The organism is Oceanobacillus chungangensis (genome assembly GCF_003369565.1).
In the GTDB taxonomy this organism is placed as follows: domain Bacteria; phylum Bacillota; class Bacilli; order Bacillales; family Amphibacillaceae; genus Oceanobacillus; species Oceanobacillus chungangensis.
Genome location: NZ_PIOD01000002.1, coordinates 1 through 230,686, shown reverse-complemented (window position 1 = coordinate 230,686; position 230,686 = coordinate 1). Strand labels below are relative to the sequence as shown.

Sequence of the window (230,686 nt, the reverse complement as noted above, 5' to 3'; positions counted from 1 at the left end):
AGAGTCGGATAAAAGTTGGCTAGCGAGTTCAAAAAATCGTTTATATTGACCCTTTGCAGCATCAATAAAAATGAAATCAAACTGCTCGCTAGTTTCAATAAGATTTTCCATTACTACAAGGGCATCATCAAAAATAACGTGAATGGTGTCTTGTTTCTCTTGATTCGAGATATTTTCAAGCGCCTGTTTATAGCGTGGCTCATCTCGTTCAATTGTGGTAATTTCTGCTTCTGGATGGGCCTCATTCATTCTCAATGCAGAATACCCAATCGCCGTACCGATTTCTAATATCCGATTTGGCTTCTTAATGCGAATTAATTGCATCAGAAAGTTGATTCCAACCGAATCCATGATTGGAATTTGATCCTTAAGTGCCTGTTCTTCAAGTTGTAAAACCCACTCTTTTTGAGCAGGCAAATTTTGTTCTAAATAATGATTTAATTGCTCGTCCATTTAAAAGACCTCTTTCTTAGAAAACTCAGGCTGTACCTAAACCATCTGGTAACAGCCTAAGTTGCGCATATGCAGTGAAAGCTTTTTCTTTCTCTTCTGCAATATTCTTCAATCTTGGTTAATTTATATATTTATCCCTATTCTTGAGATGTTCATCATAGGTTTCAGCGTAGTGGATTTTCCCTTCGCTATCATGTAAGAAATATAGATAATCCGAATCAACAGGATTAAGTGTTGCATTCAATGAACTCTCCGAAAAATTAGCAATCGGACCAACTGGTAATGATTTTACTTTGTACGTATTATATGGAGAATCTACTTCTAAATCCTTATATAATACTTTTTCTTGATGCTCTCCAAGTGCATATAATACCGTTGGGTCTGTTTGTAAAGGCATTTCGGTTTCCAGTCGATTATAGAATACACTAGAGATTTCATTCCGCTGCTCTTCATTACTTGCTTCTTTCTCCACTAACGAAGCAAATGTAACAGCCTCATGAATGGTAAACTCTTTTTTCTTTATTTCTTCTAAGTATGGAGTTAACACAGTTAACGTTCGATCCAGCATCGCTTCTACAATTGATTGGACTGTTGGCTCTTCCTCAAAAAAATCATAAGTAGAAGCATATAAATAACCTTCCAATGGTGTTCGAATCTCTTCATTAAGTATATCATCTGATAATATCGTTGAATATTTATCAATAAGCTGTTCAATATACGCCTTGTCATTAACTACCTTAAGAAAATCTTCTTTTTTAATACCTAATTTATCTGCATAGATACCAGCAATTTGATCAACGGTAAGGCCTTCAGGAATTGTAATACGGTGTACTGGCTCAGCTATAACCTTCCCTGTCTTAAGGGATTCAATAATTTCATCTAAACTAAGCGCTGGAGTAAAGGTATACTCACCTGCCTGGAAGTCTCCTTCGTTATTCAGTTTTAAATAAAGACGAAAAATCAAGCCATTTTTTATTATACCATTTTCTTCAAGAATATCTGAAATCGTTGTACTTGATGAGCCAATTGGTATTTCTACTGTTATATTTTCATCACTAGATGAATCTACAGGCTCTAATGCAGATTTAACATAGAGAAACCCTAATATACCACCAATAGCAAGAATTATTATTAGAACGATTAATATCGTAAACACTAGTTTTCTTACGGTTCTCGCTTCATTACTTCGTGCAACGAGATCGTCTCTAAAATTCCCGCCGGTTTCTTTTTTGGACATCCGATATCCCCCTTTCATTCGACTTATTATACTAAAAATAGATAGGATTATCCATTAATTTAGTGATTTAATCTAGATAGCAATAAGAAAAGCTGATGTCGCTAGTTGACATCAGCTTCCAAACAAAATCATTATTCTTACTTATCTTCTTCATCCGCTAATGTTGCTAGCATTTCTTCTACGATGTCCCACTCTTCATCTGTTTCAATCGGGAATAATGCAAGATCATCATCGTCGTTTCCATTTTCTTCGTAACGGAATGCGTATACTTCTACTTCTTCATCTTCCGATTGCTCAACTGGAACAACAGCAATGTAGGATTGGTTCGTTTCGTCAACGTCAAATGTAAAGAGAACTTCAAAAAGATGCTCTTCACCATTTTCGTCTGGAACGATAATTCTTTCTTTATCTTCAATTGCCACTTCTTTCACCTCTTTTATTTTGGCTTCATCTGCACTGTTTGTTGTAAATGGTAATTTCCCTATAAGTCAAGGATGACTTCGACAATGTTACCTACCACTGATAATTATTATTACCAAATTTAGGAAAAACCAACAAATCATTTCAGCGGGAAGAGTATTCGCTGTCCCACTCTTAAAGAATATTGCCTTTTATTTTTTATCTAAATAACCTTGGAGAATCATAACTGCAGCCATTTTGTCGATAACCTTTTTTCTTTTCTTTCTGCTAATATCTGCTTCTAGCAGTACTCTTTCGGCAGCGATGGTTGTTAGTCTTTCATCCCAAAGTACTGTGGGGATTTGAAAGATTTCTTCAATATGAGCTGCATAACGTTGTGACGCTTCTCCTCGTTCACCTATTGTACCATTCATATTTTTAGGAAGTCCAATGACAGCTTTTTCAATTTCATATTCTTTGATTATTTTATCCAATGCTTCATCAGCTGAATGGATATCATTCTCATTCCACTGAATCGTTGTTTTTCCTTGCGCAGTCCAGCCAAGTGCATCGCTTACCGCAACACCTATGGTTTTAGAACCGACATCTAATCCAATAATTTTCATTTAATCCGCCTTTTTTTGTTGTAAATAAACTTTTACTAATTCCTCGATTACTTCATCTCTTTCTACTCTTCGTATTAAATTCCGTGCATCTTTATGTCTTGGAATATACGCCGGATCTCCAGATAATAAATAACCAACAATTTGATTAATTGGATTATAACCCTTTTCCTTTAATGCATCATGAACCGTAAAAAGAATTTCTTTAATATCTTGATCGAATGGTTCTTCTGAAAAATTAAATTTCATCGTTTTATCAATTGAACTCATCTTGACACTCCGTTCTAAGGAACTCCCGATTATTTCGTAAAAGGGGAATGTAACCTTCATTAATTTTTAGAAAAACTTGGTTGTCACCAAGTCTTTGGGTGACAGCCTTAGTCGCACTTATGTAGTAAGAAAGGATGTTTCCTTTCTTACTACCAAATAAACCATATTGGTTGACGAACTAGTAAAACCTACTGCATTCATCTTACCATGTTTTTCAACAATATTATATTTTTTTTGCTAAAAGGAGACAAATTAATTACTTATTACTAATTTCATTGACATAATCTTTGACTACAGCTAGTGCTTCCATTATTTTTGCAGGGTCCTTTCCGCCAGCTTGAGCCATATCAGGTCGGCCTCCACCGCCACCGCCACAAACGGCTGCAGCCTTCTTAACAACATTGCCTGCATGATAGCCCTGCTCAATTAAATCTTTTGACACACCTGCTGCAAGCTGTACCTTTCCATTACTTTCAGCAGCTAAAAGAATAATTCCTGAATCAATCTTTTGCTTTAAATCATCAAGCATATTTCTTAATTGGTTCATGTCTTTCACGTTAACTTTTTGTGCTAAAACAGGAATCCCATCTACATCTTCAATTTGATCCAAAATAGATGAAGCTTCTAAATTAGCTAGTTTCGCACTTAAAGATTCATTTTCCTTTTGCAATTCCTTTAGTTCATTGAACTGTCCCTCTAATCGTTCTGGAACATGGTCTTCATTCGTTTTCAGTAACTGTGCTGCAGTTTGTAATACGGATACCTTTTTATTTAGGAATTCGTATGCATACTTACTGGTGACTGCTTCAATTCTTCTTGTTCCAGCACCGATTCCACTTTCAGAAACGATTTTAAACAAGCCGATTTCCGACGTTGTTTGTACATGACAACCACCACATAATTCAAGACTATAATTGCCCATCTTTACGACACGAACGACATCGCCATACTTCTCACCAAATAATGCCATTGCACCCATTGCTTTTGCATCTTCAATCTTTTCTTCTGTAATAACAACAGGTAATGCAGCCCAAATCTGCTCGTTAACGCTGTGCTCAATACGTTCTAACTCCTCTTTCGTTACAGCACTGAAATGCGAGAAGTCAAAACGTAGCCGCTCAGGTGTTACTAATGAACCTGCTTGGTTAACATGTGTACCTAGTACATCCTTTAATGCTTGATGTAATAAATGTGTACCAGAGTGATTCTTGATAACGGACGAACGGAATTCTGAATCCACCATTGCTTTTACTGTACTTCCTGCCTTTAACTCACCATCTTTAACGATAACTCGGTGGATATTCTGACCATTGGGTGACTTCTGTACATCCTCGACATATGCAGATGCTGTGTCTGTATAAATCCAACCGTGGTCTGCAGTTTGCCCACCACTTTCCGCATAGAAAGGTGTTTTATTTAAAAAGAGATATACTTCTTCATCTTTCTTTGCTACTTCGACTATTTCTTTGCCGCTGATTAGGATTTCAATTTTCGTCTCTGCTTCTAATTGACGATAGCCGATAAACTCACTATCTACTTGGAGTTCCCCTAAAATACTATCCTGAACCTGCATGGAATCTACTTTTTGACGAGCATTTCTAGCACGTTCTCTTTGTTGTTCCATTTCAGTATTATAACCAGTCTCATCTATTGTAAAGCCTTGCTGTTCCACGTATTCTTCTGTTAATTCTTTCGGAAAACCATAAGTATCATATAAACGGAATACTTCTTTACCAGGGAAAACTGTATTTCCAGCTGCTTTTTCTTTTTCGATTACAGTGGATAGAATCTCCAGCCCATCGTTAAGCGTTTCATGGAACCGTTCCTCTTCAACCTTGATAATGTTTTTAATAAAGTCTTTTTGCTTCGTAACTTCTGGGTAAAACTCTTGCATAATCTCGCCCACTGTATCTACTAATTCAAACATAAACGGCTTTTCAATCCCAATTTCCTTCGCAAAACGAATTGCTCTTCGAAGTAATCTTCTTAAAACATATCCTCTACCTTCATTTGATGGAATTGCACCATCACCAATCGCAAAGCTAACCGTACGAATGTGATCAGCGATTACTTTGAAAGCTGTATCACTTTCCTTTGTTTTACCATAATTTACGTTTGCCAATTGCTCTGTTTTTTTAATGATTGGCATGAATAAATCCGTTTCAAAATTCGTAGGAACATCCTGAATGATAGAAACCATTCGTTCAAGACCCATTCCAGTATCAATGTTTTTCTTTGGAAGTGGTGTATACGTGTCATCCGGATTATGATTAAATTGAGAAAATACGAGATTCCAAATTTCTAAGTAACGATTATTTTCTCCACCTGGAAATAGTTCCGGATCATTCGGGTTATTTCCATATTTTTCGCCACGATCATAGAAAATTTCTGTGTTCGGTCCACTTGGCCCTTCGCCAATATCCCAGAAGTTTTCCTCCAAGCGAATGATCCGCTCTTTTGGCAATTTAATCTCATGTAACCAAATATTATATGCCTCATCATCTTCTGGATGAACGGTAACGGATAATAATTCTGCATCAAGGGCAAGCCATTTCTCACTAGTTAAAAATTCCCATGCCCACTCGATTGCTTCTTGTTTGAAATAATCACCAATTGAGAAGTTCCCAAGCATTTCAAAGAATGTATGGTGTCTTGCAGTGTAACCGACATTTTCAATATCATTGGTACGAATAGACTTTTGCGCATTTACTAATCTTGGATTTTCCGGGATTACTCGTCCATCAAAGTACTTCTTTAACGTCGCAACCCCACTATTGATCCACAGCAGTGTTGGGTCATCCTTTGGCACAAGCGACGCGCTTGGTTCTTGGCGATGTCCTTTTTCCTTAAAAAAATCGATAAATAACTGTCTGACTTCAGCTGAATTTAATTGCTTCATTTGATATCCTCCTATTTCTGTACTAAATTTTAAAAATCTTTCATTAACAAACTTACTTGTACATATGTAGTAAGAAAGTTTTTATACTTTCTTAAACTACAAAAAAATCCCCTCTCTGCTTATACGCAGGGACGAGATTTATTCGCGGTACCACCCTAATTATGAATAATAAATCGGCATTATTCATCACTTTATCATTGTAACGGTATGAGACCGACGGGGATTAACCGTACTCTAGTTTAGCTTTCCATGTCTCTTATTTAGGATTTCTTACAGCCAGATGGAAATCCCTCTCTTAAAATAGAGCCTCATGTACTTATCACTATCAACGTTTTACATATATTTAAGTAAGTAGAATCTTTTCTTACAGTATAGAAAATAAATGCATTGATGTCAATGTTCCGCTCTAAAGTCCCATATATGTTTGACAATTACCTTTAAAATCGTCAGGATTGGCACTGCCAGAATCAATCCAATAACCCCAAACAGCTTCGATCCTACTAATATTGCGAGGATAATAGCTACTGGGTGAATTGCAATACTTTTTCCGACAATATAAGGTGACAATAGATTCCCTTCAATCGTCTGGATTGCGAACACGGCAACCAATACAAAAATTACTAAACTCCCTGATGTTGTAGCCGCAATCGCTACAGCGGGAATGGATCCAATAATTGGACCGAAATATGGAATAATATTCGTAATGCCTAAAATAACCGCGAGCAGCAAAGCATATTCGATATGCAGTAATTTAAAAACAATCAGTGTGATAATCGTAATTATTAAACAAATGAGCAACTGGCCGCGAATATAACTTCCTAAATTTGCATCTATTGCATGTACCATCTTACTTAGCGGTTCACGATATCTAGTAGGAATAAATTGCTTGAAAAAATCTTTCATCCTGTCATAATCCTTCAAAAAGTAGAAGACAAGCACAGGGATAATCGTGATAACAAGAATCATATCAAATATTCTAGTAAAGCCACCAACTAATTTTGTTAAAACATTCTCTATAGATTTTTCCAATCCAATAATGAGTTGGTCCATTTTATCATGCACTGTTTCAGGGAGAAAGGAAGTGTATTCATAAATGTTTAACACGATGCCTTCATACATGTCGGTCATTTTCGGGAAATTATTTGCTAAATCGCGTACTTGCAGGACAATTACCGGGTATACACGGTATATGAGATAGGCGATGCCACCAAAAAAAAGCACATAAATAAATAAAATAGCAAGTCCTTTATGAATATTGTAACTGTGGATTTTATTAATTATTGGATACAAAAGATATGCAATCAGTATTGCAATTAAGAATGGGATGGATAATTTCCATAGAAATGAAAAGAAGATACTATAATAAGGAAAAGATTTTACTAGTAAATAGATAAATAATATAGATAGTATTCCAGTAATAATCCAGTATAAATAATTTAGCCGTTTATTTCCAGGAAACATAAGTAACCCTCCTTTGCACTGCATTCAGAATCTAGGATGGTTACTGTAATTTCCTTTGTTCTTCTGTAAATAAATCATTTAACGAGCTTAAACTACCATCTGCCTCAATTTGATGTAAGGTTAACGCATTATTTAAGATTGTCATTTCCACAAAGCATGTCCAGCAATAATAGTTTTGTGAACCGATTTTCCCTATATCTTTACCATTACAATTCGGGCATCGCATCATCATAGCACCTCATTTTTAAAATACATTATGATGTTATGCTTACCCGATTTTCATTTTTTTATACATCATGACTTACATAAAATCGTAAGGAGATATCTCTTCTTCTTCACTAGTATCAGCTAATGGAAGTGGGGTCTTCTCTAATCTCTCAACCAATTGCTCTCTTAATGATGTAAAACGGTTATTCGTGTCAACTGTTTGGATTCCTTTAAAAAACGCCTGTACCTCTCCACAAATAATCAATGACTCTTTACTTCTAGTAATTGCAGTGTAGAGTAGATTTTTTCTAAGCATGCGATAGTAGGATGAAACTACAGGCATGACGACTATTGGAAACTCACTTCCCTGTGACTTATGAATCGATATGCAATAGGCGTGCATAAAATTATCATAGTCTTTTCGCACATATACGACTTCTCGATCATCAAAAGCAATGACAACCTGTTCCTCGTTTTCCTTATTCTCATCCTCTTTGAATATCGCAACTACCTCACCAATATCACCATTGTACACACCATCTTCAGGCTGATTAACGAGCTGGATTACCTTATCGCCAACTCGGTAAATAAGGTCATTCATCTTTACTTCACGTTTCGTTTTGGTTTTCGGATTAATCAATCGCTGTAATTCTTTATTAATCATCGTTATCCCGGCTTGTGAGCGGTACATAGGTGCAAGTACTTGAATGTCTCTTAAATCAATTCCTTTGTCCTTTGCCTTCTTAAAAATGATTGTGACAACGTCAAGCATTTGGTATTCATTACATGGAATAAAACTAAAATCTGAATCATTTTGCAAGGAATCTACAGTACATATATCATTTTTTATTTCATGTGCCAATTGAATTATTTTCGAGCCTTCTTTTTGTCGATAGACCTCATTTAAACTAACTAAAGGAATGAGTTCACTTTTCAATAAATCTGCTAGAACCTGACCTGGACCTACTGAAGGTAGCTGGTCTTCATCACCAACCAGCAACACTTGCATATCATCAGGTATTGCTTTAAAGAGGTTGTTTGCTAACCAAATATCAACCATAGAAAACTCATCGACAATTAGAAATTTTCCTTCCAGTTGTTCCTTCTCATCCTTATCAAATCCATTCGCTCCATTCCATCCTAGTAGTCGGTGGATTGTCTGTGCCGGAATCCCTGTCGATTCATTCAATCGTTTTGCCGCCCGGCCTGTTGGTGCCGTCAAAATAAACGGAAAGTCGGACTTATTATCATAATCTGTCATGTTTAAGGAAACATCGTGAATCGCACCGTACGCTTTTAAAATCCCTTTAATAACAGTTGTTTTTCCTGTACCAGGTCCACCTGTCAGAATCATAACTTTAGAATGTAGTGCCTTGTCAATCGCTGCAAATTGCTCTTTCCCATAGCTCAATACTTCCGATTCTTCTATTTCACCGGTAATCTTCAATAAATCTGCTAATGGTGTCTCAATTTCGATTTCCTTTTGAATCACTCGTTTTAAATGGGAAGCAAAGCCATCCTCAGCATAATAGAGGGAAGGCAAATAAACATTTCCATTAAGAACGATGACTTTCTTTTCAGTATTTAATTCATCAAGTCTTTCAGCAATCATTTCTGGAGATAATTCATCCCTTGTAGATAACAATGAGAGAACCTGTGAAACACAATAATCTATCGGTAGATATACATGTCCATCATTAACGCTTCGCTGTAAAACATAAATACATCCAGCACCAATTCGATTGGGGTGTGATAAGGATAGTCCATTTTTCTTGGCAATTTCATCAGCCGTTTGGAATCCGAGTCCTTCAATATCAAAGACAAACTGATATGGATCCTCTTGCAGCTTTTCAATCGTCTCATCTTTATATTCCTGATAAATTTTTTGTGCCAGCTTCAAACTAATATTATATGTTGATAGATGGACAACAACATGTTCAAATCCCTGGTTTTCCTGCAAGCTTTTAACTAATTGCTCGATTGTTTCTTTCTTTATTCCAGGTACATCTGCCAGACAGTCTGGGTTATTAAGGATTCTGGATACGGCATTTTCTCCTAAATGCTCGACAATCCGCCCTGCAATTCTTTTCCCAATTCCATAGAATAAATCACTAGAGAGATAAGCAATGAGACCGTCCTTTGTATCAGGTATATAAGTTTGATAGGAATTCACACGGTATTGTAAACCAAACTTTGCATGTCTTTCAAAATCGCCATAAAAATAGTAAGTTGTTTGTTCTTGTAGATTGGAGAAATATCCCTTGGCAATAATCTCTTTTTCTTTAAAATCCTCATTGGTTTCCTTTACTCTTATTTTCACAATTGAAAAATGCTCGGTTTCATTATGGAAAATTGTGTGAAGGAGTTCTCCCTTAATATAACCTTGTACTTTTTCTGATTGCTGGTCTTTCTCCATCTATAACAACCTCACTATCTTACCTATCGTTTTCTTTCAAGAGCGCTTGAATATTCTTCTTACCGTTTGCCGCTAATATGTGTTCTGGTTGAATTCTTAATGCCTCATTAAAATGGGCTAATGCTTCATCAATATTTTCATCGTATATAGATATTATTCCTAAATTATAATGTGCATCACTATGCTCTGGATTCATTCCAATTACATTTTCAAACGTAGATTTCGCATCTTTAAGATGATTTGCTTGTGCTAGCGAAAGACCGTAAAGGAATAAAACCTCATCGTCACCTGGTGCTAACTCTGCTGCACGTAATAAATATGGAAGAGAAAGTTTAAATTGCTCTTGATTTTGTAATGTTATACCAAGCATATAGTAAACATCGCTTTCCTCCAACCCTAGTTCCATTGCTTTCTGGAAATTTTGTTGTGCAGGCTGATACAGCGATTGTTCAAAGTATAAATTACCCAGTCCATAATACGCTGTTGCAGCATTGCCATCCAGTTCAATCGCTCTGTTAAAGAAACGCTCTGCATGTTCAAAATCTTTCATATGCATTAATAAGTTACCGAAATTAATATAACCGACTGCATCAATTGGATTTTGTTCGATTACTTCATTAAAAAGCGTTGCAGCCTCTTCAAACTTTCCTTCTTGCATATATATAATACCTTGTGTGTTCTTATCCATTGTAACGCTCCTTTTGAGGGGATGAATTTTTAGCCAACATATTGAAGTTTATTTTCTTGCTTGATGATTTCATCAATTGTGGCTCCACCTAAGCAAACATCGCCATCGTAAAATACAACAGCTTGCCCTGGAGTGATTGCACGTTCTGTATTCTCAAAATCTACACGTACTTTTCCATTATCAAGTAAAGTAACTTTAACATTACTATCCTTTTGACGATAACGGAACTTGGCCGTACACGTAAAGCTCTCTTTTATTTCTGCTTCATTAATCCAGTTAATGTCGGTAGCAATTAATGCATCAGAATATAAATAATCATTCGAGTATCCTTGTTCAACATAAAGAATATTTTCCTTTAAGTTCTTTCCAACTACAAACCATGGATCACCTTCTCCACCTATGCCTAGCCCTTGACGTTGTCCAATTGTATAGTACATTAATCCATCATGCTTGCCCTTAACAATGCCATCCAAGGTTTGCATTTCCCCAGGTTGTGCAGGTAAATATTCGCTTAAAAATTGCTTGAAATTACGTTCACCGATAAAGCATATTCCGGTAGAATCTTTCTTCGTCGCTGTTACTAGTCCAGCTTCTTTTGCAATTTCACGTACTTTTGATTTCGGCATATGTCCCAATGGGAACATTACCTTACTAAGTACATCTTCAGATAATTGATTTAAGAAATATGTTTGATCCTTATTGTCATCTACTCCGCGTAACATTTGTGTATGTCCGTCAACTTCTCTTACTTGTGCATAATGCCCTGTTGCCAGGTAGTCTGCACCAAGCGATAATGCATGGTCTAGAAATGCCTTGAATTTAATTTCTTTATTACACATTACATCTGGATTTGGCGTTCTGCCAGCTTTGTATTCATCTAAAAAATAAGTAAATACCTTATCCCAATATTCCTTCTCAAAATTAACCGAATAATACGGGATATCGAGTTGATTACATACTCGTACAACATCATCAAAATCCTCAGTTGCAGTACAAACTCCAAATTCGTCAGTATCATCCCAGTTCTTCATAAAAATTCCAACAACATCATATCCTTGTTCCTTAAGTAATAATGCTGCGACTGATGAATCAACCCCACCACTCATTCCTACGACAACACGTATGTCTTTATTATCCTTCATTATTTTCACTTTCCTTTTTTATTAATCTTTTAATGATCTTTGCAACTCGCTCTGCGGCTTCTTTCACATTCTCCGTTGTATTAAAAATCCCAAAACTAAAGCGAATTGAATTCGTTGTGCAAGGATTATTCTCTCCAAACATGGCTGTTAATACATGGGAAGGTTCCACACTGCCTGCCGTACATGCACTGCCACTGGAAGCCGCAATTCCATCTAAATCAAAGTTCGTCAGCATTTGCTCCACATTTGCTCCTGGGAAACTAATATTTACAATTGAAGCGATTTGTTCTGAACTTTCCCCGTTCACTTGAAATTCCACACTATGATTTCTTAATTCATCTAAAAATAATTGTTTATACTGCTGATAGTCTGCCTCTCGCTCTGCTTTATGCTCAATTGCCAGCTCCACTGCTTTTTGGAAACCAACAACACTTACAATATTCTCTGTTCCAGCACGACGCTTGCGCTCTTGTTCCCCACCGAACTGTAAAGGATTCATTTTAACATGCTCCTCAGCATATAAAAAACCAATTCCTTTAGGACCATTAATTTTATGAGAGGATACTGTGAGTAAATCAATATGGCTTACCTTTACATCGATATCAATTAAACCAAAAGCCTGAACTGCATCTGTATGGAAATAAGCTTGATGGTCTTTTAACAGCTCGCCTATTTCTTTGATAGGTTGAATTATTCCTGTTTCATTATTTACATACATAATGGAGACTAGAATTGTTGCATCGGTTAATGCAGCTTGTAAATCCTTTATATCTACTTTTCCATTTTGATTAACTGGTAAATAGGTTACATCAAATCCTTGTTTCTCCAGATATTCTGCTGTGTGTAATACAGCATGATGTTCCTGAGCGCTTGTAATAATATGATTCCCTTTGTCACGGTTTGCTAACGCTGTGCCAATCAATGCAAGATTATCAGCTTCCGTTCCACCGCTTGTATAGATAATTTCTTTCTCGTTAGCATGAATGCTTTTTGCCATTACTCGTCTTGCAGCATCAAGATGTTGTCTTGCCTTTCGACCGAATGAATGGACACTTGAAGGATTGCCAAATGTTTCTTTATATACCGGAAGCATTGCTTCGATGACTTCATTGCTCATTGGCGTTGTTGCTGCGTGATCCAAATATATTGGTTCCATTTCTATTCGTCCTTTCGTATAATGCGAATTATTTAATAGGTTGTAATTGAAAAGTTTTTTAAAAGTAATGGATAGTTAATATAAAGTGCGAACTAGGTGTAATGTTGATTTTCGCTGCGGACAGTCGCTTTCCGCGGGCAACGCTTCAGCTCAATCATAAAAAGATTACTTCCGATGTATCTTTAGCCGTTGCAATACTCGTAGGAGTCTCCTGTCCTCCGCTACAATCCACAGCAATTGTTAGTGCATTTACTACTCCTATATCAATAGTTTTTGCACAGGACCCAGCGGAAGAAATACACGGAGACTCCTGCGGGAGGAAAGGCCTCGGTGAGACTCTGAAGTGCATTAGCACGAAGAGGCTCACCAGCCGCCCGCGGAAAGCGTAGTGTATTTCTGGAGCGACCGGAAAGGAAGTAAATATCATTACTATTTAGGTTCAAACTTTATCTAGTATCCACAACCAATTTGGATATAGACCTATATATAAAACATATAAGCGTCTTGTGGTTCGTCGCTGTCGTGATTTGCGAGAGTCTCTAGTGTTGTATTGTCTAGTACATTTTTAATTGCATCTCGTATTTTCATCCAGAGTGCTTGTTGTGCTGGTTTTTCTTCTTCAATACCTTCAACAATTGTTATCGGTCCTTCGAGCACACGAATAATATCACCAGCAGTGATTTCCTTACCTTCCTTTGCTAAAACGTAGCCACCATAGGCTCCTCTGATACTCTTGATTAAACCGGCATTTCTTAGTGGAGAAGCAAGTTGTTCTAAATAATGCTCGGATAAATCATTTTCTTTCGCAATTGCCTTTAATGACATAGGACCTCCACCATGATTCTTCGCTAATTCAATCATAATCGTTAATCCATAACGTCCTTTAGTTGATATTTTCATTTTGTGCACCTCTATTTTACGACACATGAAATCATGTATCGACGAATTCATTTTTAATACTTGATATTATAGCATGAATAGCATGCTTCTTGCATTTAACCTGAATTGGAATTAAGCTTAAATATAATATTATAAATAAAGGACGATAAAAATGAAACTAAAACCACTCGCATTTCGAATGAGACCTGACCATATTAATGAAATCATTGGACAAGAGCATCTTGTTGGCGAAGGGAAAATATTAAATCGGATGGTTCAGGCAGAGCAACTCGCTTCAATGATTCTCTTTGGCCCTCCTGGCACAGGAAAGACATCGATGGCAACAGCATTAGCAAAAAGCTTAGGATTACGAGTAAAAATGCTAAATGCAGTAACAGATAAAAAGAAAGACATGGAAATAGTTGTGGAAGAAGCGAAGATGATGGGAAATATTGTACTAATTCTTGATGAAGTACATCGCTTAGATAAAGCTAAACAAGACTTTCTTCTACCCCATTTAGAAAATGATTTAATCACTTTAATCGGATGTACTACGAGTAATCCATACCATTCGATTAACCCTGCCATTCGTAGTCGCTGTCATCTATTTGAATTACATGCGTTAACACCAGAAAATGTGAAGACTGCTTTAGTCAGAGCCATTAAGGATGAAGAAAATGGCTACGGCAAACAGGAGATTAGTATCACAGATGAAGCATTGGATCACTTTTCCAGTACTGCAAATGGGGATATGCGTTCAGCATTGAACGGACTAGAACTGGCTATCTCCTCCACACCTAAGGATCAAGATGACGAAGTTGTGATTGACCTGGAGACAGCGGAAGAATGTATGCAAAAGAAAAGCTTTTCACATGATAAAAACGGTGATGCACATTATGATGTCTTATCTGCCTTTCAAAAATCAATTCGCGGAAGTGATGTTGATGCAGCACTCCATTATTTAGGACGATTAATTGAGGCCGGTGATTTAGATAGTATTGGAAGAAGAATGGTAGTTATTGCTTATGAAGATATTGGTCTTGCAAATCCTCAAGCAGGTCCACGTGCATTAGCAGCAATTCAAGCTGCAGAAAGACTTGGTTTCCCTGAGGCACGAATTCCACTAAGTGTTGCAATCATTGAGTTATGCCTCTCGCCTAAATCAAATACTGCATACAAGGCGCTTGATGCAGCATTAGCAGATATTAGGAGTGGAAAGACTGGTGATATACCAGCACACCTTAAAGATTCTCACTATCAAGGCGCAAGCAGTCTTGGACGCGGAGTTGGTTATAAGTATCCACATGATTATGAAGGAGGCTGGATAAGCCAGCAATATTTACCAGACTCTATAAAAAACAAACACTATTATAATCCTAAAAACACGGGAAAATTTGAACAAGCTATCAAACAAGTGTACGAAAAAATTAATAAAGATAAAGCCAACCATGTATAAAACTATTCCAAGCGGTAACAATATTTATAGAGATTGTAATAAATAGGGTTTTTCACCTAGATAGATAGGACAATCGATGATTAACGATTAGTAGTTTCCTACCATTCGTTAATCAAGAGATATGAAGAACTAAAGTGATGCTGCGATGGAAAAGGAGTTGAATGGATTGGTTAAGGTTAGACAAGATGCATGGTCACATGAAGATGATCTATTATTAGCAGAAACAGTTTTACGCCACATTCGTGAAGGAAGCACACAATTGAATGCTTTTGAAGAAGTTGGCGACAAATTAAACCGTACCTCTGCTGCTTGTGGATTTAGATGGAATGCTGAGGTAAGAATGAAGTATGATAGTGCAATTGATTTAGCAAAAAGGCAACGGAAAGAAAAGAAACGGGCAATTGCAAAACAGGTACAGAAAACAAGGAATCCGGTTATTTCGCTGCCACCCACACCGGCCTACGAGGAATATAGTGAACGAGAAGAGCAAAGTACGTTAATAATTGAAGAAGCAGTACCAACGATTTCAATGGATATGGTGATTCAATTTTTACATGAGGTCAAGAAAGACTACTATGCTTCCAATCAATCAAAAGTATCACTAGAAAGTGCCCATAAAGAGAATACATTATTAAAGGAAGAAATTAAAAAACTAGAAAAACAATTAACAGAAACAGAAACACAACTTGCTACTATCCAAGAAGATTATCAAGCATTTATTCAAATCATGGATCGAGCAAGAAAAATGACGGTACTTGATGATCAAGGAAGTATGAAAGCACCAACATTCCGCATGGATAAAAACGGCAACTTGCAACAGCTGGCACATGGGTCAAATTAAGAGCAGAACTTCAATTTGGCAGATTAGCGCTTTCTACATTATATTTAAATAATATCCAGGGCATAGCAAAACAGATTACGATTAATCTATACCGCAACATATATCATATTATAAATAATAAAAAACTGACTAGCGCTAGTCAGTTTTTTATTTATGTATCGCTTACTCCCGATTATGCCGTCTATTTTTGAGTTTTGATCCCGCTTTTGGCAGGTGGGTGCTATGTTTTATGTTTATTATACTTCCCCATTTGTGTTAGGGGCATGTATGCACCATAAAAACGATTTTAGAAGCTCCCAAGTAATTAGTTGTTCGGTCAAAATACTTTTAATAAACGAACACATCAGGATTAAGCATCATTTCTCTTTTGTAAATTTATCTTAACATATAAATGTTATTTTTTCAATATTTAAAAATATATTTTTTTCGATTACATTTATTTCTTTCCCTTAACAGATGGAAGTATTAGTCATTTACCTTAGCTAATTGAATAGCTAGTTCTTGTAACTGTGCATCGCTTACCTCACTAGGTGCATCTGTAAGTAAATCCGATGCAGAAGCTGTTTTAGGGAATAGAATGGTATCACGTAAATTCGTTCTGCCTGCAAGCAACATAATCATTCTATCTAAGCCAAGTGCTACCCCTCCATGTGGTGGTGCACCGAATTCTAAGGCTTCTAATAGGAAGCCAAATTGCTCTTTTGCTTCTTCCTCAGAGAAGCCTAACACTTTAAACATCTGATCCTGCTGTTCCTTCTTATGATTACGGATTGATCCCCCACCTAATTCATATCCGTTTAACACTAGGTCATATGCGTTTGCACGAACACTTCCAGGGTCTGCTTCTAATTTATCCATATCCCCAATAACTGGAGATGTAAATGGATGGTGTGCAGCGAAGTATCTTCCTAATGCTTCATCATATTCTAGTAAAGGCCAGTCCGTTACCCACAGGAAATTAAATTTAGATTCATCGATTAGGTTTAATTGTTTCCCTAGCTTTAGGCGAAGCGCTCCTAAACTATCATAAACAACCGCATTCTTATCTGCTACAAATAATAATAGGTCGCCATCAGTAGCATCAGCACGTGTTACTAATCCCTGTTTTTCTTCTTCTGTTATGAATTTGGCAATTGGTCCCTTTAATTCGTCGCCTTCTACTTTTAACCATGCAAGTCCCTTCGCATTATATACTTTAACGAAATCGGTTAGCTTATCAATTTCTTTACGGGAGAAGTTTGCTGCCTCGCCCTTTACGTTTAATAATGCAACCTTGCCGCCGGATTCAATTGCGCCTTGGAACACTTTAAACGTCGATTTCGCCAAAATTTCGGAAACATGAATAAGCTCAAGTCCAAATCTTGTATCTGGTTTATCCGAACCAAAACGGTCCATCGCTTCGTCATAAGGCATTCTTGGGAGTGGTAATTCGATATCAATTTGCTTTACTTCTTTGACTACCTGTTGCATCATTCTTTCTGTCATTTCCATAATTTCATCACTCGTCATAAACGATGTTTCGATATCGATTTGTGTAAATTCTGGTTGACGGTCTGCACGCAAGTCTTCATCTCGGAAACAACGAGCAATTTGGTAATATTTTTCAAAACCACTCATCATTATTAACTGTTTAAATAATTGTGGTGATTGTGGCAAAGCATAGAATTCACCAGGATGTACACGACTAGGTACTAAATAATCTCTCGCACCCTCAGGTGTACTTTTCGTTAAGATTGGTGTTTCCATTTCTAAGAATCCTTCACCATCTAAAAATTTGTGAATTGCTTGCGTTGTCTTATGACGAAGTTTAAAGGTTTCTTGTAATGGTGCTCTTCTTAAGTCTAAATAACGATATTTAAGTCGCAAATCTTCTGATACATCTGTCTCATCTTGGATTGCAAATGGTGGCGTCTTTGCCTTGTTTAATATAGTAATTGCTGAAGCCATAACCTCAATCTTACCGGTTTCCATTAATGGATTAATGGTAGACTCATCCCGTGACACAACAACACCACTAATTTCAACAACATATTCAGAGCGTATTTTCTCAGCGACTTCCAAAGCCTCTTTCGAATTATCTGGGTTAAATACAATTTGCACAAGTCCTGATTTATCACGAAGATCAATAAAAATTAATCCACCTAAATCTCGACGCTTTTGTACCCAACCTTTAAGTAGAACTTCTTGATCAATATTCGTATCTGTAAGTGTTCCTGCTAAAATTCGTTCACTCATGTCTGCTGCCTCCCTGAAGTTTTGCTTTTACTGTTTCTACTAATTGTGCGAAAGGTACTTCGATCTGTTCCCCTGTATCCATTTGTTTCAGCATCACCACTTGCTTGTTAATTTCTTCCTCACCTAAAATGAGAACAAGCTTTGCCTTGTAACGGTCAGCAGCTTTAAATTGACCTTTCATTTTACGTTCTTGATAATCTTTATCAACCTGAATTCCGTTAGCACGTAATTCATGGACGATTCTTACTGCTTCTCTATTTGTTTCTTCCCCTACTGCTACAAGGAAACAATCGAGTCTATCCTCAATTGGAATTTCAATATTCTCGGCTTCGAGTGCCATCAACAAACGCTCAAGTCCCATTCCAAATCCAATTCCTGGTGTATTTGGTCCACCCAATTCTTCAATAAGACCATTATAGCGTCCACCACCGGCAAGGGTTGTGATTGCACCGAATCCTTCTGCCTCACTCATAATTTCAAATGCCGTGTGATTGTAATAATCCAGCCCACGAACTAAATTAGGATCTACAACATATTCAATGTCCATCGCTGTAAGATAATCCTTCACCTTTGAAAAATATTCCTTCGATTCTTCATTTAAGTAATCTAAAATCGATGGAGCGGTTTTCATTGATGGATGATCCTTATCCTTCTTACAATCCAATATGCGTAACGGATTCTGTGTTAATCTTAGTTGACAGTCTGCACATAATTCCTCTTTATGAGGGGTAAAGTGTTCAACGAGCGCCCTGCGGTGATTATCTCGACTTTCTTTATCGCCTAAAGAGTTAATGACTAGCTTCAATGACTTTAATCCAAGTGAGCGATAACTTGTCATTGCTAAGTCAATTACTTCCGCATCGATTGCTGGATCTGCACTTCCCAATACCTCTACACCAAACTGATTCAACTGACGCATTCTTCCTTTTTGCGGACGTTCGTAGCGAAACATTTGTGCAAAATAATACAATTTTACAGGTTGGTTTGCTTCACCAAATAATTTATTTTCAACGTAAGCTCTAGAAACAGCCGCCGTTCCTTCTGGTCTAAGCGTTAAACTTCTACCACCACGATCCTCAAAGGTATACATTTCTTTTTGAACAATATCTGTTGAATCACCAACCCCTCGTTGGAATACTTCTGTATGTTCAAATAATGGTGTGCGAATTTCTTCAAAATGGAAAGTATCACAAATACTTTTTATTTTTGATTCAACATATTGCCATTTCTTAGCATCTTTTGGCAACGTATCTACTGTACCTCTTGGCGCTTTTAAACTCATGCCTAATACCTCCTAAGTAAGCTCAGTTACATTTATTTACATTAGTACAACTAGGATAGTAACCTAGTACATTGGACTAAACCCTAGTTTTTATAAGAAACCATGTTTCATTTCCTTATATGTAAGCACAAAAAAACCCTCATCCCCTTAAAGAAGGGACGAGAGTTTACCCGCGTTGCCACCCTAGTTGATACTTATTCGTATCCGCTCTACACAGTTAACGCCTGCAAAACGTTTATACCTACTCAGTTTCGATATAAATCCTAAGGATCGTCTTTCATTAGGCCATCCTGCATAGGTGCTCTCAGCAATTGCATCTACTCTCTTTGCATTTGGTTTCTAATTACTTTATCCCTCAACGGTTTATTGTAATTAACATTAAATTATAATTCATTATTATTAAGTCTAATAACTGGATTGTCTATATATTAATCTAAAGCGGCTAGGAAAGTCAAGTTCGATTTATTTTTTTCTTTAAGCTTTTCACTTCACTAGCAGTAATCCCTAATTCTTCTGCTATTTCCAAACGATTCGCCTGGTCAGATTGTTCCATAAATTGATGAAGGTTTACACCAAATATGTCCTTGTCATTCACTGATTTCCAATGTTTATCATGTAAGCGCACTATCGATTCCTCCTATTTTAGAAAACTTGGTTGCACTTATGTAGTGAGAAAGCTTTATACTTTCTAGTCAAGATATACAAACTTCTACCTATAGCTTTGCCTAAATCGAGAAATTTTATTATACTGTTTATAAAGTTTTATTCTAGATTGGCGGGAGGATTTTTTTTGAAGTTAAAACGATATATGGTCCCTTTCCTTACTGTAATCATGATTTCAATGTTGTTTTCAAATGACGTACAAGCTAAGGAAGCGTTTATAAATGAGGATAATTTAAATGTCCGCAGTGGACCTGGAACAGAATATAAACCTGTAGGACAAGCTAGTGCTGGTGAAGCATACCCGATTGTTCAACAGCAAGAAGAATGGGTAGAAATCCAATTAGAATCTGGAACTGGCTGGGTAACAACTGAGTTTATTACGATAAATGGAGAAATAGAGGAAACTAATACAGAGCACTCTGTGAAGTCGATTACAGTTCAGCATGATAATACACCATTGCGAGATGGTCCTGCAACATCGTATGATATTGCCCATTTAGCAAAAAAAGGTACAGAATATGAGGTTATTTCTGAAACAGATGATTGGTATGAAATTAGTAATGACGATCAAACAGGATATATATTCAAACCCTTGCTTAACAAGAATGAAGCTTCCGGAAACCACAGTTTTCGCAATAAAACGATAGTCATTGATGCAGGTCATGGTGGCCACGATGTTGGTGCAATTGGTGCAACAGGAACATACGAAAAAGATTTCGCGTATTTTACAGCTTCAGAATTAGAAAAGGAGCTTACCTCACTCGGTGCAAACGTACTATTAACAAGACCAGAGGATGATTTTATTTCCCTTGCAAGTCGATCAAGCTATGCAAACTACGAAGACACTGACGCCTTTATCAGCCTTCATTATAATAGTTTTCCTGAACAACCAACCGTATCTGGAGTGGAAACCTATTATTATTATGATCAGTATGAGAGCCTTGCAACCTATATTCAACAAGGAATTATTAATGCCACTAATAACGAAGATCGTGGGGCAAGTCAAGGTAATTTCTATGTAATTAGACAAACACTTAAACCAGCGGTATTAATTGAACTAGGATTTATCTCTAATAAAGAAAAGGAAGCTCAACTGCAAACTACTGTATATCAAAGAAATTTAGTATCAGGCATTGTGGAAGGAATAGGAAAATATTTCTCTGAGCAATAAAGCAGGTTGCAATTCAATTTTTAGTAGATAAGTTGCTTACGAATCGACTACACTAGATTTGTAATTAGTCTATCAATATTAAAGCGGGCATCAATTACAATAAGACTAATTAATGTCAAAAGTAAAAACAGGAATGTGATGACGACTAAAGCCATCCCATTCCTGTTTTATTTTTCTTTACTATCTATTATCAGCGTTACTGGTCCGACGTTTGTAAATTGAACATCCATCATAGCTCCAAATTCCCCAGTTTCTACCTTTACACCTGCTTCACGCACCTTAATATTAAATGTTTCATACAATTCGTTGGCATAGTTAGGCTTTGCAGCTTGCATAAAGTTGGGTCTTCTCCCTTTTCGCGTATCGCCATACAACGTAAACTGAGAGATGGATAATATACTCCCACCTACATCGAGTATGGAATGGTTCATTTTCTCATTTTCATCCTCAAAAATACGTAGGTGAACAATTTTGTTCACTAAGTATGTTACATCTTCAATCGTATCATCATGCGTTACACCAATAAGAACAACAAATCCTTCGTCAATCTTACCGATTATTTCTTTATCTACGGTAACACTAGCATTTCTTGCTCGTTGAACTACTGCTTTCATTACTAATAACTCCTTATTACAATTACTTCTTAATAACGGGGTTGCTGTTAGTCATCCCTTAAAAAATACGTTGTTTTTCGTATGATTATTTATTTATCGTAAGAGAATAATATTTTGTTCTGACACACCACCCCAGCGAAGTGTATTTCCGAAGCTACTGGCCCGAGAACATTAAATATCCTAATGCACCGTTCTCGTTACAGAGTATACATCTTTGATTTGTTTAATCCGTTCGACGACTTTGCGCAGATGGCTCTTATTGTGAATAAGAATCGTAATCTGGATAATTGCCATCTTATTCCTGTCTGATTTACCATTTACATGTGTTAGATTGGTCTTCATTTCTGTAACAGCCTGTAACACCTCATTAAGTAACCCTCGACGATCGAATGCTGTTACTTCTAAATCAACATGGTACTGCAGATTATCTGTTTGCACATTTTCCCATTCTACTTTTAAATAGCGCTCTTTCGCTTCCTCCGTTTGCACATTCGGGCAATCAGCACGATGGACGGAAACACCTCTACCCTTTGTAATATAGCCAAGAATTTCATCTCCTGGTACTGGATTACAACATTTGGCTAACCGAATGAGTAAATTATCAACGCCCTCTACACGAACACCAGAATCTCTTTTCTGTGGTTTATTAATAGTAACATCCGTTTTTACTTCTTCAATCGTCTTCTCAAGATCTTGTTCCTCTTGCTGTGACTGACGAATTTTATCTGTAAGCCTCGTTGCAACTAAAGCTGCAGTTATTCCTTGGTAGCCAACAGCGGCAAACATATCTTCTTCTCCTGAAAAATTAAATCGTTCAAAAATCCGCTGCAAATTATCTGCTGTTAATACATCTTTTGGCTCAATATGCAATGCTCGTATTTCTTTCTCTACAGCCTCCTTACCTTTTACAATATTTTCTTCTCTGCGTTGCTTTTTAAAATATTGCTTTATTTTACTTTTTGCTTGGGTTGTTTGCGTCATTTTTAGCCAGTCCTGAGATGGGCCATAAGAGTGATTAGAAGTAACTACTTCAATGATATCACCGTTTTTCAACTTATAGTCTAGTGGTTCCATTTTCCCATTTATCTTGGCACCGATAGTTTTATTCCCTATTTCCGTATGAATCTTATAGGCAAAATCTAGTGGGATTGAACCTGCCGGAAGCTCGATTACGTCACCTTTAGGAGTAAATACGTAAACCATATCTGAAAATAAATCAACTTTTAATGATTCAATAAACTCTTCAGCATCATGAGAATCTGTTTGCCATTCTAGTATCTCTCTGAACCATGTGAGTTTTTCTTCAAATGATTTAGTTCCACCTTTAACCTGTTTACCTTCCTTATACGCCCAGTGTGCTGCAATCCCGTATTCAGCGATTTCATGCATCTCTTTCGTTCGTATTTGTACCTCTAATGGATCCCCTTTAGGACCGATTACTGTCGTATGCAAGGATTGGTATAAATTCTGTTTTGGCATAGCTATATAATCTTTGAATCTTCCTGGCATTGGTTTCCAGTTCGTATGAATAATTCCAAGGACCGCATAGCAGTCTTTAATACTAGATACAATAATCCGGATAGCTAGTAAATCGTATATTTCATTAAACTGCTTATTTTGTTTAGTCATTTTCTGATAAATACTATATAAATGCTTCGGTCTTCCAGACATTTCCGCTTCAATGTTTACTTCATCAAACTGTTTATTTAACTCTTCAACAACTTCCTTAATATACGATTCTCTTTCTCCCCGCTTTTGCTTCATTAATTGAACAATACGGTAATATTGCTGTGGATTCAAGTATCGTAATGCGGTATCTTCTAATTCCCATTTAATTGTTGAGATACCAAGGCGATGTGCTAATGGGGCAAATATTTCGAGAGTCTCATTTGAAATTCTACGCTGCTTCTCAGGTGGTAAGTGTTTTAATGTCCGCATATTATGCAATCGATCCGCAAGTTTTATTAGAATAACACGAATATCCTTTGCCATTGCTACAAACATTTTACGATGATTTTCTGCTTGCAACACTTCTTTTGATTTATATTTAATTTTCCCTAATTTCGTAACACCATCAACGAGCATTGCAACTTCTGGATTAAATGCTTCTTCTAAATCTACTAAAGTAACATCAGTGTCCTCAACTACATCATGTAAAAATCCCCCAGCAATCGTTTCAGCATCCATTTCTAGATTAGTAAGAATGCCAGCAACTTGTACAGGGTGAATAATATAAGGTTCGCCAGACTTTCTAAATTGCTCACTATGAGCATTCTTTGCAAAATCATACGCACGTTGAATAAACGCAATATCTTCTGCGATTAAATACTTGCTTGCAAGCTGAATGATATCTTCAATCGTTATAATTTCATCTTTTGCCATATAATCACCTTTATAATGTATCTTGGTATGTTTAGAAAATGTCGAATAATGTTTTTTCTCGTTTTAAGACAAATAAGTGCATTTATTAAATATTTCAATTATATGCTTTTCCTTATTACATGTCCATTTATAACATGAATTTGTTTAAATTTCTAACTAATTTCCGATTAGATTTTCCACCTATTTTCCAGATATAGGAAACTCTTTAGGAGCAAAACAAATCGATGGTGTCTTCACAGGATAATGATGGATGCCTCTCGCTAGTCGCAAGATGCAGCGCCTCTTCAATCCCGGGTAACAAAATTCAGTTCTTCGATAAGTTCTAATTCTATAATAATAGGCCTGACTTCTGCCAGACCTGTTTTTCATCTTTTTATTTGTAGCTAAGTAATGTTAGCACATCATAATTCTTTAGCTTTTCCAGACCATCAAGGTATCCAAGTTCAACTAAAAATGCGCAACCAACAACAATACCGCCTAATTGCTCAACTAATTTAATCGTTGCTTCAATTGTACCGCCTGTTGCAAGTAAATCGTCCGTAATTAATACACGTTGCCCTGGTTTAATTGCATCCTTATGAATCGTTAACACATTTTGACCATACTCTAAACCATAATCCACTTTAATTACTTCACGCGGTAGCTTTCCTTCTTTTCTAACAGGGGCAAAACCAACTTCAAGTGCATAAGAAACCGGACAACCTACAATAAATCCTCGTGCCTCGGGTCCTACAACAATATCAATTTTCTTTTCTTTAGCAAATTCAACGATTTCATCCACTGCTGATTTAAATGCTTTTCCATCATTCATTAGTGGGGTAATATCTTTAAAGCTGATTCCTTCTTTCGGATAATCCTTTACTATTTCAATATATTTATTATAATCCATTTGTTACTTCCTCCTTAGGTCTTTCAACACGATTCATACAGCTTTCAAACCATGCTTTTAATTGCTCATAATTTGAATAGTACAATTCTTTTTCTATTTTAATTTGGTTTAAACGCTCTTTATATGACGGTGCTTCACTCAAATCCTTTTTATCTGGATTCGGACTTACATGCACCACACCATTTTCTATTTTAACAAATCCTAATTCTAAAAACACCTTTGAAATAAAGATAATCCTTTCTTTCGTCCAGCCCTTTGCATTCATGATCATTTGCATTTCTTGTTTCAGATCTAACGTTTTTCGTTTGAGAACAAGTGCATAGAACCAGATAAACTCCTCTCTTGTTGGAAAGGCAGTTAAATAAGTGCTGTTCTCAATATTAAAGCATACATGAATATTCTTTGGTTTAGTTTTTTGAATGATTTCTTTTAATTGGGCTTCATTCGTAGGTAAATCATAGATATATAATACATCTGTTTTCTGTAACTCTTCAATATCCGTTTCATAAGTGATCTGAGATGCATTTAGATGGACGGGCTGAGCTTCATTTGCTAACACAGTAATCAATTCATTTATATGGGGAAAAGTTTCTATTTTCTTTTTCCCTCGCTGATCATATAATTGCCATTCTTCTATCTTCATATCCTGCAGCACAATTTGTGCCTTTCTATTGCCATTCCACTCATTAATTCCTAATTCACCAACCACAGTTAATGGAGTGTGGGGCGTAATATAAGTGTGCAGGTCTCCCATGCTAAATCCTATCCCTTCCACCTGAACATCATCTTCTTTGAAAAGTAATTTCAGATGGTTTTTCTTAGCACCTATTTGTCGTACATCAGCAGGAATTTCTTTAATTGCAAAAACTGGCTTTGGATTACTCATTCCAAAAGGTGCCAACCGATTTATTTCATCAACAAGCGTTTCGTTTATTTCAGAAAGCTGTAGCATGGCATTTACTTCTATTACTTGCTTAAAATCATCCTCACTAAGCGCTTCATGAATAAATTCGTTTAAGTTTTCTTGAATAACAGCAACATTTTCTGCCGGCAATGTCATCCCTGCCGCTTGTGCGTGCCCACCAAAATGAGTGAATAGATCCCGTATCTTCATACAATTCTTAAATAAGTCGAAAGCAGGAATACTTCGTGCAGAGCCTTTTACTTCATTAGTACCCTGCTTCTCTGTTAAAACGATAGCTGGTCGATCATATTTACGAACTAATTTGGATGCTACAATTCCTAACACACCTTCATTCCATCCTGCTTTCTGGGCGATAATGACACCATCAGGCTGATCTTGTACCATTGCTTCCGCTTCTTTAACTATTTGGTTAACAATTTCCTGCCTTTGTATATTTATTCCTTGTATTTCCAGAGCCATTTCTTCTGCTAGTACTGGATCATCTGTCATTAAAAGCTGGACCGCGAGATCTGCGTCCTGTAATCTTCCTACTGCATTTAATCTAGGACCGATTAAAAAACCTACATCTTCTTCGGTTACATTACCTTCAATCTTACAAACTGCTTTTAATGCTCTAATTCCGGGATTTTTTGTAATCGTAAGGGCATGTAATCCATAATATGCGAAAATCCGATTCTCATCCACTAATGGCACCATATCGGCTATTGTTCCAATTGCAACAAGGTCAAGTAAATGTTTCGGAAAATATCCTAGTATTTGTTCAGCAAATTTAAATGCAACTCCTACACCAGCGAGCTCATCAAACGGGTAATCTGGAGAGCATTTCGGATGAAGAATTGCATATGCATCAGGTAATTCAGTTTGAACTTCATGGTGGTCAGTTATGATTAGGTCAATTCCTAACTGTTTGGCGATACTAGCTTCATGTACAGCTGCAATTCCGGTATCTACCGTAATGATAACTTTATAGCCTTTTTCATGTGCATCAATAAATGCTGCTTCATTAGGACCATATCCTTCAGTGAATCGATTTGGAATATAGTAGTCACAATCTGCCCCTAGTTCCTCTAATGCCTTTAGCATCACTGTTGTTGAGCTTACACCATCGGCATCGTAATCTCCAAAAACAAGAACCTTTTCATTCATAGAAATTGCTTGATGCACACGTTCTGCAGCTTTTTCGATCGAAGTTATATTTATTGGATAGTGTAGATTTTTAATATCAGGTGATAGAAATTGATTCGCTGCTTCTGCAGTCGTAATACCTCTTTGAGCAAGGAGTTCCCCAACTACTGGCGTAATCCCTGTAAGGTCATTTATCATTCTTTCATTACTACCTAATGGCTTAAATTGCCAATTTGCTTTACTTTGTAACATAAATTCACCCCTGACCTTTCTATTATACTAGAGAGTATCAGGGGTAGCAAATGAATATATTATGAACAAAAGCGGAAGCGGCCGCTTAGAGACGTGCGGACTGGACTGAACCGTAGGAGATAAAGGAAACTCTTTGGGAGTGCAAGCGAATCGATGTTGACTTATTGTACGGAGGTGAGGGAAGTCTCGCTAGGAGCACGGGCCCAGGAGCTTGACGTGGCCTTTCTTGTTACAAGGATTAAAATAGGGAATTTTTATGCTTTCGGTCAATAATATTAAAAAAATTTCAAGAACGGTCATAGAAACAAATTATGATAACTAATCGTTGTGCTCTGTTGGTTCCATTTTGATAATACCACTGTCCTCAAGCTGTTTACTCATTTGTTGGTTTTTTACTTTTAACATCTTAATTGTTTTTTGCAGCTGATAAATTCTAACTAACCCTGCTGCTGCTGTAATAATTCCACCCATTAATACAGAAAACAAAATTACTAAAATAAGTGGAGATTCTCCTGACCAGAATATATAATTCACTTCTACCGATTCGACGTTCATCACTGCAAATACTGCTACAATAATAACTAAAACAATTGCTAAAATAACATATGTCTGACCTTTCATCTTACTTCCTCCATTTCCTCAACTTTCTTTATTGGTATATATTTTATTTGTTAGATTTTACTTTTTCCAATTCTATTTAAACAAAAAGATAACCCCTTGTCACGTATTTATCATAACAAGGAGCTATCTGTTTAAACTTGTGGACCATCAATCCGTTTTTTAACCTTATATTCGATTGGCTTACTTTGAATAGTTTTACCTCGCCAAATCAGCCATAATTGTGGTGCGATAAACAGGGATGAATAAACCCCGATAATGAGTCCAATTAGCATGGCAAATGCAAAGCCACTAATCGCCGGAGCTCCTACGAATAGGAAGACAACAACACCGAAGATCGTAGTGATAGCGGTATTCATCGTTCTTGTAATCGATTGGACAACACTGCGGTTGACGACTGCCTCTAATTGCTTAAATGTTGTAATCCGTTTTTCATTCCGTATATTCTCTCGAAGTCTGTCAAATATTACAACGGTATTATTAATCGTATTCCCTACAATTGTTAGGATCGCGGAAACGATGATTAAATCAAATTCTAACTGGGTAATACTGAATACCGCCAGAATGATAAAAGCATCATGTATTAAAGTAATAACCGATGTGACAGCCGAATAAAATTCAAATCGAATCGTTACATAGATAATCATAAATACTGCAGCAATTGCAACAGCATAGATTGCATTTTTAACTAGTTCTTGTCCAACAATCGGTGAAACAACACTGACCGTTGGGGCGTTTCCATATTTATCGCTAAAATGCTGTTGCACTTCTTTTACGTCCGTATCCGAAAGCACGGTAGCAAACCGAGTGACAGCAATATCGTTATTATCACCTGATAATACAATCGATTCCGGTTCTAAGGAAAGCTCCTGGAACCCTGCTTCAACTTCTTCAGCAGTTAAACTTGAATCTGATACTACTTCAATTCTAGAACCACTTGTGAAATCAACTCCTGGATTGAATTGCAGGAACACCATGGAAACTGCTCCGACGACAACCATAATTGTAGTAACGGAAAAGAATTTCTTCCGATGTTTTGTGATATTCCAAGTACGATTGAATACCTTAGGCTCGACTGTACTTGTATCAGAAATATCTCGAATGTCTTTCTGTTTTACTGCAAACCAGCTTTTTCGTTTATTTAACAAACCACTCTTTACCCATAATCCTAGCAGTAGTCTAGAACCGTATATATTAGTAATGAAGCTTACAAGAATACTTATGATTAACATCGTTGCGAAACCTTTAACCGAGCTTGTACCAAAGATAAACAGTACTCCTGCAGCAATTAATGATGTAATATTCGAATCTAGAATTGCAGAGAATGAGCTTTTCGATCCTGCTGTAAATGAGGCTTTAACCGATTTGCCAAGTCGGAGTTCCTCTTTAATCCGCTCAAAAGTAATAACGTTCGCATCTACAGCCATCCCTACCCCAAGAATTAACCCGGCAATTCCAGAGAGCGTTAAGACACCATTCATTAACTCGTAAACCAAAAGTACTAAGTATACGTAGAAAATTAAATTGATAACGGCAATTAAGCCCGGGAATCGATAGACAATAAGCATAAATAAAAATATAAATGCTATTCCAATTGCACCTGCGACCATTGTTTGATCAAGTGCTTTTTCTCCAAACTGAGCACCAACGGAATTGGAATAGATTTCTGTCATATGTACTGGAAGTGATCCAGAATTTATGATATCTGCTAATTGTTTTGCTGACTCGACTGTGAAATTACCACTAATCATAACATTGGATGTATTAAGTGTTTCTGATACACGAGGTGCGGAAACAAATTTCTGCTCTGCCTCTGCTTTTTTAACTTCCTCCGCAAATGAATCTCCCTCTTGATAGTCCATCCAAATAACAAGAAGATTATCTGGCACACCCATTGCAGCAATTTTACTTGTAACTTCTGCAAATTTGGATGCATCCTTTAGTTGCAGTGAAACGATTGGCGCATTAGTGTTCGGATCGAAATCCTGTGATGCAGCACCTTCCTTAATATCAAATCCATTAAGTAATTCATTATCATTTACATCGCGGAAAGAAAGCTGTGCTGAAGTAGCAAGCATGTCCCTTGCATCTGCTTGATTATCAACGCCTGCAAGCTCAACACGTATTCGATTTTCTCCCTCTATATTGATTACAGCTTCACTGATCCCTAATCGATTGACACGGTCATTTAATGTCTGAACCGTACCTTCTAATAAAGACTTCGTAACCTCTTGACTTTCATCTACTGGTGTAACTTCATATAGTACTTCAAACCCGCCTTGTAAATCTAAGCCTAAATTAATGTTTTTCGCGACACCTGTTACTGATATTCCAATCGTTCCTAAAAATACTATTACGATTAGGAAAAAAGCAATAATTCTACCTCTGCTTTTCATTTAATGATAATCCTCCCTTAAATCTTCGGGTAATATATGTATGTATTTTACTATGCGTCACTTCTACCAGTTAATGCTGCGATTGAAGCCATTAAATCATCGTTTTGGTAGGACTGAACCGTTAAGTAACTCAAATATATTCCTGAACCTAAATGAAAAATATCTTGTACAATTTCATGAATCCGTTTTTCAGGGTTTCCCTTCCACACCTTTTCAACGAGACATGTCCATACGTCCCCCGCAGTTGCTTGTGAATACCCCATCAATTGAAGCTCTGTTGCTTTACTCACCAGCACTGGTTCTACCATTGCTTTCCATTCATTGCATCGTTGAATAATCGCCATAATTCCCCTCCTATTCTCGGAGTTTTATTTGCTTGTCATGCTTGCCCCACTACGGTGCATATATATCATTGTATAGCAATTTTTATTTTTTGAGAAGGTAGTTGACAAAAATGACGAAGCAAACATTTTTGCAAGGCGCACTAATCTTAATCTTTGCTGGAATGATAACGCGCTTTCTTGGGTTTATTAACCGTATTGTTGTCGCTCGGTTGATGGGTGAAGAAGGAATTGGAATCTATATGATGGCTCTTCCTACCCTTTTCCTTGTCATTTCCTTAACTCAGATTGGTCTGCCCATTGCCATTTCTAAACGAGTTGCCGAAGCTGACGCAAAGAAAAATCAAGTGAAAGTAAAGCAGATACTCGTTGTTTCTCTTATCATTACGGCTATTTCTAGCATTTTTTTTACCACTTTAATGATCATTGCAGTCCCATTTATCGCAACGACATTATTAACAGATAACCGTACATTGCTTCCTTTACTAGCAATAAGTCCAATTGTCCCAATTGTCGCTATTTCCTCTGTACTTCGAGGGTACTTTCAAGGGAAGCAGAATATGAAGCCACAAAGCTATTCACAGGTGATAGAGCAAATAGTCCGAATTACTTGTGTCGCCTTCTTTGTAAACCTACTGCTTCCATTTGGCTTAGAATACGCAGCTGCAGGCGCAATGTTCAGTGTCATACTTGGAGAATTAGCCTCATTACTATTCATGATTTACACATTTAAACGAAAGAAAACGTTAAAAGTTAGGAAGGACTTTTTTGCCTACCTTAAGTCTAGTAAGGAGACATTAAAAGAATTACTATCAATTGCAATTCCGAGCACTGGAAGCAGGCTTGTTGGTTCATTTTCAAATTTCCTTGAGCCAATCTTAGTAGCACAAAGTTTAAGTATAGCAGGAATCTCAAGTGTGGTCGCAACGAGACTGTATGGGGAATTAACGGGCTATGTACTGCCACTGCTCTTTTTGCCCACATTCATTACACATTCCTTATCCATTGCACTCGTACCATCAATAGCCGAAGCCGATGCGAAAAGACAGGAACAGCTAATTCATTATCGTATCCATCAATCGATTCGTATCTCTTTTGCATCAGGAGCAATCGCAACAATCGTCATTTCACTGTTCTCAAGTGAATTATTAACATTCATGTATGGCACAGACAATGCGAGCAAATTTTTAGTGTTAATGGCACCGTTTTTCATATTATTGTACATCCAATCACCACTTCAAGCAACTTTACAGGCGTTAGATCTTGCAAGACCTGCTATGTGGAATAGCCTGATTGGCGCCTTTATGAAATTAGTCATTCTCTTTTTCCTGGCATCTAATGCAAACTTTGGCATCATGGGGGTTGCAATTGCAATGATTGTAGGCGTAGTTCTCGTTACACTACTTCATTTAGCAACATTAAAGAAAGCTATTCATTATGTAATTCCATTTAAGGATATTTGTAAGATGATTGTTCTATTAGTATCCACCTGGGGAATCGGAATGTTTCTAAGGGATTTCTATCATTCTATAAATGCTAATATTCCAATGTTTACCCTCATTTTATTAGTACTTCTCATTATTTATATTATAATTCTATTCTTATTGAAATTTATTACAAAAGACGAATTAAGGCAGATTCCATTCTTGCAAAAATTTGTGTCTTAGTAGAGTGGATGAGTTTATCTTAAAATCTCTTCTATTTTAAATACACTTGAATAAACTGTTAATAATCATGGACAAACATAAGGGGGAATTAAGATGCAAAGGCAGCTCTTCATTGCTTTATTGTATGGTTGGATCTTTGTGTTTAGTTTTATATTACTTTCAAGCATAATACTCGCACTATTATTTCGTTTTACAGCCTTCAATGAAAATTCTTTAGCTTGGATTGCACTTACCATCGGATTTGTAACATTATTTATAGGTGGATTTATTGCCGGGGCAAAAGGAAAAATGAAAGGCTGGATAATTGGTGGCCTTACCGGATTAGGATTTACACTTTTTACTTTTTTAGTACAATATTTAGGATACCAGCACGGGTTTTCAATGGAACAAACATTCACCCACCTAGGCTATATGCTTGCTTCAGTAATTGGCGGTGTCATTGGAGTGAATATCTTTGGCTCACGGAATGAATAAAAAAAGTTGCTGATTTCCCCACGGAACATAAACAATGATATTCTTTGTTAGATACTCCGCACAAGCCTTAAGGTTCGCGTTTTTAGTATTATATTTCCACCGAGGAGTGTACAGCTGCTGTAGTGCATGCGAATAATTTGAGATTAAAAAAGAAGTTAATATCTATGTATTAACTTCTTTTTCAGGTCAACTATGTACTCGATTACCTAAATAAAAAACTTTAGATAGGTAATACACACTTCCCTTTATTTCATTTTATTACTTGTTTATGTCACGGATTGCAGAACGGTCATACGTAAGTTTCGAACCACCTTCAGTGATCAAAACAACAGTATTCTCGTCAACTGCATGAACCGTCGCGTGTAAACCGCCAATTGTAACGATAGTATCGCCCTTTTGCAAGCTGTTTTGCATTTCTCTTACTTGCTTTTGACGTTTTTGTTGTGGACGTATAAGCAAGAAGTAGAAAATAACGAACATCAAAATAATTGGTGCTAATGAGACTAACATTTCCATCTAATTTCCCCTCCTTTCAAATATAAAACATAACCTTTAAAAATTCTTAGCATCCGGTTTATTCAAACCATATTGTTCAAAGAATTCCTCTTTAAAGTCGCCAAGTCGATCTTCTTTTATAGCAGCTCGTACTTGCTCCATTAATTTTACCAGAAAATGTAGGTTATGATAAGTGGTAAGTCTAAATCCGAACGTTTCATTACATCTTATTAAGTGACGGATATATGCACGAGAGTAATTTTTACATACATGGCAGTCACAATTCTCATCAATTGGACCAAAATCACGAGCATATTTCGCATTCCGCACAACGAGACGACCATTTGATGTCATACATGTTCCATTACGAGCAATTCTAGTTGGCAGCACACAGTCAAACATATCAATACCACGTATCGCCCCATCAATTAAGGCGTCTGGAGAGCCGACACCCATTAAATATCTTGGTTTATTCGCAGGTAGTAATGGTGTCGTATGTTCTAGCATACGGTTCATAATATCCTTAGGTTCACCAACGGAAAGCCCACCTATTGCATATCCTGGGAAATCGAGAGAAACAAGATCCCTTGCACTTTGACTTCTTAATTCTTCAAACTCTCCACCTTGGACAATTCCAAATAATCCTTGAACATCACTGCGTTCATGTGCTGCAAGACAGCGTTCTGCCCATCTTGACGTTCTTTCAACAGATGCCTTCATATAGTCATAAGTTGCTGGGAAAGGCGGGCACTCATCAAATGCCATCATTATATCAGAGCCTAATGCATTTTGAATCTGCATCGCCTTCTCAGGCGATAAAAACAGCTTGTCCCCATTTAAATGATTACGGAAATGTACTCCTTTCTCCGTAATTTCACGCATATCACTTAAACTAAACACTTGGAAGCCACCAGAATCGGTTAAAATTGCACCATCCCAGTTCATAAATTTATGCAGTCCACCTGCTTCACGAATAATTTCTTCACCAGGACGTAACCATAAATGATACGTATTGGATAGTATAATTCTTGCATCCATTGAATGTAAATCTTCTGGACTCATCGTCTTTACTGTTGCCAATGTGCCAACTGGCATAAAGGTTGGTGTGTCAAATGATCCATGCGGGGTGTGTACTCGTCCGAGTCTAGCACCAGTCTGTTTATCGGTTTTAATTAACTCATATGTTATTGGTGTTGTCATGTTTATTAATTCCTCTTCTTTCATTTCTAAATGATTAACATTGCATCGCCAAAACTGAAGAAACGATATTTCTCATTTACCGCTTCTTTGTATGCTTCCAGAATTGTCTCCCGGTCAACTAACGCGCTCACAAGCATGATCAAGGTTGATTTCGGTAAATGGAAATTCGTGATCAGCCCATCAATCGCTTTAAATTGATATGGCGGATAAATAAAGATATTCGTCCAGCCACTAGATTCTTTAAAAGTACCTTGATTATCTCTTGCAATCGTTTCAAGGGTTCTAGTTGATGTTGTCCCAACAGAAATAATTCTTCCGCCAGATGCTTTCGTTTGATTTAATAGTTTCGCTGTTTCATTTGTCATCTGATAAAACTCTGAGTGCATCTCATGGTCTTCAATCGTGTCGACACTAACTGGACGGAATGTCCCCAAACCAACGTGGAGAGTAATAAATGCAATGTTTACGCCCATTGATTTGATTTCGGCTAATAGATCATTAGTGAAATGCAAACCAGCAGTCGGAGCTGCTGCCGATCCTTCTTCCTTTGCATAAACCGTTTGATATCGTTCTTTTTCTGGCAATTGCTCTTTAATGTATGGTGGCAGGGGCATTTCACCTAATTGATCAAGCACCTCATAGAAAATACCTTCATAAGAAAACTCGAGCATACGACCACCATGATCTTTGAATTCTTTACAAACCGCAGTTAATTTCCCATCACCAAAAACTAATTCTGTACCAACCTTTACCTTTTTCGCTGGTTTTGTTAATACTTCCCAAGTATCGTTTTCTTCTTGTCGAAGCAATAGCACCTCGATTTTTGCCCCTGTGTCCTTCTTAACACCATACAATCTTGCTGGCAATACACGGGTATCATTTAATACTAACGTGTCCCCTGCTCGTAAATGCTGCTTTACATCAGTGAAATGCTGATGTGCAAATTGTTTCTTTTCTTTATCAATTACCATTAAACGGGATGCGGTTCGATCCTTTAACGGAGTTTGTGCAATTAGTTCCTCTGGTAAATGATAATCAAAATCTTCTATATTCATCATAAATCTCCTAACATTTACTTATTTATACCTAGTAATGATGGTAAAAATAAGCGTTAAAATAATACTAATAATAATTGAGGTCATAAGCGGAAAATGTATCGAAACATTGCCGACTTTAAAACTAAAATCTCCAGGTAATCTGCCGATAAACGTCCAAATTAATCCAATGACCAAGAATATAATCCCAACAATGATAAAAATTTTTCCCATGTCTATTCCTGCCTATTGATCCCAAAGTGTGCATATGCCTTCGGTGTGACAATTCTACCTCTTGGTGTTCTTTGGATAAAACCAAGCTGCAGTAGGTAAGGCTCATAGACATCCTCAATTGTTTGCGCATCCTCACCTATTGTTGCCGCAATCGTATCAAGGCCAACTGGTCCGCCATTGAATCCTTCGATGATGCCAAGCATTAGACGGTGATCGGTATGATCTAAGCCTGCATCATCAACTTGTAACATCTTTAATGCAAGACTTGTCGTTTCTAAACTAATTTCCGATTCCCCCTTAACTTGGGAAATATCACGAATTCGTTTTAATAAGCGATTCGCAATTCTTGGTGTACCTCTAGAACGACCGGCAACCTCTAATGCTGCTTCTTTTGTTATCGGCATTCCAAAGATATCTGCCGTTCGTTCGACGATTGCACATAAATCCTTCGTTTCATAAAACTCTAGCCTGCTCATTACTCCGAACCTGTCTCGTAATGGCGCTGATAATAATCCAGCCCGTGTTGTCGCACCAACTAATGTAAATGGCGGCAAATCGATACGAACCGACCGTGCACTTGGTCCAGTTCCGATGACGATATCGAGAAAAAAGTCTTCCATCGCTGGGTATAATACTTCCTCAACTGTCCGTGGTATCCGATGCACTTCATCAATAAACAATACATCACCAGGCTCTAATGAAGATAGAATAGCGGCTAAATCCCCCGCTCGTTCAATAGCAGGACCAGATGTTGAACGGAATTGAACACCCATTTCATTGGCAATGATTGCCGCTAGCGTTGTTTTCCCTAATCCAGGAGGCCCATATAAAAGAACATGGTCTAATGGCTCTTCACGCATTTTTGCAGCCTGAATAAAGATTTTCAAGTTCTCTTTTGCCTTATGTTGTCCAATATATTGATTTAATGTCGTGGGACGAAGGCTAAGCTCAATTGAAGCATCTTCGCTTTGCAATTCTCCTGTTACCATCCGCTCATCCATAATTAACGTCCCCTCTGCTTATTTTTTCATTAATAATGCTAATGCGTTTTTAATTACTTCATCTGTATTTTTAATATCCATTGCTTGTAATTGTGGAATAATTGCTTTTATTTCTCGATCCGTATAGCCTAATGCTTTTAATGCTTCTTGTGCTTCGATGATTGCTGTTGTATTTTCATTAGCGGTCGTAGCTGTCTCTTGTTGATCTTGATCAATTGAAATGGAAAGTTGCATCACTAATTTACCTTTTAGATCTAAAATAATCTGTCTTGCTGTTTTTTTACCAACACCAGGGAAGCTTGTTAAGAATTTGTCATCTTCCCGCTCAACTGCAGCAACAAAACCTGGGACATCCACTGAGGCTAATATTGCTAACGCACCTTTAGGACCAATTCCAGATACAGAGATTAATTTTTTAAATAGATATTTCTCATCCTCATTCTTGAAGCCATATAATGCTAGCGTGTCTTCTCGAACATATTGGTATGTATTTATTAAAATCTCTTCGTTTAATGCGGATTGAAATGCAAACGGGTTTGCACAAATTAGCTCATAGCCAACACCATGTACATCAACAACTACCGTTTCATCTTGAACGCTTGATAATATTCCTTTTATGTATGCAATCACGTCAATAATACCTCCCCATAGTTTAACATATTTTAAGTTGAAATAATAAAGTGAAACTTCATTATAAGTATTCTGTCTTTTAAAGCGGGAAAACTTCTATTTCTACAGAAATAGAAGTTTAATTCAGGTTTATTTAATCCCAATTCAAACAACTTACATTGTTGACTCTAGATTATGATGGATATCTTGAACATCTTCATTATCCTCAAGTGTATCAATGAGTTGCTGCATTTTCTCTTCTTCCTCTTCAGTGACGCTATTATAATTTTGCGGAATTAACGTTACTTCACTCTGTTCAATTGTATAGCTGTCTTCCTTTAATTGTTCAACAACTTCTGTAAATGTTTCAGGTGTTGTAAAGATTTCGAAGACACCATCTTCAGCAGTAATATCATCTGCTCCTGCTTCTAATGCAGCAAAAGTAAGCTCCTCTTCATCGATAGAGCCTTCTTCATTCGTTATGACAATATATCCCTTTCTATCAAACATGAAGGATACACTTCCATTTTCTCCTAAATTCCCATCATGTTTCTTAAAAGCATGTCTAACTTCTGCAGCCGTACGATTCTTATTATCGGTTAATACATTGACGATAACTGCTACCCCGCCAGGTCCATACCCTTCATAAGTTAGTTCCTCATAGCTAGCCCCGTCCAATGTGCCAGTAGCTTTTTTTATTGCACGCTCTATATTATCGTTTGGCATATTATCTGCTTTCGCTTTATCAATTACTAAACGGAGAGAAGCATTTGTTGACGTATCTCCCCCACCTTCTTTTGCTGCCATATAGATTGCCTTTGCATGACGCATAAAGATTTTCCCTCGTTTTGCATCCTGTGCACCTTTTCGCTTTTGTATATTATGCCACTTAGAATGACCAGCCACAAACATTCTCCTTTTTTAGTAAACTTGGTTGCCACCATGTTTTTAAGTGATTACCTCGTTGCACTTATGCAGCAAGATAGTTTGTATCGTTTCTTAGCTGCCAAAGAATCTATACTCTACTATATCAAATCCGATACGATTAGAAAACTTTACTGTCACTTAAATGATTTATGATTGTATTCAATAAAATACACTACCCTTTATCATATCATAGTTATTGCTAAATTAGGAGGCTTCGCTTTATCGGATAAAAAAAGAGACGATTATGGATCGTCTCTAATCCCGTTTTATTGCTCATTCTCATCATTATCTCGCTTTATCATTGCTTCAGGGTATGATGGAGGGGCAGGGTAAGGAAAATTAGCATCAGGCTGGGTTCCAAATTGTGCTGGAAACATTTGTTGCGTATTTAATACTGGTTGATGATTATTCTCTGGATTAGACATTGTTTTTTGATACATTTGCTCTTCTGCTGCATAAGGACGAATTGGGATGCTTGAACCGCAACCACAATCGTTATCGAGCGGCATTTGCATCATTGGGTCCATCTGATGGTGCATTGGATGGTGCATTGGATGGTGCATTGGATGGTGCATTGGATGGTGCATTGGATGATGCATCGCATGAGGTGGCATACATGGTTCCATACATGGTTCTGGCATACATGGTTCCGGCATCATTGGATATGGGCAGCAAGGAAGAACAAACTGAATATTAATCGGCATTGGCATTGGCATTGGCATTGGCATATTACTAACTGGGTGCTCTGCAACTGGCTGCACTTTCATTTCTTTCGGTTTTTGAACTGGCTTATGAATCGGTTTAGGTGCTGGCTTGGCTACTGGTTGTTCTTTTGCCTTTACATGTTCCTTTTTCTTCACTTCTTTTGGATGATGAACAGGCATTGGCGGGAAATTAATTGTCGTATAATTATTGAAATCCTGCTCCATCACTGGCATTTGCATGATTGGTTGTACTGGCATTGGCATATTCGGTTGTACCGGCATTGGCATATTCGGTTGTACTGGCATTGGCATATTCGGTTGTACCGGCATTTGCGGTACCGGTTGAACTGGAACTTCAGGTTTCACCATGACATGTTTCTTATTATCGTCCTCATGTATTACAGGCATCGCTTTTTGCGATGTCTCCTTGTACGGATGTATCACCGTTTCTTTCGGCGTTACTTTTGCTGTTTCCTTCTTTACTGCCTTCGATGTACCTGGAATTTTTATCTTCATTCCTGGCATAATCATATCTGGACTAGCCAAATGCGAATTAAGCTGTTTCAATTCTTCAAAATTGACACCGTATTTTTTAGAAAGTTCCCAAAGTGTGTCACCTTTTTGAACGATGTGTATTTTCAAAACGAACCGAACTCCTTTCATTACAAAGTACTGGGCTAATTACTCTATATCAACATATGCAATAAAATGATAAAAGTTGCCCGATTCACAAAACTAACAACGCAATTCTATAGCAAAACCGCAAACATCTGTTTAATGATGTATGTACTGCGTCTGTTCCCCGCACGACTTTCATGGTATGACAATTCCATCCGTATTTTATTAATCAGTGCTTCAAAAAGAGAAGGATATGCTTTAGGCGCACAAGTGAATCTTGGCATCAGATGAGGGAAGTCTCGCTCCTGTATAGCGTTGATTCCAGAAGTGGGGAAAGAGCTGTATTTTATCCGTAAAAAAACCGGCTCCTATTCATACTAGAGCCGGTTTTCCTTAAATATTCATATGGTATACAGGATATGTACCAAGGATGTCAACACTACATCCTAACGCTTCTAATTCCTGCTTAACGCCCGGAAATAGCACGTCATCATATGTCTGGTCAACATCAATAATGAAGAAGTAATTTCCTAATCCAGTTTTCGTTGGACGGGATTCAATCTTAGATAGGTTCATTTTGCGCCAGGCAAATGCCGAAAGTATTTGATGCAACGCACCAGACTTATCACTTGGTAAAGTGATCATCAATGTTGTTCGTTCTAACTGCGCAGGATGATGAATAGATACAAGGGATTGGTCCTTTGCAAGCACAAGGAATCTTGTATGATTATTCGGGTAATCATGAATATTTTCTTCCACTACATGCAACCCATATTCTTTTGCAGCAATAATATTACCAATTGCTGCGATTGAATCCTTGCTTTCACTCACTAATTCAGCAGCTTTACCAGTTGAAGATGAAAATTGAATGTTTGCGTCAGGCAGATGCTTGTGAATAAATTGATGACATTGTGCAATTGCATGACTGTGCGAATGAATTTCTGTTAACTCACTTAATTCGCCAGTGAAATCTCGCCTAACTAATAAATGCTGTTGAATTGGCACAACAATTTCAGCAACTACAGGCAATCTTACTTGATGGATAAGGTAATCAACAGTTAACTGTACGGTACCTTCTATCGCATTTTCCAGTGGAACGACACCAATTTCAATCTCATCTCGATCTACCGCATCAATACACTCAGGAATCGTAGTAAAGCTTCGTCTATGCTCATCATTAAAAGCAGTATCAACCGCTAACTTTGTAAATGTTCCTTTTGGACCTAAATAGCCAATTGTTTTCATCCTATTTCCCCCTGTTCCACCTATACAAAAGCACTCTATTTTTATTAGAAAACTTGGTTGTCACCAAGCTTTTGGGTGACATCCTTCAGCTGCACTTATGTAGTGAGAAAGTTTTTATACTTTCTTACCTACTAAGAATAGGAAAGTACTAAATATTCCCTAGTTTCAAATCCCTGACATAATAAGTCACGTCCAGCTCCAGTGCCCAGCGAGTAGCGAGAGTTTCCTTACCTTCATACGTCGCTGAACAGGCACTTACGCCTTTGGTCCCATTATTCTACAAAATCAAACTCATATTCTAATAAACGAATGGTATCCCCATCTTTTGCACCTCGTTTACGTAATTCATCGTCAACACCCATGCCACGTAACTGACGGGAGAAACGACGGATTGCACCATCACTTGAGAAATTGGTCATCTTAAAGAGTTTTTCAACTTTTGCCCCATAAATTACGAATGCGCCATCAGGATCTCTTGTTATTTCAAATGGAGCATCCTCTTTTTGATAACGATAAACAACTTCTTCATCAGTATCTTCAATCTCTGGAGCAATCTTCGGAATTGCTTCAAGTAAATCAGCAATTGCAAATAAAATGTCACGTAACCCTGCCCTTGTTAGTGCAGAAATTTCATAAACAGGGATACCCTCTGGTAAATTATCTTTAAATATCGCCAAGTTTTCCTTTGCGCCTGGCATGTCCATTTTGTTCGCTGCAATAATTTGTGGACGTTTCAATAGGTTCGCATCGAATTCTTCTAGTTCTTTATTGATTTTTTGATAATCATCATATGGAATTCTTCCTTCCATGCTGGCCATATCAATCACATGAACAATTACTCTTGTTCGTTCTACATGACGTAAAAATTGATGTCCTAGTCCAACACCTTCAGAAGCTCCTTCAATCAATCCTGGAAGGTCCGCCATGACAAAGCTTCGATGATCACTTGTATCGACAACTCCTAAATTCGGTGCTAAGGTTGTGAAATGATAATCCGCGATTTTGGGTTTCGCAGCACTCACTACTGAAAGCAATGTAGACTTCCCAACACTCGGAAAACCTACTAATCCTACATCAGCGATTAATTTCAATTCTACCTTAATATTTCTTTCTTGACCTGGTTCCCCATTTTCCGCAATGTCTGGAGCAGGATTCCGTGGTGTAACAAAACGAGTATTTCCACGACCTCCACGTCCACCCTTGACGATAACGGCTTGCTGTCCTTGGGTTGTTAAATCAGCAATTACCTCTTCAGTATCCTCATCAATAACCGTTGTCCCTGGTGGTACGGAAATAATTAATGGTGCTGCATTTTTCCCATGCTGGGTCTTACTCATCCCGTTTTCTCCACGTTTTGCTTTAAAATGGCGGTTGTAACGGAAATCCATCAATGTGTTCAATCCTTCATCAACTTCAAAAATAATATCCGCACCATCTCCACCATCACCGCCAGCAGGGCCGCCTAATGGAACATATTTTTCTCTTCGGTAGGCAACAAGTCCATTACCACCATCTCCAGCTTTAACATAAACACTAGCCTGATCTACAAACATTATCATTCACCTCATCATTCAATTGGAATCAAAAAACTAGACTCCAGACGATTTTCTCTATTATACACATTGAATTCTTTCTCTAAATCACTATTTAACGTCGAGCTATGCGCCAATTCAAAATGCCCATCAATCGAAAAATTCACCTCAATTTGTGAAGGTTTTTTTCGCTTTATTAAATCCAAATTTACTTCGTACAGCGTCGATAAATTAGAAATCCTCGAAAAAAAATCCATTACTTGTTTACTTCGTTTTATTAATATATCATCAATCGTGGATAATTACGTATTTTCTACTTGAATATTGTATGTTAAACGGAAATTATTGTAGAGATTATTGAACCGGATGAGCCATAAAATAAATTTTGGTGCTTTTATACTCATTAATTTCCGTTCCTCTTCATAAAAGGAGAATAATTCCCCGAACTTCTTCTCTACCTTCTCTAGCTTACCCATACTTATATACCCACTGATTATTTGCAGATCGTTCATAACATCATGACGATAAAATTGTAAGACTTCAACAACTTCTTTCTCCTCCATTATTATTCCCCCCATTGCTATTAGAATTATAGCAGAAAATAATGGAAAGTTCATTTTGTAACAGTATATTAAGGAATGACTATTTTTATACAATTTGTGACGTAAGTGTGATGTTGATTACTTCTAACGCATAGCCGCAAATTTCGACAGCATAAAATCCTCTTTAGTTTTGAGGCTCGGCACCATTAATAAGCTATGAGTCTAAAATATAAAAAAACTCCAACCAAAATGATTGATTGGAGTTTTAAATATACCGTTTTTATGCTTCTTGAGCAACCGGGTACACACTTACTTTTTTACGATCTCGACCAAGGCGTTCGAATTTCACGATACCATCTGCTTTTGCATATAGCGTGTCATCTCCACCACGACCTACGTTTTCACCTGGATAAATCTTTGTACCGCGTTGGCGATAAAGAATTGATCCACCAGTAACAAACTGTCCATCAGCACGTTTAGAGCCTAGGCGTTTAGAACGTGAATCACGACCGTTTTTTGTACTACCAGCACCTTTTTTCGTAGCGAAAAATTGTAAATCTAGACGTAGCATAGTTTTGCACCTCCTAGTTATGTTCTACTTTAATAAATTTGCTATACTCAAGTTCAATCGATTTTAAGGAAACAAGCATCCCTTCAAATAAGAGCTGCACTTTATCCATAATTTCAGAATCAAGTGACGGTGGGATGATTACATGTAAATAACCACCTTCAGCACTTTGCTCTATTTGCAGGTCAACTTGGCATAATTCTAGTACTGCATTCACGGTGCCAATCGATACGGCCGAAACACCAGCACATACTAGATCATAGCCGTAAGGACCACTGTCTGCATGTCCAGTTAATTTAAATGCTGTAATTTGATTTTCTGACCTTGATACAGTAACACGAATCATATTAATTATCCTTATAGATTGATTTTTTCAATAACTAATTTAGTATATGGTTGACGGTGACCTTGTTTACGATGATAGTTTTTCTTAGCTTTGAATTTAACAACAGTAACTTTCTTTTGACGACCTTGTTTTTCAACTTTAGCCGTTACTGTAGCACCTTCAACGTAAGGAGCGCCGACTTTAACGTCATCTCCACCAACGAAAAGAACTTTATCAAATGTTACAGAGTCATTCGCTTCAGCAGAAATTTTCTCAACAAAAATTTCTTGACCTTCTTCAACTTTAACTTGCTTACCACCTGTTTCAATAATTGCGTACATACTTGCACCTCCTTAATAAACTCAGACTCGCCATGCAGGTACTCGGGAGTTAACCCTTAAGTTTCTATCACCTGATCTGTGCGGTTGTAGCACTGGTGCTACGATGAATAACGTATTGATGTTATCATGTTTTGTATATACTTGTCAAGCATTCATTGTAATTATTCTATTCTTGATAACGAAACGTTTCACCTATCGTTTGAGTATGCTGGTTATCATGAAAATAGCTTTTTAAACACTCATTCTCGTCAATTACAATCCTCTGTTCATCTGGATAAATAATATAAATTGGATGTTTCTTTTCTCGTTTAAAAAAAGCAAACACATCCATAAATGTACTATTCGCAGACACTTTAATAGGCTGAATCGTTTGAACCGAGGTTGTTCCTTCATAACGATTCAATAAAAATCGGATAAAAGTATAAAAGCGCTGCTTCCATTCCGTTCGATTTTCCAGAAAAATAAAAACCATTATAAATAAAGCACTAAGCGTAAATGGGAAAAGAAAAAGCTGAAGGAAAATTATTGCAATCGCCATTCCCATTGAAACTAGAATGATCGATTGGTGTGCTTGCTTGTATGGCATGATCGCAGATAACAACAAAAATAAGAGCTTGCCACCATCAAGTGGATAAATTGGCAATAAATTAAATAAAAGAATTGCAGAATTATAATAAAAGGCTAATTCCAATAATGAAGCAGGAACTAGATCAAATGGTGATAAGCTGAAAATTAAGAAGTATACAATAAAATGCTGGCATGGACCAGCAAGCGTAACAAGCATTTCCTCCTTAATCGGCTTAGTCCCATGCTCATCCGTGTCCATTACCCCACCAAATACCCACAGCATAATTCTTCTAACCCGCCAGCCTAAGCTATTTGCCATGATAAAGTGCCCAAGCTCATGAAATAAAACGATTGAAAGAATAATTGCCAGCTCAGTAAATGTACCAGTAAGAATAGAAATCGCTATGAATACATATAGAATCGGATGAAACTTCACCATAGGAAGGTTATTAACGAAGGTCATCAACTTGGATCACCTGAACCGGATCAAGATATTGATTATCCTTCTCGATTGAAAAATACACTGTCTCACTTTCCTCTGTTGGTGTAAATTGCCCGACTCTTTGGTTGTTTCCTACATATTGGTATAAATGAACATCGATTTCACTTAAAAAGCCGTAACTAGAAATACTATCATCTGCATGTTGAACGACAACGGTTTTATTCGTATCACGATCATTTCCTGCAAAAATTACAATACCTTCATGTAATACAGAAACATTCGCAGCTTCACCAGGTTCAATTCGTATTCCCTCTCCACTGAAAGGTTCAGTAATATCCCCACTTACTGGAAGTGCTAATATTTCTTGACTTTGATTGTCCACCTTCTCAGGAGAAAAGGCTAATGGTGCTCCGAAAGTATCTCTGTACCATACATTTACTTTTGCAAATGGAAATTCTTCCTCTAATACACTGCTTGTCCATAATTTTGGTCCTTGTAGGCTTGATGAATCTAGCTGCCATAATAATGCAATCCCAAAGAAAAGCATCGTCGATAGAAGTGCCCTTAAAATAATACCAGAAGATACCGGTTTCTCGCTTATTCCTCCCTTGCTACTGCTCGTATCTGAAAAAACAGGGTAATAGCCATGTTTTTCTTCCTCTTCAGGAAGACTAGGAAAAATTTGTCTCTCTACATTATCCTTAGGAATAACACCTCGAAGCTTTTTGCGTTGTTCGATTGATTTACGAACCTTATTAACCCCTTTAGTCATATATCTCATCCTTCATATACATTTGTACAAGTATATGTTAGAGAAAAAAACATATGAATAAATATTGTTTTTGAAATGCATGTTAGATTTTCAAGTGATTTAATAATGATGACATCACAATAGTATAGTTGACTTTCATTCCGGGCAGTCGTAAGCCAACGAGCAATTCTCACTCCAAAAATCTCGTATTATATTTTAATTACAGCCATTGCAAAACAAACTAAAAAAGATGTAATGCCCTGTAACATTACATCTTCCAAGAGTTTATGATCCCATTCTGAAAAACTCTTTCACTCGTTGAAACATTCCTTTTTCATCCTCGAGTGATTGTAATGGAACGGATTCTCCTAATATTCTTCTTGCAATATTTCGGTAAGCGATCGATGCTTTTGAATTCGGTGTTAAAGCTACCGGCTCGCCTTTATTCGAAGCTTTAATGACTTCTTCATCATCAATGACGATACCGATAAGATCAATGGAAAGAAGTTGTACGATATCATCAACATCAATCATATCACCACTTTTCATCATATGATTGCGAATTCGATTAATTACTAAACGCGGTGATTCCATCATTTCTTCCTTTTCTAGTAAACCAATAATTCTATCTGCATCTCTTACACTAGCTTTTTCCGGAGTAGTAACAACAATTGCTCGATCCGCTCCAGCAACAGCATTTTGGTATCCTTGTTCAATTCCGGCAGGACAATCTATAATAATATAATCATATTCCTGTTTTAATTCCGTAATTATTTCTTTCATACCCTCTGAAGTTACCGCCGTCTTATCACTTGTTTGTGCTGCTGGAAGTAGAGAAAGGAATTCAAAACGTTTATCGCGAATGAGTGCTTGTTTTAATTTACAACGTCCTTCAATTACGTCAACAATATCGTAAATGATTCGATTTTCAAGCCCCATTATGACATCTAAATTTCTGAGCCCAATATCTGTATCTATTAAACATACTTTTTTCTCCATTAATGCAAGTGCAGTACCAATATTGGCTGACGTCGTTGTTTTACCAACTCCACCTTTACCAGAAGTAATTACGATTGCTTCACCCATTTTGTATTCTCCTTTCGAATCCATTTAGTTCTAGGCGCTTTCGTGCGAGTACTTGTAGTCGATCAATAATGATTTTATCTTGTTCTTCATCAATTAGACCACATTCCATATACACACCTTCAGATTCATAATCTGGAGCACGACTAATATAATTTGCTATCCGAAGTTGAGTGGGCTTCATATAGGATGCAATAATAAATGTATTATGGTCACCATTCACACCAGCATGGGCTATCCCATACAAATTACCCATAATATACACATTACCAGTTGCAATTACTTTGCCACCTGGATTCACATCACCAATTAATAATAGATCCCCAGTAATATTCAATACTTGTCCAGATCGAATAATTTGATTTACGATTTTTACCTCGCTATTTTCTTTCCAGCGCAATGCATCATCTTTAAGGACAACATCAGACTCGATAGCGTATATTTCAAAACGATTTTCGGTACTAATAATTTCTCTTAGTCGTTCTTCTTGTTCAGTTTTCAAATAACGATTTCCTAATTTGACAGTTACCGAAACAATCGGTTCATCAGGCTTAGGCTTGCTAGAATTTATTTTGTCATGAAGTTCCGTAATTGCTTCATTAAATGAACAAGCTTCATCAATAAAAAGTATTAGCCCTTCACGTGTCCCCTTAATCGTTACCAATTGTTTCTTATCAAGCAAAATAAAGTCACCTCATTACATCCTTAACGCATTTACAGCATTAGTTAAAGTCAATAATTAACTGCAACAATCTGAATGAATTTCTTCAATCCAATTGTTCATTTCCCCATCGTTGTACTCTTTTCGCAAACAGGGGATAGATAATAATCATAAATAAAAGATTAAGTAATACCGTCGGTAGCAAACGATTAAATAAATAATCTTGCCAAAACATATCAGTCATCCCAATGATTAAATAGATAATATAAATCATAATATCTGCTATGATAATACCCACTACACCTAATAATACCACGACAAAGAAATTACCGTGTAGCATTTTCTTTAAGTTTTGGATAATATAAATTGAAACTGTATAGGAGAACATATATACCCCTAAAACCCCAGCATATACAGCATCTAAAAGCAAACCAAAAATAAGTGCATATACTACCGCAAAATATGTATCATCTTTATCATACAATACCGCCACAAGCACTAAAAAACCTGCTACCCAATGTGGAGTAAATAATTGATTGCCCATCACAACGGTTGATGGCAAAAAGTCGATTGCAACTCCTTCAAGTATTAGCAGGAGAAATAGAAGGAGCGGGATATATAATCGTTTCATTACTCATCCCCCTCAGTTTCACTTTCTTCTACTCCCTCAATACTTCTGTCAAGCACTATCACTTGATTAACTTCATACATTTCTGCTGCCGGTTCCACTAGTGCTGTACGAGTTAAGCCATATTGATCGGAGACGACATCCTTAACCGTTCCAATTTGAAGCCCTGCTGGGAATACGCCACCCATACCAGATGAAACGACTAATTCGCCTTCTTCTATATCTGTATCAGATTCCTCAATAATCCTGAATAAAAGCGAGTTCGTTTCCTTATCAAATCCTTCAATCATTCCGTATATATTGCCACCTTCTTCACGCGAAATCATCGCGGATATCCGGTTATACTCATCAAACCCAGACAATAATTGCACTTTTGATGTAAATCCATTGGCTGTTTTAACTTTCCCAACCATGCCTTCAGCAGTGATTACTACCATATTCTGTTTAATCCCATGCTGCTCACCTTTATTAATTGTAACTTCATTGAGCCATTGCTCAGGAGAACGTGCAATAACCGTGGCTTGAATTGGATTATAGTCGCGAATAGTTTCTGTAATATTTAAATTGTTACGGAGCTGCTCATTTTCTTTTTTAAGCTCCTGCACTTGATACACTAGCCCCTTATGCTGTGCAATTTGTTCTCTTAATACCTGATTTTCTTCATACGTACTTTTGAAATCTTTAATATTTGCAACAATATCTGTTACAAAATTGACTGGGGTATGAATGACATTCTGTCCCCATCCAACAACATCGTTTAAAAATTTCTCAGCTGTATTTGGATTATCTCGATTATTTAACGAGTATCCAATTAGGATAACGAGGATAATAAATCCTATTAAAAATACAAATAATTTTTTGTTTCGTAAAAACGGCATAACAACACCCTCTTAAATTATGGAAGGATGAGAAGAAATGTTTGGATTGGAACGGAACTGTTGAATAAACTCTAATGATTTACCTGTTCCAGTCGCGACACTGTCTAACGGTTCCTCTGTAACAAATACAGGTATCCTCGTCTCATCACTGATAACTTTGTCTAAATTTTTTAATAATGCACCACCGCCAGATAACACAATTCCACGATCCATAATATCTGCTGCAAGTTCTGGTGGAGTTTTTTCTAATGTGCTTTTCACACCTTCTACGATTGCACTTACTGCATCATTGATGGAAGAAGCAATCTCAGATGCAGTTACGGTAACTGTTTTCGGCAAACCAGTTAATAAGTCACGACCACGGACTTCCATTTCAACATCCTCTGTAACCTCACCTGCACTGCCGATATCCATTTTAAGTGATTCTGCAGATCTTTCCCCAATCATGAGGCTATAGTTTTTGCGAACATATTGAATGATTGCTTCATCCATATCATCCCCGGCAATTCGGATCGACTGGCTGGTAACAATTCCGCCTAAAGAAATAACAGCAACCTCCGTCGTACCACCACCGATATCAACTATCATACTTCCAGTCGGCTCCCATACCGGTAAACCCGCCCCAATTGCAGCAGCAAAAGGCTCAGCAATTGGGAAGGCTTCCTTTGCACCTGCTTGCTTTGCTGCATCAATAACTGCACGTTCTTCTACCATTGTAATACCAGAAGGAACACAAATAATGACACTTGGTTTCCTAGCAAAAGAAGATCGTTTCCGCATTGCTTTCTTGATGTAATATTTCATCATCGATGCCGTTGTATCATAGTCTGCAATGACACCGTCCTTCATCGGTCTTATTACTTGAATATTCCCTGGTGTTCTTCCAATCATATTTCTTGCTGCACTTCCAACTGCTTCGATTTCCCCTGTTTGTGCATTTTTTGCGACGACTGAAGGCTCTCTTACGACGATCCCTTTTCCATTAACATATACAAGGGTATTCGCTGTCCCCAGGTCGATACCGATATCTTGTGACAAACTAAATCTAGTCAAAACAATCTCCCTCTCCAAATCACAATTCAAATCTTATATGTAGCTCTGCGATACAGATTAATTTTTACTCGTGCATATAAACATTAATTATGGCACTTACCGTTATCATTGTATATCGCCAGCTTGTTCCTATCAAGCTGAATAAGCGCCACTTTTTCTATAAGAAATTACGAAAATGGCGCTACATTACGAATCCATATTTAATTATACGAAATTATAACCAAAATTGATAGTATTAGTATTACAAGTATCCTTTTTCTTTTAATGACACAAATTTTTGATCCCCTATAATCAAGTGGTCTAATAAATCAATGCCAATTATTTTCCCTGATTCAACCAGTCTTCTTGTGACATGGATATCTTCTTGTGATGGGGAGGGATCCCCGCTTGATAGCAATAGGTAAGGCTTTGAGATAATCACCGCCTTTTCCCCTGCTCCGTACCGTGCATGCAACTTTCATCGCACACGGCACTCCATCGTTTGTCATCTTTCGTTATACTCAATCATTGTTATGTTGGGGATTTTTTTGAAGATGTTCTTGCTTTTCATATCGAGGTCTATTTCATTCTTATTATATAACGTAAAGTTAATTCTAGATGATTGAGCTGAACGAAATTGGACAAAACGACTTGAGGCTATAACTCGGTTTCCATTACAGAAACGTCCTTGCTCCTGCCTCTACTCTCACTGCCATAAAAGAAAGTTATTGATAAAACATTTCCTTTCTAACACTTCGTCCGAGTGTGTACTCTCCATGTTGGCAGCTTTCCACGTTCACTTAACTCTATCAGTTCTTAATTTAGGTGCTAGCTCTTGCCTGGTGTCCTCTCCACCGCTTTACCGGTGCGTGGAGCTTTCATAACCATCGTTTACTCGTCCACGGAACACACTTGATTATTAATCAAGTCCATTCATTTCTAAATGGTCCCACTTTCAGACATTTCCTTCGCTAGTTCGTCAGTGATTTTTGCACATTCTCACCATATTAAGTTTTTTTCGACTCCCGGCCTATCCGCTGCACCAACCACTTCAGATTGGCTTTCGGTTACTACATAGCACTACGACAACGTTCAGCCGACTTCACCGAGCTTCATACCAGGTTCTTATACACATCAAATCCAGCATGTCGGAGGATTAGAGTAGGCATTTTTAGAATGCTAGGTTGTCACTAAGTATTTAGCTGATGTGCTAGCTGCACTTTGACAGTAAAAAATTGCTTATGCGTACTTAACAACCAAGATATTATTCTATCATTCTACCTATCGAGTTAAGCGTTCACACTTCCCTTATATAAGGAAGCGTGCGTAACCTTTTCAGTTACGAACATGTCGCACGATGGTTATGGGCAACAATAATCGATGCTGCTGATCGTTTTACTGCCTCGCGGTACACTTCTCTAGGGTGTACAATCGATGCATTCAGACTACCGATAAAAATTGTTTGACGATGAACAATCTGGTTTTTAGTGTTGAGGAAGAGGACAACAAAATGCTCCTGCTTCAAGTGGCGCATTTCCTCCATGACATAACTCGCGCCATCGTCCGGAGAACGGATAATATACTTCTCATTTGGCTTGTACTGATTCATTCTCTTTCCAAGTTCTATTGCAGCTAAAATCAATACCCCCTTAGCTTCACCTATCCCTTTAATCGCAATCAACTCTTCAATCGTTGCTTCCTTCAACAATTTTAGACCTTCAAAATGCATTAAAATACGATTTGAGAGTGCCATAACAGGCTCTTCTCTCGTTCCACTACCAATTAATATTGCTAGAATCTCTTGGTTTGAAAGATGTTCCGAACCTAAACTTAACAATCTTTCCCGCGGTCGTTCCTCCTTGGGAACATCTTTAATTGTAATCATTGATAGCGACACTATTTTCTCCTCCTTTCATAAGATACAATCATATTACTTAGAGAAGAGCAGGAACACAAACTGCTAAATCCACATAATAAAGTAGTGAATCAGGTTGAAAAATCATTTATGTGCTAAGAGAAAAGTCAATTATCAATGATGAATCATTACCCAAAATAGAAAAACGGTAAAATTTAATAAGGCAACAAGCAAAAGATGAAAGCAGCGATTTATTTAGATGTTGTTATTGGCTTAATAACTGATCGTACTGGTTCATAAGTCGTAGTAAACTTAAGTTGGCTTCTGTTGATGTTAACTCATTTATTTTAGAGATTTCTGAAGTTATTGATCCTAGTATCTCAGAATCAGCAACAGTTTGTTCACTAGGTTCTGTAAATATGTTTTCCGGTAAAGTTGCTAGCGGATCACTTAGAACTGACAGTGCTGTCTGAAAATCCTCTGTAAATTGCTGAACGAACTGAAATTCTCCATCCGTAAGTTTAACCTCCCCTTCAGCTGTTGACCATTCCTTAACAAATATATCAAATTCAGTCGTAAGTCCGGTTGCAATTGTTTTGGCCTGTTCTTTTGTAGCAGCTACTCCTAAAAATAAAAAGTATTGATCATCCTTTTCCCAAACGATTGCTTCTAGACCAGCATCCGCAAATATGTTCATCCACTCATCAGCATTCGTTTTATTTGAAAACACGCCTGCTTGTAAAACAAATGCATTTAAAGATATAAGAGAATGTGCTTGTGTAGGGATAGCCTCCTGATTATCCCGTTGATTTATAGGTGTTGTTGCTAGACCTGGATCTGCCGCTTGATTGCCATCGACAATTACAAAAATTTGAAACATCACATAACTTAAAACCGAACCAATTATTATTGCAGAACCGATTGCTATAAGCAGTGTTCGAAGTGAGCGAAAACGCCCCGTTTTCTTTCCTTGTTGCATTTTCGGTTGCTTTAGACTCGCAAACGTTTGAACTTCTTCATCTACATTATCCTGTTCCGATTCTTGGACGGTTGCCGCTTGCTCTCCTTGGTAGAAATTAGTATCAGCCAATTTCCTGATGGACTGATGTTTTTGCTGATTGATAACTTTACCATTTTGTTTGATGATTACCTTTTTTTTCTTAGCCACGCTTTTCCCCCGCTTTGCTAGAGTAATTAATTCAACTCTAGCACAGGAGCTATAAGAAGTAAGACGAATGATGTCTAATGATTTAATAAATAATGTGACATATAGTATGTTATTTCGAGCAAACATTAGAGAGTCGTTATAGTCTCCTTATGGACTGGGCCACGTACGTGAGATCTCCAATCACAACATAGTATTTCATTAGGGCGAGTATTCGCAGTCCCAGTACGGTGCCTTTTTAGCGGAAATTCCTCTAAAAAAATAGCGGAAATTCATCATGAATTTCCGCTTCTTGTATTACCCTTTTAATTCCTTAAGTCTAGCTTTCACTTTGGCTTGTTTATCAAGATAATCTTGTTCTTTTCGTTTTTCTTCATCGACAACAGCTTGTGGTGCCTTGCTTACAAAGCCTTGGTTGCCTAGCTTCTTCTGAACACGTTCCACTTCTTTTGTCCATTTCTCTAATTCTTTTTCCAATCGTTCAATTTCTTTGTCAAAATCAATTAATCCTTCGAGTGGCAGGAATAACTCTGCACCTGTTACAACTGCTGACATCGCTTTTTCTGGTACAGCTAATTTCGTAGCAATTGTTAATTCACTAGGATTACAGAAGCGTTCCAAATACTCGCGCTCTTGCTCCAGTTCTTTCACTACTGCATCATCCTGTGCCTGAATTAGCAAGCTAATTTGTTTAGACATAGGTGTATCTACTTCTGCACGAATATTACGTACAGACTTAATAATTGCAACTAAACGTTTCATTTCTTTTGCTGCTGTATCATCATGGAATTCGCTTCGTACTTCCGGCCATTTTGCTACTGTTATCGAATCCCCATTGTGTGGTAATTGCTGCCAGATTTCTTCCGTAATGAATGGCATGTATGGATGTAACATACGCATTGTTTGATCCAGTACATGTGCGAGTACGGAGCGAGTTGTTTTCTTCTTCGCTTCATCATCGCCATATAACGGCAATTTCGCCATTTCGATATACCAATCACATAACTCATCCCAAATAAAGTTGTATAGATGACGACCAGCTTCACCGAATTCATATTTATCGGTATTTTTCGTTACATGTTCAATCGTTTCATTCAGTCTAGTCAAAATCCATTTATCTGCAAGTGACAATTCACCGGTTAAATCAATATCCTCATACGTAAATCCTTCCATGTTCATTAGAGAGAAACGGGAAGCATTCCACACTTTGTTAGCAAAATTCCATGTTGACTCTACTTTTTCCCAATAGAAACGTAAATCCTGCCCTGGAGTTGATCCAGTAAGTAAGAAGTAACGGAGTGAATCTGCACCATATTTATCAATGACATCCATTGGATCGACACCATTTCCAAGCGATTTACTCATTTTTCGTCCTTGTTCATCACGAATCAACCCATGAATTAAAACATCCTTGAACGGTCGTTCTCCTGTAAATTCCTTCGATTGGAAAATCATCCGAGCAACCCAGAAGAAGATAATGTCATACCCAGTTACAAGTACATCGGTTGGGAAGTATCGTTTGAAATCTTCTGCGTCCGTATCAGGCCAACCCATCGTTGAGAATGGCCATAATGCTGATGAGAACCATGTATCTAGTACATCCTCATCCTGCTTCCAGTTTTCGATATCCTGTGGTGCTTCCTTCCCTACATATACTTCGCCAGTTTCTTTATGATACCAAGCTGGGATACGATGCCCCCACCATAACTGACGAGAAATACACCAATCGCGGATATTTTCCATCCAGCCTAAATACGTATTTTCAAAACGCTCGGGAACAAAGTTTACTTTGTTCTCGCTCTTTTGTAATTCAATTACTTCATCTGCAAGTGGCTGCATTTTTACAAACCATTGCGTTGATAAATATGGTTCCACTACTGCACCACTTCGTTCAGAATGACCAACTTGATGAATTCGTTCCTCAATATTAAAAAGGACACTCATTTCTTGAAGATCTTTTACGATTTGTTTTCGGCACTCAAAACGATCAAGTCCTTGATATTTACCTGCATTTTCATTCATTGACCCATCTTCATTCATCACTAGGATTCGTTCTAAATTATGACGATTTCCTACTTCAAAGTCGTTTGGATCATGTGCTGGTGTAATTTTAACAGCTCCTGAACCTAATTCCATATCAACGTATTCATCGGCAACAATTGGAATTTCTCGACCAACGATTGGTAAAATTACGGTTTTACCGATTAGATGCTGGTAACGCTCATCTTTCGGATGGACAGCAACCGCCGTATCACCGAGCATTGTTTCTGGACGTGTTGTTGCGATTTCAATAGTTTCTTCACTATCCTTAATTGGATAGTTCATATGGTAAAACTTACCGTGAACCTCTTCATAGATTACTTCTATATCAGATAATGCAGTTTGAGTTTGTGGATCCCAGTTAATAATGTACTCTCCGCGATAGATAAGCCCTTTTTCATAAAGCTTTACAAATACTTCCTTAACCGCTTCTGATAATCCTTCATCAAGTGTGAAACGTTCACGTGAGTAATCGAGCCCTAATCCCATCTTTTCCCATTGGGAGCGAATGAAATCGGCATATTCTTCCTTCCATTCCCATGCTGTATCAAGGAATTTCTCACGCCCTAAATCATAACGGTTCGTGCCTTGTTCTTTTAATTTTGCTTCAACTTTTGCTTGTGTAGCAATACCTGCATGATCCATTCCAGGTAACCATAGAACATCGTACCCTTGCATTCGTTTCATCCGGGAAATGGTATCCTGCATCGTCGTATCCCATGCATGGCCTAGATGCAGTTTTCCTGTCACATTTGGCGGTGGAATAACAATGGAATACGGCTCTTTATCTGGTTCCCCCGTAGCTTCAAAATATTTACCTTCTAACCAAAATTGATAACGACCTTTTTCAACTTCCTGTGGATTATATTTTGATGGAAGTGATGTTTTTTCTTGCTCACTCATTTTTTGACCTCCTAATAGTAGAAAACTTAACTGTCACCAGCATTTAGATAAAAGCCTCAGCCGCACCTTCGCAGTGAAAAACTTTTACTGTTATAAAACTTGGTGTTCACCAAGCTTTTCGGCGATAACCTTAGTTGCAATTATGCAGTAAGAAATATTTTATACTTTCATAACTGCCAAAGTAAACTAAAAAAAACCTTTTCATCCTTAAAATAAAGGACGAAAAGGGTTAGCTTCCGTGGTACCACCTTTGTTTATAAACCAATTAATAGTTCATACACTTATTAGCTAATAACGGCAGACTCCCGGCATCTCCTACTGTGACTTCAAAGATGCTGCATCAAGGGCGACCTTCCAAAATAAACTATCCTGGGAAATTCTCAGCAAACATTTCCCTCTCTTTAGGTATTTATCTTGTACTCTTCCCTATCCTCGCATTTACGTATAAACTTGAAGGTAATTTACTTTCATTTTATAGCTTCAATTAATAAACGTCAACTATTATAATAGCTATTGCACAATTCAAGGCTATGTATACATATTATATTGTAAAAGAATTAACTGTGCAGCCATTTAGCTGCTTGCAGACCAAAAGAGGCCTCACTTATTACTGGAAATGATGCATGAACTATACTTGAACAATCTTACGGAAACTGTAAAGGGAAATTCTTCATATATCTTTATCAATTCAGAAGGGAGGATAAGAAATGGGGCGCTACTACCGATACAAACTTCCACCTTGGGCAAGACGGTGTATTTTTATATTAGAAAGCATTACTTTACCAATCTTGATTTTCCAATTAGTTCGTACGATATTTTTCGTTACTACCTTTGATTTAATCTTACTAGGATTATTAGTCTGCTTACTGATTGCATTTTATTTAGAGTGGTTTTAACTTTACAAAATCCTTGGTTGTCACCAAGCCTTTCGGTGACAGCCCTAGTTGCAATTATGAAGGGATAAAGTCATAATAATTTCTTAACTACCAAGGTCCTCAAAACTGATTGTTTCAAACTCTTTTTCAATGTAAGCTGACCATTTCAAACCAAATATTAGTTTTCTATATTCCTTTTGCAGAGATTGAACCTGATGGATCATCGAATATTTTGTTGTTTTTTGAAAATAGTTACTAACAAGATTAGTATAATTTGTTGGATCTAATAAATATATATTAAGCAATTGATGCTCTGGCTTACTCAAACGATAAATGTCATTGTACGTCGGAAATAATTCGATTAACTTTTCAGTGGGGCCATCAAAGTTACTAGCCTCATAATGAAAAAAGCTGACCAAATCATTCACCGCGTTCTCATAATTCGCCCGTTCCCAATTAATAATAAAAGAGCCAGGTAGATGGGAATGATTTAAACTGCGATGGCATAATGATGTATTCCATAGAAATTCGGCATCATCTGAATCAATAAATTGATCAATCCGCTTATTCGATTCATTTAAAGCATACTCCAGGTCACGATATTGTGTGCAAACCTGAAGCTCAAATGGTGCCATATATCTGCTTTTTTCAAATTCGATTACTATGTCCAGCAAATCCTTCTTCACCTGCTCGCAATATGATTGATAGCTCGTAAAACTCTTTTTAAGATTTCCCGTTGAGATGGACTGGGTTCTTTTCGTTTTTTCGTGAATAGTAGCAAGATTTATTAGTACATTATCCAGCCATGGCTTGGTCATTGCTTGATTCGACTCATCGATCCAAGGAGATAAATAATAATAGATTTCATTTAATTCCATAAATAAATTTCCATCAACTGTTAAATAAACCGGTACAATCGCAGTTAAGTGTAATATGTTTGCTTGCTTATAAACATATTCCCATTGTGATATTGTTTGGACGGTTAAGGAACTCTTCTTTAATGCATAAGTATGCTTACCATCATTTACTCGATATAATTGAGCTGTTACTTCTTGAATTTCTTCGGGATAAATACCATATGCGTGCAGAACCCTCTTGACCGTATCCATTTTTCCACCACCAATTTTAAATAGATTCTACCCCTTGATCGAATTTCAAGGGGTAGCTGCAATTTACAATTTGAGTCTGCTGTTTGACTGAAGGTACTTTATTGAATGCTCTGCTTTTGTTCGTTATTTTTTCTCTGCCGGGATATATAATAATTGACCTTCTGACACATCAAAATCATCTTCCAATTGATTTTGCTTAATTAGTTGGATTGCACTAACATGGAATCGTTCTGCGATAGTTTCAATTGTGTCTTCTTTTTGTACAATACAAAGTCGCATTTTAATAAATTTATTCTCTTCAGAGTTACGAAAAACATCCGATAGATAACTTACATCCTCTACTTCCCTATCTACATAATTATCTTCTTCAATTTGCTCTTCATGCCAATCATTATCGGTATCATCTATTTCCTCTTCTATTTCTTCTTCTATATCTTCAATATCTTCCTGTTCCACATCACCCATCTTTCCGAAAAAGTCAGCAAAAGATTGTGATTTTATTTTCACTCTCCCAACATCATCTTCATCTACTTTTAGTGATTCGGATAAAATAGGGGAATGTTCCTGATTTCCTGCTTCCAGTTCTTGTTTTTCCTTGTTTTCAATTTGAATCGTGCCTTCTGTTTCTCGATATAATTGAACTACAGCCTCTCCCTCTGCCTCTTCCATCTTCGGTTCTTGTCTTTCCTTGTTCTCAATTTGAGTCGTGCTTTCCGTTTCTCGATCTAATTGAACTGCAGCCTCTCCCTCTGCCTCTTCCATCTCCGGTTCTTGTTTTTCTTTGTTCTCAATTTGAGACATATCTTCTGTTTCTCGCTCTAATTGAGCCGTATCAGCTTTATCTGCTGCTTCAAGATTTTGCCTTTTCTTAATTTCAAATTGAAACGTGTCTTCCAATTCTCGCTCTATTCGTTCTTCATCAGCCTCGTCTGAATCCACCTCGTCTTCAAATAACTGAGGATGATCGACCTCGCGATTGATACCATGGATCGCAATTGTGGAATAAAGCTTCAACTGGCTTTCCTCGGGAATTTCATAATCAAACGCTTCAATACTAACTGTCACATCATTAAAATCATTAACACGATAAGTTGGCACGGAAATTTCAATTGGAAAACGATGTGTAAATTCTGATATTTCATCATCAACATTTATCACTTTTTCTATATATCGTTTCACATGTAAATTATCAAAGTTTAGCCATGATTCTCCTGGCTCTTCCTCCTCCGAAACAATCCTAACATAGTCCCCGCTTAGTTCAATTACCCCTTTTATCGAAATATATTCAGAATAGGCTTCAATCGAAATTTCAGGATCTAAAGAGATTCCTCTAAGCTCTGCAACTTCCTGCCCTTTTTCAAAAAACAAGGACTCATTTAATTCAAAAGTAAATACTGATGAATCAGTAGTCAACTGATTTCCTCCTTTCCGGCATACAGCTTGCTAATATGCTCGATATGTCTTAATTATCTATATGAAGGATATTTTTGAGATATGCTTAGAAACTGAGGTTTCTCCTAGTCTTTAAGTGAAAACTGAGGTTTTATATTAGTTAGGTTCATTACGGGGGACTATCGTACTTTATATAAACTGCAAACTGGCTTAGGATGATATTTGCTTCCTTGGCCGTCGCTCCAGAAATACACTACGCGCACCTTAGACGAGCTGGTGAGCCTTCTTCCCGCAGGACAAGGAAGGCTTCGGCAGCGTTACATCGCAATTAGACAAATTGCTCTTTATTTTCGAGGAGTCTTTGTGTATTTCTTCTGCTGAAAATAGAGTAGAATCTAAAAACAAATGAATGGCAAACCCACAAACTATCTACGTTGATTATTGCAACGTACTTGAAACTCATATGTAATTTACAGCGACTACATTGATTCTAAGATACAATCGTAACTTATTCGTAGTTTTATAACTACACAGCTATCTTCCAATATTATCTTGAATATTTTCTAATACCAAAAGAGCTATTCCTAATATGGAATAGCTCTCTAATTTTTTGATTATTTTTCAATTTTGCTGAATGCCGATCGTACTGCTTGGATTGTTTTTTCGATATCTTCGTCGGTATGTGCAGTGGATAGAAATAGGCCTTCAAACTGTGAAGGTGGTAGGAAAATACCTTCTTCAATCATTGCACGATAGTATTGTGAGAAATAGTCAAGGTTTGAAGATTTTGCTGTTTCAAAATTGATAACTTTTTCATTTGTAAAGAATACACCAACCATTGAGCCTGCTCTATTTACATGCAGTTGTATATCAAAATCGGCTGCTGCCTGCTTGTAGCCAGCTACTAATTTATCTACTTTTTGATTGATTGCTTCATATGCATCTTCATCTAGAGCTGCTAATGTTTCATACCCGGCAGTCATTGCTAGCGGATTTCCTGATAATGTCCCTGCTTGATAGATTGTCCCTGCAGGAGCAATGTTTTCCATAATTTCACGTTTCCCACCGAATGCGCCTACTGGAAGTCCCCCACCGATGACTTTTCCTAAACAAGTTAAATCTGGTGTCACATCATAGTAACCTTGCGCAGAATAATAACCAACACGGAAGCCTGTCATTACTTCATCAAAAATAAGTAATGTTCCATGTTCTTCGGTAATTTTCCGTACTTCCTGTAAGAAGTTATCTTGTGGTGGAATGACACCCATATTTCCACAAACAGGCTCGGCAATGACGGCAGCAATCTCCTTGCCATATTTTTCAAATGCTACGCGAAGGCTTTCTGGATCATTATATGGGACCGTAATGGTGTTTTGGGCAATTGCTTTAGGAACACCTGGGCTATCAGGTAAACCTAGTGTAGCAATTCCAGAACCTGCTTTAATTAATAAGGAATCACCATGACCATGATAGCTTCCTTCGAATTTTAAAATAATATCTCTTCCTGTATATCCTCTCGCTAAGCGAATCGCACTCATTGTTGCTTCTGTTCCCGAGTTAACCATTCTTACCATTTCAATTGATGGGACACGGTCAATTACTAATTTCGCAAGTTTATTTTCCTGTAAAGTACCTGCACCAAAGCTTGTCCCTTTTTCGACAGTTTCTTTCAGTTTTGTAACGACATGTTCATTTGCATGACCTAAAATAAGTGGTCCCCAGCTAAGCACATAATCAATATATTCGTTGCCATCAATATCTTTTATTTTAGAACCCTTCCCAGATTCCATGAAAATCGGCGACATGCCGACTGATTTAAATGCTCGTACTGGTGAATTAACCCCGCCTGGCATTAGATCAATCGCTTCTTTATAAGCATCTATTGAATGATTAAATTGTTTCATTCTTACCCACCTCTTATCCTATTGTTCTTCCTTCAACCACTTTGCAACATCCTTCGCAAAATAAGTTAAAATAATATCTGCCCCTGCACGCTTCATAGATGTCAGCATTTCCATTACAATTGATTGTTCATCAATCCAATCATTTTGTGCTGCTGCTTTTACCATAGAGTATTCTCCACTTACATTATAAGCAACTACGGGAACATTACAATTATTTCGTACATCACGGACTACATCAAGATAAGATAGAGCAGGTTTCACCATGATAAAATCTGCACCCTCTTCTATATCAGATTCAGCTTCTCGAAGTGCTTCTAACCGATTTGCAGGGTCCATTTGGTACGTCTTGCGATTACCAAATTGTGGTGCACTATCAGCTGCATCACGGAAAGGACCATAAAATGCAGAAGAATATTTAACCGCATAGGACATGATTGGAATATTCGTAAATCCTGCTTCATCAAGAGCCGAACGAATATAAGCGACAAATCCATCCATCATATTGGATGGTGCAATAATATCTGCACCTGCTTTTGCTTGAGAAACTGCTGTTTTTGCTAACAACTCTAACGACTCATCATTCGCGACATCATGATTGTGAATCAAACCACAATGCCCATGTGATGTGTATTCACAAAGACAAGTATCAGCGACAATTAACATATCAGGGAATGTATCCTTGACTAATCTTGTTGCAGATTGGACAATCCCATCATCAATAAATGCACCTGTGCCGATTTCATCCTTTGCCGTAATAACTCCGAAGAACATGATTGCTTTAATGCCAAGATCATAAGCCTCACGAACTTCATCAAGCAACAGATCTAAAGATAATTGGTAAACTCCAGGCATAGAAGGGATTTCGTTTTTTACATTCTCCCCTTCAATCACAAACATTGGATATATAAAATCATCGACACGCAAATGGTTTTCCCGTACTAAAGATCGCATTGCACTGGAGGATCTTAATCGTCTATGTCGTTTAAATGCTATTTCTTTTGCCATTTTTATTACTCCTTTTCATTTCTGGTTAGAAAACTAAGGTTTAACCAAGTCTTTCGGTATCACACTTAGTTAATTCTTTTTTAAGTCCTAAGATAATTACTCATGGCTTCAATCATGCCATCAATTGTAAATTCTTCCGCTGTCAAAATATCGGTAAAACCAAGTTCAATTGCTCTTCTTTCTGTCGTTGTGCCAATACAAACGCATTTTTGTTGCACCTTTTCCTTAGCCATTTCATGATATGCTTCGATACATGATGGACTAGTGAAAGTAATAAAATCATAATCATCTTCTGTTAAAAGCTGATTCAATGCTTTTTTAATATCCTCATTAAAGACGGTTTCATATACTTCCATCCCAGCATATATTACGTCATTTTCAGAAAACGCTGTTGGCAGAATAGCCAATGAACGATTCCCCCGAACTAAAAGAATAGAATCAACCGTCCCTACAGCAGCTAAAAATTCACTTGCCATCGTCTCTGCATTATAGACTGTCGGAATAAAATCAGCGGTAAAACCGTATGTGTTTAACACATCCTCTGTTTTATGCCCAACAACTGCAAACTTTTTCGCATGCAGCTTCTCTAAATCCACTTCGTAGCGTGATGCTAATGTGAAAAAGGCAGACACACCGTTAGCACTTGTAAAGAAAATCCATTCAAATGTCGCTAGATTACGAAGTATATTTGCATTTTCAATGTGATCCTTAACAGAAATCTTCAACAGCGGCATTTCAATTGGTATCCCACCATGTTTTAAGATCTTTTCAGAAAATAATTTCGCTTGTCCCGCTTCTCTAGTGATAACGATTTTCTTATTTTGAAGGGATATTGCCATTATTGATCAAGCTCGGCTTTCACTTCTTCTACAATTTGTTTTGCCCCTTGGTCAATTAATTTCGTTGCAGCTAGTTTACCAATTGTTGCAGCATCAGTCCCACGGACAACCTCCTTCAAGATTGTCTTTCCATCTGGTGTTCCAACTAATGCGGTTAGGACAATTTCATCTTTTTCCAAATATGCATAACCACCAATTGGTACTTGACAACCACCTTCAAGTAAACGAAGGAAGGTTCTTTCTGCTGTAACTGTCTTCGTTGTCCATTCATCATTAATTTTTGCTAAAATTTCTCGGATTTCTATGTCATCTTCACGACATTCGATTGCCAATGCACCTTGTCCAACAGCTGGGACAACTAATTCAGGTTCAAGGTATTCCGTTATTAGTTCCTCACTTAATCCTACTCGCTTTAATCCAGATACTGCAAGAATAATTGCATCATAATCTTCTTCGTGCAACTTACGGATTCTTGTTTCGATATTGCCGCGAATCCATTTAATTGAAATATCTGGACGCTCTGCAAGTAACTGTGCCGCACGTCTCAAACTACTTGTGCCAATAATTGCGCCTGAAGGAAGGTCTTTTAATAAGCGATTCTCTTTCGCAATATAGGCATCCCGGTGATCTTCTCGAACTGGAATAGAGCTAATTACTAGTCCTTCTGGAAGCTCAGATGGCATATCCTTCATACTATGTACTGCAAAATCGATGGTTTTATCGTACATTGCTTGCTCAATTTCCTTAACAAATAAGCCTTTTCCACCAACTTTAGATAGGGTAACATCTAAAATTCTGTCCCCTTTTGTCACGATTTTCTTTACTTCAAAATCATTTTGTACGCCTGCTTGCTTTAATTGGTCGATAACCCAATTAGTTTGTGTTAAAGCCAAATTACTTTGTCTAGAACCAACGATTATTTTTCGCAATGTATTTCCTCCTAGAAATGAAAATTAGATAATGTGCTAAATAAAAAGAAGTTAATTATTAATACGAAGAAAGCAGATGTATTATAGAGTGATAAAAATTTCCCCTGATATCCTTTCACAACCCGTAATACAAGATAAAAAATGTAGACAACTAACACTAGTATAGAACCAATTGTTTTCATGTCAATCCAATAAAAGGTTGATGCTGATATATAGGCCCATACAACCCCTAGAATTATTGCAAGCAACAATAATGGTACAGCAATTGTTACGGTAATGAAGGCATATCGGTCCAATTGATTCAAATCACCAAAACGCCACATCCAGTTTAAACCTTTCTTCGCTTTTAAGAAACGATATTGAATTAAGTACATTAAAGAAAATAAAAACCCAATTGTAAAAAAACCATATGAAACAATTGCTAGCGTGATATGTGCCGCTAGTAATTCATCAGCAAATGGTCTCTCAGTAAACGCAGAATTTACAGGTCCAGTTGCTGAAAAGCTAAGCAGTAAAATAAAAAAACTAAAAACATGAATAAAAAACACAATAAAATTAACAGGGAATAATCGATTGATGATTAACGATAGTGTAATCAGTACCCACGAATAAAAGAATAAGCTATCAAGAAAGCTAGTAATTGGAAAGCTGTGAGCAATGAACAATTGATAAATTAAAAAAAGGCTTTGTATAGCCCAAACGATACCAATCAACCAGAAAGCGATTTTATTTGCTCTCTGGTTGTCATGAATAAAATCTATAAAATAACCGATGACACTCAATGCATAGATAATAAGTATGATTTCATAAAACTCTCTAGTTTCTACCATATATTATTCCTTCCTTAAGTAGTTTGGATGTTTTCAACTTGAGGAAAGGCAATCTTCTTTTCTGATGTTAAAGATAATATTGACTGGTTATTACTTGACTGTTTTTCAAAATTTGATTTTACTTCATCTTTAATTCCAAATATATCAACAAATAATTGTAAGGAAGCTGCCGCATTCTCTTTTCCTGCTAATTCTTTTGCTTGGGTAATTGGTTCTTTAAGTAATTGATTGATTATACTTTTCGTATGTTTGTTAAGAACCTTTCTCTCTCTTGTTGTAAGATCAGGCATTTTCCGTTCAATGCTCCGCATCGTTTCTTCCTGAATAGATTGTGCTTTCTCGCGCAATGCAGCAATCACTGGGACAACTCCTAATGTTTTTAACCATTCTTTAAATGTAACGATTTCTTCTTCAACCATTAGTTCAATTTGTGTTGCAGCAGTCCTTCTTGCTTCCAAATTAGTATCAACTATATGCTGCAGGTCATCAATATCATACAAGAAAACATTGTCCATTTCGCTGATCGCTGGATCAATATCTCTTGGAACAGCAATATCAACAAGGAATAATGGTCTTCCTTTTCTTTCCTTCTGGATAGACAGGAGCATTTCTTTTCTCAGTACGAGTGAATCTGACCCAGTTGAACTAATCAATATATCTGTAGTAGTCAGAATCTCTAGTAATTGTTCAAACGACGCTGCCTTTGCAGCAAATTTCTCGGCTAGTTCCTCCGCCTTCTGTAAAGTTCGATTAACGACGGTGATATCCGTTGCACCAGATCCATGCAAATTCTTCGCAGAGAGCTCACCCATTTTCCCTGCACCAAGAATGGCAACATGTTTGTTCTTAAGGTCACCAAAGATCTTCTTCGCTAGTTCAACTGCCGCGTAGCTAATCGATACGGCTTGTTCACCAATAGCCGTTTCACTATGGGCGCGTTTGCCAAATGTAATTGCTTGTTTAAATAGCTCATTGAAAACGGTACCAGTAGCTTTCGCCTGTTGAGATGTTAAAAATGCTTGTCTTACTTGTCCAAGAATTTGGGTTTCACCAAGAACCATCGAGTCGAGTCCTGTTGATACCCTGAAAAGATGCTCCATTGCACCATCATCCTCAGTGATTCGCAAATAAGCAGAAAACTCCTCTTTATCAAGGTTAAACCATTCTGCTAAGAAGTTTTTAATATAATATCTTCCGGTATGAAGTTGATCAACGACTGCATAGACTTCCGTACGATTACATGTTGATACTATAACGTTCTCCAAAATACTTTTTTGGTTTTTTAATTCAATCATTGCATCCATAAGAGAAGATTCCTGAAAAGTAAGCTTCTCCCTAATTTCTACAGGAGCTGTTTTGTAGTTAAATCCAACTTTAAGAATATGCAATTTCCTACCCCCATATAATGTAAAACATCTTTCGAACTTATTTATAATAATTATTATTTAATATCTTATAGTAAAATGTAATTCCTTTATATTATACCATGTAATTCGATAAAATATGACTTAAAATGTGAACAAGATTTGAAACAACATGATAAGATAGAACGTATAGTATATGATACGTTTGTACTTTATCATACAACAAATGGTTAAGCAAGAAATGCAGTCTAGATGTAAAAAAGTCTCAGCTTGTTTGCAATTAAATATTTGTAAATTTTATTTTGAGCTAATTCCTATTTTTAGTTTATATTTATATATTAAGTGTGAATTATTTTCAATGATGATTTTTGTTAAGGACACTCCAACACTCTAGTGCGACTGCCACTTGGGAATACATTCAATTTATCATATGACAGGCCAGAAAAACGCTAGCAAGCGCTCAATTCCTGCGGGAGGAAAGGCCTAGTTGAGTCTTCGAAGGGCGACAGTACAAGAAGGCTCACCAGCCCCCCAGCGGAAAGCGTAGTGTATTTTCGGAGCGACTGGCCTGCAAACCCATTTTCATCACTATTCATAAGTACATTTTGAAACAGCATTAATTTACTAGTAAAGGAATGATTTTTTTGAAAAAGCAAAATGCATTACTCGCGTACATTCTAATTGGGATTGGGATATTTTTTCTACTGAGACAATTAAAAATACCAATATTAACGGATTTTTATTCGTGGCAGACGTTTTTAATTGTGATCGGGCTTGCATTATTAATCCACGGCTATTCAGCTAAGCATTACCAAAATCTATTCAGTGGGACGATCGTCCTTGGTGTTGGTATTCATTTGCATGGACTAGCACATTATTCATTCTGGATCGATCATTGGGCCGTTTACGTACTTATTGTCGGTATTGCCTTTATTATTCAATATTCGAAGACGAAGAATGGGTTATTTCCTGGAGTGCTACTAATTTTGCTTAGTTTATTGCTGATTTTCTCGAACAGGCTTGCAATTAATCTCACATGGCTTAACGACATCATTCATTTTATTGAACGATTTTGGCCGATAATCCTCATTATTATTGGGTTCTATCTATTACAAAAGAAAAAGTAAATTGAAAAAATTAGACGCATTATGTATTAAAATTGTTTTTATTTCAAAATTGCCAGCCAAAAAACAGCTAGCTGCAATAGGAAATTTCCTTTTGCAACTAACTGTTTTTTGTACTAGGCTTATTAATTGAATAACCAGTAATGTTAAATATACTTGCTCAAAATGCCCCACGCTTCTTCTTTTCCCTCGCCAGTTTCTGATGAGAATGGTAAGACAATGTCATCTGCTTCAACGTTTAATGTTTCCTTTGTGCGTTTAATGAAGCTTGCACGTTTGCTCTTAGGGATTTTATCGAGTTTCGTTGCAACAACGACAACAGGTAGTTCATGATACTTTAGGAATTCGTACATTTGGATATCGTCTTTCGTTGGTTCATGTCTGATGTCGGTAATTAATAGTACAACTTGGAGTGTTTCTCTTGATTGAAAATACTCCTCCATCATCCCTCCCCATTTTTCACGTTCAGACTTTGAAACCTTAGCATAACCATATCCAGGCACATCTACAAAATAAAACCGTTCATTGATTTTATAAAAATTCAGTGTTTGTGTTTTCCCTGGTTTTGATGATGTTCGCGCCAGTGCCTTACGATTAATTAATTTATTAATAAACGAAGACTTCCCAACATTCGAACGACCAGCTAAGGCGATTTCCGGTAACTGATCACCGGGATATTGTTTTTTACTTACTGCACTAATGACAATTTCTGCATTTGTTACTTTCATGTTTACTCCCCCACTAACGCATGTTTCAGCACTTCATCAAGATGACTTACTGGAATATACGTTATTTCGTTTCGAACACTTTCTGGAATATTTTCGAGGTCTTTCTCATTATCCTTAGGAATGATTAAAGTTGTTAAACCTGCTCGATGTGCACCTAGAGATTTTTCCTTCAAACCGCCAATTGGTAAAACACGGCCGCGTAGCGTAATTTCTCCTGTCATTCCGACCTCTTTCTTTACAGCTCTCCCTGTTAATGCGGAGACTAGTGCCGTTGCCATTGTGATTCCAGCAGAAGGTCCATCTTTCGGTGTTGCTCCCTCAGGCACATGGATATGAATATCGTATTTTTCATAAAAATTAGGTTCAATGTTCAGCTCCTCTGCACGAGAACGGATATAACTAAACGCGGCTTGTGCAGACTCCTGCATTACGTCGCCTAATTTCCCTGTTAAGGTAAGTTTACCCTTTCCAGGATAATGTGACACTTCAATTGATAGAATATCACCACCAACACTTGTGTAGGCAAGTCCTGTTGCTGTTCCAACCTGGTCCTCCTTTTCCATTAAACCATAATGGAAAACGGGTTTGCCAAGTATTTCTTCTAAGCTCTTCTCTGTTACAACTACACGCTTCTTCTCGTCTGAAATAATGATCTTTGCCGTTTTTCTGCAAAGTTTTGCTAATTGACGTTCTAATCCCCGTACTCCAGCTTCTCTTGTATACGTCCGAATTAACTTCAGTAAACTCGCATCTCGTACTTGCAGTTCGGTCTTCTTTAAGCCATTTTCCTTCAGCTGCTTCGGCAGAAGATGCTCTTTTGCAATATGCATTTTTTCGATTTCAGTGTACCCTGCAAGCGATATTAATTCCATGCGATCAAGTAATGGCCCGGGAATACTGTTCACATTATTTGCTGTTGCAATAAATAATACATTTGATAGATCATACGTTTCTTCGATAAAATGATCACTGAATGTACTATTTTGTTCCGGATCTAAGACCTCAAGCATAGCGGAAGATGGATCACCACGGAAATCATTCGACATTTTATCGATTTCATCAAGTAAAAATACTGGATTAATCGTGCCTGCCTTTTTCATTCCTTGCATAATACGACCAGGCATTGCACCGATATAGGTCCTGCGATGTCCTCTAATTTCGGCCTCATCACGAACACCACCAAGAGATATTCGTACGAAATTACGATTTACCGCACGAGCGATTGATTTCGCGAGTGATGTTTTCCCTACACCAGGTGGTCCAACAAGGCAAAGTATTGGACCTTTAATCGTGTTTGTAAGTTTTTGAACTGCAAGGTATTCCAGTATTCGTTCCTTTACTTTATCCAACCCATAATGGTCCTCATTTAATACTTTTTCAGCATAATTAATTTTAATTGTGTCCTGTGACTTGTTTGTCCACGGCAATAAGAGCAGCCAGTCTAAATAATTACGAATGACTGAGCTTTCTGCAGAGCTCTGAGGGACTTTCTCATATCGCCCTAGTTCTTTTAACGCAACCTCCATAATATTCTCTGGCATATCGGATTGCTCAATCTGCTCTCTTAGCTGATCGACTTCAGTTGATTTACCATCTCTTTCTCCAAGCTCTTTCTGAATTGCTTTTAACTGTTCACGCAAATAAAATTCCTTTTGTGTTTTTTCCATTGACGTACGGACGCGTAACCCAATTTTCTTTTCTAAATCCAATACCTTTTTTTCGTTGGATAGAAGCTGCAACAGATGCTGCATACGTTCTTTTACATTTTGCTTTTCGAGTAATTCCTGTTTATCTGGAATCTTTAAAGATAAGTGAGATGCAATGATATCTGCAAGTCTTCCCGGTTCTTCTATATCAGATACAGTTGCAATTGTTTCCTTTGTGATTTTTCTTGACACTTTTATGTATTGTTCAAATTGAGCAAGGAGCGAACGCATTAGCGCTTCTTCCTCTGCCGCATCACCATGTGCATCTTCTAATTGGGCAATTTCAGCTACAAATAGATCCTCTGTATCAGTATATTGAATAATTTCCGCACGATATAAGCCTTCCACAAGAACACGTAATGTACCATTTGGTAATTTTAGCATCTGTTTTACCATCGCAACAGTTCCCACACGATAAATATCGTTTGGTTCTGGCTCATCTAAGCTCACTTTTTTCTGTGCAGCTAAAACAATGGTTTGATCACCCATCATCGCTTGTTCTAATGCAGCAATTGATTTATCTCTTCCTACATCTAGATGTAATACCATTGAAGGAAATACAAGCAATCCGCGTAATGGAAGGAGGGGAATTTGATTATTGTCTTTCGTCATAGTATGTAAACCTCCATTTATCTATTTTGCAGATAAGAAGGATGTAAATCTTTCTTACTGCATATGTACAATTAAATTCTCACCAATTAACTCGGAGAACCAATTTTTTATAGTAAAAATATATTACGTAATAATCACGACGTATAAACACACCCCTAACGAAATACTGGCAAAACAAAACTCAATGCCTTGCGAGAAATATCTTTAGTAATGCCAGAGCTAGTCGAGTAACTATACTTTAAAATCTATGTGATTAAAGTCTATAGAAAACTTCGATATTTGTAAATCTTAATCGTTCAAAATCATATATTTTCGTTCATATGAGTTAGTATTTACCCATTTTGTAAAAGTAAACAGTGAAAAGAGACTAACATGAACCGAGCTCCTATGAATATAAGAGCTCGAATACTAAGTCAGTCTCTAATCTTTAACTATATAAAAGATCGCTTGTACTACAGTTCGCAATTATGCTTTATTAGGCACTCTCTTTAGGATGCTTAGCATTTCCAGCTTGAATTGTTCCATCTCTAAATACAAGTGTAGGACTGCCATCTTCTTCAGTTACTGTTTCTTTTGTAATAATACATTTTTCAATGTCATCTCGTGATGGTAATTCAAACATTACTTCGAGCATGATTCCTTCAATAATTGATCGCAGGCCACGAGCACCTGTCTTCCGCTCAATTGCCTTCTTCGCAATTTCAGAAAGGGAGTCATCTTCGAATTCAAGTTCGACATTATCCATTTCAAATAACTTCTGATATTGTTTTACCAATGCATTTTTAGGTTGTGTAAGAATTTGGATTAACGCATCTTCATCCAATGGCATTAAACTGCCGATGATTGGAATTCTCCCAATGAACTCAGGAATCAGACCATAGCGTAATAAGTCTTCAGGAAGTACTTTTGAAAGTAATTCGTCCATACCAAGTTCTTCTTGCTCATTTGATCCAAAACCAATTACTTTCTTACCTAAACGACGTTTGATTACTTGGTCGATTCCATCAAATGCTCCACCAACAATAAATAAAATGTTGGTCGTATCGATTTGAATGAATTCCTGATGTGGATGTTTACGTCCACCTTGAGGAGGCACACTCGCTACCGTTCCTTCAAGAATTTTTAAGAGTGCTTGTTGTACTCCTTCACCCGAAACATCACGTGTAATGGATGGGTTCTCTGATTTACGTGCAACCTTATCGATTTCATCGATATAAATAATTCCCTTTTCCGCTTTCTCTACATCATAGTCTGCTGCTTGTATTAATTTCAACAGAATATTTTCAACATCTTCCCCAACATATCCTGCCTCAGTTAAAGAAGTTGCATCTGCCATTGCAAATGGAACATTAATGATTCGAGCTAATGTTTGTGCTAGCAAGGTTTTCCCACTACCAGTTGGTCCGATCATTGCAATATTACTCTTAGAAAGCTCTACATCGTCTGTTGTCTTTGGTGAATTAATTCGTTTATAGTGATTATAAACTGCAACAGATAAGCTTTTCTTCGCCTGTTCTTGACCAATAACATAATCATCAAGAATATCACAAATTTCCTTAGGCTTAGGAATTTCCTTTAATTCCATTTCCTCTTCTGTACCTAGTTCTTCTTCCACAATTTCCGTGCAGAGTTCTATACATTCATCACATATATATACACCAGGTCCGGCAACTAGTTTACGAACTTGATCTTGGCTCTTTCCACAAAATGAACATTTCAATTGTCCTTTTTCTTCATTAAATTTAAACATTATATTTCCACCCCTACGAAACCTATTATTAATTCTAGGTTCCAACTTTTATAGTCATCATATCAGAACAAAAATAAAAAACAAAATGAAAAACATTGGATCCATGTATTTTAAACCATATCCAGCGCCAAACGACTAACTGGCCAACATTCTGTAGATTTGAGTTTCCTTTATCTACGAAGGTATGTTAAGCAAATTAGTCACTTTGTGTGGCAACATTGAACTACCGTACATCGCTAACTTAAGCGCTTCTGCTTTCATTGATAGCTTTTATATTCTGATTTGTTTACATTCTTCTTTCCATTATCGATAAAATACGCAGAAAGTCAAATCATATTACTTATACTATATGTTGATTTTATTAATTAAGTCTAGTTTAAACTAATTATTATAATGTTTATCTGCTGAAAATATTATGTAAATGAATGGTAGTTAATTTTCCAATCTGCTAAATAATATAAAAACAAGGTGCGGTAAACACACCTTGTTTCTATACGCTATGTTTTGTCGCAATTACATATGGAATGAATCAATTAGTTGCTAGCTTTGCTATTATCAACTAGGAATTCAATCGCTTTTCTCATTTGTAAGTCGCTCTTAATTGTATCTGTGTTTCCACCTAACATAGGAACTAACTGTTCTGCATCGATTCCGTACATTTCAGCCATTTTCCCTAATTCTTCATTAACATCTTCGTCAGTTACATTGATATCTTCCGCTTTTGTTATAGCTTCTAATGTAAGATTTGTTTTCACGCGTTTTGCAGCATCTTCTTTCATTTGTTCTTTAAGTGCTGCTTCGTCTTGACCTGAGAATTGTGTGTACATTTCTAAAGTCATACCTTGCATTTGCAAGCGCTGTTCAAATTCTCTTACCATTTGCTCTAATTCAGTTTCAACCATTGCATCTGGAATATCTACTTGTGCATTGTCAGATGCTTTTGCAATTAAATCTTCACGTTTTTGGTTTTCAACGTCTTGCTTCAATTCTGCTTCTAGTTGTTCTCTTTTCTTCTTTTTCAATTCATCAAGTGTTTCTACTTCTTCATCAACGTCTTTAGCAAATTCATCGTCTAATTCTGGAAGTTCTTTGAATTTAACTTCATGGATTTTCACTTTAAATGTTGCTTCTTTACCAGCAAGTTCTTCTGCATGGTAATCTTCTGGGAATGTTACACTGATTTCAGTATCTTCATCAAGTGCTTTACCAACTAATTGCTCTTCAAACCCTGGAATGAATTGTCCTGAACCAATTTCTAGTGAATGGTTTTCTCCTTTTCCACCGTCAAATGCAACACCATCAGTAAATCCTTCGAAGTCCATTACAACTGTGTCGCCTTCTTCTACAGTACCTTCTTCTTTAACAACAAGTTCTGCATGACGTTCACGTAGCTGTTCAATTTCTTTTTCAACATCTTCATCAGATACTTCTACAGATGGAACATCAATTTCTAACCCTTTGTAGTCGCCTAGTGTAACTTCTGGTTTCACTTCTACTTCAGCAGTGAAAACTAAAGTGCTGCCTTTTTCAATTTGATCGATATCAACTTGTGGTTGATTGATTGGGAAGATATCTGTCTCGTCAATAGCATTTTTGTATGCTTCAGGAAGTACGATATCCACTGCATCTTGGTAAAGAGATTCTACTCCAAAACGTTTTTCAAACATTCCACGCGGCATTTTCCCCTTACGGAATCCAGGCACTTGAACTGTTTTCACAACTTTCTTGAATGCTTGATCTAATGCTTTGTCAAATTCTTCTGCAGAAACCTCAAATGTTAGAGTTCCTTTATTACCATCTTGTTTTTCCCATTTAGCTGTCATTACATTTCCCTCCAAAATCTATTATATCCATTCATTTATTATGTTTTTGAATATATGTTAGCGAATGCTCAGATTTACAACCATTTTATTATACCATAATTTGTTTGGCATTCAACCATATACTATTAGAAAACTTGGCTGTCATCAATCTTTTAGGTGACAGTCTATGTTATCCGTATTCGGCGAGCTAAAAACAGATATCTATTCCTCAATGATACTTAAGTACAATGTTTCACACATTTTGATTTCATCAACATAATGAAAAACAGTGTCCTCTTGTACTATCGCATCTTTTGTTTCAGTATGTATGTTTAAATATTCCTGACCAATAAATGTTAAAGCTCTTACTATTTGACTCATTTCTTTTCTAGGCGGTGTAATCGGGTATAGTACAAAGAAATAATGATGCAATATTTGTTTGATTACCGCATATAATGTCGGATTCTTTAATTCGGTATCCTTCAGCGACAATAAAATCTGCTGATACAAGGTATTTTCAATGATATCCTCTGTTTCATCTGGGATAATCTTCAAGTTGATATTAAATTTCTGTACGTCTACGCTTCTCGTGACATGATTATCCTTTAATAGATTGATGATTGCAGTTTTGATTACGGGATGAATATGCTCATTTACTAATAATTCAAGAATAGTATCGGTAGCACTTGCATGAATTCGTCGCAAATTCTCAATGATCCGCCATTGTTCTGAGTGGTTATCACTTTCAACTGCTTCTGTTAATTCCTCTTGTAATAGAATTGATTTTTCAACCATAATATCTACTTTCATCTTCTTGCTAATATCATATAGCTGTGTAAATTGTTCACGGAATAATTCTGGCAGCTGCTTATCAGCAAGCTCTGCTCCAGCATACTCCATTAATAATTCATATTGATTCGTTTGAAATAAAATCGTCAAGTACATATGTAAGTAATGATAATAATTGTCATCCTTATGTTGGATCAGCTCTTCACAAAGTGCTTGCGCTTCCTCGTATCTGCTAAGCTCCATTAAACACATCAATTTCGCAATCAGAATTTCATAATTATCCACTTGATAACTTAATAATTTATTTAATTTCTGTAAGGCTTCTTCATACCTTTTCTCCTGTAATGCGTATAAACTCTCTTCTTCTAATGTTTTTTTCCATTTTGGAAAGAGAATCACATTATTCGGCTCGCTCTGCATTTATTCACCTCCTACTAGTTAGTATTTATATTTTACATATAAGCTATACATACCCTAAAGGTTACGGTGGTAAACATAATAGAAAAAGAGAAACCTAACATATGGATAGGTTTCTCTTCAAGTAGCGTCCCAGGCAGGATTCGAACCTGCGACCCACAGCTTAGAAGGCTGTTGCTCTATCCTGCTGAGCTACTGGGACATTTAATTGGAGCGGGTGAAGGGAATCGAACCCTCATCATCAGCTTGGAAGGCTGAGGTTTTACCACTAAACTACACCCGCAAATGGTGCTCTTTCTAACACTCTTATTCACATTATGTAAGTCGTTTAAAAGATATTCTTTTTTAACGGACAAGTTTCATTATAGGCAATAGGGTATATAATGTCAACAGTTATTAAAAACTTTTTCTAAAAAACTTTTAAAACTAGAATGAGAGAGCATTAAAAACACCTAATTTTTAAGTAATTCCGAGTTAAAAATGACGCTCATTTCGGATGTTCCGTTCACAGTTTATATTTTCCGAAAACTAGACATAATGCTATTTTTCCCAGCAACAGACCAGAAAGCTGATATCAGCTTAAGCTACTTCGCTCTCAGTATCAACTATTAATTTCACTTGGCAGATAAGAAAGTATAAAAACTTACTTATCTGCATGGGTGCACCTATCCAACATCTCTTGATATTAAACAAGTAATACTTGTCGAATTATAGCGATACTTGATTAGCTAAATCAGAAACCTCACTGCCATCTAATTCATAAAACCGAATCTTTATGTCATCGGTTCTATCCCATTCCATTACAGCATAGGTTTTTTCCTGACGTCTTCTTGGCATGCGGATACTTCCAGGATTAATAAATAATTGGTGGTCCTTTAATAAGGTTCCCGCAAGATGCGTGTGTCCAAAACAGATGACATTTGCCCCTGCTTCCTTTGCACGGATAGACAATCCCGTTAAATCTGTCTTCACTCCGAGCAGATGTCCATGTGAAACATAATAGGTTAAATTATCAATCTTTATGATTAATTCCTCTTCATAGCGTGGATCGACGTCACAATTACCCTTAACAGTATAGAAGTCTTTTAATGCTATTGCATCAGCATCTAATTCAGAATCTCCACAATGAATGAAATATTCGACTTCGTGTCGTTCTTTTATCATCGTAATTTCGTCTGTTAATCCATGACTATCACTCATAATCAATACTTTCGTCATTCATTACCACCTCTTATCTTACCTTTTATTTACTATGTATCCCTTTTTCCAGCTGGCTAATCGCATTTTTTCGGTGGCTAATACTATTTTTCTCGTCTGGTGAAAGCTCTGCCATTGTCTTAGTATATCCTTCTGGAATGAAAATTGGATCGTACCCGAAGCCGTTTTCCCCTTTTTCCGCGTTTGTGATTGTACCTTCACAATAACCTTTATAAAATACAGTTGCTTTATTCGGCGCCGCAATTGCCAGTACACAAACAAATCGAGCAGATCGTTCTGCTGCTGGTATTTCCGCTAATTCATCAAGAACTTTTCTAATATTCGCCTTATCATCTGTTGGTTCTCCGGCATATCTTGCAGAAAAAATGCCTGGCCGGCCATCTAGTGCATCAATGATTAAACCAGAATCGTCTGCTAAAACCGCGATATTAAACATTTGGGCTATTTCTTCCGCTTTTAATGCGGCATTTTCCTCAAAAGTCTGCCCCGTTTCTTCTATATCTGGGACAGGCTCTTCGAGGTCAAGTAAAGATACAACTTCCACATTAACCGTTGCGAAAAATTGTTTGAATTCGGCTATTTTTCCTTTGTTTTTTGTCGCAATCAATATTTGTTTCATGTTGGAAACCCCTTATTTTTTCTTTGTTTCACCAATTCGCTGCGCTAATTCACCAAGCACTTCTTTTTGGATGCCAATGATTTGTTCCAATCCTTCGCTAGCAAACTTTAGCATCGTTTGCAATTCGACAATCGAGAAGGTTGCTTCTTCACCTGTTCCTTGAATTTCCACGAATTCACCGGCCCCTGTCATTACAATATTCATATCAACATTTGCTGCGAAATCTTCTTCATAGTTTAAATCTAGGATTGCTGTTTCATCCGGTAATATCCCTACTGAAGTCGCACATAGGAAATCTGTAACAGGCATTTTACTTATTTTTTTATTTTCTAGTAAATGTCCAAAAGCAAGGACTACAGCAATAAATGCACCAGTAATCGAAGCTGTTCTAGTACCACCATCTGCTTGAATTACATCACAATCAACCCATACTGTCCGTTCACCAATTTTGTCCAGGTCAACAACAGACCGTAACGCTCTGCCAATTAGTCGTTGGATTTCCATCGTTCTTCCGCTTACTTTACCTTTTGATGATTCACGGATATTCCGATCGGCAGTTGCTCTTGGTAGCATGGCATATTCAGCTGTTATCCATCCTTTACCTTGTCCACGCATAAACGGTGGAACTCTATCTTCAATACTTGCATTGCATATTACTTTAGTATTGCCGACTGTTATTAAAACAGAGCCTTCAGGATGGGTTATGTAGTTCGGTGTAATTGTTATTGGTCTAAGTTCGTTTACTTCACGTTGATCATTACGCATTCAAAATTCCTCCTTGGTAGTTAAGAAAGTATAACATATTTCTTACTACATAAGTGCAACTAAGGCTGCCACCGAATAGCTTGGTTAATCCTTAGTTTTCTAATATTTCATCATTTAGCTTATCATATTTTCTTCAAAAGAAAAATGAACATACATATGATTAACATAAATATAGTGGATAACTTGTTCTACCGATCCAGGAAAACTCGATACCTCCTCCGGATCGAACTGTTTCCCCCAGAAAAGAAGTCGATAGCCTTACCATTCCTGCGGGATTCTTTGGGCTATTACCATTGCTAGGAATATAGAAGTAATCCAATTTTTGGATAAAAACCTTTTCCTCTCTACAAGCCATTACATGCAAATAACGACTTGACTGTTCACACGACGATAACAAAGTATTTTTACCGAATATCAGCCGACACAAAAAAGAGGCTAGTCCATTAGCCTCTATCCTCAAAGTTGTTCTGTTGGTGTGAATGTTTGCTTTGTGACTGGTTCGTCGTAAGATTCGCCATTTTCGTTAACGAGTTGTTCTTTGTTCTCTACTTTAACATCAACTGCATCGATTGATTCCTGTTCGGTTAGTGTTCTTACTAATGTTTCCATTACTTCATCTGCAATGATGCCCGCTTCACTATCTTTTAATATTTCCTCATTAAACACTAACTCTAGCACGCCATCACTTAGTACTGGCTCACTTGCTAAATCAGTTTTGGAATTAAATACGTGCAAAACGTCGGCTTGAAATCCTGGTCCATCTAATAAAGATTGAATAATGGAGTGAAAGAATTCTTCCTCACCTTTTTCTACGTACTGGGTTACTGGAACATAATAGCGATTTTCACCATGTTCTGCTGGATAATACATCGTAACAGCCTGACTATTTACTAAATCAAGTGTGTCTGTATCCGTAATATTAATTCCATTTGCTCGCGAATAGCCATTACCAATTGGTGTTCCATTCACAGGCATTTCTGTTTGTGGATGTCCATTAATCCATAGCTGAACTTTGTTTACATTTTCGAATTGGGTTAATGTATGTGTTACAGATTCTAATATTTGTAGTTCCTCGTTCGCTTGATAATCTTTGAATTCCTCAGATAAATCAACAATCATCGTACCATCTTCCTTAAGGTTAACGCCAATAACCTCAGTTCCTTCTGGTAAAACGGCCTGAAATCCATTCGGCAGCATTTCAGTGACTGGTCCACCTTTAACTAAATATTCTATTACCTGTGTTGCCACTTCTTTTGATTCAAGCTTTGGCAATTCAAGCGTTTGCGATGCAACCATACCGTTCGCATCGATTAAGAACAATTGCCTTGGCACGGTTTCTTCTGCTACTTCGCTTGCTTCTGTATCTTCCGTCTCTTCAGCTTCTTCATTTGACGCTTCAGAATCTTCATCTGATGTCGGCTTCTCTAAGTTATTCACTTCCTCAGCATTTTGTGGAGGGTCTAGGTCCTCTAGAGATTGTTCTCCTTGAAAACACCCAGTCAACAGAACTGAGAGCGTAATCGCGCCAGTCATAAGTAACACTTTCTTTTGCATGTTCATACCTCCTACGATGGTTTGTACTAATATATATACGAGCCTATATTTTAAAATAGACCACCAAAGTAAAAGATGTAACTTCTTTTTAAATCCAATAACAAAAGCGCAAGTACCCGCTTGTGCTGAGTACAGACTGTGCCGCGCCGTTTGGAGTGGTTCGACATGTCGAACATCCCTTCGCAGTAGATAAAGGAAACATGCTCCATCACTTTAGAGGTATTCCTAAGTTGGCAAAGCTGTTTATAGTCGGCCTTCCTTAATCAAAGGGAGTAGATGTTGACTTTCACCACAAGGGTATAAGTACGACTAAAATTCTGGTTCCACCAATCGGCAAGTCTTTTTTTAGCTTGCAGCTTGTCATGAGATTAGGGAAGTCTCGCTAACACTTTAGCGCTGGAGCAGTATGTGGCCTTTCCAGGAAGAAAATTAAGAAAGGGAAAATTTATATTTTCTTACCCAATTAAAAAAATCAAGGAACATGAAAATCATGCTCCTTGATTTATTGATAATGTAGCCTTTTCTATTTGTAACACATCTGGTTGATGGTCATTAAAAATACTTTTTGCAATTTTATTAAACATTTCTAGTTCACCAGTTGTATAGATTTGATGTACGGGCATCCAATCTTCTTTGTTTAATAAATGATGTACATCCAATATAGTACTTGCTTCTCTTGCTGTTTCCTCACTGGAAGAAATAATGGTTACCTGTTCCCCAATGACCTGCTGGATTGTGTCTTTCAGTAATGGATAATGCGTACAGCCTAGAATTAGAGTATCCATTTGTTTATATTGCTTTAGCGATGCCAAGGATTTAGCGACAATCTCTTGTGCTTCTGGGCCAGCTGTAATTCCCTTTTCTACTAGCGGCACGAATAATGGACATGCAAGCGGATATACATTGATTCCTTCATTTATATTTTGTAATGCTTCCTTATACGCCATACTCTTAATGGTTCCTTCTGTACCAATGACCCCGATATGCGTATTGTTTGTAACTTTAATTGCTGCTCTTGCTCCTGGTTGAATAACACCAATTACAGGTATGTCTAACTTTTCCTGTAAATCTTTTAATGTAAAAGCAGTTGCCGTATTACATGCAATTACTAGCATTTTAATATTTTTTCCTAATAAAAAATCTACCATTTCCCAAGTAAATTGCTGTACTTCCTCTTTTGATCTAGGTCCATATGGACATCTTGCTGTATCACCTAAGTAAATTAATTTCTCTTTTGGTAATTGGCGCATTAACTCATGTGCTACCGTTAATCCACCAACCCCTGAATCGATAACTCCAATTGCTTGATTCAAAAGATCGCCTCATCTATGCTGTTATTTTTCATTTACTATTTTCATTTGTTCATATAGAAAACTCAATAATTCATTCAATTTCGTCACATCTGCTTCAGAGAATTCTGCAAGAACTTCTCCTAAATACGCTTGGCGTTTTGCTATCACTTCATGGATAATGACCTTGCCCTTTTCCATTAGGTGAATGCGAACGACTCGTCTATCCTTTTCATCGCGAACTCGTTTCACTAGTTCTGTTCTTTCCATTCGATCAACTAAGTCTGTCGTCGTACTAAATGCAAGACTTATTTTATTTGACAGTTCACCAATGGTTAAATCGCCTTCCTCAAGTAACCATTGTAAGGCAACAAATTGTGGAGGTGTGATTGGATAGTTATTTAAAATTTTACGACCGTTTTGTTTAATGATTCCAGAAATATATCGTAGTCGTTTTTCCATTATATTTATTTCCTCTTTGGATGGTTCGGTTATCAAAAGTGCTACCTCCTACAAAGTACTTTCCATACTAGTTTATCATATTCTATCAAAAACCAGGTGTATTTTTAATTTTGCTATACTGTAAGATGTAGCACAAAATCTTTACTCCACTCATGATGCTAAAGAATGGAAGTAGATATTTAATGCAATGGATAAACTAATTTCATGTGCTAAAGACATTCGGATCAGCCTCTTCAGAAATACACTACGAGCACCTTAGGGATCTGGTGAGCCAACTCGGGCTATCGCGCTATATTTTCGAGCAGTCTCCGTGTATTTCTCCCGCTAGGATTGTACATATGTTATTTTTAGTATTTTCTTAATAAGATGCAGTGTTACTGCCTCTCTAAACACCATTGATTGTAGCGGAGGTGTGGGGACTCCTGCGGAATAAACGAAAATGTTGAAACCATAGCGTTCTTTGCTAAGGCTCAGCTCGAGGCCGCCAGATGTGCGACTGTCCGAAGCAAAAATCAACATTGCACCTACTAGTCCTCAATTTATCTAAATTTCAACAAATTATACAAAATATACATTTATTTTGTCAACTAACATAGTGAACAGCAGCACTTTCATAGTATATATAAAAGTATTCGTTTATTAAAAAAATTTCCGCCTTTTATCATATATAACATGAACGTATTTCACTGCATATCATAAGCTATATTGACTAAATAATTTCCCTTCAAACTGCAGCTCTACAAGAGCAAGGAGGGGTTAACATTTGAAGGACAACGAGTATAAGCCGAAGCAATTATTAACAAAGCGAGAAAAAGAAGTATTCGAATTGTTAGTACAAGATAAGACAACAAAAGAAATCGCGCAAGAATTGTATATTTCTGAGAAGACTGTCCGAAACCACATTTCAAATGCGATGCAAAAATTAGGAGTCAAGGGGCGCTCTCAAGCCGTAGTTGAGCTTCTCCGCATGGGGGAATTGAAGCTCTAAGATTAGTGAAGCTTTCACCAGCATAGGCTGTTTCAATAGAGGTGATTAGTGAAGCTTTTCGAACATATTCCAATCTTTCTATAACAAACAAAACCGACTTACTAAAGAGAAGTCGGTTTTGTTTGTTATAGAAAAGTTTCCGTTTTAATTTTCTCGATAAGAGAAGCCACGTCTAGCTCCAGCGCTAAAGCGTTAGCGGAACTTCCTCAACTCATGACAAAATAAAATAGAGAAGACCTTCCGATTGGTTACACATGAGGCTTAGTCACACTTATACCCTTGTGGTGGAAGTCAACATCTTCTCCCTTTATTTAAGGAGATGCTGACTAAAATCGGGCATTCACCAACGTCGGCATACCCCTAAAATGAAGGGGCATGTTTCCTTTATCTCCTATGGCTAAAGGCCAGGAAGTACGTCGATTTTGTCCTTTAATGTGCATTGTCACTGCCAAAGAAATTCTTAAATGCTTGAATATTTGTAGCACGGTTCATTGCTGCAATGGACGTTGTTAATGGGATACCTTTCGGGCAAACTTGCACACAGTTTTGTGAGTTTCCACAACCACTGATTCCGCCTTCATCCATTAATCCTTCTAAACGATCACTTGCATTCATTTCACCTGTCGGATGTGCATTGAATAGACGAGCTTGTGAAATTGCTGCCGGTCCAATAAAGTTAGATTTATCATTTACATTCGGACAGGCCTCAAGACATACACCACATGTCATACATTTCGATAGTTCATATGCCCATTGGCGCTTTTTCTCAGGCATTCTTGGTCCTGGCCCTAAATCATGTGTACCATCGATAGGAATCCAAGCTTTTACTTGTTTCAAAGCATCAAACATCCGTTCACGGTCAACAATTAAATCACGTACAACTGGGAATGTTGACATCGGCTCTAGTCGAATAGGTTGTTCTAATGTATCAACAAGCGCTGCACAGGATTGCCTTGCAGTCCCATTGATTACCATTGAACATGCACCGCATACCTCTTCCAAACAGTTCATGTCCCACATTACTGGTGTTGTCTTCTCTCCATTTGCATTGACGGGATTTTTCTGAATTTCCATTAATCCTGAAATAACGTTCATGTTTTTACGATAAGGTATATTAAACGTTTCTTCATATGGATCAGAGTTCGGATCATTTTGTCTAGTAATAATAAATGTAATTGTACTTTGTTCAGCCATTTTTACGAAACTCCCCCTTAGTGTGTTGTCGTATAATCGCGCTTACGAGGCTTGATTAATGATACATCCACATCCTCGTATGAGAATACTGGTGAAGCGTTTCCTTTATCAAATTCCGCAATTGTCGTCTTTAACCAATCTTCATCATTTCGCTCTGGGAATGCAGGTTTAAAATGTGCCCCACGACTTTCATTACGGTTATATGCACCAATTGTAATCACTCGTGCCAAATGAAGCATATTCTTCAATTGACGGGTAAACATAACACCCTGATTACTCCAGCTAGAAGTATCATTAATGCTAATGTTCTCCCAGCGTTCGAGCAGTTCGAGAATCTTTTTATCCGTTTCTAGCAGTTTATCATTATCACGGACTACTGTAACATTATCTGTCATCCATTCGCCAAGCTCTTTATGAATCTGGTATGCGTTTTCTCCACCATCCATTTTCATAAGTGCTGCAAACTTTTCTTGCTCTTCGCTTTCTCTCGCTTCGAATAATGCAGCAGGTAAATCGTCTGCATGCTGATCAAGTCTATCAATATACTCGATAGCTTTCGGTCCAGCAACTAGACCGCCGTAAATTGCTGAAAGTAGAGAGTTTGCCCCTAAGCGATTTCCTCCATGCTGTGAATAATCACATTCACCTGCAGCAAAGATGCCTGGGATGTTTGTCATTTGATTTTCATCGACCCAGAGACCACCCATTGAATAATGGACAGCTGGGAAAATTTTCATCGGCACTTTACGTGGATCTTCACCTACGAATTTCTCATAGATTTCTATGATTCCACCTAGCTTAATATCCAATTCCTTTGCATCTTTATGTGATAAATCAAGATACACCATGTTTTCCCCATTGATTCCAAGTTTCTGATTAACACAAACATCGAATATTTCACGAGTTGCAATATCGCGCGGTACGAGGTTACCGTATGCTGGATACTTCTCTTCAAGGAAGTACCAAGGTTCCCCGTCCTTGTATGTCCAGATACGTCCACCTTCCCCACGAGCAGATTCACTCATCAAACGTAATTTATCATCACCTGGAATAGCGGTTGGATGTATCTGAATAAATTCTCCATTCGCATATTTCGCACCTTGCTGATACAAAATACTCGCAGCGGAACCAGTATTGATCATTGAGTTTGTTGATTTACCAAAAATAATTCCTGGACCACCAGTAGCGAAAATCGTTGCATCCGAGCGGAATGATTTAATTTCATGCGTTTTAATGTCTTGTGCGACAATCCCACGGCCAATTCCCGCTTCATCAATGACCGCTCCTACAAATTCATAGCCTTCATATTTTGTAACGAGGCCTTCTACTTCGTAACGTCTAACTTGTTCATCTAATGCGTATAATAATTGCTGTCCTGTCGTTGCCCCTGCATATGCTGTTCGATGCATTTGCGTTCCACCGAAACGTCTAAAATCTAGTAAACCTTCAGGCGTACGGTTAAACATAACACCCATCCGGTCAAACATATGTATTATTCCAGGTGCAGCATCACACATTGCTTTTACTTGTGGCTGGTTAGCTAAGAAGTCCCCACCATAAACCGTATCATCAAAATGAAGCCATGGTGAATCGCCTTCACCCTTCGTATTTACTGCACCGTTAATTCCGCCTTGAGCACAAACGGAGTGAGAGCGTTTTACAGGTACTATCGAGAATAGATCTACACTAACCCCGGCCTCGGCTGCTTTTATCGTAGCCATTAATCCAGCTAGCCCACCACCGACTATCGCGACTTTACGATTACTCATAATATATAACGCTTCCTTTCTCTCTTTCTATTAAACACCGAATGCAAATTGAATGATTGTTCGAACTCCAAGATAACTTACAGCAAGAAATACAAATACTGTAACGTATGTTAATACACGCTGAGATTTTTGTGATTGTGTAATACCCCATGATACACAGAAACTCCATAATCCATTAGCAAAGTGGAATACAGTTGAGATTACGCCGATTAAATAGAACCACAACATAAATGGACTAGATAGAATACCTTCCATCAGACTATACTCAACTTCTGCATTACCCAATCCAATTTGGACTCTCGTTTCCCACACATGCCATGCAATAAATACTAGTGTTATAAGCCCAGTTATTCGCTGTAATGCAAACATCCAGTTACGGAAATAACCATAATTTTTTAGCGAATAGTTTGCAGTTAACGCAATATAGACACCTAAAATTGCATGATACAAAATCGGTAGGTAGATAATGAATATTTCCAGTAATAGTACAAACGGAAGATTCCCCATAAACCCTGCTGCTGTATTAAAGCTTTCTTCACCATACACGGCAAAATGGTTCACCACTAAATGCTGAACTAAAAATATACCAATTGGTACGACGCCCAGTAGTGAATGAAGTCTTCTGTAAAAATACTCACGCTGCCCTGCCATGTTATCCCCCCTTGTCAAATGTTAGAAATAATTTATATGTACATCTTAAAAAAAGTAAAGCGCTTAACAAATTACTTGCCAGTTTTTTTAAAATAGTACAATTTGTAACAATTTAATTGTACTTCTAACTACAAAAAGCGTCAAGATAACGAATCTAAAATTAGAAGAATACATGAACAATTCCTTCTTTTCTATTAAGTAAGCGGTATTATTTCGCAGTTTCTTAATAATCGGTAACAATGATTTTCAACTTAAATTAAATAGGATAGAATCAACACTTGATTATTCAAGTAAATATATAGATAATAATATTAGAAAACTTGGCTGTCACCAAGCCTTTAGGTGATAGACATAGTTACACTTATGTAGTAAGAAGTAGCTTATACTTTCTTAACTACCTAGCAAAAGTGGTAGAACGAAAGGATGACATCAATGTCAAAGAAGATGGAACAATTTTCCACATCACAACTTGAACAATTACATACTGAAGGTGCTGGATATGACGTCCTTCGTTATATAAGTTTACCAGAGTTACTTGGACCTGAAGCACAGACACTTCTCTATTTCATGGGGAGAAATCTTGCAAGGAAATTTACGATAAGCAATCTTGAGGATCTAATTACAATTTATGATAAATTAGGCTGGGGTAAACTGGAATTGGTGAAAGAAAAAAAGAAGGAGTTACTTTTTCATCTCATGTCCGATTCAGTTGTACTCAGATTACAGGCACCATTTACAGTAGAATTTCGCATGGAGGCTGGGTTCCTTGCTGAAGCAATTCAAATAATATACGGAATTGAATGTGAATGTGTAGAGGAAATTAATAAAAGAATCCATCAAGTGGAGTTTAAGATTGTCTATACCGCTTAATGATAGATAAAGAGAGAAGTTCGTTGGTTAAAGAACTTCTCTCTTTTATGTTTCTAGATGTTAAGCATATGCTTTGCTTCACTCACTTTTATTCAAATGGCTTAGTATGTCTGTTGCAATATTTATCGGTATCCCCAGCTTCGTAATCTCCTCGATATTTGCTTGTTTGATTTCCGTAATCGATTTAAAATGTGTTAATAATAGCCTTCTTCGTTTTTCACCAACACCTGGAATTTTATCTAATTCTGACTGCACTAGATTTTTCCCACGTAATTGGCGATGGAAAGTAATCGCAAATCGGTGTACCTCATCTTGAATTCGTTGGACAAGATAAAATTCCTGTGATTGTCTTTCTAAAGGAATGACAGTTGGTGGGTTTCCGTACAATAATTCACTTGTTTTATGCTTATCATTCTTTGCTAATCCGCCTAATGGAATATCAAGACCTAATTCATTCTCTAATACGTCTAAAGCGGCGCTCATTTGCCCCTTCCCACCATCGACAATGATTAAATCTGGTAATGGCAGTTCATCTTGTAAAACTCTTTTGTATCTTCTCCTAATAACTTCTCGCATTGTTTCATAATCATCCGGACCTACTACATCCTTAATTTTATATTTCCGATAGTCCTTCTTACTCGGTTTCCCATCAACAAAAGCGATCATCGCTGATACTGGATCTGTTCCTTGAATATTTGAATTATCAAATGCTTCAATTCGATGTGGTGTTTCGATATTTAATTTCTCACCGAGCTTCTCGACCGCTACTATCGTTCGTTCCTCATTTCGCTCGATTAGTGAAAATTTCTCGGATAGCGCTATTTCTGCATTTTTAATTGCTAGCCCCACCAATTCCTTCTTCCGCCCTCTAAATGGGGTATGAACATCGATCTCTAATAATTCACTGAGTATCGAAACATTCGTTCCAATCGGTACGAATATTTGCTTCGGTTTCAAGTGGTTTTGATGGAGATAGAATCGTCCAACAAAACTAATAAACGTCTCTTCCGCAGTATCGAAAAAAGGAAAAACTGATACGTCTCGTTCGATTAACTTTCCTTGCCTTACGAAAAATACTTGGATGCACATCCAGCCTTTTTCAACACTATATCCAAAAATATCGCGATCAACACGGTCACTCAAGGTCATTTTTTGTTGTTCCATAACAGCCTCAATATGCTGAATCTGATCACGCAATTCTTTTGCTCGTTCAAAATTTAACTGCTCACTAGCTACTAGCATTTTATTTTTCAAATTTGTTTTTATTTCACTAAATCCCCCCTGAAGGAAGGAGGAAATCTCCTGTACAATCGCATTATATTCCTGAATAGACGGTTGTTGCTCACTGCATGCTAAGCATTGATGCATATGATAGTAAAGGCACGGTCGTCCCGGCGGATTATTGCATTTCCTTAGGGGATACATGCGATCAAGTAATTTCTTTGTTTCTCTTGCTGCGATAACGTTAGGATACGGCCCAAAATATTTTCCTTTGTCCTTTTTTACTTTGCGTGTAATTAATAACCGAGGATGTCTTTCTGAAGTGATTTTTAAATAGGGATAGGTCTTATCATCCTTTAACATCACATTATATTTCGGATCGTATTTTTTAATTAAATTCATTTCTAAAATTAATGCTTCCATTTCTGATGATGTAACAAAGTATTCGAAGTCAACAATTTCCTGGACCAATCGTTGTGTTTTGCGGTCATGTGCACCTGTGAAATATGACCTGACGCGATTTTTCAGCAGCTTAGATTTTCCGACATAAATGATTGTGCCTTGCTTGTCCTTCATTAAATAACAACCAGGCTGTGCTGGTAATATCGCTAATTTTTCTTTGATTAATTGATTCATATCGTTTCCATCCCTTAAATCTATTAAAAAATGTTCAAAAAGGAGGATTAAAATGACCGAGAAGTTCAAGGCAGCGAAGCTCCCCGTACCGGGCTTCCACAGGATGTAGTGACTTCTATGTTGCCCATAGGACCTGGGCGGTTTAATAGAAGTTCCTTGACTGTTTTAGCGTGAGGAACGGTAAAGCATCACGTCAGAAATTCGATGTGCCAGATTTACCTGTTTTTTTGAACGCACATTATTAGAAAGTCCCTTGTTACAAATAACAAGGGACAAAAATGAGACATAATATTGATTATAATTTAAGCGTGTTTGTTAATCATATCAACTAACGCTTCTTTTGGTTGGAAACCAATTGCTTGGTCAACAACGTTACCATCTTTAAACAATAATAAAGTTGGAATACTCATTACACCAAATTTACTAGCAGTTTCTTGGTTTTCGTCTACATCTAATTTTACGATCTGAACTTTTTCGTTTAATTCACCGTCAATTTCTTCAAGAACAGGTGCAATCATTTTACAAGGTCCACACCAAGGTGCCCAGAAATCAGCTAGCACTAAGCCTTTTGAAGTTTGATCAGCAAAGTTTTGATCTGTAACATGTTCAATTGCCATTTTTTTTACCTCCTTTATGCTACATTTATAGCTCAAATAGAGTATACCATCGTTATTCTTTACTTCCTAATAGTTTGCTTACACTTTTTTCGGAGGTCCTTGAAATTAATTTCAATTATTCTTTTTAATAAGGAATGATTAGTTACCGAGGTAAACTTTAGGGAAATAAGTCTCACGGGCATGCCGCTCCCAAAATACACTTTGCAATGGATAAACGTAGAACCTGGTTGACAGATTATACAAACTAATATTACCTTGTCTTACTTCATATCCCACTGAATAAATGAATAAATACTAATTAGATTCTTAACTAACCCATTAAAGACAATTCAGCTTTAAATTGCAAATAGCTTTTAGTACATAACAAAAGAATAAAATGTAACTTATGAGAGGCTATCCTACCTTCACTTTATTTATCTCTTCAATTAATAAAGGAATGATTTCAAATAAGTCTCCAACGATGCCGTAGTCAGCGATGTTAAAGATATTTGCTTCTGGGTCTTTATTGATTGCGACGATTACTTTTGAATTCGACATGCCTGCTAAATGCTGGATTGCTCCGGAAATTCCAACAGCAATATACAAGTCTGGGGTTACTACCTTTCCAGTTTGCCCAATTTGCAGGGAATAATCACAGTAATCTGCATCACATGCGCCACGTGATGCACCGACAGCGCCACCGAGTGCTTCTGCAAGTTCATATAGCGGTTTAAATCCTTCTGCACTTTTCACTCCACGTCCGCCAGCAACCACAACCTTTGCCTCTGACAGGTCGACTCCTTCTGTTGCTTTACGAATAACATTCGTAACAATCGTTCGGATATCCGTTACTTCAATATCTAGCTCACGAATATTCCCAGTTCTTGCTGTATCGCGTTTCATGCTGGGAATATTATTTGGACGAATAGTAATAAACGGAAAATCACTAGTAAAGATTTTCTTTTCAAATGCTTTTCCAGAATAAATCGGTCGAATGAAGGCCAAATGGTTTTCCGTTACTTCGATTTCTGTGACATCAGATACTAAGCCTGTGTCTAACTTACTTGCAAGCTTGGGTGATAGATCTTTACCAATTGACGTATGCCCCATCACAATTCCAGCTGGGGATTCATCATTGATTACTGCAAGTATTGCCTGACCAAATCCTTCTGATGTATACGCTTTCAAAGCACTGTGTTTCACGGTTACGACACGGTCTGCACCGTAATAAATAAGTTCCAGTGCTTGACTTTCAAGGTCATCGTTGCCACATACTACACCAATAATCTCCGCATTTTCATTTAGTATTTTTGCAGCTGCAATTGCTTCAAACGATACATTTCGTAATGCACCATCCTTTGTTTCCCCAATAACTAATAGTTTTTCACTCATCTTCTTCTCTCCTCCCCTTTTACATACCTACATTACTTTTGCATCATTTTTCAGTAAGCTGACCAATTCCTTCACTTGATCCTTTACGTCCCCTTCAAGTACTCTGCCTCCCGCTTTCTCAGGCGGTAAGAATATATCAATTGTCTTCGTTTTTGCTTCAATGTCATCTTCCCCAAGGTCAAGATCATCTAAATAAATCTCCTCTAACGGCTTTTTCTTCGCCTTCATGATTCCTGGGAGTGATGGGTACCTTGGTTCATTCAACCCTTGCTGACAAGTTACAAGTAAAGGCAATGTTGTTTCAATTACTTCTACATCACCTTCAACATCCTTTTCAATATTCACTGCAGTACCATCAATTTTTAAGCTTGTAATTGTTGTAACATAAGGGATACCTAATAAATCAGCAATCCGTGGACCGACCTGCCCACTCGCTTCATCAATCGCAACGTTGCCAGCTAGAATTAAATCTACATCCTTCCCATCGAAAAACGCTTCTAAAATTTTTGCTGTCGTAAATTGATCACCATCATCTAAATCTTCTTCCGTATTAATTAGAACAGCTTTATCTGCCCCAATTGCTAAAGCTGTCCGTAGTTGCTTTTCTGAATCCTCATTGCCAATAGTTACAACTGTAACTTCGCCGCCATGAGCATCACGCTGCTGAATTGCCTCTTCAACAGCATACTCATCATATGGATTAATAATGAATTCTGCACTATCCTCGTCAATTTGCCCATTTACAACAGATATCTTCTCTTCCGTATCAAACGTTCTTTTTAATAATACATAGATTTTCATTCATTCTCCCCCTCTGTTTCTCTTATTTATCCTGAAAATGCGGTTTCCGCTTCTCCAAGAATGCTTGAATTCCTTCTTTGGCGTCCTCACGTCCAAACACGTCGCTAAATGCGCTTGCTTCTTCTTTCAGGCCTCTTTCAAATGATTCATGTTTTGCATAAGAAAGCAATTGCATAATGTGGTTTATCGCCGGCTTACTTTTTGCAACAATTTTCGCTGCCAATTCGTTGGTTACATCGAGTAGATCTTCATCAGCTACAACATGATTTGCAAGTCCAAATTGATAAGCATCCCTGCCACTTATTGGCTCGCCAGTTAAAATTAATTCATAGGCTTTGGTCGCACCAACTAAACGCGGTAAACGCTGTGTACCTGCAAAACCGGGAATAATCCCAAGCGTTATCTCTGGTAAACCGAGTTTTGCTGTTTCTGTTACGATTCGAATATGGCATGCCATCGCTAGCTCTAAGCCGCCTCCTAGTGCTGCACCATGAATCGCCGCAATAACTGGAATTGGAAAATTATCAATTCGATTAAATACTTGCTGGCCATTTTCGGATAGTGCTTGGTAATCATCTGCCGCTTGAAGCGAGGTGAATTCCTTTATATCTGCACCAGCGGAGAAAAATCGCCCTTCCCCTTTTAAAACAACTGCCTTTACTTTAGTATCATTCTCAATTTTATCTAGTGCCTCGTTCAAATCTTGAATTAAATTACTTGATAATGCATTAGCTGGTGGGCTTTGAATTGTTAAATGAACTATTTGATTCTTTACTTCATAGTTGATTACTGCCATTGTTTTCCTCCTTTTTCTTATACTGCAGGAAACGATTAGAAAACTAAGAGTTTGTCAAGCCTTTAGATGACTGCCTTAGTTTGAACTTATTCATTATGAACATTTACGCTCTCATAATAAATCTACAATAAAAGATTATTAACTTCGTAGACCATGAATCAGTAGTGCATGAATCTGTGGAACTTGGTCGACTAAGTTGTACTTATGTTCCTTCATTACCCAATTGGTTACAATTTCATCTAGGGTTCCAAAAATCATTTGCCGCATTAACGGAACATTAATATCTTCGCGAAATTGCTTCGTCTCAATTCCTTCACTGATAATAGTGTCAATCATCGTTAAATATGGTTTTAGTACAGCATTGATTTGGCGACGTAATGTATAGTTTGATTGCCTTAATTCCAACTGAGTAACAATAGCTAAGTCATGGTTCTTTTCTAGTTGACGAATATGCATATCAACCAGCGTGAACAGCTTCTTTTCCGCATTTTCTTGCTTACTTGTTTCTATAGCAATCTCTTCAATAAATTGCCCCATTTTCTCCTTAAATACAGTTACAAGAATATCTTCTTTGTTTTTAAAATATAAATAAATGGTTCCGTCAGCTACTCCTGCAGCCTTGGCAATCTTTGCAACTTGCGAATTATGGTAGCCATTCTCTGCAATGACTTTAACAGCAGCCTCGATAATTTGGTTGTATTTCGGTTTATTTGACTTCATGATTTTCTCCTTAAGGATAGCCATTTGATAATGAATGACTATTCATTCATAAGTTAATCATAAATCATACTGGCTGAGAATGTCAATACAAAGCTAGTCCATTTCAACCTTAAAAAAAGAGTGGTTACTGAGGCGTACTCATCTCTTGTGCTTCATCGATTAATTTTCTTCGGAGGATTTTTCCAATTGCTGTTTTAGGCAATTCATCACGAAACTCATAAATTTTTGGTACTTTATATGCCGCCAAATGCTTACGGCAATAGGAATTAAGATCTTCCTCATCTACTGTATATCCTGATTTTAAAACAATAAACGCTTTTACCGTTTCACCACGATATGCATCAGGGATACCAACGATTACAGCTTCCTGAATTGCCCCGTGCTCATATAACACTTCCTCAATCTCTCGTGGATAAATATTATAGCCCCCAGCGATAATCATATCTTTCTTTCGATCAACAAGAAAGAAATATCCTTCTTCATTCATATACCCGAGGTCTCCTGTGTAAAGCCATCCATTCTTAAGGACATTTTCCGTTTCTTCTGGATTATTCCAATAGCCCTTCATTACTTGCGGACCTTTTACAGCAATTTCCCCAATCTCACCTGCAGCTGCTTCCTCATCATTACTATCCATTTTGAAAATCTTCGCGTCAGTATTCGGCCATGGAACACCAATACTTCCATTTACTCTGTCTGTATATACAAAATTTGCATGGGTAACTGGGGATGTTTCGGTTAATCCATAGCCTTCCACTAATTTTCCACCTGTTATTTTCTCGAACTGTTCTTGAATTTCTCTAGGTAATGGCGCAGATCCACTAAGACATGCTTCGATTGAGGACAGATCATATTTATTAATATCTGGATGATTCAATAGACCAATATAAATCGTCGGTGCGCCAGGAAATAACGTTGGCTTCTGCTTCGATATCGTTTTTAATACATCTGCTGCATTAAATTTTGGCATTAAAATTATTTTCGATCCTTGCAGAATGGCAAAATTCATCACCGTCGTCATACCGTACACATGAAAAAACGGAATAACGCCTAACACTACTTGTTGTTTACCTTTTGTTTTATACAACCATGCCTCACACATTTGAACATTTGACACGAGATTATAATGTGTTAGCATGACCCCTTTTGGAAATCCAGTCGTTCCCCCCGTATATTGGATTAACGCAATATCCTCTTTTGGATCAATTTCGACTTCCAGATAATCGGCTGGAGTGTTATCAACTATTACTTTCCATAGATGGGTCTCTTCACTTTGCTCTACTCTTACAACCATATTATATTCTCTTTTTTGGATGAATGGATAAATCAGGTTTTTAGGAAATGGCAAATAATCCTTAATACCTGTTACGATCACATGTTTTAAATTCGTTTTTCCCTTTACGTTCGTTACCCTTGGCACTAAGATATCTAGGCAAATGAGGATGGACGTTCCCGAATCCTTTAATTGAAATTCCAATTCCCGTTCTGTGTAGAGTGGGTTCGTTTGAACAACGATTCCTCCTGCCATCATTATGCCAAAGTAACTAACGACCGCTTGGGGGCAATTAGGTAACATTATTCCAACACGATCACCTTTCTTTAATCCAATCGATTGCAAATAGTATGCGAGCTGCTTTGCATGGGTATACAATTCATCATATGTTAATTCTTTTCCCATAAAGTGAAGCGCTTTCTTTTCTTTGTAGCATTCAGCACTTTCCACTAGAAAAGCGTGTAATGGTTTTTCTGCATATTGCATGTTAACAGGAATTTCCATCGGATAATGGTCATGCCATTTCTTAACCAGCTCCATCTAATCCCCTCCTTATTTCGTTTATTATAACTATTATATCGATTAATTTCTATATTTAGAAATGTTTCGCAATATTTTTTATCAATTTCGATGAAAAAAACGAATCAATCAGATTATTTAACAGAAGCAATAAGTAAAGTCACTGACTGATTTCTAAAATTCGACTTTAATTATCTCATCATTTGAATTTCCATTCATATTGGATATCAGGTAAGTTTTCTTCATTTTCATGGCCTCTACCAATTATTTTAAATCCATTTTTCTCATAAAATCGTTGTGCATGTTTATTTACCTCAAATGTGCGCACCGTTAATATTCCGCTTGATTGTGCTTTTACCTTACTTAATAATGTGTGACCTATACCAATTCCTTGATAATCTGTGTGAACATAAAGTTGACTTATTTCTATATCGTTATAAGCAATCATTCCAACTACTCTTTCTTCTAAAAACACTAAATCTATTTGAAAAAGTTCTGGTAATATGTTGTTTAAAAAATAAATGTGACTTTCTAAGTTATGAATTTCTTTCTGACCAATTGCCCGTTCCTTACTTTTCCTCCACATTTCCACTGTTTCCTCAGCATATTTGGGATTATACTGGGAAATAATGAATTGATGTTTGTTCACTACAATTCCTCCACGTTTGTTTAATAAGAATGGACAGATTTTAAGTTTCTACCGATAAAATTAGCCGAAATAGGCTTTAATTCTAATTCTCTTGCCCAAACAGAAAGTTGACCAATGTGATGAATTTCGTGAGCGATAATATGGTGGAGTATCTCATCCTTAGTGTATTCCCCTTCATCCCAAGGTACATTTATAAGAGTATCTTTGGATTCAGCTAACTTGGTTTTTAGACCGGCAACAATTTCATTTCGCAATGTATCAGACAGAGATTTAACCTTTTCAAGCGAATTATAATCAGCAAACTGAAAAACTACATCTTCTTTACCTTGAATACCACGAATCCAACTGTATTCCACGTCAATAATGTGAAAAAAGGTATATAAAATATTTCCTACTCCGCCTCTTCGGACTTTTAACAATTCATCAGGTGTTAGTAGGTTACACAAGTCAAACCATTCATCTCTTACTTGCCAGTTATATTTGAAAAACTTTATCAAAGTGTAACACCCCTCTAAATTGATTGTTAAAATTATTGCAGTTAGCATTTCATTAAGTAGATATCTTTTCAATACAGATAATCTTTATTAGATTTTCACGTTTGTTTTCGCACTTTTAATTGGGCTTTAAGGTTAAGGTAGATACCATACCCTCCTGCTATGATTAGAAATAATTGACCATAACCAAAATTTAGATTAACCCAATAAGTGAATAATATTAAGAAGATCACAATAAAGATTATGGTAATAATATTCCGATAATATTTATTCATTATTAGCCTCCTTATCCATTTATCCAATTTAACAATATTTCCCTTTAAAAGATGAAGTAGCAACGAATGCATTGATGTGTTAAAGCACCAGGTCATTAAATAAGGAAACGGCGTTACCCTTCTTGAAGTAAAGCTGCTGTTCGATTATTATATCATATTATTAATAAATTCTAAATTAACTAATAATTAATCGGCGAATTTACATTAATTTCGACCAAAGAACACATATTATTGATGATATTCCAACAAAAAATTTGAGGCTGGGACAAATTAAAATATTCAACTATAAAAGCGAACAATATACTAATTTAGCGTAGGGAATATACGGTAGACTCCTTCGGGAGGAAAGGCCTAGAGATGAGACTACGTAATGCGATAGCACGTAGGAGACTCAGCAGCCGCTCGAGGAAAGCAAAGTATATTCCCGGATCGGTTTAACTTTCTAACTATCAAATTGTTCGGATTAAGCTTTTGTTAAAACACTTATTTCCTAGCCTCATAATTTTTTACAGTTAGTACTGATTATCTCCAACAACTTATAATCTAAGTATCGCCGGGTTTTTTAAGAAAAAATATGAATGCATTCCAAAGTCCAAATTCATTCTCCTATTTATTCAACATATTAAACTATAATATTATTGGAATAAAAAAATCATGCTACAGAGGATTGGTACCTCTACAGCATGACGTTTCCAATTAGATGAAATAAATAATTCCAGCAACAATAAATAGAATCGCAACAATGATTAGTATTTTAGCTAGTCGTTCAAATACCATTTACTTTGCCTCCTAATCACCAATACTTGCACCAATAACAAACGATAAACCAATAGAAATCATCATCGAAATAAAACCGACCGCCTTATTACCCTTTCCTATCTCCTCATCCACCTTAATCGTTGGTGTTAGAAATTCAAAAATAAAATAGCCTAATAGTAGCAAGACAAATCCTAGCGCGCCCCAGCCAATGCTTTGCAATATCGTATCATTATGTTCAATCGAATAACGAAAGATGGTTGCAATTCCAAATACTTTTCCACCGGTTGCCATCGCAACTGCAAAATTTCCATTTTTTATTTCTTCCCAATTTTTATACGATGTTACAAGCTCGAATACAGCCAAAAATACGAGGGTACAGAGTACAACTACACTGTACCTTGCTGCCGTTACGACAATAACGTTTTCCCAAAAAAGACTCATACGTGTCCCCCTACATTTGAAATCTCACTTGTTGATGGTTTAGCGGAATTCAATTACTGTTACACCACTGCCACCTTCACCGCTCTCTCCAGGTCTTGACGAAGCTATACTTGGATGCCGCTTAACATAATCCTGAACACCTTTTCGAAGTGCACCTGTCCCCTTACCATGGATAATCGAAACACGAGGGTAGCCAGCAAGAATCGCGTCATCAATATACTTTTCTACCTTAAATAATGCATCTTCATAGCGCTCGCCTCGAAGATCGAGCTCTGTGCTCACATGATAATTAGAACCTTTAATCGTTGCGACTGGCTTTTCGATTGCTTCCTTTTGCTTTCCAAGTAATTGGAGATTCTGACGCTTCACTTTCACTTTTAGTATACCAACCTGTACTAAATATTCACTGTCACTCACTTGTTTTAAAATTTCACCTTTTTGATTCATTGATAATAGTTTAACATTATCTCCAGGTTGAAGTGTCTTTTTCTCCTTCGATTGCGTGACTGGATTCGGTTCCTTTTTCTTGGAAAGATTTGGTTTCGCATCTTCCAGCATTTTTTTAGCTTCAATCCACTCATGCTCTTTAATTGAAACATTTGCTTTCATCTTACGAATTTCGTCAACAATCATTTCTGCTTCTTCGCGTGCATTTTGAATCGCTTTTTCTGCCTTTTCTTCCGCCTTTTTATACAATGCTTCACGTTGCTGTTCAAACTGCTGCCATTCTCTCGCTATTGCGTCACGAAGTTGTTCACTTTCTTGTAAAACTTGAGTGGCTGCTTCATAATCACGTTCTGCACCGAGCTGTGATTCTTCTAGTGAAGCAATCATATTTTCCACACTTTTCGAATCGACACCTATCAACCCTTTTGCCCGATCGATTATTCGTTCCTCTAGGCCAAGTCGTTTCGAAATTTCGAATGCATTACTTCTACCTGGAACTCCAATCAACAAACGATAGGTTGGCTGTAAAGACTCTACGTCAAATTCAACCGATGCATTAATTACATTTTCACGATTATAACTATATGCTTTCAATTCTGGATAATGCGTTGTCGCAATGACACGTGCATCTCTCGCAATCACTTCATCTAAAATTGCCATTGCTAGTGCAGCACCTTCACCAGGATCTGTACCAGAACCGAGTTCATCAAACAACACGAGGGAATCATGATTGACCTCTTTAATGATGCTAACTATATTCGTCATATGGGATGAAAAAGTACTGAGATTTTGCTCAATTGATTGCTCATCACCAATATCAGCGAATACTTCTTTAAACACCGCTAGCTCGCAGCCATCAAGTGCTGGCACCTGTAAACCAGATTGTGCCATTAACGTACATAATCCAACCATTTTGATTGTGACCGTTTTACCACCAGTGTTTGGTCCTGTAATAACAATCGATGTATACGTTTCACCAATTTCCACATCATTTGCAACAACAACATCACTTGGTATTAATGGGTGGCGTGCTTGCTTCATTTTTATTATCCCTTGATCGTTCATCGCTGGCTTTGCTGCCTTCATTTGTTGCGCTAATTTCGCTCTTGCTGCGATGAAATCAATCGTTGCGAGAATCTTGATATTTTCCAGTAAAACCATCTCTTCAGCCGCAATGTCACCACTTAATTCGGCTAAAATGCGGTCAATTTCCTGCTTTTCTTTAACCGTCGCCTCTTGTAACTGGTTGTTCAAGTCAACAATTGCTTTCGGTTCCATAAATAGTGTTTGCCCTGATGATGACTGGTCATGAACAATCCCGCCAATTACTGCTCGATATTCTTGCTTTACTGGAATAACGTATCGATCATTCCGAATGGTCACAATCGAATCAGAAAGCATTTTACTATTGGACCGTGTGTAACTATCCAATTTTTCACGGACTCTACTTTCATATGAACGAATCGAGGAACGAATTCCGCGTAATTTCTGTGATGCACTGTCCATCATATAACCATGGTCATCGATACAGCTTTTTATTTGTTGTTCTAGCTCACGTAGCGAAGTAATTCCTTCTGCAAGCTCTTTTAATATTGGTAAATCTTCCTCTAAGTTTTCCAGGAATCCTTTAACCTGCCTGCCACCATAAATAGTATTGGCAACGTCTAAGCATTCCTCTGTAGAGAGAACACCACCGATAACACTTCGTTTCACGCTACCGCGAATATCGGATATTCCTCCTAATGGAATGACTTTATTTAACCGAATGATTTGTACCGCTTCATCCGTTTCACTTTGCAAGGTAACAACCTCTGCTAATTCAGTCGATGGCTTCAAAGCTGCCGCCATTTCCTTCCCAATTGATGTTGCTGCATTTCCAACTAATTGGTCAATTATCTTCTTAAATTCAAGTACACGAAGAATTCTTTCATTCATACTTCAATAACCCCTTTAAAAACCTCTTATTTATTACGATTGAAATAAGCGATTAATTTCTCTAATGGCCACGTATTCATAATCGAATCTTTATGAATCCATCCTTTTTTAGCAACTCCAACACCATACTTCATATGTTCGAGCATTCCGTAACTATGGGAATCCGTATTAATCGCAAGTGTAACGCCCGCCTCTTGTGCCTTTCTTGCCCATGCTGCAGATAAATCCAAACGATTCGGATTTGCATTAATTTCTAATGCTGTATTCGTTTCTTTCGCTTTTGCTATCAGCTGTTCTAGATTGACTTTGTATCCTTCACGTCTGCCGATTAATCTCCCAGTCGGATGGGCGATGAGCGACACATACGGATTTTCTAAAGCTTGATTTAAACGATGCATGATGTTTTCCTCACTTTGATTAAAGCTAGAATGAATCGCACCAATGACGAAATCCATTTCCTTTAAAAATTCATCGGAGAAATCAAGCGTACCATCTGGTAAAATATCCATTTCTACACCTGCAAAAATATGAAAATCATTATATTTTGCATTCAATGCTGCGATTTCTTCTCTCTGTTCACGTAATCGCTTCTCGTCTAAGCCATTTGCAACACGTAAATAACGTGAATGGTCGGTGATTGCCATATATTCATAACCTTTTTCCCGTACCTTATTGACCATTTCTTCGAGTGACTGTGCACCATCACTCCATGTCGTATGCATATGCAAATCACCGCGAATATCTGTTAATTCCAACAGTGGGTGCTCCTGTTTAAATGCGTCAATCTCACCAGTATCTTCACGTACCTCAGGAGGGATAAAGGTTAGACCGAAATGATGGAAAAATTCCTTTTCAGTCGAGAAAGTTAGAATCTTACTATTTGCTTCTACTTCTACCCCATACTCATTGATTTTCTCACCACGTGATTTGGCAAGTTGTCTCATCGCCACATTATGGTCTTTCGATCCGGTAAAATGATGAAGCGTAGTGGCAAATTCTTCTCGTTTTACAAGGCGAAAATCAACATTTATATCATATGTAGCATGAATCGTTACCGATACTTTAGTATCGCCTTTTGCGATGATATCCTTTATTCCAGGCATTGCAAGCAAGTGATCACGCACAACAAGTGGTTGATCGGTTGCGATAATAAAATCAATATCTTTAATTGTTTCCCGCATTCTTCGCAAGCTTCCAGCGCGGGAATAATCAATAATTTCCTTAATGCTTTCTAAGTATACTTCAATCTCTTCTGCGATTGGAAGCATCATCGCAATTGGCAATCGCTCTGGACGTTTTCCTGAAGCATTAATTGCCGCAAGAATTTTTTCTGCAGATTTTTTACCAAATCCAGCAAGCTTCTCTACTTGCCCTGTTTCACATGCTGCTTTTAATGTCTCAGCATCGATTACACCTAATTCTTTATACAATTTCGCTAGCTTCTTCCCACCTAAGCCAGGTAGATCGAGTAAAGGGATTATTCCATCGGGAATTTCAGTTATTAATTGCTCCAGTAATTCCGAACGCCCATCATTCTCAATAAACTCCTGAATGATTGCTCCTGTTCCCTTGCCAATCCCTTTAATCTTCGTAAAATCTTCTATCTCCGCAATTGACTTTTCATCACTTTGCAGGGCAGCTGCTGCCTTTCGATATGCTGATATTTTAAACGGATTCTCACCCTTTAGTTCCAAGTAAATTGCAATACGCTCCAGTAATTGAATGACATCTTTTTTATTGATTGCCATCTTCCCACCTGCTTTTCTTTCTTTTTATCATCTATACTACTTAATATTATAGATGTTTTTAATCCTTTTCACTTACTAAAGGTTATTATTTAACCTGTTTAAAGTCAAGCTATACTAGGTTGTCGAGGATTCTGAGGAAACCTTTGTTCGGACCATTTATTGCTTATTCATATAAACTCTGAACTACTTTAATGTACTAATGCCTCTAGGGCCAGAAGTCCCGGGAATACACTTCGCTTTCAACGTGGGAGCTTGTGAGCCTAATAGTAGGACAAGGAAAGCTTCGACAACGTTAAATCACGCGAAGAAAATTGAGGAGTCTTAGTGGCTTTCAGAGTGACAACCGATCTCCCATATTGAGTAACGGTTTTCGGTTTTCTTAAGACATAAGTAACAGAAAGTAACAGCTAGGACAGGACAAATTGTTAGTTGAATTTTTTTATGAGAACTCTACAAAAAACGGCAATAACAACTGTATTGCCGTTTTTTTCTCTTCACTCCCGATTATATACTATAAAAAATAAAAGCTCGAGCTATCCATAAAAAATAGCCCAAGCTTCGTTGATGATAAATTTCTAATATATGGATTTCCCTATTACTGCGTCTTTCCATCTTCAATATACGTTGACCACAGCTCCAAAATCTTCCCTGACAAATACGGTGTCTGTTCAATAATAAATAATGCGACATTTGAATTATTAATCCATTCCTGCACAGACGTCATCGGTGTAAGTGCAAGGATATAAAGAATGATAAATAGAATGACGTATATTTCGATAAAACCTAAGATTGCACCAAGAATTTTGTTCACAGAGCTGATAATCGGTATAGATGCTACAATATCTAGCATTGACGCAATAATTTGCAGGATGACTTTTGTTGCAAAGAAGATCACAGCAAATGCAATTGCGTTATAAAAAGCAGTCTCAAGTGGCATTGCCGCTAAAAAATCTGCCCACGCACTTTCCGGCAGTTCTGGATATGGAATCCATAATACGAGCTTTTCACCTAGATCATCATAATATAGGACCGCAACTATAAACGCGACAATCGTTCCTATTAAATGAAGGACTTCTAAAATAAATCCTCGTTTTAAGCCAACTAAAAAGCCAAAAATAAGGATGACAATGAGTAGTAAATCAAACATAACTTATTTATCCTCTTTCCTTTTCATGGAGCTTAATAAACTAGCATAGTCTTCTTTCAGTTTCAAATAATCATTCATCGTATTGATGGCAGTAAGCACTGCTAAATTTGCAGTGTCAAGATGTCTATTCGCATCTTGAATCTCGTTCATCTTTTCATCTACAAGACTTGCGACCAATTTAACATGACTAGCTGGTTCTTCCCCAACAATATTATATTTTTTATTATATATTTCTACTGTAATCCGTTCTTTTTTATCTTGAGTCAAGTGAAAATCCTCCTGCTCTTAGAAAACTCTGTTACCCGTTTGCTATGGGAAAGTACGTCTCCCACATCATATCACGAAAAAATTCTTCACTCTATATTAACATGAACTGCTTTCAAAAAGAAGTATTTCCTTATGAAGAACAATTTGCTATAGTCAAAGTACAAAAGATTGGAGAGAGATGAATGGCTCAACAAGTACATATCTATTCTATAGAAACCATAAACAAAATGAAGCATTATTATACCGATTCATTAACGACAACACCACAGGGTGCTATTTTCCGCGCAAAAACACCACAGGCGGTAATCACTGCATATAAATCAGGTAAGGTACTATTTCAAGGAAATGCACCCGAAGCAGAGGCTGCAAGATGGGGTGAAGGAAATCCTACACCAGAAAAAAAGAAGCCACAAGCAAAAGTATCAAGCTATACACCTCCTGCCACTTTATTCACAAGTAACCATATTGGTTCAGATGAAGCAGGTACAGGTGATTATTTTGGACCGATTACTGTTGCTGCTGCCTATGTCGAAAAGCAGCATATCCCATTATTAAAGGAACTAGGTGTGAAGGATTCAAAGGCCCTGACTGATCCAATAATCCGTAAACTTTCAAAGGAAATCATTAAGCTTAAGATTCCTTATTCACTTCTCGTTTTACACAATGAAAAATATAATAAACTGCAGAAGCGAGGCTGGTCTCAAGGAAAGATGAAAGCAATGCTGCATCATCATGCGATTACGAATTTAACGAAGAAAATTGGCAATGCACCATTAGATGGCATTTTAGTAGACCAATTTTGTGAACCGAACATATATACGCGCCATATTGCAACGGAAAATCAACGTCTACAGGATAAAACCTATTTCATGACAAAAGCGGAAAGTTATTCGATTGCTGTCGCTACTGGATCCATTATCGCGAGAACAAGCTTTTTGAATGAGATGGATAAGCTTTCCGAACAGATAGGGATCGAGCTGCCTAAAGGGGCATCACAAAAAGTAGACCGGGCGATTGCGGCAGTCATGAGAGAAAAAGGAGAAGAAGCCTTAAACATTTGTGCGAAAACCCATTTCGCCAATACAATTAAGGCAAGAAAATATTTATAGAAAGCAAACAGGAGCGCTACCAGTTGGTAGCGCTCCTGTTCCTTAATATGTTCATTGGTATAGCGCTGCGAAAATACGCTACGCTTTCCGCGGGCGGCTGGTGAGCCTCCCGCAGGACAAGAAAGGCTTCGACAGCGTTACATCGCAATCAGATAAATTGCCCTTTATTTTCGAGGAGTCTCTGTGTATTTCCTTCGCTGGGACTGTGCTTAATCTTAGCTTTAATAACAAAACTACCTTTCAAATGTCCATCGAATTGGAGCGGTGAACATTTGACTCATAAGGGAATAGTAACAGCTGAAGATCCATCGGAAATTCTTATAGAAAGAGCTAGCTATAGTGTTGCCTTAAAATGCACGACTTTCCGTATCGAAAATCAACATTTCTATACCGTTGAACTATAAACCAAAAGCTAAGCTATATTATTTAGAACCTGTTTTCACGAGCGAACATACGCGTTAAAGCGTTGGTTCACGGATTCGACAACTTCTTGATAGGATGCTTCCACTTCATCATCCTTCAATGTCTTGTCTGGGTGTTGATATAGTAAGCTGTAGGCAATTGACTTTTTACCATCTTCTACATTTTCACCTTGGTACACATCAAAGATTTTTACTTGCTTCACAAGTGGTGCACCGACTTCTTTAATTAACGCCTGCACATCCCCTGCATGGATAGTATCATCAAGAATAAACGCAATATCCCGTTCGATTGATGGATACTTCGGTATCGCAGAAAATGATGGTTCTCCATCATACTTCTTAATCAGTACATCAAGATTTATATCAAATACATACGTTGCTTTTAAATCCAATGCTTTTTCCAGAGTCGGATGAAGTTGACCGATAAATCCAACTATATTGCCATCTACTTCTAATGTCGCTGTTCTGCCTGGATGCATGTCTGCTAGCTTCGCAGGTGAAAAAGTTACTGGGATCTGCAGGAAGTCGAATAGCCCTTCCACAATTCCTTTGACAACGAAGAAATCAACATCTTTCACTTCTTGCTGCCATGGATGCTCTACCCATCTGCCAGTTACTGCACCTGAAGCACGCAATAATTCCGTTGGCTGTTTCGTTAATGTTTCTTCATCGCTTATGAACACGTTTCCGACCTCGTAAAATGCAAGATTTGCTTGATTTCTTGCTTGGTTATATGTTAGAGTATGCAGCAATTCAGGCAAAATACTTAATCGTAAATATTTACGATCCTCACTCATTGGCATCGCTAAGGACACTCCTTGAGGATTTTGTTCATTCACCTCTGGACTTATTAATTTCGAAATGTCCTCACCATTCGTTAAGGAGTAGGTCATTGTTTCCATTAAACCGACACCTTGTAAATAGTTTTTCACCATTCGTTTTAATGCCTGTCTTCCTGTCAGTCCACCAGATTGTGCAACACCTACTGGAAGTGTATACGGCAAATGATCATAACCATAAATTCGCGCAATTTCTTCGAGCATATCCTCGAAGATTGTAATATCTCCTCGACGTGTAGGTACATGGACTGTGAAATCATCCCCAGCTTGATCAAATGTAAAGTCAAGCCGATTTAAAATTGCTGCAATTGTTGGTGCATCAATTTCAGTACCTAATCGTTCATTTACTCGATTGGTATTCACTTCCACTATGCTTTCAGAACGGTCAAGTGCATCAAATTCAACAACATCAGCTAAAACGGTACCACTAGCATATTGTTGTAGTAGATTACAAGCACGGATTCCTGCACGTCTCACACGATTCGGATCAATCCCTTTTTCATATCTTGTACTTGCTTCACTTCTTAATCCTGTCGCTTTCACTGTTTTTCGAATCGAAGCTCCGTTAAAGTATGCGGCCTCCAGTAAGACATTCTTTGTCTCGCCGACTACTTCTGAGTTCGCACCACCCATTACACCAGCAATTGCGGTTGCTTCCTTGCCATTTGTAATAACTAACGTTTCTGCTGCTAGTGTTCTTTCCTGGTCATCCAATGTTGTGATTTTCTCTCCATCAACTGCACATCGAACAACAATTTTATCCGATGCAAATCGATCATAATCGAATGCATGCAACGGTTGGCCATATTCTAATAAAACATAATTTGTAATATCAACTACATTATTGATGGGACGGATTCCTGCAGCCATCAAATAATTTCGCATCCATAATGGTGATGCTTTAATTTCCACATCTTTAATTAGAAATGCGCCGTAATATGGATTTAAGTCCTCTGCTTCTACTTCAACTGAAATAACATCATGTGCAGATTCCTTGCTGGTAATGTTTAACGTTTCATCGGGCAACGTAATTGGCTGATCTAAAATAGCCGCCACTTCATAAGCAACGCCAAGCATGCTTAATGCATCTGCTCGATTTGGAGTTAAGTCGAATTCCAAGACAGCATCGTCTAGATTTAGTAATGACGTTACACTTTCACCAACAACTGTTTCTTCAGGGAAAACGAAGATTCCATCGGCAACGTCTGTAGGAATATAGTTTGGATCAAGACCTAATTCCTTCAGAGAGCAAATCATCCCGTTTGATTCAACACCGCGAAGCTTCACTTTTTTAATTTTTATATCCCCCGGAAGACTTGCGCCTGGCAATGCTACCGCTACCTTTTGGCCCTTCGCTACATTTGGTGCACCACAAACGATTTGCAATGTTTCTTCACCCACGTCGACCTGACAAACATTTAATTTATCTGCATCTGGATGCTTCTCACATGAGGCAACATATCCAACCACTACATTTGTGCTTTTTTCAGCAATATACGTTACATGATCAACTTCAATTCCAGACTTCGTAATTTTTTCTGCTAATTGTTCGGGAGTAATCTCTCCTAAATCTACATAGTTTTTTAACCAATTATAGGATACTAACACTTTTCTACCTCCTTATGCCTGATGGTATTGCTTTAAGAATCGTTTATCATTTGTATAGAATGCGCGAATATCGTTTACACCGTATTTAAGCATGGCAATTCGTTCTGGTCCCATACCGAATGCAAAACCTGAATATTCTTTCGGATCATATCCAGCCATTTCTAATACGCGTGGGTGAACCATTCCTCCACCGAGAATTTCGATCCAGCCTGTTCCTTTACAAACAGAGCAGCCCGCGCCTTTGCAAACCTTGCAAGAAATATCCATTTCAACGGATGGCTCTGTGAATGGGAAGAAGCTTGGGCGTAGACGAATTTCACGATCTTCACCAAACATTTTCTTCGCAAATACATCCAGTGTTCCTTTTAAATCACTCATGCGCACATTTTTGTCTACATATAATCCTTCAATTTGTGTGAATTGGTGGGAATGTGTTGCATCATCATTATCACGACGATACACCTTACCTGGGCAAATCATCTTGAATGACTTTCCACCCTGATATTCCTGCATTGTTCGTGCTTGCACTGGTGATGTATGGGTACGCATTAATAATTCATTCGTAATGTAAAACGTATCCTGCATATCACGTGCTGGATGATCTTTCGGTAGGTTTAATGCTTCAAAGTTAAAATAGTCCGTTTCAACCTCAGGACCCTCTCGTACTTCATAGCCCATACCGGTAAATAAATCCTCAATTTCCTCCACGATGCTCGTTAATAAATGAGGTCCACCTTGGTTAACTGGTTTACCTGGCAATGTAACGTCAATTGCCTCAGCCTCTAATTGCTTTTCTAAAGCTTTTTGCTCAAGCTTTTCATTCTTTTCATCTAACGCAGCAGTGATTGCATCACGCACTTTATTAGCAATTTCACCAATAACGGGGCGTTCCTCCTTAGAAAGCTTACCCATTCCTTTTAGCACACCTGTTAAGGAGCCTTTTTTACCTAAATATGCAACACGGACTTCTTGAAGTGTTTTGATTTCATCAGTTCCAGCTATTTTCTCCAATGCCTCGACCTGAATTGCTTCTAATTGCTCTTTCATCGACATTTAACCTCCTAAAAGTATTAGAAAACTAAGGTTTAACCAAGCCTTTCGGTGAAAGCCTTAGGGGAAGTTCGGTTAAAAACTAGGGCGTCCTGGGACTGCGGTTACTCGCCCCACCTTAAAACCTTTGGGACTGCGGTTACTCGCCCCATCGAAAACCTTTGTCGTAACACCGAATTGACCTACATCTTGTAGGCCCCACTTATGTAGTAAGAAATAATTATTAATACTTTCTTAACTACAAAAAAAGCCCCCTCCCTAAAAAAGGGACGAGGCTTTGATTTCGCGGTACCACCCTTGTTGACAGTTGGGGCACTTCTGCCCTTTTTGTCCAACTTAAACCTGATAACGGATTTACATCCGGAACACCTTTACTCACGTAATATGAGGTCCAAGTGCCAGCTCCTGAGTGAAACAATAGCAATTAATACGATGGAAATGCTCTCAGTCCAAGACATTTCCTCCCTTTATCGCTCGTAAATGCTATCCTGCTCGTTCAACGCTTTTTTATTTACTTTAATATTAAGTTCATTATAAGTAATTTACGGTATTGTTGCAACTTATCTTTTCAGATAGTACATTAAAATCCCTGCAGCGATGCTGACATTTAATGATTCTGCCTTTCCGTAAATCGGAATCGTGACAATTTCATCTGCTGCATCAATGAGTTCCTGCTTCACTCCTGCTCCTTCATTTCCTAAGATTAACGCTACTTTTTCGTCGATTGCAATTTCATTGTATTTTTTTGCATGCTGTAAAGCAGTTGCCCATATTTTAAAGCCATCTTGTTTCAATACTGTAACTTCATCGATTAGGTTTGCCTGATAAATCGGGAGATGGAAAATTGAACCTTGGGTAGAGCGAATGACTTTATCATTATAAACATCAACCGTACCATGACCAAGGACTATTCCGTCCATTCCAGCAGCATCGGCGGTTCGAATCATCGTCCCTAGATTTCCTGGATCTTGGACCGAATCAATTAAGAGCAAATATTTCCCTTTTCGTTTAAACTCCTCTTTCATTTCTAGTACAGCAGCAACACCTTGAGGCGTTTGTGTTTGGGTAATCTGCTCAAATACAAGAGCACTTACCCGTTCAACTTCATAGTCCTGACACCAATTCGGCAGCTCCACGGCTTCTTCTGCAATGATTTCTCGAATTACCCAGTCGCTTTTCCAAGCTTCATCTAATAAATGAAAGCCTTCTATTAGAAAGGTTTTTGTATTGTTTCGTTCTTTGCGATTGTGTAGCTTCTTCCATGCTTTTACTCGTTCATTCTTTATTGATGTAATCATATATTCCATCCTTGTCATTTTTACTACTATTATCATACATATTTTAGTAGTGGTTGGTCAAACTATCCGTAAAGCACGAAGATGAGGAGGATAATGATGAACTTAAATATTCGTAAAGCGATCCTGCATAATATTTCTACAAATGACCAAGCACAATTAGAGGCAACGATTGTCGATGCAATTCAGGCTGGGGAAGAAAAGATGCTCCCAGGTCTCGGCTACTTGTTTGAACTAATTTGGAATCAATCAACCGAAGAAGATAAAAGAGAAATGGTAACAGCACTAGAACAAGGCGTAAAGCAAGCAACAATGTAGAAAGCTCTTTTACTGTACAATACTTGAATTACATGCTACTGATTGATATCCAATTGCATCGCTTCATCGAAACAACGACTGCTTTCGATGAAGCGGTTTATTACCACAGCGGTAGTACAACATTATCCTATTATCCGTTTTTTAATAATTTTCCGCCTATTTTTCCAACATAAGCCTCCAGTCAAATTATTAAGAAAAATAATGATTAATACCTATAAATTATAATAAAGAGGAAATTTTCTTAAAACAGGACGTAATTTTTTACACAAATCCCCATTTAACTAGGTAAATATACTTACTTTAAAATCTTAAATTAAAGACATTACCGTTACTTTAGACTCATTATTGTAGCAACTACCATTTAGTTTTGTTTGACTACCCTTCCATTAAATGGTATAAAACATAAGGATACCAACTTAAGTCTTACAGTAAACATGTTGGTATAAGATCAATTGAGAGGGGAATAGTTCGTGAACGAAACAACGAATGATGGGAGTAATAAGAAAAAAGGAGTCTCAAAAGGAATTATCGCCATTACAATTATTGCAGTATTAGCAATTGGGGGCGCAGTTGCAGCATTCATGCTCAATAATTTATCCCTGAAAGAATCTTATTTTCTAGCAGAAAAAAAATCAACAGATTTCATGATTGATAAGGTAGAAGAAAGATATGAACCTGAACTAGATTGGTATGAACATTCTAAAGAAAATGCAACAGAATCAAAAGTAGACCTTTCGGGTGAGTATAATGTTCCTTCAACAGAAGCAGCATATGGTGGAGTTGATCCATCACAAATTATTAATAACTCGAATCTTACAATTACAGCTGCAACCGATATGGAAAACAAGCAAATTTCAACCGATATCGCAGCATCGATTGGTGGAATTGAAGTAAATGACGTGAATCTGTCATTTACAAACGAGAAGTTAATGCTTAGCTTACCTTTTGTTGAAGAAGTGATTCAATTAAAAGATGCAGATTTAGGTCCCCTGCTTTATGAATTAGACCCAGTATCATTTACTGGTGAAGAAACATTGGAATTAGATAGTATTTTCGAAGGTAATGGTGGTCTATCTGAAGAGGATAGAGAATATTTTAAAGAAGAATATGGAAAAATGATTTATGATCAATTACCAGAAGATGCATTTACTACTGAAGATGAAACAGTGGAAGTAAATGGAGAATCAATCAATGCCGAGAAAATTAGCATGCAGCTCACTGAAAAGCAAGTTAAAGAGATTTTAACAGCTGTATTTGATAAAATGGAAAAAGACGATAAATTGAAGGATTTAATCCGTAAACAAGCAGGACTGCAATTAGGTGGAACTGCAGCAGTTGATCCCGAAATTGATCAATTACTATCAGACTTTGAAACAGGTATTGCTGAAGCAAAAGATGGCCTAGCAGATTTACAGATTCCTAATGGATTTAACTCTACAATTTGGGTAGAAAACGATTTAATCGTACAACGTGATTTAGCAATTGAAATGGGACCTTCTGCAGAAGAATTAGTTACATTCTCTGTAAAAGGCGGACAATTACTTAAAGATACGACACAATTCTTTGATTATGATTTTGGATTGACTGAATCCGGTAACGAGAGTGTTGTTAATATTGCTGGTAACCTAACTTGGGAAGATAATAAGGCATCAGATAAGATTAGCTTAACAGCGGATGAATTTACCCTTGCTTATGACGGAACCGAAACATTAACTGATGGTACTCGTGATTTTGAACGTATCTTCACATTTGAGGAATCAGCTACTTCTGGTTCTTTAAACTGGAATGGTTCTGCAACATATAATAAGGATCAAATGAGTTCAGAAAACAGCTTCTCTATTGAAAGCCCAGATATTTCGCAAGATATGTTTGCCCTTCATGCAAATGTGGAAGGAAAAACGATCGATAAGGTAGAAATGCCTGCTGAGGATAATGTAAAAGATCTTGGAGAGATGGGCGCACAAGGAACCATGGAATATTTCGAGCTTGAGGTCGTACCAAGCTTCCAGGAATGGTTATTTACTAAGTTGGCCGGAAGCGGAAATTTCTAAAAATTATTAGTATTTAGGTTAACCTCTTGAAGAAACGGAAGTGCACTGCATGAAACGTATAAACCATATTCACTTATTTACGAAAAATAATTTTATGCAGCTAAAGAGGAAGTGGCTCCCACTTCCTCTTCTTTTCATTTTCCCGCTTTTATTAATCGGGATAGTTGCTGCCCTTGTGATTACAATCGTTTTACCAGAAGAAAATGATCCGATTCAAATTGGTCTCGTCGACTTAGACCAATCGAAGGAAACAAAACTAGTCAGTGGGTTGATAGAGGAATCATCTTCGCTAAGTAGCTTTATTCAATTACATAGTATGTCAGAAAAGGACGCAGCAACAGCAATTGAGAACAATGAGATTAGTTCCTACCTTACCTTCCCGGAAGGATTCACAAAGAACCTTTACACAGGCAAGTCGGTTCAATTGCGAATTATCGGCAATCCAAACCGGAAGATAGATAGTTACTTAATTAATGAAATTATCGAAAGCGTGACGAGACATATTCGTAGCTCTCAGGCAAATATTCTCACGATCAATGAATATGCAAAACAGTTAGGCATGGATGATGAGACGCGGAATGAGTTTGTTTTTGAACAGTTTAAGGAATTTGTTTTCTATACGCTTGGCAGTAATCAAATACTGAATGAAAAAGAAGTGACAAATTTAGCGACGTCTTCACCGATTCATTACTTTTTTCTTGCTGCCTGGTTTATTATTCTAACGATTTGGCTGCTTACCATATATCGTTTTCTTACCAGTGAATCGCCACTAAGGATGAAACAACGGATCAAGCTTTATGGGGTGACCGAGCTGCAGCAAAGCATTTCCAAAAGTATCGTGACACTTATTACGGCAAGTTTCTTTGCTGCGATTACTTTCGTTTGGCTCCAGTTATTTCTATCATTTGATCTAATTTTAGAGGATTATGCTAGATTTATAGGTCTTATTCTTTTATATTGCATCGTATTCCTCATCGGTCTGGCAATCATCGAAACGTTGATTTCCGCTCCGAAAATAAGTCTGTTCACCCAATTATTATTCACTCTGGTAATTTTAGCCTGCAGTGGCGCTGTTCTTCCTGTAATTTATTTACCATTACAGCTGCAGGAACTCGTTAGCTATAGTTTTTCCTATCAGGCCTTCTCTTGGATTTCAGAGATTTTGCTTAACGACCGAATGTATGCAGACTATATCCCACTCTTATTAATCGCGTTCGCGGGATGTTTCATTCTACTTGGGATTTCTGCGTGGAAGGAGCGTGTTCAATCATGATGGCGATTTTACATACGAGGCTAATCCATTGGAAAAAACAAATGCTCTCCATATTATTCTGGCTCCTATTTCCAATACTTGCGACCCTAGCAATTGTTTACGGTACGAATCTCATTCAACAGGATAGCAAAATCCCGGTTGGCATCGTCGCAGGAGACGATAGCGAAATCGCGAATACGCTCTACGATTCGATTAAAGCGACACCACTCATCCGTGTAATAGATGTAACGGAAGCAGAAGCTCGTCGATTGGTTGAGAGCCATGAATTAGATAGTGCCTTTGTGATTGGTGATGGTTACGAGCAGGATGTAGAAAACGGCCGACGCAACAGATTGATTACAAGCTACCGGTCCAATTTATCATTCGCCTACGCACCTGTCAGTCAAATGATTATTTCACTCGTCCAACAGGATACTAGTCGATCTAAAGCAGCCCATACAGTCATTAAACTTAGTAATAATTCAACGGAGCAATGGACATGGAATGAAATTGTTGCAAAAACAATTGAGATACAACGGGAGGAAGATCTACTCCGTACGACCTTCTCCTTTGCAAATACAGCAGGAGCAGACAATGAAAATCACGTCAGTCTTTGGAATACGTGGGCATTATGGGCATTATTTAGTATCCTATCTACCCTCCTGCTATTCGACTGGCTAATTAAGGAAAAAAGAGCGGAGATATTACCGAGATTCGCATTTATACGTTTTTCTTATCAAGATTATTTATTCGTCAATGTATGCTTGTATACTATGCTATTTTTCATCTTTGACCTGCTTGCAGTTATTGTCTTCTATACCTATCTTTCGGAGCCTATTTCCTTGTCACTGATTGGCGCGATACTAGCATTTCGTCTGTTGATTATTATGGGTGCATTTATTTTCACATTATTATTCCGAAATCTTTATTTATATTATAGTACAGCATTTTTACTAGCATTAATTATTGCGGTGATTAGTGGTGCAATAATCCCGATTGATGGGATTACGAATCGTTTTGGGTGGGTCGCATTGCTTAACCCGATACAGCCATTCTTACATGTGGATTATATCAGTCCATGGCACATCGTCTGTATTATCATTATCGCTATTTGGTATGTAAAAGGAGGTAAATCCAATGCTTAACGTAACATCCCTATCGAAGGCTTACAGGAAAAAAGTGGTACTTGAACAGATTTCCTTTTCCGTTCAGCCTGGTGAAATTATTGGATTAGTTGGAGAAAATGGTGCTGGTAAATCGACATTGCTAAATATTTTAGCAACACTGCAGAGGCCAACAAATGGCTCGATTTACTTGCAAGAGAAATCCTATAAAGATGAAAAGCAGTCGATACGGAAGGCGATTGGTTATGTTCCCCAAGATATTGCCATCTGGGAAGAATTTACTGTTGAAGAAAATATGATTTTTTTCGAAAAACTAGCTTGGAAAAAACGCGGGAATGAAGCACTAAGGCAATTATGCTTGGACATGTCTCTTGATAAATGGAAGGAACCAGTGAAGACATTGTCCGGTGGAATGAAGCGAAAATTAAATTTGGCAATTAGTCTTATCCATGATCCTACTCTCCTGCTCCTTGATGAGCCAACTGTCGGCATTGATTTAAAATCCCGTAAAGAAATTGGCGCTTATTTGCAAGAATTGGCATCCGCTCATGAGAAAATGATTTTATATACATCCCATGATATGGATGAAATTATCGATTTATGTGATCGAATCATCTGTATTGGTGATGATCCGTTTTATGAAGAAATCTTAATCAATTCTGGTAAAGCAATTCTATCATTTTAGTATTGCTATATTGTCTAATCCATCTTAGAATAAAGGTATAGGTCGAAGGGAGTACCGTGTTAATGGAAATCAGAGATTTACAACAAATGATTCAATATCAAGCATTATCAGCAATGACATCTACTCGTGCATCTTCTTCACAAAACATGAATATAGTAGATATATCGTTTAAACAATTACTGCAAGATAAAATCAATACGGCGATGATGCTGTCGACTGCAAATAGTAATAGTCCAGCAGCTATGCCTGCTGTATATCCAATGCAGACGTATGCAGGACAAGCTGCTGTAAATTATTCTGTACCAAGTGGTGATATTAATGCCACGATTTCTTCAGTAGCTGGAAAATATGGGATTGATGAGAAACTGATTCATGCAGTCATTAAAACGGAATCCAATTATAATGCCTCTGCACAAAGCCATGCTGGTGCACAAGGATTGATGCAATTAATGCCGGCAACAGCAAGATCCTTAGGTGTTCTCAATTCATTTGATGCGAGTCAGAACATTGAAGGTGGTACGAAATACTTGAGTCAAATGCTCAATAAGTATAATGGCAACCTAGAGCTCGCACTTGCAGCGTATAATGCCGGCCCCGGAAATGTTGATAAATATCAAGGTATTCCACCATTTAATGAAACCCAGAACTATGTGAAGAAAGTAATGAATTCGTATTTAGTTTAACAGAACAAAAGTGGAAGCGCCCGTTTGTGCTGAGTACGGACTGCGCCCCGTAGTTTGGGGTGGTTCGACGTGTCGAACATTCCTTCGTAGGAGATAAAGGAAACATGCCCCTTCACTCTAGGGGTATGCCGACGTTGGCAAAGCCTGCTTTTAGTCGGCCATCCTTTACATCAGGAGGAGTCGATGTTGACTTTCACCACAAGGGTATAAGTGCGACTAAGCCTCATGTGTAACCAATCGGCAAGTCTTCTTTATCGTACGGAGGTGAGGGAAGTCTCGCTAGGAGCACGAGCGCTGGAACTGGACGTGGCCAATCCTGTAATAAGGGTTGTAGGGATTTTTTTATACTTTCTTAACACTAGCCAAAGATGCTAGTGTTTCTTTTGAAAATAACTTTATAATATAATTGTTTAAAATTCATTCGCACCAAATATTTAATTTACTAATAAAAAAGGGAGTCTCAGCATTCATTCTGCTAAGACACCCTTTTCCACATAATCCTATGCTAAAATTATTTCCTTCACTGTTTCAGCATCTAACTTCTTAATCACTTCAACAATTAATTTCACTGCGTTTTCAAAATCGTCACGATGCAGGATGCCGGCATGTGAATGGATGTAACGAGTTGCAACCGTGATTGAAAGTGTTGGAACACCATTGCCTACAAGGTGGATTGATCCAGAATCAGTTCCCCCACCTGCAATCGTTGTAAATTGATAGGGAATATTCTGTTCTTCTGCCGTTTGAACGACTAAATCACGTAATCCTTTGTGAGAAACCATCGATGCATCATATAAAACGATTTGCGGTCCATCACCGAGCTTGCTGTCTGCTTCATGTGGCGAAATTCCCGGTGTATCCCCTGCGATTCCTACATCGACAGCAAAGCCAATATCTGGTTGGATTTTATGTGCAGCTGTTTTTGCACCGCGCAGGCCAACCTCTTCCTGTACATCACCAACACCATAGACAACATTCGGGTGGTCAACATCTTTCAGCTGTTTTAATACTTCAATTACAATTGCTAGGCCAATACGATTATCCCAAGCCTTTGCGAGCAATAATTTTTCATTTTTTAATGTTGTAAATTCAAAATAAGGAACAATTGAGTCTCCTGGTTTCACACCAAATGCTTCTGCCTCTTCTTTACTAGTTGCTCCGATATCAATAAACATGTCTTTAATTTCATACGGCTTTTTACGTGCTTCTGCAGGTAGAACATGTGGTGGTTTCGAGCCAATTACACCAGTCACGTCGCCTTTACTTCCCATAATCGTTACGCGTTGTGCAAGCATGACTTGATTCCACCAGCCGCCAACGGTTTGAAAATAAATAAATCCTTTGTCATCAATACGTGTTACCATGAAACCCACTTCATCTAGATGACCAGCAATCATAATCTTAGGTTCGACTTCATTACCTACCTTTTTCGCGATTGAGCTCCCTAGATTGTCGGTTGTCATTTTATCTGCATATGGTGTTATATATTTCTCGAAAACCTGACGCACTTCTTTTTCATTTCCAGGAATTCCTTTTGCATCAGTTAAATCCTTTAGCATTGTTAATGTTTCATCTAATTTTGTCAATATGTACAGCCTCCTTATGATACATTCATATTATAGCGTGAATTTGGATGAAACGCCTTTATTTTTGTCTTTAATTATTTATTTCTTACTTTCCCCGTGAATAATCTGACGCTATATTGATAGATAGGCAAATATGAACCATATTAAATTCTAATCCTTTTCAATGGGCATGCGACCTTTATAACCACAAACAGGACAAGTGACAATACGTTCGTTTCTGACTCCAGTCTTCAATGCTAATGCAAAACTTAATTTTGATAATTTAAATCGATTGCCGCAATGTGGACATATAAAATGGGTAGTTTTTGTCCAAATATCCGCATATTTATATAAAAATAAATATGCTAAAACCACTATGACCGCTGTTTGAAGTAATCCAACTATTATGTTTTCCTCTTCCATTATATAATCACATTCTTTCCTGCTAGATAGAAGTACAGTAAATTAAGAAGGTGAATTCACATCCGTATTAATTATGAAACAGTTTAAAATTAATCTACTTCTATTAAAATTGTTTATTTCTTGTATCTGTTGTTGCTGTATTTAGCTCTCAATAATATAACGTATTATTTTCCAGAGGATCCAAATCCACCTTTATCTCGCACTGAGTCTGATAATGATTCAGTTTCAACTAGGTTCACAAGTAACACAGGAGCAATCACCATCTGTGCGATTCGCATCTGTTTTTCCACTCTAAAATCTTCTTTACCATGGTTAATTAAAATTACTTTGACCTCACCTCTGTAACCTTCGTCAATTGTGCCAGGACTGTTTAGAACCGTGATGGAGTGTTTCAGTGCTAGTCCACTTCTAGGTCTAACCTGTGCTTCAGTTCCTTCAGGCAATTCCATTTGTATTCCTGTTGCTATTAAAGCTGATTCTCCAGACTTGATTATTTTTTCTTCAACTGAAAATAAATCCAATCCAGCGTCACCAGCATTTGCCCTGTACGGTAATCTTGCTTCTTCATGTATAAGCTTGACTTTCAAGTTATATTCCATTTTAATACCTCGTTTTCAGTAATTATTTTGGGCTGTTACAAAAGTGAATTATCTTTGTCCAGCTCGAAAGTTTATATACTTTCAAATTTGCTAAGTATAAGGAACAATGCTCTCTATCCAATTGTTCCGAAAATACAATTCGCTTTCCGCGGGGAGCTGGTGAGCCTTCTCGTGCTACGCACTTCGTAGTCTAACCTAGGCTCTTCTTCCCGCAGGAGTCTCCGTATATTTCCTCCATTGAGGTTTGAGCATAATATTTCTATTCTTAAGCCGCAATCATTTCATTTTCGTAGCGGTGGAAGACTCCTCGAAAATAACTGTCGATTATCTTTCGTAGATGGTATGTCGCAGAAGCCTTCCGTCCTGAAAGAATAACAATGGCTGAAGATGCATCGAAAGTGTTTTTCTAACTCAAGCGTTGCAATACATTGCAAAAATATAGCAATATTTTCTTTAACACTAACAATATACAAAAATCAACCGTATTCTATAGGGATATGAAAATTCATTTATCCGTCACATTATTGTAACACGAATTTTGAAAATAAGTGAAACTTACCGGATAGCTCATACGTATTATAGGTTAAAACTAATAAGGAGACGGTTTACAATGATGATTGTCCTACTATTCAGGCTCTTAATTCTTATCTCAATCATGATGATCATTTATTCTGGAATTAAATACCTTCGTAATCCACAGCGAAAGTTAAAAGCAGCAAAAGAAGCAAATGAATTCTATTTTTTAGATGATGCAAATAATAGTAAGAAGAATCTTCAATTTGTTTATAAAGGCTGTCTATTTATCGGTGAGAAATATTTAGGTGCGACCGAGGATTCCTTTAAAGTCGTAGATATTCATGTAAGTGTTAAGGAGCCACTTGAATTAGAAGGTTTCACACGTGAAGATATTTATTTTTTAGAAAATGAAATGCTCATTCATTATCCACACTCAAAGATCGAATGGAAGCATCCAATCAATCAATTATTACTTACCAAGCTACACTAAATAGGTCACTCATCTAGTCCTTAAGCACAGATGAGTGACCTTTTAAAATTAAATTGGATAAATGCAACAAGCCTTGAAACGAGTGCTTTCGCTTTTACTAATTTGTTACGTGGAAAAATTCATGCCATTTGATGATAAGTTCTTTTCTTCTTAAAACATAGATAATTAACAATAATAGCGCTAGAAAAATGAAGATAGATAGAGGAGTTAGATTAGAAAGCCAGCCACCTATACAAGTGTATATGACCGCTAAAGGAATAGTCGATAAAATCGATGATTTCGTATATTCTTTACTATTTTCCGAGATTTCAATTAAACATAATGATAATAAATGAAAATGGATAAACGGAATTAGTCGCAGTATGGTAACCTGTGACACGGTGAGCTTCGTATATTTACCAAGTAATTTCTGTTTCACATGTAATAACTTCTCGAATGATTTCGGATTCCAGTGGGCCAATCTATAAAAAATAAGGCATGATAGAGTCATACCAATAAATGAATAAATTGATCCATAAACTGGTCCAAACAATATTCCACCAGAAATACAAATAAATACTACCGGAAGAAATAATAATGGCCGAAGCAAATGAATCATGATGAACAAAAACGGCGCGAAATAACCACCTGTCTCAATGACTGCCATTATATAATTTCCGAAAAGCTCCATGACTCTCCCCCTTTATCTAACCTGATCTTTCCTTGGTAGTTAAGAAAGTACAAAATAATTCTTACTACATAAGTGGGGCCTACAGGATGTAGGTCAGTTCGGTGTTGCGATAGGACGTCACGTTTTTAACCGAACTTCCCCTAAGGCTGTCACCGAAAGGCTTGGTTAAACCTTAGTTTTCTAATACATGTATATGACAGGAGACGAGCCATTATGACAAAAATAAATGATAGTGTTATTCCCAATGATGCAGCCTAACCTATCGCCGTAATAAAATAACCAAATAAAGCAATGTTAATAATGATTAATATTGGCATGCCGATTGTAAAAGAACGATGCTTGGTCTTGTGTCGAAATAGCTTCATCCCTGAATATGCACCAATTGCGCCACCCAGAAGTGCTAACAGCCAAAAGGTTCGTTCCGGAATTCGATATTGACCTTTAATTGCCTTTTGTTTATCAACGCGCATTAGAAAAAATTCAATTACATTTACGAGCAGTAGATAAGCTAGTAGTTGATCTATCATTTCCATTACGTAAAACTCCTTTTATGTAAAATGTAAAAAGGGTCAAACCCAATCTAATGCTGGATTTGACCCTATATGCACTTATTTTAAAGCGTCTTTTGCTTTCGTAGCTAATTGAGCAAATGCTTGTTCATCGTTGATTGCAAGATCTGACAACATTTTACGGTTGATATCGATTCCTGCTACTTTTAAACCATGCATTAATTTGCTGTACGAAAGATCATTTAAACGTGCTGCAGCGTTGATACGTGTAATCCATAATTTACGGAAATCACGTTTCTTTTGTCTGCGGTCACGGTAAGCGTATTGACCTGATTTGATTACTTGTTGTTTTGCTACTTTAAATAACGTTCTTTTCGAACCATAATAACCTTTTGCTAATTTAAGGACGCGTTTACGACGTCTGCGTGTTACTGTTCCACCTTTTACACGTGGCATAATAATTCCCTCCTAGTACATTTACGATCTAATTTTTTATTTATTTAGGTAACATTGTTTTGATGCGTTTGAAATCTCCAGGAGATACGATCGCACCTTTACGAAGTTTACGTTTTTGTTTTTGTGATTTATTTGCAAACATATGACTTGTATATGCATGTGATCTCTTTAATTTTCCAGAACCAGTTCTTTTAAAACGTTTTGCTGAACCTCTATGAGTTTTCATTTTTGGCATGAATATTTCCTCCTCGTCTTGTTCGTCCAAAGCAACATCTTTCACAAGGAATTCGCTACTTTAAACCAGTTAACTTACTTACTTTTCGCTGATTGGGTTAAGCATAATAAACATATTACGACCTTCCATTTTCGGTCTAGCTTCAACTGTTGCTATATCTTTCAGCTCTTCAGCTAAACGATCTAGTACCTCTTGGCCAAGTGATTTATGTGTAATTGCCCGTCCACGAAAACGAACTGCTGCTTTTACTTTATCGCCTTTTTCAAGGAATTTTTTCGCATTCTTTAATTTAGTTTCAAAATCATGCTCACCGATTCCTGGAGTAAAGCGAACTTCTTTAATATTGATTACTTTTTGATTCTTACGAGCTTCTTTTTCTTTCTTTTGTTGCTCAAAGCGATATTTCCCAAAGTCCATGATCCGACAAACTGGTGGTTTTGCTCCAGGTGCAACCATCACTAAATCCAGATTTCTAGTTTCAGCGATTTCTAATGCTTCTTGACGTGTTTTAACCCCAAGTTGGTCACCGTTTGAATCGATAAGACGTACTTCTCTAGCACGAATCTTCTCATTGACGTTCATATCTTTGCTAATAGCCAGCCACCTCCAAATTATTTGTAAATCTGATCTTTTATTGACAAGCGAATTTTTATTTAGAAAACTTGGCTTCACCTAGCCTTTCGGTGACAGCCTTAGTTGCACTTATGTAGTAAGAAATATTTAATACTTTCTTAACTACAATTAAAAAAAGTGTCGGTACAAATGCACCCACACGTCTCCAAATTTCTATTAAAAAGAGTTCGGAACCAGTCAACTGCACAATTTGTGCGTCAATCAGGTGAGAAGCGGGTGCTTCTTCTTGTCTCAGATCATTTAATTTTCAACTTTATAAGTATATCATCTACATTTTGTATTGTCAAATATAGATTTTGAAAAACTTTATTTACTGTATTCAGTATAGCATCATTTGGGAAATTGTCCAAGAATATGATTTTATGTGATAGGGCTATTGTTTTGTCATCTTGACTGCGAAATGAAAATCGTAACGGTATCAGCAACAAAAGCGACATAATAAAAGCAGCCATCCAATTACGATAGACTGTTCTTTTGCTACTGCTTTCGAATAAAGCTTAATTCTATTGGTAATATTTCTCCAATAATGAACAAAAGAGAAGAGCGTGTTCAGTAAGTTAGATTTACTGATACTTTCTAAGTGCTTATGGTTTAGCCCAAATCAAATATAAATATCCTGCCATGTAACGCTCTTCCCTAATAAGTTTTAAACTAGACCTTTTTACAATTTCACTAATATTTCTGTTCTGGTGACACCCTACTAATTTTAATGCCAAAGGATCCAATATTTTTTGTAGCCACGCTATTTGTTTGTTCGTGCTGATTCCATGCTCCATCATAAGTATTTTCCCTTCTGGCTTACACCACTTTTGGAAGTTGTTTAAGACAATGACAGGGTCTTGATAGGCACATAAAGTCCCAGAAGATACGATTGTATCAAATGTGTTTTCGTTAAATTTAACAGACTCAACATCTTCTTGGATAAATGTAGCTTTAAAAGGATATTCTTTTGCAACATTCCGGGCTATTTTCAGCATTTCACTACTAAAATCCACCCCCGTCAATTCAACGTCTTTGTAGAAGGGAAAATTAAGGCCTGAACCAACACCAACTTCTAGCACCTTGCCTTCTACATCTTGAAAAACGCGATCACGAAACTGATAAGCACTATTATTTTTTTGGCGTTTGTGGGATTTATTTGCTTGTTTATCAAACTTTTTAACTAAGGATTTACGCTCCATATTTTTCCCCACTCTAAGGTAATTTATGTGAAGATTACGGCATTTGGATAATGATGAATAGTCTTTTTTATATTTACGCTTTTGTATAAGAATAGGTTTCATTCACCCTTACTCGATTAAAGAGTGCGATTGCGGAAAAGAAAAAAATCCTGCATATAACAGGATTTTTGACCTAATGTTGATACAGTGCGGCTTTATTACAAATGGTTAAATCTTAGTTTTAAAGATACATTTGCTACGGAACTATTTTCGCAATGCTTTATTTGCTACTTCATTTTTGATTAATGCTTCAAAATCAGTATAGCTGTATGTTTCTGATTTTTGTTCTCCATATCGACGTACGTTTACTGCTTGATCTTCAATTTCCTTATCACCGAGAACGAGTGCGAATGGAATCTTTTGTGTTTGTGCTTCGCGAATCTTATAGCCGATTTTCTCGTCACGTTCATCGAGTTCCACTCTTATTCCTTGTAGTCTTAATTTATCTACCACTTCTTTTGCATAATCAAGATGCACTTGTGGTGATACTGGGATTACTTTCACTTGAGTCGGTGCAAGCCATGTTGGGAATGCGCCTTTATATTCTTCAATTAAGAAGGCAACAAAGCGTTCCATTGTTGATACGACACCACGGTGAATAATGACTGGACGGTGTTCCTTGCCATCCTCACCTACGTAGGATAAATCAAAACGTTCTGCTGCTTGATAGTCAAGCTGTACAGTAGAAAGGGTCTCATCCTTACCGAGTGCAGTTTTGACCTGGACATCCAGCTTAGGGCCATAGAATGCTGCTTCGCCTTCTGCTTCCACATAATCCAGATTCATTTCTTCCATTGTTTCTTTTAATGTTGTTTGTGCTAATTCCCACATTTCATCGTTGTCGATATATTTCTCTTTATCTTCCGGATCACGATAAGAAAGGCGGAAGTAATAATCTTTGATTCCAAAGTCTTCGTATACTTTTTGCACTAATTCTACGACACGAACAAATTCTTCTTTTAATTGATCTGGACGTGCAAAGATATGTGCATCATTTAATGTCATCGCACGTACACGTTGCAATCCTGCTAATGCACCACTCATTTCATGGCGATGCTGCATTCCGAGTTCAGCAATTCGTACTGGTAATTGACGGTAGCTCCATAATTTATTTTTATAGACCATCATATGATGTGGACAGTTCATTGGACGAAGCACCAATTCTTCATTATCCATTTCCATCGGTGGGAACATGTCGTCTTTATAGTGCTCCCAGTGCCCACTTGTTTTGTACAACTCAACACTACCAAGTACTGGAGTATACACGTGATCATAGCCTAATCGTTCTTCCAAATCAACGATATAGCGCTCGATGTTGCGACGGATTGTTGCGCCCTTTGGTAACCATAGTGGTAAACCTTGACCAACTTGCTGGGAGACAGTAAAGATATCCAATTCCTTCCCTAGCTTACGATGATCCCGTTCTTTTCTTTCCTCTAGGATACGTAAATGTTCCTCAAGTTCTGCTTGTTTTTCAAATGCAGTTCCGTAAATTCGTTGCAGCTGTTTATTATTGCTGTCCCCGCGCCAGTACGCACCAGAGATTGATAATAATTTGAATGCTTTAATTTTACTTGTTGATGGAACATGTATTCCGCGGCAAAGGTCAAAATATTCCCCTTGCTCATAAATCGTTACCTGTTCATCTTCAGGAATTGCTTCAATCAATTCAAGTTTTAAATCATCACCAATTGCTTGGAATTTCTCGATTGCTTCTGCACGAGAAACTTCAATGCGTTTGATTTCTAAATTTTCGTCGATGATGCGTTTCATTTCTTTTTCGATTTTCGGAAGGTCTTCAGGTGTAATGGAATGTTCCATGTCCATGTCATAGTAGAAGCCTTCTTCAATTACTGGACCTACGCCAAACTTCACATCTTTATAGAGACGTTTCACTGCTTGTGCCAATAAATGAGCTGCAGAGTGACGCATCACTTCAATGCCCTCTTTGTTTTTATACGTAATGATTTCAATCGCACCGCCATAGTCTAATTCGCGACGTAAATCCACTAACTCTCCGTCTAGCTTGATAGCTAGAGCTTGCTTCTTTAATCCCGAAGAAATTGAGCCAGCTATCTCTTCGCCAGTTGTTCCAGCTGGAAAGCCTTTTACTGCTCCATCCGGAAATGTGATGTTAATTTCTGTTTCCATCATAATTACTCCCTTCAATATTAAATTATAGAGAACCTGGTTGCCACATCGCCATTAGGTGACAGCCTTAGTTCCTACTAAAAAAGCGCTCGTTCCTTTGCATCGATTAAATGCAAAGGGACGAGCGCTTGTATGCTTCGTGGTTCCACCCTAATTCCCGTGAAATTTGCTCACGGCTTCATTGATCTTTAACGCAGATAAGACGCTACTAATTACTATTATTTCCATAGTAGAGTTCAGAGGTGGTAATTACTTGTCGATACATTAGGAAGCTTACAGCCAAATGACTTCCCTCTCTTAAATGTATGTTAGACTTAAGCATCATGTCCTCATCATTACTTTTTTATAAGTTTAAATTACTATATAGGAATTATAGCGCTAAATTTTTCAGAATGCAACTTTATTTTCGTTCCTTTTTCATAGAATACGTAAAAGGAAAATGGCGTAACGCTTGAAACTCAACTTTCTCCTGAAATACATTAATAACGGTTAAGGTCTTTGGTTCAGATGGATCGTCACCATATATTTTGATTTTTTTGGGGGTCATTGCTATTAATGGTGAAAGATTCATTTCATTCTCGTCCAATCCGACGATATAAAGGGGTTCCTTTTGCATTAATATGCGTAATTCCATATTTGTAAACGGCTTTCCACTTTCTTTATAAAATGTAAAATTAGTCCCTTGAATAATATGAATAACGGGCAGTAATGCTTCTTTCTTGGCAATATATTCACGAAGCATGTTAATAAAGCTCTGATGATCTTCTTCTCGTTTAAATTCATCGATGGCAATACCAACATAATGAATTAGTTCATCTTTAAAAGATTTAAGACGGAATGTTACAATCGATTCATAATGAATGTCTGCAGTATTTTTCATACTGGCGATGAATAATGTGTTCAGTAATTTACTTGGATCCTTCTTGCGATCAACTTTGCTTTTTCTAAGCTGGAGACTGTCGCTATCGCCACCTGTGTATATCCAGGTCGTTAAATCGTGAATACGTTCAATTTCATCGGGATTTGAATAATAATAAAAGTCCTCAATAATCTGCTTTATCATCGTTCCCAAACGATGGTTGATGAATACGTCCACCATTGCTTTTGCAATTGTATCCAACAGTCCGGCATGTACCGTTTCAAATTGGATTTCATTCCCCCATTCTTCATTCGTTTTCCAATTAATTTCTATGTTTTTTGTATGACGAAATAAATGCTCGCAAAAACTAATCACTTCTTGATCAGACTCAATGTATACCGTTAACATTCACATCACCCTCATCCACACCAAACTGTTACATTATATGGACAAAGTGAAGGAAAAATGATTAATAAGAGAATCTAGTAAAAATTTCAATTGCAAGGTTACCGTAAGTTGGTTAACAACCTGCACAATGTTATACCGCTCCGTAAAGAGGATGTTAGGAGCAATAGTCATCATCATATTTGTTACAAAACAAATCGACCTATTATTTTCTATTAAATAATTACTAGAGAACTTTCGAAAATTCAGCATAAAAAAATAGAGAAAGCCACATTCGATCGTATGGCTTTCCCTTATTTCCGGCGATTTGCTCCATATACTGCTACAGGATTACTTACTTGTTTAATTCGTTCAATTATCCGTCCTGCTTTGACCGTTTCAACACCGCTTTTCGTTGTTGCAAGCTGGCTCTCCAACTGCTCTAGTGTGTAATTCGACGTAAAGAATACGGGTAGCTGTTCCATCATCCGGTACTGCAAAATCGAGCCAAGTATTTCGTCTCGGAACCATGCGGATTGTACTTCTGCACCAATATCATCGAGCATTAGTATATCTGCATTTTTAAAACGATCGATTTTCTCGTTTACAGAGTCGTCTTTAAACGAACCCTTAATTTCACGAACAAATTCTGGCATGTAAATAACCATTGAAGAAATATTAATTTTCTTTAATTCATTGGCAATTGCACCTAAGAAATATGTCTTGCCAACCCCAAATGGTCCATGAAAATAAATTCCTTTTCTCGGAAGCTTCACACTTGCCTCCCGAATAAAACGAAACGCTTCTTTAACTGCCTCATTTCGATGTTCATCAACATGCACATCATTGATTGATGCTTTAAGAATTTCTTTCGGCACATGTACACTTTGAATGAGCTTTTCTTGATCTCTTTCTTTTTCATACATTAATCGGCTATGGCATTTCTCATAGGATAGGTGTATTTCATTATTTGAGACATGGAGAATTGGCGAGTAGCCAGGAAGCATGTTTTTACATTCCTCAAACGCCGCGCAATGATTGCATTGCTTCGATTGGGTTTTATACTCATATAATTTGATTAAGCTTTTATTAATTCCTTGCTTTGTTAGTTCTGGATGGATCGATAAAAACTCTTTTATCTCCGGATCTTGGAGTACGTCATTTCTGATTTTGACATAGTTTTCTTGGAAATTCTTATTTTCTCTCATCCATTTTTTTAGTGAAGATTGGATTGGTTCCATTGCAATCATCCTTGAGATCTATTTTTATGCGGTATCGCTTTCCCATTAAGTAATGCCTGTAATTCTGCTTTTTCTTTTTCTAAATCGATAACCGTCTGCGAAGTTTGAGCAACTGTTGACTGTTTCGTCTTGTTCCGGTCTTTAAACCAATCTGGAATAATTTCTTTTGATATCGGCTTGTAATTATAGGCTGTCTTCTGCTTCGAGCCCTTTTGGAATTTATTTTGTTCTGTTTTCGCAAATTCCATTGCTTCTTTCGCCGTTTTAATATTGGCACGCGACCAGTGGCTGGCAATTTTCTCTAAATAAGCTTTGGATAGCTTCATATTGGATTGCAATAGCACATAATGCACGAGCACATTCATCACAGGCGCTGGCAATCCTTGCGAAACCATCACCTCGCGAATGGCTTTTAAGTCTTGCTCCGATGCCTGATTCCCACCTGATAGATCCTCAAGCAACTGCTTCGGTGAGATGGATTCTAATTCCTGAATCAGCATTTCTTCCTTCGTTTGCGGTTCTGTCTGCTGTTGCTCCGGCGGGGTTCTCTTCTCGGTTAACGTTATTGATTTATCATAGTGCTTCGATTTAAATAAATCATGACAAGCTGTTTTAAATTCATCTGTATCAAGCACATTATCTTCCGTTAATGCCCATAATACAGATTTCTCCACTTCATAGCTATCTAAACCGTATAACAGTACCATTTGTGAAATGAGCTTACGATTCTCCTGTGTTAATACCTTACCAACTGGAATCAATCGTTGCTTCAGCATTTGTACCATCCACGAAAAATCAATTGAACGCTCATTTCGCGCCTGTATCTTATTAACCTTTTCCTTAGGCTTCACCGCTTCAATTGATGGCGTAAAGGTTTGAAATACTTCATTAAATCGAGCGGTAATATTCTCTCCGATGCCGCTAGGAGCTTCTTTATAATAATGTCGTTTTAAAGCATGATATTTCGTGTCCCCTATTTGATGCATCAGCAGCTGGGAAAGCATCGCATCCTTGAAAAAATCGCTTGGGGCAAACGGACTTAATAGTTCATACGTAAAGACCGTTCTTTCCTCCGCTTGCTTTTTAAAGGTGTTCAATAAACCGATACCTTCAAGCTTCAGTCTTGCTTTATAAACTTCATCTAATGGGATATTCAAATAATTCATTAATGTATGATGGGTTTGAGGAGTTGAATCGGATTGCAGCTCCATTTCATGCAACAAAGTCTGATATAATGTGACTGCATGTACACCAATTAATGGTTGATAGAGATGTGCCAGTGATTTCGTATAATCATTCGGCAAATATTCTTGTAAGATGACATAATACCCATCAACTGGTAACACTTTTCCTAAATATTTCAAATAACCTCACCCTTTTTATAATTAGATAAGAAAGTAGAAAAAATTCAACATTTCATTCTATTGCTAGTTGGCACACTTAGCTCCTGCACCTATGCTCCTAACAGTATTTCCTCAGCTCTGTATTTTGTTTAACAGGAGCTTCTACTTTCGTTCTAAGAATCGAATGAATTTTTCTTATCGGTAATTAAATCCTTTAATTCATCTAAAAACACTGTAATATCTTTAAACTGCCGGTAAACGGAGGCAAACCGAACATAGGCAACCTCATCGACTTTTGAAAGTCGTTCCATTACCATTTCTCCTACCTGATCACTTGCAACCTCGGATGACCCAGAATTTCGTAATTCTTTCTCAACATTGGATGCAATTGCCTCTATTGTCTCTAGAGGAACTGGTCGTTTCTCACACGCTCGAATAAGTCCACGAACCAATTTCTCTCGCGCAAATTCTTGTCTTGTACCGTCTTTCTTCACAACAATTAATGGGGCTTGTTCCATACGTTCGAAAGTAGTAAATCGGAACCCGCATTCTTCACACTCTCGTCGGCGTCGAATTGACTTATTCTCATCTGTCGGCCGAGAGTCAAACACTTTTGTGTTTTTATAGTCACAATTGGGACATTTCATTTAGTTCAACCCCGTTCATGTAAACGATCGTTTTGCTTTCGTTTCTGTAATTAGTGGTAGTTCTTTATCGACTAACGTATATAATTGATTGATTAGTTTTGTGCTATATCCGAAATCCATTGGTATGATCGATTCTGTCGTTACAGAAAAATCGACTGCGGTTTGAAATGGCCGTACCATGATTACTGTTAAAACAATAAAAACCTTTTTTCCTTTTGTCGCAATGATGCCAATTTCTCCATGCTCCTCGGAAATAGAGTTTACTTTAAAACTATCGGATTTGGCAATAAGTTCTTCAATTTTCTTTAATGCTTTATCTTTTGTTGTTTTATAATAACGTGTCTGTAGAGATGAATCCCAATGATCTTCTCTTGTTTCTGCATGATTACTAAAATATTTGGATAATGTATTGCGGATAGACAATCGCCACACCTCATTAAGTTTTTTTTAGAAAACATGAAAATTCGCCACGCCTTTAAGCGAATTGGTTAGTTGCATTTATGCAGAAAGATATGTGTGTACACTTTCTTTACTACAAAGTATCATTTACCGTAACTAATAGTTTAACATATTTCGCCCAATTCCTCTATTAATATTAGAAATCAAAATGAGGATAAAGTGCTGATTAGCTTTGAATGATATTCATTTCCTTGACTGTCGCTCCAGAAATACACTACTCTGGGATTATACAAAAACATATTAGTTTACTAGCCCTCTATTAAATATTATTGTATTTCTCTCATAGTTATAGTTATTGTTCGCAGTAGTATTAAGAAGCTTCTTAAAAAAGAAGCTAACAGAATTGCATTAAGGCGTACAATGTACCTATACTTCAATCACCTTTGCACCTAATATATACTTAATTAAATAATCATTACTATCCATCTATTAATTAAAAAAATATCATTGAAAATATCTCAATCAAAGAAAAAGCCACCTAAATTTAGGTGGCTTTCGTTTAGTAAATTGTCGCGGTTTCTTTTTTAGTAATATAACTCCCGATATGATTTGCTAAATCGAGGACACGTCTGGAGTAGCCCCATTCATTATCATACCAAGCTAACACTTTAATCTTATTGCCCTCCATCACAATCGTAGAGAGCCCATCAATCGTTGCTGAATGTTCGGTTGTCGTATAGTCAATCGAAACAAGTGGTTCGTCACTAAAATGAATGATGCCTTGTAATTCCTCGCTTTCAGCTTGCTTAAAAGCTGCATTTACTTCTTCGACGGTCACAGTAGCTTCCACATCGACGACGAGGTCGACTAAGGAAACATTTGGGGTCGGTACTCGTAATGATAGACCATGTAATTTACCATTTAAATGAGGCAGCACTTGTCCTAATGCTTTTGCTGCTCCCGTTGACGTTGGGATAATCGATTGGGTACAGCTACGAGCACGGCGTAAGTCCTTATGTGGATTATCTAAATTTTTCTGATCATTTGTGAAGGCGTGTACGGTTGTCATCAATCCATTAATAATGGAAAAATGCTCATCAAGCACCTTCACTACTGGTGCTAAGCAATTCGTCGTACATGATGCATTAGAAATAACATCATCTGCTTCTGGATCATACGTATGTTCATTTACGCCCATTACAATCGTATTGTCGACTTCTTTCCCAGGTGCTGTAATGACTACTTTCTTTGCTCCTGCTTGGATATGTAGTCCAGCACTTTCCTTCGTTATAAATTTACCTGTTGCCTCAATTACAATATCAACATTAAGTCGTTCCCATGGCAGCAAGCTTGGTTCACGTGAATTGACGATTTCCACGATTTGCCCATTGATTTCAACTGCATCATGAAGTGCTTTCACTTCTTCGCTATAAACACCATGGATGCTGTCATATTTAATTAAATGTGCGAGTGTCTCAGGTGGATAACTTGCATTAATTGCAACTATTTCTAATTGTTGCTCGTTCATCGCTTGACGAAAAACCATTCTGCCGATTCTGCCAAATCCATTAATCGCAACGCGTGTCTTCACCATTTCGATCGAACCCCCAATATGTTATACTCAAAACTATATTATCACAATTAGTATAACATATTTAAATAATAATGTTACTTATTTTAATGTTTTTTATAAATTAAGGTATTATCTTCTCTTTTCTAGCGAAAAAAAGAAGGGCTCCAAAATTGAGCCCTTCTTTTAGTTTATTTGCCAATCGGTTAATATTTTTTCCAGCTGTTCATACGATTCTTGTTTACTGCCGTTATTATTAATAATTGCATTGGCCAGCTTTGCTTTTTCTTTTACTGGAAACTGGGAAGCGATTCGTTGCTTTGACTCTTGCTCCTCTAGGCCATCTCTCTCCATTAGACGTTGTAATTGAACATGTTCATCGACATAGACAACAATTGTCTTATCTACTAACGCCGTTAAATTGCTCTCGAATAATAACGGTATATCGAGTACAATACAGCGTTCGCCTTCAGCAATTAGCGCATCCCGCTCGGCTATCATCTTTTTTCTAACCTCTGGATGAACGATGCTATTTAACGTCAACCGCTTTTCGTCATCGGAAAAGATAATCGAACCTAGCCTCTTCCTGTCCAAAGTTTGGTCTTCTCTCAAAATTGCTTCGCCAAATTCCGCTACAATTCCTTTATATGCCGGTTTACTCGGTTCTACTACGTCCCTTGCGACTTTATCAGCATCGATGACTGGAATCTTGAAGTCATCGAACATAAGGGAGACAGTGCTTTTCCCACTAGCAATGCTGCCTGTTAAGCCAATCACGAGCGTCAATTTCATTCACCTCTTATTGTTTCTGGCATGTTGGACAAATATGGGTTCCGCGTCCGCCAACCTTTGATTTGACAATTTCGTCACCACAATACTTGCATGCAGTTCCTTCTTGTCCATATACGAATAATTCTTGCTGGAACATTCCCATCTCACCATTTCCATTCACATAGGATCGAATGGTTGTTCCACCTTGCTTAACCGCATCGCTTAGAGTCTTGATTGCTGCAGCCTGAATTTGTTTCACTTCATTGTCCGATAATTGACTCGCAGGTTTTAATGGATGAACCCCCGCTTTAAAAAGCGTTTCATCAACGTAAATATTGCCAAGGCCAGTAACGATTGTTTGATCGAGCAGTACTTGCTTGATCACTCTTTCGGTTTTTCTAAGCCTCTCTGAAAAGTATTCAAACGTAAAAGCCGCATCAAACGGTTCTGGACCTAATTTCTTCAATGGATCATGAAGCAATTCTTCTCCTTTAGGGAAAACATGCATCGTTCCAAATTTCCGAACATCGTTATATCGTAATTCTTCTCCATCTGTAAAAGAAAAGATAACATGGGTATGCTTTTTCACTGGCTCATCCTTAGCGTTTACACTATACTTCCCTTCCATCCGTAAATGAGATACAAGGACATAATGATCGAAATGAAAGAGGAGGAACTTTCCTCTTCTTGTCATATCACGAATCGTTTCGCCAATTAAAAGCTGTTTAAATAAGGCAATATCATCTGGCTCTTTAATAATCTTTGACCAGTTTACGGTTATATTTTCAATTGTTTTACCTAGTACTAGCGTTTTTAATGTGCTTTTAATTGTTTCTACTTCTGGTAATTCTGGCATTCTTCATTCCCCTTATTTTGCATCAAACCAGCTATCTCCGTAAGAATAATCGACCTTGAGTGGGACAATTAATTCAACGGTATTTTCCATCATAGCTGGGACTATTTCTTTTAATTTCTCAATTTCTTCTTTAGGTGCTTCTAAAATCAATTCATCATGTACTTGAAGGAGCATCCGTGCTTGCAGCTTCTCTTCTTTTAGTTTCGCATCCAAGTCAATCATGGCTTTTTTAATAATATCTGCTGCACTGCCTTGGATTGGCGTATTCATTGCGGTCCGTTCTGCAAAGCTTCTTAAATTAAAGTTTCTGCTCGTAATATCTGGCAGGTAGCGACGGCGATTCATAATTGTTTTCACATAGCCATGCTGCTTCGCTTCCTGGACGATATCTTCCATATATTGCTTCACATCAGGATAGATATCAAAATAGCGATCAATAAAGTTTTTTGCTTCTTTTCGTGTAATCCCCAGGTTTTGGGAAAGGCCATAATCACTTATTCCATACACAATTCCAAAGTTAACGGCCTTTGCTTGGCGTCGCATATTCGATGTTACTTCGTCTTTTTCTACATGAAAGACTTCCATCGCCGTTTGTGTATGAATGTCGAGATCACTCTTAAATGCAGCAATTAATTTCTCATCCTTCGCAATATGGGCAAGCACACGTAATTCAATTTGCGAATAATCGGCTGCAAACATAATCCAATCTTTCTCTGATGGTACAAATGCACGACGGATCTTCCTGCCCTCTTCCAAGCGAATCGGGATGTTTTGCAGATTCGGATCAATCGAACTGAGTCTCCCTGTTTGTGTCAATGCTTGATTATAGCGTGTATGAATTTTACTTGTGTCCTTATTTACTACCTTTAAAAGTCCTTCGATATAGGTGGATTGCAGCTTCCCTAATTGACGATATAATAAAATCTTCGGAATGATTTCATGCTCGGTTTCTAGTTGTTCAAGTACATCTGCAGCAGTAGAATAGCCAGTTTTCGTTTTCTTAATTACTGGTAGTTCTAATTTCTCAAATAGGATTGGCCCGAGCTGTTTCGGTGAATTTAAATTAAATTCTTCCCCAGCTAACTCGTAAATTTCCTTTTCAAGATTTGCTAATCTTCCTTTTAAATCTACTCCCATTTCTTCGAGTCGACTTTTATCTACTAAGACACCTTGAGACTCCATTTCGCCTAAAATAAGTGCGAGTGGCATTTCCAAATCAAGTAATAAATCTGCTTGTTCATTCTCTTCAAGCAATTCTTCCATTTCTGGCTGCATGGCAAAGAGTGCATGCGTCTTCCTTGCAATATGCTCGGCTAATACCGCTTCTTCTGGAACCTTCTGCTTCGCCCCCTTACCGTAAATCTCTTCATCAGATTGCGCCATTGTTTTACCCATTCTAGTTGATATTGCTGGGATATCATGATTATTTTCTGATGGATTTAACAAGTAAGATGCAAGCAGCATATCAAATCTAATTCCTTTAATATGGATGTCATATCGTAATAAAGCGACAAGAGTTTTCTTCGCATCGAAAACATATTTCTTCTTGCTCTCGTTCTCGGCCCATTCTTTAAAGATGTCCGACTTTATCGCAAGCTCTGTCGGTATAAAGTAAGCTGCCTTTTCATTTACAATACCAAAACCCTCAATCGCTGCTTGATGGTAGTTCTCACCGAGCATCTCAATTACAACTGCTTCTTTACCAGTAAACATATCGCCACTGATTTCTTCAACAATTGTATAGTCGATTTCATCTAAACTAACTGTTGTTTCTTCCACACCATCTGCACCAGCCATTTTATTTAGCAGCGATTGGAAGCCTAATTCTTTAAAAATCCCGCTAATCTGATTCGGTTTGTACTCTGAATAATTTGCATCATCAACCGTTACCTCTATTGGCGATTCACAATTAATCGTCACGAGCTCCTTACTCATAAATGCATCATCTCTATAGGTTTCAAGATTTTCCTTCAGCTTCTTACCACTAACCTCGTCCAGATGTGCATATACTTCTTCTAATGTTTCGTACTGCTTTAATAGTTTAGTCGCTGTTTTTTCACCAACACCTGGAACACCTGGAATATTATCGGAGCTATCGCCCATTAATGCTTTTAAATCAATGATTTGTTCTGGCGTTAATTCCATTTTTTCCAGCATATAGGCTGGTGTATATTTTTCAACCTCACTAATTCCTTTTTTCGTTACACTGACTGTAACAGTATCATCGACGAGCTGCAGCATATCCTTATCACCAGAGATAACCGTTACGTCAAAGCCATTATCCCTTGCTTGTTTTGAAAGGGTACCAATAATATCATCCGCTTCATATTGATCGAGCTGATAATGCTTAATTCCAAATGCATCAAGCACTTCCTTTAAAATTGGAAACTGCTCCGATAACTCTGACGGTGTCTTCTGTCTGCCGCCTTTATATTCCTTATAAGTTGAATGACGAAATGTTGTTTTCCCCGCATCGAATGCTACCAGCAAATGTGTAGGCTTTTCTTCCTCTAGCATTCGCAGCAGCATCGTAGTAAATCCGTAAACAGCATTCGTGTATACCCCTTTATCATTATTTAAAAGCGGTAAAGCAAAAAAAGCGCGATAGATTAAACTGTTTCCGTCCATTAAAACTAATTTATTCGTCATAAATTCAATTCCTCCAAAAAAATTATCATTAAAGCTATTTTATCATTGTCGCCTATGAAAAGAAAAATTTTAGTAATGTAGGGTTAATTTTAGGGCCAGTCGCTTCAGAAATACACTTCGCTTTCTGCGGGGAGCAGGTGAGCCTACTCGTGCTGTCGCACTTCGTATTCCCATCTAGGCTCTTCTTCCCGCAGGACAAGGAAGGCTTTGGCAGCATTGCATCGCAATCAGACAAATTGTCCTTTATTTTCGAGGAGTCTTCGTGTATTTCTTCCGCCGGAAATGAGCAATTGCTATTGTTCTTCTATCTTTCTATAAAGATGAAATGGCAATTCCTATCTTATGTAGTTGATTGTAACAGTAACCTGAAGCAGTGCCCAAAGGACTCAACTGTTATTAACTGAAATAAACATAGTTAACTTTTCATAGTTCTTTAATCGAGATAACTACAATAAGAAAATAGCCTCCGCTAATAAAGAAACATCCTCATAAATTTAGAGGATGCTCTTTATTCATTATTAAAGCGGCAAGTATACATGCATGCTTGTCCCTTTATTTACTTCACTTTCAATTTCAATTTCTCCTTCATGAACCTCGACAATATGCTTTATTATTGCAAGTCCAAGTCCTGTTCCACCGGTGTTTCTACTCCTAGCTTTATCAACACGGTAAAAGCGTTCAAAAATTCTCGGAATTTTTTCTTTATCGATCCCTATCCCTGTATCTGACACATTGATATGCACATATTCTTCCTGCTTTTCAACTTTCAAATAAATATGTCCGTTCTCTGGCGTATAATTAATTGCATTATCTATAAGATTAATAAAAATTTGTTTTACGCGCTCTTTATCCGCTTTAAACACAACATTTTCTTCTATGTCCACATGTAAGGTGAGTTTTTTCGCTTCAGCATGATACATAAAGGTCGGGATGATATCTTGTGTAATATCCTTTACATTTATCGTATTCAATACGAGACGGAAATTCTCATTTTCAAGCCTTGATAGTGTAAGCAGATCTTCGATTAATAGCTGCATCCGATGACTTTCATTATAGATAATCCTTAGAAACTCCCGTGTTGTTTCCTCATTGCTCATACCACCATCAAGCAACGTCTCAGCAAAGCCCTTCATCGATGTAATCGGTGTTCTCAGTTCATGAGACACATTCGCAACGAAATCCTTGCGCATCGATTCTAATTTTTTTAAATCCGTTATATCTCGTATGACGAGCACGGCACCCTTTAAATTATTTTGATCATTGAAAATCGGGATACCAGATATTTCGTAATATAATTTTTTGATTCCTATGTAATGGGTAAAGGATTCCTTAATACTATTCTCCGATACAAAAGCCTTTTGCACTGCTTTAATACATGCCTCATTTTCTAATACATCGTAATATAGCTGAGAAAGATAATTCTCTGCTTTTCCGCCAAACATATTGATAAATTTTGTATTAATAAGCTGAATAAATCCTCTTTCATCAATCAGGATTAAACTGCTTTCGGTATTATTCACTAGTGTATTCAGTTGCTCTAATCGTAAATTCTTCTTCGTTGCAAGCTGGTTCAAGTGACTGGCAAGTCCATTTATTTTTGTATTTAATGTTCCAACCATTGTCGGGCCATTTTGTAATCTTACGCCATAGTTCCCCTTTTGAATCTCTTCCATCGTATCGATTGCCTTTTCAACTGGCTTAATTAAAATCCGCGAAAAGTACGATATCATGTTTAAAAAAATAATATACTCAATAGTCAATACGATTGCTAATGCAAGGTAGTTATCCGTAAAGGGAATGAGTAAAACACCAGTACCAAGCACAATGAAGAACAACATAACTACATATGTGAACAGTGGCTTTTGAAACAAATTACTCATTGGTTAGGATCCTCTAATTTATAGCCAAGTCCGCGAACCGTTTTGATGTAGATAGGTTTCTTTGAATTAGGTTCGATTTTATCGCGCAAATGGCTAATATGCACGTCAACAATCCGTGTATCGCCAACAAAATCATAATCCCATACTCCGCTAAGCAATTGGTCTCTAGAAATTACCTTCCCCTTATTATTCGCTAAGTAAAATAATAACTCAAATTCTTTTCTCGTAAATGTAATCACATTGGAATTAACCTCTGCTTCATATCTTTCCGGGAAAATCGTTAAATCGCCAACCTTTAATTTATTAAAACTCGTTTGTGTCGATTTTTTCGTTCTGCGTAAAATTGCCTTAACCCTCGCAACAACCTCTTTAGGACTAAATGGTTTCGTTAAATAATCATCAGCACCTAGTTCCAGGCCAAGAACTTTATCGAACTCATCATCCTTCGCAGTCAGCATTAAGATTGGTGTCTCATTTCGATTATTTCTTAAATGCTTGCAAACTTCCATTCCATCCATCTCAGGAAGCATCAAATCAAGAATAATTAAATCATACTCATTATTCTCTGCCTTTTGGATTGCTTCTAAGCCATCATATGCTATGTCTGTTGAAAAACCAGCCTTTTCGACATTATAATTCAAAAGTGTAACAATTGGTTTTTCATCATCTACGATTAATATTTTCTGACTCAAGTAAGAAACCCCCTATAATATACTCTTTCTTAGTCAACTAAGGTATAACCACAGCTTTTGGTAACAGCCTTAGTTTCACTTCTGTAGTAATAAAGTATTTTTACTATCATAGTACAAAAACACAAAATCTATTACTCTTCCCCATCTTACCATGAATCAAGCGTATTATATTAATAATAAGATATTGTAAATAAAAATTTACACATTAATTGGTAAATTGAATTATATTTTATGAATAGTGAGCAGTTGTAAACTTGGATGGAGCTATTAGTTGAGAAGTGGAGCGCGCCAGAAACAAGTTGGAGCTCACATACAAATAATCGAGCAAAGAGGCTCGAAATATCATAAAAGCTATATTTTTTGTCCGATAATTAAAACCCGCTCCAATCAGAATTGGAGCGGGTTCTCTTTATTGCAGTATGTTAAGCACACTTTTAACAGATGCTGCGGACTTATCAAGTGCTGCTTTTTCCTCTGCTGTTAAGTCGAGTTCGATAATCTTCTCAATTCCCTTTTCACCAAGTATGGTTGGTACACCAAGATAAATATCAGTATATCCATATTCCCCTTCTAAATAAGCAATAGATGGGAGCACTCGGCGTTGATTTTTGAGTATTGCTTCTGTCATTACCACTAGTGAGGCTGCTGGCGCATAATACGCACTACCGTTTCCTAGTAGGTTGACGATTTCGCCGCCGCCTGTTCGTGTTCGTGCAACAATTTCATCTAAGCGCTCTTTAGAAATCAGTGTCTCTAATGGGATTCCGCCTGCATAGGAATAGCGAATCAATGGTACCATTTCGTCGCCATGCCCACCTAATACAAATCCGGTAATATCTTTGACAGAGATGTTCAACTCTTCCGCAATAAAGCTACGAAAACGTGCGGTATCAAGTACACCTGATTGACCGATAACACGTTCCTTTGGTAGTCCCGATTCCTTGAATACTGTATAGGTCATTGCATCGACTGGATTTGTCAGAACAATAATCGTCGTATTTGGTGAGTACTTGACGACATCACTCGCTACTGCTTTCATGATTTTTGCATTTGTATTTACTAAATCATCTCGGCTCATGCCTGGCTTACGTGCAATGCCCGCAGTAACGATGACTATATCGGAATCCTTAGTATCTTCGTAGCTTGATGTTCCAATTACTTTTGCGTCAAACCCCTGGACAGGTGCTGATTCTGCCATATCGAGCGCCTTACCCTTTGTTGGGTTTTCCATATTCGGGATATCGACTAAGACAACATCGCCTAATTCTTTTTGTGCTATTAGAAATGCGGTTGTTGCTCCAGTAAATCCAGAGCCGATTACAGAAATCTTCTTACGATTTACTCCCATGATCATTATCCCCTCTTATCTAGCTCCTATGTTTAGTTCATATTCTTAATTAATTCTGAACCGAATTCAGAGCATTTCACTTCCGTTGCACCGTCCATTAGACGTGCGAAGTCGTAAGTGACGACTTTTGTTGCAATTGTTTTATCCATTGAATCTGTAATTAATTTCCCTGCTTCTCTCCATCCTAAATGATCAAGCATAAGAACAGCTGATAAAATAACAGATGATGGATTTACTTTATCAAGTCCAGCGTATTTTGGTGCAGTACCATGTGTTGCTTCAAAAATAGCATGTCCAGTATCATAATTGATGTTTGCTCCCGGAGCGATACCAATTCCACCAACCTGTGCTGCTAATGCGTCAGAAATATAATCTCCATTTAAGTTCATCGTAGCTACAACGTCAAACTCATTTGGACGAGTTAAAATTTGTTGTAGGAAAATATCAGCAATCGAATCTTTAATAAGAATCTTACCTGCTGCTAATGCATCATCTTGAGCTTTGTTCGCTGCATCTTTTCCGTCTTGCTCAACGATGCGATCATATTCAGCCCACGTGAAGACTTTATCTGCGAATTCTTCTTCCGCTACTTCATATCCCCATTGCTTAAATGCACCTTCTGTAAATTTCATGATGTTACCTTTATGTACTAAAGTAACACTCTTACGGCCTTCTGTTATTGCATATGTGATTGCAGAGCGAACCAAACGCTTAGTTCCTTCTTCTGATACTGGCTTAACTCCAATACCTGAAGTCTCTGGGAAACGAATATTACTTACATTCATTTCTTTTTGAAGAAAATCAATGACTTTCTTCACTTCATCTGAGCCTTTTTGCCATTCAATTCCTGCATAGATGTCTTCTGTATTCTCACGGAAAATAACCATATCAACATCTTCTGGACGTTTTACTGGTGACGGTACACCTTCAAAGTAACGAACAGGACGTAAGCATGTGAATAGGTCTAATTCTTGGCGTAATGCAACGTTAAGCGAGCGGATTCCTCCCCCAATTGGTGTTGTTAATGGACCTTTAATTGCTATTTTATATTCGTTAATTTTATCAAGTGTATCTTGAGGCAGCCATTCGCCTGTTTTATCAAAAGCTTTTTGGCCTGCATATACTTCTAGCCATTCGATTTTCTTTGTACCATTATATGCTTTTTCCACTGCAGCTTCGATTACGCGCTGTGCAGATGCCCAAATATCTGGACCTGTTCCATCTCCTTCAATAAAAGGAATTATTGGGTTGTTTGGTACATTTAGATTGCCATTTTCTACTGTAATTTTTTCACCTTGTGTCATTTTATTCATACCTCCTAATATAATTAAGGGAGGAATAGCTACTGATTGTTGCTATTCACAGGCCCACTACTCACTTATTATCGCTTTAGACTATTATTTACGGTCCTAAGCCTAAAAGCACTTCCTATCAATGAATCTCTTAATCTCTATCTTTAATTGTTACATATTCCTTTGTCGTTGGTCCAACATATTCTGCTCTTGGACGGATTAGACGGTTATTTTCATATTGTTCAAGAATATGTGCACACCAGCCGGACGTTCGGCTAATCGCAAAGATTGGCGTAAATAAATCATGGTCAATCCCTAATGCATCATAAACAGATGCACTATAGAAATCAACATTCGCAGGTAATCCTTTATGCTGCTTAATATATCCCTCAATTTCTATAGACATATTATACCATTTTTCTCGTCCATTTAGCTTTGTCAATTTACGTGACATTTCTTTCAAATGCTTCGCACGCGGATCACCATTACGATAAACACGGTGACCCATGCCCATAATCTTCTCTTTATTGTCTAATTTTTTCTTAATATATGGAATTGCTTCTTCTTCTTCACCGATCTCTGTGAACATTTTCATAACTGCTTCATTTGCCCCACCATGAAGTGGTCCTTTTAATGCTCCGATAGCTGCTGTTATTCCAGAATAAATATCGGCTAATGTTGCAACACAAACCCTTGCTGTAAATGTCGATGCATTTAATTCATGGTCCGCGTGTAGCACGAGCGCTTTATTAATTGCTTCTCTTTCAATATCTTTCGGCTTCTCATTATTCAGCATGTATAGGAAGTTTTCTGCATAGCTAAGATCCTTCTGTGGCTTCACTGGATCTAATCCCTTACGTATTCTCGAGAAAGCTGCAACAATTGTTGCAATCTTCGCTTGGACGCGAATCGCTTTTCGCTTATTAGCTGCTTCCTCCATCACATCTGCTTCGTCATCATACAAACCAAGCAATGAGATTGCAGTACGTAATGCTCCCATTGGATGCACTGTTGTTAAGTCATAAGAACGTAAATGATCGATAATCGCATCAGGTACTTCCATATTAGCAGCGAGTTCTGCTTTCATCGCATCTAATTCTGTTTGATTCGGTAGTTTCTTATTCCACAATAGAAAAACTACTTCTTCAAAACTAGAATTATTAGCTAAATCATCAATTCTATAACCAACATATGTGAGTTGATCATCAATAATAGAACTTATGGATGACTCGGCTGCTACAACCCCTTCTAGTCCTCTAGTTGATGTTGTCATAACAAACCCTCTCCTCTATTCAATATTGTATTCGGTTTCAGAGGTTGTTCAAAAAGTATGGTTAAAACGACACATTGAATCTCTTCGCTAGCTTGCTTTTCCACTACTCACGCTAAGACATTCAGGGAACTTCTACTAAAACCGTCTACGTCCTGTAGACAAAGTATAAGTCACCACTTCCTGTGAAAGCCCTTTGCAGGGAGCTACGCTGCCTCAATCTTCTCGGCCCTTTTTATCCTCCTTTTGAACACTCACCTTAATGGAATACGATTTAACAATATTTATTCCCCAGTTGCCTAGCCAGACTATGAACTTATGATAGTTAAAAACTTATATGGCTAGCAAACAAATAGAAACAAATACCGTCTCCCCAAATCTAATTATAAAGTATTATGAATGTAAAGTGAATTGAAACCGTTTAATTTATATAAAATTATAAATAGAAATTTAAATTCTCTCTCAGAATACGTGCTAATTTCTTTTCTATTAGCATATGTAGAATAGTACAAGCATCTTTTTGTAGAGAGGATTTTCTTTTATGTACAAGCCTTTGTTAATGCAGCTATTACGCCTCATTATCGTCATTGCCATTATGATATGTGGTTACTTTATAATAAAATATACTTTTATTTATCTATACCCACTATTTATTGCAGTACTGTTAGCGTCCCTGCTTCATCCGATCGTCCATTTTATTGAATCGATTATTCCAATGCCTAGAGCTTTTGCAACTTTCATTACAATTATATTTATCTTTCTGTTTTTATTCGGGACTATATACTTTATTATCATCGAAATCTATCAAGGAACAGCCTTTTTAGCGGAGAAACTTCCTGCATATTTTCAAGCATTTCTATTATATATCGAAGCATTATTTAATCAGTCAATTGTTCCCATCTACGAAAAGGTTCTCTCCCTATTCCAAACATTAGGTCATTCACAGCAACAAACAATTGAGCAAAACGTAAATAAGCTGACAGTAGAATTTGCTACATCTGGTGCAGAACTGCTGCAGAACTTATTTTCAAGCATTCCTAGACTGCTTTCCTTCGTACCAGATTCCATTACGGTGTTTATTTTTACTATTTTGGCAACTTTTCTCATTACAAATGACTGGGAGCGACTTAAACAGGGGTTGAAAACAATACTGCCTCAAGTAGCAAACACATCTACAAAAAAGATTCTTTCACATTTAAAAGGATCTTTACTCGGATTTATAAAAGCACAGTTAATTTTAGTTATAACTACATCAGCTTTAATCCTGATTGGATTACTTATCTTAAGGGTGGAGCATGCTGTAACGATTGCTCTATTAGCTGCATTCGTTGACATTATTCCATTTATCGGAACGGGGATGATCTTTATCCCCTGGATGCTTTATTTATTTCTTACTGCAAATTATTCGCTGACAATTGGCATTACGATCATCTACATGGTGACAATCGTTTTACGCCAATTAATCGAACCAAAAGTATTGTCCTCTAATATGGGGATCCATCCACTTGTCGCATTGCTAGGGTATTTTCTCGCACTTCAGTTTTGGGGAATTGGTGGATTTCTGGTAGCACCGCTCCTTCTTATTGTTCTGCATGCCTTTTATCATGCAGGAGTGTTTCATTCGATTGGTGCGTTTATAAAAGGCTCTACATGATTACCATTTGCGATGAATGATTGTCCCATTTTCTATTTTACGCTTGAGAAAGTGATAGACCCACCATTTGATTGGGCGTCGTGTAAATGGTAGCACTAGGACAATACCTAGAATATCTGAAATAAAGCCAGGAGAAAATAAAAGAATCGAGCCAATAAAAATACAGATTCCATCAATCATAGCTTCACCAGGTGGCTGTCCCTGGCTTATCATCAACCTTGCCCTATTCCATGTATCGGTTCCTTGTCTTTTGGCAATTGCTACTCCAGCAATACCTGTGAAGAGTATGAAGAAGACGACCCACCATGGTCCAATCATGCTTCCAAGCCAAATGAATACTCCAATTTCAGCAGCTGGTATGAGGAGTAAAGCAAGTATCAACCAACGCATAAAGCATCTTCCTTTCTAATCTATAGGCTTATTTTGTACTGTTTGTTGCTTTTATACAACTCAGAAGCAATTGCTCTCTCGCCGTTCGCTCCGAAAATACACTTCGCTTTCCGCGGGGGCTGGTGAGCCTTCCTCCCGCAGGAGTCTTCGTGTATTTTCTACACAGGGGTCGTGCGAATGATAAAAGTAAATTAACCCTCTATTAAGATAGAACTGGATTTCACTCTCACATGACCGTTAATCGTCGCTTCGGCCTACTTTTTAGAGATATGAAAATAGAAACCGGCTGATTAGCCGATTTCTATTTCTATTAACTATTATATTTTAACATATGGCGATTAAAGAACGCTCGCGTGACCTTTATAAATATCGCCTTTTCTTCCATCAATTGTGATTGCTTGGCCGTCTGTTAATGTTTCAAATACATCCTCAACACCAACAATTACTGGAATACCTAGGCTTAATCCTACTACAGCTGCATGTGAAGTTAATCCACCTTCTTGTGTAATAACTCCTCCAGCTTTTTCGATTGCTTCCATCATATCGCGATCTGTTCCGTTTGTAACGAGAATGTCGCCATCTTTAACCTTCTCAATTGCTTCCTTAGCATTTTTAGCAAATACTGCTTTACCGTATGCTGTACGTCTGCCAATACCTTGTCCTGTTGTAAGTACATCACCAATAACATGTACTTTAAGCAAGTTAGTTGTACCACTTGCACCAACTGGAACACCAGCAGTGATAATTACACGATCTCCACGGTTGCAAAGATCTGTGTTTAGTCCTAAGTCAACTGCAATATCCAGCATTTCATCTGTAGATTGTGCTTGTTTGCCCATAACAGCATGAACACCCCATACTAATGAAAGCTGACGATTTACTGATTCTGCATATGTTACAGCAAGAATCGTTGCTTTTGGACGATATTTAGAAATCATTCTTGCAGTATGACCACTTTCTGTTGGAGTAATAATCATATTTATATCTAAGTTTAGTGCAGTATGTGATACAGATTGTGTAATTGCTTCTGTGATTGACATATCTACATTTTTGGAACGTTCTTGTAAGATCACATTATGATCAAGTGCGGATTCTACTTTTAATGCAATATTGTACATTGTTTGTACAGATTCGACAGGATAATTTCCTGCAGCAGTTTCACCTGAAAGCATGATTGCATCCGTACCATCTAAAATCGCGTTCGCAACGTCTGATGCTTCTGCTCTAGTTGGACGAGGGTTTCTTTGCATTGAATCTAACATTTGTGTTGCTGTAATAACTGGTTTTCCAACTGTATTACATTTCTTGATTAATTCTTTTTGTACTAATGGAACATCTTCTGCTGGAATTTCAACACCTAGGTCTCCACGAGCAACCATCAAACCATCACTGACTTCTAAAATTGTGTCAATATTATCGACACCTTCTTGGTTTTCAATTTTAGGAATAATGTTGATATAAGAACCATTATATTCCTTCAGCACTTCTCTAATTTCAAGTACATCTGATGCACGTCGTACAAATGATGCAGCAATAAAATCAACTTGGTTTTCAATCCCGAAGATAATATCGCTCTTATCTTTATCTGTAATTCCTGGAAGATTTACAGATACATTCGGTACGTTTACACCTTTTTTATTTTTAACAATACCAGTGTTTAGGGCTTTTGTTACAATATTACCTGCAGATTTGTCGATCTCGATAACTTCTAATTCAATCAAACCGTCATCGATTAAAATCTTAGAACCAACATGTACGTCGTTAATTAGCTCGTCATATGTTACAGAAAAACGATCTGCTGTTCCTTCAACTTCTTCCATTGCGATTGTAACAGTGTTACCTTCAACTAACTCTGCTATACCATCTTTAAAACTGCCTGTTCTAATTTCTGGACCTTTTGTATCCAACAAAATTGCTACTGTTTTACCAGTATTCTCGGAAGCTTGTCTAATATTTTTAATACGATTTAAGTGTTCATCATGGTCACCGTGAGAAAAATTAAGTCGGGCAACGTTCATGCCTGCTTCAATTAGCTTTTCTAAAGTTTCTACAGATTCTGATGCTGGACCAATCGTACATACAATTTTCGTGTTTTTCATCTGTTACTTCCTCCTTAGGTTATGCAATACTAAATTGATAATTCTTTTGATAATTGATACATATCTTTATCAATTTCGTGTTTTTTCGACAAAATATCATTAATATCGTAATCAACAAGTTCATTGTTTTCAATTCCAACCATTCTTCCAGACTTTCCGTTCAGCAAGATTTCGACAGCTTTCGCACCCAAACGACTTGCTAATACTCGATCTTGTGCAGAAGGTGATCCTCCACGCTGTATGTACCCTAAAACTGTTACACGTGTTTCTAATTTAGTTGCTTCTTGAATTCGTTCACCGTACTCAATCCCACTACCAACGCCTTCAGCTAAAACAATGATACTATGCTTCTTACCGCGTTCATGCCCGCGTTCCAGACGATCAATTACTTCGTGAAAATCATCTTTTCTTTCTGGAATAATAATGCTTTCAGCTCCACCAGATAACCCTGCCCATAGTGCAAGATCTCCTGCATCTCTTCCCATTACTTCAATGATATACGTACGTTCATGAGATGTCGCAGTATCACGAATTTTGTCGATTGCTTCTATAACTGTGTTTAATGCCGTATCAAAACCTATGGTGAAATCTGTTCCAGCGATATCATTATCAATTGTTCCAGGAACACCAATACATGGATACCCCTTCGCAGTCAGTTTCTGTGCACCACGGAAGCTGCCATCCCCACCAATTACAATTAATCCATCAATTTCATATTTATTTAATTGCTCAATAGCTAAATTTTGACCTTCTTCTGTTTTAAATTTATCACTTCGGGCAGAGAAGAGAATAGTCCCTCCACGTTGAATTATATCGCCAACAGAACCTACATTCATCGGTTCTATATTACCTTCCATCAATCCTTGATATCCATTTTTTATTCCAAATACTTCTACGTCATGATAAATAGCCTTTCTAACAACTGCGCGAATAGCAGCATTCATTCCAGGTGCATCGCCACCACTTGTTAGAACACCAATTCTCTTTATCATTTACATTCACCTCTAGTCGAAAATTATTTGAACCTAACTTACTGTACCATAATTTGTCGCAAAGTGGAACTTCAATCAATGCCTGAGATAGCCTTGCCGTAAACCCAATTATGTAACTGTACTATATTAAGGATAATGAAAAAATAGTAAAATAGCAATGATTTATTAGAAAACTAAGCTTTAACCAAGCGTTTCGGTGACTTGCTTATGCAGTATGCAAGTCGTTATTTATCTTACTTACCAAAAATTCACGTAAAAATAACAAAGGCGTATGGATACGTTAGATAACTAGTGCTTAGCCAAGCTCTTTTCGGTTACAGCCTTATTTACACTTATTAGTACTTTCTTAACCACCAAGAAAGGGCTGATAATGCTAGCATTATCAACCCTAGGACTTATTGCATTTATTCGAATTCACCAATCACTTTATATTTTTCCCATCGTTTTTCTAATAGCTCGTCTTTCGTGTAACTAGAGAGTTGTTCTAGTGATTGCTTGATTACTAGGTCAATATATTCTGCCTGCTGCTTTACATCGCGATGTGCTCCACCTCTTGCTTCAGGAATAATCTGATCAATCACATGCAAGTCCTTCAGATCATAAGCAGTAATTTTCATCGTTTCTGCAGCTCGCTTTGCCTGTCTGGAATCCTTCCATAGTAATGCCGCAGCACCTTCTGGAGAGATTACAGAATAGGTTGAATTCTCAAGCATGTGTAGACGGTCACCTACGCCAAGTGCAAGCGCACCACCGCTTCCACCTTCACCTATTACAATACAAATAATCGGAACCGTGAGTCCTGCCATTTCCATTAGGTTTTTGGCGATTGCTTCACTTTGTCCACGCTCTTCGGCTGCCTTACCAGGGTATGCTCCCTTCGTATCGATAAAGCAAATAATCGGGCGATTGAACTTCTCTGCCTGCTTCATATGACGAAGAGCTTTCCTATACCCTTCAGGATGCGGCATCCCAAAGTTTCTGCGAATATTTTCCTTTGTATCTTTCCCACGCTGATGGCCAATGACAGTAACAGGTTGATCATGATAATAAGCGATACCCGCAATGATAGCTTCATCATCACCAAAGTAACGATCACCATGAAATTCAATGAAGCTAGTGAAAATCTCTTCCACGTAGTCCATCGTTGTTGGGCGTTCAGGATGCCTTGCCATCTGTACACGATCCCATGGCTTTAAATTACCATAGACATCTTCCTCTAGCTCTGCCAAGCGCTTTTCTAGTGTCGTAATCTCTTCAGTCAAATCCAGTTCACTTTCGGAAGTGAATTTCTTTAATTCGACGATTTTTTCCTTTAAGTTGATGATTGGTTTTTCAAATTCTAAAATATGTTTCACGCATCATTCCTACCCTTCTGGTGCATTTCAAGTAGCGTTGTAAGAAGGTCTTTCATCTCTTCTCGCGGAACAATTCGATCCAATTGTCCGTGCTTTAATTGAAATTCTGCAGTTTGGAAATCTTCGGGTAGTTTCTCACGAATTGTCTGTTCAATGATGCGACGACCTGCAAATCCAATCAATGCGCCAGGCTCTGCAAAATTATAATCACCAAGAGAAGCAAAGCTTGCAGAAACACCACCTGTAGTTGGATGGGTCATAATCGAGATCATTAGTCCACCGCTGTCACTGAAGCGTTTGATTGCAACAGAAGTCTTCGCCATTTGCATTAAGCTCAAGACACCCTCCTGCATTCTTGCCCCCCCAGATGCAGTGAAAATGATGAATGGCAATGATGCCTCTCTCGCATTTTCAATGGCTCTCGTAATTTTTTCTCCAATCGCAGAACCCATACTTCCCATACGGAACGAAGAGTCCATAACAGCAACCGAAGTGGCTTGTCCGTTAATTAGCCCTTCACCCGTAATGATTCCTTCATTCAATCCCGTTTTCTGCCTGTCCTTCTTAATCTTCTCTTCATAATCAGGAAAATCAAGTGGGTTGACGGATGTTAATTGCTTATCCCATTCTTTAAATGTACCTTCATCGAATAGATCTTCAATTCGATCCCATGCTTTTAATGGGTGATGATAGCCACAATTTGGGCAGACATTCAAAGTTTTCTTCATTTCTTTACGATAAAATATTTTATGACATTTATCACATTTTTGCATTAAACCTTCAGGAACATCTACCTTGCTATGTTCGCTCGGTATCGTTGCGTATTTCTTACGCTTGCTAAACATAAATTTAGCCAAGGTAATTCCTCCTTTATGAGCATCTTGACTTCACTCTTGAATAGATCAAATGATTCATTCGTTTTAATAATTTTATTTGGCTTGTTTTAATAATGTTGTATATTGGCTGCTTTATAAATAATACGCGTCATTCTTATATCAATTATACTAGCTTATCCCAATTAAAAAGACTGTCTAAACTAGTCGATGAGTTAATTTTTTGTATCTTCATATAGAAAGAAAGCCTGCTAACTTTCTTGTTTGCTAAATAAATTCTCAATCGATACATAATCGTGTTCAGTATATAACCTTACAAGCTCTCGATAAAACGATGGGTCATATACATCCCGTTTAATCGTATGTGAGAATTTCTCCATTAGGTGCCATATACGCGCTAATAATAAATTTCCCGTTTTCATAAAGATAAAGTTAAAAAACGCAACATGGCGGTCATTTGGATGTTCATATGTATCATCGATCATCCGATACATTTCTTCAAAATCCTGATCTGTAAATCGATCGAAAGCAAGTTTCGCTGCTTCCTTCTCAATAATTCGCTTCGATAAAAACAAATCTTCTCTAGTATTGCTTTCCTGCAAAATAAATGATGATAAAAGTTCGACGGTTTGAAACGGACGATACGTACTTAAAAAAGTACCCTCACCGGCCTTTGTTTCAATTAAACCAAGCAATTCAAGGGCCCGCAGTGCTTCCCTTATCGACGATCTGCCAGCCTGCAGCTTCTCCGCCAGCTCACGCTCCGAGGGAAGCTTGTCCCCCGCGTTTAGCTTGTTTTTCTCTATAAACCCACGAATTTCATCTAGTACACCTTGGTATACTTTCTGCTTCGGCAATAGTGACATAGTGCGTTGTCACCCTTCCACGGATAAATTCTTTATTGACTAGTAAGTTTCCGAGTTCTTTCTGCTACAATTTCGGGATCAACTTCCAGCCTTGCAACTCCAGTTTCCATCGCCGCCTTGGCCACACTTGCTGCGACGATTGGCGCAACACGTGGATCAAATGGTGCAGGAATGACATAGTCATCGTGCAGCTCCGCTTCAGAAATCAGCGAGGCAATAGCTTCTGCAGCTGCTACTTTCATTTTTTCATTAATTTTAGTTGCCCTTACATCTAGTGCACCACGGAATATTCCTGGGAATGCGAGGACATTATTCACTTGGTTTGGATAATCCGAACGCCCTGTACCAATTACCTTTACACCAGCTTCTTTTGCATCTGCTGGTGTGATTTCTGGATTCGGATTTGCCATTGCAAAAATAATCGCGTCATCATTCATCTTGGCAACCATTTCCTTCGTTAGTGCACCACCGACAGATACGCCGATAAATACATCTGCACCTGCTACAATAGCATCCAATTTTCCTTCGAGCTTATCCCGATTCGTAATCTTTGCTACTTCTTCCTTCACAGCGTTCATTCGGTACGTTCTTCCTTCAAAAATAGCGCCACGAGAGTCACACATAATGATGTCCCTAACACCAAAGCTATGTAAAAGTTTTATGATTGCAATACCTGCTGCTCCGGCCCCGTTTGCGACTACTTTTATTTCGGAAAATAACTTCCCAACTAGCTTTAATGCATTAATTAATCCTGCAACTGTAACAATTGCCGTACCATGCTGATCATCATGAAACACAGGAATATTCGTTTCATTCTTTAATCTTTCCTCTATGATAAAGCAATTCGGTGCAGCAATATCTTCTAAATTGATCCCACCAAAAGTAGGCTCCATTAATTTCACGGTCCGCACAATTTCATCCACATCATTCGTTGCTAAACAAATCGGAAAAGAATCCACCCCAGCGAACGTTTTAAATAGAACAGACTTCCCTTCCATTACAGGTAACGCAGCTTCTGGACCAATATTTCCTAATCCTAATACGGCGGTACCGTCACTTACCACTGCAACCATGTTACCCTTCATCGTGTAATCATATACCAAATCCCGCCGTTCATATATTTCTATACACGGTTCTGCAACACCTGGTGAATAGGCTAAACTTAAATCTTTTGTATTACGAACAGGAACCTTAGACTGAACTGCCAGCTTCCCTTGATTTCCCTTGTGCAACTGTAAGGCTTCATCTCTTAAGTTTACCATTTTGTTACTATTCGCTCCCTTGAGCTGTAGATTTTTTAAGGCATTATTAACAGCTTAGCTATGTGTTTGACAGATTTTATATTATCGATTGTACCATTTTTTTAGTATTAAACAATAATGAAGTAGACCTAGTACTAGTACTATCGAGCAATAATTATAGCGTTTATCTGTCTTATTATTAAATATACACTTTTGGCTTTTGGTTTCGCGATTTCAATATAATAGCAACAAACCGGACGAATTATATGCACAATTAATAGGTGGTCAGACCACCTATAACTTCTCTATTATATCAGATGCGTCAAGTCTGTAAAGTATCGATCTTTTTTCTACTTTTGCAAGACGACATCTGCTTTTCCAAAATAGTTTCTTAGACTATCCAGCGCGTCCCGTGTTGGATTAATATAGTAGTCCTCTGCAAGCTGGTAGGTTTGCTTTGTTTCCTCCTGGTAAATAATAATCGCAACACTTCCAGGAAATTGGTGTGCCACCTTTTTAATTATTGCCAAAGATTCCTCCGTGTTTGCACTTTTCATCTTTATAAACAACCGCTGACTCGATTGCTCTAACAATTCCTCGGCAGCAAAAGGCTTGATTTCATCAAGTATCCATTGGACCCGATTATTTCTCGATTCGATTTTCCCTTTAATCGTAATGAGTGATTCCTCCTCGAGAAATTTTCTCGTTTCACGGTGTAAATCTGGAAAAACGACAGCATCCATCTCGCTCGTTTCATCCCCTACCGTAATAAATGCCATGGACTCACCGCGCTTCGTACGAATGGGCTTTATTTGTTGAATAATCGCTGTAGCCTTGATATTTTTTTTACCTACTAAGGTTTCGGCATCTGTGAGCGTGACAAAACCACTTGCTCGCAAACGTGACCGATATTCCTTTAATGGATGACTTGAAATATACATCCCGAGAAATTCCTTTTCATCTGCTAGCTTTTTAAAGATACTGAAATCCTCTATTTCCACATAATTCACTTCAAGTTCGATTTGATTTTTAAATAAACTTGGCTGATCTGAGAATTCCCGAAAAAGCTCGCCTTGTTCCATCGCTTGATCAAGCGAAGCTAAAAGACCTGCACGATTGGCATATGTTTCGTCAAATGCACCAGCAATAATCAGATTTTCGATTGTTTGCCGGTTTACTAGTTTAAAATCAATTCGCAAGCAAAAATCAAATAGATTCTTAAATTTACCCTGCTTCCGCACGTGGATAATTTCCTTGATTGTTTGACTGCTGACCCCTTTTATGGAGGCTAAACCCATACGTACTTGTTGACGCTCTACAGTGTATTTTCCGTAACTGTGATTGATGGATGGCGGCAAAAGCGCTAGTTCCTGCTCCTTCATCTCCTTGAAGTACATACTTAGTTTATCCTGTTGATTCCGTGCTGTACTTAATAACTCTGCAAAGAAGTTTGCTGGATAATTTGCTTTTAAATAACTTAATTGATAGGAAATTTTACTATACGCGGCAGCATGGCTTCGTGGAAACCCATAATTCGCGAATTTTACAATCCAGCTAAAAATTTCCTCTGCAACATGAAGCGTATAACCATTTTGCAGACAGCCATTGACAAAAGCTTCCTTCTGTTCTGCCATTACGTCCTGCTTCTTTTTACTTACGGCACGTCGTAATATATCCGCTTCTCCTAAAGTAAAACCTGCAATACGATTGGCAATTTGCATAATTTGCTCCTGATAAACCAATACTCCATAAGTCTTTTCCAAAATCGGTGCAAGATCTGGGTGTGGATATATTACTTGTTCTTTTCGATGCTTTCTTGCAATATAAGTTGGGATAAAATCCATTGGACCTGGACGATAGAGCGCGTTAACCGCAACAATATCTTCATATGATGTCGGCCTCAAAGTCTTTAGCACCCCTTTCATCCCTTGCGATTCAAGCTGAAAGACTCCATTTGTTTGCCCTTTGCGCAACAGTGCATATGTCGCTTCATCATCTAATGGAATCGAGTGTAGCGTAAGACTTTTATTCGCTGTGTGTTGGATTGATTTGATTATTTTCTCAAGCAACGTTAAATTACGCAGGCCTAAAAAATCAATTTTCAATAACCCGAGTGATTCCAAATCAGTCATCGTGTATTGGGTTAAACGCGTTTCGTTTGATCCAATCGTCAGCGGCACATGCTCACTTAATGGGTTCTCACTAATAACAACCCCTGCCGCATGTGTCGAAATATGCCGAGGAATTCCCTCTAGTTTAATCGCGACGGTAAATAATACTTTTAGCTTTGGTGATGCTTTAATAAATTCGCGAAGATCAGCAGAATCTTTAATGATTTCAGTTAGTTTTTTATCAGTCTGTGAAGGAAGCTCATTCAAAATAAAGCGCGCTTCCTGATCATCGACTTCTATCGTTTTTATCAGCTCGCGGATTAATGACCTTGTCGCAAACGTACCGAAAGTAATAATTTGTGCGACATGTTCCACTCCGTATTTCTCTCGAACATAATCAATCACCATATCCCGCTTTTCATCGGCAAAATCAATATCAATATCTGGCATCGTTTGTCGTTCAGGATTCAAGAATCGTTCAAATAATAATTGGTAATGAATCGGATCGATATCGGTTATTCCTAGTACATAAGCAACAAGTGATCCCGCTGACGAACCACGACCAGGACCGACTAAAATTTGATTTTCTTTTGCATAGTGAATAAAATCAGCAACAATTAAGAAATAATCACTAAAATTCATCGATTTGATAATACCTAGCTCATACGCTAATCGTTCGGAGACTTCAGCTGTTACTGTTTCGTATTTTTTTCCGACCATTTCGTTGCAAAGCTGTTCTAAGTAATCATTGGCGGTTAAACCATCTGGGACAGGAAATGAGGGTAATAGACGTTGGTCAAAATCAAATGTTACTTGACAGCGAGAAGTTATTTTTTCTGTTTCCAGAAGCACTTCTTGCCATAAATCACCGAAGCTTGCTTCCATCTCGTCTGTCGATCGTAAATGTTTTTGCCTGTTGCGCGGATCTGATACTTGCATCGCCCAGCGGTTTCCATGCTTCATTGCCTGGAGACAATCATATGCGATCGCATCTTTTTCATCTAAATAGCGAACATCATTAATCGCAACGACAGAGATTTCAAACTGCTCATAAAATGCTTTAAGTGAACGTATCAGCTCTATATCTCCATTGGCTTGAACACCTAAATAAAAGTCTCCATTCGAGGTTGCCTCCTGCCACCTGCCCACATATGCCGCTGCTTGCTCGAAAGGATGGTCAAGCAACAACCCTTCCAATGTCTGATTGGCGGCAACAGGTAAAATACATATTAAATGATCTGTATAAGTGTGCAAATCTAAGAAATCAATTGCATGAAGCTGTCCCAATTGCAAGTCTGTACTAAGTTTGACAAGTGCCTCATACCCCTGATTATTTTTCGCAAGGAGAACTATTTCATTCTCCTCATCACCAATCATCACCTTCGTTACCATGCCGATAATCGGCTTAATTCCGGCCTTCATACATGCTTTATAAAAAGGAATCGTACCATAAAGTACATTCTCATCTGTCAGTGCAATCGCATTAAACTGCAGTTCTTTCGCACGGTTCACTAATTTTTCAATTGTAATCGTACTATCCATCAGGCTATAGCCACTTCTAACTCGTAAATGTGTATATGACATTATATCCCGCCTTTTCTCTACTAAATAAGAGACTATAAAAAAAAATCTCCTATATTAATTCTCGTGATAAGAGAGGCCACGTCCAGCTCCAGCGCCCAACGACTAGCGAGACTTCCCTCACCTTCGTACATAAATCAACATTGATTCGCTAACGCTCTTCGTGTTTCCTTTATCTCCTACAGTTCAGTCCAGTCCGTACGTCGCTAAACGGGCGCTTGCGCTTTTGTTATTTCCATTATAGCAATAAAGATAGAACATGCATACGGTAGTTTACTAATTTAATTTCATATCTTGTCCTAGCAAATCATACAATGTGGAGAATAGATACTGAGGAGTGTGCATTGCGATGGAGGAACGTTTCTTCGCTTCATTTATTCATTGTTTTTTTATTGCCTTTGGCGTAATCATTGGTGGATCGATCATTGGAAGTATTGGTGATTTCATTACAGGAAATGCACCACTGACGGCAATTGGCCGCATTGCTAACAGACTAAGGATTTGGGCAATCGTTGCGGCAATCGGAGGTACTTTTGATGCCATTGCCAATTTTGAAAAGGGTGTTTTTGAGGGAACGACAATGGACTTATTGAAACAGGTATTACTGATATTATCAGCAATGGGTGGCGTGAAAACAGCAATCCTATTAATCGAATGGCTGATCCAAGGGGAAGTTGAATAATGCATATTCCTCCATATCATAAAAAGCCTTCATGGCAACGATTCCTCGTCGGTGCCGCGATTGGAGGAGTCCTATCCTATTGTCTATTAATGTATATGTTTGGTTACCAATACGAGCAACTGATTGCTGAGAATTATGAGTTGCAAGCACAGGTGACTAAAATAAAGGCCCAAAATGAAGCATTACTAAAAGATAAAGAAGATTTAAGTGAAAAGTCTACTCAATCATTAACCGTTCAAGCCATTGAAGTAGAGATTTCGAATGGGGCCGAGTTGAAATTAGATCGGCTAATTACGTTTCAGCTAGAGGAAATGATAAAAGCTGCTATTCATTCGATTATCGGTGAGCCAATTTACGTTATCGATAGCAGTGAAGAACTGCTCGTATCTACCATTGAAAATAAAGGGTTCACGGTCGACGACTTCACGTATTATTTCGAGATTACGAAATTAACAATTTCACAAACAGTAAAAATAACAGTGAAAACTAAATTATCAGATTGATAAAAAGCTGATTTCACAATAATAAAATCAGCTTTTTCGGTTGAGACTACTGTATGCTGCAGAAATTTAGCTAAATCTTTAGTTCTCCTTACACAGTGCCTCTAAATCTGCAATGATATTGTCCACGTCATTCCATGATGCAGCTTGTGCACCTGATGCTAGCGGGTGGCCCCCACCGTTGTACTTCGCTGCTAATTGGTTGATAACTGGTCCTTTTGAGCGAATGCTTACGCGGATTGAATCGTCTTCTTCCGTGAAAAATGCCCATGCCTTAATCCCTTCGACATCGCCAAGTACATTAATAATTTTCCCAGGATCTCTCGGTGTGACATTAAATTTCTCTAGTATTTCTTTCGGCAGCTTAATTGTCGACGATCCCGCTGGAGTGAGCTTGAAGTTTTGTAAAATATAACCCTTCAGCCTTGAGAGTGAATCTTTTTCCATATATAAGTTTTTATAGAGTTCCGTGCGGTCAAAATTATATGTAACGAGTTCTGCTGCATATTGGAAGGTTTTCTTCGTTGTACTCGGGAACATGAATCGTCCTGTGTCACCAACAATCCCACCATAAAGTAAGCGTGCAGCCTCATCGCTCATCTTCAGTCCTTGATCCTTTCCGTATTCATATAATTCATAAATCATTTCACTTGCAGAACTTGAATTGGTATTTTCCCAGCGAACGTCGCCATATTCGTCCACAACAGGATGATGATCAATTTTGATTAACTTCTTGCCTAATTGATATCTTTCATCGTCAATTCGTGGTGAATTGGCAGTATCACAGACGATGACAAGTGCTTGTTCATAGCTTTCATCCGCAATAACATCCATTTTCGCCAAAAATTCAAGTGAAGCCTCTTGCTCGCCAACAGCGTATACCGATTTATTAGGGAATGATGCTTTAATAATTTCCTTCAGTCCCACCTGTGATCCTAGTGCATCAGGATCTGGTCTAACATGGCGATGAATAATAATCGTATCGTATTGTTTTAGATTTTCAATAATTTCAGCTTTTGACATGGTTATAACTCCTGACCATTTAGTAGATTCAGTAATGCTCGCAAATTCAGTCGGAAAACGGTACAATAAGAATAGTAAGACTTAACTGAATTTAGGAGAGATTACATGATTATTTTTCCAATTATTATTATTATTTCCCTTGTGCTATATGTATATTATAAGGTTGCAATCGTAAAGAGTAAAGATGGACTGATTCAAAGCTACTTTAATGCAAAATCTCGTATCTGTCTTGGAAGCTTCATTTTCTTCTACGGGGTAAATCAATACATATACTATTTGTCTCGTTTTTCCTTAATCATTGGTATCATCTTCATATTCTTTGGCGGATTACAATTATACCGAGGGTTCAGAGAGGTAAAACATTATCGGAGCGAGTGGAAACGATTGAATCCGGCGGAGTAAATTAGAAAAGCCTTAGAAACGATACATAGAAAAAGCTGGCTATTGATAAAGATACCAGCTTTTTCTATGTCAATTATCGGTTCATCAATTGTGCCATAATGAGGCCTTTACCGACGATTTTCTGTTTTATCAATACATCAACTTCGATTTTTGCATAAACACGACCAACGTCAAGGATTTTCGGTTTAATCGTTAGGATACTTTCGATTTGTACCGGCTTATTAAAGTAGATTGTTATATTCTCGATTACAAGGTCAGCCTTTTTCGTCTTCATCAGTAACCGACTACTCGCAGTGGAAATGATGGAAGTGAAGACACCGTACGATAATGTACCCAGTGGATTCGTCATTTGTGGCGTTACTTCCGTTTGATACGTATCCTCTTCTCCACTCACTTCTTCCAAACTTGTGGAAATAAGGTCGTCAATCGTTTGCCCGACCTGTGGTTGGCGCTGCATTTGCTGCAATGCTTTTAGAACATCCTGTCTAGAAACAAGTCCTTGGAGCTTTGAATCTTGATCGACAATCGGAATAACTTCGATTCCTTCCCAAATCATCGTATGTGAAACAGATGCAAGGGATGTTTTCGCTGTAACGACTAGTGGCTTCTTTGTCATTACTTTCGTCACAGGCGTTTGATCATCCCTGCCAACAATATCCCGTGCTGATACAATCCCGACGACACGAAACTTTTCATCGACAACAGGGAAACGACTATGCTCCGACTTCTTATTTAACATATTCCACTGAAAAATGGTATCACTTGAATTCAAATAGTAGGTATCGTCCAATGTTGTTGCAATGTCGCCAACGAATACGATATCTTTTTTAATTAACTGATCATAGATAGCTCGGTTAATCATTGACGCAACAGTAAAACTATCATAGCTTGTCGAAATAACTGGCAATTCCTTCTCATCTGCAAGCTGTTTCACCTCTGCACTTGTATCAAATCCACCTGTAATTAGTACAGCAGCACCTGCCTTTAATGCAGCTTCATGTGCATTAACCCTATTTCCGACAATTAATAATGAATTCGCCTCTGTATAACGCATCATCGCCTTGATTTCCATCGCACCGATGACAAATTTCGTTAATGTTTTATGGAGTCCAGATTTCCCACCCAATACCTGTCCATCAATAATATTGACGACTTCCGCATAGGTCAGATGCTCGAAATTCTCCCGTTTCTTTCGTTCAATCCGAATCGTACCGACACGATCAATCGAACTAACAAGCCCTTGATTTTCCGCTTCTTTGATTGCCCGGTATGCCGTCCCATCACTGACATTCAAATCTTTGGCAATTTGTCGTACCGAAATTTTATGCCCAACTTCTAATGACCAGATATGTTGGATTATTTGCTCATGTTTTGTTGCCATCCATTCCCACCAGCCTTCAACTGTACTACTTAATTATCTTGTCCATAATTATACAGTTGAAAACGATTAAACTCAATATTTATTGCGTTGACGTCTTCTTAATTCCTCCTGTTCCATAACTGGTGGTCTTGTCATTTGTAAAAGTGTTGCTAAATTCGCACCTACAACAAGAACTAAGAAGAACAGCCATATTCCCCAAAAGACGAAACCTAATGTTGACGTTGCATTCGGAATGAAAGGCCAAGCGAAATATAGGAAAAATGCTGCGAGTAGCAGCCGCAGAATTGCATAGTGTCTCATCAGACGCGCCCCTTTCGTTTTGTAATAGTTTATGAATGCCAGTATGGAATAAGAACATTGCTTGTGAAATCTAGTACTATATTTAGAAATGGTACTTGTATTGAGAAGTATCAAGTATACAAAGCAATATAATAATACTAATGCTTAACTAAGCCTGCTGATGACAGTCTTAATTGCATTTATGCAGTAAGAAAGAGATTTTACACTTATCCATTAAAAATAGAAGACGCTAAAAATTAGGATTTTAGCATCTTCTCAACGATTAATATATTAGTAAGCTCGTTCAATTAATTTTGGATTATCAACCGTGTAAATAATTGGTTCCTGTTTTTTCAAGTCAGAATAAGTGTTAATAATATCTGGGTTATAGATGACTTGGATGCGTGAATCCCTCTTTTTTTGTTCACTAACACCTTCATAATAGTCACCATATATTTCCTGAGACCCTTGGAATCTCCGTTCTTTCGCACGACCCCGAATAGCATTCAATACGATACGCCTTGCTGAAATTCCACCCTCAATACGAATATTCGAACCAACACCAAACATTTCAAAAATATCATTTGAATAGAAATATCCTCTTATATTACTCGGCTCATCCTCATAGAGACTGTTATTACTTATCTTTACTTGGCCGTCTGCAAAGACAATTAATGAGCCTTTTTCTCTATTATTTTTATTTAAACCATTGATTCTTGAGTATTGTATTTCCACATCTCCATTTACATAAATTAATGCGTTTAATTCTGCATCAGCACCGATTATTTTTAGGTCACCATCAACATAGATGGGTCCCTGGATTTGAATTTTATCATAGTAATCGGGGTTATTACGATAGCTTTTAGTACTAATGCCTGGATTGCCGATTGTTAAATTTCCACCGACATACATGCCGTTGGTTACCGTAGTTTTTGCAAACTGCCTGCTCGTATTTCTAATAGATAAATTAGTATCTGTTGCAAATTGTTTAAAAGTATTATTACCCTCAAATTGATGTGCTCGGATATTATCACATATCCAATTCTTGTAACCAAACCAGTTATAATTCCATTCGCAATTCTTATTGTCAGCAAATACTTTAGATTCTTTATATGAGTCACCTTCATTAATAACAGACTGAGATATGACTTTATCAGCTTCCGATTCTCCATATTTATACAATTTCTCTTGATCCTCAATCACTATCTTATCTCGAACCGGTTCCCTTTTAACAATTTCTGGTGGTACAGTAAATGCATCTTCGAGATTACTAATCCTCTTGTAATTAGCATTATCAAAACCATCATTATTTTTAATAAGACTATTATTTCTTTTAATATGACTATTATATGATGGTACCGTATTAAATTTATAAATCTTATCACCTAATACCAGTTTAGCTTTAAACCCTGTTTGATTACCATGTGCAGATTTGGGGAGTATGCTGGGAAGAACCGAACCAATCCATTCATCTTTACCAAGTAAGGCATACCCATATTCAGTCGTTATTAAGCTTCCATCTACCTTCATATCCCCTTCAATTTGCACTCCACCATGAAGAAATAAATTACCTTCTCCGTCTAAACAATTGTTATTTCCTCTTCCTTTATTTGGTTCACAAGCAATATGCGAACCAATTGCATAGTTCAATGCATCTGGTTCTGCCCTGGCGCCAATTTCTACAATATTTACGATTTCTTTGTTTGTACCATCTGCGCTACCAGTACTTCTAAAAGTGACACTTTTTCGTACTTCATTTGCTTCGCCTGTTTCCATATCTAAAAGAGTGTTCACATATTCTATGATACAGGAATCATAAACTCCGGTCTCATTATTTTCCGAACGAACGCCTCTTTCATTGTTGCACTTATAGGAATCGAGTATAGATTCTAGTTTATTAATGAACTCCTGACGTGGCAGGCCATATGTACCTAAAGCAGTCTGCAGCTTCGCATTAATCTCACCTGTGATATGTGCCAAGCCTTTTTCCGACAGTTCAGTAGCCTGTGAATAATCTTCACGATGATCATTTTTATTAATCCCATTCATCGTAATGGTTATTAGTGAAGTTGTGATTACAATAAAAACTAGGCTAATTAACACCGTTAGAAACAAAGTATATCCTTGTTCACTTGCAAAATGGCGTTTCATTTATTAGTTCCCCCCATTTTTTGCCACACAGTTTAGAATCTAAAAAATGCTATTGCTCTGTGCTAATATCATCAATTAACTGAATAACGCTTTTTGTTTCTATCTGCTGTCCACTGTCATCTTTACTAAGTACGAGGGTAATTTCAATAGGATTATCACTCAAATTAGGGTCGCCTAGATTTGATTCATCTGTCACTAGCTCCGAGATTTTTGTACCGTTCATAAGCGCTGTACTATCATCGGTCAGCATAATTTCCTTATCGTTGATAATTGCTTTGCCATTGATAAATCCCGTTCTGCTCGTGCTTGCAGCTTCTTTATTAGTTATTTCTAAATAATAATTGGATGTGCCTGCTTCTGGAAATTGTGGTCTTACTTCACTTACTTTCAAGGAATACAATTCATTTAGCATTGATGCCATAATCAAATCGGCTTGATCACGAAGTTCTGCCTCTGCTTCTACTCGGTTTTGGGTCTTATAGCCAGTTAGAAGAATCGATATACCAATTAAACCAATGATTGCCGATATTGTTACTGCTGCCAGCAGCTCAATTAGTGTTATCCCATCTTCATTTTGCTTAATTTTATTCAACATAGGTTATATATCCTTCCACTTTGTGATTTGCCTTGCCTTTGAGTTCTACCGTTACTATGACATCAATTAATTTCAACTTTGTCTCATCGCTATTCTGACTTACAGTAAGTGAAATATGATACGTATTATCATTAATTAAAACTTCGTATAAGGATTCGCAGTTGTTCTTCTCGCAATTTGCTGCCGTGTATGTCTTTCCTACCTCCGTTAAAGCACTATTAGCACTCGAATTATCAAAATAAGCTGAAGGATTATGCTTCACTCTTTCCATCGTTGCTTGTCCTAGATTAATGGCTACTAATCGGTCATTATTGGAAACTGCCGCTTCATTTGTAAAAATAAATAAATTAAATACACCAACTAAAATAATAGAGAGGATCGTAAGTGACGCCAGAACTTCAACTAATGTAAAACCCGTTTCGTCCGTTAACGATTTCTGTACTTTTGACCTCACAACAATCACTCCCTATCTGCTACATTCCTATTTAATTGCTAACCTCTTTTCTTACTCAGCTATCGACGATTGTCCATTTGCACCTGTTTCATCATAATAAAATGTCGTTACATCTATAGTGGAAACAATCGATTCATCCACATCTTCCCCAAGCATCAATTCGCTTTCTGCTGGTTTCTCAAATTCGATTCGATTAACCATCATGATTCTTTCTTGCTTTTCAATTTCTTGAATGAATTGTTGATAGTGTTCATAATCTGGTGATGCAACGTTCATACTAGCTGTTATGAGACGTAGGTTTTCCGGCTTTTCTATCATTTCTATTACTGGTGGTGTTTCTACTTCAACTGCATCTGCTTTAGGTTCTGCATCAGCTACTGCAGATGCTTCATCACTTGTATCTTCTTCAGCGGTTTCAGCACTTTCAGTATCGGCAGTTCCTTCTTCCTCCACAGTACGTTCTGGTAATGTACCATCATAAGAAAATGTAATATCATAAATTCTGCTTCCACTTAATAATTCGATTTCCCCTATTGTCATAAGAAAATTTTCCAGCTCTGGTGTACTTGGCATAAATTTAGCTAATTTCATTATTTCTATATCCTTATTCAGTGAAGCTACATTGTCCGCATTATTCAATTGTGCATGATAGGTTGCGATATCTGACTCTAATTGTGTCTTTTGATTTTCTTGTTTCTGAAGTTCCTTAGTCATAGGCTGATAAAAGAGAAAATACGCAACAATTATTAGTATAAAAAGTAATCCGAGCAGCAAGAGGAAAGATTTTTTATTTTCCTGAAATAAGTTATTCATCAGTATCTTCCTCCTTTACCAACTCACTCTTATTAACTTCTAGCGAATAATAAGCATGATAGCGCGGTATAATGTTGTATTGATCTTTTATTTCATCGTCCGCTTCACCTGTTTCATGCTCAAAAGTTTCAACCTGATTAATGACTACATTTTCCATATAGGCTGAATTAGTCAAAGCTTCAACATAGTCTGCCGAATCGGTTATCGTTTCAAATTGCGTTTCAATCTGAACAGTCTCAAAGTCATAATTTAAATCGCTTAAATAGCTATTTTCTGGTAACAGCACCATAAATTCTTCGATTAATTTTGAAGTAGGAACAACATATTGCTCCGCATATGTAATCGCACCTTCTAACGTACTGGAATCACTTGTATTTAAAGCATTTACCCGAGCTTCAAGCAATGTTTTTTCTTCTGTTAATTGGGATACATTTGCTTCTGCTTCTGTAAGTTCAGCATTTGTTGTTACGTAAAAATAGATGAGTGAACCACCAAGTAGCAGACAGATAATTAATCCAATAAAAAATAAAATAAAAGGAACATTATTATATCGCTCGTACTTCGGTAAGAGATTAACTTCTGGCTTCATCCGCTAATTCTCCCCCTTCTAACGCAAGCCCTAATGCCGGTATATAGAAGCTACTAATTTCCTTAGCTTTTGTTTCATGATTTTGTAGCAAGTTGATTGGCAAGTCGATCTGGCTTTTCATTTTCTGATAAAAATCCTGTTTGTAAGGATGGTCACCTATAATAACGATATCAGTAACGCTTTCCTCACCTTTATGTAATGAAAAACGATAAAAATTCATAATCCTCTCAAGCTCTAAAATCTGATCATCCACGATTCCTTTAATTACAGATTCCTCATCCTCGAATTGCCAGCTAATAGAATCATCTGTTTGACCACTTGATTGCCATCCTTTTAATATCAAATCCAAATCCTGGAAACGCAAAAATTCTAGCTGATGATTACGAAAAATATTTAGATGAATCGATGTTAAATTTAATTCAACAAATAAATAAGCTTTTCCAATATTAACTTCCTGCATATGTTGGAAATAACGATAAACCCCAAATGCTTTGAGATCAGCAACAATAGGCTTCAGTGATACATCGACGAATATCTCTGTATATTTCTTCATTACTTCCTCAGAAGCTGCAAATAACGTACCTTGACTGATTTCATTTAGTCCTTCAATTCCGTCTCTAGAGGGCGTTGATGTTTCATAAGGTAAATAATGAATATCCAAAATAGGCTTTTTAAATGGCAGATGAATGCTCTTCCCTATTTCCAAACCAAAATATTCCTTTATTTCCTTTTTATTTTTTAAATGTGCTGGAAACTCAACCTGTCGCATAATAACGAGAGAGTCAGGAACATAAAAACGAACAAGGCGATTTTTCAAGCCAAGTTCCTTCACCAAATCTCTCATATAATTATAAAACTGAATTTCATCGGCAACTTTCCCGTGAACGATAATACCTGCTGGAAGTGGCTTTTCATAAACCATTTTAATTGAAGAAATATTATGACCAGACGTTTCCACGATCCGCAGCACATAATCTTCAATTACGATATTGATTACTTTTTTAGATTTTCTTAGTGAAAACATGATGTGAAATCACCTTTCTGTGACTAGGGTTGATTAATAGTTTTAAAGAATAGTAGCAATTCTTTTCACCAGCCCACCATGAGGTTGATGGGATCGTGGAAGGAATTGGCATTTAGTATAAGTTATATAATAATTATATTACTTCTTATTTGTTCATTAATATCTACAATACTTCTCAACCGTTATATGGTCGAAAAGTATTGTAGATAGAGGCATTATCATTTACAGGCTGTTTCTCTTCCTTCAAGTAGTTCTGCTTCTGTTGCAGCAGTAAGTTCACATTCAGTATTATTAGTTGAGCTTGAGAGGGTAACACTATAATTTCCACCAATACTTGATACAGTGGCCGTAGTGTATACACCCTTAGTCCACGGATCTACTAAAGTATCAAGTGTCTCAAGTCCACCCGCTCCACCTGTTCCTGGATATACATTAAAATCCGCTCCAATTTCAGTACCACTAGCTTCGGCCAATTTGGCTGCTGATACTATTTGTTGTGCATTCGCCACGTGCGCATCCTGCCTAGAATTCTCCATAACATTCCCAATCGCCACAAACGCAATTGCCCCAACAATTGCCAAAATAACAACTACTGCAAGTAATTCAACCAAAGTCAATCCTCGTTCATCTTTTTTCAATCTTTGCAGAAACTTTTTCATCGTTAAATCCTCCTATTGTTTAATATGTAATAAATCAAATAACCAAATATAAGTCCTCTATGCCCCTTGCTCCCCATCACCTCCCTAAAATCTTTGCTTTGATTAATTACATCTCCCCATAAATCGAAAACATCGGTACCATAATCGCAATAACGATAAAACCAACAACCCCAGCGAGAATAATAATCATCAACGGCTCAATTAATGATTTCAATGTATCAACAGTCCGGTCGACGTCTTCCTCGTAAAAATCAGCGACTTTTGCAAGCATGAAGTCGAGCTGCCCTGTTTGTTCGCCAATTGCAATCATTTGTGCAACGAGTGGGGGAAATACCCAGCTTTTTTCTATCGGCTCAGAAAGCGGACGTCCTTGTTCGAGACTATCTTTTGATGCAAGGACTACTCTACCAATGACAGGATTACCAACGACCTTTTCGACAATTGTCAGTGCTTGTAAAATCGGCACGGAGCTTGCGAATAGCGAAGATAATGTTCGTGTCATTCGGGCGATAGCTGATTTTTGTAGCAGCTTCCCGAACACTGGCATTTTAAATAAAGCAATATGTACCGAGTAATGAAAAACTTTGTTGTTTCGATAGAAATACAGAAAGACAGCGATTGCTACACCTACAACTAACAAGCCAAACATCCAGGAATTCCGAATAAAATTACTCATACTCACAACAAGCTGGGTTATTGCCGGCAATTGACTCCCCATATCCTCAAACATCGTCGTGAATTGCGGGACGATTGTAAGCATTAGGAAAATCACAACCGCAACAACGACAACAGATAGAATCACTGGATATGCCATCGTTGATTGTATTTTCTTTTTTAAGGAGTTCTGTTTCTCAAAATAGCTTGCCAGTCTGTCCAACGTGTCATCAATATTCCCTGTCAATTCCCCTGCACGAACCATGTTGACGAACAATGGCGGGAAGACTTTCGGAAACTTTCCGACCGAATCAGAGAAGGTGTGTCCTTCTTTAATCTCGGACTCTACTTGAAAGAGTGTCTTTTTTAACCCTTTGCTTTCGGTTTGGGCCGCTAATATATTTGTTGCCTGGACAATCGAAATTCCTGCGCGAATCAAGGTAGCGAACTGGCGGCAGTAGATTACAAAGTCCTCTGATTTTACTGTGTTTCCACCAATCGCAATATCTCGATTGAAGATCGTTGCCTTCGTTTCCGTAACTTCACGGGGACTAATGCTTTTCTCCTGAAGCTCAGCGATTGCCTGGCTCCTTGATACACTTTCAATTGTCCCGCGCTTCATCGTTCCTTTTGTTGTTCTTCCTACATACTTATAAACTGGCATTAATATTCACCTGTATTTGATAGATAGGCACTTGCTACGTCAAATGATAGAATTCCACTGGCAAGCAATTCCTTTACTGACATTTCCAGTGTATGCATCCCTGCTGCACGACTCGTTTGCAAAATGTTTGTAATCTGATCAACCTTCTCATTGCGAATTAAATTGGCAACCGATGACAAATTGATTAATATCTCTGTCGCAGCAATTCTTCCACTTCCATCTGCCCTTCGCAGTAGTCGCTGGGAAATAATCCCCTCAAGGACCGATGCAAGCTGAATCCGAATTTGTGGCTGCTGGAATGCTGGAAACACATCGATAATCCGGTCAATTGTTTGTGCTGCACTGCTCGTGTGTAACGTTGCTAAAACGAGATGCCCCGTTTCCGCTGCAGTAATTGCGGTAGAAATCGTTTCATAATCACGCATTTCCCCGACTAAAATAATATCTGGATCCTGACGAAGCGCCGCACGTAGCCCGTTTGCGAAGCTCCCAGTATCCATCCCAACCTCGCGTTGATTGACGATTGACCTTTGGTGATGGTGCTCATATTCAATCGGATCCTCGAGTGTAATGACATGCTTTGCACTGTTCTGATTAATATATTCAATCATCGCGGCTAACGTAGTTGATTTACCAGAACCTGTTGGACCAGTAACTAGAATCAGGCCTTGGGGCTTCTTCGCTAAATCTTTTAAAATTTGTGGCATCCCTAATTGCTCAATACTCGGGATTTGGCTCGGAATCACGCGAGCTACGATGCCAATCTTTTGTCGCTGGTGGTATGTATTGATACGAAAGCGTGATACATTTTCAATCACATAAGAGAAATCGAGCTCGCCAATTTCGATGAATCGATTCCAGTCAGACTCCTTAATGATTGCCTTGGCCATTTTCTCAGTATCCTCGGCAGATAGTATAGCTTCCCCTTGTGAGATTAGCTCACCATTTATTCGAAAAACGGGCCTGGACCCGACCGTAATATGTAAATCAGATGCACCTTTTTCATATGCCTGTTCCAATAATCCCTCGATTGTCTCGTACATGAGTTACACCTCCTACTCTTGGGTCACGCGGAGGACTTCTTCAGTCGTCGTTAATCCTTGTGCCACCTTCAATAATCCATCATCAATGAGAAACGGCATTCGCTTTCGGTTCACATAATCGCGAATATCAGCCATACTTGCTGCATTCATAACGAGTCGATTAATCTCATCGTCAATTGGCAAGATCTCATGAATCGCAAGCCGCCCGCGATATCCTGTCCCATTACAGCTTGGACAGCCTTTTCCACGTTTTATTGTATCCACTTCAATTCCAGCTCGCTGGAAAAGCTCCTGCTCTCTTTCGGTTGGTAAAACATCTTCCCTGCAATCTCTACAAACGCAGCGAACAAGCCGCTGTCCGACAACACCTGCAAGGGATGACGAAATGAGAAATGGTTCAATTCCCATGTCGATTAATCTCGTTAACGCAGCGATTGCACTGTTCGTATGTAATGTACTTAATACTAAATGTCCTGTTAGTGATGCTCGAATCGCGATTTGCGCCGTTTCGAAATCACGGATTTCGCCAATCATGATGACGTCTGGATCCTGACGTAAAATCGAACGTAGTCCACTCGCAAATGTCATGCCGATTTCTTCCTTAACTTGAACTTGGTTAATCCCTCGCAGACGATATTCAACTGGATCCTCGATCGTAATAATATTGACTTCCTCTGAGTTCAAATGGTTCAATGCTGCATAAAGAGTAGAAGATTTTCCTGATCCAGTTGGTCCAGTAATTAATACAATTCCATTTGGCTTTTCAATCATTTTCGTAAATTTAGCCAAGTTAGCTGGAGTTAATCCTAATTTATCAAGTTGATCCATTGAGTTTCCTAAATCAAGTATCCGCATTACAATTTTTTCACCATAAACAGACGGTAGCGATGATATACGAATATCGATTTGTCGATTATTAATATCTGCTTTTATCCGGCCATCCTGTGGAATTCGATTTTCAGTAATATTCAAATTCCCCATAATCTTAATCCGAGCAATTAGTACATTTTGCATATATTTCGGCAACGCTCGTTCTGTTTTTAGAACACCATCCACACGATATCGAACGGTTAGTTCCACTTCTTGTGGATCGAGGTGGATATCACTCGCCCGCTGTGCAACTGCATTTGTTATTATCTGATTAACAAGCTTTACAATTGGCGAATCTTCATCGGTAATCCCAGTTTCATCCATGCTTTCCTCTGGCGAATAATCATCCATTACCTCATCAATTGATTCCTGCAAATCATAATATTTCGTCACCATACGATAAAGGGCGTCCTTAGTCGCTATCCCAGGCATGATCTGGTAGCCTGTTGCCATGCGCAGCTCTTCCATCGCGAAGTAGTCCATTGGATCTGCCATTGCTACAAATAATTTATTGCCATCGACACGAATTGGTAACAGCAAGTGACGCTTTGCTAACTCTTTTGGTACGAGCTGAATGGTCTCTTGTTCGACCGGGTATTGTGCCACATTAATGTGTGGAATGCCCAACTGGAATTCGAGCACTTCAATTAGCTGCTGTTCTGTTATGTAACCTTCTCTTAGTAGTGCATCTCCTAATTTCTCGTCCGCACCTTTATTTGCTAACGTCTCTGACAATTGGTCTTCTGTAATTAATCCTGACTCAACAAGTAAATCTCCTAATCGCTTCCGCACCATTATCTACTGCACCTCTTCTTCAATTACTGCTCCAGCAGGAATTTCCTCACCTTGAATTAGACTCTCTGTTTCTTCAGTTTGGGCTTGTATGTCTTCATTGCCAAACAGGCTCAAGAATAAATACAAATACATCAAGTCACAATACGGGTTATTCTCTGCTTCTTCTGTCGCAACATCCGCTTCCTGTAATGGTTCTGTCGTTACAGACTCCGTTTCATTTTCCATCATACAAGCCAGCAACAACGTACTTGGGTCTGTCTCACTTTCTTCACATTGCACTTGGTCTGTTGTACATTCTGGATTCGCACTTGGCACCAGTTCCGGCGTCAGTGAACCAAGACTTAGCTGTGGTATTGTCGTTGATTCTTCGATAGCTACAACTGTCTCCGTTGTCACATCCTCTTCTGGAATTACTACTTCTGTTGACACTTCAATAATTTCTGGCGTTGGAAAATAGAAGTCTCTGCTGATTAACACATGCTCGTTGATACTTCCATCCTCAGCAAGCTCATTCCGGTATACTTCGATTTGTACTCCTGCTTCTCCATGCTGCACTACTTCCTCTTCCCCTAAATCAAAATCAGGGTTATAGCGATACAACGTTCTTGGTTCAACTTCAACTTTGTTTTCAAACTCGTATGTATATCTAATTTCCTCTGGGAAGGAATGTATCGACATAATCATTTGCCCATCTTCTACACTTGCATGTACGGTATAAGCATAGGCATTCGGATTATACAGTAATAAATTCTTCTCTTCTGCACGGTTTACTTCCGCGTCCAAGCCTGACGCTGCATAGCTCGTCACTTTCTCCTGTTGATGACGTTCAATTATTTCTACATTCGTTTGCAGCACTAAAGCATATAAGCCCGAAGCAACGAAGCTCATTTCAACCTCCGAATTATCCATTCCATTGGGTAATGTGATTGTATCTAAGAATGACAATTCACTTTCCGCTTCGATTGTGAGTCCATCAAGTTCTTCTATTAGATAATTAATTGCTGCGTTTGATGCCTCTGGGATGCTAAACGTAATTTCCGCAAGGGCGGATTGTTCAATAACTGCACCATCTATGTATTTAATCGTAATATTGCTTTCTTCTAGATTGCTTGCGATTAATTGTGCATTTGCCAAGGTTTTTTCCACGTCAACATGCGCTGGCCAATCAATCGCATCATTTGCTATCGAGACATCTAACGGAAGCTGCACATTCTTTTGTTTCATAAAAAAAGTTGACCAATCTCTTTTCGTCCGCTCATCAAGCTGTTTTATTGCTGCATCAATGTCAAACTGAAATAAATTACGGGGAATCGCTATGCTTTCATATTCACTCACTGCAATGACTGGGTCCTCGCGTTGCCATTCCTCTACCTTCGACTCTAGCCTCTGCTTTGCTTCCTCCAGTGTTAAACCTTCTAGCGGTACTCCAGCAATTGCAGAGCCTTCTGAAACTTTCCCAGCTGCTTCGACAACTTCATTCGGTAATAAGTAAATAATCAGAAAGGCAAGACCAATCGTTATTATAGGATTTTTCGATAATTTCATAGTAGATAACTTCCTTTTCAATCACTAATTAACACAATTTTCGAATATTTTCGCATAATGAAAAAACCTAACATATCAGCACTCCACGCATTCTATGAAAGGTCGGTTGCACCACTAGCTCCATACGATATAGGTGCCCACTTATAATCGTATTTCAACACTTCATCTATCATTTTATAGTTCAATAGTATCAATTGGCGAAAATTGTGTCAACTATATTTTTGAGTCAAAATAACTACTAAAAATTAAAATCGTTACCAATACTAGTTCTAATAACCCATTAACCAATTGTTAATTTAATGTAAAATTCAACTAAGTGGCAAATTTTGCTTTTTAAATTATTAACCTTAAGTACCAATCAATCAGCATCTCTCCGTAAAAATAAGCAATCAGCGCTGCCAATACAATATACGGTCCAAATGGCACAGGCTGTTTACGTTTAATGACTTTAAATAAAATTAGCAACATACCAATTATCGCGCCAAGCAAACAGGACAGGAAGAATGCGAGCAGCACTTTTTCCACACCAAGGACAATTCCAAGCACGGCAAATAATTTCATATCACCGGCTCCCATCCCTCCACGACTAACGAGGATAATGATTGCCAGGATCACAGCAATAACAATAGCCCCAACAATTGGAGACCACCAAGGATCAAGCGGTTGAATCACCCGCATAACCGTTATTAACGGGAGGAAAAAGAGTAATATTTTATTTTGAATGACCATGTATGTAATATCGGAAACAAGAATAATCATCAGCATCGAAACGAGGAAAAGTGCTGTAATTAACTCCCAGTCGAAGCCGATTTTCCAAAAGCTAAAGGCAAACAGAAAGCCTGTTAACAATTCAATTGACGGATAAGTGAAGGATATTTTTGTTTTACAATGACGGCATTTTCCTGTTTGCAAAAGGAAGGAAAATACAGGAATAAGCTCATACCATGAGAGCTGGTGCTTGCAGGAGGGACAATAAGAACGGTCATTAACAAAGGGTTCATTTTTTGGAGAACGTAAGCCGACAACATTATAAAACGAGCCAAAGGTAATGCCAAATAGAAAAAAGAATAGAGTAAATAATAGTTGGATGATCAACGCTTCCTTTCATTTTGTAGGTATAAAGTAATATAACCAAAATTATAGCAACATTCTATTAAAAATGAAACAATATTTTTAGTACTATTTTACTAGATTTTATTTTTCTGTCGAATATCGGCGTATTTCGGATGGATATCAGCGCGTTTGCTGAATATATCGGCGTATTTTCAAATATATCGGTATTTCAATCAATAAAAAAACGCGAGCCTCACAGCTCGCGTCAATTTCAATTATAGCTCTATACTTTCGCCAATCTTCATCGCCAGTCCTTCACCCGTTCTAACTTGGCTTGTGAACGTGTCGGGATCCTGCTCAATTACTGGAAACGTATTGTAATGAATCGGTACAACAATCTTCGCATTAATCCAATCTGAGGCAATAAGCGCATCATCTGCTCCCATTGTAAAATTATCGCCTATTGGTATAAATGCTGCATCTATCTCATGCATCTCACCGTACATTTTCAGATCGGTAAATAATGCTGTGTCGCCTAAATGATAGATTGTCTTCTCATCAACGGTTAGCAGTATTCCACCAGGCATACCACCATAAATGACGGTACCATCTTCTTCAACAAATGAAGAGCCATGGAAGGCTTGTGTAAATTTCACTCTGCCAAAGTCAAAATGATGGGAACCACCAATATGCATGCCATGCACCTTTAATCCTTTTGATCCAAAGTAATCTGCAAGCTCGTTTGGTGCGACAACAAGCGTATCATTTCGCTTTGCTATGTCAAAGGTATCGCCAACATGGTCATTATGTCCATGTGTTAATAAGATAACATCTGCTTTAATCGTACTTGCATCCAAGTCACATGCTGGATTCCCCGAAATAAACGGATCAATTAAAATCGTATGTGTCCCTGTCTCAACCTTTACAACTGAATGTCCATGATATGATACTTTCATCAATAACCGCTCCCTTTCTATTAACTCCTACTTAACTAATTCCACAACAACCTTCGCTATTCCTCTACCCTGTTAATAGTTTTTCCATGCATTCTCATATAATTGAATTAAATGTGGATCTATTAACGTATTTGGCTTTAGCGTCTTCACATTACCGTTTTTTTCCTCGATAATTGCATCCTCGTCCACACCAAAAGCTGCTAAACTTGGGAGCAAATCCGTTGTCAAAAATCGAGTTGGAACGTTAATATCAAGTGCTTCAAGATCAATTTCCTCGCGACTTGCCATCACAAATCCCCAGTTGCCAAAGCTTGGAACATCGACATGAAGATTTTCCGTATATAGTCCCGTTGATGCGACCGTTTCGGCAATCGTCCAATAGACCTCTGTAGCAAACACTGGACTCGTCGCTTGGATCATCGCAGCACCACCTGGCTCCAGATGATTGCGAACGAGTGAATAAAATTCCTTTGTGTACAGCTTATTTAAGCTTTCATCATTCGGATCTGGTAAGTCAACAATAATCACATCAAACCATTTGTCCGACTCCTCTAAGAACTGGAAAGCATCCATATTGTTAACAGTCACTTTATCACTCTTAAGTGAACCGTCATTTAATTTGAGCAGTCTCTCATTTGTATTCGCAAGCTCTGTCACTGCAGGATCAAGGTCAACTAAAGTAATCTGCTTGACTTCATCATATTTCAGTACTTCCTTTGCGGCAATACCATCCCCACCGCCTAATATCAACACGTTTTCTGGATTCTCTGCCGCGACGATTGTCGGGTGGATAAGCACTTCATGGTATCGATACTCATCTGCCGAGCTAAATTGCAAAGAGCCATTTAGAAAAAGCCGCACGTCCTCTTCTGCGCCTTGTGTAAGAATGATTTTTTGGTATTTCGATTCTTCCATATGTAAAATTGGATCCTTGTACAGCTTTTGTTCAAACTTAAATGCAGCAGCTTCACCAAATAATAAGCCGATGATTAATGCAACAAGGATTAATATTCCACAAAAGGCATGTACCATGAGCCGACGTATTTCTTTTCGAAACAACCATAATACGGTTAGTGCGATGATGACATTGACACAGCCTACAAGAAATGCCGACTTCACCATGCCGAATTGCGGCCGTAAAAGGAAAACAAATAATAGCCCACCAATTAGACCACCTGCATAATCAGAAAACAGTACCCTAGCCGTACTTTTATTCAATTTCACGCCAATTTCATTTGCCTTCCGAATAAGAATTGGCAACTCAAACCCGGTTAATGCACCGACTAAAATTGTAATGAAATATAAATAAAACGCATCGGTTCCAGCAGGTGCAAATGCAGTTATCCCGAACATCGTAAAGCTAGAAAATCCACCGATAAGTCCGACACAGAACTCAACCCAAATAAAAGAGATGATTAAATTTTTCATTACCTTTTCACTCAGACTTGCACCAATACCCATTCCTGTTAGAAATAACGAAATCGTTAATGTATACTGCTTAACCCCATCACCTAAAATATATGAACCCAGTGCACCGAATAATACCTCAAAGATGATCCCACAAATCGAAACAATCCCGGATGCCCAATATATGATCGTGCTTTTTCTTAATGCTTCCTCATTCAATCCATTTCACCCCATCAACCGAAAAATAAAAACAGCGGCCGAGCTGTGGCTGGCCGCCCATATCCTAACTCATTATCCCGAATTAACTGGCTGTAAGACCCACACTTCAAGAAATCGAGAAAAATCTAGAATTGTAAGTGGGGATCAACAGCCAGTAAAATCCCGATTCGTTCAACTAACAATGAATGGGGAATAAAAAGAAACCCCACTGATTGAAGTTTCACTTTATGTAATCGATGCACCAACAACTAAAGCAATTCCTATCGATACACTAAACGAAATAATACCAACCGCGATATTATTTTTCTTTAATTCTTCTTCAACCGAAAACCTTCGTATTACTAAATTAACGAGCATATAGGCAATCATTTGCAGGACAACCCCAAACATGCCCCAGATAACCGTTTCGTAAATATAATTGCTATGGTAAATCGCAAAAGCAATAATAATACTGATGCCGATAATTTTCCCTGCAATCGATAAGGCAACAGCTGCATTGCCTTGATGCACCTCTTCCATATCTTTATATTTTCTCGTTAATATTTCAAAAATAACGACTCCAATCATGATAATGACAATCGAGATGAAAAAATAAGCAATCGTTGCGATATATGCTTCCATCGATAATCCCTCCTTTTACTTTCCTGCGTTCGGTCCGCCGCCCCTAAATGTTGTATTTCCACGGTTTGTTGTGCCGTAACCTTGCTGCTTCCCAGTATATCCACCATAACAAGCACCAGTCTGACAAGAACGTGATCCCCAATTATTTCCAAATATACTTTCGAGCAGTCGAATCCCAAAATACGTTTGTAAAAAACTTGGCGAATAATTTCTTTCGACAAATGCCTCATTAGCTACTTCGATTAATAAAACACTTGCATCATCTACACTAGGCTTCAGCGTAACAAAATAATCTGGGTAAATAAATATTTGCTGTTCATCGACAATTTCGCTCGTTTCTTCCGGCTCTGCTTTCGATGTTATAAGACTTGCAAGTTCTTCCAAGCTAAACTTTGTTGTCGCATAAATTTCTGCCGATGTAGAATCATCGGAAACAACGTCTATTAGCGGAAAGTTCGCTCCAATAATCGAATCAATTTGGTTATTCGGACTTGCAGTGATATTAGCTTCAATATCTTCTTTTTCTAATTCATCAGGAATGTTCTCCGCTGTTACCGTTACTTCTTGTTGAATTCCTCGTTCAGAACTGTCCATAGGGGATGAGCAGGCAGTTAAAAATAAGATAAATAAAATAAATCCGCTAAGCATACACCATCGCTTTAACAACTAAATCCCCCTCCCATAGAACATAAGGGAGCAGTAAGTTACTGCTCCCTTATGGTAGTTTCTATCTTGCTTATTCTTTACCCATTTTTTGTTTCAATGCAGCTAATTCATCGTCGACATCATTTTTAATTAAATCTTCAAATTCATCATCTAATGAGCGACTCGCTTGTGACAAGTCTTCACTTGTTTCAGCTTCAGCCTCAAAGCGCATCACTTTTTCTTCCATACGCTCAAATCCGCGTTTCGATGCATCATCACCAATCGATGACATCGTACGATTGATTTTCGTACGTACTTTCGCAGATTCAGCACGTGCTTTAAGCGAATCGCGTTTTAAATTCATTTCTTGATATTCTTTCTTCATTTCATCTAGGCGTTCACGAAGTAGATCTGCATCTGCTTTCGCTCTTTCCCATGATTCATTTAGAGCAATAGCTGTTGCATCATGATCTTTCTTATCTTGTAGTGCACGACGCGCTAGATCATCATTACCTGCTTCGACAGCCTTTTCTGCTTGTTCTTGTCTCTTTTGCACCATTACTAATGCGTCATTTGCTTTACGCTTCAACATTTTTTCATTCGCGATTTGTTTCGCAACAGCAGCTTCAACCTCGCGAATATCTTCTCCCATGTCACGCATGTACTGGTCCAGCATTTTCACCGGATCCTCAGCCTTATCTAGCATTGCATTCAGTTCTGAACCTACTACTGTTTTTACTCGTTTAAAAAATTTAAACATGTATATTCCTCCTTAATATGATAATCATTCTTTAATTGGAACCTGCGATAATTTTAAGCTCATATGGCTCAATCGCGTATCCCGTGCTCACTTCAACTTCCGTATCCCATGATTCTAACCCGAGGTAGCTTTCCTCGGAATCATCCTCATAGTCGGCATAATGTGTCTCCATTCCATGTACATTTTTACTTCGGCCCTCACCTGTTACTCTGGCAACGCCCTCTTCCTCTAAATAATAGGTCTTATTGTCATACGTCAATTTTTTCGGATATGGCTTCGATACTTGGAGCTTTACCTTTTGATAAATCGCCAGTTCAAGTTCATCATCCATTTCTACAGACAACCAAAGCGTTCCCTCTTCCCCGAGCAATTGGTAATCATACCATTCATAACTGCCATCGCGGAGTGTGAGTTTTCCTACAACCTCGAAATCATGAAATTCATAGGTGACGATATCGCCTACCTTCATGTTCATCACGGTTCTTTTTTCTGGTGCAGGCTGATTTTGTTCCTTCTTTGAAAAAAGCTTCGAAAACAGTCCCATCGATTCACCTCTATTTCATTTCGACGTTATAATAGTTATACGAATAAAAATCCAATAGGTTTCAAAAAAACATAAAAATATTGCTCATTTCAGAAATTGTTGTTATTTAGATAATCTGGGAACAAAGAGCAATGTTAAATTTCATTGCAGACTGGTCTTCTATCCTCCGCTAACACACGTGCATATTCAGAACGTATGTTACTTTACTTCGAAATCGATAGATTAAGCATAATCCCAGCGGAGGAAATACAAGGAGACTCCCCAAAAATAAAGTTCTATTTGTCTGATTGCGATGTAACGCTACCAAAGCTTTCTTTATCCTGTGGGAGGAAAGGCCTCGGTGAGACTACGAACTGCTCTCTTCAAAAGAAGGCTCACCAGCCTCCCGCGGAAAGCGTAGTGTATTTCCGTAGCGACTGGCCAGGAAGCAAATTAAACCTTTTTGATAAACACACCTTACATTTGTTATACTAGTTATATTCTAACATAGAGGTGAAAACGTTGACTACTCGAATGAATAGCTTATTAACAGAAATTAACAAACAACAAATAGAAAGTGTGCTCGTAACATCGAAGGCAAACTTTTATTACTTAAGTAATTATTATACAGACCCACACGAGCGTGTAATCGGCGTTTATATCAGTAATAAAATAGACCCTGTATTAATTCTTCCCAAAATGGAAGTAGAAGATGCGAAGAATGCCGGGTGGAAGCATGAAGTGATCGGCTACTATGACCACGAGGATCCATGGGAATTACTCCGTTCCCATTTAGAGGGAAATGGCGGTACTCCAGCTTCAATTGCACTTGAACAAGACCATATTACTTTAGAAAGATACCAAGCAATCAAGCGGATTTTACCGAATGCAGAAATATTTGATGCTAAAGAAATCATGGCAAACCTGCGTGTCGTCAAAACGAAAAAGGAATACGCATTACTTAAACAAGCTGCACAGCTCGCTGATTTCGGTATCGAAACCGGTGTAAAGGCAATTGCTGAAGGTGTTACCGAATTAGAATTGATAGCGAAGATTGAATACGAATTGAAAAAACAAGGTGTTCAAGAAATGTCATTTTCAACAATGGCTCTTTCCGGGATAAAAACTGCTTCCCCACATGGTACTCCATCGAATAAAAAGGTTACTGCTGGGGATTTAGTAATGTTTGACCTTGGGGTTGTGTTCGAGGGCTATTGCTCTGATATTACAAGAACCGTTGCTTTTAAGTCAATTACAGATGAACAGAAGAAGATTTACGAAACTGTTCTTGCAGCAGAGCAAAATGCGATTAATATTTCCCAACTAGGTACAGCTGTTGGCAGCATTGATAAGGCTGCAAGAACAACGATTGAACAGGCTGGTTATGGTGAATATTTCACACACCGAATTGGTCATGGTCTAGGAATTGAAACGCATGAATACCCATCAATGCATGGAAATAATGAACTCGCAGTAGTTGAGGGCATGTGCTTTACAATTGAACCGGGAATTTACATTCCAAATACAGGCGGCGTTCGAATCGAGGATATGATTTTTACTACTGAAAAAGGACCAGAAATACTTACCGCATATCCAAAAGAACTCCAGATCATAAAATAAGTCCATTAATAAGTTTATTATAAGTGAAATTTGTAAAGCGGCTCGTCGTTCGATTCGAAGAGCCGCTTTCACTATGTTCAACTTTACTTTTTCGCATTATTAAACTTGTGTATCCCTCGGTTATTCGTAAGTTGATCTTCTACTACACCGCTTTGATAACTTTCGAATAATTGGTTTTGTACAGCTGCCACACCCTCTGGATCTAATTCATAATTACTCGCTTTTTTTCCTTCTTTTTTTGACAAGTGACCCACCTCCATAACGGTAGTCTGTCCACATAATCCAAAATAAACGGGACCTTTTTCTTCCATATTTTGTTTGAGACGCTTTCATATAGGGTATATAATAAATGTAAAAGGGGAGGTATAATCATGGAATATAATAATATCGTAGTAGCTGTAGATGGTTCAGAAGCCGCAGAAATAGCATTCAAAAAATCATTAGACATTGCAAAACGAAACAATGCACGATTGGTACTTGCACATGTTGTTGATTCACGTACCTTTGCAACTGCTGAAGCTTATGACCGTTCGCTTGCCGATCGTGCAGAGGAATACGCAAAGGAACTGCTTGACTCCTATGTTGAGAATGCGAAGTCTGCAGGTGTTACCGATTTAGTTCGTTGCATTGAATACGGATCCCCAAAAGTAAAAATAGCAAAAAATATTGCCAAAGACTTTAACGCCGACCTAATTATCTGTGGCGCAACAGGTATGAACGCTGTAGAACGTTTCCTAATCGGAAGTGTTTCCGAAAGCATCACAAGATATGCTGAATGCGACGTATTAGTCGTACGCTAAATAATATAAAAGACTAAAGGCTGCCACTTTTAGTGGCAGCCTATTCTTTTTTTAATGAAAAACGTTGTGATTCTTTACCTATTTGTGTGAGCTAGTGATAATCTTGTTTAGATTTAGACAGCAATTGATTTCCAAACAATTACTCTACTTCAATCATTACTGATTTTTATAAGGTAAGTCACTTTATCCTCATTAACTTCTGCACTATCCAAGCGGAGAAAATATACGGAGACTCCTGCGGGAAGCAGAGCCTAGGTGAGCCTACAAAGCGCAATAGCGCTAGTAGGCTCACCAGCTCCCCGCGGAAAGCGAAGTATATTATCGGAGCGACCGGTCCGAGAGCTCTTAGCACTTTATCTAATTACAAACTAACCCAAAAACAAAAGCGCCCCATTGACATGAGGCGCTTCTGAATCATTTATTTAGCTAAACGTAACGTATCCCTTGCAATAACAACTTCTTCATTAGTAGGAATGATAATTACTTTAACTGGTGAATGTGGATAGTTGATGAATCTTTCATCTCCACGAGTTTCGTTTAATTTAGGATCCCAGTAAACACCCATAAATTCTAAACCATGTAAGATTTTTTCTCTTACAGCAGAACTATTTTCGCCGACACCTGCTGTGAAGATAATTGCATCTACACCAGACATTTTCGCTGCATAAGATCCGATATATTTATGGATTCTTTCAGCAAATACATCTAATGCTAATTCTGCACGTGGATTCGTATCCGCCTGCTCTTGAATATCACGTAAATCACTAGAGAATCCTGAAAGTGCTAGCATTCCACTTTCTTTATTAAACACATCAATTACTTCTTCAGCTGTCTTACCAGTTTTCTCCATAATGTACGGAATTAATGCAGGGTCAAGATCTCCTGAACGTGTTCCCATGGTTACCCCAGCAAGTGGTGTGAAGCCCATTGATGTATCAATTGACTTTCCGCCTTCGATTGCAGTGATACTTGCACCATTACCGATATGGCAAGAAATTAATCGCAGTTTTTCAATTGGAACACCCATTAAGTCTGCTGCACGCTCTGATACATATTTATGTGATGTACCATGGAAACCATATTTACGGATGCCAAAGTCATCATAATATTCCTTAGGTAAGCTATATAAATAAGATGTGTTTGGCATCGTTTGATGGAATGCTGTATCAAACACAGCAACCATTGGCACATCTGGTAAAATTTCTTGGAACGCATAGATACCTGTTAAGTTCGCTGGGTTATGCAATGGTGCTAATTCCGATGTTTCTACAATTTTCGCGATTACATCATCAGTAATTAATACAGAATCATCGAAGTATTCTCCACCATGAACGACACGGTGGCCAACTGCATCGATTTCATCAAATGACGCTACAACACCTGTTGAGATTAAAGCATCTAATAGTTTCTTAACGGCCACAGCATGATCTGCAATATCGCCAACCATTTTCTCTTTCTTACCATCTACTTCAATTTTAAAAACAGAATCCTTTAGTCCAATTCTTTCCACTAAACCGATTGCTTTTACTGTTTCCTCTGGCATATCGATTAATTGGAATTTTAGTGAAGAACTACCGGCATTAATTGCTAACACATTACTCATTGATGACAACTCCTAAATATGTTTTATTATTTTTCGTATTTTTTAAACCATGCATTCATTTGCCCAAGAATGTCTGCCATTCCATTTGCATTCTTAAAGGCTGGCATTTGTACTAGCAACGGTTGTTTCAGTGTCTTCGTACGCTCGCCCTTCTTCTGCAGCATCAGGATGCTCTTAACATTCGCTTTTGATTTAAATGCACTTTCGGGTAAACGTATAACCCCAACAATATGAGCATGTTCTTGAAGATAACGGTGAAGCTTGTCCGATTGATCACTGTCGAACAGGAAGTCTGGAATAACGAGAATCAAATAGCCTGCTTCTTTCGTATAATTCATACTTTGCTCGATAAATAAATGATGGGCATAGGAATGACCACTATCCGCCTTTAATTCGAAATTATTCGCCCTGATATCATCTGGATAATAACCAACTGGTAAGTCGGCAACTACTAAATCAACAGGATCTAACAGAAATGGTCTCAAACTATCCTGATGGAAAAATTCAATTTGCTTCTTCTGCAAATTCGCATTAAGTACAGATAGTTGAATTAATGTAGGATCAACTTCACTAGCAAATGCTACAACATCCTGTCCAAGCTGTTCGAGTACTGTTGTAATTAAATTACCCGTACCACTTGCTGGATCAAAGATACGGATGCTTTCTTTACCTTTCATAAGCTGATCGGCAAGATATCCGATAATTAATGCCACTGTCTCTGGTGTCATTAAATGCTGTTGCTGCGTTGAATCCTTCATACCTTTGAGGATTGCTAATTGAATCGCTTTACGAATATCAATTGTTGCATATGAGGATAAATCGATTTTTGCTAATGCGTTTTGTAAATTTCGTGACAGTATCTCATCCATATCTTCCGCTGTATCATTAAAAAACAACGTTTCCATTGTAACAGCTAAACTGTCTAAATAGGCTTCATCATTATGCTTTTGAATTAATTCAGTAGTATGGTCCACCCACTCAAAAAGTGGTTCAACATTTGATTTATCCACTACCATGACCTCCATTCGCCCTTTCTTCAACTTTACTATTGTACCAAATGAACAAAGGTTAGTAAAAGATTTATCATAATTTAATTTATTTTTTCTATAACAGTTAAGAAGTTTCGGAAGTTTTCGCTGCATTTGCCCAACAAAAGCTGTGATATTTAATCATTCTAAAAAAAATCCCCCTCAAATTAATAGAGAGAGATTTCTTGTATGTTGATTGATTTTATTTTGCTGCTTTAACTGCTTCAAGTGCTGCTTCATAGTTTGGATGTGTTTTTACTTCTGGGACATATTCAACATATGTAACCTTATTGCTAGAATCAACAACGAAGATCGCTCTAGCTAATAAACGATGTTCGCCCATTAACACACCATAAGCCTTTCCCACAGATGCATCACGATGATCTGATAGCGTATCTAAATTTTTCACGCCTTCTGCTGCACACCAACGTGCCTGAGCAAATGGTAAGTCCATACTAACTGTTAGGACTTGTACATTGTCTAATTTATCTGCTTCTTCATTAAAGCGTTTTGTTTCCTCGGAACAAACGCCAGTGTCAAGTGATGGAACTGTTACGATTAATTTCACTTTACCATCGTAATTAGCTAATGAAACTTCTTGAAGATCATTTGATAATACTTTAAAATCTGGTGCTTGATCCCCAACTTTAACTTCTGTTGCTGGTAATGTAACGGATTCTCCGCCAAATGTAATATTAGCCATTTAAAAACTCCTCCACTTCATATTGTCCTTCACCTATATTATGAATAGTTTATAGAAGGATGTCCAATAAAGCGGTTTAATTAAATATCGAAATCTAGCGGAGGCTTTTGTTTTTTATTTTCCTTATGCTTCGATGCACCGGAATCCTGCATCATTTGCTGAACCTTTTCCATTACTTGCGGAGCAAAATCAATCATTTTTTCATATAAGTGAGTGCTTTGGTCCAAATGAATCATCTTAACCCCATATTGCCCTACAATTAGAAAAGCAACCGGTGTAATCGAAACACCACCACCACTTCCACCACCAAATGGTAGCGTTGCATCAGAATCTCCTTGTGAACTGCTTCCATTGAACTCACTGCCCCCAGCTGCAAAGCCGAAGCCGAGCTTTGAAACTGGAATAATTAGCGTCCCATCTGGTGCCTCTACTGCATCACCAATTATCGTATTTACTTCTATCATATTTTTTAAGTTTTCCATTGCCGTTGTCATTAGACCCTGAATTGGATGCTCATCCATTGCTAATATTTCCTCCTTATTATTCCGAATTACTTGTAAAGAACGAAGCATTGCCTCGTTTTTTACGAAGAAGTGTATGCCTAGCTTGCCCTAGCGGCAATGAAATAATGCACTCAATCGTCGTAGTAAATTCCTTCGATTGGAAGGTTGGCAGGACTTCGATATCCGGGCGACATACGATCTCCCCCATCTCGTATATGTAGCCAATAATTATCCCTTTAATAGACCAGACTGCACCACTCGCAATCCCTGTCAAAAATGCATCGCCACTCCCACCGACTGTTGACCAGCGCAATTGATGAATACGAATAGTATTCAATATGTAGTCTATCTTTTCTTTTGCATCCTTTACATTTGCTTTTAAGCGTTTTACTTCATCCGGAAATGTTGTGAAATCCACTGAGATTGGATCAGGAGATATATCAGAGATGTCGAGATTTTTGCGGTACAGAGGAATTTTATAAATCGTGATCGTCAAAAATAATTGTTGCTGTTTATTTTTTAATGAATAGTGCAAGTGAAAATAGACTCTCGAAAAGAATAGAAGCATAAACAATAGGAATAGGATACCGAGAATTATTAAGCTAACAAGCATGTCAATCCCTCCATTCTTGCTTTCGACATATTTTCTATTTTTGCTCTACTATCACATATTTAAACCTTGATATTGACAAATTATTAGAGCAATTCGTCAATTAATGATACGATAAATATGTTGACATAAATTGGAGGGATGAGAAATGACAGATAGAAACAAAATGTTCTTTTATTTTCACAATGATAATGAAACAACAGAAAATTTGAAACCGCTATTTTCCCTAGCCAAGGAGCATGGATTTGAGCTTGTAGAAAATTCCAAGCATGCAAATATTATCGTAAGCATTGGCGGCGACGGAATGTTTCTCCAAGCTGTGAGAAAAACTGGATTCCGCCAAGATGCGATTTATGCTGGCATAACAGGAAAGGACGAATCATCGCTTTATTGCGATTTTAATTTAGATAGGTTTGATGATCTTCTAGATTCTGTATTAAGGGATGAATTGGAAGTACGTCGCTTTCCGATTATAACTGCACAAATAAATGATGGAACTAAGTTTTATTGTTTAAATGAGGTAAGTGTTCAGTCAACAATTGTGAAAACAATTGTTATTGACGTTTTCATTGATGATCAACTGTTTGAAACCTTCCGTGGTGATGGATTGGTAGTTTCTACACCAACCGGAAGTACTGGCTATAGTAAATCTGCTAATGGTGCAGTTGTAGATCCACTTATTCCAAGTATTCAAGTTTCTGAAGTTGCATCCATGAACAATAATAATTATCGCACATTAGGATCTTCCTTCATTCTAAATAAAGATCGCAAATTAAGACTAAAGCTAAGACAAGAAGGAAATGTCCACCCAATAATAAGTCTCGATAACGAAGCACATTCCATCCAAAGAATTGAAAATGTCGTAGTAACAATGGATGACAAAGTAATTAAAACCGTCAAATTAAAAAACAACTCCTTCTGGGATCGTGTCAGACGCTCGTTCCTTTAATGTTTTTTAAACAACAATGCAACATCAATAAAGCGAGTAATCAGGTTGGGAATGTGAAGGATCAATAAATAAGTCTGATAAGAAATCCTGTTCATACAGGGTTTTTTATTTTAATATGAATTTTATAAGGATTTACTTTAATAAGCTGTTAAGTGTAAACTGAATTTATAGAATTAATAAAAATGTTCAAGAAAAAACTATACATATACTAAAAATTCATCGTAGAATTGCTTACAAGGTGGGAGTAAGAGATAAAAAAGCCAAGCAATTATCTGATGGTAATTTCTACAATATCTTATTGATGGGGAGATTTTATAAAGATTAGAAGAGAATCGTTTTTGTAGTTTTATCACGCCTTTCCCTAGAAAGTGCAGCAATAAAATAAATGATATATATTAACGATGATATAGGAGGTACATTATGACAGTGGATTTCTATTGTGATGAGGTGTTAAATGGTAAGACTAAGGTAAAGAAGGTGTTAGAGACAGATAATGTATTAGCATATTATCATACAAAACCTTATTGGCCAATCCATATTGTAGCAATACCTAAGAAACATATTTCTTCACTAATTACATTAGAGGAAAGTGATAATGAACTATTGCTTGAACTACTAGGAGTAATTAAAAAGGTAGCGAGTATGGTTACAGAAGAAAATGGTGCTTGTAGGGTTATTACAAACGTAGGAAATTACCAGGATTCAAAACATCTTCATTGGCATATTGTTTCCGGAGATAAAATAAGATAAATACTTTACAATTCAATAAGGACTACTGACCATCGAGAGCACCTATATGAATATTTAAAGGGCTATCCCTCAATTTGAGGAATAGCCCTAGCCATATAATTATATTGATAAATTGTTATTGTTGTCCGCCAAATTGCTGTTCAGCCATTTGAACAAGACGTTTTGTAATTTCTCCACCAACAGATCCGTTAGCACGTGAAGTTGAATCAGGACCAAGTTGAACACCAAATTCTTGTGCAATTTCATACTTCATTTGATCTAGTGCTTGTTGCACACCAGGAACTAGCAATTGATTGCTATTGTTATTTGCCATGTTAGTTCACCTCCTTGGTACACATAGAATGTGTAATTTGGAGGGAAAACATTCATCCAATTAAATGGTAGTTCCTGTTACTTTTCCACATTTTTTCCAGTTGCTGCTATAGCTTAGAATAGCCCGCTAAATCCTTCATCTACTTCTTTGCGGTCATGAGCGACAACTGTTTCAATCCCATCAATTGCTTCTTCAATCGACTTTGTAAAATCATACGTTGATTCATAAAAAGAAACCTTATCAAGTCTTGGTTTTGTCTTCGGTGCTTTCGGAACAAAAATAGTACAGCAATCTTCATAAGGTAGGATTGACGTTTCATACGTACCAATTTGTTTCGAAATATCAATGACCTCTTGTTTGTCCATCGCAACTAATGGACGAATAATCGGGTAGTTCGTCACGTCATTAATCGCATGCATGCTCTCCATCGTCTGGCTTGCTACTTGTCCAAGATTTTCTCCTGTCGTTAATGACAAAATCGATTCATTGCGACTTACCTGCTCTGCGATTCGGAACATCATTCGACGCATAATCGTCATCGCATAGCTTTCTGGCATTTCTCTGAAAATTTCTTGCTGCAGCTTTGTAAATGGAACAATATGAACTTTAATTGATTTACCGTATTTTGTTAATTGCTTCGATAAGTCAATCACCTTTTGTTTCGCTCTTTCACTTGTATATGGCGGTGAATGAAAATGAATTGCTTCTAAGTGTACCCCACGCTTCATCGCTAAGAACCCCGCAACAGGACTATCAATCCCACCAGAAAGAAGTAATAATGATTTTCCTGACGTTCCTACAGGAAGTCCACCTAATCCAAGGACAGCTTTTGATGTAATATACGCTGCTTCCAATCTGATTTCCACTTTAACTTCAACATCTGGATTGTGAACATCTACTGTAATCCCGTCCGTATTTGTTAATAAGTGCGCACCTAATAGTTGGTTCAATTCATTCGTATGAATAGGGAAATTTTTATCGATTCTTTTTACTGTCATTTTAAATGTTTTCACATCTTTTGCATGTTGTAAGGCGAATAATGACGCTTCTTTAATTTGCTCAATATCATTATCGACTTTAATCGCTAGACTTAAACTTTGAATTCCAAATACTTTCCGGCATTTTTCCATCACAGGCTCAGGATCATGCCCATTTAATAATACGAACATTCTCCCTTGCGTCCGTGTCACCTTAACATTTGGGAATTCTTTGATTTTTTGTTGAAGATTTTCTTGTAACTTAATAATAAATTGTTTAATGTTTTTTCCTTTTAAAGACATTTCGCCATAGCGAATTAATATATGATCATATTGCATAATTATCTACTCCATAACTTCTCTAAATTGTGTAATTGCCGCTGTTAGTTCCTGGACAAATATTTCTAACTCTTTCTTTGTATTATCATATGCCATACTAATTCTTAAGGCAGATGTCGTGCGATCACTATCAAACCCACATGCAGCAAGAATTTTACTTTCATCGGTTTGCTTAGAAGAACAAGCAGATTTAGTAGAGATATAAATATCCTTCTCCCCTAGCATATGAATGATTACTTCCGGTTTAATCCCCAGAACGGATATATTCAAAATATGTGGTGCACCTTCCACCGGTGTATTCACATAAACCCCATCGATTGTTCGGAGCGCTTCAACAAGATACAGCTTCAGGTCGTACAATGCCTTCACTTCATTTTTTTCGCGGTCTTTAATCAAACGCATTGCCTTCACCATCGAAACAATTCCAGCCAAATTCTCTGTACCAGAGCGAATTGCTTGCTCCTGGTCTCCACCATGGAAGAGTGGAAATAGCTTCGTATGCTTGTTCACATATAATAGCCCAGTTCCCTTTAGACCATGGATCTTATGACCAGATATCGTACATAAATCAATTCCACTATCCGGCAGCTCAAGCGGTACTTTACCAAACCCTTGCACATCATCCACATGGAAAAACAGCTTTGGATGCTGCTTGGCGATTTCTCCAATTTCTTCAATCGGTTGGATAGATCCTGTCTCGTTATTGACGTGCATAATACTAATTAATATCGTATCATCCTGAATCGCATTTTTTAAATCATCTAATGATATTACACCATTTTCATCCACTGGTAAATAGGTGATAGTGAATCCTAATTTTTCTAATGCCTTACATGCCTCTTCGACGGAAGGATGTTCAATTTCCGAAGTAATAATATGTTTCCCTCTCCCCTGATGCTCAAGGGCAATTCCTTTAATTGCTGTATTATTCCCTTCTGTTCCGCCAGATGTGAAGATAATCTCATTACGTTCAACATGTAAAATTTCCGCTGCTTGTTGTTTCGCCGCATGCAAAAGTTTCTCAGCTTTGCCTCCGAATTGGTGAATCGATGAAGGATTTGCATAAAATTGTTTTGTAACCTGGTCAAAGCTCTGTAATACTGCTTCATCTGGTTTGGTTGTTGCGCTATTATCTAAATATATCATCTTCATAACTCCTTCTTACCTGGTGATAAGTAAACTTGGCAGTCACCAAAACATTCGGTGACTGCCAAGTTGCACCTTATATAGTTAAGAAAGTTTTTCTTAACTACCAAAAGCTAGGGCTGATCACCTTATTTGGAAGTATATCCCAAATGTAGCGACAGCCCTTATTAATTACCTAATTCATTATCATTGTCTGATTCTCTTCAATATGTTTTAATGCGCCCGGCTCCACTTCTTCAATCGCCTTCGCTGCGGTCTCAAGTGCAAGCTCATATTCATACGCCTTAAATAATCGCTCTGACTCAATTAATTTCGCTGCCAAAATAGGATTTCTGCTTCGATAACGATTCGCATATTGAATGACCTGCTCTGTTAAATATGCTTGGTCAAGCATCATCTCTATCTGTTCAATTGTTTGATCCAGTGAAATTTTAGCATCTGTTAATGCTTGCTGGACACTTCCCATATCAAGTGGAAGATTCTCCAAGCTGACAATTACCTGCTGATTTTTATTTGTTGTATTCTCAATACTATTCCAAATAAAATTCGGCACTCCTGGAATATTACTCTTCTTCAGCTTTCGATTCATTGCTTGCAATTCATTACGCATCTCTTCTAGCTTCTCTCGGGCCTCGAGCTCATCTTTACGTAAGTTTGCAATACTATCTTTAAATGCTTCATGGCTTATTTCAAGCTCCCCTAACATGTCGAAGCCATTTTCAATTTTCTCTCTCAGATTAGAGTGTCCAACGTTAACATCATCCATTTCGTTCTTAATGACAGCAAACCGATCATTTAACGTTGCAATACTCTTACCAATCGATAAATATTTTTCCATATCATTGTCTTCGAAGAAATAGGCTTTTCTTAACCGCTCTACTTCCTCTTTCGTCGTATCATACTTTTTAGTTATCGCTTCAAGCGATTGCTCGAAGCCAGGAAGCTTTGTTTCTAAGTAATTCTTGGCTATCGCTTCTTTTTCCAAAAGCTGATACATCTCTTTAATGCGCTCATCGATTTCATCAATCATACCAACAGCATCATCTGTTTCACCATTATTTAATAATTGCATTAAATCAGTAAGTCTCTCATGATATGTACGAATCTCTTTTTCAAATGCAAGGTGCTCAATATGATATCCATCTTCCTTCATTTCTTTTACACCAGCTAATAAATTATCTAACTGTGAAGGTAGTTCGTGTCTGCATTTTTTGTAAATTGCCGGAAATTCTTCTAGCTTTAGTTCTAATGCTACTTTATCACGCTTTATTTGCTCAACAAGCTCTCTCGCTTCTAGATAGTCACCAGAACCTACTAATTCATGATACTTCGCAAATGCCTCATCTAATTCGTCCATCATGGTCTCGAAGTGAATCTCCGCTCTTCCATATTGGAGACGATTTCTAGAAAATGTCTTACGTATATCTTTAATACTAGGCTCAAGCTCCTCTACCTCAACCCTACTCGTTTGCTCCGATTCCAAAAGCTCATCTAGCTCTTTCAACATCCGATCAATATCTTTTTCAATTGATTCCAATGTTAATTCTATTGATGCGAGCGTCTTATTTGCTTTGGAAACAAGGAATCGATCTGCCGCTTCCTCGGTATCCAGTAAATATTCTTCTATATCCGGTAATTCCTTTGTAATGATATGCTCCCAGCGATCTCTCCAGGTTTCAAAACGGTCCTGGGTTTCTCCGGATAGATTTAAGTTCTTAATTTGACTGATTTGCGCTGCGATATTACGCCCTATAATATCGAGTTTCCATTCTTCCAGCCTGTCAATTCCGTCATAAATCCGTTTTCTTAAGATTAGTCCTACAATTAATATTACAATGATAATTAAAATAGCCCCAATGATGTAAACCATACAATGCCTCCCAACCAAATTCCAAACAAGAGGATATTTCTTTTATTTATTTTTACATTAGTGAAAATATATTTTTCAGTAATTTTCCTTAAATATACTAACATGATACCACGGAATGTATTATTTTGGTTAATGTTTTAACAAATAAATTCATGATTCGCTAGATTTTTGCACTTCGATATCGATTTATCTGTTTTTCTATCGATTTCCCTTCATTATCAACGATAAAATCAATCCATTTTTGAATAATGTTGACATACTTTTTCACAAATATTTGATGAGAGTATTCGCCAATGATTTGATCCTTCCAATCATTATGTAAAATATATGGCGTAATGAGCATCCCTTTAAATTGTAAAAACAAATATTCCTTCATATCATGCTTAACAAAATCATCGAGCGCACGATAGAATGCCCTTTGAATATAATGATTTTCTTTTGCTAAATAAGTGACCGCCATCTCCCTAACGAATATGGAATCAAATGATAATTCTCGTTGAATAAAACAGGTTAATTGATGATTCATCTGCTTGTATTGTATAATGGTAAAAATTAATTCATGTAAAATTTCTAAGGGCGTGAATGTTTCAAGTAGCTCTAGGTGCCCCTCAATCGTTTTCAAGTATTCTTCATAATAATTCGTTACGGCATACTCAAGAAGACCTTGCTTGCTATTAAAGTAATAACTGATTGAGGATACGTTAGCACCTGCCTTTTCAGCTATATCACGAACCGTTGTAGCTTGAAAGCCTTTTTGAAAAAAGAGGGAAGAAGCTGCATCAATCACTTTCTGTTTTGCTGGATTTTTTTGCATTTTTAATCAACTCCTTATTTTTAAAAATACGACAAAGGATATAATTATCCTGCAAATTGTTATCGACAAATACTGGTTTTTTATGTCGAAATGCTAATAGTTGAAAGGGGAATAATGATGTTTGAAACAACAAAAAAATTAGGTGACAAGGAAAAAGACTATGAATTACTCATCAAGCAATTAACTGCCCTAACGGACGGTGAATTAGATGAAATCGCAATCCTTTCGAATGCATCTGCATTATTAAATCAATTTTTAACAGAAGTAAATTGGGTAGGCTTCTACCTTTGGAAAGAAGATGGATTAGTGCTCGGACCATTTCAAGGACTGCCGGCATGTATCCGAATTCCTTACGGGAAAGGTGTATGCGGTACAGCAGTAAAAGAAGGGAAAACCCAGCGAGTTGCCGATGTACATCAATTTCCAGGACATATCGCCTGTGACAGTGCCAGCAACTCGGAAATTGTTGTTCCCGTGTTTGTTAATGGTGAAGTATACGGCGTGCTTGACATCGATAGCCCAATCAAGAACCGCTTCGATGAAGTCGATGAACTATACATTGAGAAATTTGTAAAGACATTGGAACAATATCTTTAAGTGAACAAAAGCTTAAAGCTAGTTTGAGCTGTGTACGGACTGCGCCCCGCAGTTTGGGGTGGTTCAACATGTCGAACATACCTTCCTAAGAGATAAAGGAAACGCTTCGGGAGCCAAAGTGAATCGATGTTGAGTTTCAACACAAGGGTATAAGCGCGACTGAGCGTCATGTGTAGCCAATCGTAAAGTCCTCTTTATCGTACGGAGGTGAGGGATGTCTCGCACGGCGCTGGAGCTGGACGCTACCTATCTTATCATGGGAATTTTTATTAGCAATTTTTTATACTTCTCTATATACTAAACGAAAACTAGCAGCCATTAATGAAGCTGCTAGTTTTTTTCTACTCGATTCTTCCCTAAACGTTTCGCCCGATAGAGCGCTTTATCCGTCCGCAAAAATAAATTAATTGTTGTATCCTGATCTCCCTGTTCCCAAGTGGATACACCACAAGAAATTGTCACATTTGGTTTTGACGTTGCCATTACCCTTTCACGAATAATCGTGGCAATTTCCATTCCTTCTTCTATCCTAGCATTCGGCAAATAGATAGACAATTCTTCGCCACCCCATCTTGCAGGGACATGTCCGTCTTCAATACTTACATATTGCCTCATTACATCCGCAACTTGTATGATTACCTCGTCCCCAACATGATGCCCATAATTATCATTTACCTGCTTGAAATTATCCACATCAAAGAGTAATAATACCCCTCTTTCATCCGTTTTGAATGACGTCTCAATACTTTCTTCTAAATAATTCCTTGAATATAAACCCGTTAAATAATCAGTAATAATCGTTCGCTCCAACCGCTCCCTAAGCAACGTATTCGTTATCGCAAGTGAGGTGTGCTGGATTAAAGCCTGAATCAATTTAAAGTTTTCGAAAGTGAAAAAATACTTATCTTCATGCAGGATAACAGCAAGTCCATTCGTATCTTCCACATGATTGATTGGAACTGCCATTACCGAATGATACGGTGAATCAGGATTACTAGCAAAATTCCCACTAAATAACAATTCCCCATCAGATTTTATCTTTTCCATTAAAAATGTAATAAATTGACTTCCTGCATCCGTATTAAAATATGCCGTACTTTCAGCTAACACATTATATTCTGTTTCATTTTCATGATTGAGATAAACAAATCCAACCTCACTAGCATGACAAAGATTAACGATTTCATTTTTTACAAGCTTCGTTATCTCATCTATTTCTAAATTTGAATTCAGCCGTCTGGAGAACTCATTTACAAATGATAAGGAAGAAACTTGTTCCTTGGAATTTTGATACAGGGTTATCCTTTCGATTGCAATTCCTGCTAAATTTGCAAACTCGGTAAGGAATTCTAAGCTTTTACGAGAGAGGTAGGTAGAAATCGGCGTAATAATTTGCAGGACACCATATATCGCTTGATTACCTACAAGTGGTGCGTATATATTTGCTACGTTTTCTTCTATTTGTAGCTCAATCTGCAATTCTCCTGTAAGGAAAGCGAGCGTACTTTTGCTTTCCGCTTGTTCATCCGAGTACTGTATCATTTTAATAGGTAAGCATCCAGCATCACTATCTTGTGATAGTAATAAACTAAAGCTATAGTTTGGATAGCGAATATTTAATGCATCAACAATTTCGGTTAATATTTCTTTTTGCGCATTTTTGGCGAATAGACTTGCGCTTAGTTCATATAGAAATTCATGATTGAGGTTGTCTTGTTTATTATTTACCAATGGAATAATGATTGAGAGAAATTTTTCCGTTTCCTTAACAAAGATCCCTTTCTCTTCTTCCGTAAATGGCTGACGATTCTGACTCACAGACAATACGAATAAAATTTCCACGCCATCAATTGACTTTAGTGGAATAATATTCACCTCATGATCCAATGGAACATGTTGCAATACCATCGCTTCATCATAATGAGTATTTCTTTCGACCATTTCCAACGGTAGAAATAACGCATTGTCTGCTTGAAAATGCATCAGCCGAAATTGTTGAACCCGTCGATGATAAACATAAATTGCACCATAAGGAGCATCGATGAATTGCTTTAACTGCTCAATCGCAAACTGAAATAACTGTTCGACATCTTCCACCGAGTTCACAATGTCAGCTAATAAATCGAAATAAAACTGTTGATATGTTAATGATTTGTCTTCTCTTGTTTTCATATATCCCACCCGCACACTACTTTAATTTACTTTTACTTGTTAGTATAAATTATACCTTATCTAGTAATATTTTCCTATAACTTATCTGCAAATGAATTGTAAATTTTTTACACTTAGGAGATTTTTCAGCTATTTATTTTCTTCTTAATTCTTATATTGATATAATATATACTGCAGGAATCGCGCACCCCTGCGAAGTGTATACAACCACCGGTCGGCCTGTGAGCTATCTCACTTCCCAGGTTATGTTGTAATACTTCCTACCTAATAAAAACAACCATCTGATAGAAAATAATCAATATGGAAAATATGCAAGATTTTTTCTTGACATTCACAAGAATAAATTATATACTTGTTGTTGTGTAAATTAATAAGGTAGCCTAGTGTGTTCGACGCTTGAACCCATTTTGTTCCTCATGAAGGTGAAGAAGCCCTTCCTAATCCGAGGTGTATCGTGTAACTCTCTGCTGCTGGAGCGATGGTACATGAAAACATAATGGACAACGTAAAGAATACGGTCATTTTATTTTTATACAAAATAAAATATAAAGGAGGAAATGTCCTATGTCACGTTTTACTGGATCAGTATGGAAAAAATCACGTCGTCTTGGCATTTCATTAACTGGAACTGGTAAGGAATTAGATAAACGCCCTTACGCTCCTGGTCAGCATGGACCGAACCAAAGAAAGAAACAATCTGAATACGGCTTACAATTACAAGAGAAGCAAAAACTTCGCTTCACTTACGGACTTAACGAACGTCAATTCCGTAACTTGTTTGACAAAGCTGGTAAACAAAAAGGTATTCATGGTGAGAACTTCATGATCTTACTTGAATCACGTCTTGATAACCTTGTTTACCGTCTTGGTCTTGCTCGTACTCGCCGTCAAGCACGTCAATTAGTAAACCATGGTCATATCTTGGTTGATGGATCACGCGTTGATATCCCATCATACCTTGTAAAACCTGGTCAAGCAATTGGTGTTCGCGAACGTTCTCAAAAGCTTGATATCATCAAAGAAGCAATTGAAGTAAACAACTTCGTTCCTGAATATACAACATTTAATGCTGATAAATTAGAAGGAACTTACACTCGTTTACCAGAACGCTCTGAACTTCCAGCAGAAATTAACGAAGCGCTTATCGTTGAGTTCTACTCTCGTTAAGTTTAAAGCTATTCGTTTTAAAAACCTTAGAGACTTTATGTTTCTGAGGTTTTTTATTTCTATAGTTTCCTAAATAACTATTATACTTTAACAAAAAAGAAGCACGAACAAGTTCCCCAACTTGTTCGCGCCCTTACCTTACTTAAAGTTAACCAATGAATATTTTTTCTTCCCGCGGCGAATAATCGTAAACGTATCTTCAATGCGATCATCCGCTGTTACAACATAGCCTACCTCTTGCTGTCTCTCACCATTAATGTAAATGGCACCATTTTGAATATCTTCCCTCGCCTGTCTTTTCGATGGAGAAATCCTTGCATTTACTAGCAGATCAACTAAGCCAATTTCTTCTTTTGCCGCCTCAAATGTTGGCACATCTTTAAAGCCTTGCTCAATATCGCTTCCCGACAACTGTTTCAAATCCCCGCTAAATAATGCATCGGAAATTTTCTGTGCTTGAATGAGCGCTTCTTCACTATGGACTACTTTCACTATTTCTTCAGCCAATCGTTTTTGTGCTACACGATTTTCCGGTCGGTTGTCGACTTCCTCTTGTAATGCTTGTATTTCTTCAGCATCTAAGAACGTAAAGTAGTTGATAAACTTAATAACATCACGGTCATCGGTATTAATCCAGAACTGGTAAAATTCATATGGTGTTGTTTTTTCAGCATCGAGCCAAATCGCTCCACCAGCTGATTTACCGAATTTCGTACCATCTGCCTTTGTAATTAGTGGAACAGTAAGACCGAATACTTTAATTTCTTCGTCTTGATTTTCTCTTGAACGACGAATCAATTCCATTCCAGCAGTAATATTCCCCCACTGGTCACTACCACCAATTTGTAATGTACAGTTCTCTGATTCATTCAGTTTCAAGAAATCGAGTGATTGCAGCAGCATGTAGCTAAACTCGGTGAACGAAATCCCGTTCTCAATACGCGATGCAACAGAATCCTTTGCAAGCATGTAATTGATGCTAAAGTGCTTCCCTGTGTCACGAAGAAAATCGATTACAGTAGTGTTACCTAGCCAATCGAAGTTATTTCTCGAAACAACTGGATTCTCTCCCTCACCTGATGCAACGATTTTCGCAATTTGCTGCTGAATACTATCTACAAAGCCTTGAACAGTATTAGCTGTATTTAAAGATCTCTCCGTAGAACGGCCGCTTGGATCACCAATCAATCCAGTTCCACCACCAACAAGCGCGATTGGTTTGTGACCTGCTTTTTGGAAACGTTTCAGCATCGTTAACGGGACTAAATGACCAATATGCAGGCTGTCTGCTGTCGGGTCAAAGCCACAATATAATGTAACCTGATTCGTTGCCAGATGCTCTTCAAGTCCCTCTCGATCTGTCACCTGTTGGATTAACCCACGATTTTCTAAGTCTTGTAAAATGTCCATTCCTACCACTCTCCATCACGATTATTTAAACGAAAATAAAAAAACCCATCCCTATCAAAAAAAGGGACGAGTTGAACACGCGGTACCACCCTTGTTGCTAATTTATTAGCCACTTGGGATTGTTAACGATGTCTCCACCGTTCCGATTCATAGTCATAAAATCATACGACATGAGCCTGAAAATGCTCCAGATTGTAATTCGCCTGCAAATGTATACTAGCTCCCACCAGCCGCTAGCTCTCTATTAAAGGGATTTGCAACACTACTCAAGTTCCTTCATCACATATACTATACGATAAAATGCATATATCTATTCATACCATATCTGTAATCTATTTGCAATATATAATTCGAAAATACTGTATAACAAAAATTGCTATTATGCTATAATAATAAAAGAATTTTAGGGGGTTTTTACATGAATTTTAGAGAATCGCTTCAAAAATTTGCGACTAAAATAAAAACATTATGGAAAACAGGAAAGATTCAGCTAGCATCAAGAATTACATACGATGTTGTTTGGAGCGTTATCTTATTCTTTCTAATTGCAGGTTTTATAGCCGTATTCTTTATTGGTGGAATTGGCGCGGGTTATTTCGCATCACTCGTAAAGGACGAGCCACTCCGAAGTGCTGAAGAAATGGAAAAAGACATCTATAATTACGAAGAAACATCCAAGCTGTATTTTGCGAATGATGTCTATTTTGGTGATGTAAGATCTGATTTATATCGTGAGGAAACAACATTAGAAAATATATCCCCTATATTGACAAACGCTGTGATTGCAACAGAAGATGAATACTTTCAAGAACATCACGGGGTTGTTCCAAAGGCTATTCTCCGCGCACTATTACAAGAAGTGATGAATACCTCCGTACAATCAGGTGGTAGTACATTAACACAACAATTAATTAAGAACCAAATCCTAACGAATGAAGTATCGTTCGAACGTAAAGCAAAAGAAATTTTACTTGCAATGCGCTTGGAACAATTTCTCAATAAAGATGAAATATTAGAAGCGTATTTGAATATCATTCCATATGGTCGGGATGCTTCCGGAAGAAATATTGCCGGAATTCAAACTGCCGCTCAAGGTATATTTGGAATTAATGCGAATGAAGTAAATCTAGCACAAGCAGCATATTTAGCCGGATTGCCACAAAGCCCTTCCGCATACACTCCTTTTAAAAATGGTGGCGGTTTAAAGGATGAGGCTGGAATTCAGCTTGGATTAAACCGGATGAACACTGTACTAAATAGAATGCTCGATATGGAATATATTACAGAAGCAGAGTATAACGAAGCAATAAATTATGATATTGTGGCAGATTTCACTAAAGGAGTCGATTCTCCTAATGAAATTTACCCGTATTTAACAACAGAAGTAGAAGCACGAGCAAAAGATATTATTCGTAATATTCTTGCGAAAGAAGCAGGATACACGATGGAGGATTTAAGGAACACAGAAGGATTGCTTGAGGAATACAACACAATGGCAGACCGTGCATTACGAATGAATGGATATAAAATCCATACGACAATAAATAAAGAAATCTATGATAAGTTTCAAGAAGTTGCCAAGAATTTTACACAATATGGACCTGATACTGTAACAACCGTAAATACAGAGGAAGGGCCAGCCCAAATACAGCAATCTGTTCAAGCAAGTGGGGTTTTAATCGAAAATAGTACAGGGAAAATTATTAGCTTCCTTGGTGGACGTGGATTTGATGAAGAGAACCAATTAAATTACATGACCCGCCCACGTTCTAACGGTAGTACAATGAAGCCACTGCTCGCTTATGCACCAGCAATGGAAAAAGGAATTGTTCAGCCTGGAACACCGATTGCAGATATTCCAACATCATGGGGAGGATATACTCCAGGGAACTTTGACTTAAGATTTCACGGTATTCTTTCTGCTCGGGATAATTTAACAAATTCCTATAATATCCCTGCACTTAAAACATACGAACGAGTCATGAATGATAATCCTGTAGATCAATACCTAAGGAAAATGGGCATTACAACATTAGGTGACAATGAATATGCGAATCTATCCCTTGCGATTGGTGGAACGTCGACAGGTGTTACACTCGAAGAAAATACGAACGCATATGCAACATTCGCGAATAGCGGGCAATTCGTTAATGCCTATATGATCGAAAAAATAACAACAACAGATGGTGAAGTTGTTTATCAGCATGAAGCGAAACCTGTTCCAGTGTTTTCACCGCAAACAAGTTATTTAACACTCGACATGATGCGTGATGTCATTTCTGAAGGATCTGCAACATACTTAAATTCACAATTAAAATACCGCAATGTCGATTGGGCTGGAAAAACAGGAACATCGCAAAACACAAAGGATGTATTATTTGTTGCCTCTAACCCAAATGTGACGTTTGGTGCATGGATAGGTTATAAAACACCAGATTCATTAGTCTGTGAATCCTGTGACCTGCATCATACGAATCGAAATATTAAGCTTTGGGCCGAGCTTGTAAATTCGGCATCTGATCTAAATCCGGAATTAATGGCACCATCGGAAAAGTTTGCCCGACCAGACGGCATCGTGGAGCAAAGCTACTGTTCCATTTCAGGAATGCTTCCATCTGATTTATGTTCCAGAGCAGGACTCGTAAAAACGGATCTCTTTAACGCCAAGTTTGTTCCTACACAGAGAGATGACAGTTTAATTACAGGCAAACAAGTAATTGTTAATGGTAGATCTGTATTAGCCGGTGCAAAAACACCAGCTGAATTTGTCCAAGGGGATGGACTGACATTCAACCCAGAATTCCTAAAGCGAAATGGCTATGATCGACTATCTGATCTTACCCTGCTCTTCCCACCAGCAGAACGAAGCAAATGGGAAAAAATCGGCATTCCAAGTTCCAAAGTCGGCAGTTCGGTAACAGATGACGGAAAAGCACCAGGAGCCCCTACTTCTGTTACGAAATCAGGAAGTAACTTAACATGGAAAATACCTGGTAGTAAAGATGTGGTTGGCTACCGCATCTATCGCGCCGACAAGGCTGGCGGTAAGTTTACAAAAATTGGACAAACAACATCAACCTCCTATTCAATAGGAAATGGTGCTGGAGTTTATCATGTAAAATCAGTTGATTATTTCGGTTTAGAATCCGCTGCATCTAAGGAAGTCGCAGTAGGTAAGCCAAAAGCCGAACAACCAGAAAAACCAGAAAATGCAGATGAAGAAAAAACAGATGAAGCTAGTGTAGATGAAACAGAGACTTCGGAAGAAACTAATGAAGAGACTAGCGATGAAACCGAAGAAACCCCACCTGCTGAGGAAAACACAGAAAATAGTGACACCGAATAATCATGTAGAGAAGCAATGCGCTTCTCTACTTTTTTTGTATTTATATGGCCTGCTGTGCTGAGTTCTTCCTTGTTTCCAATGAGAAATAGCTTCAGTGACACTGCGAAGTGCTCTCTTTACTTGGGGGCTCACCGACCACCTTAACCCGCATATAAAGTGTATTTCCAAAGCGTTAGACTCGAAATATATAGTTATTAATTTCAAGTCAAAACACTTAATGTAATCATATTTCAAAAAATACTAAAATTTCATCCCTAAATCCTGTATAATAGAGTTATGTAAGCGGATTACAATTTAGGTGGTGAACCAATGAAACACACAAAGACTTATATCAAACGAACGCTGGAAACCTCAAAAGGAGCTATTGTAATCGAAGGCCCGGTCACTAGAAGTGAATTGGAGAAATATCATTTCCATGAACATTTAACGGCATTCCGGCCTCCTTCAAAGCAATTTGAGGCAATATTGGATATCGCCAACATTTCTGAAGGCCGAATTATTATTGCACGAACAGAAGAAACCATTATCGGCTATGTAACCTATCTGCATCCAGATCCACTTGAAAGATGGTCTACCTTTCATATGCAGGATTTAATTGAGTTAGGTGCAATTGAGATCATTCCCGAATATCGCGGAGAAAGAGTCGGTTCGAGCTTAATCGAAGTTTCAATCAGCGATGAATATATGGAGAATTATATTATCATTTCCACCGAATATTATTGGCATTGGGATTTAGAGGGTACCAACTTAAGCATTTGGAATTACCGTAAAGTAATGGAGAAAATGATGGCAGCTGGCGGGCTATTACCTGCCCCTACCGATGATCCGGAAATAATCTCACATCCAGCAAACTGTTTAATGGTTCGTATAGGCAAAAACGTGCCACAAGAATCACTTGAAACGTTCGACCTACTACGTTTTCTTGGTCGTCATAATAATCGTTCCATGAGGGAGGGTATTTAATATGTTAGTAGAAGAAATCATGACAAAAGATGTAATTACATTACCGCCCACTGCAACGATTGCACAGGGCTTGCGATTATTACAGGACTACCGGATTCGACATATCCCGATTGTCGATGAACAGTATCATGTGATCGGCATTGTGTCTGACCGTGATATTCGCGACGCAAGTCCTTCTATTTTCATTAAAAATGGCAATCACCAGGAATTACAAAATGAAATTCAAACGATTATGAGCAGTCCAGTAATTAGTGTACATCCACTTGATTTTGTAGAAGAAATTGCCCGCGTTTTTCATGATAAGGAAATTGCCTGCCTTCCTGTTGTACAAAACTATAAATTGGTCGGAGTCGTAACGGAAAAAGATATGCTCTACACATTAATTCAATTAACAGGAACAAATGTCCAAAGTTCGCTTATTGAAGTAAAGGTGCTCGATATCCCCGGAATGCTTCCAGGTGTAACAGCAATTTTAGGAAAACGCAACGTCAATATCGTATCTGTGTTAATCTATCCATATAAAGATGATCCTGATTATAAAATTCTTGTTTTTCGAATTCAAACTATGAATCCAACGCCCGTCATTCAAGATTTACGAAATGCTGGTTATAATCTTCTTTGGCCGAATAATATTTCGGAGCCAAAACTATGACAGGAAAGGCAACATTCGTTTTCTCCAAAGAATATTTGCAATACCAGTTTAGTCAGGACCATCCGTTCAACCAGCAACGGGTATTGATGACGAAAGAATTACTTGAATCGACAGCGATGTTAAAGGATCAGGATATAGTCAGCCCACGATTTGCAACCGACGAGGAATTACGATTATTCCATAATCACTCTTATATCGAAGCTGTCAAAAATGCAGGAAAAGGAAAGTTAAATAAAGACGAAGGTTTACTATACGGACTCGGGACAGAAGATACTCCTATTTTTCAAAATATGCATGAAGCAGCGAGCCTCTTAGTTGGTGGTTCTTTAACAGCCGTAGATGCAGTATTGAATGGTGAGTCTGACCATGCACTCAATCTTGGTGGCGGCCTCCATCACGGGTTCAAACGGAAAGCATCTGGATTTTGTATTTATAATGATGCAGCGATTGCAATAAAATACATTCGAGAAAACTATCAGTTAAAAGTGTTATATGTTGATACCGATGCACATCATGGTGATGGTGTACAGTCTGCTTTCTATGATGATCCAGATGTTTGTACTTTTTCGATTCATGAAACAGGACGATACCTCTTCCCCGGTACTGGTGAAGTGAATGAACGAGGAATAAAAGAAGGGCATGGCTACTCCTTTAATTTACCAATCGATGCATTTACACAGGATGATTCTTTCATCGAAGTTTATGAATCCGCTTTCAAAAATATTGCGGCGTTTTTTAAACCAGATGTTATTCTTACACAAAACGGTGCAGATGCACATTGCTATGATCCGCTCACACATTTATGTGGCACAATGGAAATTTACGAAAGGATACCTGTCTTGGCAAAGGAGTTAGCACAAACTTACTGTGATGGAAAATGGATTGCTTTAGGCGGTGGAGGCTATGATATTTGGCGTGTTGTTCCAAGGGCATGGGCACAAATCTGGAATGTGATGAAGGCAGATCAAATTGCAACCGGCGATCTTCCAAAAGAGTGGCTGGAGAAATGGCAACCGAAATCTCCACTCCCCCTCCCCACCCATTGGCATGACTCAAGTGAAGCCTATCCAGTCATACCAAGAAAAGAAGAAATTAAAGAGAAAAACAACAAGAACCTCCAGCACCTGTTAAAGTATACAAATACTTCTGCAAGCTAGCACATTGTAAACCCATTCGCTTTCATTAACGACCTTACACTTAATCTGTGCATAATATAAACGAAATTAAATAGGCTTAGAGAAATTATCTCCAAGCCTTTGTTTATCATTCTGTTCAGCATAAGTGCACATCTGTTAAAAATTTAATTTGCCTCCATAGCTCATCATCGTTTTATTAAGACTGACAAGTCACCTTCAAAAACTTTTTCTTCTTTATTATTAAAAGTAGACAATGTTACAGTAAGGATACCCGTTTCATTTTTGGATGTCTTTTTATCAATAACCTTAACAATGCTATGTAATTCATCACCTGGGTACACAGGCTTTATAAATTTTATATTATTCATTCGTGTCCCAGCAATAACATCTTCCCCATAGTAACCTTGTTCCACCCAAAGCTTAAATGAAATTGCCAGCGTGTGGATCCCAGAAGCAATAATCCCATTAAACCTTCCATGATTTGCCTTTTCTTCATCCAAATGCATATATTGAGGATCAAATTCACCTGCAAACTTCATAATAGCGTCTTTTGTTAATTTCAATGCCTTCGTTTCAAACACTTGTCCAATTGTAAACTCATCAAATTTCATATATGCACCTCTATTTATTAATTGGTATACTCATTTATATTAGCATCATCTACTAATAAAGGTAAATTATTTATCCAACTGCCCGCGTGCTGACGACCGTCGTTTATACTATATTTTCATCTTTTGAAGATAATTGTAATTTCGCATCTTGCTGAAAACTAGTAACTATTTCATTCCGTTACTTTCCCTTCTTTATCACCCTTCTAAGTCTATCCCCACCCCAGATTTGACCAGATGTCTGAGACAAATCAAGATTAGACATAGAAGCCATTTAAAGCTATAATAAATTAGATAAAGATCTTGACGTTATCATAGTTTAATCATTTTTATCAGTCTTATATCAACGGATAATATTAGCTCCTTCGATTGTTACCAAGTACATTATGGTAGTCTTGTTGCGGTATTTTATCCATAAGAGAATCAAGTACAATATTCGAACTTCCCTGGTATAATTTATTAAATCTTATGGGACAACCCATTCGGTAAAAAATAGTTACAGAAAGCATCAATCTGCTTCTCAGTAAGTTGATGAAAAACGACTAGCAATTAGAACTGAAATCTTATATTTGTCATTTACTGCAAATAAAGTCGAAAAACTCGCGAACATAGCGAAGTATGTAATTAACACGTACGATAGGAGACGAAACAATGTTATTAACATCAATTTTACAAAGCCTATCTTTTGATGTAATTCAAGGAGATATCAACCAAGAAATTCAATCCATTGCCTATGATTCCCGGGATGTACAAACAAACAGCGTATTTGTTGCCATCACTGGATTCTCTGTTGATGGACATAACTATATCGATAGCGCGATTGAGCGTGGCGCAAGTGTTATTATTGCGGAACGAAAGGTAACTACTGATAAAGATGTGACGATTTTACAAGTCGCAGATACAAGAAATGCATTAGCACTTGTATCTGCAAACTTCTACCATCACCCAACAGAAAAATTAAATTTAATTGGAATTACTGGAACAAACGGAAAGACATCGATCTCTTATTTTATTAAATCCATTTACGATGAAGCTAAGAAATCAATCGCCCTCATTGGTACGATCGGGACCGTGATAAATGATCAAGTAATCCAAACAAAGAATACAACGCCGGAATCTCTAAATCTTCAACAATTTTTCGCAGCAATGGTAGAAGAAAACACGAAAAATTGTATGATGGAGGTTTCCTCCCATGCACTCAATTTAGACAGGGTTGCTTATAGTAAGTTTAATACTGGGATTTTTACAAACCTTACACCAGACCATCTTGAATTGCATAAAAATATGGACGAGTATTTCGAGGCAAAAGCTAAATTATTCGAAATGACCGATTCTTGGAATATCATCAACGCAGATGATCCATATGGTCGAAAACTCATTGATCGGGTGAAAAACTACGATACGAAGCTAGTCACCTATGGAATCCATAATCAAGCTGATATTTATGCAACTGACATAGAATATTCCTTTAATCATACAGTCTATACGGTGCATACACCAACAGAGAGCGTGAAGATTAGAGTAAACCTACCAGGCGAAATCTATGTTTTAAATAGTTTAGCAGCTATTGCATGTGCGTATAATAACGGAATTCCTATCGAGGTCATCCAACAAGGGATTCATCAAGTCAAAGAAATTAAAGGTCGACTTGAAGTAGTCTATGAAAAAAATAACTTTAAAGTAATTGTCGATTTCGCACATACAGAGGATGCATTGGCAAAGGCAATCAATACATTAAGACCTTTTGCAAAAGGTCGAATCATTCTCGTATTTGGTGTCTATGCAGACCTTAGCGAGGACGGAAAACAGAAATTTAATGGCATGGCCCATGTCGCATCAAGACTTGCTGACCTTTCGATTATCACATTGGACAACCCGAAACACCATGATCCAGTATTGATAATGAATGAAACGATTCAGGCGATGGAAAATCATGAGGGAGCATATGAAGCAATCCCTGATCGTAAGGAAGCTATTGAGCACGCGATTAACATAAGTAATGAGAATGACATTATCCTTATTGCTGGAAAAGGACATGAAACAACGCAGATTATTGGCGACAAGGAAATTTCCTTTAATGAAAAGGAAATTGCACTGGATGCACTTGCAGCCAAGACATTTTAATGCAATAAATTTATATTTTGGTGGTGCAATCATGACAGACAAAAAATTAGGAATTATTGGTGGAATGGGCCCTTTAGCAACCAAGGTTTTCTATGAAAAAATCATTAATCATACGGTGGCACATAAGGACCAGGACCATATCGATACAATCATCCTAAGTCACGCTACCCTCCCAGACCGTACCGAAGCAATCTTACGTGGTGAGGGCCAATCATTCATAGATGCTGTGAGAAAAGATATCGAACTGCTCGAACATGCCGGTGTTGCTAATATCGCCATTCCTTGCAATACTTCCCATTATTTCTATGATGAGATGCAAGCAATGACTAATATTAATATAATTAACATGATTCGCGACACTGCTGAATATATTTATCACAAACATGGTAAAGGAAGTAAGGTCGGCATCCTAGCAACAAATGGTACGATATCTACTGGTATTTATGAGGATGAATGCAAACGAAATGAACTTGAGCCCTTCCATCCAAATGAAGAGACCCAAGAAAAAGTAATGAATATCATTTACAACATTAAAGCAGATGTCAATTATCAACCAGTCAAGCTTGACGCTTTGATCCATGAATTAATAACAAAGGAGAACTGTGCCTGCGTGATTTTAGGTTGTACGGAATTATCATCTGTCACTTTAAGTGAAGAGAGCAAAAAGCACTCTATTGACCCGATGGAGATTTTGATTGAAAATGCGATACGATTATCTGGGAAAAAATCCAAATCATCATTAATCGATGAGCAAGTTTATATCTGATTGAAGCATAAGGGAGAGGGAGGAGATACTATTGAACCAACAAGAAAAACGTCTGTTTGATCTTTTTATCAAGGAATCGTTTAATAATGATGTACTCGTTCGAGAATTGCGATTATCGGATGCTGAGGTGGTCTATCTTCAACAATCCTTTCCAAATGCAGAAATAAGCTGTATAGCAACAACTAAGCCACAAGAGAAACGTTGGTACAAGGTTAAGCTACAAGCAGCAAAAGTTCCACAATACGTTTGATAAATAAAAATGACAGCCTTTAATCATAAGGGCTGTCATTTTTAATTTATGTTGACATTTTGAATCCATATAGGTTCTCAGGCCAGTCGCTCCGGAAATATACTTCGCGCACCTTAGGAGGGCTGGTGTGCCTTCCTCCCACAGGACTAGGAAAGCTTGGGCAGCATTTCCTAGTACGAAGAAAATTAAACATTATAATGAACGTTTCCCTTTCTAATGAAGATGTAACATTAGCGAAGATTGACTTCTTATAAAGTAGTGAATTTCCTAACTCTGCGCGCAGAAATCAACACTGCACCTAGATTAACTAGTCCGGAGCTTATATCAACAGGCAGCTAATCCCTTGAATTATTATTCTGTTTTTTCATCCAGAATAATAATTTCTACGCGCCGATTCTTTGCCATATTATCTGGGGTATCATTTGCTGTAACTGGCCGTAGCTCCCCGTAACCAGCAATGGAGAAACGTGATTCTTCTATGTCGTAGGACTGGATAAAATAGCGTACAACACTGCTCGCACGTGCCCCTGAAAGCTCCCAGTTTGATGGATAGCGAAAGCTATTCATCGGCCTGCTGTCAGTATGTCCCTCCACTTTCACTTTGTTCGGGATTTGTGAGAGCAATGTACCTATTCTTTGCAAAAATGGCGTACCCTCTTCTAAAATATTAGCTTCACCTGGATTGAAAAAAATACTGTCCTGAAGCACTAGTTCGACACCACGCTCTGTACGATTCGCGGTTATTAGCCCATTTAGGTCATGCTGATTTAAGTATGCTTCAACATTTCCCACTAAAGCCGTTAATGAATCTTCCTCTACTTCCGGCTCTTCTATGTCTTGCTCTAAATCCAAATTAATTGGATCTTCATGCTCATTCAATTTTTCTCCATTTTCCTCAACACTCGTCTGATCTGTCGGGTATTCACTTGGGACAATGGATGGAAGAAAATCAAAAATCATCCGATTTTGAAACGACTCGGAAACAGCGTCCAATTTCGTTTGATCAACCTGTGACATGGAGAATAACAAAATAAAAAATACTAAAATTAATGTAATCATATCCGAATATGTAACCATCCATTTTGGCGAACCATTATTAGTTGATTTTCTTATTTGTCTACGCTTCATTGATGCTGTTCCCTACAAATTCTACATCGTCATCTTGTTCTTGTAGCTTTGCTAATGCTCCCTTTGGAAGGAAAGCACTAAACTTCTCTTCTAAAATTCGTGGATTTTGACCGGATTGTACCCCGATAATCCCCTCGATAATAATCTGTCTAATAAAGACCTCTTCTTCTGTCTTCGTCTCAAGCTTGCTCGCCATTGGCAGAAAGAATAGATTCGCTAATACTGTTCCATATAAAGTCGTAAGTAATGCGACGGCCATACTCGGCCCAAGTGCTGACGCATCGGATAAATCATTCAGCATAAGTACTAGACCGATTAGCGTACCAATCATACCCCAAGCCGGTGCATATTCCCCTGCTTTTTCAAATAAAACTCTGCCTTTAAAATGCCGGTCTTCCATAGCCGTAATTTCTGCTTCCATAATATCCTTGATAACTTCTGGTTCTACTCCATCTATAGCAAGCAGGAAGCCCTTTCGAATGAATTTATCCTCAATCTCACTTATATCAGATTCAAGTGAAAGAATACCTTCCCTTCTTGCGCGATCGGATAATTGGATAAATAGCTGAACTAGTTCACTTAGCTCTTGGTCATTTTTATGAAATGCTTGCTTAAAAATATTGCCAGCCAGCTTTATTTGTTCAAATTTAAACGTAATCATCATTGAACCAATGACCCCACCGATAACAATGAATATAGATGGGATGTCTAGAAAAGATGCGAGCCCTTCGTTTCCCCCACTTGATAGAATTGCGAGCATAATCATAATAAAACCGATAGTAATGCCGATAGGAGTTAACATATCACGTTTTCTCATCATTAAATCTCCCTCAAATTACGATTAATATACAAATGTAAGTAAGCCACCAAGATAATATTGGAAGCTTAATTTAGTAATAAGAAAGTAACAGCTTTCTTAACGAATAAGTGAAACTAAGGCTGTCACCCTAAGGATTGGTTATAACCTTAGTTTTTAACATTTCATTCGCATATTTATTATATCGGCAGGTTGATTATAAAGTTGAATCTCTCACTTCGATTCGATGTGGTAAAGTTACATTTTTTTCTGTTACTTCTTCTTTGTTCATATATTTCGTAAGTAATCGCATCGCAACCGCACCGATATCATACATTGGTTGAACAACCGTTGATAAGGTTGGACGAACCATCGTTGCAAGTCTTGTATTGTCGAAACCAAATACTTGTACATCCTCTGGAACTTTAAGACCAGAATCCTGTACACCATGGATAACGCCTAATGCCATCTCATCTGCTGCAACAAAGATTGCTGAAGGTAATTTCCCTAGCTCTGCAAGTTGTTTTACTGCATCAAGTCCAGACTCATATGAATAATCACCCTTTACGATTAAATCCTCATTAAGTGTGATTGACGCTTCTTCTAGTGCACGTTTATAACCATTATATTTGTATTGGTCCACTGTTGTTTCTAATGTTCCACTCACAAATGCAGGATGTTTATCGCCACTTTCAAGTAAATGTTTTGTCGCTTCATATGCAGCTGCTTCATAATCGATATTTACCGCTGCTATCGATTGTGTATCATCATATGTAGATGCTAGTACAACAGGCACATTGGCTGTATTAAATTGATTGATATGATCTTCTGTAATTGTTCCACCCATGAAAAGGATGCCATCTACTTGTTTTTCATACATGGTATTAATCAATTTTAATTCATTCTCTTTATTTTGATCAGAGTTACTTAAAATGATATTGTATTTATACATTCTCGCAATATCTTCTATTCCACGTGCCAACTCAGAGAAGAAAATGCTCGAAATATCTGGAATAATTGCACCAACTGTTGTCGTTTTCTTACTTGCTAATCCTCGAGCAACAGCATTTGGACGATATCCTAATCGCTCAATCGTCGCCTGCACCTTTTTACGTGTTGTTGGTTTTACATTCGGGTTGCCATTTACTACTCGGGAAACGGTAGCCATGGAAACATTTGCTTCTCTTGCTACATCGTATATTGTTATATTCATGTTCATTACCTCCTAAAATTGTTCCAAGCCCATTTCTTTTATCTTATCATACTCTACCACGAAAAAAATTACAAAGTATAAAGCAAAAAATTATCATTAACTTGCCGTCAGCTATACATTTTCCCATGTATTTCCATTCATTTTTCCAAAATATAGATATTATGGGTAGTAGTCTAACTAGCCACTTCGACAGGAGGTTCTCCAAAAATAATTGCGATGTAACGCCCGCCGAAGTCTTCCTAATCTTCGGGAGAACTACAAGCGTATTTTAGCAATAAATATAAAAAGCTAATCATCTATCGATGATTAGCTTTTTACATTGCATTTATTATTGATTATCGTAGTCGTCTGTCTAAATCCGTTATCTCCTCGAAGAACTTATCGAAAGTCGGAATATCCATTTGCTGTGCTGAATCGGATAATGCAACTGCTGGATCTGGATGTACTTCTGCCATGACACCGTCTGCGCCGATTGCTAATGCCGCTTTCGCTGTAGGTAGGAGCAAATCGCGACGTCCTGTTGAATGAGTTACATCGACCATTACAGGTAAATGCGTTTCTTGTTTCAATACAGGAACAGCAGAGATATCTAAAGTATTACGTGTTGCTGTTTCATACGTCCGAATACCGCGTTCGCATAAAATAATATTTCCATTTCCTCGTGACATGATGTACTCTGCAGCATTAATAAATTCTGAGATAGTTGCTGATAATCCACGTTTTAATAGTACAGGCTTATCAACTTCCCCTGCTGCCTTTAGTAGCTCGAAGTTCTGCATATTCCGGGCACCAATCTGAATGACATCTAAGTATTCAATTGCTTGTTCGATATGTGCTGGATTAACAATTTCACTAATAACAGCCAAATCGTATTCATCTGCTACTTTTCTAAGAATCTGTAATCCTTCTAATCCTAGACCTTGGAAATCATATGGAGAAGTTCTTGGCTTAAACGCGCCACCCCTTAATAATTTTAACCCCTTGCTTTGTAATACTTTTCCTACTGCAGCAGTTTGTTCATAGCTTTCTACTGCACATGGACCGAATACGAAATGTGTTTTACCGTCGCCAACTTTTTCCCCTTTAATATCAACAACTGTATTGTCTGCTTTCTTCTTGCGTGAAACGAGTAATGCTTTGCGATGATCGTCTTCCTGTAGCTCTAATCCAGCCTTAAAGATTTCTTTGAAAATGTGTTCAATCGTTGAATTCTCAAAAGGACCATTATTCTTCGATGTGATTAGATTCAACATTTCACGCTCTCTAATTGGATCAAATCGATACATACTTTGTTTGCTCTTCACTTGGCCAATTTGTTGGACAAGCTCTGCACGATTATTGATTAATTCAAGTATTTCTAAATTAACTTCATCTAACTGATTTCTTAATTGATCCATTTCATTACTCATTCCATTTACGCCCCCAGGTGATTTTGTATTATAATAATTAGAGACCATTATAGCTAAAATTATATCATTTGTCATCCAAAACTTGTAGTATAATAGAAATAATCAATCAATTTATCAATGATCATTAAGAAACAATAGACTTGCTAAGTCTTGCTATCTAGCTAATGAAAGCGCAATTAAGATGATAGAAAAATCATATAATTCATTCGATTAATATTGCAGCATAGAGGAGTATTACAATGGAAAATCAGATTTTTGCTTTAGATATCGGTACAAGAACCGTTACTGGAATCATTTTAGAAAAACATCAAGAGAAATATACGGTTGTTGATTACATAGTAAAAGAACATCGTGATCGGTCGATGCTTGATGGACAAATACATAATGTCATAGCAGTTGCTGACGTAATAAGAGAGGTGCGCGAGGAACTGGAAGAGCGCAACGACACTACATTACATAAGGTTTATGTAGCAGCTGCAGGAAGATCCCTTAAAACAGTAGAATCCTCAGCGATTATTCCACTTAATCAACAAATAATTAACGAGCAAGAGACCATTAAGCATCTTGAGCTTAGTGCCGTGCAAACAGCCCAAGTGAAACTGGCAGAGCTTGAAAAGGATAATGATTACTCCAATTACTATTGTGTTGGCTATTCTGTCCTTCAATATACCATTGATGATGAAAAAATCGGTTCCCTTATTGATCAAAGCGGGGAAGCTGCAGCTGTCGAAATTATTGCTACCTTCCTGCCTAAAGTCGTCGTTGAATCATTACTTGCAGCACTTGCACGCGCAGATTTGGAGATGGAAGCATTAACGTTAGAACCGATAGCAGCAATCCACATATTAATTCCAGAATCGATGAGAAGGTTAAATGTGGCATTAGTTGACATCGGTGCAGGAACAAGCGATATCGCGATTACTGATCGGGGAACGGTCGTTGCTTACGGAATGGTGCCAGTTGCAGGTGACGAAATAACCGAAGCGATTAGTGACCAATATTTACTCGACTTTCCAGAGGCTGAACAGACGAAGAGAAGAATCGTCAATAATGGAAAAGACACGGTAAAAGACATTTTAGGATTTGAGACAGTCATTACATATGAAAACTTAGTGAAAGATGTAAAAAGTCAAGTCAAAAAGCTGGCAAAATCGATCACGAAGGAAATATTCCAATTAAATGGAAAAGCACCAAAAGCAGTAATGCTAATCGGCGGTGGGAGCCTGACACCAGAATTGCCAGCGATTCTAGCAGAGAAATTAGAGCTTCCAGCCAATCGGGTCGCTGTACGGGGAATTGATGCAATCCAAAATCTAGTGCAAAATGATAGTATTCCAAGCGGTCCTGATTTCGTTACCCCGATTGGTATCGCCATCGCTGCCAAACAAAATCCAATTCACTATATCAGTATCCAAGTAAATGAAAAAGTAATTCGTTTATTCGAAATGAAACAATTAACCGTTGGCGATTGTCTTGTGCAAGCAGGAATCGTGATCAATAAATGGTACGGGAAACCCGGAAGTGCCTCAATCATTAAGCTTAATGGACAAGTAATTACGCTACCTGGAGAATATGGTACGTCACCAGTAATCACGCTTAATGGACAAACTGCACGCGTGGAGGATTTCGTCCATCATCAGGACAAGATTTCGATTTCAAAAGGAACAGATGGTAATGCTGCAACCGTAACGTTAGGTGAACTGATTGGCGAATTACCAACACTTAAGATTCAATTTAATCAGCAGCCTACAGAAATAAAGCCAACTGTCTATGTTAATAAGATGAAACAAACGAAAGACTATTTCGTACAGGATAATGAAGACATCGTAATTAGGGAAATCAAAACGATAGAGGATTTTCTCGCTAATAGAAGCAATCATATGGTTAACGAAACAGAATTATTTAGTGTCTATATCAATAATGAATCTGTAAATCTTGAAGTTGGATCAACACAGTTTTATCTTAATGAAAGAGAAGTAAGCATTACTCATCCATTACGGCAGTTTGATCGACTTATAATTAGTAACGCAAAAACACCAGCCGTAAGTGATTTATTAGCAACGCTAGACCAAGAGTATTGGCAAACAATTGATATCACCTTTAATAGTGCGTCTGTTCAATTAAAACAGCCTGTCCTACATGTTCTGCGTGATGGGATGGAGTTACGAGAAGATAATATCATCAATAGACTAGACCAGCTGCAAATACAGAAACGTTCGCCTGAGAGCTTTATATTCCAAGATGTATTTCGTTATGTAGATATTAACCTAAACAAGATTAGCGGCAAATTTAAGCTATACAAAAACAATGAACCAACAAGCTTTGATCAGCCAATTAAAAATGGCGATGCGCTGGAACTCAAATGGGATTAAGTTAGGAAACGCAATATAATTTGGCAGCTAAAAATAGAGCTACAGCATAAATCATGCTGTAGCTCTACTACTTTCACTTATTTTTGTTGTTGGGGTACTTTATTTTGAACTTTAGCCGATGCTTTTTGAGTTGATGCATTCACATTTTTTGCAGCTTCTTGAGTTTTAGCATTTGTATTTTTTGCTGCTTCTTGTGTTTTTTGATTTACATTTTTTGCTGCTTCTTGTGTTTTTTGATTTACATTTTTTGTTACTTCTTGAGTTTTCTCATTAGCAGTTTTCGTTAAGTCTTCCGCTTTTTCATTCACATTTTTTGCTAATTCCTCTGATTTATTGCTGACATTTTTACTTAACTCTTTCGTCTTGTCAGCAACAGTTTTCGTTAAATCTTGTGTTTTCTGCGCAACATTTTTTGTTACTTGTGATGTAGTATCCATTGCTTTTTTACGCAAATCAGAGCCAGTAGTGAATGCTTTCTCTTTCCAATCAGAACCTTTTTCTTGCGCAATATCTTTCCACTCACTTGCACGATATTTCATTTGAGTTGCACCCTGATTAATGTCTCCTCTTAATTGTCTGCCTGATTTTGGAGCAAATAATAATGCTACAGAAGCACCTACAATCGTTCCAACTAACGTTCCAATGATAAAGTCTTTTGTATTAATATTATCAGCCATTTCTATTCCTCCTAAGGTTTTTATTTAGTTTTATTTTTTCTATTGCTAACAAAATCAAAGATGGTTGCTCCCCATTTTACTGCCTCAGCAGCTTTAGCCTGGTCTTCTCTAGATGTTCGTGAAATACTTTCGGAAAGATTATTCAAAGCTTCATTGAATCCTTTTACCGATTCCCCAACACCTCTCGCACCATCAAAGAGATTATCTAACTTTGATGACTTCTTATTCATATCATCTGCTAATTGATTCGTTTTATTAAGTAATTCTGTAGTTTCTGTCGTAACACCTTGAATTTGTGTCTCTAACCCTTTTAATGTAGTAGACACTTCACCCATAGTTTCTTTCGCTGCCTTCAATGTAATGATGACATAAATTACTAAAACTACAAATGCTATGGCTGCAATAATCGCAGCAAGATACAACATGACTTCCACGTAAGATTCAACCCCTTTTTCGTAAAAATATAGTTAGACTAGTGCAATTGGAATAAATAGTTGCCATAAGCATCTGTTATTACAACACTTACTAAGTATTTCCCTCTCGCTAGATTGATTAAACATATGTAGGGTAATTTCCATTTGCAAACCTATTCATTCATATCCCTAGTATATATCTTTTCTTAATTTTTATCGAGAAAAAGGGTAAATAATTGTTAAGTATGAATAAAAAGGCTCATTTCTTATTTTTCTCTGTAAACTGTAACAAAATCAATCCCTAACCGTCGTGCACCCTACGTTATGTAGCGATAAGCTTATACCAATATTATGAACAAACTAAAAAAGACACGATTTCCGCTATTTCTAGAGAATTCGTATCTTTTTCAACTATTATTAAATTATTAATATGTTTTAGTCACTAATTTTGTACAGTGTCATTTTTCAACTTTTCTTCATACGCGCGTTGGAACTTCTGAATGTCTCCCGCACCCATAAAGATTAATACCGAATCCTCATACGCTTGCAACACTTCTGTATGTTCGATATCCAGTATTTCACTGCCTTCAATTAATGCTTGCAGGTCATCGATTGTTAAATTACCTGAATCTTCTCTCGCTGAGCCGAAGATATCACAAAGATATACTTGATCTGCACCGTTTAAACTATCCGCAAATTCCTGTAAAAATGTTTTAGTTCTAGAGAACGTATGCGGCTGGAAAATTGCCACTATTTCTTTCCCTGGATATTTTTTTTGTGCAGATTCTATCGTTGCAGAGATTTCTTTCGGATGATGTGCATAATCATCAATTAATACTTGATCCCGGACTTTCTTTTCAGAGAATCTACGTTTTACACCTTGGAAGGTATATAACTTCTTAATATCATCCGCGTCAATTCCCTCGTAATGACAAATCGCAATTACAGAAAGAGAGTTCAATACATGATGGTTGCCATACATTGGTATGGTAAAATGATCATAGTACGTGTTGCGCACAAATACATCAAAAGATGTTCCATTGTCCGTCTCTTTCACGTTTTGCGCTTGGAAATCATTTGTTGGTCCAAATCCATAATAAAGTACAGGTACCTTCGCCTGTATTTGCTGCAGCACTTCATCGTCTCCACAAGCGACGATTCCTTTTTTCACACGATCTGCCATTGACTGAAATGCATCGAATACATCATCAATGCTCGTGAAATAGTCAGGGTGATCAAAGTCAATATTCGTCATGATTGCATAGTCTGGTTCGTAACTTAAGAAATGACGGCGATATTCACATGCCTCGAAAACAAAATAACTGCTATCAACGTGACCACTACCAGTCCCATCACCAATTAAATAAGAAATTGGATAGGATTCACCTAATACATGAGCGAGCAGCCCCGTTGTCGAGGTTTTACCATGTGCACCTGTGACCGCGATGCTCTTAAATTGCTTTAACCATTCCCCTAAGAAATCATGGTAACGGTAAAATGTACAGCCTATCCTTTTAGCCTCTTCAATTTCCATATGATCATCGGGAAACGCATTCCCAGCAATAACCGTAAAGTCTTCTTTTATATTTTCTGTAGAAAACGGTAAAATCGGTATATTTTTGTCTTCCAATGCTTGTTGGGTAAAGAACTTCTTTTCAACATCAGAACCTTGCACTTTTTCTCCAGAGTCAAACAGAATTTGCGCAAGTGCGCTCATACCTGTACCTTTAATACCAATAAAATGGTAAGTTGTCATAAAACGAACCTCCAACTTGTTCATCAAAAAGAATTAATTTTATAGTCGGATAATGTTCACGACCAAGTTACATTATACCAAAAAACATATAAGTGTAAACTATAAAATTCCTATTCGGTTACCTCGTGGTATTCAACATTTTCTAAACGAGGGTTTGGTCTAAAGCGACGACCTTCTTTCGCTTCTGGTGCGCCGTTAAAAATAACAAGATCACCAGTGAAGCCAATATTAAGATGGAGTAAGCTTCTGCCAACACCATACATATCAACTGGTACACCTTGATTCTCGAATTCTTTAATTCGATCGTACGTGAAGCCACCCGTCACCATAATCTTCACATGCTGGTAGCCTTCTTCATCCAATGCTTTTCTTAATGCAAATAACAGTTCCGGATTTACACCTCTTGGATCAAATGTGCCCATTAAATGATAGTTTCTTAAGAAATATTTATCCACTAACGTTCGAGACGTATCAAGTCTTACCGATTTTAATTCATCACCAAATTCCCTTGCTACTTTTAATGAGTCAGTTACAACATCATTATTATAGTCTACAAGTGCTGCAAGTTCGTCATTCGGAAAAGTTTCATGGTATGCCTTTGTTGCTGCTACAACATCACCGCGGAACATTTGAATCAATGCATGTGGCATTGTTCCCATTCCTTCTTTGCCCCACCATTCATTCATCGCATTTGTTGCTTGTGCCTTTGAACCACCAATATAGGCTGCATAACCATCGCCAGCTTGAGTCGTATAATGATCATCACGATCGCCCATAAAGATGACTGGTTTATGTGTACCAGAAATTTGCGCGGCTTTTACCACATTGTATACATTTGTTGCTACAGATGTTCTTCTGGCTAATATCCCATCGATGATTCCCTCTAAGAAACCAAATTGCTGGTATGCGCCGGAAATGGTTAATACCGTCTCATATGGTGTAATCTTGTCGCCATCCTTTAATGACTTAATTTCTAATGTCTCAGGCTTATCTGCAAAAGTGTGAAGCAATGCGATGACCTCATCTGTCCCACATAATACAGCATCTTCCTTTTGAAAAAACTGCATCGTTACATAGTTATTGGGAATCTTTTCCTCTGCAATCTTCTTCGTTTTTAAGAAATATACAGCTGAAAACCAGCCTTCCTTAATTCGTTCATCAAATTTAAACGTTTTATTTGTTAATCGATCAAGTTTCCCTGCTAATTTTAAGTCGATTTCTTTCATCATTTGCTTCTCCTTTGTATCGCGTCTCTGATACTACCATCATATATAGTAACATAAAAATTTACAAATAGTTTACATCTCTTCTAGCTGTGAAGGTGTGACTAAGACTTCTCTTGGTTTGCTACCATTTTGACCAGAGATAATGCCTCGACTTTCCAATGTATCGATTAACCGTGCCGCACGATTGTAACCTATTTTAAAATGACGTTGTAATAACGATGTACTTGCACTATTTTGTCTAAGGACAAATTGGATTGCTTCCTGTAATAATTCATCCTCTTCCTCATCAACTGCAACTTGTTCAAGCAATTGTTCTTGTTCAAATAAATAATTCGGTTCTGCAAGGGTTCTAGCATAATTCGTCACACGCTCGATTTCCTCGTCAGATACGAAAGGTCCTTGCAACCTCACTGTCTTCCCTGCTCCGTTCTCTGCAAATAACATGTCCCCTTTACCGAGCAGCTTCTCCGCACCACTGACATCGATAATCGTTCGTGAATCGATTTGGGATGATACACTAAACGCAATTCTAGTTGGGATATTTGCTTTGATTAATCCTGTAATAACATCAACTGAAGGTCGCTGGGTTGCTAGAATTAAATGGATCCCGCATGCTCTAGCTTTCTGTGCAATTCGACTAATCGAATCTTCTACATCTTGTGGAGATGACATCATTAAATCAGCTAATTCATCAATGACAATGATAATAAACGGCATTTTTTTATCTCTACGCCCTTGTTGCGTCACCTTTTTATTGTAGCGCTCAATATCGCGAACCCCTTCATGAACGAATCTTTCATAACGATCCTCCATCTCCGTAACAGCCCATTTCAAGCTCTGGGTGGCAGCTTTCACATCCGTAATAACTGGCGCAACTAAGTGAGGGATGCCATTATACGGTGCAAGCTCTACCATTTTCGGGTCAATTAATAAGAATTTAACATCATCATAGTTTGCTTTATAAATGAGACTTATTAGAATCGTATTAATACAGACACTTTTACCCGATCCAGTCGCACCAGCAATTAAACCATGTGGCATTTTCTGGATATTCGTTATAGCCGGCTCTCCCTCAATACTTAAACCAAGCGCAATCGTTAGTGGCGACGTTGCTTTTTTAAAGTCTTCTTTTTCAAATATTTCCTGCAGTCCGACCATTTGCGCCTTAAGATTCGGTATTTCTATTCCAACGGTATTCTTTCCAGGTATTGGTGCCTCAATCCGAATATCTCTTGCTGACATATTGAGCTTTAAATCATCACTTAAGCTTTTTATTTTACTTACTTTAACCCCTAGCTCAGGGTGGACTTCAAACCTTGTTACTGATGGACCTTGGGTTGCTTTTACAACTCTAGCTTGAACATTAAAGTGTGTTAATGTCTGTTCGAGTAATGCTTTCTGGTTTTCCACCCAAACATAATTTTCATCGCTCTTCGGAACAGGATCATTTAATAAATGATCTGGAAGATACGTTTCCTTTTTCTCTACCTGCTCTACTACTTGCACTGTACTCATTGGAATATTACTGCTAGCATCCTGCTGCTTTGATGCTGTATTGCTCGTTGTTGGAATCCGATTTTCTTCACGTTTTCCTACTTGGTTTGGTTTTGATACTTCCTTTTCTTGCATAGAAGCATGATTCCGGTCATTTTCTTCATTTGCTAACCGTTTGCGTCTGTCGAATAAATTCTTCTTATCTCTCGGTGTCATCATAACGTTGAATGGTGTCTTATTTTCTACACGTTGATTATCCGACCGCTCTATTTGACTAACATTGGATGGTGCAGGTTTATCATCCTTTTTACGAATAATATCCTCCTGCTTAATCTCATCTGGTACTTGACCATCCTTCTGCTTGCTTTCCTGAGTTATTTGGTGATTTTCCTGCTTACTTTCTTCAAAGACCTTTTGTTCTTGCTGTTCCATTAAGGAATCTGCAGTAACACTGCTGCTTTCTCTTATTTCTGGAACGATTACAAGCTTCGTTTCTGTTGGTTTTTCTAGTTGTTTTTCTACTGTACTCGCAATTTGATCCGTTTGTGCCGCTATTTCATCTTTTCGCATAAATGCTGGTACATCATCAATCTCATCTTTTTTCCTTTTCTGTAATCCATAGATTGGGGATGGAACCTCTGACACTTTGAAAGGTGTATCTGTTTTTTTATATACTTTATTACTTATCTTTTCAGGTTCTTGCTGTTTCCTGACTATTTTTTCTTCCTTTTTTCTTTGATAAGCAGGAGTCTCTTTCCTTTTGTAGGAAGAGGTTTCTTTCTGTTGATAAACAGGTATATCTCTTTGCTTCTTCTCCACTCTCTCATCTGGGATTACAGGAAACCGAAAAGAAGATTTCTTTGGATATTGATACGTCATCCTAGCCTTCACGTTAGAGGCTGGATGGTTCTTAGAGACTTCCTCTTCAGAATGCTCTTCTTCTTCTCCGAATAGACTTTTGAATTTATTTTTCCATTGTTCCCACATATGTATTCACTCATTTCTATTTCCATAAAATCATTAATTTCTATTTTATCATTTTTTACCGTTTCATGTAGCCTATCTTTACGAATTGATTAAGATGTACTATTTTTACTGTTTTGTTGGTTGAAACTATCAATCCGTAAAAAAACAACCCGAACTGTTAAGCTTGGGTTGTCGATTATTATTAGAAAACTTGGTTGTCCCAAGTCTTTGGGTGACAACCTTAGTTGCACTTATTCGTTAAGAAAGTCGCTATACTTTCTTACATTAAAACTTAAATTCTTCTCCAACAGTATAGGAATCGTCAAGCACATAAATCCCTTTTTCCGTTGGTGCGTTCGGTAAGCCTAGTTCTTTTTGCGAACAAATCATACCATTAGATGGGACACCCCTAAGTTCTGATGGTTTAATTTGCAGTCCGCTCGGCATTGTTGCACCAACCTTTGCAACCACAACTTTTTGATTTGCATCCACATTTGGTGCGCCACAAACGATTTGCAGTAGCTCCTCTTCACCAACATCTACTTGACAAACACTCAATTTATCCGCATTTTCATGTGGTCCCTTACTCACGACATAGCCAACAACAAATTTGGGACTTAAATCAAATTCAAGTGCATCATCCAAGTTATTTTTTGCAAATAATGTCTTTAGTTGCTCCAGTAATTCTGTCGTTAAACGAATTGCTCCGGTACCTTGAAGTTCTAAGTATTTAGAAGCTTGGAAAATATTATAACCAAGAATACTGCCATCTGTAGATGTGATTTTTGTAATATCACCATATGCTTCCTGTTTAATTTCGTATCGATCTCCGTCTTTTATCGGAATCAACAAGCAATCGCCAATTCCATTTGGATTGTAAAATACATCCATTTAATTCATCCTTCCTAATCTTTTACTGGACGATTTTTAGCGAGAATAAAGATCGGTTCCAATTTTTTATCTTCATAGATAAATGGTAGTGACGTAATTGGAATTCGCCCTTCCGCAAAAAACTTCATCGTCATTTGTGCTAATATATCATACCCTGTATTATTACGAATGTCAGCAAGAATCAATACATCCTGGTGTGGCACTGCAACAGCCAGGTCTCCATCAGTATTTGCTTTCATCTCTTCTAAAAATGCTTCATTCAAAATTCGACTTGCGTCATAGCCGTCCTGTGTTGCTATAAAATAAAAGTCATTTTCCGCAACCGTATCTTTTTTTGCCTCTGTTGACAGTGAACGGACATTGAAGCTGGCAATTTCATCGATTCTTTCTTTCCCCCAGCCTTCTTTTGCAAGCAAGTCTTCATCAATCAATTGATATGATTTCCCTAAATCAAGGGCATAAAAAATACGCGTTTCCGCAGTATGGTCTTTTGTTATCAATTGATTGCCACGCTTCGTCTCTGTTGGAAATGAACTAGAACGAATAACAGGGAAAATATGCTTCTCCATTCCTGCTAGCTCATGTTCCTCATTCATAATCCGTAATGCCTCTGTCACGTGATCCTCAAGTTCATCAAGTGCAGCTTCACCACGCTCCTGAAACTTGCCAATTACACTCGGCAAGGATATAGTCATCCCGCGTTTTGATTCCTTCCACTCGATTCGAAGTGTGTCCTTATCGCGATTAAAGGAGATGTAGTAAGCATCATTTGCAAAGCGCTTTTGCAGCCTATTTTTCATTTGAAAGCTTGTCATTTTCATGATCCTGTTTCCCTCCTTTTCGAAAACAGATTCTTATTTTGGACTAAGCAGATAATCCTTCAATAAAGCTTATGATTTCTTCTTTTGTTTTACGGTCCTTACTTACAAATCTTCCCGCTTCTTTTCCATCTTTATAAGCTAAAAAGCTAGGAATTCCCATAACACCATGTTCTTGACAAATTTCAATGAACTTATCACGGTCTACGTGGACAAATGTATATTCTGGAAATGCTGCTTCAATTTCAGGAAGATCTAGTTCAATATATCGACAGTCTCCACACCACTCTGCAGAAAACATCATAACTACATTTTCATTTTTTGCTAATTCATTATATTGTTCGATTGATTCTAATTGTTGCATCCTTGGTCAACTCCTTTTTATAGGCAGGTCCAAATTTTTACGAACTAAGCCTTTTTCATATAATAACTTTGTTTACGCTACGTTTCAATTGATATGCACATTACCTTTCTGTACTGATGAATTTAGCCATCTTCATCATTTCAAGTGCATCCTTATCTAGCTTCGCCTTAGTAGTGTAGGTTGTGATTTTCACCCCACCTACGCCAATTTGTAATTCATAACCTTCCCCATCATCAGCAAGAATTCGAATATACCCAAAGTTATCTTCATCCTTGAATGATTCGATTGCCAATGCTTCTTCAGCTTGTGCTGCATGATAATTTAATTTACTATTGCTATCTTCAATAACATTATGGAATACAATAAATGTTTGATCCCCATTTTCTAATATAAGGTTGGTTTTATCACCACTTTGAACTTCTAAGTTCGCTGGAAGATAAAGTAATTGTTCGTTCACTTCATGATTTGCTTTAATTGGAGTTTGATCTTCAAATGCTAGTTTTGCCGTCTCTTTCGCGTCCTGAATAGCATTTTCCTCCGATTTCAAGCTACAGCCACTAAGAACCAATACTATTAAAAGGGATGTAATAATTCCCCTAATATATTTCCTCAACAAGCTCGCCTCCTCACTTAGTACTTTTATACCATTTCATATCTTACTAGAGATTTACGCCAATTTAAACCCTTGACTTAGGAAGTTTGCGTGCAAATCATTTGCAATTTTTCCATGTTTCGCTACGATTAGGATAAATTACAAGGAAAATGGAGGGATAGTTATGGAATTTATCGTTTATTTAGCGGGACAAATTCATGACGATTGGAGAGATAAATTAATTGAATTGGTAAAAGCACGAGAATTACCATTTACCTTTGTTTCTCCGCAGACTAATCATGATCGTTCGGACAATATTGGGGAAGATATTTTAGGAAATCAGCCTTCGAATCTTTATAAAGATGATGCAGCATCATCAATTAATAACTTCAGAACAGAAGTATTATTACAGAAAGCAGATATTGTCATCGCACTATTTGGTGACCAGTATCGCCAATGGAATACTGCTATGGACGTAAGTACAGCAATATCAATGAACAAACCTACTATTATTATTCGGCCGGAATCCTTAATTCATCCGCTGAAGGAACTTTCTAATAAAGCAAATGTAACCGTTGATACCGTAGAACAGGCACTCGATGTGTTGGCGTATATTTTCGAATAAGCCAGTTAACTAAAGATTGTAGTATTTCCCAAGCTAAGATAAGAATGAGTAGCTAATATAAATTGTGAACATGTGGCTTCAAATGTGTCTTCAAACCTAGACAGTCGTTGCAATTTACACATGAGTCTCATATATACTGCTACAATCAATGGTGATAGTTAGTGGGTTTGTCATTCTTTTGTTTCTAGATTCTACTCTATTTTCAGCGGAAGAAATACACGAAGACTCCTCGAAAATTAAGGACAATTTTCTTCGTGCGATGTAATGCTGCCGAAGCTTTCCTTGTCCTGCGGGAAGAAGAGCCTAGGTGAGACTTCAAAGTGCGACAGCACTAGAAGGCTCACCAGCTCCCCGCGGAAAGCGTAGTGTATTTCTGGAGCGACGGCCAAGGACACAATATCATCCTAAGTAAGTTCGCTGTTTATATAAATACAACAAAAGTTGATGAATCTAGTTTAGATAAAGAGCAGCTAAGATTATATCCTTGCTGCTCTTTATTTCCAGTACTCCCATTGCCCACGAAGCAGCTTTACAACATGAGCAAACATTTCTTTTCTAGAAACGAGATCATTTGTGAAGATTCCGATCGTTCCCTCGTGGGTACTAACTTCTTTCCGGTTTGCATAATCATCCATAATATCCCCTAGTTCAAAGCCATTTTTCAGTGATTCGACTATTTCCTTCGGCAATGCAATTCGTGCGCCACTGGCTGTGTGGACTTGCCAATCTTCCGAGACCAACGCACCCCAATTACATAAATATAATGTATCGTCAATAAACATCACACCACCCTCAAGACCGATCCCAATTCCGTTTGTCGTAGATTTCCTGCATTCCATCGCTCGATTAATTGCCCCTTGCCTCGTTTCCTCATCGGAAAACGGTTGTGCGGGTACATTTGACTCTGCAGTAATAGCAATCACTTGATCACCTTCGAATATCTCTGCAACAGCTTTAACTTTTGTCGGATTTTTTGAGCCAATTATTATCTCCATTTATACAGCTCCCTTAAAAATAGCTGCCACCCTGTTGGTGACAGCTAATCGTTATGATAGTTTAGTTCGCATTTAAAATGTGATCTACTGTATTTTTATCTGTCTGTTTCACTAACTTCACAAGTAGCTCCTTCGCTGCTGCGTAATCATCAATATGAATAATAGATGCAGCTGTATGAATGTAACGTGAACAAATTCCAATTACAGCTGTTGGTACACCATCACCACTTAGATGGATTTTCCCGCCATCAGTACCGCCTTGTGAAATAAAATATTGATATGGTATGTTATTGGATTCTGCTGTATCAAGCACGAATTCGCGCATACCTTTATGGGTGATCATCGTCCGGTCAAAAATTCTCAGCAATGCACCTTTTCCTAACTGACCGAATGCTGTTTTATCACCTGATGCGTCATTTGCAGGAGAGGCATCTAGAACATATGCAATATCAGGCTTTATCATATTTGTTGAAACTTGCGCACCACGTAAGCCAACCTCTTCTTGTACCGTTGCACCAGAATACAATTGGTTCGGAAGCTTTTCTCCTTGCAGTTCTTTTAAGAGCTCAATCGATAAGCCACATCCGTATCGGTTATCCCATGCTTTAGCAAGAATTTTATTACTGTTTGCCATCGGCTGAAATGGTGTGATTGGTACGATTGAATCTCCAGGCCTCACGCCTATTTTCTTTACATCTTCCCGATCATCTGCACCGATATCGATTAACATATTCTTAATTTCCATCGGCTTATTCCGTTGTGCATCTGTTAAAAGATGTGGTGGTATTGAACCAATTACACCAATTACCGGGCCATTTGCCGTCATAATTTGCACGCGTTGAGCAAGCAATACCTGACTCCACCAACCGCCTAGAGGCTGAAAACGAATCATTCCATTTTCTGTAATTTGCGAGACCATGAACCCAACTTCATCCATATGTCCAGCAACCATAACCTTTGGACCGTCTCCATGCTTCACACCAAAGACACCACCAAGATTATCTTGGATTACTTCATCTGCATATTTCGTTAATTCTTCTTTCATAAATGCTCGAACAAGATGTTCATTTCCTGATGCACCTTGTAATTCTGTTAAATTTTTAAATAGGTCTAATGTCTCTTGTTTCATCTAATTCCCTCCACTTTATCTATGTATGTCCTCATTATAACGGAAAGCGATTCTAATTTTCCACTTCTTTCCACGATTAGAGAAATTCCCCTTATGCCTTCGTAACATTTTCAATTTTACATATTATATTGTATACTATTTACTAATAGACACGGCAATTTACTAATTATAATCCTAAAGTAGGTGAATGGAATGAAAAAAAGAAATATTGTTCTCGCACTCGGAATAGGCGCTGCAATTGGCTACTTGACGAAGCAGCAAGTTGATACCTATCAGAAGATTTCTCCTGAAAGAGCATTACATAATGCAAAGGAAGCATATAAGAAAAACGGACCAATTAGTGGTTCATGGATTTATATGAAACCAGAAGAAATTGAAAAAAACGGGCTCGTCTTTAACGCATATCGTGGTGGAATTACACGAAGTATCGACGGAGAAAACAAGCAATATGAATTTTATGTTGATTTGGATACGGGCGGCATAATCGAATCCGTACAAACTGCTTAAATGAAACGTAATTGAAATCGGCACAATCGCCGATTTCTTTTTACTTATATGAATAGCGTACACGCTCTACTTCTGCAATCTTTTCTCCAGAATGATTAAATTTTATTGCACGATAATAGGCATCATGATAAAACGTATACCATGCCTCTTTACGATAGCCAAAAGCCATCCAGTTTTCCTTCTCATGTACAGAGGTCACTGGATAATCATCATATGCAAGTACCCATAATTTATTATGATGTGCATATGTCGGCATAAGGTCGGCCATATGAATGAAACAATCTTCCCCATCTTCGAAGACAAGAATCGAATGCCCTTCACTATGTCCTCCAGTATGAATTAAACGTAAACCAGAAACAATCTCAATTTCATCAGCGAAAGTTACCACTTGATCCTCAACCGGTTGCCAGTTGCTTTCAAAATAGGTGTTCACTGAGCGAATATTTGGGTTGCGCATCTCATTCCACTCAATTGCAGATGTGTAGATTGTTGCATGTTTAAATTGAGATATATAAGTGTCTTCCCCTACTTTATTCGTCAAACCATTCGCATGATCATAATGTAAATGTGTCATTAGAACTGCATCAATATCATCAACCGATAACTCGAGTTTAGCTAACGACTCATCAATGGAGGCTTGTTCAATTACACCAAAATTTCGTAATTGCTTTTCCGTTAGTTTGTTGTTTCCAATCCCTGATTCGATTAGAAAATGCCTGCCATCAATTTGTAAAAGAATCGGATCTGCCCTTAGTTCGATCTGGTTTTTCTCATTATGCGGGTATTTCTTTCCCCACAATGCTTTAGGTACAACTCCAAACATTGCTCCACCATCAAGAAATGATACTCCGCCATTTAACCAAGTTAACTTTGCTCTCCCTACCTGTAAATGCTCCATTATGCCCTCCCCTTTCTTATTTCATTTCAAGTGTAACGAATAGGATACAATCAAGCAAACGCTATTTCTTTTTAACAGCTATTAAAAAAATCCGCCCAATGTCCATTTTGAACACCAAGCGGATGCGAATTGACAGCTGTTTATTCTTTTACAAAATCAATCGTACTTCTTACCGTATCAATTGGGCGAACCATTTTTTCAATCGACTCACGTTTAGGCTCTAAAAATGGAGGTAAAGATAATTTTTCCCCAAGCGTTTCATAAGGTTCATCTCCCATAAAACCAGGACCATCTGTTGCAAACTCAAATAAAATTTGTGGTGCAACTCTTGCGTATAATGACTCAAAAAAGTGACGATCTACATAACCTGATGTAGGAAGACCGAAGCTACTCATACGCTCAATCCACTCTTCCAATACAGCTCGATCCTCAACACGGAACGCTGCGTGATGCACGGTTCCGAACCCTTGGCGTGCAGGTGGTAAAACTACATTCTTCTCAACATAGATTTGCGCGCCATTGCCGCCTTCACCAACTTCAAATAAGTGCAATGATCCTTCTTGTGCAATCTCTTTAAATAAAAGAACCTTTTCTAATACTTCTTTGAAATAATCGTATTGTTCAATACGTACATGGATCGGTCCTAAACCTGTAATCGCATATTCAAGTGGCACTGGTCCTTTTTGCCATGGCGTACCTGACGCAATGCCTTTGTTATTTTCATCGGAAATCAATTGATATTGTTGGTCATCAAAATCGACAAAAGATAGTGTCTTTACACCAAATACCTCTTTAATCCCTGTATGCTTCACTTCTAGTCGGTCAAAACGTTTTACCCAATAGTCTAGTGCTGCATCTGTTGGAACACGGAAGGATGTTTTATAAATTTCATTCGTTCCATGCTCTCCCTTAGGTATTCCAGGAAAATCAAAGAACGTCATATCTGTTCCTGCACTCCCCTTATCATCCGCAAAAAACAAGTGATACGTTTGAATATCATCCTGGTTAACAGTTTTCTTTACTAAACGCATTCCTAATACATTCGTGAAAAATTTATAATTCTCTTCGGCACTACTCGTAATTGCCGTTACATGGTGCATCCCCTTTAAATGATTCATGGATCATACCTCCATTATTGTTAATTTATTTTTATTTAAAGTATCTTTAATTCAATATAAATATACAATGAAATAGGTAAGCTGTCAAATCAACTATTCTATATATTATTAAATTATCTTTTCGTAATAGAAGGAAAATTACGAATTAACGTTGAACTATACAATATGGGGTGATAATATGGAAAACGATATGGGTATAAATGAGAAGGCTTATACCACTAGCGAAATTGCAATTATGCTCGATATGGGTGTCACAACTGTGAGGAAATATGCGCAATATCTCGAAAAAGCTGGCTATGAATTTTTTAAGTCGAAGAATAATGCGCGATTATTTGTTGAAAGTGATATTATGGCGCTGCGATATTTAAAGGAATTAAGAGGAAAATCATCGATTTCAGTAGAACAAGCAACGAATATAGTGATTGAGAAGTTTAGTAAAGAAACGAACAGGGAAACAATACGAGAGAGTCCTCCAAGTGCACAACCAGCTAATAACCAATACGATGAATTAAAAGACATGATGGAAAACCAAAATGCTCTTATAAAAGAATTAGTCACCCGGTTAGATAAACAACAAGAACACATTAATAATCGTTTAAATGAACGTGATAAACAATTAATGCAAGTAATGAATGAGCGCTTGGAAACACAGCGATTAACTGCAGCATCGATAGAAGAAGCAAATGCGAAGGGAAAGCCTTCCTTCTTCAGTAGACTTCTTAGTAAAGTAAGATAATATATATATTGCTTTAACACTTATAATCCTGTATAATTTAAAGATTAACTAAAATATTTTTGTTTTAATACAACGATAGAAAGAGGTGGCATAAATGATTCAAGTTAATATTACAGTTCAATTTTCTGATCAGTATTATCATACAAATGTAATTACACATCGGGATTCAACGGAAGAGGAAATTTTCCAGCTTGCACTAAGTCAAGTTCAACAACAATGGAAGAAATAAAGATTAATACCAACCCAATTTGAATCGCCATTCCCCATGTGTCTACCACATCCTATGTACAATTGATTCAATTCAAAAGCTATTATACTTCATGACAAACACCTTAGGTAAATGCCGCGAGTAAAATACCAAAAGAAAATAGACCCTTATACAACTATATTTCCTAATTCTTTTTAATGAATATAATTCTATTTGGGTCTATTTTTTTATCATTACCTAACTTTCACAGAGTAAAAATAAAGTTTAGTCGAAACTACAAGATATAGTAAGTACGAATTCGTTATGTATACAAATAATTATTATTATTTTAGTAAGCATGATAGTCCAATCGTAAGATTTTTTAGTGAATTTTTTCAAATAAACAATAAAGCACCTCATATAATTAATCGAATTTTAGGGTAGCTGTGAAGAATCCAGCAATTTCAAAAATATCCTTTTATATGAATCCACCCCAGATGTTCACCTTTCAAGAGTAAATATTAATGGAGCAGTGCATGCTTATAATATTGTTTGCGATGATGTAAATAAAGGGGGATCAATATAACAACCAGATATTTTCCAATATGCAAAATTTCGAATAACCTCTGTAACAGAATCAGGAATTTTTCAGCTAAAGAAATTAGGTGTTATATAATATTTAAATTCACATTTACAAATCATAATAATTTTATGGAAAAACACTCTAGTCTACTAGGGTGTTTTTCATATGCAAGCCGATACTTTTTCAACATTTCTCTATTAATCCGCTAATTAAGCGAATATCAAATACTGAGATAATCGCTCATACTCTTTAATTTCCTTGGAATAGATTATATTTAGAACATGCTAATATCCGTTTAACAGGATGACTTATTCAGTCCTAATAAATAATATGTATGTTCTAAATAATTTAGAAAGGAGAAATATAATGTCACAACCAAACCTTCCAAATATCACTCCACAAATCACAGTTTCTCGCGATGATGCAATCAATCTATTATTGGCATCAATTGCTATGGAAGAATTAGGGCTTGCCCATATCATCAATGCTGAAGGAGAAAAAATTCAATTTGCTCTAGGAACATTACCTGGCGGACCTGAAGCTAGTTCGCTTGAAGATGTTCTATTAGTAAATGATAATGTTCAACAAATGCTTGAAATAGCTATGAAAAAAGAATTACTTCTAGACAATAAATTGAAAAATGTCACTAAAATTATCCCTCCTTCTTCAATCGGCCCTACTGGACCTACTGGGCCTCCAGGGGCTACGGGTGCGACCGGAGCTACGGGACCTACTGGGGCTACGGGACCTACGGGCGATCCAGGAGCCACTGGCGCTACAGGACCTACGGGTGCTACGGGACCTACGGGCGATCCAGGAGCCACTGGCGCTAC

At 37.6% G+C, this 230,686-nt stretch carries 211 protein-coding genes, 2 tRNA genes, 1 other RNA gene, 1 pseudogene, 1 riboswitch and 6 other annotated features (1 of these 222 cut by a window edge); of the genes and pseudogenes, 40 read left to right on the top strand and 175 right to left on the bottom strand.

What is annotated here, in order from left to right; genetic code table 11:
* The 13 genes from CWR45_RS02235 to cymR form a co-directional block, all read right to left on the bottom strand.
* Positions 1-453: the 5' portion of an O-methyltransferase gene (locus CWR45_RS02235; RefSeq protein WP_115748166.1), read on the bottom strand. Its footprint begins 210 nt before the window's first position; 453 of the gene's 663 nt are visible here — the first part of the coding sequence; its start codon is at positions 451-453; its stop codon lies beyond the left edge, outside the window.
* A 118-nt stretch (positions 454-571) separates the two neighbouring features.
* Positions 572-1,690 (bottom strand): endolytic transglycosylase MltG, encoded by a 1,119-nt coding sequence (mltG, locus tag CWR45_RS02230; RefSeq protein WP_115748165.1) that lies wholly within the window; start codon positions 1,688-1,690, stop codon positions 572-574.
* Between the two features lie 137 nt (positions 1,691-1,827).
* A complete protein-coding gene (locus tag CWR45_RS02225) occupies positions 1,828-2,112 on the bottom strand; it encodes a DUF1292 domain-containing protein (protein WP_115748164.1) in 285 nt (94 codons plus the stop codon).
* A gap of 189 nt (positions 2,113-2,301) precedes the next feature.
* Complete coding sequence (gene ruvX, locus CWR45_RS02220; protein ID WP_115748163.1) at positions 2,302-2,715, bottom strand: Holliday junction resolvase RuvX; 414 nt, start codon at positions 2,713-2,715, stop codon at positions 2,302-2,304.
* Positions 2,716-2,982 carry an IreB family regulatory phosphoprotein gene (locus tag CWR45_RS02215; RefSeq protein ID WP_115748162.1) on the bottom strand — a complete coding sequence of 89 codons (267 nt, stop codon included), beginning with the start codon at positions 2,980-2,982 and terminating at the stop codon, positions 2,716-2,718. It abuts the gene before it with no gap.
* A 256-nt stretch (positions 2,983-3,238) separates the two neighbouring features.
* Positions 3,239-5,881 carry an alanine--tRNA ligase gene (gene alaS, locus CWR45_RS02210; RefSeq protein WP_115748161.1) on the bottom strand — a complete coding sequence of 881 codons (2,643 nt, stop codon included), beginning with the start codon at positions 5,879-5,881 and terminating at the stop codon, positions 3,239-3,241.
* A 124-nt stretch (positions 5,882-6,005) separates the two neighbouring features.
* Positions 6,006-6,219, bottom strand: a binding site (T-box leader).
* Positions 6,220-6,274: 55 nt separating this feature from the next.
* The gene (locus CWR45_RS02205; protein ID WP_115748160.1) at positions 6,275-7,342 is read right to left on the bottom strand and encodes an AI-2E family transporter; all 1,068 of its coding nucleotides are present in this window, start codon (positions 7,340-7,342) and stop codon (positions 6,275-6,277) included.
* Positions 7,343-7,382: 40 nt separating this feature from the next.
* Positions 7,383-7,571, bottom strand: coding sequence for a hypothetical protein (locus CWR45_RS02200; RefSeq protein ID WP_115748159.1), 189 nt, complete (start codon positions 7,569-7,571; stop codon positions 7,383-7,385).
* 72 nt (positions 7,572-7,643) lie between these two features.
* Positions 7,644-9,965, bottom strand: coding sequence for an SF1B family DNA helicase RecD2 (gene recD2 / locus CWR45_RS02195; protein WP_115748158.1), 2,322 nt, complete (start codon positions 9,963-9,965; stop codon positions 7,644-7,646).
* 19 nt (positions 9,966-9,984) lie between these two features.
* Positions 9,985-10,653, bottom strand: a complete 669-nt coding sequence (locus tag CWR45_RS02190; protein WP_115748157.1) for a tetratricopeptide repeat protein — start codon at positions 10,651-10,653, stop codon at positions 9,985-9,987.
* Between the two features lie 29 nt (positions 10,654-10,682).
* The gene (gene mnmA / locus CWR45_RS02185) at positions 10,683-11,795 is read right to left on the bottom strand and encodes a tRNA 2-thiouridine(34) synthase MnmA (RefSeq protein WP_115748156.1); all 1,113 of its coding nucleotides are present in this window, start codon (positions 11,793-11,795) and stop codon (positions 10,683-10,685) included.
* Positions 11,785-12,951 carry a cysteine desulfurase family protein gene (locus CWR45_RS02180; protein WP_115748155.1) on the bottom strand — a complete coding sequence of 389 codons (1,167 nt, stop codon included), beginning with the start codon at positions 12,949-12,951 and terminating at the stop codon, positions 11,785-11,787. The genes mnmA and CWR45_RS02180 overlap by 11 nt, the downstream gene beginning before the upstream one ends.
* A 480-nt stretch (positions 12,952-13,431) precedes the next feature.
* Positions 13,432-13,851 (bottom strand): cysteine metabolism transcriptional regulator CymR, encoded by a 420-nt coding sequence (cymR, locus tag CWR45_RS02170; protein ID WP_115748153.1) that lies wholly within the window; start codon positions 13,849-13,851, stop codon positions 13,432-13,434.
* Positions 13,852-14,002: 151 nt separating this feature from the next.
* On the opposite strand from cymR, the gene CWR45_RS02165 reads away from it, so the two are divergent.
* Together CWR45_RS02165 and CWR45_RS02160 are read left to right on the top strand one after the other, a co-directional pair.
* Positions 14,003-15,286: a replication-associated recombination protein A gene (locus tag CWR45_RS02165; RefSeq protein WP_115748152.1), complete on the top strand. Its 1,284-nt coding sequence runs from the start codon at positions 14,003-14,005 to the stop codon at positions 15,284-15,286.
* Between the two features lie 166 nt (positions 15,287-15,452).
* Positions 15,453-16,127 carry an RsfA family transcriptional regulator gene (locus tag CWR45_RS02160; RefSeq protein ID WP_115748251.1) on the top strand — a complete coding sequence of 225 codons (675 nt, stop codon included), beginning with the start codon at positions 15,453-15,455 and terminating at the stop codon, positions 16,125-16,127.
* A 161-nt stretch (positions 16,128-16,288) separates the two neighbouring features.
* Here the strand turns inward: CWR45_RS02160 and ssrS are convergent.
* From ssrS to CWR45_RS19680, 4 genes are all read right to left on the bottom strand, one after another.
* A non-coding RNA gene (gene ssrS, locus CWR45_RS02155) (6S RNA) lies at positions 16,289-16,480 on the bottom strand.
* 112 nt (positions 16,481-16,592) lie between these two features.
* Positions 16,593-18,362 (bottom strand): aspartate--tRNA ligase, encoded by a 1,770-nt coding sequence (aspS, locus tag CWR45_RS02150; RefSeq protein WP_115748151.1) that lies wholly within the window; start codon positions 18,360-18,362, stop codon positions 16,593-16,595.
* Positions 18,355-19,644 carry a histidine--tRNA ligase gene (hisS, locus tag CWR45_RS02145; RefSeq protein WP_115748150.1) on the bottom strand — a complete coding sequence of 430 codons (1,290 nt, stop codon included), beginning with the start codon at positions 19,642-19,644 and terminating at the stop codon, positions 18,355-18,357. Before hisS ends, aspS begins: the two co-directional genes overlap by 8 nt.
* Before the next feature lie 151 nt (positions 19,645-19,795).
* Positions 19,796-20,012: a binding site (T-box leader), on the bottom strand.
* A gap of 83 nt (positions 20,013-20,095) precedes the next feature.
* Positions 20,096-20,269 carry a hypothetical protein gene (locus CWR45_RS19680; RefSeq protein WP_170138767.1) on the bottom strand — a complete coding sequence of 58 codons (174 nt, stop codon included), beginning with the start codon at positions 20,267-20,269 and terminating at the stop codon, positions 20,096-20,098.
* 165 nt (positions 20,270-20,434) lie between these two features.
* On the opposite strand from CWR45_RS19680, the gene CWR45_RS02140 reads away from it, so the two are divergent.
* Positions 20,435-21,478 carry an N-acetylmuramoyl-L-alanine amidase family protein gene (locus tag CWR45_RS02140; RefSeq protein WP_245975315.1) on the top strand — a complete coding sequence of 348 codons (1,044 nt, stop codon included), beginning with the start codon at positions 20,435-20,437 and terminating at the stop codon, positions 21,476-21,478.
* Between the two features lie 167 nt (positions 21,479-21,645).
* Here CWR45_RS02140 and dtd read toward each other — a convergent pair whose 3' ends face one another.
* The 7 genes from dtd to CWR45_RS02105 form a co-directional block, all read right to left on the bottom strand.
* On the bottom strand, positions 21,646-22,092 hold the full coding sequence (gene dtd / locus CWR45_RS02135) for a D-aminoacyl-tRNA deacylase (RefSeq protein WP_115748149.1): 447 nt from the start codon (positions 22,090-22,092) through the stop codon (positions 21,646-21,648).
* A gap of 180 nt (positions 22,093-22,272) precedes the next feature.
* Positions 22,273-24,474 (bottom strand): RelA/SpoT family protein, encoded by a 2,202-nt coding sequence (locus CWR45_RS02130; RefSeq protein WP_115748148.1) that lies wholly within the window; start codon positions 24,472-24,474, stop codon positions 22,273-22,275.
* A 373-nt stretch (positions 24,475-24,847) separates the two neighbouring features.
* Positions 24,848-25,363 (bottom strand): adenine phosphoribosyltransferase, encoded by a 516-nt coding sequence (locus CWR45_RS02125; protein WP_115748147.1) that lies wholly within the window; start codon positions 25,361-25,363, stop codon positions 24,848-24,850.
* On the bottom strand, positions 25,353-27,665 hold the full coding sequence (gene recJ, locus CWR45_RS02120; RefSeq protein ID WP_115748146.1) for a single-stranded-DNA-specific exonuclease RecJ: 2,313 nt from the start codon (positions 27,663-27,665) through the stop codon (positions 25,353-25,355). The genes CWR45_RS02125 and recJ overlap by 11 nt, the downstream gene beginning before the upstream one ends.
* Before the next feature lie 318 nt (positions 27,666-27,983).
* On the bottom strand, positions 27,984-28,286 hold the full coding sequence (locus CWR45_RS02115) for a LapA family protein (protein WP_115748145.1): 303 nt from the start codon (positions 28,284-28,286) through the stop codon (positions 27,984-27,986).
* 131 nt (positions 28,287-28,417) lie between these two features.
* Complete coding sequence (gene secDF, locus CWR45_RS02110; RefSeq protein WP_115748144.1) at positions 28,418-30,679, bottom strand: protein translocase subunit SecDF; 2,262 nt, start codon at positions 30,677-30,679, stop codon at positions 28,418-28,420.
* A gap of 50 nt (positions 30,680-30,729) precedes the next feature.
* Positions 30,730-31,023, bottom strand: a complete 294-nt coding sequence (locus CWR45_RS02105) for a post-transcriptional regulator (protein WP_115748143.1) — start codon at positions 31,021-31,023, stop codon at positions 30,730-30,732.
* Positions 31,024-31,133: 110 nt separating this feature from the next.
* Here CWR45_RS02105 and spoVB point away from each other — a divergent pair, with 110 nt between their 5' ends.
* Positions 31,134-32,687 (top strand): stage V sporulation protein B, encoded by a 1,554-nt coding sequence (gene spoVB, locus CWR45_RS02100; protein ID WP_115748142.1) that lies wholly within the window; start codon positions 31,134-31,136, stop codon positions 32,685-32,687.
* Between the two features lie 93 nt (positions 32,688-32,780).
* Complete coding sequence (locus CWR45_RS02095) at positions 32,781-33,161, top strand: TIGR04086 family membrane protein (protein ID WP_115748141.1); 381 nt, start codon at positions 32,781-32,783, stop codon at positions 33,159-33,161.
* A gap of 258 nt (positions 33,162-33,419) precedes the next feature.
* Here the strand turns inward: CWR45_RS02095 and yajC are convergent, their stop codons facing one another.
* The 25 genes and pseudogenes from yajC to CWR45_RS01960 all read right to left on the bottom strand — a co-directional run bounded on the left by yajC (position 33,420) and on the right by CWR45_RS01960 (position 56,541).
* On the bottom strand, positions 33,420-33,677 hold the full coding sequence (gene yajC / locus CWR45_RS02090; RefSeq protein WP_115748140.1) for a preprotein translocase subunit YajC: 258 nt from the start codon (positions 33,675-33,677) through the stop codon (positions 33,420-33,422).
* 36 nt (positions 33,678-33,713) lie between these two features.
* Positions 33,714-34,856, bottom strand: coding sequence for a tRNA guanosine(34) transglycosylase Tgt (tgt, locus tag CWR45_RS02085; RefSeq protein ID WP_115748139.1), 1,143 nt, complete (start codon positions 34,854-34,856; stop codon positions 33,714-33,716).
* A 26-nt stretch (positions 34,857-34,882) separates the two neighbouring features.
* Complete coding sequence (gene queA / locus CWR45_RS02080) at positions 34,883-35,911, bottom strand: tRNA preQ1(34) S-adenosylmethionine ribosyltransferase-isomerase QueA (RefSeq protein WP_115748138.1); 1,029 nt, start codon at positions 35,909-35,911, stop codon at positions 34,883-34,885.
* 21 nt (positions 35,912-35,932) lie between these two features.
* A complete protein-coding gene (locus CWR45_RS02075; protein ID WP_115748137.1) occupies positions 35,933-36,124 on the bottom strand; it encodes a DUF2905 family protein in 192 nt (63 codons plus the stop codon).
* Positions 36,125-36,126: 2 nt separating this feature from the next.
* A complete protein-coding gene (ruvB, locus tag CWR45_RS02070) occupies positions 36,127-37,125 on the bottom strand; it encodes a Holliday junction branch migration DNA helicase RuvB (protein ID WP_115748136.1) in 999 nt (332 codons plus the stop codon).
* Positions 37,126-37,143: 18 nt separating this feature from the next.
* Positions 37,144-37,755, bottom strand: coding sequence for a Holliday junction branch migration protein RuvA (gene ruvA, locus CWR45_RS02065; protein WP_115748135.1), 612 nt, complete (start codon positions 37,753-37,755; stop codon positions 37,144-37,146).
* 153 nt (positions 37,756-37,908) lie between these two features.
* The gene (locus CWR45_RS02060) at positions 37,909-38,640 is read right to left on the bottom strand and encodes a YebC/PmpR family DNA-binding transcriptional regulator (RefSeq protein ID WP_115748134.1); all 732 of its coding nucleotides are present in this window, start codon (positions 38,638-38,640) and stop codon (positions 37,909-37,911) included.
* Between the two features lie 287 nt (positions 38,641-38,927).
* On the bottom strand, positions 38,928-40,007 hold the full coding sequence (locus CWR45_RS20030; RefSeq protein ID WP_245975314.1) for a LysM peptidoglycan-binding domain-containing protein: 1,080 nt from the start codon (positions 40,005-40,007) through the stop codon (positions 38,928-38,930).
* A gap of 369 nt (positions 40,008-40,376) precedes the next feature.
* The gene (gene pheA, locus CWR45_RS02045; RefSeq protein WP_115748133.1) at positions 40,377-41,228 is read right to left on the bottom strand and encodes a prephenate dehydratase; all 852 of its coding nucleotides are present in this window, start codon (positions 41,226-41,228) and stop codon (positions 40,377-40,379) included.
* A 272-nt stretch (positions 41,229-41,500) separates the two neighbouring features.
* On the bottom strand, positions 41,501-42,781 hold the full coding sequence (obgE, locus tag CWR45_RS02040; RefSeq protein WP_115748132.1) for a GTPase ObgE: 1,281 nt from the start codon (positions 42,779-42,781) through the stop codon (positions 41,501-41,503).
* A 281-nt stretch (positions 42,782-43,062) separates the two neighbouring features.
* A complete protein-coding gene (locus tag CWR45_RS02030; RefSeq protein ID WP_170138766.1) occupies positions 43,063-43,323 on the bottom strand; it encodes a Spo0B domain-containing protein in 261 nt (86 codons plus the stop codon).
* A 259-nt stretch (positions 43,324-43,582) separates the two neighbouring features.
* Complete coding sequence (rpmA, locus tag CWR45_RS02025) at positions 43,583-43,873, bottom strand: 50S ribosomal protein L27 (protein WP_115748129.1); 291 nt, start codon at positions 43,871-43,873, stop codon at positions 43,583-43,585.
* A gap of 13 nt (positions 43,874-43,886) precedes the next feature.
* Positions 43,887-44,216 (bottom strand): ribosomal-processing cysteine protease Prp, encoded by a 330-nt coding sequence (locus tag CWR45_RS02020; RefSeq protein WP_115748128.1) that lies wholly within the window; start codon positions 44,214-44,216, stop codon positions 43,887-43,889.
* An 11-nt stretch (positions 44,217-44,227) separates the two neighbouring features.
* Complete coding sequence (gene rplU, locus CWR45_RS02015; RefSeq protein ID WP_115748127.1) at positions 44,228-44,536, bottom strand: 50S ribosomal protein L21; 309 nt, start codon at positions 44,534-44,536, stop codon at positions 44,228-44,230.
* A 13-nt stretch (positions 44,537-44,549) separates the two neighbouring features.
* Positions 44,550-44,632 (bottom strand) — a sequence feature (ribosomal protein L21 leader region).
* A gap of 70 nt (positions 44,633-44,702) precedes the next feature.
* Positions 44,703-45,566, bottom strand: coding sequence for a M50 family metallopeptidase (locus CWR45_RS02010; RefSeq protein ID WP_115748126.1), 864 nt, complete (start codon positions 45,564-45,566; stop codon positions 44,703-44,705).
* A complete protein-coding gene (locus CWR45_RS02005; RefSeq protein WP_115748125.1) occupies positions 45,553-46,317 on the bottom strand; it encodes a peptidoglycan DD-metalloendopeptidase family protein in 765 nt (254 codons plus the stop codon). The genes CWR45_RS02010 and CWR45_RS02005 overlap by 14 nt, the downstream gene beginning before the upstream one ends.
* A gap of 264 nt (positions 46,318-46,581) precedes the next feature.
* The gene (minD, locus tag CWR45_RS02000) at positions 46,582-47,382 is read right to left on the bottom strand and encodes a septum site-determining protein MinD (protein ID WP_115748124.1); all 801 of its coding nucleotides are present in this window, start codon (positions 47,380-47,382) and stop codon (positions 46,582-46,584) included.
* Entirely contained in the window at positions 47,375-48,061 is a 687-nt protein-coding gene (gene minC, locus CWR45_RS01995; protein ID WP_115748123.1) for a septum site-determining protein MinC, read from the bottom strand. The genes minD and minC overlap by 8 nt, the downstream gene beginning before the upstream one ends.
* 85 nt (positions 48,062-48,146) lie before the next feature.
* The gene (gene mreD, locus CWR45_RS01990) at positions 48,147-48,671 is read right to left on the bottom strand and encodes a rod shape-determining protein MreD (RefSeq protein WP_115748122.1); all 525 of its coding nucleotides are present in this window, start codon (positions 48,669-48,671) and stop codon (positions 48,147-48,149) included.
* A complete protein-coding gene (gene mreC, locus CWR45_RS01985; RefSeq protein ID WP_115748121.1) occupies positions 48,671-49,546 on the bottom strand; it encodes a rod shape-determining protein MreC in 876 nt (291 codons plus the stop codon). Before mreC ends, mreD begins: the two co-directional genes overlap by 1 nt.
* A 12-nt stretch (positions 49,547-49,558) precedes the next feature.
* Positions 49,559-50,599: a rod shape-determining protein gene (locus CWR45_RS01980; RefSeq protein WP_115748120.1), complete on the bottom strand. Its 1,041-nt coding sequence runs from the start codon at positions 50,597-50,599 to the stop codon at positions 49,559-49,561.
* Between the two features lie 241 nt (positions 50,600-50,840).
* Positions 50,841-50,987 (bottom strand): annotated as a pseudogene (locus tag CWR45_RS01975) (JAB domain-containing protein); the annotation flags it as partial.
* Positions 50,988-51,917: 930 nt separating this feature from the next.
* Positions 51,918-52,463, bottom strand: a complete 546-nt coding sequence (gene radC, locus CWR45_RS01970; protein WP_147294820.1) for a RadC family protein — start codon at positions 52,461-52,463, stop codon at positions 51,918-51,920.
* A gap of 235 nt (positions 52,464-52,698) precedes the next feature.
* A complete protein-coding gene (locus tag CWR45_RS01965; protein ID WP_115748117.1) occupies positions 52,699-53,601 on the bottom strand; it encodes an SPOR domain-containing protein in 903 nt (300 codons plus the stop codon).
* Positions 53,602-53,895: 294 nt separating this feature from the next.
* The gene (locus tag CWR45_RS01960; RefSeq protein WP_115748116.1) at positions 53,896-56,541 is read right to left on the bottom strand and encodes a valine--tRNA ligase; all 2,646 of its coding nucleotides are present in this window, start codon (positions 56,539-56,541) and stop codon (positions 53,896-53,898) included.
* 212 nt (positions 56,542-56,753) lie between these two features.
* Positions 56,754-56,983 (bottom strand) — a binding site (T-box leader).
* Positions 56,984-57,248: 265 nt separating this feature from the next.
* Here CWR45_RS01960 and CWR45_RS01955 point away from each other — a divergent pair.
* Entirely contained in the window at positions 57,249-57,437 is a 189-nt protein-coding gene (locus CWR45_RS01955; protein ID WP_115748115.1) for a hypothetical protein, read from the top strand.
* 83 nt (positions 57,438-57,520) lie between these two features.
* Here CWR45_RS01955 and CWR45_RS01950 read toward each other — a convergent pair whose 3' ends face one another.
* From CWR45_RS01950 to hemA, 8 genes are all read right to left on the bottom strand, one after another.
* Entirely contained in the window at positions 57,521-58,525 is a 1,005-nt protein-coding gene (locus tag CWR45_RS01950; RefSeq protein WP_115748114.1) for a protein kinase family protein, read from the bottom strand.
* A gap of 123 nt (positions 58,526-58,648) precedes the next feature.
* Entirely contained in the window at positions 58,649-59,938 is a 1,290-nt protein-coding gene (gene spoVID, locus CWR45_RS01945) for a stage VI sporulation protein D (protein WP_115748113.1), read from the bottom strand.
* A 593-nt stretch (positions 59,939-60,531) separates the two neighbouring features.
* The gene (gene hemL / locus CWR45_RS01940) at positions 60,532-61,821 is read right to left on the bottom strand and encodes a glutamate-1-semialdehyde 2,1-aminomutase (protein WP_115748112.1); all 1,290 of its coding nucleotides are present in this window, start codon (positions 61,819-61,821) and stop codon (positions 60,532-60,534) included.
* A gap of 18 nt (positions 61,822-61,839) precedes the next feature.
* Entirely contained in the window at positions 61,840-62,826 is a 987-nt protein-coding gene (gene hemB / locus CWR45_RS01935) for a porphobilinogen synthase (RefSeq protein ID WP_115748111.1), read from the bottom strand.
* Positions 62,827-62,906: 80 nt separating this feature from the next.
* Complete coding sequence (locus CWR45_RS01930; protein WP_115748110.1) at positions 62,907-63,665, bottom strand: uroporphyrinogen-III synthase; 759 nt, start codon at positions 63,663-63,665, stop codon at positions 62,907-62,909.
* Entirely contained in the window at positions 63,665-64,594 is a 930-nt protein-coding gene (gene hemC / locus CWR45_RS01925; RefSeq protein WP_115748109.1) for a hydroxymethylbilane synthase, read from the bottom strand. Before hemC ends, CWR45_RS01930 begins: the two co-directional genes overlap by 1 nt.
* 11 nt (positions 64,595-64,605) lie before the next feature.
* Positions 64,606-65,424 (bottom strand): cytochrome C assembly family protein, encoded by an 819-nt coding sequence (locus CWR45_RS01920; RefSeq protein ID WP_115748108.1) that lies wholly within the window; start codon positions 65,422-65,424, stop codon positions 64,606-64,608.
* A gap of 14 nt (positions 65,425-65,438) precedes the next feature.
* A complete protein-coding gene (gene hemA, locus CWR45_RS01915; RefSeq protein WP_115748107.1) occupies positions 65,439-66,812 on the bottom strand; it encodes a glutamyl-tRNA reductase in 1,374 nt (457 codons plus the stop codon).
* A 611-nt stretch (positions 66,813-67,423) separates the two neighbouring features.
* Here hemA and CWR45_RS01910 point away from each other — a divergent pair.
* Positions 67,424-67,915: a LiaI-LiaF-like domain-containing protein gene (locus CWR45_RS01910; RefSeq protein ID WP_342770078.1), complete on the top strand. Its 492-nt coding sequence runs from the start codon at positions 67,424-67,426 to the stop codon at positions 67,913-67,915.
* A gap of 143 nt (positions 67,916-68,058) precedes the next feature.
* On the opposite strand, the gene yihA is transcribed toward CWR45_RS01910, so the two are convergent.
* The 13 genes from yihA to CWR45_RS01845 all read right to left on the bottom strand — a co-directional run bounded on the left by yihA (position 68,059) and on the right by CWR45_RS01845 (position 81,623).
* Positions 68,059-68,640 (bottom strand): ribosome biogenesis GTP-binding protein YihA/YsxC, encoded by a 582-nt coding sequence (gene yihA, locus CWR45_RS01905; protein ID WP_115748105.1) that lies wholly within the window; start codon positions 68,638-68,640, stop codon positions 68,059-68,061.
* Between the two features lie 2 nt (positions 68,641-68,642).
* Positions 68,643-70,958, bottom strand: a complete 2,316-nt coding sequence (lon, locus tag CWR45_RS01900; protein WP_115748104.1) for an endopeptidase La — start codon at positions 70,956-70,958, stop codon at positions 68,643-68,645.
* A 475-nt stretch (positions 70,959-71,433) separates the two neighbouring features.
* Complete coding sequence (gene clpX, locus CWR45_RS01895; RefSeq protein WP_115748103.1) at positions 71,434-72,708, bottom strand: ATP-dependent protease ATP-binding subunit ClpX; 1,275 nt, start codon at positions 72,706-72,708, stop codon at positions 71,434-71,436.
* Positions 72,709-73,241: 533 nt separating this feature from the next.
* Positions 73,242-74,531 (bottom strand): trigger factor, encoded by a 1,290-nt coding sequence (gene tig / locus CWR45_RS01890; RefSeq protein ID WP_115748102.1) that lies wholly within the window; start codon positions 74,529-74,531, stop codon positions 73,242-73,244.
* A 201-nt stretch (positions 74,532-74,732) separates the two neighbouring features.
* The gene (locus CWR45_RS01885) at positions 74,733-75,719 is read right to left on the bottom strand and encodes a tetratricopeptide repeat protein (RefSeq protein ID WP_115748101.1); all 987 of its coding nucleotides are present in this window, start codon (positions 75,717-75,719) and stop codon (positions 74,733-74,735) included.
* A 125-nt stretch (positions 75,720-75,844) separates the two neighbouring features.
* Positions 75,845-75,918, bottom strand: a tRNA-Arg gene (locus CWR45_RS01880).
* 7 nt (positions 75,919-75,925) lie between these two features.
* Positions 75,926-75,999, bottom strand: a tRNA-Gly gene (locus CWR45_RS01875).
* 425 nt (positions 76,000-76,424) lie between these two features.
* Positions 76,425-76,934, bottom strand: a complete 510-nt coding sequence (locus tag CWR45_RS01870; protein ID WP_115748100.1) for a metallophosphoesterase family protein — start codon at positions 76,932-76,934, stop codon at positions 76,425-76,427.
* Between the two features lie 25 nt (positions 76,935-76,959).
* Complete coding sequence (locus tag CWR45_RS01865; RefSeq protein WP_115748099.1) at positions 76,960-77,553, bottom strand: XTP/dITP diphosphatase; 594 nt, start codon at positions 77,551-77,553, stop codon at positions 76,960-76,962.
* A gap of 12 nt (positions 77,554-77,565) precedes the next feature.
* Complete coding sequence (gene rph / locus CWR45_RS01860) at positions 77,566-78,318, bottom strand: ribonuclease PH (protein ID WP_115748098.1); 753 nt, start codon at positions 78,316-78,318, stop codon at positions 77,566-77,568.
* 456 nt (positions 78,319-78,774) lie between these two features.
* Complete coding sequence (locus CWR45_RS01855; protein ID WP_115748097.1) at positions 78,775-79,872, bottom strand: GerMN domain-containing protein; 1,098 nt, start codon at positions 79,870-79,872, stop codon at positions 78,775-78,777.
* Positions 79,873-80,360: 488 nt separating this feature from the next.
* Positions 80,361-81,185, bottom strand: coding sequence for a glutamate racemase (racE, locus tag CWR45_RS01850; RefSeq protein WP_115748096.1), 825 nt, complete (start codon positions 81,183-81,185; stop codon positions 80,361-80,363).
* Between the two features lie 21 nt (positions 81,186-81,206).
* Entirely contained in the window at positions 81,207-81,623 is a 417-nt protein-coding gene (locus tag CWR45_RS01845; protein WP_115748248.1) for a MarR family winged helix-turn-helix transcriptional regulator, read from the bottom strand.
* A gap of 763 nt (positions 81,624-82,386) precedes the next feature.
* On the opposite strand from CWR45_RS01845, the gene CWR45_RS01840 reads away from it, so the two are divergent.
* Positions 82,387-82,611 (top strand): helix-turn-helix domain-containing protein, encoded by a 225-nt coding sequence (locus tag CWR45_RS01840; RefSeq protein ID WP_094883395.1) that lies wholly within the window; start codon positions 82,387-82,389, stop codon positions 82,609-82,611.
* A gap of 429 nt (positions 82,612-83,040) precedes the next feature.
* Here the strand turns inward: CWR45_RS01840 and sdhB are convergent, their stop codons facing one another.
* Genes sdhB through CWR45_RS01825 form a run of 3 tightly spaced genes read right to left on the bottom strand, consistent with a single transcriptional unit; the run spans position 83,041 to position 86,225 of the window.
* Entirely contained in the window at positions 83,041-83,805 is a 765-nt protein-coding gene (gene sdhB / locus CWR45_RS01835) for a succinate dehydrogenase iron-sulfur subunit (RefSeq protein WP_115748095.1), read from the bottom strand.
* A gap of 17 nt (positions 83,806-83,822) precedes the next feature.
* Entirely contained in the window at positions 83,823-85,574 is a 1,752-nt protein-coding gene (gene sdhA / locus CWR45_RS01830) for a succinate dehydrogenase flavoprotein subunit (RefSeq protein ID WP_115748094.1), read from the bottom strand.
* A 30-nt stretch (positions 85,575-85,604) separates the two neighbouring features.
* Positions 85,605-86,225 (bottom strand): succinate dehydrogenase cytochrome b558 subunit, encoded by a 621-nt coding sequence (locus CWR45_RS01825; RefSeq protein WP_115748093.1) that lies wholly within the window; start codon positions 86,223-86,225, stop codon positions 85,605-85,607.
* Positions 86,226-86,657: 432 nt separating this feature from the next.
* On the opposite strand from CWR45_RS01825, the gene CWR45_RS01820 reads away from it, so the two are divergent.
* Positions 86,658-87,095: a DUF2507 domain-containing protein gene (locus CWR45_RS01820; protein WP_115748092.1), complete on the top strand. Its 438-nt coding sequence runs from the start codon at positions 86,658-86,660 to the stop codon at positions 87,093-87,095.
* 78 nt (positions 87,096-87,173) lie between these two features.
* On the opposite strand, the gene uvrC is transcribed toward CWR45_RS01820, so the two are convergent.
* From uvrC to zapA, 15 genes are all read right to left on the bottom strand, one after another.
* The gene (gene uvrC, locus CWR45_RS01815) at positions 87,174-88,952 is read right to left on the bottom strand and encodes an excinuclease ABC subunit UvrC (protein WP_115748091.1); all 1,779 of its coding nucleotides are present in this window, start codon (positions 88,950-88,952) and stop codon (positions 87,174-87,176) included.
* A 302-nt stretch (positions 88,953-89,254) separates the two neighbouring features.
* A complete protein-coding gene (trxA, locus tag CWR45_RS01810) occupies positions 89,255-89,569 on the bottom strand; it encodes a thioredoxin (RefSeq protein ID WP_114916912.1) in 315 nt (104 codons plus the stop codon).
* Positions 89,570-89,962: 393 nt separating this feature from the next.
* Entirely contained in the window at positions 89,963-90,940 is a 978-nt protein-coding gene (locus tag CWR45_RS01805; RefSeq protein ID WP_115748090.1) for an electron transfer flavoprotein subunit alpha/FixB family protein, read from the bottom strand.
* 27 nt (positions 90,941-90,967) lie between these two features.
* Positions 90,968-91,741 (bottom strand): electron transfer flavoprotein subunit beta/FixA family protein, encoded by a 774-nt coding sequence (locus CWR45_RS01800; protein WP_115748089.1) that lies wholly within the window; start codon positions 91,739-91,741, stop codon positions 90,968-90,970.
* 22 nt (positions 91,742-91,763) lie between these two features.
* The gene (locus CWR45_RS01795; protein WP_115748088.1) at positions 91,764-92,537 is read right to left on the bottom strand and encodes an enoyl-CoA hydratase; all 774 of its coding nucleotides are present in this window, start codon (positions 92,535-92,537) and stop codon (positions 91,764-91,766) included.
* Positions 92,538-92,675: 138 nt separating this feature from the next.
* Positions 92,676-93,257 (bottom strand): fatty acid metabolism transcriptional regulator FadR, encoded by a 582-nt coding sequence (locus CWR45_RS01790; RefSeq protein WP_115748087.1) that lies wholly within the window; start codon positions 93,255-93,257, stop codon positions 92,676-92,678.
* A 124-nt stretch (positions 93,258-93,381) separates the two neighbouring features.
* Entirely contained in the window at positions 93,382-95,070 is a 1,689-nt protein-coding gene (locus CWR45_RS01785) for a long-chain-fatty-acid--CoA ligase (protein ID WP_115748086.1), read from the bottom strand.
* A 178-nt stretch (positions 95,071-95,248) separates the two neighbouring features.
* On the bottom strand, positions 95,249-95,698 hold the full coding sequence (locus tag CWR45_RS01780; RefSeq protein WP_115748085.1) for a GNAT family N-acetyltransferase: 450 nt from the start codon (positions 95,696-95,698) through the stop codon (positions 95,249-95,251).
* Positions 95,699-95,718: 20 nt separating this feature from the next.
* Positions 95,719-96,195, bottom strand: coding sequence for a DinB family protein (locus CWR45_RS01775; protein ID WP_115748084.1), 477 nt, complete (start codon positions 96,193-96,195; stop codon positions 95,719-95,721).
* A 95-nt stretch (positions 96,196-96,290) separates the two neighbouring features.
* Entirely contained in the window at positions 96,291-96,467 is a 177-nt protein-coding gene (locus CWR45_RS19675) for a hypothetical protein (protein ID WP_170138765.1), read from the bottom strand.
* Between the two features lie 789 nt (positions 96,468-97,256).
* Positions 97,257-97,667, bottom strand: coding sequence for a DUF350 domain-containing protein (locus tag CWR45_RS01770; RefSeq protein WP_115748083.1), 411 nt, complete (start codon positions 97,665-97,667; stop codon positions 97,257-97,259).
* A gap of 39 nt (positions 97,668-97,706) precedes the next feature.
* Positions 97,707-100,049: an endonuclease MutS2 gene (locus tag CWR45_RS01765; protein ID WP_115748082.1), complete on the bottom strand. Its 2,343-nt coding sequence runs from the start codon at positions 100,047-100,049 to the stop codon at positions 97,707-97,709.
* Positions 100,050-100,075: 26 nt separating this feature from the next.
* The gene (polX, locus tag CWR45_RS01760) at positions 100,076-101,797 is read right to left on the bottom strand and encodes a DNA polymerase/3'-5' exonuclease PolX (protein ID WP_115748081.1); all 1,722 of its coding nucleotides are present in this window, start codon (positions 101,795-101,797) and stop codon (positions 100,076-100,078) included.
* Between the two features lie 595 nt (positions 101,798-102,392).
* The gene (locus CWR45_RS01755) at positions 102,393-102,944 is read right to left on the bottom strand and encodes a CvpA family protein (protein WP_115748080.1); all 552 of its coding nucleotides are present in this window, start codon (positions 102,942-102,944) and stop codon (positions 102,393-102,395) included.
* Positions 102,945-102,947: 3 nt separating this feature from the next.
* Positions 102,948-103,211 (bottom strand): cell division protein ZapA, encoded by a 264-nt coding sequence (zapA, locus tag CWR45_RS01750; RefSeq protein ID WP_115748079.1) that lies wholly within the window; start codon positions 103,209-103,211, stop codon positions 102,948-102,950.
* Positions 103,212-103,393: 182 nt separating this feature from the next.
* Between zapA and rnhC the strand changes: the two genes are divergently transcribed.
* A complete protein-coding gene (rnhC, locus tag CWR45_RS01745; protein ID WP_115748078.1) occupies positions 103,394-104,320 on the top strand; it encodes a ribonuclease HIII in 927 nt (308 codons plus the stop codon).
* 439 nt (positions 104,321-104,759) lie between these two features.
* On the opposite strand, the gene pheT is transcribed toward rnhC, so the two are convergent.
* From pheT to CWR45_RS01730, 3 genes are all read right to left on the bottom strand, one after another.
* Positions 104,760-107,189 (bottom strand): phenylalanine--tRNA ligase subunit beta, encoded by a 2,430-nt coding sequence (pheT, locus tag CWR45_RS01740; protein WP_115748077.1) that lies wholly within the window; start codon positions 107,187-107,189, stop codon positions 104,760-104,762.
* 12 nt (positions 107,190-107,201) lie between these two features.
* The gene (pheS, locus tag CWR45_RS01735; protein ID WP_115748076.1) at positions 107,202-108,236 is read right to left on the bottom strand and encodes a phenylalanine--tRNA ligase subunit alpha; all 1,035 of its coding nucleotides are present in this window, start codon (positions 108,234-108,236) and stop codon (positions 107,202-107,204) included.
* Positions 108,237-108,799: 563 nt separating this feature from the next.
* Positions 108,800-109,537, bottom strand: coding sequence for a TrmH family RNA methyltransferase (locus CWR45_RS01730; RefSeq protein WP_115748075.1), 738 nt, complete (start codon positions 109,535-109,537; stop codon positions 108,800-108,802).
* 96 nt (positions 109,538-109,633) lie between these two features.
* Between CWR45_RS01730 and sspI the strand changes: the two genes are divergently transcribed.
* The 6 genes from sspI to CWR45_RS01700 all read left to right on the top strand — a co-directional run bounded on the left by sspI (position 109,634) and on the right by CWR45_RS01700 (position 115,647).
* Positions 109,634-109,852 (top strand): small acid-soluble spore protein SspI, encoded by a 219-nt coding sequence (gene sspI, locus CWR45_RS01725; protein ID WP_115748074.1) that lies wholly within the window; start codon positions 109,634-109,636, stop codon positions 109,850-109,852.
* Between the two features lie 470 nt (positions 109,853-110,322).
* A complete protein-coding gene (locus CWR45_RS01720; protein WP_115748073.1) occupies positions 110,323-111,903 on the top strand; it encodes a DUF6583 family protein in 1,581 nt (526 codons plus the stop codon).
* Between the two features lie 49 nt (positions 111,904-111,952).
* Positions 111,953-113,176: an ABC transporter permease gene (locus CWR45_RS01715; RefSeq protein WP_245975313.1), complete on the top strand. Its 1,224-nt coding sequence runs from the start codon at positions 111,953-111,955 to the stop codon at positions 113,174-113,176.
* The gene (locus CWR45_RS01710; protein ID WP_170138764.1) at positions 113,173-114,300 is read left to right on the top strand and encodes an ABC transporter permease; all 1,128 of its coding nucleotides are present in this window, start codon (positions 113,173-113,175) and stop codon (positions 114,298-114,300) included. The genes CWR45_RS01715 and CWR45_RS01710 overlap by 4 nt, the downstream gene beginning before the upstream one ends.
* A complete protein-coding gene (locus CWR45_RS01705) occupies positions 114,293-114,964 on the top strand; it encodes an ABC transporter ATP-binding protein (protein WP_115748070.1) in 672 nt (223 codons plus the stop codon). The genes CWR45_RS01710 and CWR45_RS01705 overlap by 8 nt, the downstream gene beginning before the upstream one ends.
* A gap of 62 nt (positions 114,965-115,026) precedes the next feature.
* The gene (locus tag CWR45_RS01700; protein ID WP_115748069.1) at positions 115,027-115,647 is read left to right on the top strand and encodes a lytic transglycosylase domain-containing protein; all 621 of its coding nucleotides are present in this window, start codon (positions 115,027-115,029) and stop codon (positions 115,645-115,647) included.
* 500 nt (positions 115,648-116,147) lie between these two features.
* On the opposite strand, the gene CWR45_RS01695 is transcribed toward CWR45_RS01700, so the two are convergent.
* The 3 genes from CWR45_RS01695 to dut all read right to left on the bottom strand — a co-directional run bounded on the left by CWR45_RS01695 (position 116,148) and on the right by dut (position 118,234).
* Positions 116,148-117,233: a M42 family metallopeptidase gene (locus CWR45_RS01695; RefSeq protein ID WP_115748068.1), complete on the bottom strand. Its 1,086-nt coding sequence runs from the start codon at positions 117,231-117,233 to the stop codon at positions 116,148-116,150.
* 150 nt (positions 117,234-117,383) lie between these two features.
* On the bottom strand, positions 117,384-117,635 hold the full coding sequence (locus CWR45_RS01690; protein WP_115748067.1) for a CpXC domain-containing protein: 252 nt from the start codon (positions 117,633-117,635) through the stop codon (positions 117,384-117,386).
* Between the two features lie 164 nt (positions 117,636-117,799).
* Positions 117,800-118,234 carry a dUTP diphosphatase gene (dut, locus tag CWR45_RS01685; protein WP_115748066.1) on the bottom strand — a complete coding sequence of 145 codons (435 nt, stop codon included), beginning with the start codon at positions 118,232-118,234 and terminating at the stop codon, positions 117,800-117,802.
* A 610-nt stretch (positions 118,235-118,844) separates the two neighbouring features.
* Here dut and CWR45_RS01680 point away from each other — a divergent pair.
* Positions 118,845-119,240 (top strand): sigma-w pathway protein ysdB, encoded by a 396-nt coding sequence (locus CWR45_RS01680; RefSeq protein ID WP_425453584.1) that lies wholly within the window; start codon positions 118,845-118,847, stop codon positions 119,238-119,240.
* Between the two features lie 97 nt (positions 119,241-119,337).
* Here the strand turns inward: CWR45_RS01680 and CWR45_RS01675 are convergent, their stop codons facing one another.
* The 21 genes from CWR45_RS01675 to citZ form a co-directional block, all read right to left on the bottom strand.
* Positions 119,338-119,910, bottom strand: coding sequence for a TVP38/TMEM64 family protein (locus CWR45_RS01675; protein ID WP_115748065.1), 573 nt, complete (start codon positions 119,908-119,910; stop codon positions 119,338-119,340).
* 254 nt (positions 119,911-120,164) lie between these two features.
* On the bottom strand, positions 120,165-120,443 hold the full coding sequence (locus CWR45_RS01670; protein WP_115748064.1) for a DUF1294 domain-containing protein: 279 nt from the start codon (positions 120,441-120,443) through the stop codon (positions 120,165-120,167).
* A 75-nt stretch (positions 120,444-120,518) separates the two neighbouring features.
* A complete protein-coding gene (gene rplT, locus CWR45_RS01665; RefSeq protein WP_115748063.1) occupies positions 120,519-120,875 on the bottom strand; it encodes a 50S ribosomal protein L20 in 357 nt (118 codons plus the stop codon).
* Between the two features lie 40 nt (positions 120,876-120,915).
* Positions 120,916-121,110, bottom strand: coding sequence for a 50S ribosomal protein L35 (gene rpmI, locus CWR45_RS01660; RefSeq protein ID WP_115748062.1), 195 nt, complete (start codon positions 121,108-121,110; stop codon positions 120,916-120,918).
* Between the two features lie 78 nt (positions 121,111-121,188).
* Positions 121,189-121,692 carry a translation initiation factor IF-3 gene (gene infC, locus CWR45_RS01655; protein WP_115748061.1) on the bottom strand — a complete coding sequence of 168 codons (504 nt, stop codon included), beginning with the start codon at positions 121,690-121,692 and terminating at the stop codon, positions 121,189-121,191.
* 156 nt (positions 121,693-121,848) lie between these two features.
* Positions 121,849-121,977, bottom strand: a sequence feature (ribosomal protein L20 leader region).
* A 350-nt stretch (positions 121,978-122,327) separates the two neighbouring features.
* Positions 122,328-122,924, bottom strand: a complete 597-nt coding sequence (locus CWR45_RS01645; RefSeq protein WP_115748059.1) for a class I SAM-dependent methyltransferase — start codon at positions 122,922-122,924, stop codon at positions 122,328-122,330.
* A 243-nt stretch (positions 122,925-123,167) separates the two neighbouring features.
* A complete protein-coding gene (gene thrS / locus CWR45_RS01640; protein ID WP_115748058.1) occupies positions 123,168-125,114 on the bottom strand; it encodes a threonine--tRNA ligase in 1,947 nt (648 codons plus the stop codon).
* Positions 125,115-125,514: 400 nt separating this feature from the next.
* A complete protein-coding gene (ytxC, locus tag CWR45_RS01635) occupies positions 125,515-126,381 on the bottom strand; it encodes a putative sporulation protein YtxC (protein ID WP_115748057.1) in 867 nt (288 codons plus the stop codon).
* A gap of 290 nt (positions 126,382-126,671) precedes the next feature.
* Positions 126,672-127,598, bottom strand: a complete 927-nt coding sequence (gene dnaI / locus CWR45_RS01630) for a primosomal protein DnaI (RefSeq protein WP_115748056.1) — start codon at positions 127,596-127,598, stop codon at positions 126,672-126,674.
* Positions 127,599-127,603: 5 nt separating this feature from the next.
* Positions 127,604-128,962, bottom strand: coding sequence for a replication initiation and membrane attachment family protein (locus CWR45_RS01625; protein ID WP_115748055.1), 1,359 nt, complete (start codon positions 128,960-128,962; stop codon positions 127,604-127,606).
* A gap of 152 nt (positions 128,963-129,114) precedes the next feature.
* The gene (gene nrdR / locus CWR45_RS01620) at positions 129,115-129,588 is read right to left on the bottom strand and encodes a transcriptional regulator NrdR (protein ID WP_115748054.1); all 474 of its coding nucleotides are present in this window, start codon (positions 129,586-129,588) and stop codon (positions 129,115-129,117) included.
* Positions 129,589-129,603: 15 nt separating this feature from the next.
* On the bottom strand, positions 129,604-130,020 hold the full coding sequence (locus CWR45_RS01615; protein WP_342770077.1) for a cytosolic protein: 417 nt from the start codon (positions 130,018-130,020) through the stop codon (positions 129,604-129,606).
* Between the two features lie 526 nt (positions 130,021-130,546).
* Positions 130,547-131,581 carry a glyceraldehyde-3-phosphate dehydrogenase gene (locus CWR45_RS01610; protein ID WP_115748052.1) on the bottom strand — a complete coding sequence of 345 codons (1,035 nt, stop codon included), beginning with the start codon at positions 131,579-131,581 and terminating at the stop codon, positions 130,547-130,549.
* 162 nt (positions 131,582-131,743) lie between these two features.
* Positions 131,744-132,343, bottom strand: a complete 600-nt coding sequence (coaE, locus tag CWR45_RS01605) for a dephospho-CoA kinase (RefSeq protein ID WP_115748051.1) — start codon at positions 132,341-132,343, stop codon at positions 131,744-131,746.
* A gap of 13 nt (positions 132,344-132,356) precedes the next feature.
* Complete coding sequence (gene mutM / locus CWR45_RS01600) at positions 132,357-133,184, bottom strand: DNA-formamidopyrimidine glycosylase (RefSeq protein ID WP_115748050.1); 828 nt, start codon at positions 133,182-133,184, stop codon at positions 132,357-132,359.
* 12 nt (positions 133,185-133,196) lie between these two features.
* On the bottom strand, positions 133,197-135,833 hold the full coding sequence (gene polA, locus CWR45_RS01595) for a DNA polymerase I (RefSeq protein WP_115748049.1): 2,637 nt from the start codon (positions 135,831-135,833) through the stop codon (positions 133,197-133,199).
* Positions 135,834-136,351: 518 nt separating this feature from the next.
* Positions 136,352-137,713: a two-component system histidine kinase PnpS gene (gene pnpS / locus CWR45_RS01590; protein ID WP_115748048.1), complete on the bottom strand. Its 1,362-nt coding sequence runs from the start codon at positions 137,711-137,713 to the stop codon at positions 136,352-136,354.
* Complete coding sequence (locus tag CWR45_RS01585; RefSeq protein WP_115748047.1) at positions 137,710-138,405, bottom strand: response regulator transcription factor; 696 nt, start codon at positions 138,403-138,405, stop codon at positions 137,710-137,712. The genes pnpS and CWR45_RS01585 overlap by 4 nt, the downstream gene beginning before the upstream one ends.
* A 409-nt stretch (positions 138,406-138,814) precedes the next feature.
* On the bottom strand, positions 138,815-139,753 hold the full coding sequence (mdh, locus tag CWR45_RS01580) for a malate dehydrogenase (RefSeq protein ID WP_115748046.1): 939 nt from the start codon (positions 139,751-139,753) through the stop codon (positions 138,815-138,817).
* A gap of 32 nt (positions 139,754-139,785) precedes the next feature.
* Positions 139,786-141,057 carry an NADP-dependent isocitrate dehydrogenase gene (gene icd, locus CWR45_RS01575; protein WP_115748045.1) on the bottom strand — a complete coding sequence of 424 codons (1,272 nt, stop codon included), beginning with the start codon at positions 141,055-141,057 and terminating at the stop codon, positions 139,786-139,788.
* 139 nt (positions 141,058-141,196) lie between these two features.
* Positions 141,197-142,318, bottom strand: coding sequence for a citrate synthase (gene citZ, locus CWR45_RS01570; protein ID WP_115748044.1), 1,122 nt, complete (start codon positions 142,316-142,318; stop codon positions 141,197-141,199).
* A gap of 538 nt (positions 142,319-142,856) precedes the next feature.
* On the opposite strand from citZ, the gene ytvI reads away from it, so the two are divergent.
* Positions 142,857-143,969, top strand: a complete 1,113-nt coding sequence (ytvI, locus tag CWR45_RS01565) for a sporulation integral membrane protein YtvI (protein WP_115748043.1) — start codon at positions 142,857-142,859, stop codon at positions 143,967-143,969.
* Here the strand turns inward: ytvI and CWR45_RS01560 are convergent, their stop codons facing one another.
* The 8 genes from CWR45_RS01560 to dnaE all read right to left on the bottom strand — a co-directional run bounded on the left by CWR45_RS01560 (position 143,970) and on the right by dnaE (position 155,440).
* Positions 143,970-144,359 carry an FxsA family protein gene (locus tag CWR45_RS01560; protein WP_115748042.1) on the bottom strand — a complete coding sequence of 130 codons (390 nt, stop codon included), beginning with the start codon at positions 144,357-144,359 and terminating at the stop codon, positions 143,970-143,972.
* A 338-nt stretch (positions 144,360-144,697) separates the two neighbouring features.
* The gene (pyk, locus tag CWR45_RS01555; RefSeq protein WP_115748041.1) at positions 144,698-146,458 is read right to left on the bottom strand and encodes a pyruvate kinase; all 1,761 of its coding nucleotides are present in this window, start codon (positions 146,456-146,458) and stop codon (positions 144,698-144,700) included.
* Positions 146,459-146,487: 29 nt separating this feature from the next.
* The gene (gene pfkA / locus CWR45_RS01550) at positions 146,488-147,447 is read right to left on the bottom strand and encodes a 6-phosphofructokinase (RefSeq protein ID WP_115748246.1); all 960 of its coding nucleotides are present in this window, start codon (positions 147,445-147,447) and stop codon (positions 146,488-146,490) included.
* A 407-nt stretch (positions 147,448-147,854) separates the two neighbouring features.
* Positions 147,855-148,805, bottom strand: coding sequence for an acetyl-CoA carboxylase carboxyl transferase subunit alpha (accA, locus tag CWR45_RS01545; RefSeq protein WP_115748040.1), 951 nt, complete (start codon positions 148,803-148,805; stop codon positions 147,855-147,857).
* Positions 148,802-149,662, bottom strand: a complete 861-nt coding sequence (gene accD / locus CWR45_RS01540; protein ID WP_115748039.1) for an acetyl-CoA carboxylase, carboxyltransferase subunit beta — start codon at positions 149,660-149,662, stop codon at positions 148,802-148,804. The genes accA and accD overlap by 4 nt, the downstream gene beginning before the upstream one ends.
* A gap of 227 nt (positions 149,663-149,889) precedes the next feature.
* Positions 149,890-150,504, bottom strand: coding sequence for a FadR/GntR family transcriptional regulator (locus tag CWR45_RS01535; RefSeq protein WP_115748038.1), 615 nt, complete (start codon positions 150,502-150,504; stop codon positions 149,890-149,892).
* A gap of 32 nt (positions 150,505-150,536) precedes the next feature.
* Positions 150,537-151,766 (bottom strand): NADP-dependent malic enzyme, encoded by a 1,230-nt coding sequence (ystJ, locus tag CWR45_RS01530; protein ID WP_115748037.1) that lies wholly within the window; start codon positions 151,764-151,766, stop codon positions 150,537-150,539.
* 329 nt (positions 151,767-152,095) lie between these two features.
* Complete coding sequence (gene dnaE, locus CWR45_RS01525) at positions 152,096-155,440, bottom strand: DNA polymerase III subunit alpha (protein ID WP_115748036.1); 3,345 nt, start codon at positions 155,438-155,440, stop codon at positions 152,096-152,098.
* A 346-nt stretch (positions 155,441-155,786) separates the two neighbouring features.
* On the opposite strand from dnaE, the gene ytrH reads away from it, so the two are divergent.
* Positions 155,787-156,119: a sporulation membrane protein YtrH gene (gene ytrH / locus CWR45_RS01520; RefSeq protein WP_115748035.1), complete on the top strand. Its 333-nt coding sequence runs from the start codon at positions 155,787-155,789 to the stop codon at positions 156,117-156,119.
* On the top strand, positions 156,119-156,622 hold the full coding sequence (gene ytrI, locus CWR45_RS01515; protein ID WP_115748034.1) for a sporulation membrane protein YtrI: 504 nt from the start codon (positions 156,119-156,121) through the stop codon (positions 156,620-156,622). Before ytrH ends, ytrI begins: the two co-directional genes overlap by 1 nt.
* 78 nt (positions 156,623-156,700) lie before the next feature.
* Here the strand turns inward: ytrI and CWR45_RS01510 are convergent, their stop codons facing one another.
* Positions 156,701-157,642: a DHH family phosphoesterase gene (locus tag CWR45_RS01510; RefSeq protein ID WP_115748033.1), complete on the bottom strand. Its 942-nt coding sequence runs from the start codon at positions 157,640-157,642 to the stop codon at positions 156,701-156,703.
* A 105-nt stretch (positions 157,643-157,747) separates the two neighbouring features.
* Between CWR45_RS01510 and CWR45_RS01505 the strand changes: the two genes are divergently transcribed.
* Positions 157,748-158,044: a YtpI family protein gene (locus tag CWR45_RS01505; protein ID WP_115748032.1), complete on the top strand. Its 297-nt coding sequence runs from the start codon at positions 157,748-157,750 to the stop codon at positions 158,042-158,044.
* Positions 158,045-158,117: 73 nt separating this feature from the next.
* Here the strand turns inward: CWR45_RS01505 and CWR45_RS01500 are convergent, their stop codons facing one another.
* The 20 genes from CWR45_RS01500 to CWR45_RS01400 form a co-directional block, all read right to left on the bottom strand.
* The gene (locus tag CWR45_RS01500) at positions 158,118-159,425 is read right to left on the bottom strand and encodes a DRTGG domain-containing protein (RefSeq protein ID WP_115748031.1); all 1,308 of its coding nucleotides are present in this window, start codon (positions 159,423-159,425) and stop codon (positions 158,118-158,120) included.
* 72 nt (positions 159,426-159,497) lie between these two features.
* Positions 159,498-159,725 (bottom strand): hypothetical protein, encoded by a 228-nt coding sequence (locus CWR45_RS01495; RefSeq protein ID WP_115748030.1) that lies wholly within the window; start codon positions 159,723-159,725, stop codon positions 159,498-159,500.
* Between the two features lie 270 nt (positions 159,726-159,995).
* Positions 159,996-161,855, bottom strand: a complete 1,860-nt coding sequence (locus CWR45_RS01490; protein ID WP_115748029.1) for a hypothetical protein — start codon at positions 161,853-161,855, stop codon at positions 159,996-159,998.
* 49 nt (positions 161,856-161,904) lie between these two features.
* Positions 161,905-162,450 carry a prepilin-type N-terminal cleavage/methylation domain-containing protein gene (locus tag CWR45_RS01485; protein WP_115748028.1) on the bottom strand — a complete coding sequence of 182 codons (546 nt, stop codon included), beginning with the start codon at positions 162,448-162,450 and terminating at the stop codon, positions 161,905-161,907.
* Positions 162,440-162,904, bottom strand: coding sequence for a type IV pilus modification PilV family protein (locus CWR45_RS01480; RefSeq protein WP_170138763.1), 465 nt, complete (start codon positions 162,902-162,904; stop codon positions 162,440-162,442). Before CWR45_RS01480 ends, CWR45_RS01485 begins: the two co-directional genes overlap by 11 nt.
* Positions 162,905-162,955: 51 nt before the next feature.
* Entirely contained in the window at positions 162,956-163,717 is a 762-nt protein-coding gene (locus CWR45_RS01475) for a hypothetical protein (protein WP_115748026.1), read from the bottom strand.
* A complete protein-coding gene (locus CWR45_RS01470) occupies positions 163,710-164,306 on the bottom strand; it encodes a PilN domain-containing protein (RefSeq protein ID WP_115748025.1) in 597 nt (198 codons plus the stop codon). Before CWR45_RS01470 ends, CWR45_RS01475 begins: the two co-directional genes overlap by 8 nt.
* On the bottom strand, positions 164,290-165,330 hold the full coding sequence (gene pilM, locus CWR45_RS01465; RefSeq protein ID WP_115748024.1) for a type IV pilus biogenesis protein PilM: 1,041 nt from the start codon (positions 165,328-165,330) through the stop codon (positions 164,290-164,292). Before pilM (CWR45_RS01465) ends, CWR45_RS01470 begins: the two co-directional genes overlap by 17 nt.
* 218 nt (positions 165,331-165,548) lie before the next feature.
* A complete protein-coding gene (locus CWR45_RS01460) occupies positions 165,549-165,989 on the bottom strand; it encodes a type II secretion system protein (RefSeq protein ID WP_115748023.1) in 441 nt (146 codons plus the stop codon).
* Positions 165,990-166,095: 106 nt separating this feature from the next.
* Positions 166,096-167,307, bottom strand: a complete 1,212-nt coding sequence (locus CWR45_RS01455) for a type II secretion system F family protein (RefSeq protein WP_115748022.1) — start codon at positions 167,305-167,307, stop codon at positions 166,096-166,098.
* Complete coding sequence (locus CWR45_RS01450; RefSeq protein WP_115748021.1) at positions 167,307-168,350, bottom strand: type IV pilus twitching motility protein PilT; 1,044 nt, start codon at positions 168,348-168,350, stop codon at positions 167,307-167,309. The genes CWR45_RS01455 and CWR45_RS01450 overlap by 1 nt, the downstream gene beginning before the upstream one ends.
* Before the next feature lie 12 nt (positions 168,351-168,362).
* Positions 168,363-170,015, bottom strand: coding sequence for a GspE/PulE family protein (locus CWR45_RS01445; RefSeq protein WP_115748020.1), 1,653 nt, complete (start codon positions 170,013-170,015; stop codon positions 168,363-168,365).
* Positions 170,016-170,018: 3 nt separating this feature from the next.
* A complete protein-coding gene (locus CWR45_RS01440) occupies positions 170,019-171,560 on the bottom strand; it encodes a G5 domain-containing protein (protein WP_115748019.1) in 1,542 nt (513 codons plus the stop codon).
* A gap of 93 nt (positions 171,561-171,653) precedes the next feature.
* Positions 171,654-171,734: riboswitch (cyclic di-GMP riboswitch) on the bottom strand.
* Positions 171,735-171,893: 159 nt separating this feature from the next.
* Complete coding sequence (locus tag CWR45_RS01430) at positions 171,894-172,655, bottom strand: prepilin peptidase (protein ID WP_342770076.1); 762 nt, start codon at positions 172,653-172,655, stop codon at positions 171,894-171,896.
* A 233-nt stretch (positions 172,656-172,888) separates the two neighbouring features.
* The gene (locus tag CWR45_RS01425; RefSeq protein ID WP_115748018.1) at positions 172,889-173,569 is read right to left on the bottom strand and encodes a metal-dependent hydrolase; all 681 of its coding nucleotides are present in this window, start codon (positions 173,567-173,569) and stop codon (positions 172,889-172,891) included.
* Positions 173,570-173,641: 72 nt separating this feature from the next.
* Positions 173,642-175,195 (bottom strand): polyamine aminopropyltransferase, encoded by a 1,554-nt coding sequence (locus tag CWR45_RS01420; protein WP_115748017.1) that lies wholly within the window; start codon positions 175,193-175,195, stop codon positions 173,642-173,644.
* A gap of 225 nt (positions 175,196-175,420) precedes the next feature.
* Positions 175,421-175,816 carry a DUF350 domain-containing protein gene (locus CWR45_RS01415; protein ID WP_115748016.1) on the bottom strand — a complete coding sequence of 132 codons (396 nt, stop codon included), beginning with the start codon at positions 175,814-175,816 and terminating at the stop codon, positions 175,421-175,423.
* 15 nt (positions 175,817-175,831) lie between these two features.
* The gene (locus CWR45_RS01410; RefSeq protein ID WP_115748015.1) at positions 175,832-176,482 is read right to left on the bottom strand and encodes a DUF4247 domain-containing protein; all 651 of its coding nucleotides are present in this window, start codon (positions 176,480-176,482) and stop codon (positions 175,832-175,834) included.
* A gap of 70 nt (positions 176,483-176,552) precedes the next feature.
* On the bottom strand, positions 176,553-177,221 hold the full coding sequence (locus CWR45_RS01405; protein WP_115748014.1) for a PspA/IM30 family protein: 669 nt from the start codon (positions 177,219-177,221) through the stop codon (positions 176,553-176,555).
* Between the two features lie 31 nt (positions 177,222-177,252).
* Positions 177,253-177,765, bottom strand: a complete 513-nt coding sequence (locus CWR45_RS01400) for a DUF4178 domain-containing protein (protein WP_115748013.1) — start codon at positions 177,763-177,765, stop codon at positions 177,253-177,255.
* A gap of 501 nt (positions 177,766-178,266) precedes the next feature.
* Between CWR45_RS01400 and CWR45_RS01395 the strand changes: the two genes are divergently transcribed.
* The gene (locus CWR45_RS01395; protein ID WP_115748012.1) at positions 178,267-179,364 is read left to right on the top strand and encodes a M24 family metallopeptidase; all 1,098 of its coding nucleotides are present in this window, start codon (positions 178,267-178,269) and stop codon (positions 179,362-179,364) included.
* Between the two features lie 83 nt (positions 179,365-179,447).
* On the opposite strand, the gene CWR45_RS19670 is transcribed toward CWR45_RS01395, so the two are convergent.
* A complete protein-coding gene (locus CWR45_RS19670) occupies positions 179,448-179,609 on the bottom strand; it encodes a hypothetical protein (RefSeq protein ID WP_170138762.1) in 162 nt (53 codons plus the stop codon).
* 126 nt (positions 179,610-179,735) lie between these two features.
* Between CWR45_RS19670 and CWR45_RS01390 the strand changes: the two genes are divergently transcribed.
* Positions 179,736-180,164 carry a universal stress protein gene (locus tag CWR45_RS01390; protein ID WP_115748011.1) on the top strand — a complete coding sequence of 143 codons (429 nt, stop codon included), beginning with the start codon at positions 179,736-179,738 and terminating at the stop codon, positions 180,162-180,164.
* Positions 180,165-180,582: 418 nt separating this feature from the next.
* Here CWR45_RS01390 and CWR45_RS01385 read toward each other — a convergent pair whose 3' ends face one another.
* The 5 genes from CWR45_RS01385 to CWR45_RS01365 form a co-directional block, all read right to left on the bottom strand.
* Positions 180,583-181,767, bottom strand: coding sequence for an acetate kinase (locus CWR45_RS01385; protein ID WP_115748010.1), 1,185 nt, complete (start codon positions 181,765-181,767; stop codon positions 180,583-180,585).
* A 26-nt stretch (positions 181,768-181,793) separates the two neighbouring features.
* On the bottom strand, positions 181,794-182,777 hold the full coding sequence (locus CWR45_RS01380) for a class I SAM-dependent methyltransferase (RefSeq protein ID WP_115748009.1): 984 nt from the start codon (positions 182,775-182,777) through the stop codon (positions 181,794-181,796).
* A gap of 220 nt (positions 182,778-182,997) precedes the next feature.
* Positions 182,998-183,498 carry a thiol peroxidase gene (gene tpx / locus CWR45_RS01375; RefSeq protein WP_115748008.1) on the bottom strand — a complete coding sequence of 167 codons (501 nt, stop codon included), beginning with the start codon at positions 183,496-183,498 and terminating at the stop codon, positions 182,998-183,000.
* An 80-nt stretch (positions 183,499-183,578) separates the two neighbouring features.
* Positions 183,579-184,019, bottom strand: a complete 441-nt coding sequence (ytfJ, locus tag CWR45_RS01370; RefSeq protein WP_115748007.1) for a GerW family sporulation protein — start codon at positions 184,017-184,019, stop codon at positions 183,579-183,581.
* A gap of 19 nt (positions 184,020-184,038) precedes the next feature.
* Positions 184,039-184,614 carry a DUF2953 domain-containing protein gene (locus CWR45_RS01365; protein WP_115748006.1) on the bottom strand — a complete coding sequence of 192 codons (576 nt, stop codon included), beginning with the start codon at positions 184,612-184,614 and terminating at the stop codon, positions 184,039-184,041.
* A 145-nt stretch (positions 184,615-184,759) separates the two neighbouring features.
* Between CWR45_RS01365 and CWR45_RS01360 the strand changes: the two genes are divergently transcribed.
* Complete coding sequence (locus CWR45_RS01360; protein WP_115748005.1) at positions 184,760-185,560, top strand: NAD kinase; 801 nt, start codon at positions 184,760-184,762, stop codon at positions 185,558-185,560.
* 420 nt (positions 185,561-185,980) lie between these two features.
* On the top strand, positions 185,981-186,310 hold the full coding sequence (locus CWR45_RS01355) for an HIT domain-containing protein (protein ID WP_170138761.1): 330 nt from the start codon (positions 185,981-185,983) through the stop codon (positions 186,308-186,310).
* A gap of 115 nt (positions 186,311-186,425) precedes the next feature.
* Here CWR45_RS01355 and CWR45_RS01350 read toward each other — a convergent pair whose 3' ends face one another.
* From CWR45_RS01350 to refZ, 5 genes are all read right to left on the bottom strand, one after another.
* Complete coding sequence (locus CWR45_RS01350; RefSeq protein WP_115748003.1) at positions 186,426-186,623, bottom strand: alpha/beta-type small acid-soluble spore protein; 198 nt, start codon at positions 186,621-186,623, stop codon at positions 186,426-186,428.
* A gap of 113 nt (positions 186,624-186,736) precedes the next feature.
* Positions 186,737-187,939, bottom strand: a complete 1,203-nt coding sequence (gene thiI / locus CWR45_RS01345; RefSeq protein WP_115748002.1) for a tRNA uracil 4-sulfurtransferase ThiI — start codon at positions 187,937-187,939, stop codon at positions 186,737-186,739.
* A gap of 6 nt (positions 187,940-187,945) precedes the next feature.
* The gene (locus CWR45_RS01340; RefSeq protein ID WP_115748001.1) at positions 187,946-189,085 is read right to left on the bottom strand and encodes a cysteine desulfurase family protein; all 1,140 of its coding nucleotides are present in this window, start codon (positions 189,083-189,085) and stop codon (positions 187,946-187,948) included.
* A 175-nt stretch (positions 189,086-189,260) separates the two neighbouring features.
* Complete coding sequence (gene ezrA, locus CWR45_RS01335) at positions 189,261-190,955, bottom strand: septation ring formation regulator EzrA (protein ID WP_115748000.1); 1,695 nt, start codon at positions 190,953-190,955, stop codon at positions 189,261-189,263.
* A gap of 160 nt (positions 190,956-191,115) precedes the next feature.
* Positions 191,116-191,769, bottom strand: coding sequence for a forespore capture DNA-binding protein RefZ (gene refZ, locus CWR45_RS01330; RefSeq protein WP_115747999.1), 654 nt, complete (start codon positions 191,767-191,769; stop codon positions 191,116-191,118).
* Positions 191,770-191,886: 117 nt separating this feature from the next.
* Here refZ and CWR45_RS01325 point away from each other — a divergent pair, with 117 nt between their 5' ends.
* Complete coding sequence (locus CWR45_RS01325; protein ID WP_115747998.1) at positions 191,887-192,366, top strand: GAF domain-containing protein; 480 nt, start codon at positions 191,887-191,889, stop codon at positions 192,364-192,366.
* A gap of 330 nt (positions 192,367-192,696) precedes the next feature.
* Here the strand turns inward: CWR45_RS01325 and CWR45_RS01320 are convergent, their stop codons facing one another.
* The gene (locus tag CWR45_RS01320; RefSeq protein WP_115747997.1) at positions 192,697-194,538 is read right to left on the bottom strand and encodes a sensor domain-containing diguanylate cyclase; all 1,842 of its coding nucleotides are present in this window, start codon (positions 194,536-194,538) and stop codon (positions 192,697-192,699) included.
* Positions 194,539-195,102: 564 nt separating this feature from the next.
* Here CWR45_RS01320 and rpsD point away from each other — a divergent pair.
* Positions 195,103-195,705: a 30S ribosomal protein S4 gene (gene rpsD / locus CWR45_RS01315; protein WP_115747996.1), complete on the top strand. Its 603-nt coding sequence runs from the start codon at positions 195,103-195,105 to the stop codon at positions 195,703-195,705.
* A gap of 138 nt (positions 195,706-195,843) precedes the next feature.
* On the opposite strand, the gene tyrS is transcribed toward rpsD, so the two are convergent.
* Positions 195,844-197,115 (bottom strand): tyrosine--tRNA ligase, encoded by a 1,272-nt coding sequence (gene tyrS / locus CWR45_RS01310; protein WP_115747995.1) that lies wholly within the window; start codon positions 197,113-197,115, stop codon positions 195,844-195,846.
* A 59-nt stretch (positions 197,116-197,174) separates the two neighbouring features.
* Positions 197,175-197,404 (bottom strand) — a binding site (T-box leader).
* A 129-nt stretch (positions 197,405-197,533) separates the two neighbouring features.
* Here tyrS and CWR45_RS01305 point away from each other — a divergent pair.
* The 4 genes from CWR45_RS01305 to CWR45_RS01290 all read left to right on the top strand — a co-directional run bounded on the left by CWR45_RS01305 (position 197,534) and on the right by CWR45_RS01290 (position 203,233).
* Positions 197,534-200,461: a transglycosylase domain-containing protein gene (locus tag CWR45_RS01305; protein WP_115747994.1), complete on the top strand. Its 2,928-nt coding sequence runs from the start codon at positions 197,534-197,536 to the stop codon at positions 200,459-200,461.
* Between the two features lie 309 nt (positions 200,462-200,770).
* Positions 200,771-201,424: a GNAT family N-acetyltransferase gene (locus CWR45_RS01300; RefSeq protein WP_115747993.1), complete on the top strand. Its 654-nt coding sequence runs from the start codon at positions 200,771-200,773 to the stop codon at positions 201,422-201,424.
* 1 nt (position 201,425) lies between these two features.
* On the top strand, positions 201,426-202,076 hold the full coding sequence (locus tag CWR45_RS01295; protein ID WP_115747992.1) for an acetoin utilization AcuB family protein: 651 nt from the start codon (positions 201,426-201,428) through the stop codon (positions 202,074-202,076).
* Positions 202,073-203,233 (top strand): acetoin utilization protein AcuC, encoded by a 1,161-nt coding sequence (locus CWR45_RS01290; protein WP_115747991.1) that lies wholly within the window; start codon positions 202,073-202,075, stop codon positions 203,231-203,233. Before CWR45_RS01295 ends, CWR45_RS01290 begins: the two co-directional genes overlap by 4 nt.
* A gap of 164 nt (positions 203,234-203,397) precedes the next feature.
* On the opposite strand, the gene CWR45_RS01285 is transcribed toward CWR45_RS01290, so the two are convergent.
* Complete coding sequence (locus CWR45_RS01285; RefSeq protein ID WP_115747990.1) at positions 203,398-203,823, bottom strand: MaoC family dehydratase; 426 nt, start codon at positions 203,821-203,823, stop codon at positions 203,398-203,400.
* 648 nt (positions 203,824-204,471) lie between these two features.
* Here CWR45_RS01285 and CWR45_RS01280 point away from each other — a divergent pair.
* From CWR45_RS01280 to CWR45_RS01270, 3 genes are read left to right on the top strand one after another with little or no spacing between them, the layout of a single operon-like run.
* The gene (locus CWR45_RS01280) at positions 204,472-205,944 is read left to right on the top strand and encodes a UDP-N-acetylmuramoyl-L-alanyl-D-glutamate--2,6-diaminopimelate ligase (RefSeq protein ID WP_115747989.1); all 1,473 of its coding nucleotides are present in this window, start codon (positions 204,472-204,474) and stop codon (positions 205,942-205,944) included.
* A 31-nt stretch (positions 205,945-205,975) separates the two neighbouring features.
* A complete protein-coding gene (gene cuyB / locus CWR45_RS01275; protein ID WP_115748243.1) occupies positions 205,976-206,710 on the top strand; it encodes a cysteate racemase in 735 nt (244 codons plus the stop codon).
* A gap of 31 nt (positions 206,711-206,741) precedes the next feature.
* Positions 206,742-206,960, top strand: a complete 219-nt coding sequence (locus tag CWR45_RS01270) for a hypothetical protein (protein ID WP_115747988.1) — start codon at positions 206,742-206,744, stop codon at positions 206,958-206,960.
* Between the two features lie 351 nt (positions 206,961-207,311).
* On the opposite strand, the gene motS is transcribed toward CWR45_RS01270, so the two are convergent.
* The 4 genes from motS to CWR45_RS01250 form a co-directional block, all read right to left on the bottom strand.
* Positions 207,312-208,088, bottom strand: coding sequence for a flagellar motor protein MotS (gene motS / locus CWR45_RS01265; protein ID WP_115747987.1), 777 nt, complete (start codon positions 208,086-208,088; stop codon positions 207,312-207,314).
* Positions 208,078-208,905, bottom strand: coding sequence for a flagellar motor protein MotP (gene motP / locus CWR45_RS01260; protein WP_115747986.1), 828 nt, complete (start codon positions 208,903-208,905; stop codon positions 208,078-208,080). Before motP ends, motS begins: the two co-directional genes overlap by 11 nt.
* A 196-nt stretch (positions 208,906-209,101) precedes the next feature.
* Positions 209,102-210,097 (bottom strand): catabolite control protein A, encoded by a 996-nt coding sequence (gene ccpA, locus CWR45_RS01255; RefSeq protein WP_115747985.1) that lies wholly within the window; start codon positions 210,095-210,097, stop codon positions 209,102-209,104.
* A gap of 335 nt (positions 210,098-210,432) precedes the next feature.
* Positions 210,433-211,506: a bifunctional 3-deoxy-7-phosphoheptulonate synthase/chorismate mutase gene (locus CWR45_RS01250; protein ID WP_115747984.1), complete on the bottom strand. Its 1,074-nt coding sequence runs from the start codon at positions 211,504-211,506 to the stop codon at positions 210,433-210,435.
* A 239-nt stretch (positions 211,507-211,745) separates the two neighbouring features.
* Between CWR45_RS01250 and pilM (CWR45_RS01245) the strand changes: the two genes are divergently transcribed.
* Positions 211,746-213,878: a pilus assembly protein PilM gene (gene pilM / locus CWR45_RS01245; protein ID WP_115747983.1), complete on the top strand. Its 2,133-nt coding sequence runs from the start codon at positions 211,746-211,748 to the stop codon at positions 213,876-213,878.
* Between the two features lie 77 nt (positions 213,879-213,955).
* On the opposite strand, the gene CWR45_RS01240 is transcribed toward pilM (CWR45_RS01245), so the two are convergent.
* From CWR45_RS01240 to CWR45_RS01200, 9 genes are all read right to left on the bottom strand, one after another.
* Positions 213,956-214,555 carry a YtxH domain-containing protein gene (locus CWR45_RS01240; RefSeq protein WP_115747982.1) on the bottom strand — a complete coding sequence of 200 codons (600 nt, stop codon included), beginning with the start codon at positions 214,553-214,555 and terminating at the stop codon, positions 213,956-213,958.
* 20 nt (positions 214,556-214,575) lie between these two features.
* A complete protein-coding gene (locus CWR45_RS01235) occupies positions 214,576-214,980 on the bottom strand; it encodes a DUF948 domain-containing protein (protein ID WP_342770080.1) in 405 nt (134 codons plus the stop codon).
* A gap of 430 nt (positions 214,981-215,410) precedes the next feature.
* Positions 215,411-216,724, bottom strand: a complete 1,314-nt coding sequence (murC, locus tag CWR45_RS01230) for a UDP-N-acetylmuramate--L-alanine ligase (RefSeq protein WP_115747980.1) — start codon at positions 216,722-216,724, stop codon at positions 215,411-215,413.
* Between the two features lie 110 nt (positions 216,725-216,834).
* Positions 216,835-217,950, bottom strand: a complete 1,116-nt coding sequence (locus CWR45_RS01225) for a nicotinate phosphoribosyltransferase (RefSeq protein WP_115747979.1) — start codon at positions 217,948-217,950, stop codon at positions 216,835-216,837.
* Positions 217,951-218,022: 72 nt separating this feature from the next.
* Positions 218,023-220,431 carry a DNA translocase FtsK gene (locus tag CWR45_RS01220; protein ID WP_115747978.1) on the bottom strand — a complete coding sequence of 803 codons (2,409 nt, stop codon included), beginning with the start codon at positions 220,429-220,431 and terminating at the stop codon, positions 218,023-218,025.
* A 264-nt stretch (positions 220,432-220,695) separates the two neighbouring features.
* Positions 220,696-221,301 (bottom strand): YtpR family tRNA-binding protein, encoded by a 606-nt coding sequence (gene ytpR / locus CWR45_RS01215; RefSeq protein WP_115747977.1) that lies wholly within the window; start codon positions 221,299-221,301, stop codon positions 220,696-220,698.
* A 14-nt stretch (positions 221,302-221,315) separates the two neighbouring features.
* Entirely contained in the window at positions 221,316-222,122 is an 807-nt protein-coding gene (locus tag CWR45_RS01210) for a DUF1444 domain-containing protein (RefSeq protein WP_115747976.1), read from the bottom strand.
* Positions 222,123-222,165: 43 nt separating this feature from the next.
* Positions 222,166-222,483 carry a thioredoxin family protein gene (locus tag CWR45_RS01205; RefSeq protein ID WP_115747975.1) on the bottom strand — a complete coding sequence of 106 codons (318 nt, stop codon included), beginning with the start codon at positions 222,481-222,483 and terminating at the stop codon, positions 222,166-222,168.
* Positions 222,484-222,583: 100 nt separating this feature from the next.
* Positions 222,584-223,096 carry a hypothetical protein gene (locus CWR45_RS01200; RefSeq protein ID WP_115747974.1) on the bottom strand — a complete coding sequence of 171 codons (513 nt, stop codon included), beginning with the start codon at positions 223,094-223,096 and terminating at the stop codon, positions 222,584-222,586.
* A 163-nt stretch (positions 223,097-223,259) separates the two neighbouring features.
* Here CWR45_RS01200 and CWR45_RS01195 point away from each other — a divergent pair, with 163 nt between their 5' ends.
* Complete coding sequence (locus CWR45_RS01195) at positions 223,260-223,700, top strand: YtoQ family protein (RefSeq protein ID WP_115747973.1); 441 nt, start codon at positions 223,260-223,262, stop codon at positions 223,698-223,700.
* A gap of 494 nt (positions 223,701-224,194) precedes the next feature.
* Here the strand turns inward: CWR45_RS01195 and CWR45_RS01190 are convergent, their stop codons facing one another.
* The gene (locus CWR45_RS01190) at positions 224,195-224,695 is read right to left on the bottom strand and encodes a DUF84 family protein (protein ID WP_115747972.1); all 501 of its coding nucleotides are present in this window, start codon (positions 224,693-224,695) and stop codon (positions 224,195-224,197) included.
* Positions 224,696-224,756: 61 nt separating this feature from the next.
* Positions 224,757-225,824, bottom strand: a complete 1,068-nt coding sequence (locus tag CWR45_RS01185) for a M42 family metallopeptidase (protein WP_115747971.1) — start codon at positions 225,822-225,824, stop codon at positions 224,757-224,759.
* Positions 225,825-226,016: 192 nt separating this feature from the next.
* On the opposite strand from CWR45_RS01185, the gene CWR45_RS01180 reads away from it, so the two are divergent.
* A complete protein-coding gene (locus CWR45_RS01180) occupies positions 226,017-226,331 on the top strand; it encodes a PepSY domain-containing protein (protein ID WP_115747970.1) in 315 nt (104 codons plus the stop codon).
* Positions 226,332-226,371: 40 nt separating this feature from the next.
* Here the strand turns inward: CWR45_RS01180 and CWR45_RS01175 are convergent, their stop codons facing one another.
* On the bottom strand, positions 226,372-227,229 hold the full coding sequence (locus tag CWR45_RS01175) for a YtnP family quorum-quenching lactonase (protein ID WP_115747969.1): 858 nt from the start codon (positions 227,227-227,229) through the stop codon (positions 226,372-226,374).
* Between the two features lie 140 nt (positions 227,230-227,369).
* Positions 227,370-228,347, bottom strand: a complete 978-nt coding sequence (locus tag CWR45_RS01170; protein ID WP_115747968.1) for a ring-cleaving dioxygenase — start codon at positions 228,345-228,347, stop codon at positions 227,370-227,372.
* Positions 228,348-228,525: 178 nt separating this feature from the next.
* Here CWR45_RS01170 and CWR45_RS01165 point away from each other — a divergent pair, with 178 nt between their 5' ends.
* The 3 genes from CWR45_RS01165 to CWR45_RS19665 form a co-directional block, all read left to right on the top strand.
* Positions 228,526-229,083, top strand: coding sequence for a DUF3967 domain-containing protein (locus tag CWR45_RS01165; protein ID WP_115747967.1), 558 nt, complete (start codon positions 228,526-228,528; stop codon positions 229,081-229,083).
* 94 nt (positions 229,084-229,177) lie between these two features.
* Complete coding sequence (locus CWR45_RS01160) at positions 229,178-229,312, top strand: BA3454 family stress response protein (RefSeq protein WP_115747966.1); 135 nt, start codon at positions 229,178-229,180, stop codon at positions 229,310-229,312.
* A gap of 907 nt (positions 229,313-230,219) precedes the next feature.
* A partial coding sequence (locus CWR45_RS19665; protein WP_484203121.1) for an alpha-helical endospore appendage domain-containing protein occupies positions 230,220-230,686 on the top strand: 467 nt, incomplete at its 3' end.

Excerpts from the sequence above, each read along its gene's own strand:
- mltG (WP_115748165.1), bottom strand. The coding sequence starts at position 1,690 with ATGTCCAAAAAAGAAACCGGCGGGAATTTTAGAGACGATCTCGTTGCA.
- ruvX (WP_115748163.1), bottom strand. The coding sequence starts at position 2,715 with ATGAAAATTATTGGATTAGATGTCGGTTCTAAAACCATAGGTGTTGCG.
- CWR45_RS02215 (WP_115748162.1), bottom strand. The coding sequence starts at position 2,982 with ATGAGTTCAATTGATAAAACGATGAAATTTAATTTTTCAGAAGAACCA.
- alaS (WP_115748161.1), bottom strand. The coding sequence starts at position 5,881 with ATGAAGCAATTAAATTCAGCTGAAGTCAGACAGTTATTTATCGATTTT.
- CWR45_RS02205 (WP_115748160.1), bottom strand. The coding sequence starts at position 7,342 with ATGTTTCCTGGAAATAAACGGCTAAATTATTTATACTGGATTATTACT.
- CWR45_RS02200 (WP_115748159.1), bottom strand. The coding sequence starts at position 7,571 with ATGATGCGATGCCCGAATTGTAATGGTAAAGATATAGGGAAAATCGGT.
- recD2 (WP_115748158.1), bottom strand. The coding sequence starts at position 9,965 with ATGGAGAAAGACCAGCAATCAGAAAAAGTACAAGGTTATATTAAGGGA.
- CWR45_RS02190 (WP_115748157.1), bottom strand. The coding sequence starts at position 10,653 with ATGGATAAGAACACACAAGGTATTATATATATGCAAGAAGGAAAGTTT.
- mnmA (WP_115748156.1), bottom strand. The coding sequence starts at position 11,795 with ATGAAGGATAATAAAGACATACGTGTTGTCGTAGGAATGAGTGGTGGG.
- CWR45_RS02180 (WP_115748155.1), bottom strand. The coding sequence starts at position 12,951 with ATGGAACCAATATATTTGGATCACGCAGCAACAACGCCAATGAGCAAT.
- cymR (WP_115748153.1), bottom strand. The coding sequence starts at position 13,851 with ATGAAAATATCAACTAAAGGACGTTATGGATTAACGATTATGATTGAA.
- CWR45_RS02165 (WP_115748152.1), top strand. The coding sequence starts at position 14,003 with ATGAAACTAAAACCACTCGCATTTCGAATGAGACCTGACCATATTAAT.
- aspS (WP_115748151.1), bottom strand. The coding sequence starts at position 18,362 with ATGAGTGAACGAATTTTAGCAGGAACACTTACAGATACGAATATTGAT.
- hisS (WP_115748150.1), bottom strand. The coding sequence starts at position 19,644 with ATGAGTTTAAAAGCGCCAAGAGGTACAGTAGATACGTTGCCAAAAGAT.
- dtd (WP_115748149.1), bottom strand. The coding sequence starts at position 22,092 with ATGAAAGCAGTAGTTCAACGAGCAAGAAATGCTAGTGTTACCGTAGAT.
- CWR45_RS02130 (WP_115748148.1), bottom strand. The coding sequence starts at position 24,474 with ATGGCAAAAGATGAAATTATAACGATTGAAGATATCATTCAGCTTGCA.
- CWR45_RS02125 (WP_115748147.1), bottom strand. The coding sequence starts at position 25,363 with ATGGATTATAATAAATATATTGAAATAGTAAAGGATTATCCGAAAGAA.
- recJ (WP_115748146.1), bottom strand. The coding sequence starts at position 27,665 with ATGTTACAAAGTAAAGCAAATTGGCAATTTAAGCCATTAGGTAGTAAT.
- CWR45_RS02115 (WP_115748145.1), bottom strand. The coding sequence starts at position 28,286 with ATGAAAGGTCAGACATATGTTATTTTAGCAATTGTTTTAGTTATTATT.
- secDF (WP_115748144.1), bottom strand. The coding sequence starts at position 30,679 with ATGAAAAGCAGAGGTAGAATTATTGCTTTTTTCCTAATCGTAATAGTA.
- CWR45_RS02105 (WP_115748143.1), bottom strand. The coding sequence starts at position 31,023 with ATGGCGATTATTCAACGATGCAATGAATGGAAAGCAATGGTAGAACCA.
- spoVB (WP_115748142.1), top strand. The coding sequence starts at position 31,134 with ATGACGAAGCAAACATTTTTGCAAGGCGCACTAATCTTAATCTTTGCT.
- CWR45_RS02095 (WP_115748141.1), top strand. The coding sequence starts at position 32,781 with ATGCAAAGGCAGCTCTTCATTGCTTTATTGTATGGTTGGATCTTTGTG.
- yajC (WP_115748140.1), bottom strand. The coding sequence starts at position 33,677 with ATGGAAATGTTAGTCTCATTAGCACCAATTATTTTGATGTTCGTTATT.
- tgt (WP_115748139.1), bottom strand. The coding sequence starts at position 34,856 with ATGACAACACCAATAACATATGAGTTAATTAAAACCGATAAACAGACT.
- queA (WP_115748138.1), bottom strand. The coding sequence starts at position 35,911 with ATGAATATAGAAGATTTTGATTATCATTTACCAGAGGAACTAATTGCA.
- CWR45_RS02075 (WP_115748137.1), bottom strand. The coding sequence starts at position 36,124 with ATGGGAAAAATTTTTATCATTGTTGGGATTATATTCTTGGTCATTGGA.
- ruvB (WP_115748136.1), bottom strand. The coding sequence starts at position 37,125 with ATGGATGAGCGGATGGTAACAGGAGAATTGCAAAGCGAAGATGCTTCA.
- pheA (WP_115748133.1), bottom strand. The coding sequence starts at position 41,228 with ATGAAAACAATTGGCTATTTAGGTCCAAAAGGAACATTTACAAAGTTA.
- obgE (WP_115748132.1), bottom strand. The coding sequence starts at position 42,781 with ATGTTTGTAGATCAGGCTAGTGTTTATGTTAAAGCTGGAGATGGTGGT.
- CWR45_RS02030 (WP_170138766.1), bottom strand. The coding sequence starts at position 43,323 with ATGGAGGAGAAAGAAGTTGTTGAAGTCTTACAATTTTATCGTCATGAT.
- rpmA (WP_115748129.1), bottom strand. The coding sequence starts at position 43,873 with ATGCTACGTCTAGATTTACAATTTTTCGCTACGAAAAAAGGTGCTGGT.
- CWR45_RS02020 (WP_115748128.1), bottom strand. The coding sequence starts at position 44,216 with ATGATTCGTGTTACTGTATCAAGGTCAGAAAATCAAATTACAGCATTT.
- rplU (WP_115748127.1), bottom strand. The coding sequence starts at position 44,536 with ATGTACGCAATTATTGAAACAGGTGGTAAGCAAGTTAAAGTTGAAGAA.
- CWR45_RS02010 (WP_115748126.1), bottom strand. The coding sequence starts at position 45,566 with ATGACCTTCGTTAATAACCTTCCTATGGTGAAGTTTCATCCGATTCTA.
- CWR45_RS02005 (WP_115748125.1), bottom strand. The coding sequence starts at position 46,317 with ATGACTAAAGGGGTTAATAAGGTTCGTAAATCAATCGAACAACGCAAA.
- minD (WP_115748124.1), bottom strand. The coding sequence starts at position 47,382 with ATGGGTGAAGCAATCGTAATTACTTCTGGTAAAGGTGGAGTTGGTAAA.
- mreD (WP_115748122.1), bottom strand. The coding sequence starts at position 48,671 with ATGAAACGATTATATATCCCGCTCCTTCTATTTCTCCTGCTAATACTT.
- mreC (WP_115748121.1), bottom strand. The coding sequence starts at position 49,546 with ATGCCGTTTTTACGAAACAAAAAATTATTTGTATTTTTAATAGGATTT.
- radC (WP_147294820.1), bottom strand. The coding sequence starts at position 52,463 with ATGATTACAATTAAAGATGTTCCCAAGGAGGAACGACCGCGGGAAAGA.
- CWR45_RS01960 (WP_115748116.1), bottom strand. The coding sequence starts at position 56,541 with ATGAGTGAGCAAGAAAAAACATCACTTCCATCAAAATATAATCCACAG.
- CWR45_RS01955 (WP_115748115.1), top strand. The coding sequence starts at position 57,249 with ATGGGGCGCTACTACCGATACAAACTTCCACCTTGGGCAAGACGGTGT.
- CWR45_RS01950 (WP_115748114.1), bottom strand. The coding sequence starts at position 58,525 with ATGGATACGGTCAAGAGGGTTCTGCACGCATATGGTATTTATCCCGAA.
- hemL (WP_115748112.1), bottom strand. The coding sequence starts at position 61,821 with ATGAAACAATTTAATCATTCAATAGATGCTTATAAAGAAGCGATTGAT.
- hemB (WP_115748111.1), bottom strand. The coding sequence starts at position 62,826 with ATGGCAAAAGAAATAGCATTTAAACGACATAGACGATTAAGATCCTCC.
- CWR45_RS01930 (WP_115748110.1), bottom strand. The coding sequence starts at position 63,665 with ATGGCAATATCCCTTCAAAATAAGAAAATCGTTATCACTAGAGAAGCG.
- CWR45_RS01920 (WP_115748108.1), bottom strand. The coding sequence starts at position 65,424 with ATGGTAGAAACTAGAGAGTTTTATGAAATCATACTTATTATCTATGCA.
- CWR45_RS01910 (WP_342770078.1), top strand. The coding sequence starts at position 67,424 with ATGATTTTTTTGAAAAAGCAAAATGCATTACTCGCGTACATTCTAATT.
- yihA (WP_115748105.1), bottom strand. The coding sequence starts at position 68,640 with ATGAAAGTAACAAATGCAGAAATTGTCATTAGTGCAGTAAGTAAAAAA.
- lon (WP_115748104.1), bottom strand. The coding sequence starts at position 70,958 with ATGACGAAAGACAATAATCAAATTCCCCTCCTTCCATTACGCGGATTG.
- clpX (WP_115748103.1), bottom strand. The coding sequence starts at position 72,708 with ATGTTTAAATTTAATGAAGAAAAAGGACAATTGAAATGTTCATTTTGT.
- tig (WP_115748102.1), bottom strand. The coding sequence starts at position 74,531 with ATGACAGCTAAATGGGAAAAACAAGATGGTAATAAAGGAACTCTAACA.
- CWR45_RS01885 (WP_115748101.1), bottom strand. The coding sequence starts at position 75,719 with ATGCAGAGCGAGCCGAATAATGTGATTCTCTTTCCAAAATGGAAAAAA.
- CWR45_RS01870 (WP_115748100.1), bottom strand. The coding sequence starts at position 76,934 with ATGACGAAAGTATTGATTATGAGTGATAGTCATGGATTAACAGACGAA.
- CWR45_RS01865 (WP_115748099.1), bottom strand. The coding sequence starts at position 77,553 with ATGAAACAAATATTGATTGCGACAAAAAACAAAGGAAAAATAGCCGAA.
- rph (WP_115748098.1), bottom strand. The coding sequence starts at position 78,318 with ATGCGTAATGATCAACGTGAAGTAAACGAACTTAGACCAATAACAATT.
- CWR45_RS01855 (WP_115748097.1), bottom strand. The coding sequence starts at position 79,872 with ATGCAAAAGAAAGTGTTACTTATGACTGGCGCGATTACGCTCTCAGTT.
- CWR45_RS01845 (WP_115748248.1), bottom strand. The coding sequence starts at position 81,623 with ATGGAAAAACGACTACGATATATTTCTGGAATCATTAAACAAAACGGT.
- sdhB (WP_115748095.1), bottom strand. The coding sequence starts at position 83,805 with ATGGCTGAACAAAGTACAATTACATTTATTATTACTAGACAAAATGAT.
- sdhA (WP_115748094.1), bottom strand. The coding sequence starts at position 85,574 with ATGAGTAATCGTAAAGTCGCGATAGTCGGTGGTGGGCTAGCTGGATTA.
- CWR45_RS01825 (WP_115748093.1), bottom strand. The coding sequence starts at position 86,225 with ATGGCAGGGCAGCGTGAGTATTTTTACAGAAGACTTCATTCACTACTG.
- CWR45_RS01820 (WP_115748092.1), top strand. The coding sequence starts at position 86,658 with ATGTCAAAGAAGATGGAACAATTTTCCACATCACAACTTGAACAATTA.
- uvrC (WP_115748091.1), bottom strand. The coding sequence starts at position 88,952 with ATGAATCAATTAATCAAAGAAAAATTAGCGATATTACCAGCACAGCCT.
- trxA (WP_114916912.1), bottom strand. The coding sequence starts at position 89,569 with ATGGCAATTGAACATGTTACAGATCAAAACTTTGCTGATCAAACTTCA.
- CWR45_RS01805 (WP_115748090.1), bottom strand. The coding sequence starts at position 90,940 with ATGAGTGAAAAACTATTAGTTATTGGGGAAACAAAGGATGGTGCATTA.
- CWR45_RS01800 (WP_115748089.1), bottom strand. The coding sequence starts at position 91,741 with ATGAAAATCTATGTATTATTAAAAAGAACGTTTGATACGGAAGAGAAG.
- CWR45_RS01795 (WP_115748088.1), bottom strand. The coding sequence starts at position 92,537 with ATGGCAGTAATCAACTATGAAGTAAAGAATCAAATAGTTCATTTAACA.
- CWR45_RS01790 (WP_115748087.1), bottom strand. The coding sequence starts at position 93,257 with ATGAAGTCAAATAAACCGAAATACAACCAAATTATCGAGGCTGCTGTT.
- CWR45_RS01785 (WP_115748086.1), bottom strand. The coding sequence starts at position 95,070 with ATGGAGCTGGTTAAGAAATGGCATGACCATTATCCGATGGAAATTCCT.
- CWR45_RS19675 (WP_170138765.1), bottom strand. The coding sequence starts at position 96,467 with ATGAATAAATATTATCGGAATATTATTACCATAATCTTTATTGTGATC.
- CWR45_RS01770 (WP_115748083.1), bottom strand. The coding sequence starts at position 97,667 with ATGAGTCTTTTTTGGGAAAACGTTATTGTCGTAACGGCAGCAAGGTAC.
- CWR45_RS01765 (WP_115748082.1), bottom strand. The coding sequence starts at position 100,049 with ATGAATGAAAGAATTCTTCGTGTACTTGAATTTAAGAAGATAATTGAC.
- polX (WP_115748081.1), bottom strand. The coding sequence starts at position 101,797 with ATGGCAATCAATAAAAAAGATGTCATTCAATTACTGGAGCGTATTGCA.
- CWR45_RS01755 (WP_115748080.1), bottom strand. The coding sequence starts at position 102,944 with ATGTTTGATTTACTACTCATTGTCATCCTTATTTTTGGCTTTTTAGTT.
- rnhC (WP_115748078.1), top strand. The coding sequence starts at position 103,394 with ATGGCTCAACAAGTACATATCTATTCTATAGAAACCATAAACAAAATG.
- pheS (WP_115748076.1), bottom strand. The coding sequence starts at position 108,236 with ATGAAAGAGCAATTAGAAGCAATTCAGGTCGAGGCATTGGAGAAAATA.
- CWR45_RS01730 (WP_115748075.1), bottom strand. The coding sequence starts at position 109,537 with ATGATTACATCAATAAAGAATGAACGAGTAAAAGCATGGAAGAAGCTA.
- sspI (WP_115748074.1), top strand. The coding sequence starts at position 109,634 with ATGAACTTAAATATTCGTAAAGCGATCCTGCATAATATTTCTACAAAT.
- CWR45_RS01715 (WP_245975313.1), top strand. The coding sequence starts at position 111,953 with ATGAAACGTATAAACCATATTCACTTATTTACGAAAAATAATTTTATG.
- CWR45_RS01710 (WP_170138764.1), top strand. The coding sequence starts at position 113,173 with ATGATGGCGATTTTACATACGAGGCTAATCCATTGGAAAAAACAAATG.
- CWR45_RS01705 (WP_115748070.1), top strand. The coding sequence starts at position 114,293 with ATGCTTAACGTAACATCCCTATCGAAGGCTTACAGGAAAAAAGTGGTA.
- CWR45_RS01700 (WP_115748069.1), top strand. The coding sequence starts at position 115,027 with ATGGAAATCAGAGATTTACAACAAATGATTCAATATCAAGCATTATCA.
- CWR45_RS01690 (WP_115748067.1), bottom strand. The coding sequence starts at position 117,635 with ATGGAAGAGGAAAACATAATAGTTGGATTACTTCAAACAGCGGTCATA.
- dut (WP_115748066.1), bottom strand. The coding sequence starts at position 118,234 with ATGGAATATAACTTGAAAGTCAAGCTTATACATGAAGAAGCAAGATTA.
- CWR45_RS01680 (WP_425453584.1), top strand. The coding sequence starts at position 118,845 with ATGATGATTGTCCTACTATTCAGGCTCTTAATTCTTATCTCAATCATG.
- CWR45_RS01675 (WP_115748065.1), bottom strand. The coding sequence starts at position 119,910 with ATGGAGCTTTTCGGAAATTATATAATGGCAGTCATTGAGACAGGTGGT.
- CWR45_RS01670 (WP_115748064.1), bottom strand. The coding sequence starts at position 120,443 with ATGGAAATGATAGATCAACTACTAGCTTATCTACTGCTCGTAAATGTA.
- rplT (WP_115748063.1), bottom strand. The coding sequence starts at position 120,875 with ATGCCACGTGTAAAAGGTGGAACAGTAACACGCAGACGTCGTAAACGC.
- rpmI (WP_115748062.1), bottom strand. The coding sequence starts at position 121,110 with ATGCCAAAAATGAAAACTCATAGAGGTTCAGCAAAACGTTTTAAAAGA.
- infC (WP_115748061.1), bottom strand. The coding sequence starts at position 121,692 with ATGAACGTCAATGAGAAGATTCGTGCTAGAGAAGTACGTCTTATCGAT.
- CWR45_RS01645 (WP_115748059.1), bottom strand. The coding sequence starts at position 122,924 with ATGGAGCGTAAATCCTTAGTTAAAAAGTTTGATAAACAAGCAAATAAA.
- thrS (WP_115748058.1), bottom strand. The coding sequence starts at position 125,114 with ATGGAAACAGAAATTAACATCACATTTCCGGATGGAGCAGTAAAAGGC.
- ytxC (WP_115748057.1), bottom strand. The coding sequence starts at position 126,381 with ATGTTAACGGTATACATTGAGTCTGATCAAGAAGTGATTAGTTTTTGC.
- dnaI (WP_115748056.1), bottom strand. The coding sequence starts at position 127,598 with ATGGAACCAATCCAATCTTCACTAAAAAAATGGATGAGAGAAAATAAG.
- nrdR (WP_115748054.1), bottom strand. The coding sequence starts at position 129,588 with ATGAAATGTCCCAATTGTGACTATAAAAACACAAAAGTGTTTGACTCT.
- CWR45_RS01610 (WP_115748052.1), bottom strand. The coding sequence starts at position 131,581 with ATGGTGAAGACACGCGTTGCGATTAATGGATTTGGCAGAATCGGCAGA.
- mutM (WP_115748050.1), bottom strand. The coding sequence starts at position 133,184 with ATGCCAGAATTACCAGAAGTAGAAACAATTAAAAGCACATTAAAAACG.
- polA (WP_115748049.1), bottom strand. The coding sequence starts at position 135,833 with ATGACGAATAAATTAGTTTTAATGGACGGAAACAGTTTAATCTATCGC.
- pnpS (WP_115748048.1), bottom strand. The coding sequence starts at position 137,713 with ATGAGTAATTTGTTTCAAAAGCCACTGTTCACATATGTAGTTATGTTG.
- mdh (WP_115748046.1), bottom strand. The coding sequence starts at position 139,753 with ATGGGAGTAAATCGTAAGAAGATTTCTGTAATCGGCTCTGGATTTACT.
- icd (WP_115748045.1), bottom strand. The coding sequence starts at position 141,057 with ATGACACAAGGTGAAAAAATTACAGTAGAAAATGGCAATCTAAATGTA.
- citZ (WP_115748044.1), bottom strand. The coding sequence starts at position 142,318 with ATGACAACATCAACTAGAGGACTAGAAGGGGTTGTAGCAGCCGAGTCA.
- ytvI (WP_115748043.1), top strand. The coding sequence starts at position 142,857 with ATGTACAAGCCTTTGTTAATGCAGCTATTACGCCTCATTATCGTCATT.
- CWR45_RS01560 (WP_115748042.1), bottom strand. The coding sequence starts at position 144,359 with ATGCGTTGGTTGATACTTGCTTTACTCCTCATACCAGCTGCTGAAATT.
- pyk (WP_115748041.1), bottom strand. The coding sequence starts at position 146,458 with ATGAAAAACACGAAAATTGTATGTACGATTGGTCCAGCATCAGAATCT.
- CWR45_RS01535 (WP_115748038.1), bottom strand. The coding sequence starts at position 150,504 with ATGTCACTATTGCCGAAGCAGAAAGTATACCAAGGTGTACTAGATGAA.
- ystJ (WP_115748037.1), bottom strand. The coding sequence starts at position 151,766 with ATGGTAAACTTAAGAGATGAAGCCTTACAGTTGCACAAGGGAAATCAA.
- dnaE (WP_115748036.1), bottom strand. The coding sequence starts at position 155,440 with ATGTCATATACACATTTACGAGTTAGAAGTGGCTATAGCCTGATGGAT.
- ytrH (WP_115748035.1), top strand. The coding sequence starts at position 155,787 with ATGGAGGAACGTTTCTTCGCTTCATTTATTCATTGTTTTTTTATTGCC.
- ytrI (WP_115748034.1), top strand. The coding sequence starts at position 156,119 with ATGCATATTCCTCCATATCATAAAAAGCCTTCATGGCAACGATTCCTC.
- CWR45_RS01510 (WP_115748033.1), bottom strand. The coding sequence starts at position 157,642 with ATGTCAAAAGCTGAAATTATTGAAAATCTAAAACAATACGATACGATT.
- CWR45_RS01505 (WP_115748032.1), top strand. The coding sequence starts at position 157,748 with ATGATTATTTTTCCAATTATTATTATTATTTCCCTTGTGCTATATGTA.
- CWR45_RS01500 (WP_115748031.1), bottom strand. The coding sequence starts at position 159,425 with ATGGCAACAAAACATGAGCAAATAATCCAACATATCTGGTCATTAGAA.
- CWR45_RS01495 (WP_115748030.1), bottom strand. The coding sequence starts at position 159,725 with ATGAGACACTATGCAATTCTGCGGCTGCTACTCGCAGCATTTTTCCTA.
- CWR45_RS01490 (WP_115748029.1), bottom strand. The coding sequence starts at position 161,855 with ATGAAACGCCATTTTGCAAGTGAACAAGGATATACTTTGTTTCTAACG.
- CWR45_RS01485 (WP_115748028.1), bottom strand. The coding sequence starts at position 162,450 with ATGTTGAATAAAATTAAGCAAAATGAAGATGGGATAACACTAATTGAG.
- CWR45_RS01475 (WP_115748026.1), bottom strand. The coding sequence starts at position 163,717 with ATGAATAACTTATTTCAGGAAAATAAAAAATCTTTCCTCTTGCTGCTC.
- CWR45_RS01470 (WP_115748025.1), bottom strand. The coding sequence starts at position 164,306 with ATGAAGCCAGAAGTTAATCTCTTACCGAAGTACGAGCGATATAATAAT.
- pilM (WP_115748024.1), bottom strand. The coding sequence starts at position 165,330 with ATGTTTTCACTAAGAAAATCTAAAAAAGTAATCAATATCGTAATTGAA.
- CWR45_RS01460 (WP_115748023.1), bottom strand. The coding sequence starts at position 165,989 with ATGAAAAAGTTTCTGCAAAGATTGAAAAAAGATGAACGAGGATTGACT.
- CWR45_RS01455 (WP_115748022.1), bottom strand. The coding sequence starts at position 167,307 with ATGCCAGTTTATAAGTATGTAGGAAGAACAACAAAAGGAACGATGAAG.
- CWR45_RS01450 (WP_115748021.1), bottom strand. The coding sequence starts at position 168,350 with ATGTACGAGACAATCGAGGGATTATTGGAACAGGCATATGAAAAAGGT.
- CWR45_RS01445 (WP_115748020.1), bottom strand. The coding sequence starts at position 170,015 with ATGGTGCGGAAGCGATTAGGAGATTTACTTGTTGAGTCAGGATTAATT.
- CWR45_RS01440 (WP_115748019.1), bottom strand. The coding sequence starts at position 171,560 with ATGAAATTATCGAAAAATCCTATAATAACGATTGGTCTTGCCTTTCTG.
- CWR45_RS01425 (WP_115748018.1), bottom strand. The coding sequence starts at position 173,569 with ATGAAAGTATCATATCATGGACATTCAGTTGTAAAGGTTGAGACAGGG.
- CWR45_RS01415 (WP_115748016.1), bottom strand. The coding sequence starts at position 175,816 with ATGGAAGCATATATCGCAACGATTGCTTATTTTTTCATCTCGATTGTC.
- CWR45_RS01405 (WP_115748014.1), bottom strand. The coding sequence starts at position 177,221 with ATGTTTAAATTTTTTAAACGAGTAAAAACAGTAGTAGGTTCAGAACTG.
- CWR45_RS01400 (WP_115748013.1), bottom strand. The coding sequence starts at position 177,765 with ATGGGACTGTTTTCGAAGCTTTTTTCAAAGAAGGAACAAAATCAGCCT.
- CWR45_RS01390 (WP_115748011.1), top strand. The coding sequence starts at position 179,736 with ATGGAATATAATAATATCGTAGTAGCTGTAGATGGTTCAGAAGCCGCA.
- CWR45_RS01385 (WP_115748010.1), bottom strand. The coding sequence starts at position 181,767 with ATGAGTAATGTGTTAGCAATTAATGCCGGTAGTTCTTCACTAAAATTC.
- tpx (WP_115748008.1), bottom strand. The coding sequence starts at position 183,498 with ATGGCTAATATTACATTTGGCGGAGAATCCGTTACATTACCAGCAACA.
- ytfJ (WP_115748007.1), bottom strand. The coding sequence starts at position 184,019 with ATGGATGAGCATCCAATTCAGGGTCTAATGACAACGGCAATGGAAAAC.
- CWR45_RS01365 (WP_115748006.1), bottom strand. The coding sequence starts at position 184,614 with ATGCTTGTTAGCTTAATAATTCTCGGTATCCTATTCCTATTGTTTATG.
- CWR45_RS01360 (WP_115748005.1), top strand. The coding sequence starts at position 184,760 with ATGACAGATAGAAACAAAATGTTCTTTTATTTTCACAATGATAATGAA.
- CWR45_RS01355 (WP_170138761.1), top strand. The coding sequence starts at position 185,981 with ATGACAGTGGATTTCTATTGTGATGAGGTGTTAAATGGTAAGACTAAG.
- CWR45_RS01350 (WP_115748003.1), bottom strand. The coding sequence starts at position 186,623 with ATGGCAAATAACAATAGCAATCAATTGCTAGTTCCTGGTGTGCAACAA.
- thiI (WP_115748002.1), bottom strand. The coding sequence starts at position 187,939 with ATGCAATATGATCATATATTAATTCGCTATGGCGAAATGTCTTTAAAA.
- CWR45_RS01340 (WP_115748001.1), bottom strand. The coding sequence starts at position 189,085 with ATGATATATTTAGATAATAGCGCAACAACCAAACCAGATGAAGCAGTA.
- ezrA (WP_115748000.1), bottom strand. The coding sequence starts at position 190,955 with ATGGTTTACATCATTGGGGCTATTTTAATTATCATTGTAATATTAATT.
- refZ (WP_115747999.1), bottom strand. The coding sequence starts at position 191,769 with ATGCAAAAAAATCCAGCAAAACAGAAAGTGATTGATGCAGCTTCTTCC.
- CWR45_RS01325 (WP_115747998.1), top strand. The coding sequence starts at position 191,887 with ATGTTTGAAACAACAAAAAAATTAGGTGACAAGGAAAAAGACTATGAA.
- CWR45_RS01320 (WP_115747997.1), bottom strand. The coding sequence starts at position 194,538 with ATGAAAACAAGAGAAGACAAATCATTAACATATCAACAGTTTTATTTC.
- rpsD (WP_115747996.1), top strand. The coding sequence starts at position 195,103 with ATGTCACGTTTTACTGGATCAGTATGGAAAAAATCACGTCGTCTTGGC.
- tyrS (WP_115747995.1), bottom strand. The coding sequence starts at position 197,115 with ATGGACATTTTACAAGACTTAGAAAATCGTGGGTTAATCCAACAGGTG.
- CWR45_RS01305 (WP_115747994.1), top strand. The coding sequence starts at position 197,534 with ATGAATTTTAGAGAATCGCTTCAAAAATTTGCGACTAAAATAAAAACA.
- CWR45_RS01300 (WP_115747993.1), top strand. The coding sequence starts at position 200,771 with ATGAAACACACAAAGACTTATATCAAACGAACGCTGGAAACCTCAAAA.
- CWR45_RS01295 (WP_115747992.1), top strand. The coding sequence starts at position 201,426 with ATGTTAGTAGAAGAAATCATGACAAAAGATGTAATTACATTACCGCCC.
- CWR45_RS01290 (WP_115747991.1), top strand. The coding sequence starts at position 202,073 with ATGACAGGAAAGGCAACATTCGTTTTCTCCAAAGAATATTTGCAATAC.
- CWR45_RS01285 (WP_115747990.1), bottom strand. The coding sequence starts at position 203,823 with ATGAAATTTGATGAGTTTACAATTGGACAAGTGTTTGAAACGAAGGCA.
- CWR45_RS01280 (WP_115747989.1), top strand. The coding sequence starts at position 204,472 with ATGTTATTAACATCAATTTTACAAAGCCTATCTTTTGATGTAATTCAA.
- cuyB (WP_115748243.1), top strand. The coding sequence starts at position 205,976 with ATGACAGACAAAAAATTAGGAATTATTGGTGGAATGGGCCCTTTAGCA.
- motS (WP_115747987.1), bottom strand. The coding sequence starts at position 208,088 with ATGAAGCGTAGACAAATAAGAAAATCAACTAATAATGGTTCGCCAAAA.
- motP (WP_115747986.1), bottom strand. The coding sequence starts at position 208,905 with ATGAGAAAACGTGATATGTTAACTCCTATCGGCATTACTATCGGTTTT.
- ccpA (WP_115747985.1), bottom strand. The coding sequence starts at position 210,097 with ATGAATATAACAATATACGATGTAGCAAGAGAAGCAAATGTTTCCATG.
- CWR45_RS01250 (WP_115747984.1), bottom strand. The coding sequence starts at position 211,506 with ATGAGTAATGAAATGGATCAATTAAGAAATCAGTTAGATGAAGTTAAT.
- pilM (WP_115747983.1), top strand. The coding sequence starts at position 211,746 with ATGGAAAATCAGATTTTTGCTTTAGATATCGGTACAAGAACCGTTACT.
- CWR45_RS01240 (WP_115747982.1), bottom strand. The coding sequence starts at position 214,555 with ATGGCTGATAATATTAATACAAAAGACTTTATCATTGGAACGTTAGTT.
- CWR45_RS01235 (WP_342770080.1), bottom strand. The coding sequence starts at position 214,980 with ATGTTGTATCTTGCTGCGATTATTGCAGCCATAGCATTTGTAGTTTTA.
- murC (WP_115747980.1), bottom strand. The coding sequence starts at position 216,724 with ATGACAACTTACCATTTTATTGGTATTAAAGGTACAGGTATGAGCGCA.
- CWR45_RS01225 (WP_115747979.1), bottom strand. The coding sequence starts at position 217,950 with ATGAAAGAAATCGACTTAAAATTAGCAGGGAAACTTGATCGATTAACA.
- CWR45_RS01220 (WP_115747978.1), bottom strand. The coding sequence starts at position 220,431 with ATGTGGGAACAATGGAAAAATAAATTCAAAAGTCTATTCGGAGAAGAA.
- ytpR (WP_115747977.1), bottom strand. The coding sequence starts at position 221,301 with ATGGATGTATTTTACAATCCAAATGGAATTGGCGATTGCTTGTTGATT.
- CWR45_RS01210 (WP_115747976.1), bottom strand. The coding sequence starts at position 222,122 with ATGAAAATGACAAGCTTTCAAATGAAAAATAGGCTGCAAAAGCGCTTT.
- CWR45_RS01205 (WP_115747975.1), bottom strand. The coding sequence starts at position 222,483 with ATGCAACAATTAGAATCAATCGAACAATATAATGAATTAGCAAAAAAT.
- CWR45_RS01195 (WP_115747973.1), top strand. The coding sequence starts at position 223,260 with ATGGAATTTATCGTTTATTTAGCGGGACAAATTCATGACGATTGGAGA.
- CWR45_RS01190 (WP_115747972.1), bottom strand. The coding sequence starts at position 224,695 with ATGGAGATAATAATTGGCTCAAAAAATCCGACAAAAGTTAAAGCTGTT.
- CWR45_RS01185 (WP_115747971.1), bottom strand. The coding sequence starts at position 225,824 with ATGAAACAAGAGACATTAGACCTATTTAAAAATTTAACAGAATTACAA.
- CWR45_RS01180 (WP_115747970.1), top strand. The coding sequence starts at position 226,017 with ATGAAAAAAAGAAATATTGTTCTCGCACTCGGAATAGGCGCTGCAATT.
- CWR45_RS01175 (WP_115747969.1), bottom strand. The coding sequence starts at position 227,229 with ATGGAGCATTTACAGGTAGGGAGAGCAAAGTTAACTTGGTTAAATGGC.
- CWR45_RS01170 (WP_115747968.1), bottom strand. The coding sequence starts at position 228,347 with ATGAATCATTTAAAGGGGATGCACCATGTAACGGCAATTACGAGTAGT.
- CWR45_RS01165 (WP_115747967.1), top strand. The coding sequence starts at position 228,526 with ATGGAAAACGATATGGGTATAAATGAGAAGGCTTATACCACTAGCGAA.
- CWR45_RS01160 (WP_115747966.1), top strand. The coding sequence starts at position 229,178 with ATGATTCAAGTTAATATTACAGTTCAATTTTCTGATCAGTATTATCAT.